Annotated in this window: 198 protein-coding genes, 2 tRNA genes and 1 pseudogene (2 of these 201 cut by a window edge); 111 read left to right on the top strand and 90 right to left on the bottom strand. The window is 67.2% G+C overall.

What is annotated here, in order from left to right:
- Both FHS74_RS05035 and FHS74_RS05030 read left to right on the top strand, forming a co-directional pair.
- Nucleotides 1-1,159, top strand: the 3' portion of a protein-coding gene (locus FHS74_RS05035) for a YdcF family protein (protein ID WP_184798052.1). 116 nt of this gene lie to the left of the window's left edge; only the last 1,159 of its 1,275 coding nucleotides appear in the window; its start codon lies off the left edge, out of view; the stop codon is at nt 1,157-1,159.
- A gap of 145 nt (nt 1,160-1,304) precedes the next feature.
- A complete protein-coding gene (locus FHS74_RS05030) occupies nt 1,305-3,548 on the top strand; it encodes a molybdopterin-dependent oxidoreductase (RefSeq protein WP_184798050.1) in 2,244 nt (747 codons plus the stop codon).
- Between the two features lie 28 nt (nt 3,549-3,576).
- Here the strand turns inward: FHS74_RS05030 and FHS74_RS05025 are convergent, their stop codons facing one another.
- Nucleotides 3,577-3,960 carry a thiol-disulfide oxidoreductase DCC family protein gene (locus tag FHS74_RS05025; protein WP_211106113.1) on the bottom strand — a complete coding sequence of 128 codons (384 nt, stop codon included), beginning with the start codon at nt 3,958-3,960 and terminating at the stop codon, nt 3,577-3,579.
- Nucleotides 3,961-4,092: 132 nt separating this feature from the next.
- On the opposite strand from FHS74_RS05025, the gene FHS74_RS05020 reads away from it, so the two are divergent.
- Nucleotides 4,093-4,719, top strand: a complete 627-nt coding sequence (locus FHS74_RS05020) for a LysE family translocator (RefSeq protein ID WP_184798047.1) — start codon at nt 4,093-4,095, stop codon at nt 4,717-4,719.
- A gap of 29 nt (nt 4,720-4,748) precedes the next feature.
- Nucleotides 4,749-5,357, top strand: a complete 609-nt coding sequence (locus tag FHS74_RS05015) for a hypothetical protein (protein WP_184798044.1) — start codon at nt 4,749-4,751, stop codon at nt 5,355-5,357.
- A gap of 19 nt (nt 5,358-5,376) precedes the next feature.
- Here the strand turns inward: FHS74_RS05015 and FHS74_RS05010 are convergent, their stop codons facing one another.
- On the bottom strand, nt 5,377-6,417 hold the full coding sequence (locus FHS74_RS05010; protein ID WP_184798042.1) for a hypothetical protein: 1,041 nt from the start codon (nt 6,415-6,417) through the stop codon (nt 5,377-5,379).
- Between the two features lie 167 nt (nt 6,418-6,584).
- On the opposite strand from FHS74_RS05010, the gene FHS74_RS05005 reads away from it, so the two are divergent.
- A complete protein-coding gene (locus FHS74_RS05005; RefSeq protein ID WP_184798040.1) occupies nt 6,585-6,929 on the top strand; it encodes an ArsR/SmtB family transcription factor in 345 nt (114 codons plus the stop codon).
- A complete protein-coding gene (locus FHS74_RS05000; RefSeq protein ID WP_184798038.1) occupies nt 6,926-7,921 on the top strand; it encodes an SRPBCC family protein in 996 nt (331 codons plus the stop codon). Before FHS74_RS05005 ends, FHS74_RS05000 begins: the two co-directional genes overlap by 4 nt.
- Nucleotides 7,922-7,926: 5 nt before the next feature.
- Here the strand turns inward: FHS74_RS05000 and FHS74_RS04995 are convergent, their stop codons facing one another.
- Together FHS74_RS04995 and FHS74_RS04990 are read right to left on the bottom strand one after the other, a co-directional pair.
- Nucleotides 7,927-9,633, bottom strand: coding sequence for a J domain-containing protein (locus FHS74_RS04995; protein ID WP_184798036.1), 1,707 nt, complete (start codon nt 9,631-9,633; stop codon nt 7,927-7,929).
- Nucleotides 9,630-11,333, bottom strand: a complete 1,704-nt coding sequence (locus FHS74_RS04990; protein ID WP_184798035.1) for an Hsp70 family protein — start codon at nt 11,331-11,333, stop codon at nt 9,630-9,632. The genes FHS74_RS04995 and FHS74_RS04990 overlap by 4 nt, the downstream gene beginning before the upstream one ends.
- Nucleotides 11,334-11,603: 270 nt before the next feature.
- On the opposite strand from FHS74_RS04990, the gene glsA reads away from it, so the two are divergent.
- Together glsA and FHS74_RS04980 are read left to right on the top strand one after the other, a co-directional pair.
- The gene (gene glsA, locus FHS74_RS04985; protein WP_211106112.1) at nt 11,604-12,605 is read left to right on the top strand and encodes a glutaminase A; all 1,002 of its coding nucleotides are present in this window, start codon (nt 11,604-11,606) and stop codon (nt 12,603-12,605) included.
- A 114-nt stretch (nt 12,606-12,719) separates the two neighbouring features.
- Nucleotides 12,720-13,661, top strand: coding sequence for a hypothetical protein (locus FHS74_RS04980; protein ID WP_184798033.1), 942 nt, complete (start codon nt 12,720-12,722; stop codon nt 13,659-13,661).
- A gap of 585 nt (nt 13,662-14,246) precedes the next feature.
- Here the strand turns inward: FHS74_RS04980 and FHS74_RS04975 are convergent.
- Entirely contained in the window at nt 14,247-15,437 is a 1,191-nt protein-coding gene (locus tag FHS74_RS04975; protein WP_184798031.1) for a cupin domain-containing protein, read from the bottom strand.
- Nucleotides 15,438-15,573: 136 nt separating this feature from the next.
- Between FHS74_RS04975 and FHS74_RS04970 the strand changes: the two genes are divergently transcribed.
- The 4 genes from FHS74_RS04970 to FHS74_RS04955 all read left to right on the top strand — a co-directional run bounded on the left by FHS74_RS04970 (nt 15,574) and on the right by FHS74_RS04955 (nt 17,870).
- Nucleotides 15,574-16,443 (top strand): LysR family transcriptional regulator, encoded by an 870-nt coding sequence (locus FHS74_RS04970; RefSeq protein WP_184798029.1) that lies wholly within the window; start codon nt 15,574-15,576, stop codon nt 16,441-16,443.
- 89 nt (nt 16,444-16,532) lie between these two features.
- Nucleotides 16,533-17,405: a hypothetical protein gene (locus tag FHS74_RS04965; RefSeq protein WP_184798027.1), complete on the top strand. Its 873-nt coding sequence runs from the start codon at nt 16,533-16,535 to the stop codon at nt 17,403-17,405.
- Nucleotides 17,402-17,620 carry a DUF7336 domain-containing protein gene (locus tag FHS74_RS04960; protein ID WP_184798025.1) on the top strand — a complete coding sequence of 73 codons (219 nt, stop codon included), beginning with the start codon at nt 17,402-17,404 and terminating at the stop codon, nt 17,618-17,620. Before FHS74_RS04965 ends, FHS74_RS04960 begins: the two co-directional genes overlap by 4 nt.
- Nucleotides 17,621-17,624: 4 nt before the next feature.
- The gene (locus tag FHS74_RS04955; protein WP_184798023.1) at nt 17,625-17,870 is read left to right on the top strand and encodes a DUF7336 domain-containing protein; all 246 of its coding nucleotides are present in this window, start codon (nt 17,625-17,627) and stop codon (nt 17,868-17,870) included.
- 147 nt (nt 17,871-18,017) lie between these two features.
- Here the strand turns inward: FHS74_RS04955 and FHS74_RS04950 are convergent, their stop codons facing one another.
- The gene (locus tag FHS74_RS04950; protein WP_184798021.1) at nt 18,018-19,877 is read right to left on the bottom strand and encodes a DUF885 domain-containing protein; all 1,860 of its coding nucleotides are present in this window, start codon (nt 19,875-19,877) and stop codon (nt 18,018-18,020) included.
- Nucleotides 19,878-20,141: 264 nt separating this feature from the next.
- Between FHS74_RS04950 and FHS74_RS04945 the strand changes: the two genes are divergently transcribed.
- Nucleotides 20,142-20,229: transfer RNA gene (locus tag FHS74_RS04945), tRNA-Ser, on the top strand.
- Here the strand turns inward: FHS74_RS04945 and FHS74_RS04940 are convergent.
- Both FHS74_RS04940 and FHS74_RS04935 read right to left on the bottom strand, forming a co-directional pair.
- Nucleotides 20,197-20,646: a hypothetical protein gene (locus FHS74_RS04940; protein ID WP_211106111.1), complete on the bottom strand. Its 450-nt coding sequence runs from the start codon at nt 20,644-20,646 to the stop codon at nt 20,197-20,199. The two genes, FHS74_RS04945 and FHS74_RS04940, sit on opposite strands and share 33 nt — an antisense overlap.
- A complete protein-coding gene (locus FHS74_RS04935; protein WP_184798019.1) occupies nt 20,594-21,538 on the bottom strand; it encodes a hypothetical protein in 945 nt (314 codons plus the stop codon). The genes FHS74_RS04940 and FHS74_RS04935 overlap by 53 nt, the downstream gene beginning before the upstream one ends.
- Before the next feature lie 622 nt (nt 21,539-22,160).
- Here FHS74_RS04935 and FHS74_RS04930 point away from each other — a divergent pair.
- Both FHS74_RS04930 and FHS74_RS04925 read left to right on the top strand, forming a co-directional pair.
- Nucleotides 22,161-22,727: a T4SS efffector SepA family protein gene (locus FHS74_RS04930; protein ID WP_184798017.1), complete on the top strand. Its 567-nt coding sequence runs from the start codon at nt 22,161-22,163 to the stop codon at nt 22,725-22,727.
- Between the two features lie 30 nt (nt 22,728-22,757).
- Nucleotides 22,758-23,291 (top strand): hypothetical protein, encoded by a 534-nt coding sequence (locus tag FHS74_RS04925; protein ID WP_184798015.1) that lies wholly within the window; start codon nt 22,758-22,760, stop codon nt 23,289-23,291.
- Between the two features lie 358 nt (nt 23,292-23,649).
- On the opposite strand, the gene FHS74_RS04920 is transcribed toward FHS74_RS04925, so the two are convergent.
- Nucleotides 23,650-25,605: an AAA family ATPase gene (locus FHS74_RS04920; RefSeq protein ID WP_184798013.1), complete on the bottom strand. Its 1,956-nt coding sequence runs from the start codon at nt 25,603-25,605 to the stop codon at nt 23,650-23,652.
- Between the two features lie 256 nt (nt 25,606-25,861).
- Here FHS74_RS04920 and FHS74_RS04915 point away from each other — a divergent pair, with 256 nt between their 5' ends.
- A complete protein-coding gene (locus tag FHS74_RS04915) occupies nt 25,862-26,146 on the top strand; it encodes a P-loop NTPase family protein (protein WP_281384605.1) in 285 nt (94 codons plus the stop codon).
- Nucleotides 26,147-26,300: 154 nt separating this feature from the next.
- On the opposite strand, the gene FHS74_RS04910 is transcribed toward FHS74_RS04915, so the two are convergent.
- Complete coding sequence (locus tag FHS74_RS04910) at nt 26,301-27,134, bottom strand: helix-turn-helix transcriptional regulator (RefSeq protein ID WP_184798011.1); 834 nt, start codon at nt 27,132-27,134, stop codon at nt 26,301-26,303.
- A 92-nt stretch (nt 27,135-27,226) separates the two neighbouring features.
- On the opposite strand from FHS74_RS04910, the gene FHS74_RS04905 reads away from it, so the two are divergent.
- The gene (locus FHS74_RS04905) at nt 27,227-28,123 is read left to right on the top strand and encodes an SDR family oxidoreductase (RefSeq protein ID WP_184798009.1); all 897 of its coding nucleotides are present in this window, start codon (nt 27,227-27,229) and stop codon (nt 28,121-28,123) included.
- Nucleotides 28,124-28,170: 47 nt separating this feature from the next.
- Here FHS74_RS04905 and FHS74_RS04900 read toward each other — a convergent pair whose 3' ends face one another.
- Nucleotides 28,171-29,214, bottom strand: coding sequence for an SDR family oxidoreductase (locus tag FHS74_RS04900; protein WP_184798007.1), 1,044 nt, complete (start codon nt 29,212-29,214; stop codon nt 28,171-28,173).
- A 140-nt stretch (nt 29,215-29,354) separates the two neighbouring features.
- Between FHS74_RS04900 and FHS74_RS04895 the strand changes: the two genes are divergently transcribed.
- Nucleotides 29,355-30,281 carry an AraC family transcriptional regulator gene (locus tag FHS74_RS04895; protein WP_211106110.1) on the top strand — a complete coding sequence of 309 codons (927 nt, stop codon included), beginning with the start codon at nt 29,355-29,357 and terminating at the stop codon, nt 30,279-30,281.
- A 7-nt stretch (nt 30,282-30,288) separates the two neighbouring features.
- On the opposite strand, the gene FHS74_RS04890 is transcribed toward FHS74_RS04895, so the two are convergent.
- The 4 genes from FHS74_RS04890 to FHS74_RS04875 form a co-directional block, all read right to left on the bottom strand.
- Nucleotides 30,289-30,414: a hypothetical protein gene (locus FHS74_RS04890; RefSeq protein ID WP_425491253.1), complete on the bottom strand. Its 126-nt coding sequence runs from the start codon at nt 30,412-30,414 to the stop codon at nt 30,289-30,291.
- 93 nt (nt 30,415-30,507) lie between these two features.
- Entirely contained in the window at nt 30,508-32,307 is a 1,800-nt protein-coding gene (locus FHS74_RS04885; RefSeq protein WP_184798003.1) for a DUF4153 domain-containing protein, read from the bottom strand.
- 380 nt (nt 32,308-32,687) lie between these two features.
- Nucleotides 32,688-32,942, bottom strand: a complete 255-nt coding sequence (locus FHS74_RS04880) for a ribbon-helix-helix domain-containing protein (protein WP_184798000.1) — start codon at nt 32,940-32,942, stop codon at nt 32,688-32,690.
- A gap of 98 nt (nt 32,943-33,040) precedes the next feature.
- Entirely contained in the window at nt 33,041-33,625 is a 585-nt protein-coding gene (locus FHS74_RS04875) for a hypothetical protein (protein WP_184797997.1), read from the bottom strand.
- Between the two features lie 257 nt (nt 33,626-33,882).
- On the opposite strand from FHS74_RS04875, the gene rpsB reads away from it, so the two are divergent.
- The 15 genes from rpsB to lpxB all read left to right on the top strand — a co-directional run bounded on the left by rpsB (nt 33,883) and on the right by lpxB (nt 49,201).
- Nucleotides 33,883-34,662, top strand: a complete 780-nt coding sequence (gene rpsB, locus FHS74_RS04870) for a 30S ribosomal protein S2 (protein WP_184797995.1) — start codon at nt 33,883-33,885, stop codon at nt 34,660-34,662.
- A gap of 297 nt (nt 34,663-34,959) precedes the next feature.
- On the top strand, nt 34,960-35,877 hold the full coding sequence (tsf, locus tag FHS74_RS04865; protein ID WP_184797994.1) for a translation elongation factor Ts: 918 nt from the start codon (nt 34,960-34,962) through the stop codon (nt 35,875-35,877).
- A gap of 375 nt (nt 35,878-36,252) precedes the next feature.
- On the top strand, nt 36,253-36,996 hold the full coding sequence (pyrH, locus tag FHS74_RS04860) for a UMP kinase (RefSeq protein ID WP_281384612.1): 744 nt from the start codon (nt 36,253-36,255) through the stop codon (nt 36,994-36,996).
- Between the two features lie 17 nt (nt 36,997-37,013).
- Nucleotides 37,014-37,556: a ribosome recycling factor gene (gene frr, locus FHS74_RS04855; RefSeq protein WP_184798287.1), complete on the top strand. Its 543-nt coding sequence runs from the start codon at nt 37,014-37,016 to the stop codon at nt 37,554-37,556.
- A 50-nt stretch (nt 37,557-37,606) separates the two neighbouring features.
- Entirely contained in the window at nt 37,607-38,344 is a 738-nt protein-coding gene (locus FHS74_RS04850) for an isoprenyl transferase (RefSeq protein ID WP_184797990.1), read from the top strand.
- A complete protein-coding gene (locus FHS74_RS04845) occupies nt 38,280-39,221 on the top strand; it encodes a phosphatidate cytidylyltransferase (RefSeq protein WP_184797988.1) in 942 nt (313 codons plus the stop codon). The genes FHS74_RS04850 and FHS74_RS04845 overlap by 65 nt, the downstream gene beginning before the upstream one ends.
- Nucleotides 39,212-40,420, top strand: coding sequence for a 1-deoxy-D-xylulose-5-phosphate reductoisomerase (locus FHS74_RS04840; RefSeq protein WP_184797986.1), 1,209 nt, complete (start codon nt 39,212-39,214; stop codon nt 40,418-40,420). The genes FHS74_RS04845 and FHS74_RS04840 overlap by 10 nt, the downstream gene beginning before the upstream one ends.
- 211 nt (nt 40,421-40,631) lie before the next feature.
- A complete protein-coding gene (gene rseP / locus FHS74_RS04835) occupies nt 40,632-41,774 on the top strand; it encodes an RIP metalloprotease RseP (protein WP_184797984.1) in 1,143 nt (380 codons plus the stop codon).
- Nucleotides 41,775-41,787: 13 nt separating this feature from the next.
- The gene (bamA, locus tag FHS74_RS04830) at nt 41,788-44,118 is read left to right on the top strand and encodes an outer membrane protein assembly factor BamA (protein WP_184797982.1); all 2,331 of its coding nucleotides are present in this window, start codon (nt 41,788-41,790) and stop codon (nt 44,116-44,118) included.
- 110 nt (nt 44,119-44,228) lie between these two features.
- Nucleotides 44,229-44,783 (top strand): OmpH/Skp family outer membrane protein, encoded by a 555-nt coding sequence (locus FHS74_RS04825; protein ID WP_184797980.1) that lies wholly within the window; start codon nt 44,229-44,231, stop codon nt 44,781-44,783.
- A gap of 73 nt (nt 44,784-44,856) precedes the next feature.
- Nucleotides 44,857-45,900 carry a UDP-3-O-(3-hydroxymyristoyl)glucosamine N-acyltransferase gene (gene lpxD, locus FHS74_RS04820; RefSeq protein ID WP_184797978.1) on the top strand — a complete coding sequence of 348 codons (1,044 nt, stop codon included), beginning with the start codon at nt 44,857-44,859 and terminating at the stop codon, nt 45,898-45,900.
- Nucleotides 45,884-46,366 carry a 3-hydroxyacyl-ACP dehydratase FabZ gene (gene fabZ, locus FHS74_RS04815; RefSeq protein ID WP_184797976.1) on the top strand — a complete coding sequence of 161 codons (483 nt, stop codon included), beginning with the start codon at nt 45,884-45,886 and terminating at the stop codon, nt 46,364-46,366. The genes lpxD and fabZ overlap by 17 nt, the downstream gene beginning before the upstream one ends.
- Before the next feature lie 11 nt (nt 46,367-46,377).
- Entirely contained in the window at nt 46,378-47,178 is an 801-nt protein-coding gene (gene lpxA, locus FHS74_RS04810) for an acyl-ACP--UDP-N-acetylglucosamine O-acyltransferase (RefSeq protein WP_184797974.1), read from the top strand.
- On the top strand, nt 47,178-48,008 hold the full coding sequence (locus tag FHS74_RS04805) for an LpxI family protein (RefSeq protein WP_184797972.1): 831 nt from the start codon (nt 47,178-47,180) through the stop codon (nt 48,006-48,008). Before lpxA ends, FHS74_RS04805 begins: the two co-directional genes overlap by 1 nt.
- Nucleotides 48,005-49,201: a lipid-A-disaccharide synthase gene (lpxB, locus tag FHS74_RS04800; RefSeq protein WP_184797970.1), complete on the top strand. Its 1,197-nt coding sequence runs from the start codon at nt 48,005-48,007 to the stop codon at nt 49,199-49,201. Before FHS74_RS04805 ends, lpxB begins: the two co-directional genes overlap by 4 nt.
- A 5-nt stretch (nt 49,202-49,206) precedes the next feature.
- Here lpxB and FHS74_RS04795 read toward each other — a convergent pair whose 3' ends face one another.
- On the bottom strand, nt 49,207-50,139 hold the full coding sequence (locus FHS74_RS04795; RefSeq protein WP_184797968.1) for a DMT family transporter: 933 nt from the start codon (nt 50,137-50,139) through the stop codon (nt 49,207-49,209).
- Between the two features lie 155 nt (nt 50,140-50,294).
- On the opposite strand from FHS74_RS04795, the gene FHS74_RS04790 reads away from it, so the two are divergent.
- Entirely contained in the window at nt 50,295-51,659 is a 1,365-nt protein-coding gene (locus tag FHS74_RS04790; RefSeq protein ID WP_246462916.1) for an aminotransferase-like domain-containing protein, read from the top strand.
- An 18-nt stretch (nt 51,660-51,677) separates the two neighbouring features.
- On the opposite strand, the gene FHS74_RS04785 is transcribed toward FHS74_RS04790, so the two are convergent.
- The 5 genes from FHS74_RS04785 to gltX all read right to left on the bottom strand — a co-directional run bounded on the left by FHS74_RS04785 (nt 51,678) and on the right by gltX (nt 56,764).
- Entirely contained in the window at nt 51,678-52,553 is an 876-nt protein-coding gene (locus FHS74_RS04785) for an aldo/keto reductase family oxidoreductase (protein WP_184797964.1), read from the bottom strand.
- Nucleotides 52,554-52,762: 209 nt separating this feature from the next.
- Nucleotides 52,763-53,611, bottom strand: coding sequence for a VOC family protein (locus FHS74_RS04780; RefSeq protein ID WP_184797962.1), 849 nt, complete (start codon nt 53,609-53,611; stop codon nt 52,763-52,765).
- Nucleotides 53,612-53,676: 65 nt separating this feature from the next.
- Nucleotides 53,677-53,901, bottom strand: a complete 225-nt coding sequence (locus FHS74_RS04775; RefSeq protein WP_184797960.1) for a hypothetical protein — start codon at nt 53,899-53,901, stop codon at nt 53,677-53,679.
- 25 nt (nt 53,902-53,926) lie between these two features.
- Nucleotides 53,927-55,246 carry a citrate synthase gene (gene gltA / locus FHS74_RS04770; RefSeq protein WP_184797958.1) on the bottom strand — a complete coding sequence of 440 codons (1,320 nt, stop codon included), beginning with the start codon at nt 55,244-55,246 and terminating at the stop codon, nt 53,927-53,929.
- A gap of 111 nt (nt 55,247-55,357) precedes the next feature.
- Nucleotides 55,358-56,764, bottom strand: a complete 1,407-nt coding sequence (gene gltX, locus FHS74_RS04765; RefSeq protein WP_184797956.1) for a glutamate--tRNA ligase — start codon at nt 56,762-56,764, stop codon at nt 55,358-55,360.
- Nucleotides 56,765-57,147: 383 nt separating this feature from the next.
- Here gltX and FHS74_RS04760 point away from each other — a divergent pair, with 383 nt between their 5' ends.
- On the top strand, nt 57,148-59,262 hold the full coding sequence (locus tag FHS74_RS04760) for a ComEC/Rec2 family competence protein (protein ID WP_211106109.1): 2,115 nt from the start codon (nt 57,148-57,150) through the stop codon (nt 59,260-59,262).
- A 43-nt stretch (nt 59,263-59,305) separates the two neighbouring features.
- Here the strand turns inward: FHS74_RS04760 and lexA are convergent, their stop codons facing one another.
- From lexA to FHS74_RS04730, 6 genes are all read right to left on the bottom strand, one after another.
- Nucleotides 59,306-60,022 carry a transcriptional repressor LexA gene (gene lexA / locus FHS74_RS04755; protein ID WP_184797952.1) on the bottom strand — a complete coding sequence of 239 codons (717 nt, stop codon included), beginning with the start codon at nt 60,020-60,022 and terminating at the stop codon, nt 59,306-59,308.
- A 151-nt stretch (nt 60,023-60,173) separates the two neighbouring features.
- On the bottom strand, nt 60,174-61,373 hold the full coding sequence (locus FHS74_RS04750; RefSeq protein WP_184797950.1) for a molybdopterin molybdotransferase MoeA: 1,200 nt from the start codon (nt 61,371-61,373) through the stop codon (nt 60,174-60,176).
- Nucleotides 61,374-61,386: 13 nt separating this feature from the next.
- Nucleotides 61,387-61,881: a cyclic pyranopterin monophosphate synthase MoaC gene (gene moaC / locus FHS74_RS04745; protein WP_184797948.1), complete on the bottom strand. Its 495-nt coding sequence runs from the start codon at nt 61,879-61,881 to the stop codon at nt 61,387-61,389.
- Between the two features lie 5 nt (nt 61,882-61,886).
- On the bottom strand, nt 61,887-62,720 hold the full coding sequence (gene trpC, locus FHS74_RS04740) for an indole-3-glycerol phosphate synthase TrpC (RefSeq protein ID WP_184797946.1): 834 nt from the start codon (nt 62,718-62,720) through the stop codon (nt 61,887-61,889).
- Nucleotides 62,717-63,805 carry an anthranilate phosphoribosyltransferase gene (gene trpD / locus FHS74_RS04735; protein ID WP_184797944.1) on the bottom strand — a complete coding sequence of 363 codons (1,089 nt, stop codon included), beginning with the start codon at nt 63,803-63,805 and terminating at the stop codon, nt 62,717-62,719. Before trpD ends, trpC begins: the two co-directional genes overlap by 4 nt.
- Nucleotides 63,802-64,437, bottom strand: coding sequence for an anthranilate synthase component II (locus tag FHS74_RS04730; RefSeq protein ID WP_184797942.1), 636 nt, complete (start codon nt 64,435-64,437; stop codon nt 63,802-63,804). Before FHS74_RS04730 ends, trpD begins: the two co-directional genes overlap by 4 nt.
- 288 nt (nt 64,438-64,725) lie before the next feature.
- Here FHS74_RS04730 and FHS74_RS04725 point away from each other — a divergent pair, with 288 nt between their 5' ends.
- From FHS74_RS04725 to FHS74_RS04705, 5 genes are all read left to right on the top strand, one after another.
- On the top strand, nt 64,726-65,856 hold the full coding sequence (locus FHS74_RS04725; protein ID WP_184797940.1) for a divergent polysaccharide deacetylase family protein: 1,131 nt from the start codon (nt 64,726-64,728) through the stop codon (nt 65,854-65,856).
- A gap of 54 nt (nt 65,857-65,910) precedes the next feature.
- Nucleotides 65,911-66,114, top strand: a complete 204-nt coding sequence (locus FHS74_RS04720; protein WP_184797939.1) for a heavy-metal-associated domain-containing protein — start codon at nt 65,911-65,913, stop codon at nt 66,112-66,114.
- A gap of 182 nt (nt 66,115-66,296) precedes the next feature.
- Nucleotides 66,297-69,299, top strand: a complete 3,003-nt coding sequence (locus tag FHS74_RS04715) for a tubulin-like doman-containing protein (RefSeq protein ID WP_184797937.1) — start codon at nt 66,297-66,299, stop codon at nt 69,297-69,299.
- Nucleotides 69,299-70,849, top strand: a complete 1,551-nt coding sequence (locus FHS74_RS04710) for a phosphate ABC transporter substrate-binding/OmpA family protein (RefSeq protein WP_184797935.1) — start codon at nt 69,299-69,301, stop codon at nt 70,847-70,849. Before FHS74_RS04715 ends, FHS74_RS04710 begins: the two co-directional genes overlap by 1 nt.
- Nucleotides 70,850-70,903: 54 nt before the next feature.
- The gene (locus FHS74_RS04705; protein ID WP_184797933.1) at nt 70,904-71,299 is read left to right on the top strand and encodes a hypothetical protein; all 396 of its coding nucleotides are present in this window, start codon (nt 70,904-70,906) and stop codon (nt 71,297-71,299) included.
- 70 nt (nt 71,300-71,369) lie between these two features.
- On the opposite strand, the gene trpE is transcribed toward FHS74_RS04705, so the two are convergent.
- Both trpE and FHS74_RS04695 read right to left on the bottom strand, forming a co-directional pair.
- Entirely contained in the window at nt 71,370-72,896 is a 1,527-nt protein-coding gene (gene trpE / locus FHS74_RS04700; protein WP_184797931.1) for an anthranilate synthase component I, read from the bottom strand.
- Between the two features lie 7 nt (nt 72,897-72,903).
- A complete protein-coding gene (locus FHS74_RS04695; RefSeq protein WP_184797929.1) occupies nt 72,904-74,781 on the bottom strand; it encodes a peptidylprolyl isomerase in 1,878 nt (625 codons plus the stop codon).
- A 314-nt stretch (nt 74,782-75,095) separates the two neighbouring features.
- Here FHS74_RS04695 and tpiA point away from each other — a divergent pair, with 314 nt between their 5' ends.
- The 16 genes and pseudogenes from tpiA to FHS74_RS04615 all read left to right on the top strand — a co-directional run bounded on the left by tpiA (nt 75,096) and on the right by FHS74_RS04615 (nt 92,332).
- On the top strand, nt 75,096-75,845 hold the full coding sequence (tpiA, locus tag FHS74_RS04690) for a triose-phosphate isomerase (RefSeq protein ID WP_184797927.1): 750 nt from the start codon (nt 75,096-75,098) through the stop codon (nt 75,843-75,845).
- Between the two features lie 121 nt (nt 75,846-75,966).
- Complete coding sequence (secG, locus tag FHS74_RS04685; protein WP_184797926.1) at nt 75,967-76,371, top strand: preprotein translocase subunit SecG; 405 nt, start codon at nt 75,967-75,969, stop codon at nt 76,369-76,371.
- Between the two features lie 105 nt (nt 76,372-76,476).
- Nucleotides 76,477-78,108, top strand: coding sequence for a CTP synthase (gene pyrG, locus FHS74_RS04680; RefSeq protein ID WP_184797925.1), 1,632 nt, complete (start codon nt 76,477-76,479; stop codon nt 78,106-78,108).
- A 78-nt stretch (nt 78,109-78,186) separates the two neighbouring features.
- Entirely contained in the window at nt 78,187-79,026 is an 840-nt protein-coding gene (kdsA, locus tag FHS74_RS04675; RefSeq protein WP_184797923.1) for a 3-deoxy-8-phosphooctulonate synthase, read from the top strand.
- 164 nt (nt 79,027-79,190) lie between these two features.
- Nucleotides 79,191-79,808 carry a lysophospholipid acyltransferase family protein gene (locus FHS74_RS04670; protein ID WP_184797922.1) on the top strand — a complete coding sequence of 206 codons (618 nt, stop codon included), beginning with the start codon at nt 79,191-79,193 and terminating at the stop codon, nt 79,806-79,808.
- A 316-nt stretch (nt 79,809-80,124) separates the two neighbouring features.
- A complete protein-coding gene (eno, locus tag FHS74_RS04665; protein WP_184797920.1) occupies nt 80,125-81,405 on the top strand; it encodes a phosphopyruvate hydratase in 1,281 nt (426 codons plus the stop codon).
- 196 nt (nt 81,406-81,601) lie between these two features.
- Nucleotides 81,602-81,985, top strand: coding sequence for an FtsB family cell division protein (locus tag FHS74_RS04660; protein ID WP_184797918.1), 384 nt, complete (start codon nt 81,602-81,604; stop codon nt 81,983-81,985).
- Between the two features lie 213 nt (nt 81,986-82,198).
- Nucleotides 82,199-83,212 (top strand): pyruvate dehydrogenase (acetyl-transferring) E1 component subunit alpha, encoded by a 1,014-nt coding sequence (gene pdhA, locus FHS74_RS04655; protein WP_184797916.1) that lies wholly within the window; start codon nt 82,199-82,201, stop codon nt 83,210-83,212.
- Nucleotides 83,213-83,233: 21 nt separating this feature from the next.
- Complete coding sequence (locus FHS74_RS04650; protein ID WP_184797914.1) at nt 83,234-84,628, top strand: pyruvate dehydrogenase complex E1 component subunit beta; 1,395 nt, start codon at nt 83,234-83,236, stop codon at nt 84,626-84,628.
- Nucleotides 84,629-84,745: 117 nt separating this feature from the next.
- On the top strand, nt 84,746-86,062 hold the full coding sequence (locus FHS74_RS04645; protein WP_184797912.1) for a pyruvate dehydrogenase complex dihydrolipoamide acetyltransferase: 1,317 nt from the start codon (nt 84,746-84,748) through the stop codon (nt 86,060-86,062).
- A gap of 134 nt (nt 86,063-86,196) precedes the next feature.
- Nucleotides 86,197-87,597 (top strand): dihydrolipoyl dehydrogenase, encoded by a 1,401-nt coding sequence (lpdA, locus tag FHS74_RS04640; RefSeq protein WP_184797910.1) that lies wholly within the window; start codon nt 86,197-86,199, stop codon nt 87,595-87,597.
- Between the two features lie 260 nt (nt 87,598-87,857).
- Nucleotides 87,858-88,826, top strand: a pseudogene (lipA, locus tag FHS74_RS04635) (lipoyl synthase); the annotation flags it as partial.
- 5 nt (nt 88,827-88,831) lie between these two features.
- Nucleotides 88,832-89,293, top strand: coding sequence for a type II toxin-antitoxin system RatA family toxin (locus tag FHS74_RS04630; RefSeq protein WP_184797906.1), 462 nt, complete (start codon nt 88,832-88,834; stop codon nt 89,291-89,293).
- Between the two features lie 72 nt (nt 89,294-89,365).
- Nucleotides 89,366-89,629: a type II toxin-antitoxin system Phd/YefM family antitoxin gene (locus FHS74_RS04625; protein WP_211106107.1), complete on the top strand. Its 264-nt coding sequence runs from the start codon at nt 89,366-89,368 to the stop codon at nt 89,627-89,629.
- Nucleotides 89,630-89,632: 3 nt separating this feature from the next.
- Nucleotides 89,633-90,070, top strand: a complete 438-nt coding sequence (locus FHS74_RS04620; RefSeq protein ID WP_184797904.1) for a type II toxin-antitoxin system PemK/MazF family toxin — start codon at nt 89,633-89,635, stop codon at nt 90,068-90,070.
- A gap of 123 nt (nt 90,071-90,193) precedes the next feature.
- Nucleotides 90,194-92,332: a S9 family peptidase gene (locus tag FHS74_RS04615; protein WP_343066854.1), complete on the top strand. Its 2,139-nt coding sequence runs from the start codon at nt 90,194-90,196 to the stop codon at nt 92,330-92,332.
- 75 nt (nt 92,333-92,407) lie between these two features.
- Here the strand turns inward: FHS74_RS04615 and FHS74_RS04610 are convergent, their stop codons facing one another.
- The gene (locus tag FHS74_RS04610; RefSeq protein WP_184797899.1) at nt 92,408-93,001 is read right to left on the bottom strand and encodes a YdeI/OmpD-associated family protein; all 594 of its coding nucleotides are present in this window, start codon (nt 92,999-93,001) and stop codon (nt 92,408-92,410) included.
- 228 nt (nt 93,002-93,229) lie between these two features.
- Here FHS74_RS04610 and FHS74_RS04605 point away from each other — a divergent pair, with 228 nt between their 5' ends.
- Entirely contained in the window at nt 93,230-93,958 is a 729-nt protein-coding gene (locus FHS74_RS04605; RefSeq protein ID WP_184797897.1) for an SDR family NAD(P)-dependent oxidoreductase, read from the top strand.
- A gap of 8 nt (nt 93,959-93,966) precedes the next feature.
- Here FHS74_RS04605 and rtcR read toward each other — a convergent pair whose 3' ends face one another.
- Nucleotides 93,967-95,562, bottom strand: coding sequence for an RNA repair transcriptional activator RtcR (gene rtcR / locus FHS74_RS04600; protein ID WP_184797895.1), 1,596 nt, complete (start codon nt 95,560-95,562; stop codon nt 93,967-93,969).
- A gap of 251 nt (nt 95,563-95,813) precedes the next feature.
- Between rtcR and FHS74_RS04595 the strand changes: the two genes are divergently transcribed.
- From FHS74_RS04595 to FHS74_RS04575, 5 genes are all read left to right on the top strand, one after another.
- A complete protein-coding gene (locus FHS74_RS04595) occupies nt 95,814-97,373 on the top strand; it encodes a vWA domain-containing protein (RefSeq protein ID WP_184797893.1) in 1,560 nt (519 codons plus the stop codon).
- A gap of 304 nt (nt 97,374-97,677) precedes the next feature.
- Nucleotides 97,678-97,769 (top strand) — tRNA-Phe (locus FHS74_RS04590).
- A gap of 101 nt (nt 97,770-97,870) precedes the next feature.
- A complete protein-coding gene (locus FHS74_RS04585; protein WP_211106106.1) occupies nt 97,871-99,100 on the top strand; it encodes an RtcB family protein in 1,230 nt (409 codons plus the stop codon).
- 74 nt (nt 99,101-99,174) lie between these two features.
- The gene (gene rtcA, locus FHS74_RS04580) at nt 99,175-100,188 is read left to right on the top strand and encodes an RNA 3'-terminal phosphate cyclase (RefSeq protein ID WP_184797890.1); all 1,014 of its coding nucleotides are present in this window, start codon (nt 99,175-99,177) and stop codon (nt 100,186-100,188) included.
- An 86-nt stretch (nt 100,189-100,274) separates the two neighbouring features.
- On the top strand, nt 100,275-101,891 hold the full coding sequence (locus FHS74_RS04575) for a family 43 glycosylhydrolase (RefSeq protein ID WP_184797888.1): 1,617 nt from the start codon (nt 100,275-100,277) through the stop codon (nt 101,889-101,891).
- Nucleotides 101,892-101,900: 9 nt separating this feature from the next.
- Here FHS74_RS04575 and FHS74_RS04570 read toward each other — a convergent pair whose 3' ends face one another.
- The gene (locus FHS74_RS04570; RefSeq protein WP_184797887.1) at nt 101,901-102,578 is read right to left on the bottom strand and encodes a hypothetical protein; all 678 of its coding nucleotides are present in this window, start codon (nt 102,576-102,578) and stop codon (nt 101,901-101,903) included.
- Nucleotides 102,579-102,771: 193 nt separating this feature from the next.
- On the opposite strand from FHS74_RS04570, the gene FHS74_RS04565 reads away from it, so the two are divergent.
- Nucleotides 102,772-103,545, top strand: a complete 774-nt coding sequence (locus FHS74_RS04565) for an alpha/beta hydrolase (RefSeq protein ID WP_184797885.1) — start codon at nt 102,772-102,774, stop codon at nt 103,543-103,545.
- Between the two features lie 3 nt (nt 103,546-103,548).
- Here the strand turns inward: FHS74_RS04565 and FHS74_RS04560 are convergent, their stop codons facing one another.
- The gene (locus FHS74_RS04560) at nt 103,549-104,046 is read right to left on the bottom strand and encodes a CinA family protein (RefSeq protein WP_184797883.1); all 498 of its coding nucleotides are present in this window, start codon (nt 104,044-104,046) and stop codon (nt 103,549-103,551) included.
- Nucleotides 104,047-104,050: 4 nt separating this feature from the next.
- Complete coding sequence (locus tag FHS74_RS04555) at nt 104,051-105,211, bottom strand: bifunctional 2-C-methyl-D-erythritol 4-phosphate cytidylyltransferase/2-C-methyl-D-erythritol 2,4-cyclodiphosphate synthase (RefSeq protein ID WP_184797881.1); 1,161 nt, start codon at nt 105,209-105,211, stop codon at nt 104,051-104,053.
- A 262-nt stretch (nt 105,212-105,473) separates the two neighbouring features.
- On the opposite strand from FHS74_RS04555, the gene dusB reads away from it, so the two are divergent.
- The 14 genes from dusB to FHS74_RS04485 all read left to right on the top strand — a co-directional run bounded on the left by dusB (nt 105,474) and on the right by FHS74_RS04485 (nt 123,521).
- Entirely contained in the window at nt 105,474-106,559 is a 1,086-nt protein-coding gene (gene dusB / locus FHS74_RS04550) for a tRNA dihydrouridine synthase DusB (RefSeq protein WP_184797879.1), read from the top strand.
- Nucleotides 106,559-107,683, top strand: a complete 1,125-nt coding sequence (locus FHS74_RS04545; RefSeq protein ID WP_184797877.1) for a two-component system sensor histidine kinase NtrB — start codon at nt 106,559-106,561, stop codon at nt 107,681-107,683. The genes dusB and FHS74_RS04545 overlap by 1 nt, the downstream gene beginning before the upstream one ends.
- A gap of 3 nt (nt 107,684-107,686) precedes the next feature.
- Nucleotides 107,687-109,141 (top strand): nitrogen regulation protein NR(I), encoded by a 1,455-nt coding sequence (ntrC, locus tag FHS74_RS04540; protein WP_184797875.1) that lies wholly within the window; start codon nt 107,687-107,689, stop codon nt 109,139-109,141.
- 310 nt (nt 109,142-109,451) lie between these two features.
- On the top strand, nt 109,452-111,800 hold the full coding sequence (locus tag FHS74_RS04535; RefSeq protein ID WP_184797873.1) for a sensor histidine kinase NtrY-like: 2,349 nt from the start codon (nt 109,452-109,454) through the stop codon (nt 111,798-111,800).
- Between the two features lie 3 nt (nt 111,801-111,803).
- On the top strand, nt 111,804-113,207 hold the full coding sequence (gene ntrX, locus FHS74_RS04530; protein ID WP_184797871.1) for a nitrogen assimilation response regulator NtrX: 1,404 nt from the start codon (nt 111,804-111,806) through the stop codon (nt 113,205-113,207).
- Nucleotides 113,208-113,272: 65 nt separating this feature from the next.
- Nucleotides 113,273-114,187, top strand: a complete 915-nt coding sequence (locus tag FHS74_RS04525; protein WP_184797869.1) for a D-amino-acid transaminase — start codon at nt 113,273-113,275, stop codon at nt 114,185-114,187.
- Entirely contained in the window at nt 114,187-114,870 is a 684-nt protein-coding gene (locus tag FHS74_RS04520) for an HAD family hydrolase (protein WP_184798283.1), read from the top strand. Before FHS74_RS04525 ends, FHS74_RS04520 begins: the two co-directional genes overlap by 1 nt.
- A 146-nt stretch (nt 114,871-115,016) precedes the next feature.
- Nucleotides 115,017-115,265 carry an RNA chaperone Hfq gene (hfq, locus tag FHS74_RS04515; protein WP_184797867.1) on the top strand — a complete coding sequence of 83 codons (249 nt, stop codon included), beginning with the start codon at nt 115,017-115,019 and terminating at the stop codon, nt 115,263-115,265.
- A gap of 157 nt (nt 115,266-115,422) precedes the next feature.
- Nucleotides 115,423-116,742 (top strand): GTPase HflX, encoded by a 1,320-nt coding sequence (hflX, locus tag FHS74_RS04510; RefSeq protein ID WP_184798281.1) that lies wholly within the window; start codon nt 115,423-115,425, stop codon nt 116,740-116,742.
- Between the two features lie 127 nt (nt 116,743-116,869).
- Nucleotides 116,870-117,157: a co-chaperone GroES gene (locus FHS74_RS04505; RefSeq protein ID WP_184797865.1), complete on the top strand. Its 288-nt coding sequence runs from the start codon at nt 116,870-116,872 to the stop codon at nt 117,155-117,157.
- Between the two features lie 23 nt (nt 117,158-117,180).
- Nucleotides 117,181-118,830 carry a chaperonin GroEL gene (gene groL / locus FHS74_RS04500; protein ID WP_184797863.1) on the top strand — a complete coding sequence of 550 codons (1,650 nt, stop codon included), beginning with the start codon at nt 117,181-117,183 and terminating at the stop codon, nt 118,828-118,830.
- 177 nt (nt 118,831-119,007) lie between these two features.
- A complete protein-coding gene (locus FHS74_RS04495) occupies nt 119,008-119,859 on the top strand; it encodes an inositol monophosphatase family protein (RefSeq protein ID WP_184797861.1) in 852 nt (283 codons plus the stop codon).
- Between the two features lie 163 nt (nt 119,860-120,022).
- On the top strand, nt 120,023-121,048 hold the full coding sequence (locus FHS74_RS04490; RefSeq protein ID WP_184797859.1) for a hypothetical protein: 1,026 nt from the start codon (nt 120,023-120,025) through the stop codon (nt 121,046-121,048).
- A 52-nt stretch (nt 121,049-121,100) separates the two neighbouring features.
- Entirely contained in the window at nt 121,101-123,521 is a 2,421-nt protein-coding gene (locus FHS74_RS04485) for a S9 family peptidase (protein WP_184797857.1), read from the top strand.
- Here the strand turns inward: FHS74_RS04485 and FHS74_RS04480 are convergent.
- From FHS74_RS04480 to FHS74_RS04455, 6 genes are all read right to left on the bottom strand, one after another.
- Entirely contained in the window at nt 123,518-124,219 is a 702-nt protein-coding gene (locus tag FHS74_RS04480; RefSeq protein ID WP_184797855.1) for a glycosyltransferase family 32 protein, read from the bottom strand. The two genes, FHS74_RS04485 and FHS74_RS04480, sit on opposite strands and share 4 nt — an antisense overlap.
- Before the next feature lie 16 nt (nt 124,220-124,235).
- Nucleotides 124,236-125,033 (bottom strand): glycosyltransferase family 2 protein, encoded by a 798-nt coding sequence (locus FHS74_RS04475; RefSeq protein ID WP_184797853.1) that lies wholly within the window; start codon nt 125,031-125,033, stop codon nt 124,236-124,238.
- A gap of 95 nt (nt 125,034-125,128) precedes the next feature.
- Complete coding sequence (locus tag FHS74_RS04470; protein WP_184797851.1) at nt 125,129-125,923, bottom strand: SDR family NAD(P)-dependent oxidoreductase; 795 nt, start codon at nt 125,921-125,923, stop codon at nt 125,129-125,131.
- A 76-nt stretch (nt 125,924-125,999) separates the two neighbouring features.
- The gene (mazG, locus tag FHS74_RS04465; protein WP_184797849.1) at nt 126,000-126,830 is read right to left on the bottom strand and encodes a nucleoside triphosphate pyrophosphohydrolase; all 831 of its coding nucleotides are present in this window, start codon (nt 126,828-126,830) and stop codon (nt 126,000-126,002) included.
- Nucleotides 126,831-126,952: 122 nt separating this feature from the next.
- The gene (locus tag FHS74_RS04460; RefSeq protein WP_184797847.1) at nt 126,953-127,792 is read right to left on the bottom strand and encodes an isopenicillin N synthase family dioxygenase; all 840 of its coding nucleotides are present in this window, start codon (nt 127,790-127,792) and stop codon (nt 126,953-126,955) included.
- Nucleotides 127,793-128,020: 228 nt separating this feature from the next.
- On the bottom strand, nt 128,021-128,371 hold the full coding sequence (locus FHS74_RS04455) for a TfoX/Sxy family protein (protein WP_184797845.1): 351 nt from the start codon (nt 128,369-128,371) through the stop codon (nt 128,021-128,023).
- A gap of 107 nt (nt 128,372-128,478) precedes the next feature.
- On the opposite strand from FHS74_RS04455, the gene FHS74_RS04450 reads away from it, so the two are divergent.
- The 4 genes from FHS74_RS04450 (at nt 128,479) to FHS74_RS04435 (ending at nt 132,318) form a co-directional block, all read left to right on the top strand.
- Entirely contained in the window at nt 128,479-129,045 is a 567-nt protein-coding gene (locus tag FHS74_RS04450) for a DapH/DapD/GlmU-related protein (RefSeq protein ID WP_184797843.1), read from the top strand.
- 22 nt (nt 129,046-129,067) lie between these two features.
- Nucleotides 129,068-129,493, top strand: a complete 426-nt coding sequence (locus FHS74_RS04445; protein ID WP_184797841.1) for an EamA family transporter — start codon at nt 129,068-129,070, stop codon at nt 129,491-129,493.
- A gap of 101 nt (nt 129,494-129,594) precedes the next feature.
- Complete coding sequence (locus FHS74_RS04440; RefSeq protein ID WP_184797839.1) at nt 129,595-130,860, top strand: hypothetical protein; 1,266 nt, start codon at nt 129,595-129,597, stop codon at nt 130,858-130,860.
- Nucleotides 130,861-131,145: 285 nt separating this feature from the next.
- Nucleotides 131,146-132,318, top strand: a complete 1,173-nt coding sequence (locus FHS74_RS04435) for a hypothetical protein (RefSeq protein ID WP_343066853.1) — start codon at nt 131,146-131,148, stop codon at nt 132,316-132,318.
- 17 nt (nt 132,319-132,335) lie between these two features.
- Here FHS74_RS04435 and FHS74_RS04430 read toward each other — a convergent pair whose 3' ends face one another.
- The 6 genes from FHS74_RS04430 to FHS74_RS04405 form a co-directional block, all read right to left on the bottom strand.
- Complete coding sequence (locus FHS74_RS04430; protein ID WP_184798279.1) at nt 132,336-133,382, bottom strand: transglutaminase family protein; 1,047 nt, start codon at nt 133,380-133,382, stop codon at nt 132,336-132,338.
- Entirely contained in the window at nt 133,366-135,909 is a 2,544-nt protein-coding gene (locus tag FHS74_RS04425; RefSeq protein ID WP_246462912.1) for a circularly permuted type 2 ATP-grasp protein, read from the bottom strand. Before FHS74_RS04425 ends, FHS74_RS04430 begins: the two co-directional genes overlap by 17 nt.
- Before the next feature lie 7 nt (nt 135,910-135,916).
- Nucleotides 135,917-139,234: a transglutaminase family protein gene (locus FHS74_RS04420; RefSeq protein ID WP_184797835.1), complete on the bottom strand. Its 3,318-nt coding sequence runs from the start codon at nt 139,232-139,234 to the stop codon at nt 135,917-135,919.
- Between the two features lie 161 nt (nt 139,235-139,395).
- Nucleotides 139,396-141,303, bottom strand: coding sequence for a tetratricopeptide repeat protein (locus FHS74_RS04415; protein WP_184797833.1), 1,908 nt, complete (start codon nt 141,301-141,303; stop codon nt 139,396-139,398).
- Nucleotides 141,304-141,427: 124 nt separating this feature from the next.
- Nucleotides 141,428-144,424: a TonB-dependent receptor domain-containing protein gene (locus FHS74_RS04410; protein ID WP_246462911.1), complete on the bottom strand. Its 2,997-nt coding sequence runs from the start codon at nt 144,422-144,424 to the stop codon at nt 141,428-141,430.
- A gap of 407 nt (nt 144,425-144,831) precedes the next feature.
- On the bottom strand, nt 144,832-145,284 hold the full coding sequence (locus FHS74_RS04405) for an Lrp/AsnC family transcriptional regulator (protein ID WP_184797829.1): 453 nt from the start codon (nt 145,282-145,284) through the stop codon (nt 144,832-144,834).
- A 103-nt stretch (nt 145,285-145,387) separates the two neighbouring features.
- Here FHS74_RS04405 and FHS74_RS04400 point away from each other — a divergent pair, with 103 nt between their 5' ends.
- The 4 genes from FHS74_RS04400 to FHS74_RS04385 all read left to right on the top strand — a co-directional run bounded on the left by FHS74_RS04400 (nt 145,388) and on the right by FHS74_RS04385 (nt 149,963).
- Complete coding sequence (locus FHS74_RS04400; RefSeq protein ID WP_184797827.1) at nt 145,388-146,500, top strand: saccharopine dehydrogenase family protein; 1,113 nt, start codon at nt 145,388-145,390, stop codon at nt 146,498-146,500.
- A 45-nt stretch (nt 146,501-146,545) separates the two neighbouring features.
- On the top strand, nt 146,546-148,069 hold the full coding sequence (amaB, locus tag FHS74_RS04395) for an L-piperidine-6-carboxylate dehydrogenase (RefSeq protein ID WP_211106105.1): 1,524 nt from the start codon (nt 146,546-146,548) through the stop codon (nt 148,067-148,069).
- A 26-nt stretch (nt 148,070-148,095) separates the two neighbouring features.
- A complete protein-coding gene (locus FHS74_RS04390; protein WP_184797822.1) occupies nt 148,096-149,127 on the top strand; it encodes a 2-oxoadipate dioxygenase/decarboxylase family protein in 1,032 nt (343 codons plus the stop codon).
- Between the two features lie 191 nt (nt 149,128-149,318).
- Nucleotides 149,319-149,963 (top strand): invasion associated locus B family protein, encoded by a 645-nt coding sequence (locus tag FHS74_RS04385; protein WP_184797820.1) that lies wholly within the window; start codon nt 149,319-149,321, stop codon nt 149,961-149,963.
- A 125-nt stretch (nt 149,964-150,088) separates the two neighbouring features.
- Here the strand turns inward: FHS74_RS04385 and FHS74_RS04380 are convergent, their stop codons facing one another.
- Complete coding sequence (locus FHS74_RS04380) at nt 150,089-151,426, bottom strand: pectate lyase family protein (RefSeq protein ID WP_211106104.1); 1,338 nt, start codon at nt 151,424-151,426, stop codon at nt 150,089-150,091.
- A gap of 251 nt (nt 151,427-151,677) precedes the next feature.
- Between FHS74_RS04380 and FHS74_RS04375 the strand changes: the two genes are divergently transcribed.
- The 4 genes from FHS74_RS04375 (at nt 151,678) to kduD (ending at nt 156,064) form a co-directional block, all read left to right on the top strand.
- Nucleotides 151,678-152,790 carry a LacI family DNA-binding transcriptional regulator gene (locus FHS74_RS04375; protein WP_246462910.1) on the top strand — a complete coding sequence of 371 codons (1,113 nt, stop codon included), beginning with the start codon at nt 151,678-151,680 and terminating at the stop codon, nt 152,788-152,790.
- A 195-nt stretch (nt 152,791-152,985) separates the two neighbouring features.
- Nucleotides 152,986-154,416 (top strand): glucuronate isomerase, encoded by a 1,431-nt coding sequence (gene uxaC, locus FHS74_RS04370; RefSeq protein ID WP_184797818.1) that lies wholly within the window; start codon nt 152,986-152,988, stop codon nt 154,414-154,416.
- A gap of 26 nt (nt 154,417-154,442) precedes the next feature.
- Entirely contained in the window at nt 154,443-155,288 is an 846-nt protein-coding gene (gene kduI / locus FHS74_RS04365; RefSeq protein ID WP_211106103.1) for a 5-dehydro-4-deoxy-D-glucuronate isomerase, read from the top strand.
- A gap of 14 nt (nt 155,289-155,302) precedes the next feature.
- Nucleotides 155,303-156,064, top strand: coding sequence for a 2-dehydro-3-deoxy-D-gluconate 5-dehydrogenase KduD (kduD, locus tag FHS74_RS04360; protein ID WP_184797815.1), 762 nt, complete (start codon nt 155,303-155,305; stop codon nt 156,062-156,064).
- 48 nt (nt 156,065-156,112) lie between these two features.
- Here kduD and FHS74_RS04355 read toward each other — a convergent pair whose 3' ends face one another.
- Nucleotides 156,113-157,042, bottom strand: a complete 930-nt coding sequence (locus tag FHS74_RS04355; RefSeq protein ID WP_211106102.1) for an AraC family transcriptional regulator — start codon at nt 157,040-157,042, stop codon at nt 156,113-156,115.
- Between the two features lie 100 nt (nt 157,043-157,142).
- Here FHS74_RS04355 and FHS74_RS04350 point away from each other — a divergent pair, with 100 nt between their 5' ends.
- On the top strand, nt 157,143-158,162 hold the full coding sequence (locus FHS74_RS04350) for an oxidoreductase (protein WP_184797811.1): 1,020 nt from the start codon (nt 157,143-157,145) through the stop codon (nt 158,160-158,162).
- Nucleotides 158,163-158,165: 3 nt separating this feature from the next.
- Here the strand turns inward: FHS74_RS04350 and FHS74_RS04345 are convergent, their stop codons facing one another.
- The 8 genes from FHS74_RS04345 to FHS74_RS04310 all read right to left on the bottom strand — a co-directional run bounded on the left by FHS74_RS04345 (nt 158,166) and on the right by FHS74_RS04310 (nt 167,322).
- On the bottom strand, nt 158,166-159,482 hold the full coding sequence (locus FHS74_RS04345; protein WP_184797809.1) for a carbohydrate porin: 1,317 nt from the start codon (nt 159,480-159,482) through the stop codon (nt 158,166-158,168).
- A gap of 196 nt (nt 159,483-159,678) precedes the next feature.
- A complete protein-coding gene (locus FHS74_RS04340; RefSeq protein ID WP_184797807.1) occupies nt 159,679-160,959 on the bottom strand; it encodes a TRAP transporter large permease in 1,281 nt (426 codons plus the stop codon).
- Nucleotides 160,960-160,963: 4 nt separating this feature from the next.
- Entirely contained in the window at nt 160,964-161,488 is a 525-nt protein-coding gene (locus FHS74_RS04335) for a TRAP transporter small permease (RefSeq protein WP_246462909.1), read from the bottom strand.
- Nucleotides 161,489-161,491: 3 nt separating this feature from the next.
- A complete protein-coding gene (locus FHS74_RS04330; RefSeq protein WP_184797805.1) occupies nt 161,492-162,487 on the bottom strand; it encodes a TRAP transporter substrate-binding protein in 996 nt (331 codons plus the stop codon).
- 55 nt (nt 162,488-162,542) lie between these two features.
- Nucleotides 162,543-163,361 carry a 2-keto-4-pentenoate hydratase gene (locus FHS74_RS04325; protein ID WP_184797803.1) on the bottom strand — a complete coding sequence of 273 codons (819 nt, stop codon included), beginning with the start codon at nt 163,359-163,361 and terminating at the stop codon, nt 162,543-162,545.
- Between the two features lie 207 nt (nt 163,362-163,568).
- On the bottom strand, nt 163,569-165,065 hold the full coding sequence (locus FHS74_RS04320; protein WP_184797802.1) for a mannitol dehydrogenase family protein: 1,497 nt from the start codon (nt 165,063-165,065) through the stop codon (nt 163,569-163,571).
- A 23-nt stretch (nt 165,066-165,088) separates the two neighbouring features.
- Nucleotides 165,089-166,105 carry a sugar kinase gene (locus FHS74_RS04315; RefSeq protein WP_211106101.1) on the bottom strand — a complete coding sequence of 339 codons (1,017 nt, stop codon included), beginning with the start codon at nt 166,103-166,105 and terminating at the stop codon, nt 165,089-165,091.
- 200 nt (nt 166,106-166,305) lie between these two features.
- Complete coding sequence (locus tag FHS74_RS04310) at nt 166,306-167,322, bottom strand: alpha/beta hydrolase (protein ID WP_184797800.1); 1,017 nt, start codon at nt 167,320-167,322, stop codon at nt 166,306-166,308.
- 97 nt (nt 167,323-167,419) lie between these two features.
- Between FHS74_RS04310 and FHS74_RS04305 the strand changes: the two genes are divergently transcribed.
- The 3 genes from FHS74_RS04305 to FHS74_RS04295 all read left to right on the top strand — a co-directional run bounded on the left by FHS74_RS04305 (nt 167,420) and on the right by FHS74_RS04295 (nt 173,130).
- Nucleotides 167,420-169,033 carry a carboxylesterase/lipase family protein gene (locus FHS74_RS04305; protein WP_246462908.1) on the top strand — a complete coding sequence of 538 codons (1,614 nt, stop codon included), beginning with the start codon at nt 167,420-167,422 and terminating at the stop codon, nt 169,031-169,033.
- A gap of 530 nt (nt 169,034-169,563) precedes the next feature.
- Entirely contained in the window at nt 169,564-172,476 is a 2,913-nt protein-coding gene (locus tag FHS74_RS04300) for a TonB-dependent receptor (RefSeq protein WP_211106100.1), read from the top strand.
- A 222-nt stretch (nt 172,477-172,698) separates the two neighbouring features.
- Nucleotides 172,699-173,130 (top strand): hypothetical protein, encoded by a 432-nt coding sequence (locus FHS74_RS04295; protein WP_184797796.1) that lies wholly within the window; start codon nt 172,699-172,701, stop codon nt 173,128-173,130.
- Here the strand turns inward: FHS74_RS04295 and FHS74_RS04290 are convergent.
- The 15 genes from FHS74_RS04290 to FHS74_RS04220 form a co-directional block, all read right to left on the bottom strand.
- Nucleotides 173,117-174,208, bottom strand: a complete 1,092-nt coding sequence (locus FHS74_RS04290; protein WP_184797794.1) for an NAD(P)H-dependent flavin oxidoreductase — start codon at nt 174,206-174,208, stop codon at nt 173,117-173,119. The two genes, FHS74_RS04295 and FHS74_RS04290, sit on opposite strands and share 14 nt — an antisense overlap.
- A 167-nt stretch (nt 174,209-174,375) precedes the next feature.
- Nucleotides 174,376-174,588, bottom strand: a complete 213-nt coding sequence (locus FHS74_RS04285; protein ID WP_184797792.1) for a SlyX family protein — start codon at nt 174,586-174,588, stop codon at nt 174,376-174,378.
- Between the two features lie 127 nt (nt 174,589-174,715).
- Nucleotides 174,716-175,270, bottom strand: coding sequence for a helix-turn-helix transcriptional regulator (locus FHS74_RS04280; protein WP_184797790.1), 555 nt, complete (start codon nt 175,268-175,270; stop codon nt 174,716-174,718).
- 270 nt (nt 175,271-175,540) lie between these two features.
- Nucleotides 175,541-175,795: a hypothetical protein gene (locus FHS74_RS04275; RefSeq protein ID WP_184797788.1), complete on the bottom strand. Its 255-nt coding sequence runs from the start codon at nt 175,793-175,795 to the stop codon at nt 175,541-175,543.
- A 55-nt stretch (nt 175,796-175,850) separates the two neighbouring features.
- The gene (locus tag FHS74_RS04270) at nt 175,851-176,138 is read right to left on the bottom strand and encodes a hypothetical protein (RefSeq protein ID WP_184797787.1); all 288 of its coding nucleotides are present in this window, start codon (nt 176,136-176,138) and stop codon (nt 175,851-175,853) included.
- A gap of 48 nt (nt 176,139-176,186) precedes the next feature.
- Nucleotides 176,187-176,342, bottom strand: a complete 156-nt coding sequence (locus tag FHS74_RS04265) for a DUF3309 family protein (protein ID WP_184797785.1) — start codon at nt 176,340-176,342, stop codon at nt 176,187-176,189.
- 59 nt (nt 176,343-176,401) lie between these two features.
- The gene (locus FHS74_RS04260; RefSeq protein WP_184797783.1) at nt 176,402-176,626 is read right to left on the bottom strand and encodes a hypothetical protein; all 225 of its coding nucleotides are present in this window, start codon (nt 176,624-176,626) and stop codon (nt 176,402-176,404) included.
- A gap of 88 nt (nt 176,627-176,714) precedes the next feature.
- On the bottom strand, nt 176,715-177,293 hold the full coding sequence (locus FHS74_RS04255) for a sigma-70 family RNA polymerase sigma factor (RefSeq protein ID WP_184797781.1): 579 nt from the start codon (nt 177,291-177,293) through the stop codon (nt 176,715-176,717).
- A 755-nt stretch (nt 177,294-178,048) separates the two neighbouring features.
- A complete protein-coding gene (locus FHS74_RS04250; RefSeq protein WP_211106099.1) occupies nt 178,049-178,591 on the bottom strand; it encodes an SRPBCC family protein in 543 nt (180 codons plus the stop codon).
- 29 nt (nt 178,592-178,620) lie between these two features.
- Nucleotides 178,621-179,088 carry a VOC family protein gene (locus FHS74_RS04245; protein ID WP_184797777.1) on the bottom strand — a complete coding sequence of 156 codons (468 nt, stop codon included), beginning with the start codon at nt 179,086-179,088 and terminating at the stop codon, nt 178,621-178,623.
- A gap of 137 nt (nt 179,089-179,225) precedes the next feature.
- Entirely contained in the window at nt 179,226-180,497 is a 1,272-nt protein-coding gene (locus tag FHS74_RS04240; protein ID WP_184797775.1) for an RNA polymerase sigma factor, read from the bottom strand.
- Between the two features lie 4 nt (nt 180,498-180,501).
- Nucleotides 180,502-180,879 carry a YciI family protein gene (locus FHS74_RS04235; protein WP_184797773.1) on the bottom strand — a complete coding sequence of 126 codons (378 nt, stop codon included), beginning with the start codon at nt 180,877-180,879 and terminating at the stop codon, nt 180,502-180,504.
- 117 nt (nt 180,880-180,996) lie between these two features.
- Nucleotides 180,997-182,079 carry a serine hydrolase domain-containing protein gene (locus FHS74_RS04230; RefSeq protein ID WP_184797770.1) on the bottom strand — a complete coding sequence of 361 codons (1,083 nt, stop codon included), beginning with the start codon at nt 182,077-182,079 and terminating at the stop codon, nt 180,997-180,999.
- Between the two features lie 155 nt (nt 182,080-182,234).
- Nucleotides 182,235-182,660: a VOC family protein gene (locus tag FHS74_RS04225; RefSeq protein ID WP_184797768.1), complete on the bottom strand. Its 426-nt coding sequence runs from the start codon at nt 182,658-182,660 to the stop codon at nt 182,235-182,237.
- Between the two features lie 77 nt (nt 182,661-182,737).
- Complete coding sequence (locus FHS74_RS04220; RefSeq protein WP_184797766.1) at nt 182,738-183,889, bottom strand: sialidase family protein; 1,152 nt, start codon at nt 183,887-183,889, stop codon at nt 182,738-182,740.
- Nucleotides 183,890-184,040: 151 nt separating this feature from the next.
- Between FHS74_RS04220 and FHS74_RS04215 the strand changes: the two genes are divergently transcribed.
- The 3 genes from FHS74_RS04215 to FHS74_RS04205 all read left to right on the top strand — a co-directional run bounded on the left by FHS74_RS04215 (nt 184,041) and on the right by FHS74_RS04205 (nt 188,350).
- Nucleotides 184,041-185,207 carry a glycosyltransferase family 4 protein gene (locus FHS74_RS04215; RefSeq protein ID WP_184797764.1) on the top strand — a complete coding sequence of 389 codons (1,167 nt, stop codon included), beginning with the start codon at nt 184,041-184,043 and terminating at the stop codon, nt 185,205-185,207.
- Between the two features lie 29 nt (nt 185,208-185,236).
- The gene (locus FHS74_RS04210) at nt 185,237-186,220 is read left to right on the top strand and encodes an alpha/beta hydrolase (protein ID WP_184797761.1); all 984 of its coding nucleotides are present in this window, start codon (nt 185,237-185,239) and stop codon (nt 186,218-186,220) included.
- A gap of 192 nt (nt 186,221-186,412) precedes the next feature.
- The gene (locus FHS74_RS04205; RefSeq protein WP_211106097.1) at nt 186,413-188,350 is read left to right on the top strand and encodes an alkaline phosphatase family protein; all 1,938 of its coding nucleotides are present in this window, start codon (nt 186,413-186,415) and stop codon (nt 188,348-188,350) included.
- 92 nt (nt 188,351-188,442) lie between these two features.
- Here FHS74_RS04205 and FHS74_RS04200 read toward each other — a convergent pair whose 3' ends face one another.
- Nucleotides 188,443-189,633, bottom strand: coding sequence for a tetratricopeptide repeat protein (locus FHS74_RS04200; protein WP_184797759.1), 1,191 nt, complete (start codon nt 189,631-189,633; stop codon nt 188,443-188,445).
- Between the two features lie 90 nt (nt 189,634-189,723).
- Nucleotides 189,724-190,734, bottom strand: coding sequence for a LytTR family DNA-binding domain-containing protein (locus FHS74_RS04195; protein ID WP_184797757.1), 1,011 nt, complete (start codon nt 190,732-190,734; stop codon nt 189,724-189,726).
- A 155-nt stretch (nt 190,735-190,889) separates the two neighbouring features.
- Here FHS74_RS04195 and FHS74_RS04190 point away from each other — a divergent pair, with 155 nt between their 5' ends.
- Nucleotides 190,890-192,077: an acyltransferase family protein gene (locus tag FHS74_RS04190; RefSeq protein WP_184797755.1), complete on the top strand. Its 1,188-nt coding sequence runs from the start codon at nt 190,890-190,892 to the stop codon at nt 192,075-192,077.
- Between the two features lie 20 nt (nt 192,078-192,097).
- Here the strand turns inward: FHS74_RS04190 and FHS74_RS04185 are convergent, their stop codons facing one another.
- Nucleotides 192,098-193,057 (bottom strand): PAS domain S-box protein, encoded by a 960-nt coding sequence (locus FHS74_RS04185; protein WP_184797753.1) that lies wholly within the window; start codon nt 193,055-193,057, stop codon nt 192,098-192,100.
- A gap of 251 nt (nt 193,058-193,308) precedes the next feature.
- On the bottom strand, nt 193,309-194,166 hold the full coding sequence (locus FHS74_RS31110; protein WP_184797751.1) for a LytTR family transcriptional regulator DNA-binding domain-containing protein: 858 nt from the start codon (nt 194,164-194,166) through the stop codon (nt 193,309-193,311).
- Between the two features lie 180 nt (nt 194,167-194,346).
- On the opposite strand from FHS74_RS31110, the gene FHS74_RS04175 reads away from it, so the two are divergent.
- From FHS74_RS04175 to FHS74_RS04160, 4 genes are all read left to right on the top strand, one after another.
- Nucleotides 194,347-195,576 (top strand): acyltransferase family protein, encoded by a 1,230-nt coding sequence (locus tag FHS74_RS04175; RefSeq protein WP_211106096.1) that lies wholly within the window; start codon nt 194,347-194,349, stop codon nt 195,574-195,576.
- A 190-nt stretch (nt 195,577-195,766) separates the two neighbouring features.
- Complete coding sequence (locus FHS74_RS04170; protein ID WP_184797749.1) at nt 195,767-197,662, top strand: methyl-accepting chemotaxis protein; 1,896 nt, start codon at nt 195,767-195,769, stop codon at nt 197,660-197,662.
- 551 nt (nt 197,663-198,213) lie between these two features.
- A complete protein-coding gene (locus tag FHS74_RS04165; RefSeq protein ID WP_184798261.1) occupies nt 198,214-198,624 on the top strand; it encodes a helix-turn-helix domain-containing protein in 411 nt (136 codons plus the stop codon).
- Nucleotides 198,625-199,195: 571 nt separating this feature from the next.
- On the top strand, nt 199,196-200,041 hold the full coding sequence (locus FHS74_RS04160; RefSeq protein WP_184797747.1) for a ProQ/FINO family protein: 846 nt from the start codon (nt 199,196-199,198) through the stop codon (nt 200,039-200,041).
- A 91-nt stretch (nt 200,042-200,132) separates the two neighbouring features.
- Here FHS74_RS04160 and FHS74_RS04155 read toward each other — a convergent pair whose 3' ends face one another.
- On the bottom strand, nt 200,133-202,847 hold the full coding sequence (locus FHS74_RS04155; RefSeq protein ID WP_184797745.1) for a response regulator: 2,715 nt from the start codon (nt 202,845-202,847) through the stop codon (nt 200,133-200,135).
- A gap of 249 nt (nt 202,848-203,096) precedes the next feature.
- On the opposite strand from FHS74_RS04155, the gene FHS74_RS04150 reads away from it, so the two are divergent.
- Entirely contained in the window at nt 203,097-203,789 is a 693-nt protein-coding gene (locus FHS74_RS04150) for a Spy/CpxP family protein refolding chaperone (RefSeq protein ID WP_184797743.1), read from the top strand.
- Between the two features lie 119 nt (nt 203,790-203,908).
- Here the strand turns inward: FHS74_RS04150 and FHS74_RS04145 are convergent, their stop codons facing one another.
- Nucleotides 203,909-205,357, bottom strand: coding sequence for an MFS transporter (locus tag FHS74_RS04145; protein ID WP_184797741.1), 1,449 nt, complete (start codon nt 205,355-205,357; stop codon nt 203,909-203,911).
- A 127-nt stretch (nt 205,358-205,484) separates the two neighbouring features.
- Between FHS74_RS04145 and FHS74_RS04140 the strand changes: the two genes are divergently transcribed.
- Nucleotides 205,485-206,096, top strand: a complete 612-nt coding sequence (locus tag FHS74_RS04140) for a helix-turn-helix transcriptional regulator (RefSeq protein ID WP_211106095.1) — start codon at nt 205,485-205,487, stop codon at nt 206,094-206,096.
- 112 nt (nt 206,097-206,208) lie between these two features.
- Here FHS74_RS04140 and FHS74_RS04135 read toward each other — a convergent pair whose 3' ends face one another.
- Both FHS74_RS04135 and FHS74_RS04130 read right to left on the bottom strand, forming a co-directional pair.
- Entirely contained in the window at nt 206,209-207,660 is a 1,452-nt protein-coding gene (locus FHS74_RS04135) for a M28 family peptidase (protein WP_184797737.1), read from the bottom strand.
- A 150-nt stretch (nt 207,661-207,810) separates the two neighbouring features.
- Nucleotides 207,811-211,764 carry a two-component regulator propeller domain-containing protein gene (locus FHS74_RS04130; protein WP_184797735.1) on the bottom strand — a complete coding sequence of 1,318 codons (3,954 nt, stop codon included), beginning with the start codon at nt 211,762-211,764 and terminating at the stop codon, nt 207,811-207,813.
- Nucleotides 211,765-211,981: 217 nt separating this feature from the next.
- On the opposite strand from FHS74_RS04130, the gene FHS74_RS04125 reads away from it, so the two are divergent.
- Nucleotides 211,982-212,389 carry a response regulator gene (locus tag FHS74_RS04125; RefSeq protein WP_184797733.1) on the top strand — a complete coding sequence of 136 codons (408 nt, stop codon included), beginning with the start codon at nt 211,982-211,984 and terminating at the stop codon, nt 212,387-212,389.
- A 1-nt stretch (nt 212,390) separates the two neighbouring features.
- On the opposite strand, the gene FHS74_RS04120 is transcribed toward FHS74_RS04125, so the two are convergent.
- From FHS74_RS04120 to FHS74_RS04105, 4 genes are all read right to left on the bottom strand, one after another.
- Nucleotides 212,391-213,116 carry an SGNH/GDSL hydrolase family protein gene (locus FHS74_RS04120; RefSeq protein ID WP_184797731.1) on the bottom strand — a complete coding sequence of 242 codons (726 nt, stop codon included), beginning with the start codon at nt 213,114-213,116 and terminating at the stop codon, nt 212,391-212,393.
- A gap of 103 nt (nt 213,117-213,219) precedes the next feature.
- On the bottom strand, nt 213,220-215,538 hold the full coding sequence (gene clpA / locus FHS74_RS04115) for an ATP-dependent Clp protease ATP-binding subunit ClpA (RefSeq protein ID WP_184797729.1): 2,319 nt from the start codon (nt 215,536-215,538) through the stop codon (nt 213,220-213,222).
- A gap of 5 nt (nt 215,539-215,543) precedes the next feature.
- Nucleotides 215,544-215,888 carry an ATP-dependent Clp protease adapter ClpS gene (gene clpS, locus FHS74_RS04110; RefSeq protein WP_040843733.1) on the bottom strand — a complete coding sequence of 115 codons (345 nt, stop codon included), beginning with the start codon at nt 215,886-215,888 and terminating at the stop codon, nt 215,544-215,546.
- Between the two features lie 266 nt (nt 215,889-216,154).
- Nucleotides 216,155-216,709: a phasin family protein gene (locus FHS74_RS04105; protein WP_184797727.1), complete on the bottom strand. Its 555-nt coding sequence runs from the start codon at nt 216,707-216,709 to the stop codon at nt 216,155-216,157.
- A gap of 530 nt (nt 216,710-217,239) precedes the next feature.
- Between FHS74_RS04105 and FHS74_RS30880 the strand changes: the two genes are divergently transcribed.
- The 4 genes from FHS74_RS30880 to FHS74_RS04085 all read left to right on the top strand — a co-directional run bounded on the left by FHS74_RS30880 (nt 217,240) and on the right by FHS74_RS04085 (nt 220,702).
- On the top strand, nt 217,240-218,631 hold the full coding sequence (locus FHS74_RS30880; protein ID WP_184797725.1) for a D-alanyl-D-alanine carboxypeptidase family protein: 1,392 nt from the start codon (nt 217,240-217,242) through the stop codon (nt 218,629-218,631).
- Between the two features lie 15 nt (nt 218,632-218,646).
- Nucleotides 218,647-219,600, top strand: coding sequence for a CPBP family intramembrane glutamic endopeptidase (locus FHS74_RS04095; protein WP_184797723.1), 954 nt, complete (start codon nt 218,647-218,649; stop codon nt 219,598-219,600).
- Between the two features lie 285 nt (nt 219,601-219,885).
- On the top strand, nt 219,886-220,323 hold the full coding sequence (locus FHS74_RS04090; protein WP_184797721.1) for a toxin-activating lysine-acyltransferase: 438 nt from the start codon (nt 219,886-219,888) through the stop codon (nt 220,321-220,323).
- 22 nt (nt 220,324-220,345) lie between these two features.
- Nucleotides 220,346-220,702, top strand: coding sequence for a hypothetical protein (locus tag FHS74_RS04085; protein ID WP_184797719.1), 357 nt, complete (start codon nt 220,346-220,348; stop codon nt 220,700-220,702).
- Between the two features lie 151 nt (nt 220,703-220,853).
- On the opposite strand, the gene FHS74_RS04080 is transcribed toward FHS74_RS04085, so the two are convergent.
- The 4 genes from FHS74_RS04080 to galU form a co-directional block, all read right to left on the bottom strand.
- Complete coding sequence (locus tag FHS74_RS04080) at nt 220,854-221,285, bottom strand: GNAT family N-acetyltransferase (protein WP_343066860.1); 432 nt, start codon at nt 221,283-221,285, stop codon at nt 220,854-220,856.
- A gap of 130 nt (nt 221,286-221,415) precedes the next feature.
- Nucleotides 221,416-222,807 carry a phosphoglucomutase/phosphomannomutase PgmG gene (pgmG, locus tag FHS74_RS04075; protein ID WP_184797714.1) on the bottom strand — a complete coding sequence of 464 codons (1,392 nt, stop codon included), beginning with the start codon at nt 222,805-222,807 and terminating at the stop codon, nt 221,416-221,418.
- Between the two features lie 29 nt (nt 222,808-222,836).
- A complete protein-coding gene (locus FHS74_RS04070) occupies nt 222,837-224,168 on the bottom strand; it encodes a UDP-glucose dehydrogenase family protein (RefSeq protein ID WP_184797712.1) in 1,332 nt (443 codons plus the stop codon).
- A gap of 247 nt (nt 224,169-224,415) precedes the next feature.
- A complete protein-coding gene (gene galU / locus FHS74_RS04065; protein WP_184797711.1) occupies nt 224,416-225,291 on the bottom strand; it encodes a UTP--glucose-1-phosphate uridylyltransferase GalU in 876 nt (291 codons plus the stop codon).
- Nucleotides 225,292-225,827: 536 nt separating this feature from the next.
- On the opposite strand from galU, the gene FHS74_RS04060 reads away from it, so the two are divergent.
- From FHS74_RS04060 to FHS74_RS04050, 3 genes are all read left to right on the top strand, one after another.
- Nucleotides 225,828-226,472: a LuxR C-terminal-related transcriptional regulator gene (locus FHS74_RS04060; RefSeq protein ID WP_184797709.1), complete on the top strand. Its 645-nt coding sequence runs from the start codon at nt 225,828-225,830 to the stop codon at nt 226,470-226,472.
- 128 nt (nt 226,473-226,600) lie between these two features.
- Nucleotides 226,601-227,536 (top strand): SAM-dependent methyltransferase, encoded by a 936-nt coding sequence (locus FHS74_RS04055; protein ID WP_246462907.1) that lies wholly within the window; start codon nt 226,601-226,603, stop codon nt 227,534-227,536.
- A 191-nt stretch (nt 227,537-227,727) separates the two neighbouring features.
- A complete protein-coding gene (locus FHS74_RS04050; RefSeq protein ID WP_184797705.1) occupies nt 227,728-228,639 on the top strand; it encodes a sterol desaturase family protein in 912 nt (303 codons plus the stop codon).
- Between the two features lie 34 nt (nt 228,640-228,673).
- Here the strand turns inward: FHS74_RS04050 and FHS74_RS04045 are convergent, their stop codons facing one another.
- From FHS74_RS04045 to FHS74_RS04035, 3 genes are all read right to left on the bottom strand, one after another.
- Nucleotides 228,674-229,888 (bottom strand): BaiN/RdsA family NAD(P)/FAD-dependent oxidoreductase, encoded by a 1,215-nt coding sequence (locus tag FHS74_RS04045; protein ID WP_184797703.1) that lies wholly within the window; start codon nt 229,886-229,888, stop codon nt 228,674-228,676.
- A gap of 11 nt (nt 229,889-229,899) precedes the next feature.
- Entirely contained in the window at nt 229,900-230,358 is a 459-nt protein-coding gene (gene arfB / locus FHS74_RS04040; RefSeq protein WP_184797701.1) for an alternative ribosome rescue aminoacyl-tRNA hydrolase ArfB, read from the bottom strand.
- Between the two features lie 88 nt (nt 230,359-230,446).
- Nucleotides 230,447-230,686, bottom strand: the end of a protein-coding gene (locus FHS74_RS04035; RefSeq protein WP_184797699.1) for a Crp/Fnr family transcriptional regulator. Its footprint extends 501 nt past the window's final position; only the last 240 of its 741 coding nucleotides appear in the window; its start codon lies off the right edge, out of view — the gene reads right to left on this strand; its stop codon occupies nt 230,447-230,449.

Below are 230,686 nucleotides of genomic sequence, written 5' to 3'. Positions count from 1 at the left end.
GTTCTATGGCCTGACGCTGCTGTCGCGGGATGGGGAGGCCGCCGCTGCTGCGGCCTCCACGCCTGAACTGCACCGCCTGGCGGTGGCGCGCCGCGCCCGCGCCCGCGCCGCCGTGCAGGACTGCGGCACCGACACCGGGTGTTACGTCCGCGCTTTCGACTGGTCGGCGGCGGAGATCGCCGAGGCGGGCCAGGCCCTGGCCGACGCGCTGAGGAGCCATCCCGCCGCCGCCCGGCGACTGGCGGCGGCGTTGGACGCCAGCGGCCTCTATCCCGCCGGGCCGGGGCCGGAGACAGGGCCGGAGACGGGGAGGGAAGCGGATGGGATGGCGCGCGCCTGGGCGCAGGCAGCCGCTACCGCGCGTCATATCCTGGCGGTCTACGCCAGCGGGGAAACGCCGCGCGGTCCCGCCATCGACGGCCCGGCCTATGACGTGGCGGGAACGGCCTACGGCACGCTGGTGAAGCATGCCGCCTCCGTCCTGGTGGACGGCCTGGGTGACGATGGCCTGTTCTTCGAACCGACCGAGGCCTTCGCCCTGCTGCTGCTGGAGATCAACCGGCGGGACGAGGCCGGCCGGCTGGAACCGCTGGAGGCGGGGGAGAACAAGGCGGCCATGGCCCGCCTGAAGACCATCCCCTGGACCAAGTATCCCTACACCGCGCTGGTGGTGCCGGGGGCGGGGCCGGAGACCCCGGGCGTCGCCCTGTCGGCCTATGGTCTGCTGCGGGTCAAGCTGGCGGCCAAGCGCTTCCACGAGGGCAAGGCGCCGGTGATCATCGTCAGCGGCGGCTATGTCCACCCGAACCAGACGCCCTATAATGAGGCGGTGGAGATGAAGAAGGTCCTGGTGCGTGACTACGGCGTGCCGGCCGATGCCATCCTGATCGAGCCGCACGCCCGGCACACCACCACCAACCTGCGCAACGCCGACCGCCTGATCTATCGCTACGGCATGCCCATGGACCGCAAGGCCTTGGTGGTCACCGACATGGGCCAGAGCGGCTATGTCACCGAGGACCGCTTCGCCACCCGCAACCGGGAGGATTTGGGCTATGTGCCCTTCACCGCCCTGGAACGGGTGTCGCCCTTCGACGTGGCCTATCTGCCCACCCTGTCGGCGTTGAAGCTGGACGCCGGCGACCCGCTGGATCCCTGAGCGCGAGCGTAATGAGGGGGCCGCCCTGGCGCCTCGGGGCGGTCCGGCGATGGTAAAGTCCGGTCCTGCGGCTGTGCCGACCCTGGACAGCCGGGGCATCCTCCACCGATAGTTGGGGATAACAAATCCCCAGGGAGGACAATACGTGACCGGCACCGAAACCATCGCCCATCGCATCTGCCCGTTGTGCGAGGCCTGCTGCGGGCTGGAGATCACGCTGGCTGATGGGGCGGTGACCCGCATCCGGGGACATGATTCGGATGTTTTCAGCCACGGCTACATCTGCCCCAAGGGCGTCGCGCTGAAGGATTTGCACGAGGACCCGGATCGGCTGCGCACGCCGCTGATCAAGCGCGACGGCCGTTTCGTCGAGACGACCTACGAGGAGGCGTTCGCGGAGATCGAGCGGCGGCTGGTCCCCCTGCTGGAAACCCACGGCCGCGACGCGGCGGCGACCTATATCGGCAACCCAGCCGCCCATAAGATGGGCCTGCTGCTCTACACGCCGGTGCTGGCGCGCGCGCTGGGCACGCGCAACATCTATTCCGCCTCCACCCTGGACCAGATGCCCAAGCAGCTTTCGTCCGGCCTGATGTTCGGCCATTGGCTCAGCATCCCGGTGCCGGACATCGAGCGCACGCGGCTGATGGTCATCCTGGGCGGCAACCCCATGGCGTCCAACGGCAGCCTGTGGACGGTGCCGGATTTCCGGGGCAAGGCCCAGGATCTGAAGGCGCGCGGCGGCCGGCTGGTGGTGATCGATCCGAGGCGGACGGAGACGGCGGCCTTGGCCGATGAGCACCATTTCATCCGTCCGGGCAGCGACATCTTCCTGCTGGCGGCGCTGGTCCATACCCTGTTCGCCGAGGGCCTGGCGCGGCTGGGCCGGCTGGCCGAGCATGTGGCGGGGGTGGAGGAACTGCGCGCCGCCGTGGCGCCGTTCACGCCGGAGCGCGCCGCCGCCCACACCGCCATCCCGGCCGATGTCATCCGGGGCTTGGCGCGGGCGCTGGCGACAGAGGGGCCGGCGGTGCTGTATGGCCGTATCGGCACCTGCACCCAGACCTTCGGCACGCTCGCCAGTTGGCTGGTCGATGTCGTCAACGTCCTGACCGGCAATCTGGACGCGCCCGGCGGCGCCATGTTCCCCAAAGCCGCCGCCTTCGCCGCCAACACGGTGGGTGCCGGCGGCAAGGGGAGGGGCGTGCCGCTGGGCCGCCGCCGGTCCCGCGTTTCCAACGCGCCCGAGGTCTACGGCGAACTGCCCATCGGCTGCCTGGCGGAGGAGATCGAGACCCCGGGCGAGGGCCAGGTGCGGGCGCTGTTCACCGTGGCCGGCAACCCCATCCTGTCATCGCCCAACGGCGACCGCCTGGCCCGGGCGCTGGACAGCCTGGACCTGATGGTCAGCGTCGACATCTATCTGAACGAGACGACGCGCCATGCCGATGTCATCCTGCCCGGTGTCTCCCCCTTCCAGGACAGCCACTACGACGTGGCCTTCCCCCAGCTGTCCTATCGCAACCACGCCCGCTACAGCCCGGCGTTGCTGCCCCGGCCAGACGGAGTCATGGCGGAATGGCAGGTGCTGCTGAAGCTGGCCGCCATCGCCCAGGGCAAGGGCGCGGGCGCCGAGGTGGATGCCCTGGACGACGCCATGGTGGCGGACGAGGTGGGGCGCTGGGCGGGCGAGCACACCGGTGCCGTCCTGGCCGCCGTGTCGCGTTGGACGGGGCCGGAGCGCCTGCTGGACCTGGCGCTGCGCGCCGGACCCTATGGCGACGGCTTCGGCCGCAAGCCGGGCGGCCTGACCCTGGCCGCCGTCAAGGATAGCGCGGGGGGCATCGACCTGGGCGCCCTGCAACCCCGCGTTCCGGAGGTGCTGCGCACGCCGTCAGGCCGGATCGAGCTGGCGCCCGGCATCCTAGTGGCCGACCTGGCCCGGGCGCAGGCACAGCTGGACGCGGCGGCCCCGGACCTGGTCATCATCGGCCGGCGCGACGTGCGCTCCAACAACAGCTGGATGCATAACCTGCCGGTTCTGGCCAAGGGGCCGTTCCGCTGCACCGCCCTGGTGCATCCCGACGACGCCCGCCGCCACGGCGTCGTCCATGGCGGCCGCGCCCGCCTGTCCCGCGCCGACAAGGCCATCGAGGTGCAGGTGGCGGTCAGCGCCGAGATGATGCCGGGCGTCGTCAGTCTGCCGCACGGCTGGGGCCACGACGCCGAGGGCGTCCGCCTGGGGCTGGCCAGCCAGCGCCCCGGCGCCAACCTGAACACCCTGCTGGACGAGAACCTGCGCGACCCCCTGTCTGGGAATGCAGTGCTGAGCGGTGTGGCGGTGACGCTGGCGCCGGTGCCGCTGCCGGCGATCCAAGCGGCGGAGTAGGGGCAACGGTTTTGGGAACCGTGGGCCCCTACCAATGCCCCTTCCGCCGGTTCCAAGCATACAGCACGTCGGCGAAGCGGTTGTAGGCGATGCGGGTGAGGGGGCGCGTCAGGCGGTTGCCCAGCAGGGCGGCCAGCCAGGAATCGCCCGGGGTATGGCGCCAGAGGGCTATGGCGCAGTCCGCCCCCACCACCAGGTTTCCATCGGCGTCGAGGCCGTGCAGGCGGCGGCGCACAGCTTCCACGTCCGCGCCGAAACGGGCCAGGGCGTCCGGTTCCAGGTTGATGTCGCGGAAGGCGATGGTGCCGGCGCGGGCGGCCCGCACCAGGCGATTGGTCTGCCAGTCGATGCCGGCGTCACAGACCGGGCACTTGGTATTGTACCAGACCGTGAGGCGGGGGGCGTCGGCCAAGGTCATCCTCGAAGACGGTCGCGGGTTGCGGGCAGTATAGCGGCCGGGAGCGATATGGACAGTGGCTGGCGGCGCCAAAGTCTGGAAGGATCAGTGGTTGAACAGTGCCCCTGGAACCGTTGAGACCGCCCGATGCTACCCGTGGAAACCCTGCTGACCTTCATCACCGCCGCCGTCGTCCTGGCTTTCGCGCCGGGGCCAGACAATCTGTTCGTCCTGACCCTGTCGGCGGCGCGGGGCTGGCGCGCCGGTGTGGCGGTGACCCTGGGCCTGTGCAGCGGCTTGGTGGTGCACACCACCGCCGTGGCCCTGGGCGTGGCCGTCATCTTCCAGCGGTCGGACCTGGCCTTCACCCTGCTGAAGGCCGCCGGTGCCGCCTATCTGGTGTACCTGGCGTACAAGGCCTTCCGCGCGCCGCCGGAGGCGCTGGGCGGGGCCAAGGCGGGGGCGGACCGACCCATGGCCCTCTATGGCCGCGGCATCGTCATGAATGTCACCAACCCCAAGGTGGCCATCTTCTTCCTGGCCTTCCTGCCGCAGTTCGCGTCACCGGAGCGTGGGAGCGTCACCGTTCAGATCTTTCTGCTGGGGGCGGTGTTCGCCGCCGTGGCCCTGGTCTGTTTCTCCCTTGTGGCCATCCTGGCGGGCGGGCTGAACCGCTGGCTGGCCCGGTCCGGCAAGGCGCAAATCATCCTGAACCGCATCGCCGGAATCGTTTTCGTCGGCCTGGCGATCAAACTGGCGACGGCGCAGCGGTAAAGGGTCATCGCTGGCAAACGGGGGTATCCATGGGGCTGGAGGCTGTCTGTCATTGCGCCTGGGACGGCGGGGCCGGTGAGGTCAAGGCCCTGCTGGAAAGCCGGGAATTGATCCTGCGCGGGGAGGCGCGGCGGACCATCCCGCTGGCTGCCGTGACGTCCGTGACCGTCGACGGCGACGATCTGGTGGTGGCCACGCCCGAGGGGCGGTGGAGCCTGACCCTGGGTGCCGAACCCGCCGCCCGCTGGGCCAGGAAGATGACCACGCCGCCGCCCACCCTGGCGCACAAGCTGGGCGTGGGGCCGGCCACCCCGGCCCTGGTCATCGGCCCGGTGGATGATCCCGCCCTGATGGAGGCCCTGGCCGGCGCCGTGGCCGCCACGCCGGCCGACGCCCGCATCGCCCTGGCGGTGGTGGCGGACCAGGCGGCGCTGGAGCGGGCGGTGGCGGCCCTGGGCGGCCTGCCACCCGGTGCGGCCCTATGGGTTGTCCATGGCAAGGGCCCCAAGGCCGCCTTCGGGGAGGCGCCAGTGCGCGCCTGGATGCGGACGGCGGGCTTCAAGGACACCAAGATCAGCGCCGTGTCCGCCACCCTATCGGCCACGCGCTATAACCGGGCGCCCAGCCCCACGCCATAGCCCGCGCAGGGGCTGGCGATCAGCGTGGAACCATCATCGGCACTTCGGGCCCCACGGAAAGCCGCTGCACCGAACCGACCAGCACCACATGCGGCAGGGCGAAGCTGACCCAGGCGCCGTCGATGTTCTTCAGGTCCGGCAAGGGGCTTTTCCTGGCCTTGCCGTCCGCCGTGATGCGGTACATCCCGTCGATGCCGGCGGCGACCAAGGTGTCGCCCTCGGCCATGAGGCCGTAGAAGGGGACGGCGTGGCGATTATCGCCCGGCAGCCCGTCGGCGTAGGTGAAGGAGGACTCATAGAGCGGGTGGGCGGTGTTGCCGCACACCGCCATGACGCGGCCGGATGGCACGAAATGAATCAGGCCCACGGCCACGGCCAGGCATCCCTTGCGGCCCTTCCAGTCCCAAGGCAGGGGAAGCAAGGCGGTGACGGTATCCATGAAAGTGCCGAAGTGGGTGCCTTCCTCCTGGATGGTGACCACGGTACCGGTGGCCATGTCGACGCGCTGCAGGGCGCCACCCCATTCCCCCGCGTCGAATGCCACCCATAGTTGGCCGGGGCTGTCGAAGGTGGCGCTGACGTGGCCCGGGCTGTCCTTGTTCCACAGCGGGCCGGCCAGCGCCGTCACCGTTTGCGGCCGGGCGCCAACGTCGATCAACCTGAGGGTCGTGAGCAGCAGCACGCGATCCGCCCGGCAATCCAGGGCGGCCACCCGATCCCCGTCGGAATTGACCGTGGCCTCCACCTGCCAGCGGTCACCGACGCGGCGGTGGATGGTCCACAGGCCGGCGTTCCGCGCTGGTCCTGTGACCACGACCGCCTGGTTGCCTTGGGCGCAGAGATCCAGGACCCGGTCCGGCAGCTTTTCCTCCAGTCGCACCGTTCCGTTCTCCGCGATGCGCGAGAGATCCCAGCCTGCGAGGAGCCATAGCTGGCCATTGGCGAAGACGGCCTTGTCGACATACAGATCCTGGCGCTCGGCCGCATGCGCGAGCGTCGCGCCCATCACCGCCAGCAGCAGTCCCAGCGTTCGAGAGAGGCGTAACCAGGAGAGGGGCACGGGGGATCCTCCATGACGGGGAACGGACATGACGGGAAACGGAGTTGTTCCCAGAACGTTCCATAAACATATCGGGGCGCCGGGTGCCTGTCACCCGTATTATTGCCATTTAAGCAACTTAACACTAAACCACTTGCTTTAGTATTGGCATCGGAATACTAAAGCACATGCTTAACCAACCGTCCCCCCTCGACCTCACCTTCCAGGCGCTTGCCGATCCCACCCGCCGTGCCCTGGTGGAACGGCTGGTGCGCGGCCCGGCGTCGGTCAGCGAATTGGCGCAGCCGCTGGACATGTCCCTGCCGGCGGTGATGCAGCACCTGGCGGTGCTGGAAAGCTCCGGCCTGGTGCGGTCGGAGAAGGTGGGACGGGTGCGGACCTGCCGGATCGACGGCGGCACGCTCAGCCTGGCGGAGCAATGGATCAACCAGCGGCGGATGGAATGGGCAAGCCGCCTGGACCGGCTGGGCCAGTATCTCGAAACCCTGAAAAATCAAGGAGAGGAACCATGACTCAAGCGACGCCCCCCGCGGCGGACCTACCCTTGCGCCCCGATCCCGTCCGCATCTCCCGCACCATCCCGGCGCTGCGCGAGACGGTGTTCAAGGCGTGGAGCACGGCGGAGCATGTGAAGCACTGGTTCGCGCCGGAGCATTTCACCGTGCCGGCGGCCACCGTCGACATGCGGGTCGGCGGCGCGTTCGAGGTGTGCATGCGGGCCCCGGACGGGACGGATCACTGGACACGCGGCAGCTTCGCCGAAGTGAGCCCCGTTGACCGCTTGGTGCTGGACCTGCGCGTGGATGGCGATGACGGCCGGGTGCTGTTCACCGCCTGGACCGAGGTCACCTTCGCCGACGCCGTGGGCGGCACGCGGCTGGACGTCGTGCAGACGTACACCCTCTATGACCCCGCCATGGTGGCGGCCATCGGCGGCGCGCCGCTGGGGTGGTCCCAGACCCTGGACAAGTTGGCGGCCGAGGTGGCGCGCATGGACGGCCGGGGGGAGGATGGCAAGGCGCCCGGGGCGCCGGGGACGCGGTCGGTCGTCCATGCCATTTTCACGCTGGAGCGCACGTACGACGCGCCGGCGGCCCGGGTCTTCCGCGCCCTGTCTGACCTGGAGGCGAAGTCCAAATGGTTCGGCGGCGGCGATGATTGGGTGCCCCTGGAGCGGTCCATGGACTTCCGCGTGGGCGGCAAGGAGCGGGCGCGGGGGCGATGGACGGGCGGCTCGCACGGCAACACCACCACGACCTTCGACGCCCTTTACCTGGACATCGTGCCTGATGAACGCATCGTCTACAGCTATGAGATGCACATCGACGCGCGCAAGATCTCCATCTCGCTGGCGACGATGGAGCTGACGCCGGCGGGCGTCGGGCGCACCAGGCTGAAGGTGACGGAACAGGGCGCCTTCCTGGATGGCTACGACGACGCCGGTTCCCGCGAGCACGGCACCGGCTTCCTGCTGGACCAGTTGGGCAAGTCGCTGGCGGACTGATGCCGTCAGGCCGGTCGCGTATGGTCGGACCGCAGCAGGCGGGCGACGGTGACGCCCACGCTGGTGGTCAGGGCCAGGCCGCCGAAGACCAGGATGCCCTGCATCTCCGTCATTCCGGCGACCCAGGGGCTGGAGCCTTGGAGGACGGCGCCGAAGGCGTACAGCACGTAATAGCGATACTTCACCAACCGTCCGGGCAGTAGCAGCGAGGGGATGCGGTCCAGCGACTGGACGCAGGCCACCGCCGTGATGGCCCAGGGCACCAGGGCCAGGTGGCTCAGCGACAGCCACAGCGCGGCGGAGGCGCCGAGCGCCCCCAGGGCCAGCAGCCACAGGCTGGCCCGGCGCCATGCCGGCGTCAGGCGTTCCATCCACCCCCGGGCGGCCTGGGTGCCGCCCAGGACGACGGCGCCCAGGGTGGCGGCCAGCGCCATCTGCTGCGGCGCCTCCGTCGGCAGGTTGGGGGCGGTCCACACCAGCCAGGCGGCGAGCGGGATGGCGTTGATCAGCAGCGACAGGCCGGCGGTGGGAAGGCGGTCGCCGCTGCCGGCCAGTTGGCTCACCGCTGCCCACCATAGCAGTCCCAGGCTCAGCGCCAGGGCGCCCACCAGACTGACACCGTTCACGGGCAGGGCGGTGGCGGCGACGGTCAGAGCCAAGCCCGCCGGCAGCCAACCCAGGGAGAACCAGCCCACCCGGGACGGCGTCTGCCGCGCCAGCCATTGGGCCAGCCATCGGGCGGGCAGGCGGATGCCCAACTGATAGACCGCGCCGGCGGCGGCCAGCGCCGGCGGCAGCAGCAACAGATGCATCGGCTCTACGGACGGATCATCCGGCGGCAGGGTGGCCCGGATGTGGAGGTACAGGGCCAGGAACAGGGGGGCGGTCAGCAGCGTCCACAACAGCCCCGCATTGAAGTGGGGAGCGGTCAGGAAATCGTCCCACGCCGCCAGCGTCTGGGCGTCGAAATTGAGGCGCAGCGTGGCGTAGTCGGTGCGTATCAGCGTCAGCAGGGCGCGCACATCCTTGATCCGGTCGGGCAGGGCCAGGCGCAGGCCGGGGCTGCGCCGTCGCGGTGGTGCCCGCAACAGCCGGTAGGCGGTGGCGTAGGTATGATCACGGCCCTGGAGCTTGGTCAGGAAGGCCAGGTCGCGGCCCCGCTTCTGCACAGCGGCCAGCAGTTGGGTCTGTTCGCCGGCCTTCACCCGGTCCCAGTGGAAGTGGGCGATGGCGATGGGAACCAGCTCGTCCGACCGTGGGGCGGTGGAGAGCAGCAGCCGGGCCAGCCAGTCCTCCGTGCGGTTCTGGATGTCGATATGGCCCAGGGCGGGGGAGGCCAGCACCGCGCGCAAGGCCTCCATCAGGTTGGCGGGTTCCGTGCCCCGTGGCGTCGAGAGCAGGTCGCCCAGATGGTTGCACAGGGCGATATGGCGGACGACGGCCTCATCGACCGCCGGCGCTTCCTCGGGCGGGCCCTCCGCTGCCGGCGTTTCGGCAGGGGGCGAGGGTTCTTCGGCTGCGGCGACACTCTCATCCGGCGCTTGCCGCCGGGCCTGCAGCAGCGCGTCCTCATAGGCCTGGCGCAGGGCCTGGAAGCCGTCCGGATCGTCCTCCGGATTGGTGACCTTCAGCCGCCGGGCATAGGCGCGGCGGATGGCGACCTGGTCGGCGGTGGGGGCCAGCGCCAGGATGTCCCAGGGCGTTTGGCTCACAGGAAGGTCTCGCCGTCCAGCTGGTCCAGCGCGTCTGACAGGGACTGGCGGGCGGTGTCGATGGCCCGTGGCTCCTGCCGGTCCAGCACGCTCTCAAACTCCGCCATCAGGTGGGCGACATAGGCGCGCTTGTCGCCCAGGAAATCCTCATAGCAGCGGGCGGCCCGGGCCATCACGGCGCGGTTGGACTCGGTGTCGCGGGGGTGGACCTTCAGGGCGGCCAGCGCCTGGCGCCGGGCGTCCAGGTCGTCGGGTCTGGCCGTCTCCTCATCGGTGATGACCAGGTTGCGCTGCTCCCCCGTTTCCGGCACATGGACGTCCACCTCCAGCAGCCCATTGATGTCGTAGGTGAAGCGGCAATCCACCTTGACGGTTCCGGCCGGCCGGGGCGGCACCGGGATGCTGACCTGGCCCAGGGCGATGTTGTCCTGAACGTCGCGCGATTCACCCTGGTAGATGGTGAAGGTCACCGCCTTCTGGTTGGCCTGCAGGGTGTGGAAGCTGCTGACCCGGCTGGCGGGGATGACGGTGTTGCGCTCCAGGATGGGGGAGAAGATGCCGGTGCGCAGGCTGCCGTCGGCCGTGCGCTCGGCCACGTCCACGCCCAGGGAATAGGGGCAGACATCGGTGATGACCACCTCGTTCAGGGCGGCGTCGCGGCCCTTCAGCCCGGCCTGGACGGCCGCCCCCAGGGCCACCGCCTCGTCCGGATGGACGGAATGGGCGGGGAAGCGGCCGAACATGCGGGTGACGGCGCGGCGCACCGCCGGCATGCGCGTGGCCCCGCCCACCAGCACGACTTCACGCAGCGACCGCGCCTCCAACTGGCCGTCGCGCAGGGCGCGCAACACCGGCTCGCGCAGGCGGTTCAGCAGGCCTTCCGCCTTGGCCTCGAAGGCCTCGGCCGTCAGCTCGTATTCGAAGGTCCTGTCTTTCCAGACCAGGCGCACCGGTGTCGCGGCCTGGTCGGTCAGGGCGCGGCGCGCCCGCTCGGCGGCGGCGCGCAGGCGCTGGTACAGGGCGTCGCTCTCCCGCGCGTCGCGGCCCCAGTCGGCGGCGAAGCGCTGGCGCAGATCGTCCACGATCAGCTCGTTGAAATCCTCGCCGCCCAGGCGGTTGTCGCCGCTGGTGGCGCGCACCTCGATCACGCCCTCGAAGATCTCCAGGATGGAAACGTCGAAGGTGCCGCCGCCCAGGTCGAACACCAGGAACTGGGTCTCGTTCTCCAGCTGGTGGATGCCGTAGGCCAGCGCCGCCGCCGTCGGCTCGTTCAGCAGCCGCTCCACCTTCAGGCCCGCCAGCTCACCGGCGCGGCGGGTGGCCTTGCGTTGCTTGTCGTTGAAATAGGCGGGCACGGTGATGACGGCCTCGGTCACCGCCTCGCCCAGATAGGCCTCCGCGTCCGCCTTCAGGGTCTTCAGCACCAGGGCCGACAGCTCCTCCGGCTGGAAATCGCGTTTTCCCAGACGGGTGACGCGGGCCGACCCCATCAGGCGCTTGAAGGCGGTGGCCGTCAGCGTGGGATGGGTGGCCTGGCGTTCGCGTGCCGGCAGGCCCACCAGCACGTGGCCATCCTCGTCCAGGCTGACAGCCGAGGGCGTCAGGCGGTGGCCCAAGCTGTTGGGGATCAGTTCCGCCTTGCCGTCCCGCCAAACACCCACCGCGGAATTGGTGGTGCCCAAATCGATGCCGACGATCACCCTGAACTCCCCTGCCAACCCAGCCTTGCCAACCAACCGGTGGAGCGCGAAGCCGCGCCTCCGTTCTAGCCGCCGGTGGCGCCGGGGGGAAGGGGCCGATGGCCGTTGGGCCCAAGTTAAGGCTTCTAGCCGCCGGGCCGGGCCCGGTACAGTGACGCCAAACACCGGCCGTGCCGGCCGGAGGCGACAAGGGGGATCATGGTGGGTAAGTCGGGTTTTGCACGGTGGGGGGCCGCCGTCGCGGTGTCGTTGATGATGCTGGGCGGAAACATGCCAAGCGCGAACATGCCGGCCGGGGCGCAGGCGCGCGAGGCCCCGCCGGCCGACGCCGCCATCCAGCGGGCGGTGGACCAAGCCTACGCCAAGTTCAAGGGCGTGATGGAGGGGGAGAACGCCAGCTACATCCCCTATCTCGCCAAAGCCGATCCCAAGCTCTACGGCATCGCCGTGGTCACGGCCGACGGCAAGGTGTTCAAGGCTGGTGACTCAGCGCAGGAATTTCCCGTTGAATCAATCGCCAAGGTCTTCACCCTCGCGCGGGTTCTGAAGGACCAGGGGCCGGACGCGGTAATGGCCAAGATCGGCGTCAACGCCACCGGCCAGCCCTTCAACTCCGTCCTGGCCATTGAGCTCAACAACGACAAGCTGACGGGCAGCCCGCCGGCCGGCAACCCCCTGGTCAACGCCGGCGCCATCGCCGCCGCCAGCCTGGTGCCGGGGGCGGACGTGACCGCCCGGTGGAGAACGGTGCTGGACACGGCGTCCAGCTTCGCCGGCCGGACGCTGGCCCTGAACCAGGACGTCTACCAGTCGGAAATGGCGAGCAACCAGCATAACCAGGCCATCGCCCTGCTGCTGCAAAGCTATGACCATCTCTACGCCGACCCGATGGCGACGGTGGACCTCTACACCCGCGAATGCTCCTACAATGTCAGCGCCGTGGATCTCGCCACCATGGGCGCCACGTTGGCCAACGGCGGCACCAATCCCGTCAGCCACAAGGCCGTGGTGGATGGCGCCACCAGCGCCCGCGTGCTGGCCGTCATGGCCACCGCGGGCCTCTACAACACCACGGGCGAATGGCTGTTCAAGGTGGGCCTGCCGGGCAAGAGCGGGGTGGGCGGCGGCATCCTGGCGGTGGCGCCGGGCAAGCTGGCCATCGGCGTCTATTCCTCCCGCCTGGACGCCGCCGGCAACAGCGTGCGCGGCCAGTTGGCGGTGCAATCCATCGCCGAGGCGCTGGACCTGAACCTGTTCGCGGTGGCCAAGTAGCGGGCGAGAGGGAGGGGGCGGACGGAGTGCTGGAATGGCCGGCCGCCTCGCCTCTAGGTTGACAGGAACAAAATAGGAACTCATGATGCTCTTCCATCAACCGGGAGAGTGAACATGGATGGTTGGCAGCGTCGATACCGCCTGAGCAACGGCCCGGGCGGCCTGGGTGTCAGTTGCACGGCCGAAGGTCTGGCCCTGGCCGGTGTGCCCCTGTTGGCCAAGGGCGCCGGCGGCTTCCAGGCCCGCCCGGCGGCAGAGGTGGAGACGCTGCTGCGCCGCGCCTACGCCAGCAGGGAACCGGGTGCCGCTGTTCTGCCCGGTCTCACCAAGATCGCCGAGGCGCTGAACCAGGGCGACCTTGCCCAGGCCATGATCCGCGCCGTGCATCTGCGCCTGCCGGAATTGGACTGGGATGCCGCCGTCCGCCTGGCGCGGGCCAACGACAATCTGGCGAAGTACAGCCCCGACCAGCCGCGCGATGAGGGTGGGCGCTTTGCGGATCGGGGTGGCGCGGCGGGAGCGGCGAAGCCTGACGCGGGTTCCGCGTTACGGACCAACACTCAGGAACAAGCGGCGACGCATGCTTGCGGCGTTTTGCGTGTGGAAGAAAAAGACCTACTCTCGCCAGCTAAGGCGAAAGAGCTGTTCAGCAACGAGTTGAAGAAATTACAGGATGAAGGGCTTTTGCCAACACAGGAATTCCTGATGGGGAAAATACTCCCCGATTTTGAGTTCGTCCCCCAGTTTGGGTCCCTGCGACCCCACGATCGCGCCGTGCCGTTTCCCACTCTAAAGGAAGCTCAGAAAGACGCGGATAACTTCAATGGAATAATTGTCGGTGGATACACGCAGGGCAACTACAGCCAAATTTTCCGAACGGCCGCCGCGCCCACGTACATTCCTGGGCTGGGCCGCACGACACCTCAACAGACAATGAGGTTCGCCATTCTGCATGAATGGGCGCATCAGCAGCAGGGAGGGCGCTGCGGAGAAAATGAATGCTGCGCGGACAGCTATGCCCTCAAGCATATGGGGGTTGGAAATGAGGGTCGTTGATATAATTAAGCGCATCCCTGTGTGTAGGATTGTGGCGGTTCTGTCATCCTCTATATTACTGTGCCTGTATATAATGTGGAGATCCGCTCCATTTGTTTACCCAGTCGATTTCCAGCAAGCTTCTTTAAGCGCACTTTGGAATTATCTTGGTGATGGCTCTCGAATTGGTGAGGGTGATTTCTATTTATCAATAAATGAAACTGATGCGGATGATCAGGTTATTTCTTATTTTAAGGAACATTACCCAAAGCTGGTAATTCATCAATTTAGTGAAATGAAAGGATATGTAAGGTGCGGCGTTGAATTTGTGGAGCATCCACGGAAATGCGCGCCCTATCCTCTTATACACGCCGATCTTGTTACCATGCCGATGTGGCGGGTTGCGATAATCGCAACCGGTTCATGGAACTGCGGTGGGCAATTTTGGGTGCTTAAGATATTTGGCCGTTGGGTCGTTCTTTCGAATGACATCGGGTGCGCTTAAAGGGCTGGAGTCGTGCTCGGCGCGATTACCCTCCAGCGGTGAACGGGGCGGCTCTCATCGGAACCGCCCCGCCCAATGTCGTCAGGTAACGCTCCCGTCCCTCACGTCTGCTTCATGCGGCCCAGCGTCTTGTCCGGCACGCCGGTGAAGTTGTTGGAGAGGAGATAGCGCGGGCTGGACTGCACCCATTTGTCCAGGTCGATCTCCTCGAACTTGCCATTGTCCCAGGTCTGGATGATCTCCAGGTCCTCGGTGCCCACGTTCTGGATGGCGTGGCCAAAGCCCATGGGGATGTAGGCGACGTCGCCGGGGCCGAACTCCGCCACCTTGCCGCGCCCGCCGGACCCGAACAGCGCCACCTGGCCCTTGCCGCGCAGGTAGTAGTGCCATTCGTTGGCGTTCACATTCCAGTGCAGCTTGCGGATGCCGCCGGGTTTCAGGACCATGATGCCGCCCGACATGGTGTGGGAGGCGGGGAACTCATCCACCGTGGCCAGGCGAAAGCTGCCGCCGTCGAAGTCGCGCGCCGCCTTGGGGTCCTTCAGCAGGCGGAACTTGTGGGTGGATTCCTTGGGCCAGGGCGCTTCCAGGGCGTCCGCCGGATGCAGGATGGGACCGGACTGGATGTAGGCCTCCCCCTTGGGGAAGGCGTCGAACACGTCCTTGGGCAGGCCGAAGTTCAGGGCCAGCATCTCCTTCGGTGTCACGTCCACCCAGTCGGTGATGGAGAAGGTGCCGTGCTCGGAAAAGGCGCCGTTGTCGAAGGACAGGATGAAGTGGCAAGGCTTGTCGCCGACGCATTGGATGGAATGGCCGTGGCCCCTGGCGAAGTACCATAGGTCGCCCGGCTCGAAATTGTTGATCTCGCTGGCGCCGGAGGGGTCGATCACCACCGTCTGGCAGCGGCCCTCGATGACGAAGGCCCATTCCGCCGCGATGGCGTGCCAGTGCAATTCGCGCGAGGCCCCCGGCTGCAGGAACATGTGCACCCCGGCGATGCCCTTGGCTATGGGGAATTGGTGGACCGTCGCCTCCTTGGCCCAGCCGCCGGTGGTCACCTTGGGTTTGTTGCCGTCCAGCGAGAACCTGAAGTCCGGCATGGCGCCCACGTCCTGCGGGTCGTGATAGGCGACGGTGTCGCCTGGGGGCAGGGGCACGGCGTTGCGGCCATAGCCGCCGTCGCCGGGCCGGGCCATGAACTTGTCCGCCGCCTCGGCCACGCTGCGGAATGTGACCATGCCGCTGGCGCCCAGCGCCGCGGCGCCCAGAAAACCGCGCCGGTTTGTAGACATCAATACCCTCCCGTTATCACTCGCCCGGTATTCGCCGCGCGATGATTTGTATTTGCCCGCCAACTATTGACTTGGGCGGGGTAAATCGGAATGCTGATGATTAGATAACGGTGATCGAAAATCCCGATGAGGCGTCATGCTGGACCCCCTTCACCTGCGTACATTTGTCGCAATTACCGAAGTGAAGAGTTTCTCGGAAGCTGGGCGCCAGCTGGGCTTGTCGCAGTCCAGCGTCAGTGAGCATGTGAAGCGGCTGGAGCAGTTTGCCGGCCAGCGGCTGTTCCAGCGCGACACCCACTCCAACACGCTGACGGAGCATGGGGCGGCCATGCTGGAATTCGCCCGCGGCATCCTGGAGGTGAACGAACGGGCGAAGCGGCACTTCGCGCAGTCGACCAAGCGCCAGCTGTTCCGCTTCGGCGCCTGCGAGGATCTGGCGATGGGCTGGGTGCGCGACATCATCCGCTGCTTCATGGCCGGGCACCCCGACGTCGACCTGGACTTCACCATCGCCCTCAGCCGCACCTTGACGGAGATGTTCGACGATGGCCGGCTGGACATGGTGCTGTGCAAGCGCTGGCCGGACGGCGACCGGGGCGACCTGGTGTTCCGCGACCAGGTGGTGTGGGCGTCGGCGGCGGGGGAGGCGGTGTTCCGCCATGACGAGGCGCAACTGGTGCTATACCCACCGCCCAGCATCACCCGCTTCATGGCCCTGACGGCGCTGGAGCGCGCGGCCGTGCCCTGGCGCATCGCCTGCACCAGCGGCGACCTGAACGGCCTGGCGGCGGCCACGGCCATGGGCGTGGGCATGATGGCCCATTCCAGCCGCCTGCTGCCGGCGGGTGTGCATGCCTGCCCGCCCGACCCGCGCCTGCCGCAACTGGGCGCCCTGGAATTCGTCATCCTGGAACGGAAGGCGCGTGACCGCCGCTTCCTGACGGAAATGTCCGATGCCATCCGCGCCAAGGCGGCGGCGGAAACGGCGCCGCCGCCAGCGGCATGACGGGCGATTTTCGCGGGCGCGTTCGCGCTTCGGTTGACACGAACAAAATAGGAACATAAGATGCTCTTCCATCAACCGGGAGAGTGAACATGGATGGTTGGCAGCGTCGGTACCGTCTGAGCAACGGCCCGGGTGGCCTGGGTGTCAGCTGTACGGCGGAAGGTCTGGCCCTGGCCGGTGTGCCCCTGTTGGCCAAGGCCCCCGGCGGCTTCCAGGCCCGCCCGGCGGCGGAGGTGGCGCTTCTCCTGAAGCGGACCGGCATCGAGCCGCGCGCCGCCGTGCCCCCCGGTTTGGCCAAGATCGCCGACGCGTTGAACCGGGGCGACATGGTCCAGGCCATGATCCGCGCCGTGCATCTGCGCCTGCCGGAACTGGACTGGGACGCCGCCGTCCGCTTGGCCCAGGCCAATGACAATCTGGCGAAGTACAGTCCCGACCAGCCGCGTGATTGGCACGGGCGTTGGACGGATGGGAATGGGGAGGGAGCTGCGCCGCAACTGGAAGGGCATGAGAGGCATGGTCCACCAGCCAACGGGCCCGCTACGCCGAGGTGGGAGGCATCACCAAATGCTTCCCGATATCCACGGGCAATAGCCGGTGCGTTTAAAGAGCAGAGTCCAATTTTGGTGCAGGAGATATTGCCTTTTGGCGATTTCCTGGCGTTTGGGAGGTTGCCGCCATGGATTGAAGCGCTGCCGGATGCGGTCAAAAATGAATTTAAGGAACCGATTCCACGCTTGAGCGGTAAGGAAGGAGCAAAGGACCCCCCTAGTTGGGCGGAGGGGTTTAGGCCAAAAATTGGAGAAAATGCCGAGAGTTTCGCGCGGCGTCTGATGAATGATCGGTATGGTCCTGGTAATTGGAAAGACGGGCCTACTTCGCCATATAGCCAAATAAAAAAGTGGGCGGACAGAAGTTTCAGAATACCGAGATGGGTTTACGAACGATATGGTGCAATATGAAGACGGTTTATATTCTCTACCATTGCTACAGCACGGAATACGGCGAAAACCAGAAGATGATAGGAGTGTTTTCAGATTATGGTAAATGCCAGCATGCTATTGAGGAAATTTCCGGCAAGCCTGGATTTATCGACCATATTGATGGTTTCAATATTGTTGAAATTCAAATGGACAAAATTAAGAGCGATTTCTATCTGACCCTCATCGAGGACTAGATAAATGGCAAATTATGACAGTGTCGATGTTTTTAGTCTTTGGCTGAAGACCGTCAACAATGAAAGTGAGGTGTACTCTCTGCTGGGTATTTTTTCCAGCGATGAGAATGCACGTGCGGCTGTGGAAGATGCAAAGAAAATAAGCTCTTATTCTGGGGTTGGTGAATTCAAAGTTTTCAAATACGAGCTGGATTACATTGACTGGTGTGACGGTTTTATAAGTTCTGCCAAGGCACTTGGTCTGGAATGACCGGGATATAATATCGATTGGCGCTATGTGCCCTTGGTGCAAGGCCTCGAATATTTACAATTCCCGAGTAATCGGCACCCGACCATCGGTCGCCCCTTCTCAGCAAGGGCGGCGGCTAGGCTCCTCCCAGCCGCCGTCTATCCAGCTTCAGCCCTTCATCGCCGCGATGTGCTGGTCGATGATCCGTTCCAGCAGGGTCAGGGGCACGTTGCCGGACAGCACCAGGGCGTCGTCGAAGCGCTTCAGGTCGAAGCGCTGGCCCAAGGCGCCCTCGGCCTTCTTGCGCAGCATGTTGATCTGGTTGTGCCCCATCTTGTAGCCGCAGGCCTGGGCCGGCATGGCGCAATAGCGGTTCAGTTCGCTGCGCAGCTGGGCCACCGGCATGCCGGTGTTGGCGTGGAACCAGTCCAGCGCCTGCTGGAAGCTCCAGCGCTTGGCGTGCATGCCGGTATCCACCACCAGGCGGCAGGCGCGGAAGCCGATGGATTGCAGGAAGCCCAGCTTGCCCAGGGGATCGCCGTCATAGGCGCCGAGTTCGTTGCCCAGCTGTTCCGAATACAGCGCCCAGCCCTCCGAGCAGGCGTTGAAGGCCAGGTGGGTTCGGATCAGGGGCAGTTGGTTGGCGTACTCACCCTGCCAGATGTGGCCGGGAAGCCCCTCATGATAGCACAGCGTCGGCAGGGAATAGCGTGGCCAGATGCCGGTGTCCTTGAGGTTGATGTAGTAATAGCCCGGCACGCTGCCGTCGATGCTGCCGGCCGAGGCGTAGCCGTTGGGCGCGCCGTCCTGGATGGCGGGCGGCACGCGGCGGATCTCCAGCTTGCCCTTCACCAGGGTGGCGAAGGCGCGGGGCAGGCGGGTGCGGATGTCGGCAATGCGGTCGTTCAGGTATTCCAGCAGCTTGGCCCGGCCGGCATCATCGTTGGCGAACAGCAGATCCGGCCGCTTGGACAGCGCCGTCATGCGCTCGCCCACCGTGCCCTGGGTCAGGCCCTGGGCCTTCAGCAGGGTGTCCATCTCCGCCTGGATCTGGGCGATCTGCTCCCGGCCCTGGGCGTGCATCTCCTCGGCCGTACGGGTGGTGGTGGTGCCGGCCTTCAGCGCCCAGGCGTAGTACTCCTCGCCGCCCGGCCGCCGCCAGATGCCGGCCTCCGGCACGGCCACGGCGCGCTGGGCCTTGAACGCCGCGATCTGTTTGTCCAGGGCCGGCGCCACCTTCTGGGCGCACAGCGCTTCCACGTCATTGGCGTAACGGTCCGGCAGCTTGGCCTTGGCCGCCCTCTGCCGCAGGCTGTCCACCAGGCCCCATTGGGTGATGGGCTGGCCCCGGGCGGGCACCATCTGGCCCAGCATGATGTCCAGCACGAAGTCCGGCGCCACCATGCCGATGGACCGCTCATGGTCCAGGCGCTCGGCTTCCGCCGTCAGCTCGCCGGCGTAGGCTTCAACCCGCGCCAGGTAGGCGTCGGCGTCGGCCGCGTTCTCCACGCTGTGCTGGGTGTCCAGGAAGGTGGGGACGTCGACGTAGGCGCCGCCCAGCTGCGTCACCGAATAGGGCATGTTGCGGAAGCTGTTCTGGCCGGACAGCGTGCCGACGTCGCCGAAGGGGAAGCGCCAGCCTTCGATGGCGGTGTGGAAGGACGTTTCCGTCACGTCCACGTTCAGGGCCTGGGCCGGCGACAGCGCGGTGCGGTCCACCGCCTGCAGGGTCTTCAGCGTCTCTTGCGCCCAGGCGGCGCGGGCCCGGTCGGCGGCGGCCGACCGGTTGGTCAGGCGGGCGTGCAGGGCGGCGCGGGCGCCCTTGTCGATGCCCAGGGCGGTGGCGTTTTCCGGATATTCCGCCAGCAGCCGCTCGGCGATGCCGGCCAGCAGCCGTTCCGCGGCGGCGTCGCCTGGCGCTGCCTTACCCGGCGCGGCGTCCCCGGCCCAGGCGGACCAGGGCAGGGCCGTGCTGGTGGCCAAGGCCGAGGCACCCGCCAACAGCGCGCGGCGGCTGATATCCGTCATGTCTTTCCCCTGTTCGTCTGTAAAGCCCAGGCAAATTTTAAGCCCGGCTTGCTTTTTAACCGGGCCGACGGGGATGCGCACCAGGGAAACGCGTCCGGCCGACGCCCTGCGGCAATTGGGGGGCCCTGGAACCATCGCCGGGTGACGTGGGCGCCGCCGCCTGCTTTTCGGCCCTGTTTTTGTGCTCCTGCGGCGGTGGTGGCGCAGCTGCCCCTTGATCTTGTGCCCCACAACCGGATAAGAGGCTTCTCGCGCCCGAGCGCCGGATGGGTGGCCGAGTGGTTTAAGGCAGCGGTCTTGAAAACCGCCGTGGGGCAACTCACCGTGGGTTCGAATCCCACCCCATCCGCCACTTCAGAACAGAACTGCGAACGCCGGGCGTAGCCGGCTTTACGCCGGCCGCGGCGGTCAGCGTCTGAAGCAGATTGCTTTTCGAGCCGATGATGCGAACCTCGCGGTCTGCGACATCAACGCGCTGGGCGAGCGCGCGGAGATGGTCGCGGCGATAGCCGCCACCGTCGATCCTGATCCGCTCGCGTGCCGTCCTGGCGAACCTCTGGACCATCTGCGGCGTGATTGCCTGCTGGCCTGAAGACTCCAGCATCGCGGCAGCACGCGCGGCGTCGGCTCGCGCCTGGTCGCGGATCGCCTTCAGGCTCGCAACGCGGTCCTTCAGCGCCGGATCGTCGAGATCGGCGGCGCCGGCCTCGATCGCGTCATAGAGCCGCTTCAGCCGCCCGCTTGCTGGTTTTGCCCCGCTTCGCTGCATGTCGCTTCACAGGAACGACAACAACGCGAACGCCAAGCAGATCGGCCAGGGCCTGAAGGCCGGATGAAAGCTGCGCCTCGGTGATCAGTAGCGATGATCCGTTTGGGATTTTACCTTCAGCTTTCAGCTCGGCTCGCAGAAGTGCCTGATATTTTATGCACTGGTAAATTCCGCGCTCCAGATCGGCATTATTCGCATTCGCGGCTTTAACTTCCACGGCTATGCAGCCATCTTTATGCTCGAACATGACGTCCACGCGGTCAGCCGATGCAAATAGCCATTCGGTCTTTCCGGGGCGGTACGGAATTTTACTTCCCAATACTTGAGGGTTTTCGGCCACCCACTTCTTGAGCGCCTGATGCTCTGCGCTTTCTGGTTCATTGGACCAACCTCGCTTCCGAGGTGTTTTTCTCGGGCTATTGGAATGTAGGCTGGGAATGCCACCTTGAATGGGCTTTAAGCCGCATCGATTTAGAGTCTCGTCCCACTTCTGAAACCGCCACACTTCCTCCATGGTCTCCTCGGCCATGGCTTTCCGCTGCGCATCCGTCAGGCTTCGCGAGCGGTTCTTGTCGAGGTAGGTGGCAAGATAGTAATCGCACCCAGTGCCGGGGATTCCCGATTTGGCGTTGACGACGAGAGCGTTGAGGGGCGGAATTTTTTCGCCAATCTCCTTCTCTATCTCGATGCACGCATTACCAACTGCCCCAGCGGGATGTCCGTAGACGACAACATTCACGTGGTGACCCCAGCCGCGCCGTTGTAGCTCGGTGTCCAATTGGCCGTATGTGATTTTCTTTCCTTGCTGCGCGCACCACACGAGCAGCGGAAACATCCGCCGCGCGGCAACCGCGGTCCATCCGCTACCGCGGAGAGCTTCAGGAAGCGCCATGCCCAGCCCCTATGTCAGGCCCCGCAAATTCGCTGGGCAGGATATCACAGTGCGTCGCCTATGGTCTGCGGAGGCCAGGCCTGAACAGTTCATCGAAGAGATCGCCAAACCATGCCTCGAACACATTGAGCTCGGCGTCGGTGATGGGCACAGGGTCGGGCCAATCGTCTGTAACAGTCCACGCTGACAGGTCATGCTTTGCCGGCCGGCCGACGCGCGGCCAGGGCTCGATCGGAATGTAAAGGTCATCGGGCAAGATGCCCACATTGGCGCGCGGTCGGGACATCCCGAGAGGATCGCCCGGCGCGTCTCCGGGATGAACGGCCGATCTCTATCCTGTAGCATCCTTCCTCCTCCCGGCCGTCTGGCGGCATCGATGGACGGCGATTTCCACGTTGATTTGATTGACGTTTCCCTCAAAACGTATGGCACGGGTCGTCCGGCGGATGGCCAAATAGCTCAATCATTCCAGCCCACTGCGAGCGCCGGATGGCCTCGCTTTTCCCTTGCCGTCTGCAATCTGAATCGCCGCTCGTCCTCCGCAGAGGATATGTAACATATCCCCTTGATCTTGGGATTAAGATATGTTACATATTCTCTGACGGAATTGATGGAGAGACAGATGATGCCCGTAGTCAGAATCAACGACGCCACCTTTGCCGACCTGAAGTCCATTGCGACCTGGTTCGGCACCAAGACGCCCAGCGAGACTATTGACCGCATCGTACGCGAGGCGATGGAGCAGCTCGGCATGGAACGCGACGACGAGCCCGAGGAACTGGCGACCTTGACCAGAGAAGGAGCGATGCAGTTCGACACCGCGCCGGGGCTTACCTTTACGAAGCCGCTGGCGGCCTCGATCAACGGCAAGGCACTGCAGAGCCCGCGCTGGTCGGCTATCTTGCTGACGATGATTGCGCAGGTGAAGGCCAAGGGGTTTGAGGGGGACAAGCTGGTGCGCGAGCTGGCGGTTCCGGCCAAGGCGGAGCAGTACGACGAGGAAGGATTCAAGTACCACCCTGACCTGGGAATCTCGGTGCAGGGGCAGTCGGCGTCGGACTGCTGGAAGGAAGTGGAGCGCCTCGCCAAGAACTGGCACATCCCCGTTACGGTCGAGTTCTGGTGGCGGCAGAACCCGAAGGCGCAATACCCCGGCAAGACAGGCATGCTGCGGGCGGGGAAGGCGTAGGATTCGTGCAACGCACAAATTAGGACGGCCATGTCGCTTCAGTTCGACCCAAGCACGGGAAAAATCACTTACAAGGGCAAGGAAATAGGTGAGCACATCCTCAAGGATGGTCACTCCACCGTCCGGCTCAACATCGAATACGACGGCGGCGACGATTGGATCGTTCCGCTAAGTTGGTTTGCTCACGGGCTTTCCTTGCTTGCCGAGAATCAGCCCGCCCCGGCGTTGCTGACTGTCGAAACCTCCGAGGACAGCATCGCCGAGGAGTTCGAGGTCGTGCGCTACCTGACCGAGAAGCAGGTGAAGCGCGGGGGCTATATCTGGAAGTTCCACAAGTCCGATGCCGACGATTGGCCTTCACCATTGCACGGGCACGACTACGACAAGGGCCTGAAACTCGATGCCATCACGGGCGGCATTTACGACGTGGGGACGCGGGAGCGGTGCAAGACATTGAAAGCAGGCGACTTGCGGTCCGTCCAAGCCGAACTGAGGGCGTCAAAAGACTTTGAGGAAGCCGTCGCCGCCTTGATTGACAACGCTGCTGCTCCAGGCCCCTCCTAGCCCTTGCTGTATCTGATCGCGGCAGGGTGCCGAAAGTACAGCCGTCTATCAGGCGTCATCTTTGGAGGGCTATGGCGTAGACATAGTGCTCATCATCGTCGGTCGTGGCCCGCCATCGGCCCCATCGTGGGCTGTCGCCATCGGCCGCAAAGGCCGCAGAAACCCTGGGCTTTTTCGTTTTCTGTTGATTGCCTTCGATCGCGATTGACCGCCCCAAGCCGCTTCCGGGTGATAGGCTGAAGTGCGCCGCCATCCAGGCGACGGTCTGAACGCGCCGCTTTTCGTCCCCTCAGGAACGAAAAGCGGCATGGTGCATTTCCGGGAATGATCGCGGCGGCGGGGCCGGGCCGTTCCCCGGTCAAAACCCCAGCTTCGCCCGCATGGGGCGCCACCCGCCCTCGTTTGACAGGCGCTCCAGCAGATCATCGGCGTCGCGGGCGGGCCGATAACGCAGCTGCCGTTTCACCGCCGCGAAATCGCCTGGGGTGAGATGGCCGAGATCCGCTATGCCATCTGGGGCCGGCATGGCGAAAAACCGTTCGAAGGCCAGCGCGGCCCGTGTTGTTCCCAGCGGCGCCAGTTCGATCTTGAACACGAAGCGCCGCAGGGCCGCGGCATCCAGCCGATGCGCGTGATTGGTGGCGGCGATCACCGGCAGGGGATGGCGGTCCAGCCAGGTCAGCATCTCATTGACCTGACCCGCCTCCCAGCTGTTGGCGGCGGAGCCGCGATCGAACAGCAGGGAATCCACTTCATCGAACAACAGCACATGGCCGCGCTCACGGGCTTCGCTGAAGGCCTCGGCAATGGCGGCTTCCGTGCCACCCACCCAGCGCGACAGCAAGTCGGAGGCGCGTTTGACGACCAATGGGCGGTCGACCGCGCGCGCCAAATGATAGGCTAGCGCGGTCTTGCCCGTGCCTGGCGGCCCCGTCAGCAGGAGCGACACATCCAAGCCGTCGCCACCACCCTTGGCGGTCTGCTCCAACTGCGCGAGAAGGGGGACGAGCGGCACGTTGCTTTCGAACAGATCGAGATCCACCCGCTCCCCAATCGCCATGGGCGCGTCTTCGCCCCGCAAGGCGCGCACCAGCGCGGCTGCGGGGCGGGCGGCGCCCTCAGGCTCGTTGGCCAGACGTGTGGCGCGTGCCGCCACGCGCAGGATGGCGGCGGTCTCGGGCGCCGTATCCAACAAGGCCTCCAGCTGGGAGGACGGGACGACCCCTTCCTCAGAGGTGATCCGTTTCAGCATCCGCCGCGCCGCGCGGGGCGTGGCCAGATCCAGCTTGAGCACGAAGCTCATGCGTCGCAGGATCGCCGCGTCGACATTGCCCAGTGTGTTTGTCGTCCAGATCACCGGCACATCGTTGGTTTCCAGCAGGCGGTTGATGAAGACCTTGCTGCCTTGCCGTCCCGATATCCAATCACCGTTCGCCGGCTTGGCGTCGCCGATCAGATCCTCCATCTCGTCGAACAGCAGCGCGGCCCCGCCGGCTGGGGCGATGATGCGCTGGGCAAGCTGCAAGGCGGAGACGCGTTCCCAGCGGCTGGGCTCATCGCCATCCTCGTCGGCCTCGCCCACGCCATAGAGGGCCAAGCCCGCCGCCTGGGCGAGGGTGCGCGCCAATTCGGTCTTGCCGGTACCCGGCGGCCCATGGATCAGGATATTGATGCCGGAGGCCCGGTCGCGGCATGCTCCCATCAGCAGCCGTACAAGGAAGGCGGCATCGGCGACATGGGTAAAGTCGTCCAACGTCAGTCGCGCATGCTGACGTGGGCCGATCAGCGTGGTGACCACCGAAGCGTGGTCCGCGGCGGCCCGATCGACCAGCCGCTCCAGTGACCAGCGCAGATCGACCTCGACCACGCCCCGCCGGTTGGCGCGAAAGCCGGCGAGGCCCAGACGCAGCGCCGCGCTGCGCCGCACCGCGCGGTCGGCATCGACGGGCGCCGCCCCCGCCGCCTGACCCAGCAGGACGGGCAGGTCGCGGCCATTTTCGCTCCACGCTTCCGCCAGCGTGGAGGCGCGTGGCAAGCGATCCACCGCCACCAACAGGCGCAACAGGGCCGTGTCGAATTCATCCAGCGCAAGCGTTTTGGCCAGCACGTCCACGATGGCGAGCACATGGGGCCGGGGCTCAGCGGCATGCTCGCCGTTCAAAGCGGTGAGAGCGGCGGCCCAGTCGAGCTTGTCATCCAGGCCCAGCCATTCGGCGTTTGTGTCGGCCCAGTCGTTCAGGGCGCGGCGAAGGCGCACATCACCCGGCACGCCGATCCGGAGCGCTATGCCCCGGACGATCATCCATTCATTCATGGGAAGTCCGTCATACGATCAGTGCGTGTCGGCGAAGGCGACACGCAACTCGCGTCTATCCGTTGTTCGGGCTGCGGGCGGCGCATCCAAAGCCCCGCCGCATCGTCGCCTCAAGCGTGAGGACGCCCTACGGAAGGGAGTGGAAACAGCCGGCCGCGCCTATGAAGGGCGTATGGGCCAACAATCCAGTTACTCCTGATCGGACAGGCATAAAGGCCTGAGCGGAGACCTGTAGCCTTAATCCGGGGATATCGCAATGCTTGTCGTCGCGGCGCGTAATTCCGCCAGTGCGGGTGCGCGCGCGGACGCTGCCCCGCAAGCCGCCGCCAGCCTCAGCGGCGGGGAGGTGATGCGGGCCGGTCTCGCCTGCGTCCTGGGCGGGGAGGCGCCACCGCCGCTGTTGATCCTGGATGAGCCCACCAACCATCTGGACATCGAGTCCGTGGCGGTGCTTGAGGCGGGGCTGCGCGCCTATGACGGCGCCCTGCTGGTGGTCAGCCATGACCAGGCCTTCCTCCAGGCCATCGGCATCACCCGCTAGCTGACCTTGGGCGGAGGAGCGGCGTGCGATGAGGCGGTGGAGGAGGGAAGTTAAGAAATCAGATGAGATTGAGTACAATATACTATTTATATCAATATATTGCAGGAAATTTCTCAGGTCGATTCTCGGTGATGCTCCTTCCCGGACAGGGGGCTTACGGCTCCCCCATCGCCGACCGCATGCGCTGGGCATCCTCTTCCGTCGCCGGGTTGTAGATCACCATCGTCAGGTCGGTGCGACCGTCCACGGCGAAGGCCGAGTATTCGAAGGCCAAGGGCCCCAGCACCGGATGGCGGATGTGTTTCACGCCCTCGTGCGGGCCGGTCGGAACCTCATTATCGCGCCACAGGGCGGCGAACTCGGGACTGAGTTGACAGAGCTCATGCACCAGGGGTTCCATCTCCGCTGCGGCCCCGGCCCGGGCGGCATCGATCCTGAAGGCGCCCAGGACGAACCGTGCCACGCTTTCCCAATCGTATTGAAGGGCGCGTGAGCGGGGATCCAGGAAGAGGGTGCGCAGGATGTTGCGTTGGTCCGGCGGCAGCGCGCCATAGTCCATCAGCATCAGGGTCGCGGCCCGGTTCCAGGCCAGGACGTCCCAGATCGCCGTCCGGATGATGGCGGGGCTGGGGTCCAGCGCGTCGAGCACGCGCTGCAGACGGGGGGTGATGTTGTCGTTCCGGCGATAGCGCGCATCGGGCGGCCGGCCCAGGCCGAGCAGGAACAGGTGCTCGCGCTCCGCCTCGGCCAGCATCAGGGCGCGCGCGATGCGGTCCAGTACGTCGGCGGAGGGGGCGCCACCCCGGCCCTGCTCCAGCCAAGTGTACCAGGTGGGGCTGATGTTGGCGCGCTGCGCCACCTCCTCCCGGCGCAGGCCGGGCGTGCGCCGCCGCTCCTGCGGGAAGCCCAGGGCGGCGGGGTCCAGCTTCATGCGCCGGTCCCTGAGATAGTCGCCCAAGCTCATGCCCGTGGTGGGAGCGTCGCTCATCCTGGTAGCAATCTTACTATGATAAGGTCACTACTTTACCAGCATAAAAGCCGGAATGACACTCGTCTCCACTGAACCAGGAGATTGTGCTCATGCGCGTATTCGTTACAGGTGCCACCGGCAATATCGGTTCCGCCGTGGTGAAGGACCTGATCGCGGCCGGCCACCAGGTGCTGGGGCTCTGCCGATCGCCGGAGAAGGCCGGCGGGCTGGCCGCTGCCGGGGCCGAGGTCCTTCACGGATCATTGGAGGATGAGGACGGCCTGCGGCGCGGCGCCGCCCAGTGCGACGGCGTCATCCACCTGGCCTTCAACCACGACTTTTCCCGCTTCGTGGCGAACTGCGAGGACGACCGCCGGGTGATCCGCGCGCTGGGGACGGCCTTGGCCGGCACCGACCGCCCGCTGGTCATCACCTCCGGCACCCCCATCGCCAACACCGTGCCGGGCGAGCCGGCCCGCGAGGGCAATGCGACCGTGGGGGCGGACGCCCATCCCCGCGCGGCGTCGGAGGAGGCGGCCGCCCTGCTCGCGGCGGAGGGGATCAATGTGTCGGTGGTGCGCCTGCCGCAGGTGCATGACCCGGTGACACAGGGCCTTATCACCCCGCTGATCGGCATGTACCGCGAAAAGGGCGTGTGCGCCTATATCGGCGACGGCCGGAACCGTTGGCCGGCGGCCCATCTCTTGGATGTCGCCCGCCTCTACCGGCTGGTGGTCGAACGGGCGGAGCCGAACGCGAAGTACCATGCCGTCGCCGAGGAGGGGGTGGCGACGCGGGACATCGTCGACGCCATCGGCCGGCGGCTGGGCCTGCCCGTCAAGTCGATCACGCCGGAGGAGGCGCCCGACCATTTCGGTTGGCTTGCCAGGCTCGCCGGCTTCGACATGCCGGCCTCCAGCGCCCGGACCCGCGAGGTGCTGGGCTGGCAACCAACCGGGCCCGGGCTGATCACGGATCTGGAGCGGTTGGTGCTGCCCGCTCACTGACCCCAGTAGAGTACGGCGGCTGGGGTTGGGGCGGTTCGCTCCACCCCTCACGCCGCCTGTTTCGACCCGGGAAGCAAGCCGAGGCGGATCAGGCTTTCGGCGGTCGCGGCGATGGCTTCCTCGCTGGGGCGGGGCGCCCAGCCGAGCAGGCGGATCGCCTTCTCGCTGGTGGCGTTCAAATTGATGCCCAGCAGGGAAATGGCCCCCTTCATGACCGGGTTCCTCAGGCTGATCATGCGGACCAGCCAGTTGGGCAATACCCGCGTCGGTACCTTGGCGGCTGCGGCCCCCATGCGACGCCGCAATATTCGCGCGATATCGATCATCCACAGGCTTTCACCGGAAATCGCCAGGAAGCGTTCGCCGTTGGCGGCGGGATGGGTCATGGCCCGCAGGTGCAGGTCCGCCACATCCCGGACGTCGACGACGCCGCAGTTGAGCTTCGGGCATCCGGGTTGGCCGTTCATCATGTTCCGGATGAGCCCGATGGAGTGGGAGTAGTCGGCGCCCAACACGGGGCCGAGGACGGCGGTCGGGTTCACGGCCGACAGTTCCAGCCCGCGCCCCTCCCGCCTGATGAAATCCCAGGCCGCCCGTTCGGCAAGGGTCTTCGATTTCTGGTAGGGCCAGACGGGACCGGTCAGGTCGCTCCAGTCCGTCTCATTGAACGGCCGGGGCATGGCCTTGTGCCCGGCGCAGATGGCGCCGAAGGCAGAGGTCAGCACCACCCGCTTGACCCCGGCGTCGCGCGCGGCGCGCAGCACCCGCAAATTGCCTTCGACGGCCGGCCTGATCCAATCCTCCTCGCTGACCTGTTCCCCCGTCGGCGTGGGTGAGGCGCCATGCAGGACATAGGCGCAGCCGGCAACGGCCCTGTCCCATCCCTCATCGGCGGTTAGGTCGGCGACGACGAACGACAGGCAGTCGCCCGCATCCACCCCGCCGGCTTTGAGGTGCGCCCGTACCTCGGCTTCCCGCGACAGGGAGCGGACGGTGGTCCGCACGCGATATCCGGCATTCAGTAGCGCCAGGATGCAGTGCTGCGCGATAAAGCCCGTGCCGCCGGTCACGAGGATTAGTTGGTCGTTCATATCGGTTTCCTAAAAAGCACGCCCACGGTGTGAACGCGGGCCGGCCAACGGTGGTCCGTCGGTCTTGGTTGCCAAGGTAGAAGGCCCCATCCGGATTGTGAATGCTTGAAAGTGCGCATTACTTTCGCGATAGTTCGGAAATGAGCGTTGATCCCTTTTCCGACATCCTGAGGTTCACAAACGCGGAATCGCTGGTGACCGGTGGATTCACGGCGGGGGGGAGGTGGGCCATCCGCTTTCCTGCCCCGGACAAGATCAAATTCTTCGCCGTGGTTAAGGGCCGATGTTGGGCGCGCATCGACGGGGAGGAGCCGCCCAGCCGCTTTGAAACGGGGGACGTCGGCCTGTTGTCCGCGAGGCGGTCCTTCGTGCTGGCCAGCGATCTGGATGTCCCCGCCGTTGATGCCATGACCCTTTTTTCCCGCGCCGACAGGACGGGGGCGGTCGCTGTGGGGGAGGGCGATGACTTCGCCCATATCGGCGGCCATGTCCTGCTTGACCCAGCAAGCGGCCGGTTGCTGGCGGACGTCCTGCCGCCCTGGATCCATGTACCGGCGGCATCGCCGCAGGCGGCCGCCTTTCGCTGGCTGCTCGACCAGCTGGTGGCGGAACGGCGTGCCGACTTGCCGGGCGCGCCGCTGGCGACGGCGCACCTGGCCCAGTTGCTCTTCATTCAGATTCTGCGGGCCCACCTCAGGACCTCGGGCCCCATGCCCGCCGGGTGGCTGCGCGCGCTGGGCGATCCCCGCCTGGCACCGGCCCTCCGGCTGATGCACGACGACCCCGCCCGGGCCTGGCATCTTGACGAGCTTGCCAAGGCGTGCGCCATGTCGCGAACGACGTTCGCGCTTCACTTCAGGAGTGTCGCCGGCGTGGCGCCGCTGACCTACCTCACCGAATGGCGCATGCGCCTGGCCGAGCGCGCCTTGCGGGAAGAGGCCACCCCCGTCGCGACGATCGGCCAGGCGCTGGGCTATACCTCCGAGAGTGCGTTCAGCACCGCCTTCAAGCGCGTGACCGGCACGTCGCCCAGGGCATATCGGGATTCCGTCCGCATTTCCGCATGAGGCGGAGTTACACGCGGTGTTCGTCTGTGCCCAGCAGCAGGATGTTGGCGCGCTGCGCCACCTCCTCCCGGCGCAGGCCGGGCGTGCGCCGCCGCGCCTGCGGGAAGCCCAGGGCGCTGGGGTCCAGCTTCATACGCCGGTCCCGGAGATAGTCGCCCAAGCTCATGCCGGTGTTTGGTGATCCCCGGTAAGTGAGCCGGGCGGGGGACGGTGGGGTGGTCCATGGTCAGCGCGACGTGGGACAGCCCTGGTCGGGGGCTTGGATGTCCAGGCGGACGCCAGCCACCATGAGATCGGGCAAGGGATGCGGGACGGGCGTCGCAAGGCCCTGCTTCAGGGCGTCGCGGACCGCCGCGCAATTCGGCAGCCGTTCCAGGGTGCCGGTCTGGTGCCAGGCGCCGCTGTCGTCCTGCTGATACAGCCGGCTGGCGCGGTAGCCGTCCTGGATGATGACCGCCTCCGGCCCGCCGGGCGGCAGCGCGATCAGGAAGGCGTTGCAGGAGCCGCCGCCCTTCCTGCCGCAATCCCTGTCTTGGTCCGGGTGCAGGCTCGTGGCATAGGCCTGGAGGAAGGCGGGGGGCAGCGTCCGGCCGGCAGGATAGACCGTCACGTTTTCAAGCGGGTCCGTCGTGTCCGGCTGTCGGCGCAGAGCGTCAAGCGCCTGATAACGGTTCGGCTTGCTCAGCACGGTCGCCACGTTGGCGTGCAGGGTGCGGGTCTGGTCGGCGGTCCAGCGGGCGTCGGTCGCCTGGCCCAGGGCCGTCACCGCGTCCCGTCCCCAGCGGGCCCCCTCGAAGCGCAGGGCGACCAGGTCCAGTTTCTCCGGGGGCAGGGCCCCTGACCGCAGGCGGGCCATCTGGCTGTCCACCATCAGACGGGCGGGATCGGCCAGGGGCGTGAGCAGGGCCAGCAGCAGGAGCAGAACCAGGTGCGCGGTGATGTGGTTGGTCGGTTCCAACCGGCGCAGCCAGTGCGGGCCGCCCGGGTTGGGCGCGCGGATGACGGCGACGGCGTAGCCGGCCGTGTAGGCTGCCAGCACCAGGGTGACGGCGGCGGCCTCCACCCGTTGCACGCTCCAGCCATACTGGTCGACCCGCAGGCCCAGGGCCCAGCCGGCCAGCGCCACCAGGGGCAGCAACGCCACCGCCCCCACGGTGCCGGCCCAGCGCTTGATGGCCACGGTGGTGCGCTCCGCCGCCCCGTCCTGGTAGCAGCAGTTGATGAGAAGGATGAGCAGGGCCGCCGCCGTCAGCAGCAGGCTGGCGGCGACATGGGTGTGCCATAGCGGTTGCAGCGACAGGAAGGGCAGGCTGCCCAGGAAGCCCGCCACGATCACCACCAGGAGGGGGAGGAGCCAGGACAGCAGGGTCAGGGCCAGGGCGCGCGCGCCCCGGATCAGGGCGGGCTGCACATCGGTGATGTGCACGGCGCCGGCGATGGCCAGGGTGGTGGCGGGGATGGCGAACCAGTCGTGCCGGATCAGCCTATGGAAAAACCCTACCTTAAGCAGGTCGAACAGGCTGGCGCCGAGATGCAGCACGCCCCAGAACACGCCGACGAACACCACTGTCAGCGCCGCCTGCAGCCCCTGTTTCCAGGCGGTGTCGAAATGGCGGGGATAAGGGGGGCGCCACCGGCGCGCGATGACCGCGTCCACCACCAGCGTATGGGCGATGAACAGGCCGCCGGCCAGGCGCAGCCATAAATCACCATAAGGCCAGAGGAGGATGTCGGCTCCCGTCCCGCTATCCGCCGGCTGCGCGGGCGGCATCCGCGCGGCGGCGTGATAGCCGAGGCCGGCGATGATGACGGTCGCGGCCAGGCCCCAAAGGACCAGCGGACGCCGCGCGATCTGTCCCGCCCCCATCAGGATCAGCGGGGGGATCAGGCTGAAGACCATCAGCAAGGGGACGAACAGCGTGGGTTCCGTGGCCGGCCATGCCAGTGGTTTGGTCGCGGATTCCACCAGCAGGTAAAGCCCCGACGCTTGGATCAGCGCCACGGCGAGGCGGGTGAGGGGAACCATCGAAAGCCGCCCCGCAGCCTCCGGATCCGCCGGCATCGTCCCGTCTGGTGTCATGTCAGCCCCATCGCATCGTTGTACGGCCGCAGTTTAAGCGCGGCCGTGTGCAGAAGCGATGCAGGCCTTGAGGATTTTCCACGGGAGAGCGCGCCGGTGCCTCCTTCGCTATCGGTGGCATCCCCTCCCGCGCCGGGGCCCCTCCACCCCAAATTCCGCCGGGATGGGCCGCGACATCACGCCTCGATCCTCAATCCTGTTGAAGGCGCTGAACAAGCCGGTGACGTAGCGATCCGCCTGCTCGGCTCCCCGGTGATCTCGCGCATGGTGGTAGATTTCGTCGAGACGATAAGAGGCCGCTTCCTGAACGCGGACGACGGCCATTCTCAGGTCCGGTTGCGCTTGATGACATCAGCCGCGGTCAATTCGCGGTAGGAGGACTCCGGGGCCTGAAAGGCATGCTGAAGTTCAGCTTTCAGCTGTTCGAATGCTTCTTTCTCCGCTCTTTGCTTGTCGCGGCGTATCAAATCCCGGACATATTCGCTGATATTCTCATAAGCGCCATTCTCACCCACGTTGGTGGCCACGAAATCACTGAGGGTACCACTGAGGCGTACCGTCATGGTCGTGGTTCGCGACATGATCGTTGATCCTTAGGGCCATGTTCGTCTTCAATATAATCAAAAATGAATACACGGGTAGGCCGGCGGCTGGGGCGCCCGAACCGCCGGCACCCTGTTCAAACCCGCAAAATCTCCACCACCCGAGCCACCGGCCTTTCCGCGCCGGGCACGGTCAGGGCCAGGTGCGCCAGGCGACCGTAGAACGGGCTGCCGGGGGCGCTGTCCAGGAGGCGGGCCAGTATCGCATCCGCCGTCAGGGTGAAGAACAGCTGGGGGCGGCTGAGGAAGGGCAGGCCGGCGTCGGCCAGCAGGGTGCCGAAAGGCATGCGTTCCGCCAGCGCCTCGGCCGCCACGGCCGGGGGCAGGGCGGTCAGGTCCACGGACAGCAGGCCCAGCGCCAGGGGACGGCCGTCGGCCTGGGCGGCCAGGATGACGCGGCGGCGCAGGCGATCCAGGCCCGGCCCCTGGTCGCGGGCGCGGGCCTGGACGTTGACGCTGACCGGGCAACCGGCGTGGCGGGCCAGGGCCGCCGTCATACCGTCGATATGGTCCAGGTGCGGGCGCACTTGCGCGGGTAGGGCATCGGCCGTCACCGGGGTGATGGGCGGAGCGGGCGCCGCCAGGTCGGCGTAGGCGATGGCCAGGGCGGCCCGGGCGTCGTCCAGGGGCGTGGGGGCGGATATTGGGGCGGGGGCGAACATGGGCGCCACCATAGGGCGGCCGGGTCGCGGCTGCCAAGCGCCGGGCGCGGGGGACCCCTTTCGTTCCCGCAAGGCGGGGCGGTCGCTTCGGGGTTGAAATCGGCGGGGCGGCGCGGTATCACACCGCCCATCGTCAATCCCACACGTGGGCTTGCGGGGTGCCCTTATTATCTAGGGTGGTCCGCTTCCGGTGTCTCGAGGCCAGGTGGCCAAGGGGCATTGCCCACGGAGGCCAAACCGGAGAAAGGTTCCGTTACATGGCTATGCCCTCCTTTACCATGCGCCAGCTGCTGGAAGCCGGCGTGCATTTCGGTCACCACACCCGTCGCTGGAACCCGAAGATGGCCCCGTTCATCTTCGGCGTGCGCAACGGCGTGCACATCATCGACCTGGAACAGTCGGTTCCCATGCTGCACCGCGCCATGCAGGCCGTGCGTGACGTGGTCGCCGGCGGCGGTCGCGTCCTGTTCGTCGGCACCAAGCGCCAGGCCCAGGAAAAGGTGGCCGAGGCCGCTGGTCGTTGCGGCCAGTACTACGTCAACCACCGCTGGCTCGGCGGCATGCTGACCAACTGGAAGACCATTTCCCAGTCGATCAAGCGCCTGCGCGAGATGGACGAGCTGTTGGGTGGCCAGATCGCCGGCCTGACCAAGAAGGAATTGCTGAACCGCACCCGTGACCGCGACAAGCTGGAGCGGGCGCTGGGCGGCATCAAGGAGATGGGCGGCCTGCCGGACATCCTGGTCATCATCGACACCAACAAGGAGTCGCTGGCTGTTCAGGAAGCCAACAAGCTGGGCATCCCCGTGGTCGCCGTGCTGGACAGCAACAGCAACCCCGATGGCGTGACCTTCCCCATCCCCGGCAACGACGACGCCCTGCGCGCCATCGAGCTGTACTGCGAGCTGATCTCCGGCGCCGTGCTGGACGGTCTGCACGCTGAGATGGCCGCCTCGGGCATCGACGTCGGCGCTTCGGAAGAAGCCCCGGTGGAAGAGATCCCGGCCGCGGAAGTCGAAGTCGCCGCTGAGGCCTAAGTCTATGGCGGGCGGCCGGATCGGTGTCCCTGGAAAGGGGTGCCGGTCCGGCCGCGTTGCTGTCCGGGGGCAGGAAGCCTCTTGGATTGTCCGGGGGAAAGTCGTCCCCTGGGCTGACCGGGGGCGGGGTGCCCCTGGCCACCTCCGCCCCGTTTCGGGGCGGCTGTCATATGGGCGGCGCTCCCCGCGAGGGAACGGTCGCCCGCGAAATTCCCGGATGCGGATGGCGACGTCCCTCCGACCCCAGAAATATCCCTGCGGACGTTCGTCCGCTCTGATGCGATGAGAGAGGCGAAGATGGCTGAGATTACGGCTGCGCTCGTTAAAGAGCTGCGCGAGAAGACCGGCGCCGGCATGATGGACTGCAAGAAGGCCCTGAACGAGGTCGCCGGCGACATCGAAGGCGCCGTTGACTGGCTGCGCAAGAAGGGCCTGGCCGCCGCCGCCAAGAAGGCCGGCCGCGTCGCCGCCGAGGGTCTGGTCGGTGTCGCCTCCGAGGGCACCACCGGCGCCGCCGTCGAAATCAATGCCGAGACCGACTTCGTCGCCCGTAACGACCTGTTCCAGGGTCTGGTGTCCGGCGTGACCAAGCTGGCGCTGGCCGATGCCGACGTCGAGGCCCTGAAGGGCCAGGCCTTCGGCAACGGCCGCACCGTCGCCGAGGAACTGACCCATCTGGTCGCCACCATCGGCGAGAACATGAACCTGCGCCGCGCCGCCCGCCTGTCGGTCACCGACGGCGTCGTCGCCAACTACGTCCATAACGCCCTGGTCCCCGGCCTGGGCAAGATCGGCGTGCTGGTGGCCCTGGAGTCGACCGGCGACAAGGCCAAGCTGCTGGAGCTGGGCCGCCAGATCGCCATGCACATCGCCGCCGCCCGTCCGGAAGCCCTGGACATCGCCGACGTCGACACCGCCGCCCTGGACCGTGAGCGCAACGTGCTGGCCGACCAGGCCCGCGCCTCGGGCAAGGCCGAGGACATCATCGCCAAGATGGTGGAAGGCCGCCTGCGCAAGTACTACGAGGAGGTGGTTCTGCTGGAGCAGACCTACGTCATCGACCAGGAAACCAAGATCCGCAAGGTGGTGGAGAACGCCGCCAAGACCGTTGGCGCCCCGGTGAAGCTGACCGGCTTCGTCCGCTTCGTGCTGGGCGACGGCATCGAGAAGGAAGAGAGCGACTTCGCGGCCGAAGTGGCCTCGATGGCGCGCTGATCCCTCAGCCGACCAGAACTGGTAGTAAAAGCCGGCGCGTCCAGCGATGGACGCGCCGGTTTCTTGGGCGCCTCCCATTTCCCTCGCGGGAAGGGGGACAGCCCGCCGCCCCGGCCCGCTTCCCCGCGCCGCGCCATTTCCGTGTCATTGGCGGGGCGGCGATTCATCCGACATTCCTTAGTGGTAGAGTGGCCGCCGGCGCATCCGTCGGCGCCGCTCTTTTCACGCGCCCCGATTCCGGCTCAATTCCGGGTCCTACTGCGCATCCGCGAAACGCCGGGCTTGGCGGCGGGGGCAAGTTTGCAGTAGAGCTAAGCCGGATCTGACCCCGGACATTCGTGGCTTCCCAACCCGGCTTCCCGCCGGGCCCATCAACTGGCGAGAGGACCTGACCCCGTGGCTGCCCGATACAAACGCGTTCTACTGAAAATCTCGGGCGAGGCGCTGATGGGGGACCGTGAATTCGGTCTCGACCAGCAGATCGTCAACCGCGTCGCCGGTGAGGTGAAGACCGTGCTCGCCAGGGGTATCGAAGTTTGCCTGGTCATCGGTGGCGGCAACATCTTCCGTGGTGTCTCCGGCGCCGCCTCGGGCATGGAGCGTGCCACAGCCGACAACATGGGCATGCTGGCCACCGTGATGAACGCCCTGGCCATGCAGAGCGCGCTGGAGCGCATGGGCGTGCCCACCCGCGTGCAGTCCGCCATTCCCATGGCCAGCGTGTGCGAACCCTTCATCCGCCGCCGTGCCGTGCGTCACATGGAAAAGGGCCGGGTGGTGATTTTCGCCGCCGGCACCGGCAACCCCTTCTTCACCACCGACACGGCCGCCGCCCTGCGCGCCTCGGAAATGGGCTGCGACGCCCTGTTGAAGGGCACCAAGGTGGACGGCGTCTATACCGCCGATCCCAAGAAGGATCCCACCGCCGAGCGCCTGTCGTCCCTGACCTACCTGCATGTCCTGTCGAACGACCTGCAGGTCATGGACGCCACGGCGATTTCGCTGGCGCGTGAGAACAACATTCCTATCCTGGTCTTTTCCATCCATGAGGAAGGCGCCTTCGCCGAAGTCATGGATGGACGGGGCCGTTTCACGATCATTACGGAAGAAGAGGCTTAAAAGTGGCCGCTCCCTCAATGGACGACATCACCCGGCGCATGGACGGCGCCGTCGAGAGCTTGCGCAAGGAATTCGCCGGCCTGCGCACCGGCCGCGCGTCGGCCAACCTGCTGGAACCGGTGATGGTGGAGGCCTATGGCTCCTCCATGCCCCTGAACCAGGTGGCCACCGTCAGCGTCCCGGAACCGCGCCTGATCACCGTGCAGGTCTGGGATCGCGGCATGATCAAGGCCACCGAAAAGGGCATCCGTGAGGCCGGGCTGGGCCTGAACCCGCAGACCGATGGCAACACCATCCGGGTTCCCATCCCTGACCTGAACCAGGAGCGTCGCCAGGAACTGGTGAAGGTCGCCAACAAGTATGCCGAGCAGGCCCGCGTGGCCGTCCGCAACGTGCGCCGCGACGGCATGGACATGCTGAAGAAGCTGCAGAAGGATGGCGACCTGTCCGAGGATGAGCACAAGACGTGGTCGGACAAGGTGCAGGCTCTGACCGACGCCCACATCAAGAAGATTGATGAGGCGTTCGCGTCCAAGGAAAAAGACATCACCCAGATCTGACCTTCCTGGCCCCTATCCGCTTTGACGTCCCAGTCTTCCTCGAGAGTCCCATGTCCGGTGCCGCCGTGCCCCTGAATGCCCGTCCTCCCGCCCACATCGCCATCATCATGGACGGCAATGGGCGTTGGGCGACGCGCCGCGGCCTGCCCCGCACCGCCGGCCACAAGAAGGGTGTGGAGGCGGTGCGGCGCGTGCTGGAGGCTGCCCGGGAACTGGGCGTGTCCTACCTCACGCTGTTCAGCTTCTCCTCGGAGAACTGGAGCCGGCCGGAGGGTGAGGTCAGCGAGTTGATGCACCTGCTGCGGTTCTACCTGCGGGGTGAGATCGCCACCCTGCACAAGAACGGGGTGCGGCTGCGCATCATCGGCGATCGGTCGCGCCTGGCGCCCGACATCGTGACGCTGATCGAGAACGCGGAAAGCCTGACGGCCAACAATACCCGCCTGACCCTGGTGATGGCGCTCAGCTATGGCTCGCGCCAGGAAATCGCCAACGCCGCCCGCCATCTGGCGGAGGAGGTGCGGGCCGGACACCGCAGCCCTGAGCAGGTGACGGTGGAAAGCTTGAGTGGGTGCCTCTATACCCGGGACATCCCCGATCCGGACCTGGTGATCCGCACCAGCGGGGAAAAGCGCATCAGCAACTTCCTGCTGTGGCAGATGGCCTATGCGGAGCTGGTGTTCGTGGAAACGCTGTGGCCGGATTTCGGGCGCCAGGATCTGGATGACGCCATCCAGGAATTCCATCGGCGCGACCGCCGGTATGGGGCAACGGTTGGAACGCGCTGAAGGGCTGCTGGCCAAGCTTCCGGGTGATCTGAAGATCCGGATTTTTTCCGCCTTGGTCCTGGGGCCTCCGGTCCTGGTGGCCGTATGGCTGGGAGGCATCGTCTTCCAGCTCGTGCTGGTGGCGGTCGCCGTCATCGCCGCGCTGGAATGGCTGCGGCTGGTGGTGCCTGGGCGCCAACCCTGGGCGACGGCCATGGGCCTGCTGACCATCCTCGTTACCCTAAGCGGGGAGTTCGTGGCGGGGCCGCTGTATGGGCTGGTCCTGCTGGCGGCGCAGACGGCCCTGCTATGGTGGGCGGCGGCAGGCGGCCACGCCCGCCCCCAGACGCCGGCGCCTGAGCCGGCCCCGGCGCAGCAGGGTGGCCGTTTGCCGTCTCCCCTCTACTACGCGCTGATCGTGCCCTATGTCGGCGGCGGCTGCCTGGCGCTGGATTGGGTGCGCAACCGGGCGGGGCCCGAGGCCATCTGGCTGTTCCTGTTCCTGCTGCTGGCCATCTGGGCCACGGATATCGGCGCCTATATCGCCGGCCGCGCCATCGGTGGCCCGAAGCTGGCCCCCCGCATCAGCCCCAAGAAGACCTGGGCTGGCCTTTTGGGCGGCATGGCGGCGGCGGCTTTGGTAGGCTTGGCGCTGTCGCCGCTCGCCACCGTTTCCTCGCCTGGCGCGGGGGCCTTCGTCGCGGCCGTCATCGCGGTGGTGGGGCAGGTCGGTGATCTGTTCGAATCGTATATGAAGCGCCGGTGCGACGTGAAGGACAGCGGCTCGCTGATCCCCGGGCACGGCGGATTGTTGGATCGTATTGATGGGCTGGTCATGGCGGCGCCGGTGTTCGCGCTGTTCCATGCCCTCATTGGGGAGAATGGGTCATGGTGGTGAGTTCCCTGCAGGCCGTGGCGGCGCCCGCGCCCGTTGCCGTTCCGGCCGCGCGCACGGTGACCATCCTGGGCTCCACCGGCTCGGTGGGCTGCAACACGGTGGAACTGGTGGCCCGCTCACCGGAGCTGTACCAGGTGGAAGCCTTGGTTGCCCGCAAGAACGTGGACCTGCTGGCCCGCCAGGCCAAGGAGTTGCGCGCCAAGGCCGCCGTGGTGGCCGATGAGGCCCATTACGGCGCGCTGAAGGACGCCCTGGCCGGCACGGGTATCGAGGTCGCGGCCGGCGCCCAGGCCGTGGTGGACGCGGCCACGCGGCCGGCGGACTGGGTCATGGCCGCCATCGTCGGCGCCGCCGGCATGGAGCCCACGCTGGCCGCCGCCCGCCGCGGCGCCATCGTCGCCTTCGCCAACAAGGAAGTGCTGGTCTGCGCCGGCGCGCTGATGATGGCCGAGGTGAAACGCCACGGCGCCACCCTGCTGCCGGTGGACAGCGAGCACAGCGCCATCTTCCAGGTGTTCGAGTCCGACCGGGTGGAGGGCGTCAGCCGCCTGATCCTGACGGCCTCGGGCGGGCCCTTCCGCAAGAAGACGCGGGAAGAGATGGCGCGCGCCACGGTGAAGGAGGCCGTCGCCCATCCCACCTGGGACATGGGCGCCAAGATCTCGGTGGACAGCGCCACCATGATGAACAAGGGCCTGGAGGTCATCGAGGCGCATCATTTGTTCGGCATGCCCGAGAACAAGATCGACGTGCTGGTCCACCCGCAGTCGGTGGTGCACAGCCTGGTGGAATACGTTGACGGCTCCGTCCTGGCCCAGCTGGGCACGCCCGACATGCGGACACCCATCGCCGTGGCCCTGGGCTGGCCGCACCGCATCGCCACGCCCGGCGAGCGCCTGGATCTGGTGACGGCGGGGAGCCTGGAGTTCCACGCCCCCGATCCGGAGAAATTCCCGGCCCTGCGCCTGGCGCGCGAGGCCATGCGCGCCGGTGGCTGCGCCGCGTGCGTGATGAATGCCGCCAACGAGGTGGCCGTCGCCGCCTTCCTGGATGGGCGCATTGGTTTCCTGGATATTGAGCGTATTGTGGAACACGCCATGACGACGGTGCCGCATTCGCGCCTTAATTCACTGGACGATGTGCGGGAAGTCGATACCGTGGCGCGACGCATCGCGACCGAAGCGATTAAGGCGCGATAGGAAACGGGGGTCCCGGCCGTTCAAGGATGACCGGGGCCTGCCGGCCGGGTCGTGACGCTGCCAGCGATGACGTTTTGTTCATCGTCGCCAGGCAACATCGTGATCGGGCGCACAGGCTCTCTTCATATGCGTGGTCCCATTTTTTAGCCTCGGGTGAGGTGGGAAAGTCGGGGGCGCCCTTAAGGAGGGGGTGTTTTTGGAGTTTGGGACGATGCATCAGATCGTGAACTACGCCAGCACCTATGGGGGCACCTTCCTGGTGGTGCTGACCGTCCTCGTGTTCGTGCACGAATTCGGTCACTACTACATCGCGCGCCGTAACGGGGTGCGGGTGGAGGTGTTCTCCATCGGCTTCGGGCCAGAAATCTGGGGCTTCAATGACCGCGCCGGCACGCGCTGGAAATTCAGCCTGATTCCGCTGGGCGGGTACGTGAAGATGTACGGCGACGCCGACGCCACCAGCCGTCCCGGGGCTGAAGCCCGGACCATGACGGCGGAAGAGCGCGCCGTGTCCTTCCATCACAAGCGGGTGGGCCAGCGCGCGGCGATCGTCGCCGCCGGCCCGATGGCGAATTTCCTGTTCGCCATCGTCATCATGTCCCTGCTGTTCATGTTCTACGGCCAGCCCTACACGCCGGCCACCGTGCAGCAGGTGGAGCCTGACAGCGCCGCCGCCGCCGCCGGTGTCCAGGCTGGCGACCGGTTCCTGGAGGTGAATGGCCACCAGATCGAACGGTTCGAGGATCTGCAGCAGATCATCGCCGTCAGCCCCGACATGCCCTTGGCCGTGAAGGTTCAGCGCGGCGACGCGCAAGTGGATCTGCGGGTCACGCCGCGGGCCGTGGAGTCGGAAGACCGGTTCGGCAACAAGAGCCGCATTGGCCGCCTGGGCGTTATCCGCGGCCAGGATGAGTACCACCGTCGCGATCCGCTGAACGCCGTCCTGGCGGCCTGCAAGGGCACCTGGGCGCTGATCACCGGCACGCTGGAAGCGGTGGGGCAGATGATCATCGGGGCCCATGGCACCGAGGATCTGGGTGGGCCGCTGCGCATCGTGCAGATGTCGGGCCAGATGGCCCAGGTGGGCTTCGTACAGGTCGTGTGGTTCATGACCGTGCTGTCAGTCAATCTGGGTCTTATCAACCTGTTCCCCGTTCCCATGCTGGACGGGGGGCACCTGATGTACTATGGCCTGGAAGCTTTACGGGGCCGTCCCCTGGGCGAACGCGCTCAGGAATATGGTTTCCGGATCGGCCTGGCTTTGGTACTTAGTCTCATGATTTTCGCCACTTGGAACGATCTCGTCCACTTTGGTGTGGGCAGCATCGTTAAGTCTCTGATTTCCAAAGTTTGACCGGGGGAAATAATTGGGTTCGGTTTCGAGAGTAGCGGCGCTGTGCCTGGTTTTCGCCGGCACCACCGCAACGTCAGCTGTCGCTCTTTCGTCCGGTGCCTGGGCTCAGGAGATCCTGTCCGGTGGCGTCATCAAGGACATCCGCGTCGAAGGCACCCAGCGTATCGAGCAGGCCACGGTCCGCTCCTACCTGGTGGTTTCGCAAGGCGATGCCTTCAATCCGGACAAGATCGATGAGTCGCTGAAGGCCCTGTTCTCCACGGGGCTGTTCGCCGACGTGACCCTGCGCCGTGACGGCGACACCCTGGTGGTGAGCGTGGTTGAAAACCCGATCATCAACCGCGTGGTGTTCGAAGGGAACAAGCGCGTCAAGACGGAGGACCTGCAGTCCGAAGTCCAGCTGCGGTCGCGCCTGGTGTTCACCCGGTCCCGTGTGCAGCAGGACGTGCAGCGCATGCTGGACGTCTATCGCCGCAACGGCCGCTTCGCCGCCCGTATCGAGCCCAAGATCGTCCAGCTGGAACAAAACCGCGTCGATCTGGTGTTCGAGATTGATGAAGGCCCGCTGACCGGCGTGCAGCTGATCAGCTTCATCAACAACAACATCTATGACGACAGCGAACTGCGCGACGTCATGGTGACCAAGGAATCGCGTTGGTGGCGCTTCCTGTCCAGCGACGACACCTACGATCCCGATCGTCTGGCCTACGATAAGGAACAGATCCGCCGCTTCTACTTCCGCAACGGCTACCCCGATTTCCGGGTGATGTCGTCCGTGGCGGAACTGACGCCGGACCGTGACAAGTTCTTCATCACCATGTCCTTGGACGAGGGCAAGCGCTACAAGTTCGGCAAGATCGAGCTGACCAGCGCCATCAAGGATATCGATCTGGCGCCCTTGCGCGAGGTGATCGAGACCAAGGAAGGCGAGTGGTTCAACGCCGACAAGATCGAAAGCACGATCAACAAGCTGCAGGACAAGCTGGGTGACCAGCAGTACGCCTTCGTGCAGGTGGATCCCAATGAGGAGCGCCACGCCGACACGCAGACCGTCGACCTGCACTTCGAGATCAGCCCGAGCCCGCGTGTGTTCGTGGAGCGTATCGACATCAACGGCAACCTCATCACCTTGGACAAGGTGGTGCGGCGCGAGCTGCTGCTGGCCGAAGGCGACCCCTTCAACGCCTCCAAGGTCAAGCGCTCCGAACAGCGGGTCAAGGACCTGGGCTTCTTCGACGATGTGAAGATCAAACCCAGCGAGGGTAGCACGCCGGACCAGGCGGTGCTGACCGTCGACCTCAGCGAGCAGTCCACCGGTGAAATCCAGGTCGGCCTGGGTTACTCCACCACCGAAGGCGCGCTGATCGACTTCTCCATCCGCCAGCGCAATTTCCTGGGTACGGGCCAAGACATCCGTTTCTCGACGATGTGGTCCTACTACTCCAAGGAATTCACCATCTCCTACACCGATCCCTATTTCATGAACCGGGATCTGGCTGTGGGCACCGACCTCTTCCGTACCGACCGCAACGCCAACACGACGGAAGAGTCCTACAGCTACGACATGTCCAGCACGGGCTTCGACATCCGTGCCGGCTTCCCCATCTCCGAGCGTTTGCGCGAACTCGTGACCTATACGCTGGCCCATACCCGGATCAGCGACATCACGTACGAGACGTCGCGCTTCGTGCAGGAGCAGGTGGGGGCGACGACCACCTCGTCCATCCAGTCCGCTCTCACCTTCGACGCCCGCGACAGCCGTCTGAAGCCCACCTCGGGCTACTACTTCACCGTCACCAACCAGGTGGCCGGCCTGGGCGGCAGCGTGCACTTCCTGCGCAACCGCCTGACCTCCGGCATCTACTTCCCGCTCTTCAGCAATGTGGTGCTGAAGTTCGAAGGCGAAGTCGGTTACATCCTGGGCCTGGGCGGCGAGTTCGTGCGCATTCAGGATCGCTTCTTCCTGGGTGGCGACACCCTGCGCGGCTTCCAGGTGGCGGGCGTCGGCCCGCGCGCCTTCACCAGCAATGGCGGTAACGACGCCCTGGGCGGTAAGCGCATGGCCCGTGGCACGGCGGAAGTCACCTTCCCGTTGGGCCTGCCGGAGGAGTTGGGTGTCGACTTCCACGTCTTCACCGACGTCGGCAGCCTGGACCAGAGCGGTGAAAAGGCGGAAACGGGCGACGATTTCCACGATGAATTCGCCATCCGCGCCTCCTCGGGCGTGGGCGTGTCGTGGAAGTCGCCCTTCGGCCCCATCCGCATCGATCTCGCCTACCCGTGGATGAAGAAGAGCTACGACCGCATTCAGCAGTTCCGCTTCAGCTTCGGGTCGCAGTTCTAAGAACGAAGGGACGGGACATGATGGCGTTCCAACGCCGCACACCACCCCCGACCGTTTGCCTTTCCAGTGCGAGGGCCGCCTTGGCGGCCCTCGTTCTTGGTTTTGGGGGCTTGGCCGCGGGGCAGCCGGCCCTGGCCGCGGCACAGCCCAAAACACCGCCCAAGCCCGTGGCCGAGGCGGCGCAGAGCAAGCCCGTCACCACCATCGCCGTGGTCGACGTGCAGTTCCTGCTGGAGAAATGCTCCGCCATGCAGAGCGTCAAGCAGCAGGACAGCGTGCAGACCCAGAAATTCCAGGCGGAGCTGTCGCAGCAGGAACAACTGCTGCGGCAGGCGGAAAAGGAATTGGCCAGCCAGCGCACGGTGCTGGGGCAGGAGGCCTTTGACGCGAAGCGCAAGGATTTCGAGCAGCAGGTGGCCGACATGCAGCGCCGCATGCAGGAACGTCGGCGCCAGCTGGACAACGCCTTTTCGGAGGCCAGCGCCAAGCTGCGCGACAGCATGGTGCGCGTGGTGGGCGAGGTGGCGCGCGAAAACGGCTTCACCCTCGTCATCCCGCGCTCCAATATCATCTATATGGCGGATGACGCGCTGGACATCACCAACACCGTCCTGTTGCGTTTGAACGCCACGTTGCCGCAGATAACGGTCAACATTCCGAACTGACCGGTCCCCGGGCGCGCCTCCTGTCGGGCGCAGCCGCCCGGGGTGGTCGCTGCCGTCGAAAGGTGCCGTTCCCATGGCCGATCCCCGTTTCTTCAACCGGGCCGGACCCTTCACCCTTGCCGAGCTGGCGCGGCGCTCCGGGGCCGAGGTGGCGCCCGGCTCCGATGCCGGCCTGGTGCTGAGCGATGTCGCGGCGCTGGACGCGGCCGACCCCAGCCAGTTGAGCTTCCTCGACAACAAGAAATACGTGGACGCCTTCACCGCCACGAAGGCGGGTGCCGTGGTCGTGCATCCGGCGCTGGCGTCCAAGGCGCCGGCCGGCGTGGCCTTGCTGGTGTCGCGTAATCCCTATAAGGCCTATGCGCTGTGCGCCCAGGCTTTCTATCCGGCGCCCGCCCCCTCTGGCATCATCAGTGCCGGCGCCCATGTCGATCCCACGGCCGAAGTGGGGGAGGGCACCGAGATCGCCGCCGGCGCGGTGGTCGAGGCGGGGGCCGTCATCGGCGCCCGGTGCCGCATCGCCCCCAACGCCACCATCGGCGTGAACGTGCGGGTGGGGGATGACAGCGTGATCGGCGCCAACGCCTCGCTGACCCACTGCATCGTCGGGGCGCGGGTGACGATCTACCCTGGCGCCCGCATCGGCCAGGACGGCTTCGGTTTCGCCATGGACGTGGGCGGCCATGTGCGCGTGCCGCAAATGGGCCGGGTGATCATCGAGGATGATGTGGAAATCGGCGCCAATGCCACCGTGGACCGGGGGGCGGGGCCAGATACGGTCATCGGCCGGGGCTGTATGATTGATAATTTGGTGCAAATCGGGCACAACGTGCACCTTGGTGCCGGCTGCGTCATCGTGGCCCAGGCGGGGATATCGGGCAGCACGCGGCTGGATCATCATGTCGTGCTGGCGGCACAGGCCGGCGTGACAGGGCATTTGAAGATAGGCGCCGGCGCCCAGATCGCGGCACAGAGTGGTGTCATGCGCGATGTGGCGCCGGGGGAGAAGGTCGGCGGTTCGCCGGCCGTGCCCATGCGCCAATGGCTGCGCCAGGTCGCGGCGCTGGGGCGGTTGGTGCGGGGCAAGAATGGACAAGGTGATGGACGTGACGACTGAAGAGCATAAGGTTCCCGAGAAGGTGCCCGATCTGGACATCCTGCGGATCATGCAGATGATCCCGCATCGCTATCCCATGCTGTTGATCGACAAGGTCGTCGACATCGTCACGGGTGAGAGCTGCACGGGCATCAAGAACGTCACGATCAACGAGCCGTTCTTCACTGGGCATTTCCCGCAGAAGCCCGTCATGCCAGGCGTCATGATCGTCGAAGCCATGGCCCAGACCTCGGCCGTGCTGGTCATGCACACCCTGGGACAGTCGGCTGAAGGCAAGCTGGTCTACTTCATGTCCATCGAAGAGGCCAAGTTCCGCCGTCCGGTGGTGCCGGGCGACCGGGTGGAGATCAAGGTCCAGAAGATCCAGAACCGCCGCAATGTGTGGAAGTTCAAGGGCGAGGCCTGGGTCGACGGCGCGATGTGCGCCGAGGCCAGCTATGCCGCCATGATCGTGATGGAAAGCTAGGCCTTCCCGTGATGAGCGCTTCCGAAGCCGAGACCGTGATCCACCCGACCGCCGTGGTCGACCCCGCCGCCCAGATTGGTGCCGGGGTCAAGATCGGCCCGTTCTGCGTGGTGGGGCCCCATGTCGTCCTGGGGGATGGCGTCGACCTGAAAAGCCATGTGGTGGTGGAGGGCCGCACCCGGGTGGGGGCCGGCACCGTCATCTACCCCTTCGCCTCGATCGGCCACGCGCCCCAGGACCTGAAGTTCAAGGGGGAGCCGGCGGAACTGATCGTGGGTTGCAACAACCGCATCCGTGAGCATGTGACCATGCACATCGGTACGGAAGGTGGCGGCATGGTGACACGGGTGGGCGACGGTTGCCTGTTCATGGCATCATCCCACGTGGCGCACGACTGCATCGTCGGCAGCAACGTCATCCTGGCCAACAACGCCACCCTGGGCGGCCATGTCGAGGTGGGCGACAACGCCATCCTGGGCGGCCTGTCCGCCGTGCATCAGTGGGTCCGCATCGGCGCCCATGCCATGATCGGCGGGATGTCGGGCGTTGAAAGCGACGTCATCCCCTATGGCCTGGTGAAGGGCGACCGCGCCTTCCTGGCGGGCTTGAATCTGGTGGGGCTGACCCGCCGGGGGTTCTCGCGTGAGGATGTCCAGGCCCTGCGCACCGCCTTCGATGGCATCTTCGGCCACGACGGCACACTGGCCGACCGCATGGCGGCGGTGGAAACGGCCCACCCGGCCGCCGTTGTGGGGGAGGTCCTGGCCTTTATCCGCGGCCGCGGCGGGCGCGCTTTGTGCCAGCCGCGCTGATGCCCGACACCCCCGTAAAACTGGGGATACTGGCGGGCGGTGGTGACCTGCCCGCGCGGCTGGTCGAAACCTGCCGCGCGATGGGGCGCGAGGTCTTCGTCGTGGCGCTGGAGGGCCAGGGCGCCGTCGTGCCGCCGGACGCCCCGCAGGCCGCCTTTCGCATCGGTGCCGCCGGCGCCATCCTGGAGCGCTTGCGCGCCGAGGGGGCCACCGAGATCGTGCTGGCCGGCCGCGTGCACCGCCCCAGCCTGGCAGAAATGCGTCCCGACTGGTTCGCCGCCAAATTCTTCGCCCGCATTGGCGCCAAGGCGCTGGGGGACGACGGCATCCTGCGCGCCGTGGTGGCGACGCTGGAGGAGGAGGGCTTCCGCGTCGTCGCCGTGCAGGATCTGGTGCAAGGCTTGCTCAGCCCCGCCGGTCCCATGGGCGCGCTCGCCCCCGACGCGGCGGCGGCGCTTGACATCCGCCATGGCGTGGCCGTGGCCCGTGCCCTGGGGGCGCTGGATGTGGGCCAGGCGGTGGTGGTGCAGCAGGGGCTGGTGCTGGGTGTCGAGGCCATCGAGGGGACCGACGCCTTGATCGAGCGCTGCGGCGCCCTGCGGCGCGAAGGGCCGGGGCCCATCCTGGTGAAGATGCGCAAACCCCAGCAGGACATCCGCCTGGATCTGCCCACCATCGGCGTTACAACGGTGCGGACGGCGGCGGCCCACGGCTTCCGCGGCATCGCGGTGGAGGCGGGGGGCACCCTGACCTTGGGCCGGGAACAGGTGGCACAGGCGGCTGACGCTGCCGGCCTGTTCGTCACCGGTATTGTTACGGAGGCGGTATGAACGAGGACGTGCCTTTGGTCTTCCTCGTCGCGGGGGAACCGTCGGGCGATGTGTTGGGCGGCCGGCTGATGCTGGCCTTGAAGCAGGAGACGTTCGGCGCCATCCGCTTCGCCGGTGTCGGCGGGGAACGGATGAAGGCCCAGGGCCTGCAGAGCCTGTTCCCCATGGAGGAGCTGGCCCTGTTCGGCTTGGCCGAACTGCTGCCCAAGCTGCCGAACCTGTTGCGCCGCATGAAGGAGACGGAACAGGCCATCCTGGAGATGAAGCCGGCGGCGGTGGTGACCATCGACGCGCCGGATTTCTGCTTCCGTGTTGCGCGCCGGGTCAAGAAGGCCAATCCCGACATCCCGCTGATCCACTATGTGGCGCCCACGGTCTGGGCCTGGCGCCCGGGCCGCGCGGCCAAGATCGCCAAGTTCCTCGATCATCTGCTGGCCCTGCTGCCCTTCGAGCCGCCCTATTTCGAGAAGGTCGGGCTGGACTGCAGTTTCGTCGGCCATCCCATCGTGGAGAGTGGGGCGGATGCCGGTGACGCCGACCGTTTCCGGACCAAGCATCATCTCGGTAGCGACACCCGCGTCATCACCATCCTGCCCGGCAGCCGGCGCAGCGAGGTGACCAAGCTGTTGCCCGACTTCAAGGGCGCGCTGGACATTCTGGCGCCGCGACTGCCGCGCGTGGTGGCGGCGGTGCCCACCGTGCCGGCGACCAAGGCCCTGGTGGAGGCGGCGGTCAAGACCTGGCCCCTGCCCACCGTGGTGCTGGAGGGGGACCAGGACAAGTACGACGCCTTCGCCGCCAGCGAAGCGGCGCTGGCTGCGTCGGGCACGGTGGCGTTGGAACTGGCGCTCGCCCGACTGCCGGCGGTGATCGCCTATCGCATCCATTCCCTGACCTATCGCCTCTATCGCGGGCTGATCAAGGTGCGCTTCGTCAACCTGGTCAACATCATGCTGAACCGCATGCTGGTGCCGGAACTGCTGCAGGAGGAGTGTCGACCCTCGCGCTTGGCGGAGACCTTGGGACGCCTGCTGGACGACCCCGCCGCCCGCCAGGAACAGATCGAGGGCGTGGCCGAGGTGGCGGCGTGGCTGGGGCAGGGCGATACCCCGCCCAGCCGTCGCGCCGCCGAGGTCGTCATGCGCGTCATCCACGCCCGCGAGCGTGAGGCGGAACAGGCGGGCTTGACGTAGCGAAACTATAGTCGGCGCGCGGCACGCCGGGCGCCAGCCACGCACAGCACCACCACCAGGGCGGTGCCCAGCACGGCGGGCCCCACGGGTTCGCCCAGCAGCAGGGCCGCGACGCCGAAACTGCAGAAGGGCTGCAGCAGCTGAATCTGCCCCACCGCCGCCGTGCCGCCCAGGCCCAGGCCGTGATACCAGAAGAAAAACCCGATCAGCATGCTGAAGAGGGTGACGTATCCCAGCGCCAGCCAGGCGGGCATGGGCACGGCCTGCCAGTCGGCGGGGAAGGTGGTCCAGGCCAGCGGCGCCATCAGGGGCAGCGACAGCACCAGCGCCCAGCAGATGACCGGCCAACCGCCCAGATGCCGCGACAGCCGGGCACCCTCCGCATAGGCCAGGCCGCAGACGGCGACGGCCAGGACCATCAGGCCGTCACCGGGGGCGAGACGGAAGCCTCCCGCCAGGATGGCCGGCGCCAGGGCATAGGTGGCGATGGCGACGGCCCCGCCGCAGGAGAATAGCCAGAACGCCGCGCGCGGCCGGTCGCCGCCGCGCAGCGCACCAAAGACGGCGGTGGAGATGGGCAGTAGACCGCTGAAGACGATGGCGTGGGTGCTGGGCATCGACCGCATGGCCAGGGCCGAGAGCAAGGGGAAGCCGACCACGGCGCCGCCCGCGACCACCGCCAAGGCCGGTATATCGCGCCAGGTGGGACGGCGGGGGCGCAGCGCGGCCAACAAACCCAAGGCGATGACCCCGGCGATGGCCGCCCGCGCCAGGCTGAGGAAGCTGGCGTCCAGACCTGACAGGCCGATCTTGGTCACCGGCAGGCTGCCGCTGAAAATGATGACGCCGACCAGGCCATAGACGAAGCCGGCGGCTGGCTGGCGCGCGGGTGACAGCGGGGCGGCGATAGTCGCGGGGGCGGCGGTGGTGTCGGTCATGGCGCGGTATCCTGGGGGATCAAGGATGGCGATGCTGCCTTTCCACCGGTCAGCCCACAAGGTATGGTTCGGTACGGTTCCACCAAACTGTACTGGTTCAAATGGCGATACAGTCGATCAAGGCACCCGCCGGGTGCAGCCTGGTGGAAACAGTGATGGCCGACATTCGCGCGCGGGTGGACGGTCGGCTGTTGCCTCCGGGCGCCCGCGCGCCCTCCATTCGCGATCTGGCCCAACGCCTGGGCGTTTCCAAATCCACGGTGGTGGAGGCCTATGACCGGTTGGTGGCGGAGGGCGTGCTGGCGGCGCGGCCGGGGTCCGGCTTCTATGTCGCCAAGCGGGTGGCGCCGCTGGCCCTGATGGGGGCGGCACTGGCGGGGGTGGATCCGCCCCCGGACCGGGCGGTGGATCCGTTGTGGCTGATGCGCCAGGCGCTGGAACCGGGCGAGGGGGTGCTGAAGCCCGGCTGCGGTTGGCTACCCGGCGACTGGATGCCGGAGCAGGCCATCCGCCGGGCTTTCCGCGCCCTGGCGCGGGCGCCGGCCGCCGCCCTGTTGGAGTATGATACGCCCTTGGGCCACCCGCCCTTGCGTCGCCATCTGGCCGACCGGTTCGCCAGCCGCGGCATCACCGCCGGGGCGGAGCAGATCCTGCTGACCGACAGCGGTAGCCAGGCCATCGACCTGATCTGCCGCTATCTGCTGGAGCCGGGCGACGCCGTCCTGCTGGACGATCCCTGCTATTACAATTTCAAGACCGTGGTGGCCGCCCATCGTGCCCGGGCGGTACCGGTGCCCTATACACCCACCGGGCCGGATCTGACCGCCTTCGCCCAGGCCGCCGCCACCCATCGGCCGCGGCTCTATATCACCAACGCCGCCTTGCACAACCCCACCGGCGCCAGCCTGACGGCACCGGTGGCGCACAAGCTGCTGACCTGCGCCGCCGCCCACGACATCCTAATCGTCGAGGACGACATCTTCTCCGACTTCGAGGCGGAACCGACGCCCCGCCTGGCGGCCTTCGATGGACTGGAGCGGGTGATCCACATCGGCAGCTTCTCCAAGACGCTGTCGGCCGCCGTGCGCTGTGGCTATGTCGTGGCGCGGGGGGATTGGATCCAGGGCATCGCCGATGTGAAGCTGGCCACCGCCTTCGGCAACGCCACCACCAACCCCCGGGTGGTGCACCAGTTGCTGACCGACGGCAGCTATCGCCGGCATATGGAGGGTGTACGCGGCCGGCTGGCCGAGGCCATGGGCCGTACGTTGCGCCGGCTGGACGCCCTGGGCCTGCGACCGTGGACGGAACCCCGGGGCGGCATGTTCCTGTGGGCGGCCCTGCCGCCGGGCGTGTCCTCGGTCGCCGTGGCGCGCCAGGCGCTGGAACAGGGCGTGGTGCTGGCCCCCGGTGACGTCTTCAGTCTGACCAACAGCGCCGACGGCTTCCTGCGCTTCAACGTCGCGCAGTGCGACAACCCCCGCATCTTCGAGGTGCTGGCCCGGGCGCTGGAGGCCTAGCGCCCGGGCGTGCCGGTATCAGGCCTGGGCCAAGCCCGCCACCTTGTCCAGGTCGGCGATGGCATCCTTGGGGAGCGACAGCCGTGCCACCGCCAGGTTCTCCTTCAGATGCGCGAGGGAGGAGGTGCCGGGGATCAGCAGCACGTTGGGGGCCCGCCGCAGCAGCCAGGCCAGCGCCACTTGCAGGGGCGTGGCCTCCAGCCGCGCCGCCACATCCGACAGGGTGGAGGACTGCAGCGGGGTGAACCCGCCCAGGGGGAAGAATGGCACGTAGGCGACGCCTTGGCTGGCCAACGCGTCAATGAAGGCGTCGTCCGCCCGGTGCGCCAGGTTGTACTGGTTCTGTACGCAGACGATGGGGGCGATACGCTGGCCATCGGCGACCTGTTTGGCCGTGACGTTGCTGAGCCCGATATGGCGGATCAGCCCTTGCCGCTGCAGGTCGGCCAGTGTGCTGAGCGGCTCTTCCAGCGAGCCCTCGACCGGATGGTGCACGTTCAGCATGCAGCGGAAATTAACGACATCCAGCACGTCCAGACCCAGGTTGCGCAAGTTGTCATGCACCGCCTGGGTGAGGTCCTCGCGGGAGAAGGCCGGCAGCCACGACCCGTCCGCGCCCCGCCGGGCACCGATCTTGGTGACGATGACCAGATCGTCGGGATAGGGATGCAGGGCCTGGCGGATCAGCTGGTTGGTGACGTGCGGTCCATAGAAGTCGCTGGTGTCGATATGGTTGACCCCGGCGGCCACGGCGGCGCGCAGCACGGCCAGGGCCGCCCCGACATCCTTGGGCGGCCCGAACACGCCGGGCCCGGCCAACTGCATGGCGCCATAGCCGAGCCGGTTCACTGTCAGGTCGCCCAGCGTGAACGAACCGGAGGGGGTGATGGGCATGATCGGTCTCCTTGAGTTTGGGACCTGATCTTTGCCCGTTCTTTCGCTGTTCGATAATGGCGGTAAATCTGGATGGGCTGTGCAGCTGAATGAACAGTTGCTGATAAGCCCCATCGCGCAGGCGGGAACGGTGCCGCTGACGCCGGTTGCCAGGACCAGCGCGCGCCTCCCCCGGGTGATCAAGCCGCGCCGCCTTCAGGTCGGTGAGGTTACGGGCGAACCGCGCGCAATTCCAGCCACAGGCCGGCGGTCGTGTCCGGTGGGATCAGGATGCTGTCGCCCTCGGCCGCGTGGACGACGGTTGGCGCCGGGATGACCGCCTTCACCGCGGCCAGGGCTTGCTCCAGGCTGGCCACGCGGATGACGGCGCCAACCACGGGGCGGCCGGGAAGGCGCTGCCGGTCTGCCGGCAACAAGGTGATGGTGCCTTCCTGAAACCGCCACTGGCGCCGCATCATACAGTCGGGCGTACAGGCCAGGCCGACATCGCGTACGCCGCCCAGACCGCTCAGCAGCGCGGGCAGGCTGGCATCATCACTGGCCAGCCAGACGCCGATCAGCGATTGGCCGCCATTGGCATGCGCGAAGTGCTCCGGCCGGTCGGTGGGTGACTGGTTGCGATGCCAGAAGAAAAGGAAATGCAGCGGATCATTGGTGGGGAAGCCGACCATGGGCCCATCGCGGTGATAGCCGGGCGCCAGCGATGCCAGCACTGCTGGCAATGCATCGTGATCGGGGGCGTAGAGGCCGAGAAAGGCGGGGGCGTCGCCGGCGGCCAATAGGCGGCGATAGTCAGCGGTAAGCTCGTCCGTCGCCGTTGGCGCGGTGATCAGTTCCAGTTCCGTGCCATCGGGAAATTTGACGTGCTGGTTGCGGATGCCGTCCGCGTGCGTTACCCCCGGCTTCAGCGCGAAGCCCAGGGCGCGGAAGCGGGCGGCGGCCGTGTCCAGATCGTTCACGGCGATGGGGATATGGTCGAGGCCTGTCACCGCCGGGGCCGTCACCACCGGTCCGTCCGTGGCTGCGGCGGGGGGGGCCGTCAGCAGGCAGAGGGCCAAGAAAAAGGCCGCCCGGTTTCCCGGACGACCTTTCCCTTCGGATATGAGGGGCTTCACGGTCGCCGTCAGTGCAGCATGGACACGACGGTGGCCGCGACGCCCAGGACCACGCCCAAGGTGGCGAAGGTGGCCCAGGCCAGCCGCTTCAACCGCCGGCCAGGGGGCACGGGGTTGTCGTTGGCCGGGGGCGGGCCTTCCAGGGAACGGGCGGGCAGGATGCGGGCGCGGGGCTGGGGCCGGCTGCCGCCGGCACCGTTATCGCCAGTACTGGGATAGACCCGCTCGGCCATCGTCCTGTCCGCCTTTTCCGGGGGCTTAGCGCTGTTCGACCGGGACATAGTCCCGGGCGGTGGCGCCGGTGTACAGCTGACGCGGACGGCCGATCTTCTGCGAGGTGTCGGCGATCATTTCCTGCCACTGGGCGATCCAGCCCACGGTGCGGGCCAGGGCGAACAGCACGGTGAACATGCTGGTCGGGAAGCCGATGGCCTTCAGGATGATGCCCGAGTAGAAGTCGACGTTCGGGTACAGCTTCTTCTCGACGAAGTACGGGTCTTCCAGCGCGATGCGCTCCAACTCCACCGCGATGTCCAGCAGCGGGTCGTCCTTGATGCCCAGTTCGGCCAGGACTTCCTTGCAGGTCTGCTGCATGACCTTGGCGCGCGGGTCGTAGTTCTTGTAGACCCGGTGGCCGAAGCCCATGAGGCGGAAGCTGTCGTTCTTGTCCTTGGCGCGGGCGATGAACTCGGGGATCCGGTCCTTGTGGCCGATCTCCGCCAGCATCTTCAGCACCGCCTCGTTGGCGCCGCCGTGGGCGGGGCCCCACAGGCAGGCGATGCCGGCGGCGATACAGGCGAAGGGGTTGGCGCCGGAGGAGCCCGCCAGGCGCACCGTAGAGGTGGAGGCGTTCTGCTCGTGATCGGCGTGCAGGATGAAGATCTTGTCCATCGCCTTGGCGATGACCGGGTTGATCTTGTACGGCTCGCAGGGGACGCCGAAGGTCATGTTGAGGAAGTTCTCAGCATAGCCCAGGTCGTTGCGCGGGTACACGAAGGGCTGGCCGATCGAGTACTTGTAGGCCATGGCGGCCAGGGTCGGCATCTTCGCGATCAGGCGGTGGGAGGCCACCATGCGCTGGCGCGGATCCTCGATGTCGGTGCTGTCGTGGTAGAAGGCGGACAGGGCGCCGACCACGCCGCACATCACGGCCATCGGGTGCGCGTCGCGGCGGAAGCCACGGAAGAACTGCGACAGCTGCTCATGCACCATGGTGTGATAAGTGATGGACCGCTCGAACTCGGACTTCGCCTTGGCGTTCGGCAGTTCACCGTGCAGCATCAGGTAGCAGACTTCCATGAAGTCGCTCTTGTCGGCCAACTGCTCGATGGGATAGCCGCGGTGCAGCAAAATACCCTTGTCGCCATCGATGAAGGTGATCTTGGACTCGCAGCTGCCGGTCGAGGTGAAGCCGGGGTCGTAGGTGAAGTAGCCCGTCTCGGCATAGAGCTTGCGGATGTCGACCACGTCAGGGCCGGTCGTGCCGTGCATGACCGGGAATTCAAATGACTTACCGGTTTGGTTGTCGGTGAGGGTGACCGTTTTCTTTCCGGCCGCCGGGGTCGTCGTATCGCTCATTTCGGCACGTCCTTGTTTATACGAGGTGGGGCCCTCTGCCCCTTATTGGTCTTATGACGCGGTGCGGAGTGTAGTGTTCCGCACCGCCGAAGGCAATGATGGCCAGGGGGCTCAGACACCCCCTGCGACATCGCCGATACGGGCCAGGGTCTCATCCCGGCCCAACACTTCCGCCACCTCGAAAATCGGCGGCGAGACGGTGGAGCCGGAGAGGGCGGCGCGCAGCGGCTGGGCCACCTTGCCCAGCTTCAGGCCCGCTTCTTCGGCGTAGGCGCGGACGATCCCTTCCAGGGTCGCCGCGGTCCAGTCCGGCGCGTTCTTAAGGCGGCCGGCGATCACCGCCAATTGGGCGCGGGCGTCGGCCGACAGGAGCTGGGTGGCCTTCTCATCCAGCGGAAGGGGCCGGGCGGTGACATAAAACTGGGCGCCAGCGGCAAGTTCCACCAAGGTCTTGGCGCGCTGCTTCAGGCCCGGCATGGCGCGGCGCAGCACGTCGCGCTCGGCGTCGCCCAGGTCACGTCCCAGGGCCGTGACCAATCGCGGGCTGATCAGGCCCACCAGCCGGTCGTCGTCCGCCAGGCGGATGTAGTGGCCGTTGAGATTGTCCAGCTTGGCGTAATCCATGCGCGACGGTGAGCGGCCGATGCCTTCCAGGTTGAACCAGGCGATCGCATCCTCGGTGCTGATGATCTCATCATCGCCATGGCCCCAGCCCAGACGCAGCAGGTAGTTGCGCAGCGCCTCCGGCAGGTAGCCAAGGTCGCGATAGGCCTCAGCGCCCAGGGCGCCGTGGCGCTTGCTCAGCTTGGCGCCGTCGGGCCCGTGGATCAGGGGAATGTGGGCGAAGTCCGGCGGCGTCCACCCCATGGCCTGATAGATCTGCAACTGGCGGAAGGTGTTGGTCAGGTGGTCGTCGCCGCGGATGACCTGGGTGACGCCCATGTCCTGGTCGTCCACCACCACCGACAGCATGTATGTCGGCGTCCCATCGGCGCGCAGCAGCACCATGTCGTCCAGCTGGCTGTTCTGCACCCGAACCTCGCCCTGGACCTTGTCCTGCAGCACCGTCTCGCCCTCACGCGGGGCCTTGAGGCGGATGACGGGGGCGACGCCAGCGGGCGCCTCCGACGCGTCGCGGTCGCGCCAGCGGCCGTCGTAGCGCATGGGCAGGCCGGCGGCCTTCTGCTCCTCGCGCATGGTCTCCAGCTCTGCCGGGGAGCAGTAGCAGCGATAGGCCTTGCCCTCTGCCAGCATGGCGTGGGCCACCTCGGCATGGCGCTCCCGGCGCTCGAACTGGCTGACGGCGTCGCCGTCCCAGGTGAGGCCCAGCCAGCTGAGGCCATCGATGATGGCGTCGACCGCGGCTTGGGTGGAACGCGCCCGGTCGGTGTCCTCGATGCGCAGCAGGAAGGTGCCGCCATGGTGGCGCGCGTACAGCCAGTTGAACAGGGCGGTACGGGCGCCGCCAATGTGCAGATAGCCGGTGGGGGACGGGGCGAAACGGGTGACGACACTCATGGGAAACGCACTCTCCGGCATGCGGGCGGCGGCGCTTCGTCCTGAGCCATACGGATGTTCACCCCCTCTTTCGGCATGTTTGCCCGAGAGGACGTCATCCAAAGGTTGACGACGCGACGCGAATATCGAGATAGCTGGTGATCTGGTCCGGCGGCAGGGGAACCGCCAGGGGCGCATCACCAGGATGCGGAAGCCGCTGAGATAGCACACCCGGAACGAAGATGCACCCTGAGGCGGACCCCGCTGGACAGTCTGGCAGTTCCCCGGATTTTACGCTGGGGGGCCAGGGAGAGGGCTGGGAGGCGGCATCCTATTTAGCTACTGGGCGGAGCGAATTTGGCCCCGGGCCGCCCGCTTCAGATGTGATGCGGATCACACATCGTGTGCTCGCCGCGTTAGCCAGCATTGTGACATCAGCGTATGTCAATCTGGCGGAAGAGCGGGAGCGTTGGGTCCTTTGGGTACCGGTCTTCCTGGGATGCGGTATCGCCCTGTATTTCGGCCTGCCGGGGGAACCGCCGCCCTGGGCCGGCCTGATCTTCACCCTGGGCGTGTTCGGGCTCTGGCTCCTGGCGGGGGATCGTCTGGTCGCGCGCCTGGCGCTGGGCGCCCTGCTGGCGTTGGGCCTGGGCTTCACGGTGGTGCAGGCCCGCACCACCTGGCTGATGACCCCCATCCTGCAACGTCCCCTGGGCCCCGTGCCGGTGGAAGGCCGCGTCGCCAATGTGGAGCGGCTGGACAAGGGCGTACGCGTCACCTTGGCCGATCCGCGCATCCCCCGCCTGGCGCCGGAGGTGACGCCGCCTGCCGTACGCATCCGCCTGCGCCCCACCGACGCCGCCCCGCCGGCGGGCACGCGGGTGCGTATCCTGGCGGCCTTGCGCCCGCCACCCGACAGTCCGGAGCCAGGCGCCTATGACTTCCGCCGCTCCGCCTTCTATCAGGGTATCGGCGCCGTGGGCTTCGCCTTCAAGACGCCGGAGGTGGTGGCGCCGGCGCCGGTGGGCCTGGCCGGCTGGGTGAATGACCGGGTGGTCGCCTTGCGCGAACTGATCGCCCAGCGCGTGGCCGCCCGTCTGAGCGGGGCGCCGGCCATGATCGCCATCGCCCTGCTGAACGGCGAGCAGACGGGTATTCCGCCCGACGATTTGCAGGCCATGCGCGTCTCCGGCCTGCAGCACATCCTGTCCATCTCCGGCCTGCACATCAGCCTGGTGGCGGCGCTGTTCTATTTCCTGGCCCGGGCGGCCCTGGCGCTGTGGGAAGGGGGCGCCCTGCGGTACCCCATCAAGAAGATCGCGGCGGCTTTCGCCATCCTGGCGACGCTGGCGTACATGATGCTGGTGGGCGCGCAGGTGCCCACCTTGCGCTCCGTCCTCATGACGGCGCTGGCCATGGTCGCCATCCTGGCCGACCGCTCGGTCCTGAGCCCCCGGGCCATCGCCGTGGCCGGCATCCTCTGCTTGCTGTATCAGCCGGAACAGCTGCCGGGGCCCAGCTTCCAGATGAGCTTCGGCGCCGTCCTCGCACTGATCAGCACCTATGAGGTGTTGCGCGCGCCCTTGAGCCGCTGGCGCGAGGGCGGCGGCTGGGGCCGGCGGGCCCTGCTGTTCGTCGGCGGGCTGTGCCTGACGTCGGTGGTGGCGACCATCGCCACCATGCCCTTCTGCCTCTACCACTTCCAACAGGTGGCCAATTACGGCGTGCTCGCCAACCTGATCGGCATCCCCATCACCGAGCTGTGGATCATGCCGCTGTGCCTGTTGGCCTATGTCGCCATGCCCTTCCATCTGGAGGGCTGGATCATCGACATGATTGGCTGGGGTTGCCAGGGCATCCTGTGGACGGCGCGCGTCACCGCCGCCCTGCCGGGCGCGGCCCTGCACAGCGCCGCCTTGTCCGACGCGGCTTTCGCCCTGTTGGTCCTGGGCGGCCTATGGCTGGCGCTGTGGCGGCGGCGCTGGCGCCTGCTGGGCCTGACACCCATCGCGCTGGGCTGCCTGCTGGCGCCGCTGACGCCCCGGCCGGACATGGTGGTCTCGGGCGGCGGCACCATGGTGGCGGTGCGCGACGGGGGTGGCAAGCTCTGGCTCTCCTCCTCCCGGGGCGGTGGTTTCGAGGTCGAGACCTGGGGCAAGCGGGACGGTGGCGATGGGCGCCCGCCCGCTTGGCCCACCGTGGGCACCGACGATGGCAGCCTGCGGTGCGACAGCCTGGGCTGCCTCTACCATCCCGACCTGTACCACCCCAACCGGCAGGATCCGGCCCAGCCGGACGGCCGCCTGGTCGCCATCGCCTGGACCCGTGATGCCCTGGCGGAGGATTGTGACAACGCGGACCTGGTGATCTCGCGCGTGCCGACAGCGGGGTGTGACGCGCCGCGCGTCATCGGCCCCGACGTGCTGGCCGCCCGTGGCGCCCATGCCCTGTATTTCGAACGAGGCGGCGTCCGCATCGAAACCGTGCACGACCCGCAAAGCAAACGGCCCTGGGACTGAGGTCACCAGGGCCGTTTGGCTTGTATCTGTGGTCAGGGGGCGATCAATAGCGGCGGAACAGTCCCACCAGGCGACCTTGCACCCGTACCCGGTCGGCGCCGAACACCCGCGTCTCGTAGGAGGGGTTGGCGGGCTCCAGCGCGATGGAGTTGTTCTTGCGGCGCAGGCGCTTCAGCGTCACCTCGGCGGCGTCCACCAGGGCCACGACGATGGCGCCGTTCTCCGCCGTTTCGCAGCGCTGGATGATGACCGTGTCGCCGTCATGGATGCCGGCCTCGACCATGCTGTCGCCCGCCACTTCCAGGGCATAGTGCTCGCCGATGCCGAGCATGGAGACCGGGATGTCGATGGAGGTGCCGCTGTCGCGCAGCGCCTCGATGGGCAAGCCGGCGGCGATGCGGCCATAGAGCGGCAAGCTGACGGAGCCGACGGCATCGCCGACGTCGCGACCAGGCAAGCCAGCCTGGAAGTCCGCCTTGATGACATTGGGCTTGAAGCGGGGTTCCACGTCAGCCGCCGCGGCGACCTTCTTGGGCGCGGGCGTCGTCTCCGGCAGCCGCAGCACCTCCAGCGCGCGGGCGCGGTGGGGCAGGCGGCGGATGAAGCCCCGCTCCTCCAGCCCGGTGATCAGGCGGTGGATGCCAGACTTGGACTTGAGGCCCAGCGCGTCCTTCATCTCATCGAATGAGGGGGACACGCCGCCTTCGCCCAGGTGCTGGTGGATGTACAGCAGAAGCTCCTGTTGCTTACGCGTCAGCATATCGTCCCCTTCGCCAAGTCGAGCCGCTATATATGGAACAAACCCGAAACGTACTGGTCATGTTCTATTTTGGTTCACGGCTGGCGTCAAGCGTTAGCGATGAAAAACCATATCAGAGTGACAAATTTTGGGCGATGGAGGACCGACGGCCCTAAATCTCGTCCAGCGGGACGATGTCCACCATCACGCCGGCCTGGGCCGGGGGGGCATGAGGGACGCGGACGATCAGGCAATCCGCCGCCGCCAGGCGACTCAGCATCGCGCTGTCCTGGTGGGCGAAGGGGGTGGCCAGGGGCAAAGGCCCCTCGCTGGGCGTAAGCGCGGCCCGCAGATAGTCCTGCCGCCGGTCGTTGGCGGGCAGGGGGGCCGCCAGGACGGCCCGCGCCAGCGGCACGGACGCGGGCTCCAGACCTTGCAGGCGGCGCAAGGCCGGCACCAGGAACAGGGTGGCGCACACCAGGCTGGAGACGGGATTGCCCGGCAGGCCCAGCAGCGGCGTTGCGCCCATGCGGCCGAACATCAGCGGCTTGCCCGGCCGCATGGCGATTTTCCAGAAATCGAGATCCAGGCCCTGGGCCGCCAGCGTGCCGCGCACCAGGTCATGGTCCCCGACCGACGCGCCGCCGGTGGTGACCAGCAGGTCGCAGCCGGCGGCACCCCGCGCCAGGGTGGCCAGGGTGTCGGCGTCATCGGGGGCGATGCCCAGGTTCACCGGTATGCCGCCATATCGCTGCACCAGGGCGGCCAGCGCCAGGCCATTGCTGCTGACGATCTGGCCGGGGCCCAGCGGTTCCCCCGGCATCACCACCTCGTCGCCTGTGGCCAGGATGGCGACGCGGGGACGGCGATGCACCGTGAGGAAGGGATGGTTCATGGCCGCCGCCAGGGCCAGGTCGCGCACCGTCAACCGGCGGCCGGCCTTCAGGCCCACCGATCCGCTGGTGAAGTCCAGCCCGGCGGCGCGGACCCAGCGGCCCGGCGTGCCCTCGCGCACCCGGACGGTGGTTCCCAGATCGTCGCAATCCTCCTGCAGCACCACGGTGTCGGCGCCGTCGGGGATGACGCTGCCGGTGAACAGGCGCACGGCTTGGCCGGGCCCCACGCCGCCGACGTAGGGCCGGCCGGCCGGCGCCTCGCCGATGCGGGCCAGCGTGGTCGGCAGCGTCGCGATGTCGCCCCCCCGCACCGCCCAGCCGTCCATGGCGGAGACGGCGGCCGGCGGCTGGGTCACCCGTGCCACCACGTCGCCGGCCAGCACCCGGTCCAGCGCGTCACCCACCCCCACCATCTCGCCGCCCAAGGGCTGGAAGTGGGCCAGGATGCGGGCGAGCGCTTCGTCAACAGGGATCATGCGTGACCTATGGTCAGGGAGTTTCCGCGCGATAGGGGCCGCTCTTGCCGCCATCCTTGGCGATCAGGCGGATACCGGCGATGACCATGCCCTTGTCCACCGCCTTGCACATGTCATAAAGGGTCAAGGCGGCGACGCTGACGGCGGTCAGCGCCTCCATCTCCACGCCGGTGCGGCCCTTCAGCTTGGCCGTGGCCTCGATCTCCACGGCGCATTCCTCGGGCAGGCAGGTCAGGTCCACCGTCACCTTGGTCAGGGCCAGCGGATGGCACAGCGGGATCAGGTCCGGCGTGCGCTTGGCCGCCATGATGCCCGCCAGGCGCGCCACGCCCAGCACGTCACCCTTGCCCATCTGGCCGGCTTGGATCAGCGCCAGGGTTTCCGCCTTCATGATCACCCGACCGCGGGCGGTGGCCTGGCGTTCCGTTTCGGCCTTGTCGGAGACGTCGACCATCACCGCCTGGCCGGCGGCGTCGAAATGGGTGAAACCGCCGGTCTCTTCCGCCATGTCGGTCAGGCCTCGACAGCCGTGTCCAGGCCCAGCAGGGCGCGGGTGGCGGCCGCGACGTCCGCTTGCCGCATCAGTGATTCACCCACCAGGAAGCGGCGGGCGCCGACGATCTCCATGCGCAGCAGATCCTGCGGGCTGTAGAGGCCGCTTTCCGCCACCAGGTGCCGGCCCGGCGGCACCATGCCGGCCAGCATCTCCGTGGTGGCGAGGTCGATCGCCAGGGTCTTGAGGTTGCGGTTGTTCACGCCCAGCAGGCCGCCTGGCAGTTCCAGCGCCCGGCGCATCTCCGCGCTGTCGTGCACCTCGACCAGCACATCCATGCCCCAGCCGGTGGCGGCGTCATACAGCTCCAACGCCTGGGCGTCGTCCAGCGCCGCCATGATGAGCAGGATGCAGTCGGCGCCCAGGGCGCGGGCCTCGGCCACCTGATAGGTGTCCAGCATGAAGTCCTTGCGCAGCACCGGCAGGTCGCAGGCGGCGCGGGCCGCCACCAGGTACTCATCCGCCCCCTGGAAATAGGGCGCGTCGGTTAGGACCGACAGGCAGGCGGCCCCGCCCTGCTGATAGGCGCGGGCCAGGGCCGGCGGATCGAAATCCTCCCGGATCAGGCCCTTGCTGGGGCTGGCCTTCTTGATCTCCGCGATCAGGGCGTACAGGCCGGCATCCACCTTGGCCTGCAAGGCGCGGGCGAAACCCCGGACGGGGCTGGCGTCGCGGGCGGCCCGCTCCACCTCGCCCAGGGGGCGGGCGGCTTTGCGGGCGGCGACGTGCTCGCGCTTGTCGGCGCAAATCCGGGCCAGGACGTCGCCAGGAGGGGGGGGGGCGGCGTCGCTCATGCGCGGGCTCCTTCAATCTTCGCCGTCATCGCGGCAGGGGCTTCCTCCGCCGCCGCCGGCGGCAGGGGGCAGTGGCGGACCAGGGCCGCCAGCTTGGCGGCGGCGCGGCCGTCATCCAGCGCCTGGGCGGCCTGGGCCACGCCTTCGGGCAAGGTGGCGGCCTTGTCCGCGACGATCAAGGCGGCGGCGGCATTGATCAGAACAATGTCACGATAGGCGCCCTTCTGGCCCGCCAGCAGGGCGCGCAACGCCCGCGCGTTCTCCGCCGCGTCGCCGCCCCGGATGTCGGCGGCGCGAGCGCGGGGCAGGCCGGCGTCTTCCGGCGTGACGGTGAAGCGGCGCAGGACGCCGTGGCGCAGTTCCGCCACGCTGGTGGCGCCGGTGGTGGTGATCTCATCCAGCCCGTCCTCGCCGTTCACCACCCAGGCGACCTCGGTGCCCAGGCGGTTCAGCACCTGGGCCAGGGGTTCCACCCAGCGTTCGGCGAACACACCCATCAACTGGCGCTTGGCGCCGGCCGGGTTGGACAGGGGCCCGGTCAGGTTGAAGATGGTGCGGGTGCCCAGTTCCACCCGCGTCGGGCCCACGTTGCGCATGGCGCCGTGATGGCGGGTGGCCATCAGGAAGGTGATGCCGTCCTGCCACAGGGCGTCACGCACCGCCTCCAGATCCGCCTCCACGTTCACGCCCAACTGGCCCAGCACGTCGGCGGCGCCAGACTTGGAGGAGAGCGCGCGATTGCCGTGCTTGGCCACCGGCACGCCGCAGGCGGCCAGCACGAAGGCCACGGCGGTGGAGATGTTGTAGGTGCCGCTGGCGTCGCCGCCGGTGCCGCAGGTGTCGATGGTGCCCGGGGGGCAGTCGATGCGCGCCGCGCGCCCACGGAGGGCGCGCACCGCGCCGGTGATTTCATCCACCGTTTCGCCGCGCACGCGCAGCGCCATGAGGAAGGCCCCCATCTGTGAGGGGGTCGCGTTGCCGGACATGAGGATGTCGAAGGCGGCCAGGGCCTGATCCTCCGACAGGCGCTTGCCCTCGGCCACCCGGCCGAGCAGCGCCTTCATGTCGCCGATGTCACCGCTCATGCCGCCAGGCCGGTCTTCTTGACGGCCTTGCGCGCCACGCCGGCCAGATCCAGGAAGTTCGCCAGGATCTGATGGCCGTGGTCGGACGCGATGCTTTCGGGATGGAACTGCACCCCATGGATGGGCAGGGTGCGATGGCGCAGCGCCATGATCATCCCGTCATCAACATTCCCCTGGGGGCCGCCGGCGATCCAGGCGACCGACTCCAGTTCCGCCGGCAGGGTCTCCCGCTCGACGATCAGGGAGTGGTAGCGGGTGGCGTTGAAGGGCGTGGGCAGCCCCTTCATGACGCCCTGGCCTTCATGCGTGACCTGGCTGACCTTGCCGTGCATGGGCACTGGGGCGCGGATGACGCGGCCGCCGAAGGCCTGGCCGATGGCCTGGTGGCCCAGGCAGACGCCGAACAGGGGAATGCGCTTTTCCGCGGCGGCGGCGATCAGCGGCAGGCAAATGCCGGCGCGGTCGGGATCGCAGGGACCGGGGGAGAGGACGATGGCCTCCGGCGTCAGCGCCAGGGCATCATCCACACTCAGCGCGTTGTTACGCCAAACCGCCACGTCGGCGCCCAGCTCGCCGATGTAATGGACGAGATTGTACGTGAAGCTATCGTAATTATCGATGAGCAGCAGCATGATCTGGGACCCGACAGGGGGGATTGGACGTGGCCAAAGGTGGCCTACACTAGTCCCGGGGGCGCTGGCAGGGCAACCGGAATGGGCGCGCGCTCCCGCGCATAGGGGGCCCGCCTATGAGGATGGGCCGTCCATGCGCACCGGCATACGCCGCCTAGAAGATTGTCAGCCGTGCCCGCCCTGTAGCAGTACTGGTGGGCAGCAATACGGGTTGGCCGGCCGCCGATGCGCGCCGGGCTTCCGCGAAGGGATAGGCATGACCGTTTCCACCAACCGACGGGCCCGCTGATGGTTCGCCGCGTCACCCCGCCGCCGCCCCTGGGCCGGCCGGGACAGAAGGGACCCAGGCGCGCGCCGGCCCGGCGCAAGCGCAAAGGGGCCGGCATCACGCTGAGCCGGGGGCAACTGGCGGGCATCATCGGCCTGACGGCCCTGGTGGCGCTGCTGGGCGCCTACGTGGCGGGCCACCGCCACCCGGTCAAGCCCGGGGTGGCGACCGCCCCCGCCGGCAACGCCCCGCGCCTGCCGGGGACGGCGCCCGCGCCGCCGGTGCCCCGGGACCCGCCGGTTCCGGAACAGCATGCCCCCGAAGGATATGCCCCTGAACGATATGCGGGGGCCCTGCCGCCCGCCGCCCCGCCCCAGGCGCAGGCCCCGAGGACGGAACCGCCGAAGGCCGAGGGCGGCAAATCCGGCGCCGCCTGGCGGCGCAACGCCGTGCCCGCGCCCATCCCCGGGGTGGCCCACGCCCGCATCGTGCTGGTGATCGACGATCTGGGGCTGGACCGCCCACGCTCCGCCCGTGCCGTCGCCCTGCCGGGGCCGGTGACCACCGCCTGGCTGCCCTACGCCCACGACCTGGCGGAACAGACCCGTGCGGCCAGGGTGGCAGGGCACGAACTGATCGTGCATGTGCCGATGGAGCCCGTGGGCAAGGCCGACCCCGGCCCCGGCGCCCTGACCACCGATCTCAGTGATGAGGAGGTGCGGCGTCGGCTGGAGACGGATCTGGCGTCCTTCGACGGCTATGTCGGCATCAACAACCATATGGGCAGCCGCTTCACCGCGGATGAGGGCAAGCTGGCCATCGTCTTGGCGGAGCTGTCGCGGCGCGGCCTGATGTTCCTGGACAGCCGGACCACCCCGGCCACCAAGGGCCCGGAACTGGCCGCCCGCTACCACCTGCCGCTGGTCAGCCGCGATGTCTTCCTGGACGACGACCAGTCCCCCAAGGCGGTGCAGGCCATGCTGGCCAAGGTGGAGGAGGTGGCGCGCCACCACGGCACCGCCGTCGCCATCGGCCACCCGCACGACGTCACCCTGACGGCGCTGGAGCGCTGGCTGCCCACGCTGGCCGCCAAGGGCTTCACCCTGGTGCCACTGACCGCCGCCGTGGCACCGGCGCCCGGGGGGACTTGACGTCTTTGGTCACCCAAACAAGATGCGGGGGACGTTAGGCGATTGGAGGGTGGAATGAGCGCGTCTTATCGAGTCGACGGCATGACCTGCCAGGGCTGCGCCCGGTCCGTGACCAAGGCGATCCAGGCGGTGAGTCCCACCATGGACGTGGCGGTGGATCTGGAGGCGGGATTGGTGACGGTGACCGGCCCCTTGGACGGCGTTCAAGTGAAGGACGCGGTCGAGGGCGCGGGCTTTGATTTCATCGGACCCGTATGAGACGAAGTCCCCCGGCGCAGGGGCATGGGGCGCTTTATCGACCTGAAACAATTATGTAATAAATCTTCATCTGGTTGGTGCGACGCACACGAATACGCGCAACAAGTAAAAATCTGTATACATCCGCAACGCCGCATAGAGTATATCCCGAACAAGCGGGTATCGGCTAACGGGCGGAATCGATGGGGCATCTCGTCATAGGTCTCGGCGGCACGGGCGGCAAAGTCATCCGGGCGCTGCGCAAACAAATCTATGCGGAGATGCGGGCGGAAAGCCCGAAGGATGTGAAGGTCGGCTACCTTTACGTCGATTCCAGCGGCGAAATGATGGCCCAGGACGATCCCAGCTGGAAGGTGCTGGGGTATTCGGTTCAACTTCCTCTGGGCGCCCAGCTGCGTATCCTCGGTGAGGACCTGTCGGCCCGGCTGGCCAATATTGACACCTATGCCGGTATCAAACCCTGGATCGGGGACCGCGCCACCTGGGGCGAGGTGTTGGGCAGCATCGTTGGCGCCGCCCTCGGCGGACAAAAGCGCCGCCTGGGGCGTTTCCTGTTCGCCTGCAAGATCGACCAGTTCCGCAAGCAGGTGCAGTCGGCCGTCAAGGAGCTGCAATCCACCGGCGTGGGCGAGGTCACCTTCCATGTCGTCGCCGGTCTGGCGGGGGGTACTGGCAGCGGCACCATCATCGACGTCCTGGCGCAACTGCGCGACCTCTATGACGACTCGCTGCGCTACCGCATCATCCCCTACCTGCTGCTGCCGGAACGGCATCCCAACCCGAACTGGGACACGGGCAACTACCATTCCAACGGCTATGTGGCGTTGCTGGAACTGAACGCCCTGTCGACCACCGCCTACAAGCCGTGGGACGTGACCGGTGTCCGGGGACGACTGAACCTGCGGGACCCGTTCAACGGCGCTTATCTGTTCGCCAATGAAAACGAGAACGGCTACCAGGCCGATGTGGACCGGGAATTGCCAGGCGTGCTGGCTGATTTCCTGTTCCAGAAAATCATCATCGCCTCGCAGGTCGGTTGGCGCTCGCTGGAGCGCATGGAGAACGCCGAGAACGGCGATGGCGCGCCGGAGACGGCACCGGGACAGAAGGTGGGGGAGCGGTCGAAGCGCTTCCTCAGCTTCGGCATCAAACGGGTCGCCATCCCGGAAGAGGAGATCAAGGAGTATCTGACGCTGGGCTTCGCCCGTCAGGCCATCCAGCAATTGCGCTTCAACAATTGGCAGGAGGCCGTCGGCTTTGTCGATGAGGCGCGCAACGTCGATTACGGCGCCTTCGTCCGCCAGGCTGACGTGCTGGCCCGTTGGCTGCTGACGGACGAGCACCTGACCCTGTCGGTGGCGCTGCTGCCCCAGGACGATGCCGGGCGCAAATGGAAGCCCATCACCCAGGAATGGGACGCGGTGCTGCCCACCTTCAAGTCGCTGGTGCGGGAGCGGGAGCGCAGCACCTGGCTGGATGAGCTGGCCAAGCTCTGCCAGAAGCGCTTTGACGAGGATTACCGCAACCTGGGCGTCCCCACCTTCTACCGCACCAAGCTGAAGGCCAAGAAGGACATGGCGCGCGAGGTCCGCCTGCAGGTGGAGCGCGAGTTGTTCAGCGATTGGCGGACGGGCGTCCGTTCCGCCGCCGAGGTTGGGCGGGTGGTCGAGGCGCTGCTGGACTTCCTGCGGGAGCGGCAGGCGGGTATCGATGAGGCGCTGGCCAAGCTGGGCGGCGCCATCGCCGAGTGGGAGGCCCGTTTGGCGGAGAACAGCCGGGCGTGGGCGCAGATGGGCTTCCTGTCCAAGTCCGTCTTCGGCAAGCCGGACAGCCTGTTGGACAGCCACGCCATCTACCTGCAGGAACTGTATGTCCGCCGGACGCGGGTGGAGGCCTGGGGCTTCGCCCGGCAACTGATCGCCGAGATCGTCACCGAAGTCACCGATCTGAAGGGCGTCATCGACACCATCGCCTCGACCATGCGCGATGCGCTGAAGAAAGTGGAAGCGGGGATAGACCAGCGCTTGGGCGGGGCGGCGGCCGATGATTTGCGCGGCCATCTCATCCGCTTTTACGATCCCGCGCTGGTCCAGTCGGTGGGCCGCACCCTGATCACCGATGCGGCCGAGCAGCGGACGCAGACCAACAAGGTGCGGGCGGCCCTGATCGAGCGGCTGGGCGACAATCAGACCTTCACCGCCTTCAAGGAACGGGTCGACCCCGCCACCCTGACAGACACCATAGAGACGGTGTGCGCGCAGAACGCCCAGGTGGCGCACACCAATCTCGTGACCAACGCGCGGGACCGGATCCTGGGCGTTTCCATCATCGACAAGCTGAAGGAACGCTTTGGCGGCGATCCGCAGGAACTCAAGGCCTTCGTGTCCAAGCTGGTGACCCAGGCGGGATGCTTCCTGACGATCAACCCGCTGGAGGTCAACAAGTCGGCGCCGGGCATACCTGCGGGCGCGCAGACCCTGACGGCCAAATACGTCGTCATCCTGCCCAAGGCGCCGGAGCAGGCCGCCTTCGTCGACGCCCTGAAACAGGCCTTCCGCATGGCCCAGCCGGGTGATTTGGAATTCATCGAGGCGGAGGGGCGCCAGAACGAAATCACCATGATTTCGATCAAGAACCTGTTCCCCGCGCGCTATGTCCATGTCCTGCCGCTTCTGCTGGAACGGTATGAATACCGCCTGGCCGGCAACCCCGGCCGGGCCCGGCTGGAACTGCATACGGAAGGTGAGGGCCAGGACTTTCCGCCCCTGTTCGTCAAGACCGGCGACGAGGTCCAGAAGGAGGCCGTGCCGTATCTGCTGCTGGCGGACGCCACCGGCCTGGTGCATGAGGGCCGGACCGCCAGCGGTGCCCCCCAATTGCTGCTGGTCACCAAGGACGCGGACGGTTTTGACAATGAGCCCATCATGCTGGGCGCCGGCCTGCTGGAGGCCCCGGCCCGTATCGACCTTACCACCTTGGGTCCCTTGCGTGATGGCGTGACGGCCGCCTTGGCCCAACCGGCCTTTGGGGGAGCCGAGGCGCGCGCCGCGCTGCAGGCCCGCATCCTGGCACGCCTGGATGAGGTGAAGGCGGCGACCGGCGGGGACCCGCAGGAGGCGCGGTACCGGGCGTTCGTGGAGGGCGGCAAGGCGGCCGTCCGGTTGTTGAAAGGGGAAGCGATCTGATGACGGGGCAGACGGGGCATTGCACCAATTTCGGCAATTGTTCGATCGCCGACAGCCGCAAGCCGGTGGCCCGGCAACCAGGGCAGGATTTCGTGTGCCCGGAATGCGGCAAGGGTTTGCTGATCGCCCAGGCGGGGGGCGCCGCGCCGGGCAAGGCCGGCCTGTTGGCCGTGGCCGGGCTGGCCGTCGCCGTGATCATCGGCGGCGGTCTCTGGCTGATGAGCAAGCGCGGCCCGGCACCGTCGGCCGGTGCCACGCCGGCGGCGACCGCCCCGGCCCCCAAGGCGGTGGCGCCGGCGGCGGAGACGGTGATTCTGCGTCTGGCCGGTTCCAACACCATCGGTGCCAATCTGGCCCCCAGCCTGGCCGAGGCCTATCTGAGCGACCAGGGATATCAGAATGTGCATCGGGTCGTGGGCGAGATGCCGGGCGACGTGCGGATCGTGGGCGACCGCGCCGGCCATCTTGACGCCATCACCATCGCCGCCCATGGCACCAAGACCGGATTCGACGCGCTGATGGCCAATGGCGCCGACATCGCCCTGGCATCGCGCCGCGTGACGCCGGAGGAGGCGTCCGGCCTGAAGGGCCAGGGGGACATGACGGGGCCGGCCAGCGAACATGTGCTGGCGATGGACGGTATCGCCGTGGTGGTCAACCGGTCCAACCGGGTGGCCACGCTGTCCAAGGACAAGGTCGCCGCCATTTTCAACGGCCTTATCAAGGACTGGTCGCAGGTGGGGGGATCGCCCGGCCCCATCAACGTCTATGCCCGCGACGACAGGTCCGGCACCTTTGACACCTTCCAGTCCCTGGTCCTGGGCAAGTCCCAGCTGATCGTGGGGGCCAAGCGATATGAGGCGAGCGCCGAACTGGCCGACGCCGTGGCCGCCGACCCCGCCGGTATCGGCTTCGTGGGGCTGCCCTCCATCGGGTCCACCAAGCCCCTGGCCATCGCCGAGGCCGAGGCGACGCCCCTGGTTCCCAACCGCTTCACCGTGGGGACCGAGGATTATCCGCTGGCCCGCCGCCTGTTCCTGTACACGGCCGCGGCACCGGCCAACCCCCAGGCGCTGAAATATACCGAATTCGCCCTATCCGCCGCAGGCCAGGCGGTGGTGGAAAAGACTGGTTTCGTTCCCCTGACCATCCGGTCCGAGACCGTCACCGTCTCTTCCGTTTCCCAGCAGTTCGCGGAGTTGACGCGGGGCGCCCAACGCCTGTCCACCAACTTCCGGTTTGTCACCGGGGCATCCGCCCTGGATAACCGCGCCATGCGCGATTTGGCGCGGGTGGTGGATTTCGTGTCCGCCACCGGCGTCCGCCCCGACAAGCTGCTGTTGATCGGCTTTGCCGACAGCCGGGGCCGTCCGGACTTCAACGACAACCTGTCGAAGCAACGCGCCCGCGCCGTGGCTGACGCCCTGGGGCAGCAAGGCGTCCGGGTGGGCTTGACCACGTGGTTGGGCGCCGAGATGCCGGTGGCGGACAACGGCACGGAAGAGGGGCGGGAGAAAAACCGCCGGGTGGAGATTTACGTCCGTCCTTAAGGGGACCTATTCTAAGGGGATTTTATGGTGCGTGGGTGTCTTTGGGCCGCGTCGATGGTGGCGCTGATGGGTTTGGTGTCGGTTGCCAACGCGGCTTCCCGGTCTTTGCAATACGAACCAGCGGTGGTCGAGCTGACCGGCACGGTGGTGGTCGAAGACCACTATGGCCCCCCCAATTTTGGCGAAACCCCGCAGGAGGATGCGAAGCTGCGGGTGCCGATGCTGCGCCTCGACGCGTCGGTCGATGTCGCGGGCGATCCCCACAGCGACACCAACCTCTCCAGCTTCGAGGACGTTGATAAGATGCAGATCGTCCTGACGAAGGGGCGGTCGGTCGACGGTTTCATCGGCAAGCATGTGACGGTGACCGGCACATTGACGGAGCAGCTGGAGGGCGGTGATTTCACCCAGGTGCTGATCACCATGAAGACCATCAAGCCGGCGCGCTGAATCGGCGACGCGGTCATGGAAAAAGCCGCCGACAGGTCTCCCGCCGGCGGCTTTCGTGGAAACATGGGTCTCAGATGTTCCGCGTCGACCGCTTTTCCTGGGCGTAGCGCACGGCTTCCTCGGCGGCCTTGAACAGGGCCTTGGCCTTGTTGACGGTCTCCTGGTACTCGGCTTCGGGATCGCTGTCGGCCACGACGCCGCCGCCCGCCTGCACGTGCATGACGCCGTCCTTGATGACGGCGGTGCGCAGCGCGATGCAGGTGTCCATGGTGCCGTTGGCGGCGAAATAGCCGATGCAGCCGCCATAGATGCCGCGCCGGGTGCCCTCCAGCTCCTCGATGATCTCCATGGCGCGCACCTTGGGCGCGCCCGAGACGGTGCCGGCCGGGAAGCCGCCCACCAGGGCGTCGATGGCGTTGAAGCGGGACTTGTCCAGCTTGCCCTCGACGTTGGAGACGATGTGCATGACGTGGGAGTAGTGCTCGATCGTGAACCGTTCCGTCACCGTGACGGTGCCCACCTCCGCCACCCGGCCCACGTCGTTGCGGCCCAGATCCAGCAGCATCAGGTGTTCCGACAGTTCCTTGGGGTCGGCCAGCAGATCCGCCTCCAGCTCCTTGTCCTCCGCCGGGGTCTTGCCCCGGCGCCGCGTGCCGGCGATGGGGCGGATGGTGACGGTGTCGTCCCGCAGCCGCACCAGGATTTCCGGGCTGGAGCCCACGACGGCCAGGTCGCCGAAATCCAGGAAGAACAGGAAGGGTGAGGGGTTGATGCGCCGCAGCGCGCGGTACAGCGCGAAGGGGGGCAGGGCGAAGGGGACGGAGAAGCGCTGGCTGGGCACCACCTGGAAGATGTCGCCGGCGCGGATGTACTCCTTCGCCTTCTCCACCATGGCGTGATAGTCGGCGCGGCTGACGTTGGACGAGGGATCGGGCAGGGCCGCGATCTCGCCGCCGGCGTCATGGCCCATGTGCAGGGGCCGGTCCAGATCCGCCACGGCGTCGGCCAGGCGGCCCGAAGCGGCCAGATAGGCGGCCTCCGCCGATACGCCCGTCAGGGGGCGCACCGGGGTCACCAGGGTGACCACGTTCTCGATGCTGTCGAAGATGGCCATGATGGTGGGGCGGATGAGGACGGCGTCCTCCACCCCCAGCGCGTCCTGATTCTTCTCCGGCAGCTTTTCCATCAGCCGGACCATGTCGTAGCCGAGATAGCCGAACAGGCCGGCCGACATGGGCGGCAGGTGTGCCGGCAGGTCGATGCGGCTTTCATCCAGCACGTCGGCCAGCGCCTCCAGCGGCGGGGCGGACAGCGGCTCGAACGCCGTCGGATCGGTGGCGGCGTGGCGGTTGATCCAGGCCTTGCTTCCCTTGCTCTTCCAGATCAGGTCGGGCTTCAGCCCGATCAGGGAATAGCGGCCGCGGACGGAGCCGCCGGTGACCGATTCCAGCAGGAAGGAGAAAGGGCGCCCTTGCGCCAGCTTCAGCATGGCGGCGACGGGCGTCTCCAGGTCGCTGACCAGCCGCGTCCAGACGACCTGCGCCTGGCCCGCGGCGTACGCCGTGCCGAAGGCCGTCTCATCGGGGTAGGGGGTCACGACAGGCTTACTCCTGGTGTTCAAGGCGCTGCAGCAGCGTCCGGTTCTCGGTGATGCGGTAACGGCCGCGCAGCGCGTCCAGGAACTGGACGTAGAGGTCGCCGGCCACGCCTTCGCGCAGCTGCCTGGCGGCGATGCCGGCGCGCTCGGCCAGCAGGGGCTCGGGCATGGGCACCACCGCCGCCAGGCGCACCACCATCTGGCCATCCGGCACGGCGCCACTGGTGACCTCGCCCGGCTTCAGGGTGAACAGGGCGTCCACCAGGTCGGCCGGCAGGGGGCTGTCCTTGGGGGGCGTGCGGCCCACGGGCGGCTGGCGCTTGTAGACGGCACCGCTGTCCTTGGCCAGCTGCTCCGGTGCCGCACCGGCCTTCAGCTTGTCGGCGATGTCCTTGGCCTTGGCCTTGGCCGCCTCGGCGCGCTTGGAAGATTTCCAGTCGGCCACCACCTGGTCCTTCACCTGGTCCAGCGGCTTCAGGGCCGGGGCTTGCACGCTGTCGACCCGCACGGCGAAGTAGCTCTTGTTGCGCTCCCCCTCGGTCGTGCTGCTGGTGTCGCCCGAGGCCAGGCCGAACGCCGTCTGCACCACCTTCTGCAGGGCGGGCACGTCGGTCACGGGCTTGCCCGCCGGATCCTTGCCCTCGCGATCCACGGCGGCGACCTTGGTCACCGTCGCGTCGACCTTCTTGGCCGCCTCCTCCAGGGAGGCGCCGCCGGAGATGGCGTCGTCCAGCTTGTTGGACAGGTCGTACAGCTGATCGGTGGCGCGCTCGGCCTTCACCTGCTCCACCAGCTTGGCCTTGACCTCGTCCAGCGTCTGCGTGCTGCCGGGCACGATCTTGGTGACGGCGATGACGTGCCAGCCGAAGCCGCTGTGCACCGGGGCGGACACCTTGCCCTGCGGCAGGGAGAAGGCGGTCTCCTGCAACTCCGCCGGCAGGTCGGCCTTGGCGATATCGGCCAGGGGCAGCATGGTCACGTTGGCGGCCTTGGCGGCGTCGGCCAGCGACTTGCCCCCGGCGGCGGCCTTCACCACCTTGTCCGCCTCTTCCTGGGTATCGACCAGCACCTGGTCCAGGTCGCGGCGTTCCGGCTTCACGAATTCCTTGGCCCGGGCGTCATAGGCCTTCTTCAGGTCCTCGTCACCGACCTCCACCGCCTTGGCGATGGCCTCGGTCGACAGGGTGACCACGGTCAGGGCGCGGTATTCCGGGGCGGTGTAGCGGGCGGCCTGGTCCTTGTGGAAGGCTTCCAGCGCCGCCTGGTCGGGCATGCCGGGGTCCGGCATGGCCTTGTCCGCCACCAGCAGCGTCTCCGCCCCGCGCTGCTCGCCGCGATAGCGCACCACCTCGCGGGCCAGCAGTTGCGGCACGCGCACGCCGGCGGCCAGGGCCTCCGTCACCTCGGTGCGGGCCATGTCCTCGCGCACTTCGCCGACGATCTCTTCCTCGGTCAGCTGGTTCTGGCGCAGCAGGGCCCGCATCATCAGCGGATCGAACTGGCCGCTCTTGTCCTTGAACACCGGCATGTCGGCGATCTTCTGCGCCGCCGCCTGTTCCGAGACGCGCAGGCCGAAATCATGCGTCGCCTGCTTGATCAGGGCGCGCTGGATCTCATCCTGCAGCGCCGCCCGCATCAGGCCCATCTGCCGGGCCTGCTCGGCCGTCAGCTCCGGCATGCTCTGGCGCAGCCGGCTCACCTGCTGGCGAAAGGCCCGGTCAACGTCCTGGGGGGTGATTTCAGTGCTGCCGACCCGCGCCACAGCTTGATCACTGACCGTGGTGCCCACCCGGCCCACGCCCCAGATCCCGAAACTGATGATCAGGAACACGAACAGGATCTTGGAAAACCACGAGCCCGAGAATTTACGGATGAACTGAAGCATGTGCCTGCTGCGTCTTGCGAATTGGCTTTTCGGTGGGAACCGGGCCCAGGGCCCCGCATTTCCCACCCTCCCATCAGGGCGCGGCATCATAGAAGCAGGGACCCAGGGCGGCAATAGATGGTTGGGCCGGCCTGACGCATGGGGTTGCCGCCCCGACCCACCGTCTTGTCACGGCCGGAATCATGGAAATGCCGCCTGTGTACTGTTACAGCATGACGACAGGGGCAACCGTGACAAGGTGGGCCGCCCAACCATAAAGGCCCCCGCGCGATCGCTTCCCTTTTGAGTGCGTTAAACTCGGGGAGAACAAACAAATGCGCCGCAAATTCATTGTCGGTAATTGGAAGATGCACGGCCTGCGGGAGGGGGGGGCGACGTTGGCCTCCGACCTCGCGGGCCGGATGCTGGGGGCGGGGCCGGTGGCCTTCGACATGCTGCTGTGTCCGCCCGCCACCCTGCTTCATACCGTGGCCCAGGCCGTGGCCGACGCGCCGGTCAAGGTCGGTGGACAGGATTGCCATGGCAAGGACTCCGGGGCCCACACCGGGGACATCGGGGCCCCCATGCTGGCCGATGCCGGCTGCAGCCATGTCATCGTCGGTCACTCCGAACGCCGCCAGGGGCACGGGGAACTGAGCGCCGATGTCAAGGCCAAGGCCGCCGCCGCCCACCGCGCCGGCCTGGTCGCCATCGTCTGCGTCGGCGAGACGGAGGCCGAGCGCGACGCCGGGCGGGCCATGGACGTCATCGCCCGCATGATCGACGACTCCGTGCCCGATGGGGCGACGGCCGCCAACACCGTGGTGGCCTATGAGCCCGTCTGGGCCATCGGCACCGGGCGGACGCCCACGCCCGGGGACGTGGCAGCCATGCATTCCATGATCAGGCGCCGTCTCGCGACGCTGGTTGATCAGCCGGATGCGGTGCGCATCTTATATGGCGGTTCCGTCAAGCCGGACAACGCCGCCAGCCTGCTTCACATCGACGATGTGGACGGGGCCCTGGTGGGGGGCGCCAGCTTGAAGGCGGACGAATTCTGGGCCATCGCGGAAACTTGCCGCTAGCGCCCCGGGTTCGGACTGGGTAAAGAGATGCGCGAAGGTCGGCCGCTCCCCACCGGGGCGGCCGGCTAACCTGTGTTTATGCCATTCCCATTTTGGTCTTGCTGATAGGATTGCTGCTTCGATGTCCACCGTCGTCCTGGTTTTGCACATTCTGATCGGCATCGCGCTGGTCGGCGTCGTCTTGGTCCAGCGTTCGGAAGGCGGCGGACTGGGCATGGGCGGCAGCACCATGGGTGGCTTCATGACGGCCCGGGGCAGCGCCAACCTGCTGACCCGCACCACGTCCGTCCTCTTCGGCGCCTTCCTGGTGACCAGCCTGGTGCTGGCCCTGCTGAACCGCGCCGCCACGCATCGCGATTCGGTGTTCGACCAGCTGCCTGCGGCCCCCGCCGCCGCGCCGGCCACCCCGGCTCCCGGCACGGTGCCTTCCGGCGATCAGCCGGCGGCTCCCGCGGCGCAGCAGCCGGCGCCGACGCCCACCCCGGCTCCCACCTCTGGTGAGCCCAAAGTTCCGACCGGCCAGTAAAGGCGGGCGACACTAACGGAGGCGGCGAAAGCCGCCTCTTTCAATTCGGGGGGCCGGCGCATTCGCGTTGGCCCGACATGCGGCCTTTAGCTAAACTAGGCTTCCATGACGCGCTTCATTTTCATCACCGGCGGCGTTGTCTCTTCCTTGGGTAAGGGACTGGCGTCGGCCGCTCTGGGGGCTTTGCTCCAGACCCGTGGCTACAAGGTCCGTCTGCGCAAGCTCGACCCCTACCTCAACGTCGATCCCGGCACCATGAGCCCGTACCAGCATGGTGAGGTGTTCGTCACCGACGACGGTGCCGAGACCGATCTGGACCTGGGGCATTACGAGCGCTTCACCGGTGTCTCGGCCCGGCAGTCGGACAACATCACCACCGGCCGCATCTATTCCAACGTGATCGCCAAGGAACGCCGGGGCGACTATTTGGGCGCCACCGTCCAGGTGATTCCCCACGTCACCGACGCCATCAAGGAATTCATCCTGGGCGACGTGAAGGATGAGGATTTCATCCTGTGCGAGATCGGCGGCACCGTCGGCGATATCGAGAGCACGCCCTTCCTGGAGGCCATCCGCCAGCTGGGCAACGATCTGGGGCCGGAGCGGGCGCTGTTCATCCACCTGACCCTGCTGCCCTACATCCCGTCGGCGGGTGAGCTGAAGACCAAGCCCACCCAGCATTCGGTGAAGGAACTGCTGTCGGTCGGCATTCAGCCGTCCATCCTGCTGTGCCGGTCCGACCGCCCGATTCCGGAGAACGAGCGGCGCAAGATCGCCCTGTTCTGCAACATCCGGCAGGAGCGGGTGATCGCGGCGCTGGACGTGGACACCATTTACCATGTGCCCGTCAGCTATCATGAGCAGGGCTTTGACGAGCAGGTGCTGCGCTACTTCGGCCTGCCGGCTGACGAGGCTCCCGACCTGACCCGCTGGAAGGAGATCGCGGCCCGCGTCCGCCAGCCGGAGGGGGAGGTCACCATCGCCGTCGTCGGCAAGTACACCAGCCTGCTGGACAGCTACAAGTCGCTGGCCGAAGCCCTGACGCACGGCGGCATCGCCAATAACGTCAAGGTCAAGCTGGATTGGATCGATAGCGAAATCTTCGAGGGCGGCGGTGCGGTGCAGCGGCTGGAGGGGGTGCACGGCATCCTGGTTCCCGGCGGCTTCGGCGAGCGTGGTTCCGAGGGCAAGATCCGCGCGGCCCAGTTCGCGCGGGAGCGCAACGTGCCCTATTTCGGCATCTGCTTCGGCATGCAGATGGCGGTGATCGAGGCCAGCCGCCACCTGGCGGGCCTGGAGGACGCCGGCTCGTCCGAGTTCGGGCACAAGTACAAGCACCCGGTCGTGGGTCTGATGACCGAATGGGTGCGCGGCAACGAGACCGAGAAGCGCGGCGCCGAGGGCGATCTGGGTGGCACCATGCGGCTGGGCGCGTATTCCTGCCAGTTGCTGCCCGGTTCCAAGGTTGCGGATGTCTATGGCGCGAACCATATCGAGGAGCGTCACCGCCACCGCTACGAGGTCAACATCACCTACAAGGACCAGCTGGAGAAGGTGGGCCTGAAGTTCTCCGGCCTGTCGCCCGACGGCGAACTGCCGGAGATCGTCGAGATCCCGTCGCACCCGTGGTTCATCGGCGTGCAGTTCCACCCGGAACTGAAGTCCAAGCCGTTCGAGCCGCACCCGCTGTTCACCAGTTTCATCCGTGCCGCCATCGAGCAGAGCCGGCTGGTCTGAGCGGGGACGCCCGTCACCAAGTCATCAGGGGGCCGCCGCATCATGAGCGGCGGCCTTTTTGGTTTTAGGAGCAGTACCATGACTGAGAACCGCACCGTCCGCATCGGCGCCCTGGAAGTGGCGAACGACAAGCCCTTCATGCTGATCGCCGGCCCTTGCCAGCTGGAAAGCCGCGACCACGCGATGGAGATGAGCCACGCGCTGGTGGAGATCACGCGCAAGCTGGGCATCGGCCTCGTCTACAAGACCAGCTTCGACAAGGCCAACCGCACGTCGGTCAGCACCTCGCGCGGCTTGGGCATGGACAAGAGCCTGCCCATCCTGGCCGAGGTGCGGGAGAGGTTCGGCTGTCCGGTCCTGACCGATGTGCACGCGGCCGACCAGTGCGCGCCGGTGGCGGAAGTGGTGGACGTGCTGCAGATTCCGGCCTTCCTCTGCCGTCAGACCGACCTGCTGCTGGCCGCTGGCGAGACCGGCAAGGTCGTCAATGTGAAGAAGGGCCAGTTCCTGGCGCCGTGGGACATGAAGAACGTGGCGGCCAAGATCGCCTCCACCGGCAATCACAACGTCCTGCTGTGTGAGCGCGGCGCCAGCTTCGGCTACAACACCCTGGTCAGCGACATGCGCAGCCTGCCCATCATGGCGCGGACGGGCTATCCGGTGGTGTTCGACGCCACCCATTCCGTGCAGCAGCCGGGCGGCCAGGGCGAGACCAGCGGCGGCCAGCGCGAGTTCGTGCCGGTGCTGGCCCGCGCCGCCCTGGCCGTGGGTGTCGCCGCCGTCTTCATGGAAACCCATGAGAACCCCGACTGCGCCCCCAGCGATGGCCCCAACATGGTGGCGCTGAAGGATCTGCCGGCCCAGCTGGCGACCATGGTCGCCATCGACCGTATCGCCAAGGCCAACCCGATCTTCTGATCCCCCGGTCTTCTGATCCGGGGATGACCGGGCCGGGCGTTCCTCATCGCCCGGCCCCATCCTCCGTATAGGCGGGCCGGGGCGGCTTCCCAAGGGCGCGAACCTTCGTCATGCTGCCGCCCGTAAGCCGCCGGACCAACTGGCGGCGGTGGGAGGAAATCAGCATGGATGGCGCGGTGGGAGCACGGGTTCCCCGGCGGGGGAACGCCTTCACGCGCGGCCTGGGCCGCCTGACGATGCGCCTGATGGGGTGGCGTCTGGTGGGGCAGGTGCCCGACATTCCAAAATTCGTCGCCATCGCGGCTCCCCACAGTTCCAACTGGGACTTCGTGGTGGCCATGGCCGTTGCCTTCGCCATCGGCGTGCGTGTCACCGTGCTCGGCAAGCACACCCTGTTCAAGGGGCCCCTGGCGCCGCTGATGCGCTTCCTGGACGTGATGCCGGTGAACCGCGCCGCGCCGCAAGGCGTCGTGGGCGACTGCGTCGCGGCATTCGATGCCGCCGACCAACTGGTCATCGGCGTGGCGCCGGACGGCACGCGGGGCGGCAAGACCGGTGCCGGGGGTGACGCCGGCCGTTGGAAAAGCGGTTTCTATCGCATTGCGCGCGCGGCCCGGGTTCCGGTGCTGCCCGTGGCCCTGGATTACGGCCGCCGCGAAGCGCGCTTCGGGCCCGTCCTGATCCCCACGGGCGACGAGGCGGCGGATCTGGCCCAGTTGTCGCTGTTCTATGCCGGCACACGCGGCAAGCGGCGCAGCATCGGGGCGGCTGTGTCATTTTAAGGCGGCGTGGAACACGGGCTGGGGGCAAGCTGCCGCCGGTTCCCAGCCCGGCGCGGCGCTTGCGGCGAGGCGGGCTCCCGTACGACGATTTCGCAAGCATTCTGCCATGACGGGAATAAGCCCGCCAATCTTCCCGTGAATAAGCGGTGGCGATCGCCAAGGAAACGCGGGGCGGGCGCCCCCACAACCGCAGCCTTCAAAACGTCATAGGCGATACCGCGCCTGCTGGTCTTGCCTGCGGCGGCCCCTAAAGGCTATGACGGGCACCGTCCCGCCACGACGCATTCGCCGTCACGACGCATAAAGGGAAGAACCCATGTCCGCGATCATCGATATTCAGGGCCGCCAGATTCTTGACAGCCGGGGCAACCCGACGGTTGAGGTCGACGTTCGGCTGGAGTCCGGCGCCTTCGGCCGCGCCGCCGTGCCCTCCGGTGCCTCCACCGGCGCCCATGAGGCGGTTGAGCTGCGCGACGGCGACAAGACCCGATACCTGGGCAAGGGCGTGCTGAAGGCCGTCGACTCGATCAACACCGAAATCTTCGACACCATCGGCGGTCTGGAATCCACCGACCAGGTGGCGATCGATGCCGCCATGATCGAACTGGATGGCACCCCTAACAAGGCCCGCCTGGGCGCCAACGCCATCCTGGGCGTGTCGCTGGCCGTGGCCAAGGCCTCGGCGGCCGAGCTGGACCTGCCACTGTACCGCTATGTCGGTGGCACCAACGCCCGCATCCTGCCGGTGCCGATGATGAACATCATCAACGGCGGCGCCCATGCCGACAACCCCATCGACATCCAGGAATTCATGGTGATGCCGGTCGGGGCGGAGAGCTGCGCCGACGCCATCCGCATCGGCGCCGAGATCTTCCACGCCCTGAAGAAGAAGCTGAAGGATGCCGGCCACAACACCAATGTCGGTGACGAGGGCGGCTTCGCCCCCAACCTCGCCTCCACCGACGAAGCCCTGTCCTTCATCATGAAGGCGGTCGAGGGCGCCGGCTACACGCCCGGCGAGGACGTGGTGCTGGCGCTGGATGCCGCCTCCACCGAGTTCTTCAAGGATGGCAAGTACGTGCTGGCCGGCGAGAACAAGACCCTCGATCCGGAAGCCATGGTCCGCTACTGGTCCGACCTGGTGGGCCGCTATCCCATCGTCTCCATCGAAGACGGCATGGCCGAGGATGACTGGGCCGGCTGGAAGGCCCTGACCGACGCCATCGGCGCCAAGGTGCAGCTGGTGGGCGACGACCTGTTCGTCACCAACCCGGCCCGTCTGACCGACGGCATCCGGCAGGGTGTCGCCAACTCCATCCTGGTGAAGGTCAACCAGATCGGCAGCCTGACCGAGACGCTGGAGGCCGTGCGCATCGCCCAGGCCGCCGGCTACACCGCCGTCATGTCGCACCGCTCGGGCGAGACCGAGGATTCCACCATCGCCGATCTGGCGGTGGCCACCAACTGCGGTCAGATCAAGACCGGCTCGCTGTCGCGTTCCGATCGGATCGCCAAGTACAACCAGCTGATTCGTATCGAGGAGGCGTTGGACCTGGCGGCCGTGTTCCCCGGGCGCGGCGCGCTGAAGCGCGGCTGAGGCCGGACCCTGTTCAGGCCCCGGCCGGAACAGATGCAAAAGTAGGGGTGGGGGCGTCGCCTCCACCCCTTTTTCTTTGCACAATAGTCGGATCGGTTCGTCTGGCGATTGGTATTCGAATGAATTAAATGCGGCGCCGAGAGTAGGAGGCGCTTTCCATTTGACGGTTGCGGAACCCTTGTGGAACCATGGCCCCATGATTGGCGCCCGTTCTTTCCGTACCGCATTGAATCGCGCCCTGCGCCAGGTGGTTGCACCGGTGGTGGGGGCGTCCGTCGTCGCCTATTTCGCCTACCACACGGTGCAGGGCGACCGGGGGCTGATGGCGCTGACCCAGCTGCAGGCCCAGGTGACCCAGGCCAAGGCCCAGCTGGATCAGGTGCGGGCCGAGCGGGAAGCCATGGAGCGCCGCGCGCGCCTGTTGCGTCCCGACAATCTCGATCCCGATATGCTGGAGGAAGAGGCCCGCAAGGTGCTGGATTTCTCGCGGCCGGACGACCTGGTGATCCTTCTTCCGGGCAAGCCTGCCCCGCAGGAAGACAAGGGCACCCCGGGCGCCACCCCCGGCAAAACGCCGTAAACCGCTGAAAATCCATCGATTAACCTGAAATAGGTTAATCGCGAATAATCCTTTTGAAGCAATGTATTGCAGTGCACACTCCTTGCATTGCACCGCACTTGGCGTTAGCAGTGATCCTGTGCCGGCCAACCCGGCTCAAGGACCGCCCCCCGCCTGGGGGATCTGCCCTCGGGAACGCCCAGAAAACGCCCACGCTTGAGAAGGGAGACGCCAGTGGCCACGACCACCAGACGCCGTGCCAAGCCCGCTGAGAACGCAGCGCCGGAGCCGACCCAGGAGGAGCTCCTCCACTACTACAAGGAAATGTTGCTGATCCGCCGCTTCGAGGAGAAGGCCGGTCAGCTGTACGGCATGGGCCTGATCGGCGGTTTCTGCCACCTGTACATCGGCCAGGAGGCCGTGGTGGTGGGCATGCAGGCGTCGCAACTGCCGGGCGACAGCGTCATCACCAGCTACCGTGACCACGGCCATATGTTGGCGTGCGGCATGGAGGCCAAGGGCGTGATGGCGGAACTGACCGGGCGCGCGGGCGGCTATTCCAAGGGGAAGGGCGGCTCGATGCACATGTTCTCGCGTGAGAAGAACTTCTACGGCGGTCACGGCATCGTCGCCGCGCAGACGCCCATCGGCACCGGCCTGGCCTTCGCCCACAAGTACAAGAAGGACGGCTGCGTCGACGTCTGTTACCTGGGGGACGGCGCCGTCAACCAGGGCCAGGTCTATGAGTCCTTCAACATGGCCGCCCTGTGGAAGCTTCCGGTGATCTACGTCATCGAGAACAACAAGTACGCCATGGGCACCTCGCAGCAGCGCGCCTCGGCGGGTGAGCTCTACCTGCGCGGCAGCGCCTACGGCATCCCGGGCAAGCAGGTCAACGGCATGGACGTGCTGGAGGTCAAGAAGGCCGCCGACGAGGCCGTGGCCTACGTTCGTGGCGGCAATGGCCCCATGATCCTGGAGATGAAGACCTACCGCTACCGCGGCCACTCCATGTCCGACCCGGCCAAGTACCGCACCAAGGAAGAGGTCAACAAGATGCGGTCGGAATATGACTGCATCGACCATCTGAAGGCGACGCTGTTCGCCAAGGGCTACGCCGACGAGGAAAGCCTGAAGATCATCGACCGCGACGTGAAGGCCATCGTCACCGAGGCCGCCGACTTCGCGACCACCAGCCCCGAGCCCGACGCGGCGGAGCTGTGGACCGACATCCTCGTGGAAGCCTGATCGCTGGCCGGAGAATAAGAAATGCCCATCGATATCCTGATGCCGGCCCTGTCCCCCACCATGACCGAAGGCAAGTTGGCCAAGTGGGTGAAGAAGGAAGGCGACACGATCAAGGCCGGTGACGTCATCGCCGAGATCGAGACCGACAAGGCCACCATGGAAGTGGAGGCCGTGGACGAAGGCACGCTGGCCAAGATCCTGGTGCCGGAAGGCACCGAGAACGTGGCCGTGAACACCGCCATCGCCCTGCTGGCCGGCGAAGACGAGAATGCCGCCGATGTGAGCGCCCCCGCAGCGGCTCCCCAGGCGGCCAAGGCCGCTCCCGCCGCGGCCGAAGCCGCCCCGGCGCCGGTTCCCGCCAGCGCCCCCGCCGCGCCGGCGGTGAAGGCCCCGGTGGCCCCGCCACCGTCCGACGAGGACCGTTTCTTCAAGAACACCCAGACCATGACGGTGCGCGAGGCCCTGCGCGACGCCATGGCCGAGGAAATGCGCCGTGACCCCCACGTCTTCGTCATGGGCGAAGAGGTCGCGGAATACCAGGGCGCCTACAAGGTGACCCAGGGTCTGCTGCAGGAGTTCGGCGCCGACCGCGTGATCGACACGCCCATCACCGAGCACGGCTTCGCCGGCCTGGCGGTGGGTGCGGCCTTCGGCGGCCTGCGCCCCATCGTCGAGTTCATGACCTTCAACTTCTCGATGCAGGCCATCGACCACATCATCAATTCGGCCGCCAAGACGCTGTACATGTCGGGCGGCCAGATGGGCTGCCCCATCGTGTTCCGTGGCCCCAATGGCGCTGCCGCCCGCGTGGCCGCCCAGCACAGCCAGGAATACAGCAGCTGGTACGCCCACATTCCGGGCCTGAAGGTGGTGTCGCCCTATAGCGCCGCCGATGCCAAGGGCCTGCTGAAGGCCGCCATCCGCGACCCGAACCCCGTCGTCTTCCTCGAAAACGAGATCCTCTACGGCCAGAGCTTCGAGGTGCCGACCGATCCGGACTTCATCGTCCCCATCGGCCGGGCCAAGGTGGAGCGCGCGGGCACCGACGTCACCATCACCGCCTTCTCGCTGCAGGTGGGCATGGCGCTCGCCGCCGCCGAGAAGCTGGCGGAGCAGGGGATCAGCGCGGAGGTCATCAACCTGCGCTCCATCCGTCCGCTGGACGTCCACACCATCGTGGAAAGCGTGAAGAAGACCAACCGTCTGGTCTCGGTGGAAGAGGGCTGGCCCTTCGCCGGCATCGGCGCGGAAATGTCCGCGGTGATGATGGAACACGCCTTCGATTACCTGGATGCGCCGGTGGTGCGTGTGCATGGCAAGGATGTGCCCATGCCCTACGCCGCCAACCTGGAAAAGCTGGCCCTGCCGCAGGTGGACGACGTCGTCACCGCCGCCAAGGCCGTGCTGTACCGCTGAGACCGGCCGTGAAGGCGCCCATACTCCCTGAGTAGGGAAGGGGGCGCCTTCCGCCGCATCCGTCCGTGATTTGGGATGCCCGGGTCTGACGCCCGGCCCCTGGGGGAGATCAAACCCATGCCGATCGATATCCTGATGCCGGCCCTGTCGCCCACCATGACCGAGGGCAAGCTGGCGAAGTGGGTGAAGAAGGAAGGCGACACGATCAAGGCGGGCGACGTCATCGCCGAGATCGAGACCGACAAGGCCACCATGGAAGTGGAGGCCGTGGACGAGGGCACCCTGGCCAAGATCCTGGTGCCCGAGGGAACCGACGCGGTGGCGGTGAATGCCAAGATCGCCATCCTGCTGGAGGAAGGCGAGAGCGCCGACGCCCTGAACGCGGCCCCCAAGCCCGCCGCCGCCCCGGCGCCGGCCAAGGCTGAGGCCGCCGCGCCCGCGCCGGCCAAGAGCGAGGCCGCCCCGGCCGCCGCCGCGCCCGCCCCGGCGCAGGACGGCGCCCGTGTGTTCGCGAGCCCGCTGGCCCGCCGCATGGCCGCCCAGTCCGGCCTGGACCTGGCCAAGGTGTCGGGCTCCGGCCCGTCCGGTCGCATCGTCAAGGCCGACGTCGAGGCCGCGCTGAAGGGTGGCGCCGCCAAGGCGGCACCCGCCGCTGCGGCTCCGGCGCCGGCCGTTCCCGCGCCGGCCGTTCCCGCGCCGGCCGCCGCCGCCCCGAAGGGCATCGACGCCAAGGCTTTGGCCGACAAGCTGGGCATGAAGTACAAGGTCCTGCCCAACAGCGGCATGCGCAAGACCATCGCCAAGCGCCTGACCGAGGCCTGGCAGACCATTCCGCACTTCGGCCTGTCGGTCGATTGCGAGATCGACAGCCTGCTGGCGCTGCGCGCCCAGCTGAACGAGAAGTCGGGCGAGAAGGTCTCGGTCAACGACTTCGTCGTCAAGGCCGTGGCCGTCGCCCTGCGCAAGGTGCCGGAGGCCAACGTCTCCTGGCATGAGGACGGCATCCTGCAGTATGAGGGCGTGGACGTCTCCGTGGCCGTGGCCACCGATGGCGGCCTGATCACCCCCATCGTCAAGAACGCTGACCAGAAGGGCCTGGCCACCATCTCCGCCGAGGTGAAGGCCCTGGCCGCCAAGGCCAAGGAAGGCAAGCTGAAGCCCGAGGAATTCCAGGGCGGCACCTTCAGCGTGTCCAACCTGGGCATGTTCGGGATCAAGAGCTTCACCTCCATCATCAACCCGCCGCAGAGCTGCATCCTCTCCGTGGGTGCCGGTGAGAAGCGGCCGGTGGTGAAGGGCGACGCCCTGGCCGTGGCCACGGTCATGAGCCTGACGCTGACGGTGGACCACCGTTCGGTCGATGGCGCTGTGGGCGCCCGGTACCTGCAGGTGCTGAAGAAGCTGATCGAGGACCCCATCACGCTGATGCTGTGATGCGCATCCCCGGAGGTCCTGGCGGCCTCCGGGGATTTCTCTTGTCGTTGACCAAAAGCGCCAGGCGGGCGCCCACCCTAGGGTTGTACCCAGCTATGGGCGGGCCCGGCGCCTTTTGAAGGGAACAGACCGAAATGGCCGATACCGAATTCGACGTGCTGGTCCTGGGTGCCGGCCCCGGCGGCTATGTCGCCGCCATCCGCGCCGCCCAGCTGGGCCTGAAGGCCGCTGTGGTGGAACGCGAGCATCTGGGCGGCATCTGCCTGAACTGGGGCTGCATCCCGACCAAGGCCCTGCTGCGCTCCGCCGAGATCTACGGCTACATGAAGCACGCCGACGCCTACGGCCTGACCGTCAGCGGCGTGGGTTTCGACCTGCCCAAGGTGGTGAAGCGGTCGCGCCAGGTGGCGAACCAGCTGTCCGCCGGTGTGAAGGGCCTGCTGAAGAAGAACAAGGTGCCGGTGTTCGACGGCACTGGCAAGCTGGCCGGCGGTGGCAAGGTCACCGTGACCGCCAAGGACGGTACCGCCCAGACCCTGTCGGCCAAGCACATCATCATCGCCACCGGCGCCCGCGCTCGCGCCCTGCCGGGCCTGGAGCCGGACGGCAAGTTCGTCTGGTCGTACAAGGAGGCCCTGGTCCCCGACACCATGCCGAAGTCGCTGCTGGTCGTGGGCTCCGGCGCCATCGGCATCGAATTCGCCAGCTTCTTCCGCACCCTGGGTGCCGAAGTGACGGTGGTGGAGGTCATGGACCGCGTCCTGCCGGTGGAGGATGAGGAAATCTCCGCCTTCGCCCGCAAGTCGTTCGAAAAGCAGGGCATGAAGATCATCACCGGGGCCAAGGTCACCAAGCTGGACAAGGGGGCCACCACCGTCACCGCGCACATTGAGGTGGGCGGCAAGGTGGAGACCCTGACGGTCGAGCGCGTGATCACCGCCGTTGGCATCCAGGCCAACACCGAGAACATCGGCCTGGAGAACACCAAGGTGAAGCTGGACCGTGGTCACATCGTGACTGACGGCTACCTGCGCACGGATGAGCCGGGCGTCTACGCCATCGGCGACGTGGCCGGGGCGCCCTGGCTGGCCCACAAGGCCAGCCATGAGGGCGTGATCTGCGTGGAGAAGATCGCCGGGGTGAAGGACGTCCACCCGATGGACAAGCTGAACATCCCGGGCTGCACCTACTGCAACCCGCAGGTGGCCAGCGTCGGCCTGACCGAAGCCAAGGCCAAGGCCGCCGGCCATGAGGTCAAGGTCGGCCGCTTCCCCTTCATCGGCAACGGCAAGGCCATCGCCCTGGGGGAGGCCGAGGGCCTGGTGAAGACGGTGTTCGACGCCAAGACCGGCGAGCTGCTGGGCGCCCACATGGTGGGGGCCGAGGTGACGGAGCTGATCCAGGGCTATGTCGTCGGCAAGACCTTGGAGACCACCGAGGCCGAGCTGATGCACACCATCTTCGCCCACCCGACCCTGTCGGAAATGATGCATGAGTCGGTGTTGGCCGCCTACGGCCGGGCGATTCATTATTAATTTCCCTCAAGCGCCGGGCGCCGCCATCCGGCGGCTTGGCTTCCTCGCTCCGTCCTCCGGTACTCGCTCCGGCGGATGCAGTCGCATCCTACAACGGCATGAGGCGTGATCTCATGCCGTTGGTAAGGTGAGGGGCCGCCAGGCTTTTGGTATCGGGGCTGGAGCGGAGGGGCGATGCATGCGTGGGGTTCGCCCGGCGCACTTGGCCTTCCGCTCCGGCCCCCTTATGTTTCAGGAACACTCATCTCCAAGGCAGGCAGCCCATGACCGCCGACAAGATCCGCCATCCGGAAAAGCAGAACCGTCCGGACAACCCCATCCAGCGCAAGCCGGAGTGGTTGCGCGTGAAGGCCCCGGCCGGCGGCGTGTTCAATGAGACGCGCAACCTGATGCGTGGGCTGAAGCTGAACACGGTGTGCGAGGAGGCGGCCTGCCCCAACATCGGCGAGTGCTGGAAGCAGCGCCACGCCACCTTCATGATCCTGGGCGCTGTCTGCACCCGCGCCTGCGCCTTCTGCAACGTGGCGACCGGCCGCCCCGACCTGCTGGACCCGCATGAGCCCGACAATGTGGGCGAGGCGGTGGCCCGCATGAAGCTGCAGCACGTGGTGGTCACCTCCGTCGACCGCGACGACCTGCCCGATGGCGGGGCGGCGCACTTCGCCCAGACCATCCGCTCCATCCGCCGCCAGGCCCCCGGCGTCACCATCGAGGTGCTGACGCCCGACTTCATGAAGAAGCAGGGCGCCATCGAGATCGTGGTGGAGGCCCGCCCCGACGTCTTCAACCATAACCTGGAGACGGTGCCGCGCCTGTACCCCACCATCCGCCCGGGTGCGCGCTATTTCACCTCGCTGTCCCTGCTGTCGCGCGTGCGCGAACTGGACCCCAGCATCTTCACCAAGTCCGGCATCATGGTCGGGCTGGGGGAGACCAAGGAGGAGGTGGGGCAGGTGATGGACGATTTGCGCGCCGCCGACGTGGACTTCATCACCATCGGCCAATACCTGGCGCCCACGCCCAAGCATGCGCCGGTGGACCGTTTCGTCACGCCCGACGAGTTCGCCAGCTATGCCACCGTGGCCCGGGGCAAGGGCTTCCTGATGGTGTCCAGCTCCCCCCTGACCCGCAGCAGCCACCATGCCGGCGATGATTTCGTGAAGCTGCGCACCGCGCGCGAGGCCAAGCTGGCTGGCCGGCCGCTGCCGGCCGAAGCCGCCGCCGAGTAAGCCTGATGCCCACCCATGCCGAGAAGCGCGTCCTGCCCTACACGCCGGAGCAGCTGTTCCAGCTGGTGGCGGACGTCGAGAGATATCCGGAGTTCCTGCCCTGGGCGGTGGCGGCCCGTATCCGCCGCCGCGAGGGCAACACCTTCTGGGCCGACCTGGTGATCGGTTTCAAGATGGTGCGCGAACGCTTCACCTCCAAGGTGACGCTGAGCGAGCCCGGCCGCCGCATCGACGTGGAATACACCGACGGCCCCTTCCACTACCTGAACAACCACTGGATCTTCGAGCCGCACGCCGATGGCTGCCTCCTGGATTTCTACGTGGATTTCGAGTTCCGCAACGTCATCCTGCAGAAGATCATCGGCGCCCTGTTCGGCGAAGCCGTGCGGCGCATGGTCGCCGCCTTTGAGTCCAGGGCGCACCAGCTGTACGGCGAACCCGCCGGCCGGCCGGCGGGGGCGGTTTAGTCCGTACCCCATCGGCACCTTTGATCATTCCATGCAAGTTGCATAAACTGCATGGGATGGAGCACTGGAGCCATGGATATGCTGAAGGTTTCGGCGGCTGATTTTCAGCGCAATATCGGACGTTATCAGGATATCGCGTTACGCGAGCCTGTGGCGGTCACCCGTAATGGCCGTGAGTCCACCGTCCTGATCTCGACGGAAGAGTATGCCCGTCTCAAGCGACGCGACCGTCAGGTGTTAGGCTTGGTCGACTTCACCGATGCGGATATCGCGGCGCTTGAACAGTCCCAACCTGATCCGGCATCGGCGGCGTTCAATTCCGAAGTGCCATCTTAACCCGTGGCGCTGCCGAAGCCGACCCAGGGTCTTGTGCTTCGCTATAGCTATCTATGGCTACGGGAGCACGCGCGTGGCCAGGAGGAAGGTGTCAAAGACCGGCCTTGCGCCGTCGTCCTGGTGACCACACTGGAAGATGGGGATGAACTGGTCACGGTCTTGCCGATCACCCACACGCAACCATCCAATTTCGATCATGCCGTCGAAATTCCGGCGGCGACCAAACATCGTCTCGGCTTGGATGGAGAGCGTTCGTGGGTGGTGCTAACCGAGGCGAACCGCTTTGTTTGGCCCGGCCCGGATCTTCGACCACTTCATTCCGGGGACGCGGCGAGTATTGCATATGGTTTGCTGCCGTATGCGTTGATGGACACCATTCGGCGCAAGTTCGTCACCCTTCTGAAGGCAAATCGTGGTGCGATCGTGCCACGCACCGAGTAGGCGCCGCTCCGATTGCCGCAGTTTTAACGTCGGCTTAAATTTTGATGCCCTTCCGCCGCCCTGCTATGTTTGCCCAGCAACGCGAGAACCAAATAAGCAGGCAGGGACGAGATGGGGATTTCTGTGACGCGCACGCTGGCGGGCGTGCTTCTGGCCGGTTGCGCGCTAACGGCGCCGGGGGCCTTGGCCCAGACGGCGGCCGCCAAGAAGCCGCTCACGCATGAGACCTTGTGGATGATGAAGCGCGTCGGCGCGCCCATCACCAGCCCCAATGGCAAGTGGGTGCTGTTCTCGGTGGTTGAGCCGTCGTACGAGCAGGACAAGGCGGTCACCGATTTGTGGCTGGTGCCCACGGACGGCGCCGCCGCGCCCCGGCGCCTGACCAACACCAAGGCCGGGGAGAACGACCCCGTCTGGTCGCCCGACAGCGCCAGCATCGCCTTCGCCACCAGGCGCGAGGGGGACGAGGTCGAGCAGATCTACGTGCTGGACCTGGCCCAGGGTGGGGAGGCGCGGCGCGTCACCACCGTGTCCACCGGGGCCAGCCATCCGCAATGGCGCCCCGACGGCAAGGCCATCCTGTTTGAGACCCGCGTCTTCCCCGGCGCCGTGGACGACGAGGCCAACAAAAAGATCGCGGCGGAGCGCAAGGCCCGCAAGTACAACGTCCGCACCTATGAGCACTTCCCGGTGCGCTACTGGAACGAATGGCTGGACGACAAGCAGCCCACGGTGATGGTGCAGGGGCTGGAGCCCGGCGCCGTGGCCCGGGACATCCTGTCGCCCACGGCCTTCGCCCACACCGATGGCTTCGGCGGCGTGCAGGGCGAGACCACCACCTCTCTGGCCCCGATCTGGAGCCCGGACGGCAGTGAGATCGTCATCCAGGCGACGCTGGAGCGCTGGAACGCCGCGTTCGCCCATGTGCAGCACCATCTCTACCGCCTGCCCGCCGCCGGTGGGGCGGAGCCCAAGGAGATCACGCCCACGGCCGGTGAATACGGCCACGCCGCCTTCAGCCCGGACGGCAAGAGCCTGTACTTCACCTTCACCCCCGACACCGACGCCGTCTACAATCTGGGGCGCCTGTCCAAGGTGGCGTGGCCGGCCGGCGGTGCCGCGACCGTGGTGGCCCGCGACTTTGACCGGGAGCCCGCCCACTTCGCCATCTCGCCCGACAGCCGCACGGTTTATCTACTGGCGCCGGAGGCGGCGGGGGAGAACCTGTACAGCGTGCCGGCCGATGGCGGCAAACCCACCCTGGTGGCCCAGCCGAAGGTGGGCGGCTATACCGCCCTGTCCCTGCCCAGCAGCGGCAAGACCCAGTTGATCGCCCAGTACGGTAGTTCGGTGAACCCGGCGGAGATCGTGAAGATCGATCCCAATGGCTCTTCAACCGGTCAAGGCGGCGGCGGGAAGGGCGGCCACAACAACCTGACGGAGATCGACACCGCCGTGGCCGCCGGCATCGACTGGCAGCCGCCGCGGCACTTCACCACCGTCAACGCCCAGGGCCGCACCATCCACAGCATGATCGTGCTGCCGCCCAATTTCGACCCGGCCCGGAAATACCCGCTGTTCGTCTTCATCCATGGCGGGGCGGCCAGCAACAACGCGGACCAGATCGGCCTGCGCTGGAACTATCACCTGCTGGCGGCCAGCGCTGGTGGCACCGTCATCCTGATGACGGACTACACCGGTTCCACCGGCTTCGGCGAGGCCTTCTCCCAGGCCATCAAGCTGGACCCGCTGAAGGGCCCGGCGGAGGAGATCAACCAGGCGGCGGACGAGGCCATTCGGCGCTTCCCCTTCATCGACGCCACCCGCCAGTGCGCCGGCGGCGCCAGCTACGGCGGCCACCTGACCAACTGGCTGGAGGCCACCACCACCCGCTATCGTTGCCTGATCAGCCACGCGGGCGAGGTCGACCTGACCACCCAATGGGGGGAGAGCGACGGCATCTATAACCGCGAGCTGAACAACGGCGGCCCGCCCTGGGAAGGCAACCCCATCTGGCGGGAACAGAGCGCCATCACCTACGCCGCCAATTGGAAGACGCCCATGCTGATGAGCATCGGCGAGCGGGACTTCCGCGTGCCCCTGGGCAACACGCTGGAGGCCTGGGCGGTGCTGCAGCACCAGCGCGTGCCCAGCCGCCTGCTGGTCTGGCCCGACGCCTGGCACTGGATCACCAAGCCGGAAGACAGCCGCCACTTCTATGAGGAGGTGGGCGACTGGCTGGCGAAGTACCTGAAGAACTGATTTGGGAAGAACTGAGAGCGAATGGGGCCGGGCCGTAGGGTTTGGCCCTACTTATGGGGAAGGGATGGGCCAGCCTCAGTCATCCAATCCCTTCCCCTCCAGGATCTTCGGTCTCAGCTTCTCGATCCGCGCCTCGCGCGTCTTCGCCTGCTTGGCGGATGAGAAGTGCAGCAGGTAGGCCCGTTGCCGGCCGGGAGTCAGCGCCTCGAAGGCGGCCTTGAGTGCGGCGTCACCATCCAGGCGGGCCTGGAATTCCGCTGGCATCGTGAATTCGGCGGTCTTCTTCATCTCCACCTTCTGGCCGGACTTCTCCACCGCGATGGCGGCGTCGATGTAGGCCTTCAGGTCGGCCGCCATGCCGGCGATCTGCTGGGCGCTGGTGAAGCGGATCTGGCGGCTGGCCTGCACGTTCTCCGTCTGCCGGATCAGGATGCCCCTGGGGTCCGGCATCAGGGCGCCCTTGAAGAACAGCAGGGCGCAGTAGTCCTTGAAGCCGTGGATCAGCACGACGTTGGCGCCTTCGGCGGTGTAGCAGGGGTTGCCCCACTTGAAGTCTTCCACCAGGTCGCAGGAAAGCGCGAGGGCGCGTAGCTGCCCGAATTCCTCCCGCCATTGGGTGGCTTGGCTCAGGTAGGCGTCGACCTTGGGGTTTCGCGGATGGTCAGTCATGGGGTGTCGTTCCGTCGGGAGTCCTGGACCGCGTCTGTGAGTATGCCTGTTGCTCGCCCACCTTCACAGCGGGCGCTATCCGCCGCGGGGCGTGGCAGGCCGCCGTCCGACCGGCCGGCCTGGGTCGGTTGTCGGGACCGTCGCTGGGGGACGGGACTGATCCCTGGCGGTCGCCGCATCGTATTAAGACGTCGCGTATGCGCGGTTGAGAATGCGTGAAGGTGGGTTATGGACGGTTCCAATAGCGGTGCCCCCGACGGGTGCGCCGTGGTTGTGGGTTCGGGGGGCTTAGGCCGGGCGCTGGCCGCCGCGTTGGAAGCGCGGGGCGGGCATGCCCGGGTGATGTTGACAGGCCGCGGCGGGAATCCGGTATGCGACCTCACGGACGAACACACGGTGGCGGCGTTGGCCCAGCAGGTTTGGGATACCGGCCTGCCGCTGCGTACCGTAATCGTCGCCTCGGGGTTTCTCCATGGGCCGGGGGCCCAGCCGTATCAAGCTTTCGCGCCGGAAAAGACCTGGCGACAGCTGGATCCCGTCCACATGGCCCACGCCTTCGCCGTGAACGCCGTCGGCCCCGCCCTGGTGGCCAAGCACCTGCTGCCCTTGTTCCCCGCCAGCCGCCGGTGTGTCTTCGCCGCCCTGTCGGCTAAGGTCGGCTCCATCGGCGACAACCGGACGGGCGGCTGGTACGCCTATCGCGCCAGCAAGGCGGCGTTGAACCAGATCATCCGCACCGCCGCCATCGAACTGGCCCGCAGCCGGCCGCTGTCGCTCTGCGTCGCCATCCATCCCGGCACGGTGGAGACGCCGCTCTCCGCGCCCTATGCCCGGACCGGCCTGAACGTCCGCCCGCCGGACGTCGCCGCGGCGCAAATCCTGGAGACGCTGGACCGCCTGCACCCCGAACACAGCGGACGCTTCTGGTCGTACGACGGCGGCGAGCTTCCGTGGTGAGGGGCGGCTCAACCGCCAGCCACCGCCGCCCACTCCAGCCCGAACCGCTGCAGGTATTTGCGCAGCCGATCGGCGTCGTTGGAGGACGCGCGGCGGGTGCGTGAGGCGCTGAACAGGGCACGGCCAGCCTCCGACAGGGTGCGGCACGCGCGGCACACACGGACGACCTCGGCCAATTGCACCCTGTCGAAGGGATCCAGCGCCGCCACGGCCTCATCCCCCAGCAAGATCGCCAAGCCATCGTCTGCCGGTGCGCCGCCGCCCCATAGCCGGCGCAGGCGGGCGATTTCCTGGTCGACGGTGTCCTGGTCGATGCGGGCGCCGGGGGCCAGCGTCGCCATGCGGGTGACGCTGGCGGCGAGGTCGCGGAAGTTGCCGGACCAGGGGGCGTCGGGCCCGGTGGCGAAGGCCAGGTAACGGGCGCGCGCTTCCTTGTTGAAGGTCACGCGCTGGCCCTCGCGCTGGGCATGGCGGTCCAGTTCATAGTCCAGGTTGGGCTCGATATCCTCCCGCCGTGCGCTGAGGCCGGGCAGGGTGAAGGTCCACAGGTTCAGGCGGGCGTAGAGGTCGTCACGGAAGGCGCCCTGCGCCACGGCGGCACTCAAGTCCCGGTTGGTGCCGGCGATCAGCTGGAAATCCGACGCCACCTCCTTGTCCGATCCCACGGGCAGGAAGCGCTTGTCCTCGATGGCGCGCAGGATCATGGCCTGTTCGTCCAGGCCCAGTTCCCCGATCTCATCCAGGAACAGCATGCCGGTGTCGGCGGCGCGCAGCAGGCCGGGCCGGTCGCTGACAGCGCCGGTGAAGGCGCCCTTGCGGTGGCCGAACAGGGCGGACATGGCGCCCTCGCCGCGCAGGGTGGCGCAGTTGACCTCGACGAAGGGGCCGGCCACCTGGTGCTTCAGCCGCTTCAGTTCATAGACGCGGCGGGCCAGGTGGCTCTTGCCCGCACCCGTTGGTCCCATCAGCAACAGGGGCGCGCGGCTGCGCAGGGCCACACGCTCAATCTCATCCACCATGCGGTTGAAGGCGGCGTTGCGCGTGTCGATGCCGGATTTCAGGAAGGATGAACCCTCGGCCGCCGCCGCCGCGAAGCGGGTGGCGATGCTGTCATAGCGCGATAGGTCCAGGTCGATGGCGCTCCACTCGCCGGCGGGGTTGATGCCTTCGCCACGAGACGGCTGGGTCTGCAACAGCCGGCCGGGCAGGAAGCGCGCCTCCGTCAGCAGGAACAGGCAGATCTGGATGACGTGGGTGCCGGTGGTGATGTGGATCAGATAATCCTCGCGCTCCGGCTCGAACGGGAAGACGCGGGCGAAGTCCAGCAGCTTGCCGTAGACCTCCTCGAAGTCCCACGGGTTGCTGAAGCCCAGGGAGCGCCGCTCCACCGTGGTTTCCGGTGAGACGGCGCCGATGTCCTCCACCACCTGGTCGGCCAGGCGGCCGTGCCGTTCGCCATGCAGCAGGACGAAGCGGTCCACCCGCAGATCCTCGTGCATGCAGATGCCTACGCTGGGCCGCCATTTATGCCAGCGGCTGGGGCCGAACTTGGCGGCATCCAGGGTGGAGCCCAGGAAGCCGATGACGGTGAGGGGGCGGCGCACGACCTTTATCCATTTTTATAAATACGTATCTGTTGATATCTGATTTTCCTAACCGCCGAAAGCGGCATTTTCGGGCGCCGTTTTGAAGGAATAGGAAATATATATTTATTATCAAATAGATATAATAATCTCTCGTCTCCGCCACCGGCTCTGGCACGGCCATTGCTCTATATCCCGGCATCAGATCGGGGCCGCCGGAATGCGCCGGCGGCCCCCGGGGCGGATGCCCCCAGGAGAGAGGAGTGGGGACCATGGCCAACAAGCAGCTGTTCGCGTCGATGATCGCGAAACTGATGCCGGGCGCGCTGAACCGTGAGGGCGCGCCAGCCTACAGCTATGGTCCGGAACATACGCTGGCCCAACTGGCCGCCACCGGCACCCTGAACGACGGTGTCTACGGCACGGCCGAGGCGCAGCTGGCCGAGGTGCTGGCGGTGGTCCAAAAGGTCGACCCGCTGTTCGTGGCCAAGGCCGCAATCTATGCCCGTACCAAGGGCGTGATGAAGGACATGCCGGCGCTGCTGGCCGCGTGGCTGACCGTGGCCGATCCCGACCTGTCGGTGGCCGTGTTCCGCCGCGTCATCGACAACGGCCGCATGCTGCGCACCTTCGTGCAGATCATGCGGTCGGGCGTGGTGGGGCGCACCTCCCTGGGAACCCGGCCCAAGCGCCTGGTGAAGCAGTGGCTGGAGCAAGCTTCCATGGCGCAGCTGATGCGGGCGGCCACGGGCAAGGACCCGTCGCTGGCCGACATCGTGAAGATGGTCCATCCCAAGCCGGTCGATGCCACGACCCGCGCCTTCTACGGCTGGCTGATCGGCAAGCCTTATGACGTGGCGGCGTTGCCGGCGGAGACCGCGGCGTTCGAGGCCTGGAAGCGGGACCGCGCGCTGCCCCTGCCGCCGGTGCCCTTCGAATGGCTGACGGCTGAGCCGCTGACGTCCCGTCAATGGGCGGAAGTGGCCGAGCAGATGGGCTGGCAGGCGCTGCGCATGAACCTGAACACGCTGGCCCGCCATGGCGCGTTCGAGGGCACGGGTCTGGCGGAGCGGGTGGCTGCCCGCCTGGCCGATCCGGAGGCCATCGCCAAGGCCCGCGTCCTGCCCTATCAGCTGATGGCGGCGCGGGGCATGGTGGGGGAGGGCGTGCCGCCGGTGGTGGTCGCGGCGCTGGAAACGGCGTTGGAGCTGTCGCTGGCGTCGGTGCCGGTTCTGCCCGGCCGGGTGGTGGTGTGCCCCGACGTGTCGGGGTCCATGGCCAGCCCCATCACCGGCCACCGCAAGGGGGCGACGACGGCGGTGCGCTGCATTGATGTCGCAGCCCTGGTGGCGGCGGCGGTGATGCGGCGCAACCACGGCGCCCTGGTGCTGCCGTTCGAGACCAAGGTGGTGCCGCTGGACCTGGACCCCCGGGCCCCGGTGTCGGTGAACGCCGCCAAGCTGGCGGCCATCGGCGGCGGGGGCACCACGGTTTCCGCCCCGCTGGCGTGGGTGAACGCCCAGCGGGCGGTGACGGACCTGGTGATCATCGTTTCGGACAACCAATCTTGGGTCGATGCCCGGCGCCATGGCGCCACGGCGACGATGCAGGAGTGGGAACGGCTGAAGCGCCGCTGCCCCCGGGCCAAGCTGGTCTGTATCGACCTGCAGCCCTACGGCACCACCCAGGTGATGGAGCGCCCCGACGTGCTGAACGTCGGCGGCTTCTCCGACGCCGTGTTTGAAACCCTGGCGCGCTTCGCCGCCGATCAGCAGATGGGCGGCGGTGCCGGCCGGGACTGGGTCGCGGAGGTGAGTGCCACGGTCGTCTGACCGGGGCCAAGCGTTGAAGGTCGTGGCGAATGCTGGATGGGACTACATCCTCCACCGAAGCCCGTGGTAGAGCGCCCGGCCCGCGAGGGACGGGAGATGCGGTTCGAACCCGCCTTAGGAGAAGTAGCTCAAAGGGCGGTTTCATCCCCCCTGGTCGCCACGACCTTTCAACCTTACCCCGGTCACCGCCGGTGAATGCGGTGGGGAGTCCATTTGGTCTGGGGCCGAAAGGCCTGGCGGTTCGAGTCCGCCGACCTCCCCATCAATCTCGTCACCCGGGGGCGATGGCCGTCTTTTCCTCCGTGGGCGGATGCTGGCGAATGCCGGTCGGACTACTTGGAAAGAGCGCCCGCCCAAAAGGCGGGAGGTCGGCGGTTCAATTCCGCCTCCGGTCCATTCTCTGGGATGGCTGGATAGCTCAGTCATCGTCTGGCCATCCCTCGTCGCCACTTTTGCCGTGCGCTGTTAGAGATATGAAAGACTTGAAGGAAATGACCATGACCGAACATGGCTTCGAGGTGACGGTGGCCGAAGGCGCCGTGCCCGTCAAGATGTGGACCAAGGGTGTGGCGGTGGATGACCAGGCCCGCGCCCAGCTGGCGCGGGTGGCGCGCATGCCCTTTGTGTTCAAGCACGTGGCCGCCATGCCCGACGTCCATGTCGGCATCGGCGCCACCGTGGGATCTGTCATCCCCACCCTGGGCGCCATCATTCCGGCGGCGGTGGGGGTGGATATCGGCTGCGGCATGATGGCGGCCCGCACCTCGCTGGCGGCAAGCGACTTGCCGGACAACTTGGCGGCCCTGCGTACGGCGATCGAGCGCGCCGTGCCTCATGGCCGGGACGTGGGGCGCGGCCGGCGCGACAGCGGTTCCTGGGGTGACCCGCCCGCCGACATCGTGGCGGCATGGGGCACCCTGGCGGAACGTTTCGCCCGCATCACCGCCAAGTACCCCAAGCTGGCCGGCGCCAACACGCTGGTCCATCTGGGTACGCTGGGCACCGGCAACCACTTCATCGAGCTGTGCCTGGATGAGGGCGGGCAGGTGTGGGTGATGCTGCATTCCGGGTCGCGCGGCATCGGCAATGCCATCGGCACCTTTTTCATCGAACTGGCGAAGAAGGACATGCGCCGCTGGTTCATCAACCTGCCCGATGAGGACCTGGCCTACTTCCCGGAAGGGACGGACCACTTCACCGACTATGTCGAGGCGGTGGGATGGGCCCAGGACTTCGCGGCGCTGAACCGGCGCATGATGATGAGCAACGTCATCGCCGCCATGCGCACCGTCATCACCAAACCGTTCGACGCGGCGATGGAGGCCATCAACTGCCACCATAACTACGTCCAGCGGGAACGCCACTTCGACCGCAACAACGTCCTGGTCACCCGCAAGGGGGCGGTGAACGCGGCCGAAGGGGTGATGGGCATCATCCCGGGGTCCATGGGCGCCAAGTCCTTCATCGTGCGCGGGCGGGGGAACGCGGAAGCGTTCAACAGCTGCTCTCACGGCGCGGGCCGTCTCATGTCCCGGCATGAGGCCAAGCGGCGCTTCACGCTGGAGGACCACGCCCATGCGACCGAGGGGGTGGAGTGTCGCAAGGACGCCGACGTCATCGATGAGACGCCGGCGGCCTACAAGCCCATCGAGGCGGTCATGGCGGCGCAGGCCGACCTGGTGGAAATCGTCCATACGTTGAAGCAAGTCTTGTGCGTGAAGGGCTGAAGCCCTCACGCCCGGGGAAACAAGTCTTGCGCGTGACGGGCTGACGCCCCCGCGCAAGACCGATGGGGGTGAAAGTGATCATCATTGATGGGGCGGAGGGCGAGGGCGGTGGGCAGATATTGCGCACCGCGCTGTCCCTGTCGCTGGTGACGGGCCAGTCCTTCCGCATCGACAACATCCGGGCGAACCGGTCGAAGCCGGGTCTGATGCGCCAGCATCTGACGGCGGTGGAGGCCGCCTGCGCCATCGGCGGCGCCACGGTGGAGGGGGCCACCATCGGGGCGTCCAGCCTGGTGTTCACGCCGGGCCGGGTGAAGGCGGGCGACTACACCTTCGCCGTGGGCACGGCCGGCAGCACCGGCCTGGTGCTTCAGGCCGTGTTGCCGGCCCTGCTGCAGGCCGACGGGCCATCGCGCCTGGTGCTGGAGGGGGGGACGCATGCGCATGCCGCCCCGCCCTTCGACTTCACGGCCGATACCCTGCTGCCGCTGCTGGCCCGCCTGGGGCCGGCGGTGACGGCCCGACTGGTTCGCCCCGGCTTCCATCCGGTTGGGGGCGGGCGGGTGGAGGTGACGGTGAACCCAGCCCCCCTGCGGCCGGTGGAGTTTGTGGAGCGGGGCGCTTTGCGCGGCGTGCGCGGCCGGGTGCTGCTGTCCAACCTGCCGGCCAACATCGCCGAGCGCGAGGTGGCGGCCGCCCGCGCCGTGCTGGACTGGCCGGATGATGCGTGGAGCGTGGAGGACGTGCCCGACGGCCGGGGCCCCGGCAACATCCTGATGCTGTCGGCCGCGTTCGACCAGGTGACGGAGGTGGTCAGCGCCGTGGGGCGCATCGGCGTGCGGGCGGAGGATATCGGCCGCCAGACGGCCAACCGCGTGGCCGGCTACATCGCCTCCGGCGCGTTCGCCGGACCGTATTTGGCCGACCAGCTGCTGGTGCCCTTGGCGCTGGCGGGCGGTGGGTGCTTCACCACCGTGCGGCCCACGCCGCACACCCTGACGGCCGCCGGCGTCATTCGCCGCTTCCTGGAACGGGACATCCGTTTCGATGTCCGGGAGGAGGGCACGCATCTGGTAACGGTAACATAAATCCTTGATCGCCCCGCGCCGACGCGGCAAACCGGTGCCGGGGCGATCTTCGCTCCCTTGAAGGAATAGCGGACGGGGAGGAAACCATGACGGTGAACAGGCGCGGGGCCTTTGGCCTGGCCTTGGCCGGTGGGGCGGCGGCGGTGCTGCGGCCGGAGAGCGGGCAGGCGAGCGTGACGGTTCCCGTCAGCTGTCCCGGCGGCTTTCCCGCCCACTGGAAGCGCGGCTTCGACAACCAGCGCATTCCCGACCTGGGCGACGGGACCTTCCTGAACCCGCTGCTGTCGGGCGACCATCCCGACCCCGCCATTCTCAAGGATGGCGCCGACTATTACATGACCTTCTCCAGTTTCGAGAGCTATCCGGCGCTCACCATCTGGCATTCGCGGGATCTGGTGAATTGGCAACCGCGCAAGGCCGCGCTGACGCGCAACATCGGGTCGGTCTGGGCGGTCAGCCTGGCAAAGCATGCGGGGCGCTACTTCCTCTACATCCCCGTCAAGGCCAAGGGTGGGGACAGCATCTTCGTCATCTGGGCCGACCATATCGACGGGCCGTGGAGCGACCCGATCGACCTGCGCCTGCCCGACAACATCGACCCCTGCCACGCGGTGGGGGAGGATGGCAGCCGCTGGCTGTTCCTGTCGCGCGGCGACCGGGTGCGCCTGGCCGAGGATGGCCTATCCACCGTGGGCACGGTGGAGCATGTCTACGACCCCTGGCGCTATCCGGTGGACTGGGTGGTGGAGGGCTTCGCGCCCGAAGGTCCCAAGATCCACCGCCATGGCGGCTGGTTCCACATGCTGACCGCCGTGGGCGGCACGGCCGGCCCTCCCACCGGGCACATGGTCATCGCCGCCCGGTCACGTTCCATCCACGGACCGTGGGAGAATTGCCCGCACAATCCCTTGGTCCACACCCGGACCAAGGCGGAGAAATGGTGGTCGCGCGGCCATGCCTCGCTGGTGGAGGGACCGGATGGCGACTGGTGGGCCGTCTACCACGGCTATGAGAACGGCTACTGGACCTTGGGCCGCCAGGCCTTGCTGGACCCGGTCGAATGGACGGCGGACGGCTGGCCGCGCATGACCGGGGGTGACCTGTCACGGCCGCTGCCCAAGCCCAAGGGCGGCCAGGTCGTGCCCCATGGCCAGGCGCTGTCCGATGATTTCAGGACGCTGGACCTGGGGCGCAAATGGAACTTCTTCAAGCCGGCGGCGGATGAGGCCAGCCGGGCCAGCGTGGCGGACGGGGTTTTGTCGCTGACGGCGCGCGGCCACTCCCCGGCTGACAGCCCGCCCCTGATGCTGGTGGCGGGCGATACGCGCTACCAATTCGAATGCGATATCGCGGTGGAGCCCGGCGTCACCGCCGGCCTGCTGCTGTTCTATGACGAGCGGCTCTATTGCGGCCTGGGCTTCGATGTCGAGCGCTTCCAGCTGCACCAATATGGGACGGAGCTTTGGCGGTCGGTCAATCCCCACGGGCGACGCCTGCGCATGCGCCTGACCAACGACGATCATATCGTCACTGTGGACACAAGCGGCGACGGAGGCCGCAGTTGGACGCGCTTCGAGAATGGGATCGAGGTCTCGGGCTATCACCACAACGTGCGGGGCGGCTTCCTCATGCTGCGGCCGGCGCTCTATGCCGCGGGCAGCGGCACAGCCCGCCTGCGTGATTTCCGCTTCCGCGCGCTGTAGGCCGCCCAGTCACTGGCCCAGCGGCGCGACCGTCACGGCGTTCTGCGGGCCGGCGACGATGGTGGTGCCGGTGGCGTCGGGGATGAAGCGCACCGGCACCTCGATCCGCTTGGTGCAGGTGTGCAAGGTCCATACCTCCCGCCAGGGTGGGGACTTGCCGCCAGCCACGGGTGCGGCCTCCCGGTCGACGAAGCGGGTGTCGGCCACATATTCGCGGGCGCAGCCGGGCTCGCTGGTGTTGGGGGCGGTCTTCAGCAACTGATCCACCTGGCCGATGGCGTCGCGCTGCAGCAGCACGTCGGTGTGGGTGCCGCCGGGCAGCAGGGCGCCCATCGATATCGCCTGGCCCGCCTGTTTCCAGCCCAGGACGTTCAGCGTGCGGGTGACGCCGCAGCCGGCGAGCGTCACCTGCTGGCGCCAGATGCCGGTCTGCAACTGCCCCGCGGCATCGAACACCAGCGGCTGGAACACCGCCACGTCGGTCGACACCGTGGCCTGGGCGCCGGGGCAGGGGCTGTTCATGACCACGGCCGACTGCTGGGCCGTGGCCAGGGTCATCTGCCGTACCCCGGGATCAGCGAACAGCCTGGCCGTGTTGGCTTGGTCGTCGGCCAGGGCGGGGCTGACGGCCCCAGCCAGGGCGGCCCATACCAGGGCGATCGCGGCGGCGATCCGGGTACGCGTCATGCTCTCATTCCCCCAGGCTGTATGGTGGCGGCTCCCGGACTGAACTCTGGGTGGCTGGCCGCCCAGACTATGCCCCGGCCGGTCAGGATCGGGCAATGGTCGGAAGGGCTCATATGGGGCCGTCCAGCGGTTGACGACCCTTCAGGGACGCCTCAGGCTTGGGACCGGGACTGGTGACTGGAGGGCGGGGGAGATGCGGGGGCGTATCGCGCGGGTGGTGGCCTGCCTCCTGCTGATGGCGGGGCCGGCATTGGGGGACGATATCGTGCATCTCGCGGCCCGGCCGCAGATCCCGCCGCCGGTCGGGGAGGTTCCCCGGGGCATCCTCCGCCTGGGCGATGGCGTGGTCTACGTGCCTGGGACCTATCAGCCGGGAACACCCCTGCCGCTGCTGGTCGTCCTGCACGGCGCCGGCCAGCGCGGCGCCGACATGGTGCGCCTGTTCCTGCCGGCGGCGGAGGCCCGGGGCGTCATCGTCGCGGCGCCCGATTCCAACGACTACACCTGGGACATGCTGGCCGCGCGCAAGCGGGAGGTCGATGAGCGCTGGGGGCCCCGCTACGGTGCCGATCCGCCGCGCATCGACGCCTTCCTGGCGCCGGTCTTCGCCCGCTATGCCGTGGACCCGGCCCGGGTGGCGCTGGCCGGCTTTTCCGACGGGGCGACCTACGCCCTGTCGTTCGGACCGGAAAACCTGGGCCTGTTCCGCACCCTGATCGCCTTTTCACCCGGCCGGATCGCGCCGCCGCACACCCGGGGCGATTCGCCGGGCGGTGCCTCGGCGCGGATTTTCATCAGCCATGGCAAGGCCGACCGCGTGCTGCCGTTGGAGGAGACGGCGCGCGCCACGGCGCCGGCCCTGGGGCGGCACGGGTTCGCCGTGGAGGTGCGGGTATTCGAGGGCGGCCACGTCGTGCCGCCCGAGATGATCACCGACGCGCTGGATTGGTGGCTGGCAGGGCCGTGAACGCTATTCTTCCCGCGCCGTGGCGGCCAGTCCCAGCGCCAGGGACCGGGCCACGGCGGCCAGGCGCACCGCCTCGCGGTCGCCGGGGAAGACGTGGCGCTCCACCACCACCGCTTGGTCGCGGCGGGCGCAGCCCAGATAGACCAGGCCCACCGGCTTTTCCAGGCTGCCGCCGCCGGGGCCGGCGATGCCGGTGACCGACAGGGCGATGTCGGCGCGCGAGCGGGCCAGCAGCCCCTCCGCCATCGCGTGCGCCACCTCGCGGCTGACGGCGCCGTGCAGGGCGATCAGGCCATCGGGCACGCCCAGCAGGTCAACCTTGGCCTGGTTGCTGTAGGTGACCACGCCGCGGTCGACCACGGCGGAGGAACCGGATATCGCCGTCAGGCTGGCGGCGATCAGGCCGCCGGTGCAGGACTCGGCCGTGGCAAGCCACAGGCCTTCCGCTTGGGCCGCCGCTAGCAGCCGTTCAGCACTCCGGGTGATCTCCGCCGGGAACATGGGCTTATGCCCAGGGCAGACGGACGGTGCAGGTCGCCATGGCGGCGATGCCCTCGCGCCGGCCGGTGAAGCCCAGGCCCTCGGTGGTGGTGGCCTTCACCGACACGCGGTCCGGCGCGATCGCCAGCAGTTCCGCCACGCGGGCCACCATGGCCTCGCGATGCGGGCCCACCTTGGGGCGCTCGCAGATGACGGTGATGTCGCAATGGGCGATGGCGCCGCCCTTGGCCGTGACCAGGCTGGCGGCGTGCTGCAGGAACTTGCCGCTGTCGGCGCCGCGCCAGCGCTCATCCGTGGGGGGGAAGTGGCTGCCGATGTCGCCGGCGCCGATGGCGCCCAGGATGGCGTCGGTCAGGGCGTGCAGGCCCACGTCGGCGTCGGAATGGCCCTCCAGCTTATGGGTGTGCGGCACCTTCAGCCCGCAGAGGATGATGTGGTCACCCTCGGTGAACTTGTGCACGTCATAGCCATGGCCCACGCGGACGTCGCCCAACTCGTTCATGATGATCTTCTCCGCCCGCGCCAGATCCTCGGCATGGGTCACTTTCAGGTTGTCGGGGTTGGTGGGCACCAGGCGCACGGGCAATCCCGCCTTTTCCGCCACGGCGGCGTCGTCGGTCAGTTCCAGGCCCGCCAGGTCGCGGTGCGCCTTCAGGATGTCCTTGAAGCGGAAGCCCTGCGGGGTCAGCGCCCGCCATAACGCCGTGCGGTCCACCGTGGCGGCCACGGCGCCGTCCTGGTCCGCGCGCTTCAGCGTGTCGCTGACGCTGGCCGCCGCCAGGGCCGCCGGCACCTCGGCCAAGGCGTTGATGACGGCGGAGATGCTGGCCGCGTCCACCAACGGGCGGGCGGCGTCATGGATGAGCACGAGATCATGGCCGCCCTCAGCCGCGGCCTCCAGCCCGTTGCGCACACTGTCCTGCCGGGTGGCGCCGCCGGCCACCGGCGGGGGCAGATCCAGGCCGGCCACGGCCTCGTCATACAGGTCGCGGTGGGCGGGGTTGATCACCACCCGTACGGCCGTCACCTGCGGATGGCTTTGGAAGGCGGCCACGGTGCGCGCCAGGACGGCGCGGCCGGCCAGGGTCAGATACTGTTTGGGCAGGTCCCCGCCGAAGCGGGAGCCGCTGCCGGCGGCGACGATGAGGGCGAGGCAGGACGGCATGGTCGTTTCAAGATACCGGAGAATTGGGGATTCAGGGTCGGGACCCAAGAAATATCCCGATTGCCGGATCACAGATATCTCTCCTTAAGACCGGATCGCTAGGCTTGTTTGCTCATCGGCGTCACGATCTGTCATACCCCCGGCCATACCCCGGCATTCCGTGGCCGCATCTGCCATCTTCCGTGGCACCGCTTCCCTTTGGCGGGGGCTCATGATAGCTTGAACGCCTAATTTTGTAGCAGTCATGGAAAGCGCCTAGGAAATGGGCAGTAAGTTAGCGCCGATCCAGGTCGGTCCCGTCACCATCGAGGATCCGGTGATCCTCGCCCCCATGTCTGGGGTGACCGACACGCCCTTCCGCCGTCTGGTGAAGCGCGCCGGTGCCGGCTTGGTCGTTTCCGAGATGATCGCCAGCCAGGCGATGATCCGCGCCACCCGGGAATCGGAAAAGAAGATCGATCCCGACGCGGCCGAAGGCATCCTTTCCGTCCAGTTGGCGGGGTGCGAGCCTGAGGCGATGGCGGAGGCGGCCAAGCTGTGCGTCGACCGCGGTGCCGCCATCATCGACATCAATTTCGGCTGCCCGGTGAAGAAGGTGGTGAACGGCTACGCCGGGTCCGCGCTGATGAAGGATGAGCCGCTGGCCGGCCGCATCCTGGAGGCGGTGGTGAAGGCCGTGTCCGTGCCGGTGACGCTGAAGATGCGCAAGGGCTGGGATGAGCGGAACCTAAATGCCCCGCGGCTGGCCAAGATCGCGGAGGAGTGCGGCATCCGCATGATCACCGTGCACGGCCGCACCCGCAACCAGATGTACAACGGTGTGGCCGACTGGGCCTTCATCCGCCAGGTGAAGGATGCCGTCAGCCTGCCGATCATCGCCAACGGCGACATCGTCGACTTCCCCGACGTCACCCGCTGCCTGGAAGAGAGCGGGGCCGATGGCGTCATGATCGGCCGTGGCACCTATGGCCGGCCCTGGTTCGTGAACCAGGTCATCCAGATGCTGCGCACCGGCACGCCCCCGGCGGAGCCGGCGCTGGTGGACCAGCGCGACCTGGTGCTGGAACATTATGAGGCCATCCTGGAGCATTACGGCACCGATGCCGGGCTCAAGATCGGCCGCAAGCATATCGCCTGGTACTCCAAGGGCCTGCCGGGGTCGGCCGAATACCGCGCCAAGGTGAACACCATCGAGAAGGCGGAAGCGGTGAAGGATTTCGTGCGCGGCTGGTACCAGGACCTGCTGGATCGCGGCATCATCGGCCGCGACCTGTCCGGCCGGGGCGTCACCGAGCCCGGCTGCGACGCCGAAAACGACGACGTGACCAGCGGAAAGGCGGCTGCCTGATGGCGCGGACTGCGGCCGTGGTGGTCCCGGCGAACGGCGTGGTCGACCCCACAGCCATACTCTCCGCGCTGCCGGAACCCATCCTGGTCATCGACCGGCAACGGCGCGTCCATTTCGCCAATTTGCAGGCGGAGGAATTCTTCGACGCCAGCGCCAGCCTGCTGGTGGGCAGCCTGCTCGACACCCTGATCCCGGGCGACAGCCCCGTCTTCTCCCTGATCGACCAGGCGCGGGTGACGGGCGGCAGCGTGTCAGACTACAGCATCATGCTGGAGACGCCGCGCATCGGTCTGCATTTCCTGACGGCCAAGGCGGCGCCGCTGTCCGACCCGCCTGACCTGGTGGTCCTGTCGCTGCATGAGCGTTCCATCGCCCGCAAGATCGACAACCAGCTGACCCACCGGGGTGCCGCCCGCTCCGTCGTCGCCATGGCGGCCATGCTGGCGCACGAGGTGAAGAATCCGCTGTCCGGCATCCGGGGGGCGGCCCAGCTGCTGGAGGAAAACGCCACGGAAGGCGACCGCATGCTGACCCGCCTGATCTGTGATGAGGCCGATCGCATCGTCGCCCTGGTCGACCGCATGGAGGTCTTCACCGACGGCCGGCCGTTGGAAAAGACGGCGGTGAACATCCATGGCGTGCTGGAACATGTGCGCCGTGTGGCGCAGAGCGGCTTCGGCCGCGCCATCCGTTTCATCGAGCGCTACGATCCGTCGTTGCCGCCGGTGCTGGGCAACCGCGACCAGCTGATCCAGATCTTCCTGAACCTGGTGAAGAACGCGGCCGAGGCCTGCCCGGAGAAAGGTGGGGAAATCGTCCTGTCCACCGCCTATCAGCACGGCGTCCGCCTGGCCGTGCCGGGATCGGACAGCCGGGTCCATCTGCCGCTGCTGATCAGCGTGCAGGACAATGGCGACGGCATTCCCGAAGACCTGCGCGCCAACCTGTTCGATCCCTTCGTCACCACGAAGATGAACGGGACGGGGCTGGGCCTGGCGCTGGTGGCCAAGATCATTGGCGACCATGGCGGGGTCATCGATTTCGACAGCGTGCCGCGTCGCACGATCTTCAAGGTTTCGCTGCCGGTCGCACCGGGCCGGGCGGCGTCAGAGGGGGGCGTTTAATCCATGGGTCCATCCACCATCCTTGTCGCTGACGACGACAGGGCCATCCGCACCGTCCTGAACCAGGCCCTGTTGCGCCTGGGGCATGACGTGCGGGTCACCGGCAATGCCGCGACCTTGTGGCGCTGGGTCCAGGATGGGGAAGGCGATCTGGTCATCACCGACGTGGTGATGCCGGATGAGAACGGCCTGGACCTGTTGCCCCGCATCAAGAAGCTGCGGCCGGAATTGCGCGTCATCGTGATGAGCGCGCAGAACACCTTGCTGACCGCCGTCAAGGCGGCTGAGCGCGGCGCCTTCGACTATCTGCCCAAACCCTTCGACCTGAAGGATCTGATGGGCATGGTGGAGCGCGCGCTGTCCACGCCCCAGCCGGCACCGCCCATCACCGCCAGTGCCGCCGCCGCGCAAGCCGAGGAGGAGTCGCTGCCCCTCATCGGCCGGTCGGCGGCGATGCAGGAGATCTATCGCGTCCTGGCCCGCCTGATGGGTACGGACCTGACGGTGATGATCACCGGCGAGTCGGGTACGGGCAAGGAACTGGTGGCGCGCGCCCTGCACGACTACGGCAAGCGGCGTAACGGACCCTTCCTGGCGGTCAACATGGCCGCCATCCCGCGCGAGCTGATCGAGTCCGAGCTGTTCGGCCATGAGAAGGGCGCCTTCACCGGTGCCACCGTGCGCTCCACCGGCCGGTTCGAGCAGGCGCAGGGGGGGACCCTGTTCCTGGACGAGATCGGCGACATGCCGCTGGATGCCCAGACCCGCCTGCTGCGTGTGTTGCAGGAGGGGGAGTACACCACCGTCGGCGGGCGCACCCCCATCAAGACGGACGTGCGCATCGTCGCCGCCACCCACCGCGACCTGCGCACCCTGATCCGCCAGGGCCAGTTCCGTGAGGACCTGTTCTACCGGCTCAACGTGGTGCCCATCCGCCTGCCGCCGCTGCGGGAACGGACGGAGGATATTCCGGCCCTGGCCCGCCATTTCTTCGGCCTGGTGCACCAGCAGGGCCTGCCGCTGAAGAGCATGGACAACGCGGCCCTGGACCGTCTGCGCCGCCATCGCTGGCCCGGCAACGTGCGCGAACTGGAGAACATGGTGCGGCGCCTTGCCGCGCTGTACACCCAGGAAGTCATCAGCGTCGACGTCATCGAGCAGGAACTGGCCGACTTCGCGCCCGCCTCCGCCCCAACGGAGGAGCCGCAGAACGAAGGACTGGGGGCCGCCGTCGAACGGCACCTGAAGGACTATTTCGCCGCCCACAAGGACGGCGTGCCCGCGGCCGGCCTGTACGATCGCGTCCTGCGTGAGGTTGAACGGCCGCTGCTGTCCTTGTCGTTGATCGCGACGCGGGGCAACCAGATCAAGGCGGCCCACATGCTGGGCCTGAACCGCAACACCCTGCGCAAGAAGATTCGCGACCTGGATATCCAGGTGGTGCGCGGCCTTAAGTAGCAGGGCCGGCGGTTCCCGGGGGGCTTCCGCCGTAGGCCCTAAGACGACGGCTGGAAACCCGCGTGGCATTCTGGTAACAGAGGTTGGCGCCCGGGCAACAGCAGCCCTTCCGGGCGGTGCCTTTCTGGTCTGGGACCGGGCGGCGTCGTCCGGTGGGTGTTACCCGCGCCATCCCTAGGACGGGATGGCATCGCGCCGTGTAAACCACCGGCCTGGCAGGAACCGTGCATCGTTTCGCCTTTTTCGCGGTCTCACCATCAATCACAGCGACGCCGGCCCTGGGGCCGAACAAGGCGCCGGGGGCCGCGCCATGACGGCAGCACCCCCTCTCCTGGTCGCCCCGCCACCCGCCCCGCAGGCCCCTCCCCAGGGCCCCAAAGGGGACAGCTGGTGGCGCCGCCTGTCCGTCTGGGCCACGCGGCTGGGGTTGGGCAACAAGCTGGCGGTGGCGCTGGCCATCGCCGCCGTGCTGTCGGGCTTCGCCACATACGCGGCGCTGACCCAGCAGCCGCCTTTCGGCAACAACGCCAACACCGTCAGCCTGCTGCTGACGCTGGACGGTGCCTTGCTGCTGCTGCTGTTGGCGCTGATGGCCCGGCGCATCGTGGGATTGTGGATCGAGCGGCGCCGGGGCCTGGCGGGATCGCGCCTGCACGTGCGGCTGGTGGCGGTGTTCAGCCTGCTGGCCGTCATGCCCGCCATCGTCATGGCTGCCTTCTCCGCCTTCTTCTTTTACCTCGGCGTCCAATCCTGGTTCAGCGAGCGGGTGCGCACCGCGGTCAACGAAAGCCTGGTGGTGGCGCGGGCCTATCTGGATGAGCACAAGATCGCCATCCGCAACGACGCCTCCTGGGTGGCCAACGACCTGTTGGACCACCGCATGGGGCCGCTGATCACCCTGGATCCGCTGTACCTCTATTCCTTCCTGCGCAACGAGTCGTTCCAGCGCTCCTTCACCGAGGCCGTGATCTTCGACGGGCAGGGGCGGCAGTACGGCAGCTACACCCTCGGCTCCGTCTTCCAGCCGGAGGCGATGCCGAAGGAACGTATGGAGCAAGCCCGCAAGGGCGAGGTGGCGGTGGAGTTCAACGAACAGGACAAGCGCATCACCGCGCTGATCCGCCTGGATCCGGACTTCGACATCTTCCTGCTGCTGGGCCGCCCGGTGGAGGCGGCGGTGATGGAACACATGACCGCCGCCCAGACCGCCGTGGCCGAATATACCGAGCTGGAAGGCCAGCGCTTTGGTCTGCAGACCAAGATGACGCTGATCTTCATCATCGTCTCACTGCTGCTGTTGCTGGTCGCCATCTGGGCGGGCCTCAACTTCGCCAACAGCCTGATCACGCCCATCAGCGCCCTGATCATCGCGGCGGAGCGTATCCGCACCGGCGATCTGACGGCCCGTGTGCCGGAGATCCTGCCGGGGCCGGAGGACGAGTTGACCTCGCTCAGCCGCGCCTTCAACCGCATGACCAGCCAGTTGTCGTCCCAACGCAGCGACCTGGTGGAGGCCAACCGGCAGCTGGACCTGCGCCGCCGCTTCACCGAGGCGGTGCTGGCCGGCGTTTCCGCCGGTGTCATCGGCCTGGACGAGCAGGGCTTCATCAACCTGCCCAACCAGTCCGCTGCCTTGCTGCTGAACATTCCCGACCTGCATGAGATGGTGGGGCGCGACATCCTGGTGGTGGTGCCGGAGCTGGAGGATTTGATGTCCGCCATCCGTCGGCGCCCCTCGCGCCTGGTGGAGGCGCAGGTGCAGATCCGGCGGGGCAACACCCAGCGCACGCTGCTGGTGCGGGTGGCTGCGGATACCAGCGGCGCCGGTATCCGCGGCTTCGTCATCACCTTCGACGACGTGTCGGAGCTGCTGTCGGCGCAGCGCAAGGCCGCCTGGGCCGACGTGGCTCGCCGTATCGCCCATGAGATCAAGAATCCGCTGACGCCCATCCAGCTGTCGGCCGAACGCCTACGCCGCAAATACCTGAAGGAAATCCACAGCGATCCGGAAACCTTCAAGGCCATGACCGACACCATCGTCCGCCATGTCGACGACATCGGCCGCATGGTGGATGAGTTCTCGGCCTTCGCCCGCATGCCGACGCCGGTCATGAAGCCGCAGAACATCCAGGAACTGTGCCGCCAGGCCGTGTTCCTTCAGGCGACCGCCCAAACCGGCATCAAGTTCGAAAGCCTGTTGCCGCCCGAGCGCATCGAGGTGGAGTGCGATGGCCGCCAGATCTCCCAGGCCCTGACCAACCTGCTGAAAAACGCGGTCGAGGCCATCGAGGGGCGGATCGAGGAGGACGGCGCCGGTGGTGTCGAGCCACCGCCGGGCCACATCACCGTGCAGGTGGAGGGGGCGGACGATCACATCGTCCTGACCATCACCGACAACGGCAAGGGCCTGCCCCATGAGGGGCGCGACCGGCTGACGGAACCTTATGTCACCACCCGGGCCAAGGGCACCGGCCTGGGCCTGGCCATCGTGAAGAAGATACTGGAGGACCACGGCGGCACCCTGGGATTGGACGACAATCCCAGCGGCGGCGCCCGCGTCACCCTGGTCCTCCCCCTGATCCAGGCGGCCGCCCCGCAAGACGCGGATACGGCCGCGACCCCGGCTCCGGCCGGTACCAGTGCATCCAAAGGCGTTTAAACTATGCCGCATGACATTCTGATCGTCGATGACGAGGCCGATATCCGGATGCTGATCGCCGGCATCCTGGAAGACGAGGGCATGAAGACCCGCGAGGCGGCGGACGCTGACCAGGCCTTGGCCGCCGTCGCCGCCCGCCGCCCCAGCCTGATCATCCTGGACATCTGGCTGCAGGGCAGCCGCCTGGACGGCCTGCAGATCCTGGATGAGATGAAGCGCGACCATCCCGAGGTGCCGGTGGTCATGATCAGTGGCCACGGCACCATCGAGACGGCGGTGGCGGCCCTGAAGAAGGGCGCCTACGACTTCATCGAGAAGCCCTTCAAGTCCGACCGCCTGTTGCTGTTGGTCGAACGCGCCATCGAGGCCGCCCGCCTGCGCCGGGAGAACCGCGAACTGCGCCTGCGCGCCGGCGGGGAGACGGAGCTGATCGGCCGGTCGCTGATGATCAACCAGTTGCGCCAGTCGCTGGACAAGGTGTCGCCCACCGGCAGCCGTGTCCTGGTCAGCGGTCCGCCGGGTAGCGGCAAGGAGATCGTGGCCCGCATCATCCATGAGCATTCCCGCCGCGCCGACGGCCCCTTCGTGGCGTTGAATTGCGCCACCATGCGGCCCGACCGCTTGGAGGTGGAGCTGTTCGGGACGGAACATCCGATCGACGGCGCCGGCCGCAAGGTCGGCACCTTCGAGCAGGCCCACGGCGGCACCCTGTTCCTGGACGAGGTGGCGGACATGCCCCTGGAAACCCAGGGCAAGATCGTGCGCGTGCTGCAGGAGCAGACCTTCGAGCGGGTGGGCGGCAGCACGCGGGTGGAGGTGGACGTCCGCGTCATCGCCAGCACCAACCACGATCTGGCGGCGGAGATCGAGGCCGGGCAGTTCCGCCAGGACCTGTACTACCGCCTGGCGGTGGTGCCGCTGAAGGTGCCGTCGCTGCGGGAGCGGCGGGAGGACATCCCCCTGCTGGCCCGCTATTTCCTGCAACGTTCCGCCACCGCTTCCGGACTGCCGCAGCGCATCCTGGGCGAGGACGCCATGGCGGCGCTCCAGGCCTATGAGTGGCCTGGCAACGTGCGCCAGTTGCGCAATGTGATGGACTGGTTGCTGATCATGGTGCCGGGCGACCCGGATGAGCCCATCCGCGCCGACATGCTGCCGCCGGAAATCGGCTCCATCACCCCGACCGTGCTGCGCTGGGAAAAGGGTGGGGAGATCATGTCCCTGCCGCTGCGCGATGCCCGCGAGGTGTTCGAGCGGGAATATCTGCTGGCCCAGGTCACGCGCTTCGGCGGCAACATCTCCCGCACCGCCTCCTTCGTCGGCATGGAACGCTCGGCCCTGCACCGCAAGCTGAAGTCGCTGGGCGTGCATGGCAACGAGCGTGGCGATGGAAAGGGTGAGGAATAGGCGGCAGTCGTTTGATTTATAAACGATCTTTGCCATATCTTCAGGTTTAAGCTGAGGTTCAGCCCATGCCGCGGACAGCCTATGTCAACGGTCGTTACCTGCCGCACGGCGACGCCCATGTCCATATCGAGGACCGGGGCTTCCAGTTCGCCGACGGCGTCTATGAGGTGGTCTCCATCGTCAACGGCGTCTTCGCCGATGAGGACGGCCATCTGGCCCGCCTGGCCCGCTCCCTGGATGAGTTGCAGTTGCCCTGGCCCATGCATCCCATGAGCCTGCGCTTCGTCATGCGCGAAGTGGCGCGCCGCAACCGGGTGCGTAACGGACTGGTCTATGTCCAGATCACCCGGGGGCAGGCGCCCCGCGACTTCCGCTTCCCGGTGGATCCGGCGCCCACCCTGGTGGTCACCTGCCGCTCCACCAAGTTCAGCGCGCCACAGCATCTGGAAAAGGGTGTTGCCGTCATCACCATCCCGGACATCCGCTGGACCCGGCGCGATATCAAGTCCGTGGCCTTGCTGCCCCAGGTGCTGGGCAAGCAGCAGGCGGCCGAGGCTGGCGCCTTCGAGGCCTGGCAGGTGGACCCCGACGGCACGGTGACCGAGGGCTGTTCCAGCAACGCCTGGATCGTCACCCGGGATGGCGTGCTGGTCACCCGCGCCGCCAGCAACCGTATCCTCAACGGCATCACCCGCCTATCGCTGCTGGCCGAGGCGCAGGCCGCCGGCATCCCCTTCGAGGAACGGTCGTTCACGGTCGAGGAGGCGTATTCGGCGCGGGAGGCCCTGATCTCCAGTGCCAGCACCTTCTGCGTGCCGGTCACCCGCATCGATGGCAAACCGGTGGGCGACGGTGTGCCGGGGCCCCTGGGCCGCCATCTGCGCCAGGCCTACATGGCCCATGTCGGCGTGGCCGACCCCGTGCCCCATGTCGGCATAGCCGACCCCGTTATAGCGGCCCCGGTGGTGACAAGGCCGTGATGGTGACCGAGCGCGACATCCAGATGGTGCCGGCCCTGGCGCTCCCCAAAGCTGTCCTGTTCGATTGGGACAACACCCTGGTCACCAACTGGCGCTGCGTCCATGCCGCCACCAACGCGGCGCTTGACGCGTTCGGTATGCCCACCTGGACGCTGGAAGAAAGCTATACCCGGGTGCGCCAGAGCCTGCGCGATGCCTTTCCGGCCCTGTTCGGCGAGGGCTGGGAACGGGCGCGCGACATCTTCTACGCCCATTTCGAGGCCAACCACCTTGAGTTCCTGGATCCCCTGACCGGGGCGGGCCGCCTGCTGGAAACCCTGGCGGCGCGCGGCGTCTATATCGGTGTGGTCAGCAACAAGACGGGTCGCTTCCTGCGGGCAGAGGCCCGGGCCCTTGGTTGGGATCGTTGGTGCGGCGCCCTGGTGGGGGCGGGCGACGCCGCGGCCGACAAGCCCGATCCAGCGCCGGTTCATCTGGCCCTGGCCCCCGCCGGGGTGCCCGCCGGCCCGGGGGTGTGGTTCGTCGGCGATGCCGACATCGATATGGAGTGCGCCCACCGCACCGGCTGCCTACCTTTGATGGTGGGGGCGACCCCCCATGGCGACGGCGCGCTGGCCGCGTTCCCCCCGTATCGCCGCTTCGCCACCTGCGACGAACTTTGCACCTTGGTGGATGGGCTCTAGCACCCCATATCACTTCCTGTGCTAGGATGGCGGACGCTTCGGGGTGTTCCCGGGGCCGCCGGCACTTTTACGCACGGCTCCATAACCGCCGGAAAAGGCAATCCCGGGCGCTCCTTAGAGGGCCCCAATAAAGAGCGAGGCATACAATGTCCGAAAAATCGCAAAACGTTCAGGACGTGTTTCTGAACCACGTGCGTAAGAACAAGACCCCTGTGACGGTTTTCCTCGTCAACGGCGTGAAGCTGCAAGGCATCATCACTTGGTTCGATAATTTCTCGGTGCTGCTGCGCCGTGACGCCCATTCGCAGCTTGTCTACAAGCATGCGATTTCGACCGTGATGCCGGCCCACCCCATCCAGTTGTTCGAGACGGCCAAGGAAGGCGACCACGATTGACGTTCGTATACAGTCGGCCCCATCCCGCCCTGGGACGGTCCGGCCGGTTGACGGGAAGGATGGGGGCGCCGTGACCGACCGTCCGGCGGATGAGCCCGCCCTTCTTTCCGATACGCCTGAGGCGGCGCCGGCGGAGCAATCCGCCCGGCGCGCCCTGGTGATCCATCCCATCCTGCGTGAAGATCTGGATGACCGGCGCAGCCCGGAGTCCCGCCTGGAGGAAGCTGTCGGCCTTACCGCCGCCATCGAGCTTGAGGTGGTGGCGGCCGAATGCGTGCGCGTGACCCGGCCCAAGCCCGCCACCCTGCTGGGTGGCGGCTATCTGGAGGAGGCGGCCCGGCGCATCGCCGAGTTGGGCATCGGCCTGGTCGTGGTCGACCACGCGCTGACGCCGGTGCAGCAACGCAACCTGGAACGGGACCTCAAGGCCAAGGTCATCGACCGTACAGGCCTGATCCTGGAGATCTTCGGCGCCCGGGCCCGTACCCGGGAAGGCCAGCTACAGGTGGAGCTGGCGGCGCTGACCTATCAGCGCTCCCGCCTCGTGCGGTCATGGACCCATCTGGAACGCCAGCGTGGTGGCTTCGGCTTCCTGGGCGGCCCCGGTGAAAGCCAGCTGGAAATGGACCGGCGGCTCATCGGCGACCGCATCATCAAGCTGAAGGCGGAGTTGGAGGAGGTGCGGCGCACCCGCGGCCTGCACCGCAAGGCGCGTGAGCGCGTGCCCTATCCGGTGGTGGCGCTGGTGGGTTACACCAACGCCGGCAAGTCCACGCTGTTCAACCGCATGGCGCGGGCCGACGTGTTCGCCAAGGATCTGCTGTTCGCCACGCTGGATCCGACCATGCGCTCCATCGTCCTGCCGTCGGGACGCAAGATCATCCTGTCGGACACGGTGGGCTTCATCTCCGACCTGCCACACCATCTGGTGGAGGCGTTCCGCGCCACGCTGGAGGAGGTGCTGGCCGCCGACATCATCCTGCATGTGCGCGACGCCGCCCACCCGGACAGCGAGGCGCAGCGCGCGGACGTGGAGTCGGTGCTGGGCGAGCTGGGGATCGAGGTCGAGACCGACACCCGGGTGGTGGAGGTCCTGAACAAGATCGACAAGCTGCCCCCCCTGGACCGGGACGCCCTGGTGCGCCAGAGCCGCCGGCCTGACGGCCTGGTGGCGGTATCGGCCCTGACGGGTGAGGGGCTGGAAAGCCTGTTCAACGTCCTGGATCGCCGCATGGTGGCGGGCCGCGACGTGGTGCGGGTCAGCGTGCCCGTCGGCGACGGCGCCGCCGCTGCCTGGCTGTATGCCAGGGGCGAGGTGACGGAGCGGGAGGACGACGACGACCATAGCCACCTGACCGTGGCGTTGGAGCCGGCGGACGTGGCCCGCTTCCGCGACCGCTTTCCGGACTATCTGGTGACGGATACCCCGCCCTTGGTTGAACGGGTCGCCCCGGAAAGCCAAGTCCAGGCGTCCTGACGCTTACATTCCCATCGTGCCTGTGCATCCGCGCTTCCGGCCGCTTCGGCGGCTGGGCGAGGGTGCCGGCCACCCGACGCCGGCCAGCTTCATTGAAGGGGCCGGCGTCCTTCGCTGGAGGTTCAAAATGAGTTTCAGGCCCCTGCACGACCGTGTGGTGATCCGGCCCATCGAGCAGGATCAGAAGACCGTTGGCGGCATCATCATCCCCGACACCGTCAAGGAAAAGCCCCAGCAGGGCGAAGTCCTGGCCGTGGGCGGCGGCGCCCGCAACGAGAAGGGCGATATCGTCGCCCTGTCGGTGAAGGCCGGCGACAAGGTGCTGTACGGCAAGTGGTCCGGCACCGAGGCCAAGATCGACGGCAAGGACGTGCTGATCATGCGCGAGTCCGACCTGCTCGGCATCCTTGAATAATAATCAAATAAGGAATCAGGAAAATGGCTGCCAAGGACGTGAGATTTAGCACGGATGCCCGCGACCGCATGGTGCGCGGCGTGGACATCCTGGCCGACGCCGTGAAGGTGACCCTGGGCCCCAAGGGCCGCAACGTGGTCCTGGACAAGAGCTACGGCGCCCCGCGCATCACCAAGGACGGCGTCACCGTCGCCAAGGAGATCGAGCTGGCCGACAAGTTCGAGAACATGGGCGCCCAGATGGTGCGCGAAGTGGCCTCGAAGACCAACGACATCGCCGGTGACGGCACCACCACCGCCACCGTGCTGGCCCAGGCCATCGTCCGCGAGGGCGTCAAGGCCGTGGCCGCCGGCATGAACCCGATGGATGTGAAGCGCGGCATCGACGTCGCCGTCGCCGCCATCGTCGACGACCTGAAGGGCCAGTCCCGCAAGGTCTCCACCTCGGCGGAGATCGCCCAGGTCGGCACCATCTCCGCCAACGGCGAGTCCGAGATTGGTGAGATGATCGCCAAGGCGATGGACAAGGTCGGCAAGGAAGGCGTCATCACGGTGGAGGAGGCCAAGGGCTTCGACACCGAGCTGGAAGTCGTCGAGGGCATGCAGTTCGACCGCGGCTACCTGTCGCCGTACTTCGTGACCAACGCCGACAAGATGACGGTCGAGCTGGAAAACCCCTTCATCCTGCTGCACGAGAAGAAGCTGTCGGGCCTGCAGGCACTGCTGCCGGTGCTGGAAGCGGTGGTGCAGAGCGCGCGTCCGCTGCTGATCGTGTCGGAAGACGTGGAAGGCGAGGCGCTGGCCACGCTGGTGGTCAACAAGCTGCGCGGCGGCCTGAAGATCGCCGCCGTGAAGGCCCCGGGCTTCGGCGACCGCCGCAAGGCGATGCTGGAGGACATGGCCATCCTGACGGGCGGCCAGGTCATCTCCGAAGATCTGGGCATCAAGCTTGAGAACGTGTCGCTGGACATGCTGGGCACCGCCAAGAAGGTGGTGATCACCAAGGACGCGACCACGATCGTGGACGGCGTCGGCACCAAGGCCGACATCGAGGCGCGCATCGGCCAGATCAAGGCGCAGATCGAGGAGACCACCTCGGACTACGACCGTGAGAAGCTGCAGGAGCGTCTGGCGAAGCTGGCGGGCGGCGTTGCCGTCATCCGCGTCGGTGGCGCCACCGAGGTCGAGGTGAAGGAACGCAAGGACCGCGTTGACGACGCCATGCACGCCACCCGCGCCGCGGTGGAAGAGGGCGTGGTCGCCGGCGGCGGCACCGCCCTGCTGCGCGCCACCCGCGTCCTGGCCGGCCTGAAGCCGGTCAACGACGAGCAGCGCGTGGGCATCGACATCGTCCGCCGGGCGCTGCAGTCGCCCGTGCGCCAGATCGCCTTCAACGCCGGTGTTGATGGCTCCATCGTCGTCGGCAAGTTGCTGGACAACGGCGAGGCCGGCTTCGGCTACAACGCCCAGACCGGTGAGTTCGGCGACATGTTCGCGTTCGGCGTCATTGACCCGACCAAGGTCGTGCGCACGGCGCTTCAGCATGCGGCCTCCGTCTCCGGCCTGCTGATCACCACCGAAGCCATGGTGGCCGAGAAGCCCGAGCCCAAGTCCGGCGCGCCGGAAGGCGGCGGGATGGGTGGCATGGGCGGCATGGGTGGTATGGGCTTCTAAGCCCTTGCCATCAGGCGCCCGGGCATTCCATGCCTTGGGAACGGGCATTCCATGCCCGGGATAGGGGAAGGGATCGTCTGAAAGGGCGGTCCCTTTTCTTTTTGGGGCTTTATGGTTTGCCCTATCGATTCTATTGCTAGGGGGCCAGTCCGCCGCCGCCAACCATAGCTGTGCCCCATGACCGCTTCCTTGCCCGCATCCGACATTCCCGCCTTCGATCTGGCCGCTGTCGACGCCCTGATCCGTTCCGTCGCCGAAACGGAAATCCTGCCGCGCTTCCAGCGTTTGTCGGGGGAGGACATCCGGGAAAAGGGTCCCGGCGACCTGGTGACCGTGGCCGACGAGGCATCGGAACGGGCGCTGACCGCCCGGCTGACGGCCCTGCTGCCCGGCAGCACCGTGGTGGGCGAGGAGGCGGTGGCCGCCGATGACGCGGTGCTGGATCGCCTGCTGGGCGCCGCCCCCGTCTGGATCGTGGATCCCATCGACGGTACCGCCAACTTCGTGGCCGGCAAGCCGCGCTTCGGCGTCATCGTGGCGCTGGCCGCCCACGGCCGCACCGTCGCCGGCTGGATCCATGATCCGGTGGGCCGCCGCACCGTGCGCGGCCGTCTGGGGCGGGGCGCCTGGCTGGTGGGCGCCGACCCGACCGAGGACGGCATGCGCTGCGTGGCATTGCCGCCGGTGGCGGTGGCGCAGATGCGGGGCATCGCCAATGTCCGATTCTTCGACAGCGACATGCGGCGCCAGCTGACGCAACGGCGTGAACGCGTGGCGGAGGCCTATACCCAGCGCTGCTCCGCCCACGATTATCTGGACCTGCTGACCGGCCAGGCCCATTTCAGCCTCAACAAGATGATCAAGCCGTGGGACCACGCGGCCGGGGCATTCCTGCATGTCGAGGCCGGCGGCTATGCCGCCAAGCTGGACGACAGCCCGTACAACCCCACCGACCGCGATGGCGGCCTGATGATGGCCCCCGACGCGGAGAGCTGGAGGGCGCTTCACGCCACCTTGTTCGACGCCTGAGGACGACCTGGCCGCGCAGCTCCCGCGTCCATTGGGCCATCACACCAGGTCGGCGTCCGACCGGCTGGTGCCGGCGCTGAGCACGGTTTCGCCCTTGGCGTGTAGGGCCTGTGTTTCGCCTGTGCTATGCTACGTCTTGTTCCCCAGCCGGAAGAGCCGGAGCATGACGACGCAGGTGCGCATCCCTTTCGCTGCCGAGGGCTTGGTTTCGCGGTTGGCCCCCTTGCTGGTGATCGGCCTGGCGGCACTAGTCATCCGCACGCCTTGGGCGGAGGCCCACCCGCGGCTGGCTGTCGCCCTGTTCCTGTGGATCACCGTCGACAGCCTGACCACCGCCCTGGTGCTGCGGCACCGCCGGATGCGGGGGCGGCCGGGCGTGCGCTTGGTGCTGGCGACCATCGCCGTCGGTCTGGTGAGCGCGGCCGCCGGTCTGACGCCCCCCTTGCGTGCCGCGCTTTGGTCCATGCCTTGGGCCGTGGCCGGGGTGGCGGCCCTGGTCGGTGGGCACGTCCTGTGGGGCCTGGCCGGCGCCTGGACTGTCTGGCGGCGACCCGGTGAAGGCGAGGGGCGGCTGGAGGCGGCCGTCGCTTGCCTGGTGCCGCCGCCCTTCGCTCCCCTCGTGGCGCGGGAATTGAGTGTGCTGCACCTGGCCTTGTTTTGCTGGCGGGCCGCGCCCGACGTGCCGACGGGATGCCAGCCCTTCAGCTATCACCGCGACCTGACGCCGGTGATGGGCGGCCTGCTGGTGGCCCAGGTGATGGAGATCGTGGTGCTGGACGTGGCCCTCGGTATCCACCACCGCATGGTGGCCCTGGCCCTGTTCGTCCTGGGGGACCTGAGCTTCATCTACCTGCTGGGGTTGACCAAGTCCCTCCGCCTGCGGCCGGTGCTGCTGACGCCGCACGGGGTGCGCGTCCGCTTCGGCCCGCTGGTGGACAGGCTGGTGCCCTATGACGCCATCGGCGGCGTCGGCGTCGCCGCCGACATGCCCCAGCGTGGGCCGGAGAACCACAGCCCGCTACTGGCCCCCAACGTCGCGTTGACCCTGGTGGCCCCCGTGCGACGGCGGCGTTTCCTGCGACGCGCCCGTTCTATTTCAACCGTCGCCTTCGCCGTCGATGACCCCCAAGCCTTCATCCGCGCGCTGCAAGGGCGCCTGTCAGATGGGCGTGAGCAAGAATCCCCTTGAATGGGATATTGTATAAATTCTTAATGGCGGTTCCGAGATTGGGGAGCCGTCCATGCGTCGCCGTTCGTTCATCGCCGCCTTGCCTGCCGCCGCCGCCGCGGCCCATGCCGTCAGTGCCCGCGCCGCGGCCGGGGGGGCGGAGGCCGCCTTGGCCGCCGGGACGGTGGCCACGTCCCAGCCCGCGCCCGCTGCTGGGCCGGTGCCGACAGCGGCCGACTATGAGCGGGCGCTGTCCTTGCGCGATCGCTGGATAGGCCTGACGGAGAATGTGGCCTGGCCGGCCATCTGGGCGGGCCCAATCGGAACAGGCCAGGGCGCGCGCTTCCATTATCGCAAGACGGTGCCCGGTGGTTTCCAGTTCGTCAGCGTCGATGCCGGCACGCTGGAGAAGAAGCCGGCCTTTGACCACGACCGGCTGGCGGTGGAATGGAGCAAGGCCGGGGGGCCGGCCGCCACCGGCCTGACCTTGCCGTTCGAGCGGGTGCACTTCGGCGATGACGGCCAGACCCTGCGCTTCGAGTGGGATGAGGCGGAGTGGTCCTGCCGGCTGGCCGACTATACCTGCAAGCGGGAAGCGGAGGAGGGCGGGCGCCGCCCCCGGGGCTTTGGCGTGGTGCGCGACCTGGCCCAGCCGGGGGACAACGGCCCCAAACGCTCCCCCGACGGGCGGTGGGAGGCCCTGATCCAGAACCAGAACCTGGCGCTGCGCGAGCTTACCACCGGCACCGTGACGGTGCTGAGCACCGATGGCAGCGAGGGCGATTTCTACGACGGGGAGACCATCGCCTGGTCGCCGGATTCGCGGAAGCTGGCGCTTTATCGCGTGCGTCCCGGCTATCGGCGGGAGGTGCACAAGGTTGAGTCCTCGCCCAAGGACCAGATCGAGCCCAAGCTGCATACCCAGCTATACCCCAAGCCCGGTGACGCCGTGGACCAGGAGCAGCCTGTGCTGTTCCACGTGCCGGCCGCCGGTGCGCCTGGCCGTCAGCTGGCGGTGGACGCCGCCCTGTTCCCCAACCCCTACCTGATGACGGATTTCGAGTGGCGGGCCGACAGCGCCACGGTGGTCTTCGAATATACCCGTCGCGGCCACCAGATGGTGCGGGTGATCGAGATCGACGCCGCCACTGGCGCGCCCCGTGCCGTCGTCACCGAGACGGCGGGCACCTTCGTGAACAATGAGCGCCGCTTCCGCCACGACGTGAACAAGGGCGGGGCGGAAATCATCTGGCTGTCGGAGCGGGATGGCTGGAGCCACCTTTACCTCATCGACGGCCGGACGGGGAAGGTGAAGACCCAGATCACCAAGGGCGACTGGGTGGTGCGCCATGTCGCCAAGGTCGATGACGACAAGCGCCAGATCTACTTCGCCGCCAGCGGCATGCGGCCGGACGAGGACCCCTATTTCCAGCACTACTACCGCGTCGATTTCGACGGCCGCAACCTGGTGGCGCTGACCACCGCCGACGCCTATCACGACGTCAGCCTGTCCGACGACCTGGCCTATTATGTCGATCTCCATTCCCGCGTCGACATGGCGCCGGTGATGGAACTGCGGCGCACCGCCGACCGCTCGCTGGTGGCGGAGGTGGAGCGGGGCGACATCAGCCGACTGCTGGCCGCCGGCTTCCGTCCGCCGGAAGTGTTCAAGGCCAAGGGCCGCGACGGCAAGACGGACATCTGGGGCGTCATCGTCCGCCCCCTGGGATTCGACCCCGGCCGCCGCTATCCCGTCATCGAGAACATCTATGCCGGGCCCCACGACAGTTTCGTGCCCAAGACGTTCTGGCCCTTCGGTTTCCACGCCGGTGGCGACAAGGTCATCGGCATGCAGGCCCTGGCGGAGATGGGATTCGTCGTGGCCCAGATCGACGGCATGGGCACCATGAACCGGTCGAAGGCCTTTCATGACATCTGCTGGAAGAACCTGAAGGACTCCGGCTTTCCGGACCGCATCAATTGGTGGCGGGCCGCGGCATCCCAATATCCGCAGCTGGACATCGGTCGTGTCGGCATCTACGGCGGTTCCGCCGGCGGACAGAGTTCACTGGCCGCCCTGCTGTTCCATCCGGATTTCTACAAGGCCGCCTTCTGCTATGCCGGCTGCCATGACAACCGCATGGACAAGATCAGCTGGAACGAACAGTGGATGGGCTGGCCCGTGGACGCAAGCTACGCCCAGTCGTCCAACGTCGACAACGCCTGGCGGCTGAAAGGCCAGGTGGCCCTGGTGGTGGGCGAACTGGACGACAATGTCGACCCATCCTCCACCATGCAGGTGGTCAACGCCCTGATCAAGGCGGACAAGACCTTCGACCTGCTGGTCGTGCCGGGCGAGGGGCATTCGGCCGGCCGCTCCACCGGGCCCATCCGCTACGCCCTGCGCAAGCAGTACGGCTTTTTCCTGAAACACCTGGCGGCCGCCGAGGCCCCAGACTGGAACGCCAGCACCGCGGGGGCGCCGGCCGGCTAACGGTAGGAGGCGAAGCTGGGCGCGATGGGGGCCTGCAGAATCCGCTCCCTGAATTCATAGACCAGGGGGTGGAAGATGTCGCCCAGCAGCTCCGTCCATTTCAGCGGATAGGGGGAGGGCGTGCCGTCCGGTAGCAGGATGCCCTTGCGGTCCAGCGGATGGATGGCCGGGTGACGCCGCAATTCGTCCAACTTTTCATCCAGCAGGGCGTCCGTCCGCGCCAGCCAGGAGGATGTCAGGGGCGTGCCCTTGCGGAAGATGAAGGCGCAGAGGCCGATGAGGTCGGCGTGGGAGGCGCGCAGCAGGTCACCCAGCTCCCCGGTGATGGGGGCGACGCCGTTGGGAAGTTCCTGGTACCCGAGGGCCAGCGCGTCGGACTGGGCGAGTTGCTGGAAGAAGGGAACCCATTTTTTGGTGGTGGCCTTGATGTCGGTGTAGCCGCCGCCGTAATGGTGCATGAGATAGCAGCGCAGATAATCCGCCTTGTGCGTGGCGCTGAGATGGGGCCAGGCCGGGTGCAGGGGGAAGTCCGGCTTCACCCAGTCGGCCAGCGTGTCGCGGTTGACGAAGGCGACGGCGCAGCCGGTGTTGCGGAAGATGGTCCACAGCGCCCGCAGGCGGTCGTCCGACATCTCCTCATGCCCTGTCCACAGGCAGAACAGGGTGCGGTTTTCCAGGGCGTCGAGATCGTGGGGCATGGGGGGTGCGGGCCCGTCAGACCATGTCGGGGGTGACGGGCAGGCTGAAGCTGTTCAGCAATGCCGCGCGCTGCTGGCTCAAGTCCGGGGTGGGGGCAGCGTGGCGGCGATAGACATAGAGGTAGTCGAACACGGCGTTGTAGTCGTGCGATTGCTGGCTGACGCCGCGCCGTTCGGACTCAGCCCCGCTGTCCTTGAAGATGCGGGCACCCATGACCGGCACGTGGCTGGCCTGCTGCCGGCTGTAGACGGCCAGCATGAAGTCCCAATCCTCATAGGCCCGCATATGGGTGTCGAACGCCAGGCCGGCCAGCAGCGCGCGCGGAAAGGCGAAGCAGCACACCGGGATCTGGTTCTTGAGATAAATCCCGTCGTCCAGGCGGCCGGCCAGGTCGGCGCCCCCTTCCGACAGGAGGGCGGCATCGTCCCCGCGCCGCTCATTCACGATGGAGCAGTTGAAATAGACCGGCAGGCCCTGCCGCACGGCGGGCTGGGCCAGCAGCGCCGCCAGGAAGCCGTCATGCCAGGCATCGTCATCATCCAGGAAGATGATGTAGTGGCCCTTGGCCAGGCTGAGGCCCAAATTGCGGCTGGCCGAGGGGCCCGGCGCCCCATTGCGGCGGGCGTAGAGGTCGGCGCCGGTCAGCAGTTCCGCGCAGGCGGCGTCGGTGTCGGCATCGGTGGCGTCGGAGATCACCAGGATCTCCACCGCCACATCCACCGCCTGGGCCTTGATGGATCCCAGGCAGCGGCGCAGCAGGCTGGCGCGCTTGTGGGTGGGGACGATGACGGAAAAGAAGGGCAACTCGGCCATCAGGCACCCACAAGGCAAGGAAATGGGCCCGCACCCGGGGCCACGCCGTCATCTTCTCAGACAAACGGCGTGACGCCAAGGCCGGCCCGGTCGCCTCAGGCCTTCTTGAAGCGATGCACGGCCAGGCCGGCCGGGGCCTGGACCGTGGGCATGATTTCCAGGCGGTTGACGTTGAAGTGCGGGGGCAGGGTAGCGGCCCAGGTCACCGACTCCGCCACGTCCTCCGCCGTCAGGGGCGTGGTGTCGGCATAGACCTTGGCGGCCTTCTCCGCGTCGCCCTTGAAGCGCACCAGGCTGAAGCTCGTCTCCACCATGCCCGGTTCCACCGAGGTGACGCGCACGCCGGTGCCCAGCAGGTCGGCGCGCAGGCTGAGGCTGAACTGGGTGACGAAGGCCTTGGAGGCGCAATAGACGTGACCGCCGGGGTAGGGGTAGCTGCCGGCGGTGGAACTGAGATTGATGATGTGGCCGGCGCCCCGCTCCACCATGCCCGGCAGGATCAGGCCGGTCATGATCGCCAACGCCTTGTCGTTGGTGTCGACCATGATCTCCCAATCGTCCAGGTTGGCCTTCTGGGCCGGTTCCATGCCCAGGGCCAGACCGGCGTTGTTGATCAGCAGGTCGATGGCGGCGAACTCGGCCGGGATGCTGGCGATGGCCGCCTCCATGGCCTTGCGGTCGCGGACGTCGAAGGCCAGGGTGTGGGTGGGCACGTCCAGGCTGTCGGCCAGGGCCTTCAGCTTTTCCGGGGTGCGGCCGGCCAGGATGAGGCGGGAGCCCAGTGCCGCGAAGCGGCGGGCGAAGGCGCTGCCGAAGTCACCGGTGGCGCCGGAGATCAGCACGATGCCCGGAATATGGGGGCCCGGGATGTGGGGCGGGGCGTAACTCATGGCGACTGCCTCCTTATTTCAGCTGCGTTCCAGGCCCTTGGCCTTTGCTATTCACGTTCAAGGCCCTTGGCCTTTTCTATTTACGTTCCAGGCCCTTGGCCTGTTGCCACAGGGCTTCCATTTCATCCAAGGTCGCGTCGGCGGGGCCGCGCCCCCCCTCGGCCAGCCAAGCCTCGATCTGGCGGAAGCGCCGCTCGAACTTGGCGTTGGTGCCGCGGAGCGCGGTCTCGGGATCGACATCGATATGGCGGGCCAGGTTGGCCAGCGCGAACACCAGGTCGCCCAGTTCATCCTGCATGCGGGCCTTTTCCGGCACCGCGTGCTCCATCTCCGCCCGCAGCTCGCCGATCTCCTCCTCGATCTTGTCCAGGATTTCCTTGGCCTGGGTCCAGTCGAAGCCCACGCGGGCGGCGCGCTTCTGCAGCTTCACCGCCCGGGTCAGGGCCGGCAAGCCGCTGATGACGCCGTCGAGGGCGGAGGGCTTGGTGCCGCTGGCGGCGGCCTTGGCCGCGCGTTCCCCCGCCTTCTGGGCTTCCCAGTTCTTCACCTGGTCGGTGGCGTCGGCCACGGCGCCGACGTCTTCACCGAACACATGCGGATGACGGCGCACCATCTTGTCGCTCAACGCCGTGGTGATGTCGCTGAAGGTCCACAGGCCCCGCTCGCTGGCCATCTGGGCGTAGAACACCACCTGGAACAGCAGGTCGCCCAGTTCCTCCTTCAGGGCGGCCATATCCCCTAGCTGGATGGCGTCGGCCACCTCGTACGCCTCCTCGATGGTGTGGGGGGCGATGGTGGGGAAGTCCTGCTCCAGGTCCCAGGGGCAGCCGCCGTTGGGGTCGCGCAGCTTGGCCATGATGGCCAGCAGGCGGTCGATGGGGGCGGTTGCTGACGGCTGGTCGGTCATGGGCGGGTCCCCAGGGGGCGATGGAGTAAGGCGGAAGGGGGCCGATTGGCTCCCTTCCTTATACCGAACTCCGCTTCCGGGGCCAGGATCCCGGTGGGACAATCGCTTATTTCTTCAGGCGCTTATTTCTTCAGGCCGATTTCCCGCAGCCGTTGGTCCAGGTACTCGCCCGCGGTGTAGGCCTTGCTGAGGCGGACGTCCGGCCGGGGGTGCAGGAACATGGGCATGGAATAGCGCGAGACGTTGTGCTCCGGCGGCGGGTTGACGACACGGTGCGTCGTCGCCGGGAAATATCCGCCGGACGCCTCCTTCAGCATGTCACCGCCGTTGACGGCGATCATGCCGGCGTCGCAGGGCACGTCGTGCCAGTTGCCGGCGGTGTCCTTGGCCTGCAGGCCGGGCTCGCTGCCGGTGACCAGCAGGGTGATCAGGTTGATGTCCTCATGCGCCGCGGCGCGGACCGCACCCGGCTCGAACCCGTCGGCCAGCGGCGGATAGTGCAATACGCGGAACAGACTCTGCGTGCTGCCCTGCATCATGTCCGGCAGGGCGACGGAAAACCCGGCCTTCACCGCGTCCGGGGTGTGCGCCTGCAACCAGCCCAGCAGGTCGCTGCCCAGCGTGGTCAGGGCGGCGTACATGGCCTCCGTCGCCTCCTTCACGCCCGCCGGCAGGGGCCGGTTGGGATAGACGTGGTAAAATTCCTTCAGGTCCTTGATCGGGCTGTCCTTGGCGTTTTCCGACCGGAAGGGGAAATAGCCATCCTGCGTCTCGGGCGAGAACAGGTGGTCCATCTTGGACTCCGACGCGAAGAACGCCGCCCATTCCTGATAGACGCGATTGATCAGCGCCGGATCAATGGGGTGGTTGCGCAGCACGGCGAATCCGGTTTCGTGCATGGAACGTACGAATTCGGCCGGGGCCGAGGCATCGGTGCAATCAACGCTGGCGATATCGAACATGGGTGTTCCCTGAAGGCGCCCCTCCGCCCCCGCTCAAACGAGATCAGGAGGTCGTGCGGACGCCGTTACATCCGCCCCCGGGCCGCGGGCCAGGGACTGTTTTTAAGGATCAAGGCCGGCCGCGGGCAGCCATGTCGAATTTGGGCGACTATCAGCAGGCCGATGGTCTGCCGTCAACCCTGTGGATGTTGGAGAGTGTTTCCGATTTTCAGAGGGGATATGCGGCGTTCAGGCCTTCCTGGACTTCCTGGCCGGCACCTTGGCGGCGGCCGCCGCCGCCTTGTGCGTCCAGTTGTGCAGCGCCGGCGCGTCGGCCAGTAGGGCGTCCGGCACCACGACATAGGTCTTGCTCGGCGGCTGGTCCGGGCCGTACTGCAAGGGCTTGGCGCCCGGCAGGGCCAGCAGCGTTGTCTGGTCCGACCCCGCCAGTTTCAGCGCCAGCCCGACGTCGGACAGGGAGGCGACGGGCTTGCCCCCGGCATAGGCCAGGATGCCGCCGAACATGGGCTTGAAGGTCAGCTCCAGGTCGGGCACCGCCGCCATCATCACCGCCTGAAGGTCTTTGGGATCGTGGGCCATGGGTTTCCTGTGGTTTCGCGCCTAACGGGGAATTTAGCATCCGGGCGCTGACAGGTCCTGGCAGTATGTCCTGCGCGGGCCCGCGCCCAATCGCCGGCGAGAGGAAAATGACCAAGTCGAACGGGGATCGCACCAGGATTGTTCACCGGAGGACGCCGGAATCGGCGGCGATGGTGGCGAACGTCCGGCGGGCGATGGCGATCACCGCCAAGCTCAATCGCCTGACGTTCGAGGATGCGGATGAGGTCCGGGCGCTGTTCGGCGAACTGATCGGCCGGAGGGTCGATGACAGCTTCTCCCTGATTCCCCCCTTTTACACAGCCGGCGGCGGCGAAATCCGCGTCGGGCGCAATGTCTTCATCAATCAGAACTGCACCTTCTACGACCTGGGCGGGTTGGACATCGGCGACGACGTGATGATCGGGCCGAACGTCAGCCTCATCACCACCGGCCATGACCTGGCGCCATCGCGGCGCCGCGCCGTCACCATCGGAAAGCCCATCGTCATCGGGAAAAACGTTTGGATCGCGGCTGGCGCCATCATCATCGGTGGTGTGACGGTCGGGGAGAATTCCGTGGTCGCGGCGGGTTCGGTGGTCACCCGGGACGTTCCCCCCAACACCCTGGTCGGCGGCAATCCCGCGCGGGTCATCCGCTCGATCGACGACGACTGAAGGATCGCAAAGGCGCACTCCCATGACATACTCCTGGCAATTCTGGGCCGCCCTCTCGGCCGTCTTCGCGGCACTGACCGCAATCCTGGCCAAGGTCGGGGTGGAAGGGGTGAATTCCGACTATGCCACCCTGGTGCGTACGGCCGTGATCCTGTTGGTCATTGCCGCCCTGCTGCCCGTCACCGGTCAGTGGCAGCCGCCGGGTAGCGTGTCGGGGCGCAGCTATCTGTTTCTGGTGCTGTCGGGCTTGGCCACCGGCGGCTCCTGGCTGTGCTACTTCCGGGCGCTCAAGCTGGGGGAGGCGGCGCGGGTGGCACCCATCGACAAGATGAGCGTGGTGCTGGTGGCCCTGTTTGGCGCGCTGTTCCTGGGGGAACGGCTCAGCCTGCCCAATTGGCTGGGTGTCGCGTTGATTGCTGCCGGGGCCGTGCTGGTGGCCTGGCGCTGACGCGCAAATCCCCCTTTGCCCGCGGCCGATCGGAAAAGCTTTGTTAATTCCCTGGGGCATATCCTGAAGCCGGGGCGATACGCCCTGGAAGGATGGCGATCATGGATCGACCTGGAGAGGAACTGCAGACGGGTGCCCAGTTCACCGATGCCGCCCCCAAGCTGCGCGCCATTTTCCATGCCCAGTCCCAGGCATCCGCCGGCAGCCTGCACATGGTGGGCTTTGAGGACTTGCAGGCCCGACTGGGCGCCCGGTGGCCCCGGGTCGCGGAGCGCGTCCATATGCTGGCCGAGCGTCTGCTGCAGCAGGGTCTCAGCCCCAGCGACGCCTGGTTCAGATATGGCGACGCCGGCTATATCGTCGTCTTCGCCCAGCTGGGCCGGACGGAGGCCGGATTGATCTGCGCCAAGCTGGTGGAGCATTTGCAGCGCATGCTGTTGGGCGACGTCGACACCGCCGCAGTGCGGGTCCATTCCGCCATCCATGAGGTCGGGGGCGAGGTGCTTTTCCAAAGCGCCAGCCTGCATGACATGCTGGCGGGGGCTGCGCGCCTGAACGCGGAAGCAGTGGGGCAGGGGCCGGCGGAGCGTGAGGCCGCCAGCGGCTGGGGGCGGGTCGCCCACCAGGAATCGCCGGTCGAAATCGTTTACCGCCCCATCTGGGACGTCCGCAAAGAGGTGTTGTCCATCTATCTGGCGCGGGCTACGCGGCCCCGCCGGGGACGCCTGCCACTCTGGGGCTATGATTGCGTGGCGGACCCCAACGACATGCAGCAAATCCTGGCCCTGGATCTGAGCATGCTGCGACAGACCATGGAGGTTTACGGCGAACTCTACCAAAACCAGTTCCGGTGCTTCCTGTCGGTCCCGGTGCATTTCGAGACCTTGGCCGCACCAACGCGCCGCCGGGAATATTTGGTGGCGCTGCAGGCCATTCCCCGGGAATTGGTGTCTTTTCTGGCGTTCGATCTTGTTGGCCTTCCCATTGGGGTGCCCGTCAGCCGGGCCACCGAAATCGTCACCGTGCTGCGCCAGTTCAGCCGCGTGGTCATCGTCCAGGTGGAAAGCGGTTGCCAGGACCTGCCCGCTCTGGCGGCCGCCGGTGTGCACATCGCCACCCTGCTGCTGCCGCCCGGCGCCGGCCCCAAGCGATGGGGCGGGGAATTGACGCGCTTCGCCCAGGATGTGGCGCGGGTGAAGATGAAGGCCGGTGTGCAGGGTGTGGACACCGCCCTATTGGCCTCCTACGCCGATGGCGCCGGCTTCCACTACATGACCGGTGATTTCATTGGCACCTGGTCGGAGTATCCGGAGAACGCGTTGCGGCTGACCCATGCCGATTTACGTGCCCGCATCGCGGCGGTGTGATCATCGGCGGCGTCAAGGCTGGATGTTTGATGGGCCGCGGCCCGCTTTGATGTCGGCGTGGCGCGGGCGGATGGCCTCGGTCGGTCGAATCTTTCCCGAGATCGGGTCCCCCTTGGCAAGCCTTTCTTAATTTCCTCCCGTTATGCTCGCAATAGCTCCGGGGGGGAGAAACCTAAGGAACAAAACGCCATGGATGGGATGGGTCATCAGGAACGGGCGAATGCTCAGCTCGCCGTCGCGGCTCCCAGGCTGAGGGCGATATTCAAGGCGCAGACCGAAGCCAGCGTGGGCAGCCTTCATATGGTCGGTCTGGACGCCGTGCGCGAGCGGTTGGGTGACCGGTGGCCGAAGGTGGCCGACAGGGTCCACGCCTTGGCGGAGCGCATGTTGAACCAGATCTTGGGACCGACGGACGCCTGGTTCCGGCACGGCGAGGATGATTACGTGCTGGTCTTCGCTCGCCTGGGACGGAACGAAGCCGGGTTGGTGTGCGCCAAGGTGGTGGAACAGCTGCAAACCATGCTGCTGGGCAGTGCCGATACCTCGGCCGTCTGGGTCCACTCCGCCGTGCAGGAAATATCGGGTGAGATATTGTTCGAATGCACCAACCTGAACGGCATGCTTGCCAACGCGGCGCATTCGGTTACCGCCGGTTCCGAGATGGCTGGCCCGCCGTCGTACGATCCCGCCAATCCCTGGGCGCATCTGGCCCAGCAGGAACTGCCGGTCGGGGTCGTGTATCGTCCCATCTGGGATGTCCGTAAGGAGGTGCTTTCGATCTATCTCGCCTGTCCCAAGCGCCCCCGCCCCGGCCGCTCGCCGGCGTGGGGATATGACTGCGTGGCCGATCAGCGCGACCTGCAGCGGATCCTGGGGCTGGATTTGGATGTGTTGCACCAGTCCATGGAGGTCTATGGCGAGCTGTACCGCAACCAGTTCCGTTGCTTCCTGTCCGTGCCCGTCCATTTCGAGACCGTGGCCGGTGCGGTTCGGCGCCGGGAGTATCTGGCGGCGCTGCAAGCCATTCCCAAGGAACTGTTGTCCTTCCTTGCCTTCCATGTGGTCGGGCTGCCGCAGGGCGTGCCGGTCAGCCGCGCGACCGAGATCGTCAATTTCCTGCGCCAGTTCAGCCGGGTGGTCATCGCGGTAGTGGCGGCCGGCTGCCAGGACTTGCCCACCCTGGCGGCGGCCGGGGTTTACATCGCGACCCTGGTCCTGCCGCCGGGGGCCACGCCCAAGCGCTGGGGCGCCGATCTGTCCCGTTTCGCCCAAGAGGCGACCCGGGTGAAATTGCGGGCCGGTGTGGAAGGGGTGGATACCGTGCTCATGGGAGCCTATGCCGATGGCGCGGGTTTCCACTATATGGCTGGTGACTTCATCGGCACCTGGGCCGAAGTGCCGGAGAACGCGCTGCGCTTCACCCGCGCCGACCTACGCGCCCGCGTGATGGCGGGTTGAGCCGGTCGCCGTGCTGATCATCCGCACGTCTGGCTTTGGCCTTGCCAGTCGTCTTGTTGCGACTGCGTTGCCTCCGTCTCCGGGGCTTCCCGGCGCGCGCACGGGGGGGGCGAATCGTCCCATTCCTCGACATCGACGCTGACGTAAAGGGCGTGGGCGTCGCCGCCCAGGATGACGCCGCTCAGCGGGCAGACGTCCTCATAGTCGCGGCCATAGGCCAAGGTGATGTGATTGCGGTCGATCAGCGTGTCGTTGGTGGGATCCATATCCACCCAGCCGGCGGCTGGGCCACACCATACCTGCGCCCAGGCATGGCTGGCGTCGGCGCCTTGCAGGCGCGGCTGGCCCGGTGGCGGCAGGGTGCGCAGATAGCCGCTGACATATCGGGCGGGCAGGCCCAGGGCGCGCAACGCGCCGATCATCACATGGGCGAAGTCCTGGCAGACGCCGCGTTTCAGGCTCAACACCTCCAGGACCGGCGTGGTCACGCTGGTGGCGTTGGAGTCGAAGGCGAAATCGGCGTGGATGCGCGCCATCAGATCGAAGGCGCCGGCGCCCACGGGCCGGCCGGCGGGAAAGCAGCTGGCGGCGAAGGCCGCCAGGTCGGGGCTGGGCAGGGGCAGGCGCGGCGAGGATTCCAGAAACTCCGCCACCGCCAGCACCGCCGGCGCGGTCGCCACGATCCGTTCCCACGCGGGGGTGGCCTCCAGGTCCGGCGGCCGTTGCGGCGTCAGCGTCACGTCGAGTTCCACCGTCACCGAGAGATCCAGATGCGGGGTGTCGATGGCGATATAGGCGACGGGGTTGCCCAGCCAATCCCGCCGTTCCGCGATCACCGCAGGGGCGGGGTCGATCACCATGTCAAGCACCCTGGCCCGCTGCCCCGGGACCGCCCGCGGCGCCAGATGGGCGATCAGCTGGGATGAGACGACCTGTACCGTGTAGCTGTAGCGCGTGGTGTGGCGGCAGCGGTAGCGAACGGGTGCGCGGGACGCGGAGGTTCCCGGGACAGACGCCGATTCAGGCCCGGATACTGGGAATGAGGGCTCAGGCGGCACGGGCATGGACATGGCTGAAATAGGCCTGGGACAGCAGGTTGGACATGGCCGGCAGCGACCAGCCCAACTGGAACAAGGTGGCGCTCAGCAATCCCATGTCGCGGGTCAATGCCAGGTCCTGCAAGCGATAACTGGCCTGGGCCACCTGATCGGCCAGGCGGGCCAGGGGATCGGTGTCGGTGGCGCTGCCGAAGGCGGGCAGGGCCGGCAGGCGGCCGACCTGACGACGCACGGTATCCAGCTGAAACAGCAGGGAATGGGGATGTTCCGGATCGGTGAGCAGCAGGCTAAGCGCCGCCTCGCGCTGCACGCCCACGGGAAAGCGTTCGCGATAGGCGGGACCGGCCTCCGCCAGTTCCAGCAGCACCTCCAGCGTGGCGGCGTCCGCCCGCTCACTGACCACGCCGGCGGCCTGCAGCCGCTCCACGCTGTCGATGGACCGTTCCAGCCGGCGGCCCAGCACCAGGAAGCGCCAGCCCGCGCCACGCGGCATGCTGTCCAGTTCCAGGCCGGTTTGCGCCGCCAGCACCTGGCTGAAATCATCCAGCAGCAAGGCCAGGGCGGGGCGGTCCGCCTTTACCAGGGCACCGCCGATGGCGTCCAGCCGGCTCAGCACCTGGCGGGTGTCGGACGGCAGGCGGTCACGCACGCTGCCCATGGCGCGGCGCAGGCGGGCGGTGGCGGCCACCAAGCCGCCCGGGTTGGCGGGGTCGACAACGATCTCAAGCGCCTGGCGCATGCCGCGCAGCGCGTCACTGTCGGGCAGCTGGGCGATTTCCTGCGGGATGAGGGTGGCGCGGCCCATGAGGCGCAGCAAGGGGGACAGCTCTTCCCGTGCGGACGGGCGGCTGTCGTCGGACAGGCGCAGGGTGGCGCCGCGCAGCAGGCGCACGGCCGCGGCCGCCCGTTCGGCATAGCGGCCCACCCAGAAGAGATGATCGGCGGCGCGGCTGGGCAGGTTGCCCGGCACGGGGCTGGGCTCCCGCGCGCCATCGGGCGGGGTGGTGATCAGGCGGCGGACCGTGCCCGGCCGCTCCGATCCCACGATCCACAAATCCTTGGAACCGCCGCCCTCCTGCAAGGAGACGGCGGCGTGACGGGAGTCGGCGCTGATGCGCACCAGGCCGCCGGGCATGACGGTCCAGCCCCCTTCGCCGTTGGCGCACACGAAGGCGCGCACCACCAGGGGACGGGGTTCCACCCGCCCGTCGCGCCACAGGGGCGCGGTCGAGGGGGCCACCGGCACCTGGCCGGCCCAGTTCTGCGGCCGGGCGCGGATGCGGGCGGCCAGATCGTCGCGGGCGTCCTCTTCCAGATCCGGCCCATTGGCCACCTGGCCAGCCAGGCTGGAAAAGGCCGGGCGCACCACCATTTGGTCCAACTGCGACAGCAGGATCTCCCGCTGCGCCGGGTCGCCACCCCAATATGTCTGGACGTTGGGCAACAGCAGCTCCTCGCCCAACAGGCGCTGGCTCAGCGCCGGCATGTGGGACAGCAGGGCCATGCTCTCCGCCATGCCGGATCCCAGGGCGTTGACCACCGCCACCGATCCGGCGCGCACCGCCTGCAACAGGCCCGGCACGCCCAAGGCGCTGTCCACACGCAGCTCCAGCGGGTCGCAGAAGGCGTCGTCCACCCGGTGCAGGATGACGTCCACCCGTTCCAACCCGGCCAGTGTCTTGAGGTAGACGGCCTGGTCGCGCACCACCATGTCCGCCCCCTCCGCCAGGGTCATGCGCAGGTGGCGGGCGAGATAGGCATGCTCGAAATAGGCCTCGTTGAACGGACCGGGGGTCAGCAGCACCGCGCGGGGATGGCCGTCCACGCCCGAGCATTGCGGTGCGGACCGCGCCAGGGAGGCGCGCAGCGTCTCGAAAAAGGATGTCAGGCGCTCGACATTGCAGGCCCGGAAGGGATCGGCCAGGGTCTGGCTCAACACCGCCCGGTTTTCCAGGGCGTAGCCGGCGCCGGTTGGCGCCTCCGTCCGGCAGGTCAGGACCCGCCACTGGCCGTCGCCGTCGCGCACCAGATCGGCGGCGAACAGCAGCAGGCGCCGCCCGCCCGGAACGTCGAGCCCCTGGCAGGCCCGCAGATAGCCGGGGTCGGCATACAGCAGCGAGGGCGGGACGGTGCCATCCGCCAGCAGCGTCTGGGGGCCGTAGAAATCGGCCAGCACCTGTTCGGTCAGACGCGCGCGCTGCACCAGGCCGGCGCTGATGGCCCGCCACTCCACGGAGGAGATCAGCAGGGGTACGGGATCCAGCGGCCAGGGCCGTTCGGTCCCCTGCGGGTCACGGTAGGAATTGAAGGTGACGCCGTTCAGGAACAGCCGTTGGCGCGCCGCCGCCCACTTCACCGCCATCTGCTCCGGCGTGAAGGGGCCGTGGGCGGCGAAGAACTGTTGCCAATGCGGACGCAACTGCCCCGTGCCGGTCACCATCTCGTCAAAGATGGGACCGGTGCCGTAGCCAAGGTCGCCGGCGTCGCTGAACAGCGACGGCTGTTCGGGCGGCTGTTTGGGGGGCTCAGCCAAATCCTATTCAGCCAAGTCTGAGATCCAGGGTCATGGGATAATCCGGGTTCCGTGTTTCGGGCGGGATGGTCATGGGACCTGGTGTATGCCCGAATGGGGTGAAGCGCGCCAGCCGGCGTCCTTCGGCCTCATTGGCATTGACCGGGAAGGTGGTGAAGTTGCGCCCTCCTGGATGGGCGACGTGATAGGTGCAACCGCCGACGGACCGTTCGGTCCACAAATCCAAAATATCGAATACCAAGGGCGTATGCACGGGGATAGTCGGATGCAGGCATCCGGGCGGTTGCCAAGCGCGATACCGCACCGCCGCCACATACTCCCCTTCCGTGCCCGTGGGGTGCAGGGGGATGCGGCGGCCATTGCAGGTGACGGCGTACCGATCGCCCACCATGCCGCTCATCCGCACCTGGATACGTTCCAGGCTGCTGTCGACATAGCGCACCGTGCCGCCGCCGCCCGGCTCCTCGCCCAGGACGTTCCATGGCTCCAGCGCCGTGCGCAATTCCAGCGTCAGGCTGCGCTGGCTCACGGATCCGATCTTGGGGAAGCGGAAGTTCAGGTGCGGCGCGAACCAGCTTTCTTCGAAGCCATAGCCCGCCTCACGCAATTCCGCCACCACGTCCTGGATGTCCTGGGTCACGAACTGGGGCAGCAGGAAGCGGTCGTGCAGCTTGGTGCCCCAGCGCACCAGGCCGGCACGATAGGGTTCCCGCCAGAACCAGGCGATCAGGGTGCGCAACAGCAGCTGCTGCACCAGGCTCATCTGCGCGTGCGGCGGCATCTCGAAGCTGCGGAGCTCCACCAGGCCCAAGCGGCCGGTGGAACTGTCGGGGCTGTACAGCTTGTCGATGCAGAATTCGGACCGGTGGGTGTTGCCCTGCACGTCCACCAGCAGGTGGCGCAGGGCCCGGTCCACCAGCCAAGGCGGCGGGTTGGGGCCGGCGCGATCCAGCTCGCGGAAGGCGATTTCCAGCTCATACAGGGTTTCGTGCCGCGCTTCGTCCACCCGGGGGTGCTGGCTGGTCGGCCCGATGAACATGGTGCTGAACAGATAGGACAGGCTGGGGTGGTTCTGGAAATAGGTCAGCAGCGAGCGCAGCACGTCCGGCCGGCGCAGGAAGGGGCTGTCGGCGGCGGTGGGGCCCCCCACCACCACATGGTTGCCGCCGCCGGTGCCGACATGGCGGCCATCGAGCGCGAACTTCTCCGTGCCCAGCCGGGTCTGGCGCGCGTCCTCATAGAGGGTGGTCGTGGTGTAGACCAGGTCCTGCCAATTGGCCGCCGGGTGGACGTTGACCTCGATGACGCCCGGATCCGGGGTCACGGCGATGCTGTTGATGCGCGGGTCGCGCGGCGGGGGATAGCCCTCCAGCACGACGGCCAAATCCAAATCCACACAGGTGGCCTCGATCTGGGTCACCAGCTCGATCCAGTCCTCCAGATAGCTGGTGGGCGGCATGAAGATGTAAAGCCGGCCGTCACGCGGTTGGACGCACAGCGCGGTGCGCACCACCCACCAGGCGCTGCTGCCCTTTTCCGGCACGGGATCGCGCACGTCGGCCATGGAGCGCTGGCTCAGCGGCTCCGTCTGGCCCTTGCGCAGCGCCATCTGCTGTTCCAGCTGCTCGCGCGACGGCAGTTCCGGCCGGCTGTCGAAGGGATCCTGCTCATAGCTGTAGACGCGATCAGTGCTGTCGACCCAGGGCAGGGAGCCCAGGGGCAGGCGAAAGCCGATGGGGCTGTCGCCCGGTGCCAGCACCAGCCGGTCGGTGCGCACGGCCCAGGCGCTGGACAGCCAGACCGGGCCCGTCGCCTCATGCCGGCGGCTGATCGGCAGGGCGTAGCCAATGGGGTTGCCCAGCCCGGTCTCGAACACCTTGGCCAGGCGCGTCCTCTCCTCCACGTCATCCAGCTTGCTGTCGAAGGGATCGACGTTCACCGGCAGTTCGCGTTCCTTGCGGATGTAATGCCAGGGATCCTCGAAGGCGCCACGGGCGTAATCCGGGTCGATGCCCAACCGCTCCGCCAAGCGCCGGATGAACCGTTCGGACTCGGCCACGCCATAGCCGTAATGGCGCCGCTCATCCGCCAGGTATTCCGCGTGGGTCCACAGCGCGTCGCCATCCCGCCGCCAATACAGCTGCAGGGCCCAACGCGGCAAGCTTTCGCCCGGGTACCATTTGCCCTGACCGAAATGCAGCAGACCACCCTGCGCGTAACGGGCCTGCAGGCGGCGGATCAGATCGCCGGACAGCAGTCGCTTGGTCGGCCCCAGCGCCGCCGTGTTCCACTCCGCCCCATCCATGTCGTCGATGGAGATGAAGGTGGGCTCGCCACCCATGGTCAGGCGGATGTCGCCGTCCACGATCTCGCGGTCCACCTGGTGGCCCAGGCGGTCGATGGCGCCCCACTGGTCCGGGGTATAGGGCTTGGTGGTGCGGGGTTGCTCACGGATGCGGGTGACCGACATCGCGTGTTCGAAGGTCACTTCGCAAGGGTCCAGGCCGCCGGTCACCGGCGCGGCGGAGAAGGGGTCCGGCGTGCAGGCCAGGGGAATGTGCCCCTCGCCGGCGAACAGACCGGAGGTGGGGTCCAGGCCGATCCAGCCGGCGCCGGGCAGGTACACCTCCGTCCAGGCGTGCAGGTCGGTGAAGTCAGCGGTGGGGCCGTCCGGGCCCTCCAGCGGCTTCTGGTCGGCCACCAGCTGCACCAGGTAGCCCGAGGCGAAACGGGCGGCCAAGCCCAGGTTGCGCAGGACTTGGACCAGCAGCCAGGCGGTGTCCCGGCAGGACCCGGTGCCCAGGCCCAACGTTTCCTCCGGCGTCTGCACCCCCGGCTCCAGCCGGATGACGTAGCCGATGCGCTGTTGCAGCTTCAGGTTCAGGTCGGCCAGGAACGCCACCGTGCCGGTGGGTGTGAGGTCGACTCCGGCCAGCAGGGCGCTGACCAGGGGGCCCGGCTCATCGGCTTCCAGGAAGGGTTTCAGGTCCTTCGCCAGCCAGGGCTCATAGCTGAAGGGGAACTTCTCCGCCGCCGGCTCCAGGAAGAAGTCGAAGGGGTTGATGACCGCCATATCGGCCACCAGGTCCACCTCCAGCGTGAATTCCTCCGTCTTTTCGGGGAAGACCAGCCGGGCCAGCCAGTTGGACTGCGGATCCTGCTGCCAGTTCAGGAAATGCTGCTTGGGCGTCACCTTCAGCGAGTAGGAAAGGATCGGCGTGCGGCAATGGGGCGCCGGCCGCAGGCGGACCAGCTGGGCCCCCAGGTTCACCAACCGGTCGTAGTGGTAGCTTGTCTTGTGATTGATGGCGACGTGGATGCTCATGACTTCCCCTGTTCGCGGAAGCGATGGCGACCCATAGCCCCCGGTGCCCTGTCGGAAGCCACGGTACCATCATTGACGGCAATCGTTAAAGTGCGTTGCAGCATCTTTTTTGGGCAGCACAAAAAACGGGCATCTGTGCCGCCCCACCGGCGGGTGCGACCTTACGCCCGCCCGCCGATGTCGAACGCCACGGTGGTGCGCGTCTGCGCGCTGCGGAAGGGAATGGTGCCGTGCCACATATAGCTGGGGAATAGCACCAGCAGGCCCGGCCGTGGCTGGATGGCCCGTTCCCAAGGGCGGGTGGGTCCGCCGCCCAGGTTGATGGCGCCGAAGGTGATCCACCCTTGCTTGGCCTCCGCGTCGGCCACCACGTCGGGCAGGTCCACATAATAGCAGCCGCTGATCCAGCCCTCGGGGTGGATATGATCCGTGTGATAGCCCTGGTCGCGCAGCCGCGCCGACCACGACCCGGCCCAGTGCAAGGCCTGCCCCTTGCGCCTTAGGAAGGGATGGTCGCCATCGTCCGGCAGGGCCGCGACATAGCGCCGGGCCGCGGCCAGGATGCTGTCGCGCAGCCCCTGGATGGCCGGGGCGGCGCCGACACGGGTGAACAGGTTCTCGCGCGTCTGGGTGCCGTGGCGCAGCGTCTGCTCGATGGGCTCATGCGTCGCGACGTGCTGGGCGTCCAGCGCGGTCATCAGGTCGGCGTGAAAGGCGGCCAGATCGGCATAGCCCGGCGGCGGGGCCAGGTCGGCCGCCTGGACGAAGCGGTCGTAATCATAGAGGCCGCGCGGATCGGGTTGGCCCATCAGGCGGTGGGCCGTCGCCTCGAAGGCCACGGCGAACTGGCTGTCCCGCACCACGGCGCCCAAGCGGCGGGCGGCCTCCAGCGCGTCGGCCGGGCGGTCCAGGCGCAGGGACGCCTCCGCCACGCGGTGCAGCAGGCGGGGGTCGGCGGGGTCGGCGGCCAAGCCCTGGCGCGCGGCGTCCAGTGCTTCTTCCATCCGGTTCTGGGCCATGCGCAGCCTGGCGCGCAGGCGCGGCAGCGAGGGCGACTCCGGCCGCAGTGCCGCCGCCGCGTCCAAGTTGGCCTCCGCCAGGTCATAGCGGCTGAACAGGATGTTCGCCTCCGCCGTCATCTCCAGCAGATCGGGATCGTCGGGGCGCTGCTGCTTGGCCCATTCATAGGAGTTCAGCAGCAGCGCGTGCTGCCCCGTCTCCCACAGCGCCTGGTTAAGGGCATTCTGGGCGTCGTAATTCGTTGGGTTCAGCACCACCACCTTCTTCAGGCAGGCGATGGCCTCGTCCAGTTGGCCCAGCGCCAGCAGGGTGTTGCCCAGGTTCAGCCAGATTTGCCAATGCTCCGGTGCCAGATCCGCCGCCCGCTTGAGGTGCGGCGCCGCTTCCTCGAAGCGTTGCTGCGTCCGCAGCGCCGTGCCCAGGCTGTTGTTCAGGTAGAAATCGTTGGGGCGGCGGGCCAGCCCGGCGCGCAGCAGCGTCTCCGCCTCCTCCGCCTGGTCCAGCTGCAGAAGGGCCTCGGCCATGCCCACACGGGCCGCGACGTGGTCCGGTTCCAGGTGCAGGGCCCGCCGATACAGGGGCAGGGCGGTTTCCAGCAGCCGGCGGGCGGAAGGCGGGGGTTCCTTCTGCGCCAAGGCCACCAGGCATTCGGCGCGGTTGGTGTAGGCCTCGACATAGTCGGCCTTGTACAGGATGGCCTTCTCATAGAAGGGCATCGCCTCGGCCGGGCGGCCGGTGTCCTTCAACAGATTGCCCAAATTGTAGTTCACATGCGGCTGGCGGCTGTTCACCACCAATGAGTGGCGCAGCAGCCGTTCCGCCTCTTCCAGGCGACCATTGCGCTTGGCGATCAGGCCCATCAGCTGCAAGGCGTCCGGTTCCGCCGGGTCCACCGCCAGCACCTGGGTCAGCAGTTGCTCCGCCTCGTGCAGTTGGCCCCGGCTCTGGAATGTCAGCGCCTGGCTGATCAGCGCTTGGATGCGCTGGTGCTGGGTGGACGTTGTCGCGCGGGGGGCGGGGATGGAAAAAGGGGACTGGCCGTTGGTCATGAGGCGGGCGCCGATGCGTGGTGAGCGAATGGGAAGCGGCGGACCCCCGGGGTGGGGACCCGCCGCCGTATCCATGTTTATACGATAAGCCGCTTTGGAAGTCGGCGGGGAATCCCCGTCCGGCTTAGAAGTCGGCGGTGATGCCCAGGAAGAAGGTCCTGCCCAGGGTGTCGTAGATGCCGGGGTAGGTGTTGCCGTTGCCGTAGCTGCCCAGCACGCTGACGTAATCGTCGTTGGCGGATTGGATGGGCGGATCCTTGTCGAACAGGTTGTTGATGCCGAACCGCAGGGTGTAGTGGTCGGCCAGGTTCATGGTCGCCGCCAGGTCGAAATAGTTGTAGGCGGAGATGTGGCCGTCGATGTTGTCGTAGATGCCGGAGTTGGCGTTCAGGCTGGTGTCGCTGCTGTTGTTGTCCAGGTTGCTGCCGCCGATGTAGCGCCAGTTGACCGACAGGTCGGCGTTCCACGGGGTGTTCCAGGTGACGCGGAACTGGTGGCGCCAATGCGGCGTGGGTTGGCCGCAGGTGGCGCCGTAGAGGCCGGCGCAATCGTACTTGGCCTCATGCAGCAGCGGCTGGTAGCGGTTGAACTGCGTCCAGGAGCCGATGAACTTGAAGGTCACGCCGCCCAGATCCTTCAGGCCCAGGTCTTCCAGGTCCTGGCGGTAGGTGCCGGAGACGTCCACGCCCGCCTGCTGGCGGTAACCGGCGTTGATGTCGGTGGTGATGTAATAGCCGTCGCTGGAGTTCAGGCTGCCGCTGGAGCCACGGTGGATCAGGTCGCAGTAATAGGAATTCCCGGTGTTCAGGCATTGGGACATGATCTGCGAGGTCGGCACCGTGCCGATCAGGTCCTCGATCTTGATGTTGTAGTAGTCCACCGTGGCCGCGAAGTTGGGCAGGAAGGTGGGGGTGAAGACGAAACCAGCGGTGTAGGTGTCGGCCGTTTCCGGCTTCAGCGCCTTGTTGCCACCGCTCAAGGTGTTGCAGCCGTCCACCGACGTGCATTCGGAGATGTTGCCGTACTGGGCCGCCGTCACACCGGTGCGGCCGCACTGCGCCAGCGAGGCCGACGGCTTGGAGCCGGAGCAAGGGTCCAAGGCGCCGCCGATGCCTGAGGTGTTGGTCTGGAACAGTTCGATGATGTTGGGGGCGCGGACGGCGTGGTTGTAGCCGCCACGGAACGCGACGTCGTTGATCGGGGCGTAGTTCAGGCTGGCCTTGTAGGTGTTGGCCTTGCCCGCCAAGTTGTAGTCGGACCAGCGGTAGCCGGCGTCGATCGACAGGTCCTTGATGAAGGGCCGGTCGGAGACCAGCGGCAGGCGCAACTCGCCGAAGATGTCCTTCACTTCGGTGGAGCCCACGGCCGGCTGGGTGGTGCCGGCGCCGGAGCCGGACAGGTCGCCCGACAACACGTTCTCGCTGTACTTCAGGTCGATGGCGTCACGCCGCCACTCGGTGCCGAAAGCCACGGCGACCGGGTCCTTGGCGAAGGGGCTTTTCACGCCCCAGGCGCCGAAGTCGCCGGACACGGATCCGCTGACGATGTCCTGGGTGGTGGTGCCCTCCTTGAAACTCGTCGTGTAGACGTAGTTGTAGGCGGCGCTGCTGATCTTGCCCAACTGGAAGATGTTGATGGGCACGCAGCTGCTGTCGGTCCCGTTGATGACGGATTCGCAGGTGGCCACGCCATTGACGTTCTTCACCAGCAGGGCGTTCTGCAGTTTGCTGATGGAAACGTCGTTCTGGTACGTCTCGTTATAGATGACGGCGGAGTGCTGGCCGTAGACGTCATAGCTCCAGCCGCCCCCGAGGTCGCCCTTGGTGCCGATGACATAGCGGTAGTCGGTGTGCCGCAGGTCGTCGTAGCGCGGCGCGTTGTTGTCGGTGAAGCGGTAGGCGACGTAGCCCTTCCAGGTGGCGCTGGCGCTGCCGGCGTTGCTGCCGCATAGGGTGGAGGCTTCCGACGTCGACATCAGCGGGTTGTCGCAATTGATCGAATAGGTCGTTCCGCTGAAGAAGCCCGACGGCGCGATCTGCGCCTTGGTGTGGTCGGACATGAACATGAAGTCGGTATAGACGTCGAACGACGGATTGATTTCATAGTGGGCGAAGGCGCCGCCCGTGTAGCGCTCGTCCTGGCGCTGGATGTAGTTGTAGGGGCCGTAGTTGAAGGCCAGCGCGCTGTTGTACTTCACGAAGGACGCGGACCCGTCCGGGTTCAGCGAATAGCCGGTGCCCGAGCCGTTGGTGCGCAGGCGGCCATAGGCGCTGTTCGATGAGCCGGAGCAGTAACGCTGGTTGTCCTGAGTGGCCAGGGCGCTCTCGTCGCTGCTGGTGGTGGCCATGGTGCAGGCCGACCAGTCGCGGGTCGCCTGGGTCACCGGTTCCGTCCAGCGGTATGTGGCGTAGGCGGTGACGTTGCCCTTGTTGTTGGGCGAATTGACGCCCACGACGAAGGAACTGTCGCGAACGAAGCCATCGAACCGGTCGCCCGGGATGGTGACGGGATAGGAGGACTTCTTCAGGACCGACTGCGCGTCGCCGTTCTCGTTGCTGTGCTGGGCGGCGGAGAACTGGTAGTCGACCTTCACGCCCTCGAAATCGCGCTTCATCTTGAAGTTCACGACGCCGGCCACGGCGTCGGAGCCATAGACCGCCGAGGCGCCGCCCGTCACCACGTCCACGGTCTCCACCAAGGCGCCGGGGATGAAGTTCACGTCGGCATAGGGATATGTGGGGTCGCCCAGCGGCATGCGGCGGCCGTCGATCAACACCAGGGTGCGCGCTTCACCCAGGTTGCGCAGGTTGATGGTGGCGGTGCCGGTGGCGCCGTTGGACTGCGCGTTGGTCTGGGCCGCCGTGATGCCGGGCAGGTTGTTCAGCATCGTTTCGACGTTGGTCGTGCCCTGCAGCTTCATCTCGACGCTATCGACCGTCGTCAGCGGACTGTCGCTGGTCAGGTTCGCGGCCTGCTTGATGCGTGAGCCGGTGATGACGATTTCCTGCATGTCCGCACTGGCGTTTGCCGATTGTTGCGCCGCGGCATCAATCGACGCCGCCAGCGCGCCGACAAGCATGGTCGAAGACAGCAGCAATGCGCGCCGCCCGTATTTTGGCATGCCCATGGATTTCCCCGCTGTTCTGGAGATTGTTGATATTGCTGGCCCCAACCAGACAAATCTCTTTTTGAGTCGTGTCCCCCTTGTGCTGAGGCCAACGGGGAAATGCTATTTTGGATATTTTATGCCGGTCAATGCTGCGCCGCGAAAAGTGCAGCCATGCCATCCGGTTTTGCGCCCATGTGTAACTGCCGTGTAACAGTCGTGCGCAACTGTGAAACAATCTAGAAACATAATTACTAGCAATTTTGCATAGATAGAACGGATAGACCAAAAGACCTACGACTCGCGCCACTTTGTGAAAGGCTTAATCCCTTCAGCGCAATCTTCCGAAAGGCGTCTGCGTTCGCCACGGCGGGCGCGGACGCGACTCAGTAGGTAGGAAGGTGCCCAGGGGCGTGGCCGGATCAGCGCGCCAGCCGCTGCGACAGGATGATGGAGGAGTTGGTGCGTTCCACCCCATCCACGGCGCCGATCTCATCGATCACGGTGTTCATCTCGGCGATGGACTCGGTGGAGACCACGGCGATCATGTCGAAGGGGCCGCTGACGGCGTAAAGTTGGCGGACTTGGGGGATGGCCTTCAGCCGGGCTTCCACCTGGCGCGCCGCTTTGGGCAGGAGGGTGATGGCGACGTGGCCCTGGATGCGGCGGGCCAGGTAGTCGGCATCCAGCCGGATGGTGAAGGCGGTGATGACGCCGCGCGCCACCAGCCGCTCAAGCCTGGCCTGCACCGTGGTGCGCGATACGCCCAGGCGCTTGGCCAGGGTCACCGTGGGCAGGCGGCTGTCCGCTTCCAGCAGGCGCAGCAGGGCGATGTCCAGGTCGTCAGGTTGAAAAGTGTCGGTCTGACTGTTCATTATGCCCACCAATATCCGTCAGATTGGTCGCATTGGCTGTTCATTCCGTCAAGGGTTTGCCTGACAGTCGTTCTGACAGGGAACCTTGAACGGGAGAGCACACATGCGTCGCATCGTCGTCGTCGGGGCCGGCAAGATCGGATCCATCATCGCGGAGAACTTGGCGGGGTCGGGCGACTATCTGGTGACGGTGGTGGACCGCTCCGCCAAGGCCCTGGACGGGATTTCCAAGCGCCTGCCCATCGAGCGGCGCGAGATCGACATGAGCGACGTGGCCGCCCTGACGGAGGTGCTGACCGGCGCCTACGCCGTGCTGAGCGCCGCCCCCTATCACCTGACCATCAAGGTGGCGGAGGCCGCCGCCATCGCCCGCTGCCACTACCTGGATCTGACGGAAGATGTGGCCACCACCCGGCGGGTGAAGGAACTGGCGACCAACGCGCCCAACGCCTTCATTCCCCAGTGTGGTCTGGCCCCGGGCTTCATCTCCATCGTCGCTGGCAGCCTGGCCAAGAAGTTCGACACGCTGGAGGCGGTGCGCCTGCGCGTCGGCGCCCTGCCGCGCTATGCCAGCAATTCCCTGGGCTACAACCTGACCTGGAGCACGGACGGCGTCATCAACGAGTATTGCGAACCCTGCGAGGCCATCGTCGAGGGCACCTTGCGCGAGGTGCCGGCGCTGGAGGAGCGGGAGGAGTTCTGGCTGGATGGGGTGCCGTATGAGGCCTTCAACACCTCGGGCGGCCTGGGCAGCCTGGCGGAGGTGCTGAAGGGCAAGGTCCGTACCCTGAACTACAAGACCATCCGCTATCCCGGCCACTGCCAGCTGATGAAGACCCTGCTGAACGATTTGCGTCTGCGCGACCGGCGGGACCTGTTCAAGACGGTGCTGGAGGGGGCGCTGCCCGCCACGCTGCAGGATGTCGTCGTGATCTTCGTCACCGTCAGCGGCATGCTGGACGGCCAGCTGACCCAGGAAAGCTATTCCAGCCGCGTCTTCGGTGACCTGGCCCATGGCCGCCAGCGCACCGCCATCCAGACCACCACGGCCGCCGGCATCTGCGCCGTGCTGGACATGCTGGCCGATGGCCGCCTGCCGTCGCATGGCTTCATCCGCCAGGAAGACATCGCGTTGGAGGATTTCCTGGCCAACCGTTTCGGCCGCGCCTATCTGGGGGCGGGGCCGGTGGACCAGGTGGTGGCGCGCGTCGCCTGACAGGACCAGCCGAGCAAGCAAGAAAGCAGCATGAGGGAAGAGGCGATGACGGCAGTGAGCGGAACCCGGGACGACATCCTTGCCCTCCTGGATCGGTTGGGCGTGGACCGGGCGGTCCTGGCGGGCGGCGATATCGTGGCGCGCAGCCCCATCGATGGGCGCGAGGCCGGCCGGGTGCGGGCCCTGGCGGCGGGCGATGTGGACGCGCTGGTGCGCCAGGCCCACGCCGCGCACCTGGAGTGGCGGGGGGTGCCCGCGCCGCGCCGGGGCGAACTGGTGCGCCTGCTGGGCGAGGAACTGCGCGCCGTGCGCACCGATCTTGGGCGCCTGGTGACGGTGGAGGCCGGCAAGATCCTGTCCGAGGGCCTGGGCGAAGTGCAGGAGATGATCGACATCTGCGACTTCGCCGTGGGCCTGTCCCGCCAGCTCTATGGCCTGACCATCGCGACCGAGCGGCCGGGCCACCGCCTGATGGAGACTTGGCATCCGCTGGGTGTCTGCGGCGTCATCAGCGCCTTCAACTTCCCGGTGGCGGTGTGGTCCTGGAACGCCGCCCTGGCCATCGTCTGCGGCAACAGCGTTATCTGGAAGCCATCGGAAAAGACGCCGCTGACCGCCATCGCCGTGCAGGCCGCCTTTGACCGTGCCGCCGCCAAGTTCGGCGCCGCACCGGCCGGTCTCTCCATCCTGGCCCAGGGCCATGCCGATGTGGGGCAGGCGCTGGTGGATCATCCGCTGGTGCCGCTGGTGTCGGCCACCGGCTCCACCCGCATGGGCCGGGCCGTGGCGCCACGCTTGGCGGCCCGCTTCGCCCGCGCCATCCTGGAATTGGGTGGCAACAACGCGGCCATCGTGGCGCCATCCGCCGACCTGGAGCTGGCGGTGCGCGGCATCGCCTTCGCCGCCATGGGCACGGCCGGCCAGCGCTGCACCACGCTGCGCCGCCTGATCGTGCATGAATCGGTGGCCGACCGCCTGCTGGACCGGCTGGCCGGCGCCTACCGCAGCGTCACGGTGGGCGATCCCCGTGAGGCCGGCACCCTGGTGGGCCCGTTGATCGACCAGGCCTCGTTCGAGGCGATGCAGCACGCCCTGGCCGCCGCCAGGGCCGTCGGCGGTACCGTCATCGGTGGGGAGCGGGTGGATGTGGGCTCAAGCGACGCCTATTACGTGCGCCCGGCCTTGGTGACCCTGCCGGGCCAGCTCGGCCCCATGCTGGAGGAAACCTTCGCCCCCATCCTCTATGTCGTGCGCTATCGCACGCTGGAGGAGGCCATCGCCCTGCAGAACGGCGTGGCCCAGGGCCTGGCGTCCAGCATCTTCACCACCGACCTGCGCGAGGCGGAGATGTTCATGGGCCCGGCCGGTTCCGACTGCGGCATCGCCAACGTCAACCTTGGCCCCTCGGGTGCCGAGATCGGCGGCGCCTTCGGTGGCGAGAAGGAAACGGGCGGCGGGCGCGAGGCCGGTTCCGACAGCTGGAAGGCCTATATGCGGCGCGCCACCAACACCATCAACTATTCGCGATCGCTGCCGCTCGCCCAGGGTGTGCGGTTCGATATCGCTTGACGAAACGGTGCCAAGGAGAAGGTGCGATGAGGATTCCCACCGTCCAGAAGATCGCCCAGGGCCTGGTTGGCATCGAAGAGGCGGGCCGGCTGATGGAGATGCTGGCCCTGCATGGCGATTTCCTGATCGACCATGGCGACGCGATCCCCCGCGCCGCCGTGGCCCAGGCGCTGACCATGCAGCTGTTCCGTGGACTGTTGCTGGAGGTGCCGGAGGGTGCCCGCTACGTGCGGGAGCAGGGCGGTCGCATGGTGTTCGATCACGGCGCCCTGCGCACCGTCCATGCGCCCGGCCTGGGCGCCCTGCCGCCCGGGCACGCCGCCTTCGACCGCGTGCTGGTGCCGCTGGGCTATCGCATCGGCGGGACCTATCCGCTGGAGCGGTTGCGCATGGTGGGCTACGCCTACAGCCACCAAGACTATCCGGACGACATCGCCCAGTTCTTCGTCAGCGAAATATTCCCGGATCGCTTTTCGGCGGACGTGCAGGCGGCCGCGACCGAGGTGTTCCAGGTGACGGTCGATCCGTTGACGCCCGATGCCCAGGTCCTGCTGGAGCGTCTGGCCGGCGGCGCCACCCTGGGCCTGGCGGAGGCCACCGCGCTGGTGGGCGATCTGCTCCGCCTGTTCGACCGTCATCATCCGGTGCCCACTTTGGCACGGTATGAGACGCTGTTGGCGGAATCGGCGGAATTGGCGTGGGTCGCCACCGAAGGCAACCGCTTCAACCACGCCACCGACCGGGTGCCGGATGTGGAGGCGCTGGCCGAGGACTTGAAGGCCCGGGGCTACCCGATGAAGCCCAAGGTGGAGGTATCGCGCAACGGCACGGTGCGCCAGACGGCCCTGCGCGCCGCCCAGGTGGAACGCCCTTTCATCGACGCCGATGGGGGCCGGGTCGTTCGGGTGGTGCCGGGCTCGTTCTATGAATTCATTTCACGAGATTTCATCGATGCCGAAACCGGGGACACCAAAACCGGGCGACGGCTGGATCTGCGATTCGACAGCGGCAACGCCCAGGGTATCTTCAAGATGACGGCGGCGGGCCCCGGCTGCTGATCATTTGTGACGGACACCTGTCCAGGCGCCCCTCGAGAACCATCGGAGGCGTGGACGCTGCTATGGCGCACGGACTATTGGTTGACCCGGGACGGCCATGTCTTCCACAATCCGACGCCTGATCGGTGTCGCGGCGGGGGGCCAGTTCCACAACCGTCCGGCTTCACGCCCTAAACAGAAAAAGCAGACCCATGACCAATAAAGAGCAACCTGCGCCCGCCGATTCCACGCTCCTCGGCGGCTCGCGCACGCCCCTGATCGTGATCGGCCTGCTGTTGTTGCTGGGGCTGCTGACGGCCGGCGGCATCATGCTGTATCAGCGCCACAAGGCCAGCGCGGCCAAGTCCGCGGCGGCGGCGGCGGAAGCCCAGAAGCCGGCGGGGCCGCCTTGGGCCAAGAACTGCGCCAAAGACGCGAATGGCGCGGATGTCTGCTTTGTCGAACAGTTCGCCATCGCGAACCCGGGCAACGCCATCGTGCTGCATGTGCAGATCGGCTACATAGCGACGGATGGCAAGCCGGTGCTGGTCATCACCGTGCCCCTGGGCACGCCCGTCCAGTCGGGGCTGCAGCTGACGCTGGACGGTGCCAAGCCCATCGCCTTGCCGTTGACCCTCTGCCAGCCCGGTGGTTGCATCGCTTCCGCCAATTTGGACCAGGACGTGCTGAAGCAGTTCACCACCGGCAAGGTGCTGATGGTGCGTTACGCCAAGCCGGACAAGACGGCGATGGACGTGCCGGTTCAACTGGCCGGGCTGGCGCCCGCGTTGCAGAGCCTGGGCACGCCGCCGGCGCCGAAGCCCGCCGACAAGCCCGCGGAACAGCCGAAGAAGTGATCGGGCGGCCGGTTGGCAACCGGCCGGGGGTCAAGAAAAAGGGCGGCGTCCTTGAGGGGGCGCCGCCCTTTGCCATTCCACGGCGTCGTGGTTCAGCGTCGTCAGGGGATCAGGTGTCTGGGGGATCAGGTGCCCCGGGCCTTGGACTTGGCATCCAGGGCGGTGGCGGTGCGCGGCGTCATGTCGTCCAGGTTCCAATCGGCCGGGTTGAAGGGCCGGGCCGTGGGCTTCTCATTGGGATAGCCGTGAATGTCATCCTGGCTGTTGATGATCTCCCCCCGGCCCTCGGCCACGTCGGCCAGCAGGCGGACGTCGTCGTAGTCGCGGTCCCAGGGCCGGGCGCCGGCGTTGTGCAGCACTGACTTCTGCACCTCGGCCGCCGGCAGGGGCTCCAGGCCTTGCGGCCACAAGGGTGGTTGCGCCGTCTCGATCACCTTGGCGGGGGAGGTGGTGTAGCGGCCCATCATGGGCAGGGGCTCGCCCGCCCGGTCCACGGCGATGTTGTCCTTGCCGTAATATTCCAGGTCGCCATAGCCGCCGATTTCCAGGAAGGCCAGCGGGGTGGGGGTGGACGGGCCGGCGCGCAGCACGTTGCCCACCGCCGCCATCTGGCCGACCTGATAGGGGTGGTCGCCCCATTCCTCGGCCTGGAGGTTGTAGTGCACCGCCCGCTGGCCGGGGTCGTAGATCAGGTTGTTGACGATGACGCCGTGGACGCCGCCCTTGAACAGGGGGCTGCGCTCCACATTGTGGGCGTATAGGTTGCCGACGATCAGGATGTCGGTGATGTTGTCGTGGATGAGCGAGCCCTTGGAGTGCTCGATCTTCATATGGGTGGCGCGGGCCAGGCCCTCGGCGATGATGTTGTTGGAGTAGGTGATGCGGTGGGAGGTGTTCTGCCGCCATTCGTCCGGCGTGTCGCCCTTGAAGCGGGGGCCGGAGGCCGACAGGTTCTCGTCCGTCGCCCAGGTCAGGCTGCAATGGTCGACGATGACGTTGTAGGCGGCCCCCACCGTGCTGAAGGCGTCCTCCTCCCACCCGCTTTTCTTGGGCGCGCCGGCGTCGCCCACGCGGATGCGGATGTGCTGCATCACCACGTCATGGGCCCCCACGTCCATGCCGCCGCGGATGAGCGTGATGCCGGGGGAGGGGGCGGTCTGGCCGGCGATGGTGACGAACGGCTCCATCACCTTCAGGGTCTTCTGGTTCAGGTCGATGACTCCGCCGACCTCGAAGACGATGATGCGCGGCCCCTTGGTCTCAATGGCCTCGCGCAAGGAACCGGGCCCGTCATTGTTCAGGTTGGTCACCTTGATGATCTTGCCGCCGCGCCCGCCGGGCGTGTGCGCCGCCCAGCCCTGGGCGCCGGGGAAGGCCAACGGGTCCGCCTTCTCGGCGGCGCCCGCGCTGGCGATGGCCAGCAAGGTGGCCATGGCGGTGGTGGCCAGAATGCGTCTGATCAACGGTCTATCCTCCCAGGATATTGTTATGGCGAGGATGGGGCGTGTTCCCGGTGGGGGCCAGCGCCATCCGTCGGCGCCATAAATGACACCGGTTTCCTAACGGAGCAAGAGGCCAGTTCCAGGGGTGCGGCGGAATGACGCCCACCCGGGGCGCTCGGGTCCCACACCGCCCGCAAAACCCTTTTGCGGCGACGCGCGGGACGCGGCATGGTAGGGACGCCCGAGAAGAAGAACGAGAAGAAGACCCACAGATGACCCAGGACGTGCCGCGCAAGGGGCGACCGAGGCGGGGACGTGCCGCCGCCCTGCAGACCCAGCCGATGGAGGCTGTGACCTGGACCCTGGACCGGGCGCCCACCATCAACGACGTGGCCCGCCTGGCGCATGTGTCCAAGAAGACGGTGTCGCGCGTCATCAACCAGTCACCCTTCGTGAACGAAGAGACGCGCACCATCATCAACGCCATCATCGAGCAGATCGGCTACGTGCCCAGCCCCCAGGCGCGCGGGCTGGCCTTTCAGCGCTCCTTCCTGCTGGGCTTGGTCTACGACAATCCCAACGCCCAGTTCATCGTGAACATCCAGGAAGGCGTGCTCCAGGCCTGCCGCCTGGCGGGGTTTGAGCTGGTGGTGCATCCCTGCGATCAGAAGAGCCCCCATTTCCTGAACGATGCCAAGCAGTTCGTTCAGCGCCAGAACCTGGACGGCGTCATCGTCGTGCCGCCGGCCTCGGAAAACCCCCAGCTGGTGGACGTGCTGCGCGACCTGGGCTGCCGCTATGTCCGCCTGTCCGCCGTCTCCCTCGACGAGGCGGCCAACATGGTGGTCTACAATGACCGCCAAGGGGCGGCGGAGGTGGCCGAACACTTGGCCGCCCTGGGCCACCGCGATATCGGCTTCATCGCCGGCCCGTCGCGCCACCGGTCGGCCCATGAGCGCCGGGAAAGCTTCGTCGGCACCCTGAAGAGCCACGGCATCACGCTTCGGCCCGAGATGGTGGAGGAGGGCGCCTACACCTTCGAATCCGGGGAGGTCTGCGCCACCCGCCTGCTGACGCGGGAGCCCCGGCCCACCGCCATCTTCGCCAGCAACGATGAGATGGCGGCCGGCGTCTACAAGACGGCGCAGCGCCTGGGCATCAGCATTCCCCGTGACCTGACCATCATCGGCTTCGACGACAGCCCCATCGCCACCCGCCTGTGGCCGTCGCTGACCACCGTGCGCCTGCCGGCCAAGGATCTGGGCCGCCTGGCGGCGGAGAAGCTGATCATCCGCATCTCCAGCGATGAGACGGAGGGCCACACCGCCACCGGCGTCGTCAGCCGCATGGTGGTGCGCGAGTCCTCCGTCCCGCCCCGGGGCTGAAAACCGTCCCCGCGTCATTTTTGGCGCGGCGTTGGCGATGGGAAATTGACACCGGTTACCAGAACCGGTTACCAAAGGGGCGGGAAGAGGACGGATCCGCGCGCTTGGATGCCGTCCCGCGAACGACGGCTGCCGCATCGCCGATCCGCGCGAAGACGGACGGGGCCAGCCCGGTGGACACTGAAGGAAGGCCCCATGGCCCAGCAACCAGCCCAGCACCTGACCCTGCACGAAGATCGCCTGTTCCCGGCCGACCCCATCGTGCGCGCCATCGCCCGGCGCCTGTACGCGGAGGTGAAGGGCCTGCCCATCATCAGCCCGCACGGCCACACCGATCCCGCCTGGTTCGCTGGCAACGAGGCGTTCCCCAACGCCACCGCCCTGTTGCTGCAGCCGGACCACTATCTCTACCGCATGCTCTACAGCCAGGGCATCACGCTGGAGCAACTGGGCCTTCCCGCATCCGGGCAGCCCGCGCCTAACGTGGACCCGCGCGAGGCCTGGCGCCTGCTGGCCGCCAACTTCCACCTGTTCCGGGGCACGCCGTCTTCCACCTGGCTGAACCATGTCTTCACCCAGGTCTTCGGCCTGGAGGTGAAGCTGAACGCCGCGACCTCGGACCTCTATTTCGACACCATCACCGCCAAGCTGGCGACGGACGAATTCCGCCCCCGCGCCCTGTTCGAGCGCTTCAACATCGAGGTCATCGCCACCACCGAAAGCCCGGTGGACACGCTGGCCCACCATGAGGCCATCCGCGACAGCGACTGGAAAGGCAAGGTCATCACCGCCTATCGCCCCGACGCGGTGATCGATCCGGAGCATGAGAACTTCCGCGCCGCCCTGGCGCGGTTCGCGGAGATCACGGGTGAGGATGTCCACAGCTGGACCGGCTACCTGAACGCCCATCGCAAGCGCCGCCTCGACTTCAAGGCCGTGGGCGCCACCAGCAGCGACCATGGCCATGTCACCGCCGCCACCGCCGACCTTTCGCCAGCGGAGGCGGAGGCGCTGTTCGCCCGGGTAGTGAAGGGCGTCTTCACGGCGGCGGACGCCGAGCTGTTCCGCGCCCAGATGCTGACCGAGATGGCGGGCATGAGCCTGGAGGATGGGCTGGTCATGCAGATCCACCCCGGTTCCTTCCGCAACCACAACCGGCGCATCTTCGAAAAATACGGTCGCGACAAAGGCGCCGACATCCCGCTGCGCACGGAATATGTCCACGCGCTGAAGCCGCTGCTGGACCGCTATGGCAATGAGAAGGACCTGTCCATCATCCTGTTCACCCTGGATGAGACGGTCTATGCCCGCGAACTGGCGCCGCTGGCCGGCCATTACCCGGTGCTGAAGCTGGGCCCGGCCTGGTGGTTCCACGACAGCCCGGAAGGGATGATGCGCTTCCGTGAGCAGACGACGGAAACGGCGGGATTCTACAACACTGTCGGCTTCAATGACGACACCCGCGCCTTCCTCTCCATCCCCGCCCGCCATGACGTGGCCCGCCGGGTGGACTGCGCCTTCCTCGCCCGTCTGGTGGCGGAGCACCGTATCGACGAGGACGACGCGCGGGAGGTGGCGGTGGACCTCGCCTACCGCCTGCCGAAGCGCGCCTACAAGCTTGATTGAAAACAATAGTCACAGGGAGATTGGCCATGTTCAAGAAGGTCTACCAGGCGACCCATCCCGACATGATGGACGGCGCCCGGAACCAGCAGTTGCGCGACCGCTATCTCATCACCGGCCTGTTCGTGGCCGGTGAGGTCGCCCTGAACTACTCCCACAACGAACGCTTCATCATCGGCGGCGCGGCGCCGGTGGATGCGCCCGTCGACCTGCCCCTGCAGACGGAGCCCGCATCCGCCGCCGGCAAGCCCTTCCTGGAGCGGCGCGAGCTGGGCATCGTCAATGTCGGCGGCGCCGGCACGGTGACGGTGGACGGCACGGTTTACGAGTTGGCGCCGCGCGACGGCCTCTATGTGCCGATGGGGACGGAGACGGTGGTGTTCGCCTCCTCCGACGCCGCCAACCCGGCCAAGTTCTACCTGGCCAGCACGCCGGCCCATGCCCGCTTCAAGACTGTGAAGATCTCCATCGACCAGGCCGTGCCGCTGGAGCGCGGCGCGTTGGAGACCAGCAACGAACGTACCATCTATCAGTACATCGTGCCCCAGACCTGCCAGTCGGCGCAGCTGCTGCTGGGCCTGACCATGCTGAAGCCGGGCAGCGTGTGGAACACCATGCCGCCGCACCTGCACGACCGCCGCTCAGAAGTCTATTTCTACTTTGATATCAAGGATGACCAGCGGGTCTTTCATTTCATGGGAGAGCCGGAGCTGGCCCGCCACATCGTCGTCGCCAATGAGGAGGCCGTGGTGTCGCCGCCCTGGTCCATCCACATGGGTTCCGGCACCGCCAACTATTCCTTCATCTGGGCCATGGGCGGGGAGAACCTCGACTATACCGACATGAAGGTCTTGGACATCTGCCAGCTGCGTTGAGGGAGGACGATCCCATGGCTTTCAACCCGTTCGACCTGACGGGCCGCGTGGCCCTGGTCACCGGCGCCAACACCGGCCTGGGGCAAGGCCTGGCCGTGGCCCTGGCCCGGGCCGGCGCCGACATCGTGGCGGCGGGGCGCAGCACGCCCAGCGATACGCAAAAGGCGGTGACGGAGCTGGGGGGGCGCTTCCACTTCGTCCATGCCGACCTGGACAGCGTCGGCGTGGTGCAGGCGGTGGTGGACGGCGCCGTGGCCGCCTTCGGCCGCCTGGACATCCTGATCAACAACGCCGGCACCATCCGCCGCGCCGACGCGTTGGAGTTCTCGGAGGCCGACTGGGATCTGGTGATGAACGTCAATCTGAAGACGCCCTTCTTCCTGGCCCAGGCGGCGGCGCGCCGGATGGTGGAGCAGGGAGAGGGCGGCAAGATCATCAACATCGCCTCCATGCTGTCGTTCCAGGGCGGCATCCGCGTCGCCTCCTACACCGCCAGCAAGAGCGGCATCGCCGGCCTGACCAAGCTGTTGGCCAATGAGTGGGCGGCCAAAGGCATCAACGTCAACGCCATCGCGCCGGGCTATTTCGCCACCAACAACACCGAAGCCCTGCGCAACGATGAGGGCCGCAACCGCGACATCCTGGCCCGCATCCCCGCCGCCCGCTGGGGCCGGCCGGAGGATCTGGGCGGCGCGGCGGTGTTCCTGGCGTCATCCGCCGCCGACTATGTTCACGGCACCGTGCTGGCCGTGGATGGGGGATGGCTGGGGCGGTAAAGAACGGGAGACCGGATACCCGACATCAGGAAAGGACGGCGGGGCGCTTTATAAGCCTGGGGCGCTGCGATAGCGCCGCGGGCCCACCCCAGTCACCCGCTTGAAGGCGTTGCTGAAGGCGCTTTCGGAGGCATAACCCAGGCGGTGGGCCAGTTCGGACACGGGCGCGTCCTGTTCCTTCAGGGCCCGCTCCGCCAATCGCATGCGCCAGGCGGTCAGGTAGGCCAGGGGCGGCATCCCGGCCACCGCTTTGAAATGCGTGGCAAAGCTGGTGCGTGACATGGCGGCGGCCTTGGCCAGTTCGCCCAGTTGCCAGGCGCGGCCGGGATCGCCGTGCATCAGCCGTAGGGCCGGTGCCAGGCGGGCGTCGGTGGCGGCGCGCAACCAGCCGGCGGGCAGAGGCCTCCCCGCAACCAGATGGGCGCGCAGGATGCGGATGAACAGCAGGTGGGCCAGCTGTACCGCGGCGATGCCCGCGCCCGGCAGGTCGGCGGCATGCTCGCGCACGAGCTGGTCCAGCAGCCAGTGCAGGCCGTCGGCCTCTTGAGCCGTGCGGCGCAAAAGGATCACCGGCGGCAGGATGTCGGCCAGCAGCCAGCCGCACGCCGGGTCCAGTACCACATGGGCGCCCAGCAGGAAGAAGTCGTCACCATCGCCCACCTGCCGGATGCCGCAGCCGGCGTTGGGACCGAAGACGGCCCTGGCCTCCACCGGGTGCGTCGCCAAGTCGCTGCCCAGCCGGAAGGGCCGCTGCGCCGGCAGCAGGAACACGTCGCCCGCCGCCAGCCGATATGGCGCCGGTTCCCCCTCGATATCCAGCCAGCCGCCGCCCCGTAGGATGGCGAAGAATTTGATCTTGCCCGGTGGCGGAAAACGGATGCACCAGGCGCCGCCAGCGGTGAAACCGCCCGACACCACGGTCTGGGCATCGGCGAATTTCAGAAGGTCGGAAAAGGGGTCGAGGGTCGGCTGGCTCATTTTCGAATTTTCACGCAAGTAAAGCGAACGGACAAGCATTCATCGTTCGGGCCGGCATGCTTACTTTTGGGGTCCCTTCGCTTCATCAAAGGTAACCGTCATGCCTGTACGCCAGGAACCCCTTCATTCCGGCTTCGGCGCTGCCTCCAACGCCCTTGAGGTCATTCAGGGCATTGATCTGAGTGGCAAGATCGCGATCGTCACCGGCGGCTATGCCGGCATCGGGCTGGAGACCGTGCGGGCGTTGCGATCAGCCGGCGCCACCATCATCGTTCCCGCGCGAGACCTGCCCAAGGCCAAGGCCGCACTGGCCGGGCTTGAGGGTGTGGAGATCGGGGCGCTCGATCTGCTGGATCCCACCTCCATGGACGCCTTCGCCGATGGCTTCCTGACCAGCGGCCGGCCCCTGCATCTGCTGATCAACAACGCCGGCATCATGGCCTGCCCGCTGACCCGCGACGCGCGCGGGTTAGAGGCGCAGTTCGCCACCAACCACCTGGGCCACTTCCAGCTGACGGCGCGGCTGTGGCCGGCACTGCGCGCGGCCGGCGGCGCGCGCGTGGTTTCCCTGTCCTCCCTGGGGCACCGCTTCTCCCCCCTCGTGGTCGACGACCCCAATTTCGAGCGGCGGGAATATGACCGCTGGTTGGCCTATGGCCAGGCCAAGACGGCCAACATCCTGTTCGCCCTGGGGCTGGAGGCGCGCGGTGCCGCCCATGGCGTCCACGCTTATTCCGTCCACCCCGGTAGTATCGTGGACACGGACCTGCAGCGCCACCTGACCCAGGATGAACTGAAAGCCTTCGGCGTGCTGGATGCAGAGGGCAAGGCCATCCGCGACCCGGCGCGGAACCTGAAGACCACCGCACAAGGGGCGGCCACCACGGTCTGGTGCGCCACCAGCCCGCAGCTGGAGGGCCACGGCGGCGCCTACTGTGAGAACTGCGATATCGCCCAGCTTCTGCGACCGGGGGAGGAGGCCGCCCTGGGCACCCCGACCACCCGCCGCCCCGGCGCAGTCATGGCCGGCGTGCTGCCCTACGCCGTCGACCCGGCGGCGGCAGACCAGCTGTGGGACCTCAGCGAGCGCCTGTTGGGGATCACCTTCCGGCCGGCGTAACCCTCAAATCTCCGCATGGAACCGGAGGCCCAGCACGTTCGCCGGGCCACGGTCCCGGTTGTAGGCGGGATTGGCGATGAACTGGTAGTCGACGGTCAGGTTGATGCCGGTCCAGACGGCCACGCTGTAGTAGGCCTCCACAATGCGTTCGCTGCTGTAGTTGAGGCGGCCGTCGCCGACCAGGATGCCGTTACCGCCGGCCGCCAGGTAATCGCGGGCGTCGGCGTTCAGCATGTTGACCACGCCCGCCAGGCCGGCGGTGTCCTTATCCCGGCCCCAGGAGGTGCCGGTCACGGCGGCGCCCACGGCGACCGACTTGTTCACGTCGGTGAACTCGTAGGCTTCCTTGCTGCCGTCATTGGCGCTGGCGCGCAGGAACAGGCCCCAATCGTCGCCCATCTGCTGCTCCGCGTTCAGGGCGAAGCCGGCGCGGGTGGCATAGCGGCGCACATTGCCGGTGTCCGGCGTGCCGCCGGTCAGCGCGGCCTGGCGCAGGGCGTCGGCATAGTCGCCCATGTTGGCGTGGTTCTGGAACACCAGCAGCTTGACCTTGCCGTCGCGGCCCATCAGCTGGTGCCGTTCCTCCGCCTCGACCACCAGTTCATATTGGCCGAAGTCGCGCTGCAGCGCCTTGTTGTTGGGTACGCGCGACAGGTCGAACAGGCCGGCGCGCAGGGTCCACCATGACTGGCTCCATTCCGCCGCCGCGCCATAGCTGTAGCCCCAGGCGTCGGCGGCGTAGTCGAAGGCGCCGCTGTCCACCAGGGTCCAGTTCAGGAAATCCTTGCGCGGGTCATGGGCGTAGCTGTTGGTGTCGAAGATGTCGGTGACGGAGAACTTGCCGGCCGTGATGATCAGGTTATCGGCCGTGCGGCTGCCGCCTAGCTGATTGGCCCCGGCCTCCAGCGGCTGGACCGCGCCGCCCAGGTTGAAGGTCTGACGGAAAAAGGCCCGGTCCAGGCGGATGTAGGGCGTGCTTTCCCCCACCTTGTAGGCTTCGGCGCTGGGGAAGCCGGCCGCCCCCAGGGTGTTACTGAGACCGAAGCCCTGGTCGATCTCCGGATTGGCGTAGAACTCCATCCCCGGCCACAGGCGGACACCGGCGTACAGCGTGGCGTCCATGGTCTCATTGCCCCGGGCGCCCGGGTCCATGCTGTTGGCCCCGCGATAGGGCGAGGTGAAGGAGGGATGGTACTGCTCCACCAAGGTGAACTGGCCGTGCAGGCTGACGGTCTCCGCCTCGGGCAGGTCAGCCTCGTCGGCCAGCGCCGCGCCGCAAGAGAACACCAGGAGGGGTGTGATGGTGAGAAGCATTTTCATTTAAATAACTCGCCCGCCGCAACGTGAATTTTTCAACCATCCTCCTTTGGCAAAGTTCCGTTACGGTTTTGCGTTAGGAAGGGAAGTCGTTCTAGGCTTCCGGCGGGCGATATGCGCCCATCCATTGGTTTAGGCAAGTCGGACGTTTTGTCGCATCGCTCCTGAATTGTTCTGTTATTTCATAACGTTGGTGACGTTATTTCATAGCATTGGGCAGCCACAGGGATAGGAAGGGGATATAGGAGACCAGCATCAGCACCACACCTGCGGCTAAATAAAACGGCCAGATGGAGCGCATCAGCTGGCCCACCGGGACCTTGCCGATGGCGCTGCCGACGAACAGGACGGAGCCGATGGGGGGCGTGATCAGGCCGATGCCGCCATTCAGCATCATGATGACGCCGAATTGCACCGGGTCGATGCCGAAGGCCTTGGCCACCGGCAGGAAGATGGGGGTGCAGATGATGATCTTGGGGCCCATGTCCATGAAGGTGCTGAGCAGCAGCAGGATCACGTTCATGATCAGCAGCACCATCACCTTGCTGTCGGCCAGGGCCTTCAGCGCGGCGACAGCCGCCGCCGGCACCTGCAGATAGGACATCAGCCAGCCGAAGACGCTGGCCGCCCCGATCATGAACAGGATGATGCCGGTGGTGTGGGCGGAACCGGCGCAGCACTCCTTGAAGTCCGCCCAGGTCAGGCGGCGATAGACCGCGACCGTGATGATGACGGCGTACACCACGGCGATGGCCGCACTTTCCACCGCGGTGAAGATGCCGGCGCGCACGCCGCCGAACACCAGCACCACCAGAGCCAAACCGGGGCAGGCGGACAGCAGGCGGCGGCCCACCACCCTGAGGCCGGGGAAGGGTTCCACCGCATAGCCGCGCTTGCGGGCGATGAGGTAGGTCGTGATCATCAAGGCCGCCGCCATCACCACGGCCGGCAGGATGCCGGCGGCGAACAGGTCGGCGATGGAGATGCCGCCGCCACCCGCCGCGGAATAGAGGATCATGTTGTGCGAGGGCGGCACCAGCAGGGCCACCAGGGCGGAGGTGATGGTGACGTTGACGGCATAGTCCCGGTCAAATCCCCGGGCCACCATCTGCGGGATCATGGTGCCGCCGATGGCCGAGGCGTCGGCGATGGCGGAGCCGGAGACACCGCCGAAAAAGGCGGAGGCCACCACGTTCACCTGACCCAGCCCGCCGCGCAGATGGCCCACCAGCGCCGACGCCAGGCCGATCAGCCGTTCGGAAATGCCACCGCGCATCATCAGTTCACCGGCGAAAATGAACAGCGGGATGGCGATCATGGCGGTGGAACTGATGCCCGAGGTCATCTGCTGCACCAGCACCATGGGCGGCAAACCCATATAGGTGATGGCGGCGACGGCGGCGGCGGCCAGGGAGAAGCCCACCGGCACGCCCAGCAGCAGCAGGATGGCGAAGGCGCCGAAGAGGATGGCGATGTCCATGGGCTCAATCCTCCACGATGACATGGGGCGGGGTGGGCAGGGCCACCACCAGCCGTTCCAGGGCGAACAGGGCGATCAGCGCGCCGCCCAGTGACAGGGGCAGGTAGTTCAGTCCTTCCGGCAGGGCGGTGCCCGGCATGGCGACCGACCAGTTGTCGGTCATCAGGTCCCAGCCCCAGATGGCCAGGGCCGCGCCGATGGCCAGCACCACCAGCCGGGAAAGCGCGGCCAGCGCCGCCTGCACGCGCGGCGGGGCCACCTGGGCCAAGGCGATAAAGCGGAAGTGCGTCTCCCGCCGCACGGCGACGGCGGCCCCCATCAGGGCGGTGGTGGTCATGAACAGCAGGGTCAGGGGTTCGGTCCAGCCCGGGCTGTCGTTCAGGACATAGCGGGCGAAGACCTGCCAGCCTTCGGCCAGGCTCATCCCCACCATGCCGATGGCGGCCAGCACCGTGGCGGCATGGGACAGGCCGGTCAGGATGGAGCCGACCAGCCCGGTGGGGGCGGTCACGGCGTGGGTCGCGTGCATGGGTCAGGCCTCCTGCCGGATGCGGCGGTAGAACTGCTGGATATCGGCGTTTGCCAGATAGCTTTTCAGCACCGGCTCGGTCACGCGACGGAAAGCGTCCTTGTCCACCTCCGTCACCCGCACGCCATTGGCCAGGCAATGGGCCTTGGCCGCGGCCTCGTCCTTGTCCCACAGATCGCGCATGACGGGGACGGAGCGGGCGGCCAGGTCCAATACCAGATCGCGGTCCGCCTTGGTCAGCGCCCGCAGGCTGCGTTCGGAGATGAACAGCAGTTCCGGCGACATCGAGTGATGGGTTTCCGCCCAATGGTGCGCCACCTCGAACTGCCGGGTGGAGTCCAGGCTGGGCCAGTTGTTCTCCGCCCCGTCGATCAGGTGGGTCTGCAGGGCCGTGAACACCTCGCCGAAGGACAGGGGCGTGGGGTTGGCGCCCATGGCCTGGGTCATGGCCATGAAGATGTCGGACAGGGGCACGCGGATCTTCATGCCGTGCAGGTCGCCCGGCTCATGCACCGGCCGGCGGCCGTTGTAGATGCAGCGGGCGCCGCTGTCATAGAAGCAGGCGGCCACCAGGCCGCGCTGGCTCAAGGCCGCCAGCAGGTCGCGCCCCACGGCGCCATCCAGCGCCCTGCGCATGTGCGCCGTGTCGTCGAAGACATAGGGCAGCGTCAGCACGCCGGAAACGGGGAAGATGTTGGTCAGTGCTGCGAAGTTGACCCGGGTGAAGTCCAGCGCGCCATAGCGCGTCAGGTCTATGGTGTCGTTCTCCCGCCCAATCTGGCCGGAATGGTAGACGCGCATGGACAGGCGTCCGTCCGTCTCTTTGGCCAGTTGCTCCCCGATCCATTGGATGGCCTGGACGGTGGGATAGTCCTGCACATGCACGTCGGAGGCGGTGAAGGTGCCGGGTGGCGGGGCGCCGGCCCAGGCCCGGCCGGGCCCGAGCGCCAGGCCCATGCCGGCGGCGATGCCCCCCAGCAGTTGTCGGCGCTTGATCAATCCATCCCTCCCGTTTGCTCTTATTGTCTAGGAACCCTGTGGGCGTTTGCCGCCCTCAGGGTGGAGTGTTCGGCGCCGCCGCCGGCACCGCCCGGCAGTGCAGGACGCCGTCGCGACCGAAATCCACCCGGGCCTCCTGTCCCGCCACGATATCGTGGATGCCGGTGGTGGCGCCGGTGGAAATCAGGTCACCGGCCTTGAGGGGCCGCCCCCGGCCCGCCAAGTGGCTGGCCAGGAAGCGCAGGGCGGACAGGGGCCCGCCGGGTATGGAGGGCGCGCCACCGGCGCCCACGGCCACGCCGTCGATGAAGGTCTCGCACCGCATGCTGTCCCAGCCCCGGGCGCGCCAGTCCGCGATCTCCGGTCCCAGGATCAGACCGGCGTTGTTGCCGAAGTCCGACACCACCACCGGGGGGCCCAGGTCGTTGATGGTGGCCAGGGGGCTGCCGGCCGGTTCGATGCCGATGTGCAGCGCCGCCACCAGATCCGCCGCCTCATCCTCCGTCCAGGCCGTCTTGCCCTCGGGCGCGTCGGCACCCAGGCGGAAGACGTATTCGGCCTCCACGGCGGCGAACCCGCCGACGAAGACGGGGAAGGGGGTCTGGATGGCGTCCGTCGCCATCCAGACGTTAGCGGCGAAGATGGGGCCGGCCAGGCGCGGTTCGCCCAGCGTCTCCTCCCAATCCAGGGGGATGCGGCCGATCTTCCAGCCGGCGATGCGGTCGGGCCACAGGGCGATGGCCGCCTCCTGCGCCGCGTAGCCCTGCGCCAGATCGATCGGGGCGGGCCCCGGATAGCCCGGCAGGGCGGTGGCGGCGGCACGGGCCGCGACGAAGGCCGCGGCGGCGGCGGTGGGGGAAAAGGCGGCGGTCATGACCGCACCGGCTGGTTGAATTGCGCATCCCGGACAATGGCTGCCGCAACGGCAGGCACGGCACACCGAGCCATGGTCGACCCTCCCTGGGATCCCGTCATTTCTTGTCCATCGTGTCTAAAGGAAACCGGTGTCATTTACAAGCCAATCTGGGGGCTGGACGAAAGGACGGGTGGACCGCCCCTCGGGATCAGCCGATTGCAGGGATCAAACGGCGGCGATGGCGGCCAGCGTGGCGGCCCGTCCGCCATCGCCCAACCGCGCGTACGCGTCGCTGATCGCGGCGCGGAAGCGGGCGTCGGTGGCCAGCGGGCCGGTGAAGATGGCGGTGAGCGCCAGGAAGCGGTCGACATCGGCCGCCGTACCGTCGCAGCGCCCGCCGATGTCCAGCAGCGTCGTGGCCAGGGGGTCGGTCAGGCCGGCACCATCGAGCGCGCGCCGGCGGACGAAATGCATCCAGCCGGCCACCACCAGGGCGGGACGGGTGATGGATAGGCCTTGGGCCAACAGGTCCTCGATAACGCCGAACAGCCGGTAGGGCAGCTTCTGCGACCCGTCCCAGGCGATCTGGGCCAGCAGGTGGCGGATGGCGGGGTTGCGGAAGCGTTCCAGGATCTGCTGGGCATAGAGCGCCAGGTCATATCCCTGGGGCGGGGTGACGGTGGGCAGCACGTCCCGCAGCATCAGCCGTTCCAGGAAGCCCGCCAGTTCCGGCGTGGTCATGGCATCCGCCACCGTCTCCACCCCGGCCAGGCTGCCCAGGTAGGCCAACGCCGAATGCGGCCCGTTCAACAGGCGCAGCTTGGCCCGGCCGAAGGCGCCGACATCGTTGGTCAGGATGACACCCGCCCGATCCCAGGCGGGACGGCCATTGCAGAAGCGGTCCTCGATCACCCATTGGGTGAAGGCCTCGCGCTGGATGGGCCAGGCGTCGGCCAGGCCGGTGGCGTCCCGCACCCGCTGGCGCAAGGCGTCGTCGGTGGCGGGTGTGATGCTGTCCACCATGGTGCTGGGGAAGGTGACATGGTCACCCACCCAGGCGCCCAGATCCGCATCGATGGCGGTGGCGTATTGGGTCGTGGCGCGGCCCAGGCGCCGGCCATTGTCCGTCATGTTGTCGCAACTGATGACGGTATAGGGCGGCAGGCCGGCGGCCCGGCGGCGGCGCAGGCCGGCGACGATGTAACCGATGACACTGACCGGCGCCTCCGGGTGCGCCAGGTCGTGGGCGATGTCGGGATGGGCGGTGTCCAGGTCACCGGCGGAGGTCAGGCAATAACCCTTTTCCGTCACGGTGATGGTGACGATGCGGGTGGCCGGCGCGGCGAGGCGGGCCAGCACCTGGCCCGGCGCTTCCGGCGCGCACAGCACCTCGCGGATGGAACCGATGACCCGGTGGCCGATGGCGCGGTCCAGGGTCACCAGGGTGTAGAGCCCATCCTGGGGCACCAGGGCGTCGCGCACGCCGGGGCTTTTCAGCGACACGGCGCTGATGGCCCAGTCGCGCTGGTCCGGATCATGGGCCGCCAACGCCAGGGCGTCGTCGGTGTAGACCGCCTGGTGGGCGCGGTGGAAGGCGCCCGGGCCGAAATGGACGATGCCGATGCCGCATGCCGCCCGGTCATAGCCGGGCCGGGCCACGGACGGGGGCAGGGTGGGCAGGGTGGCGACGGACAGGCTGGCGTCGGACAGGGGCGCGGTCATCAGGCTTGGGCTCCGAAGGGGGATCAGCGACGGACGTCCAGCCCACCGGCGTCCTGGGCGGCCAGGATGTCGGCCTCGGACAGGGGCAGGGCGTCGCCGGGAATGGAATGCTTCAGGGCGGCGGCGGCGATGGCGAAGGCCAGGGCGCGGTCCGGTTCCCAACCCCGGATCAGGCCATGCAGCAAGCCGGCGGCGTAGGCGTCGCCGCTGCCGATGCGATCGACGATGCCGGCCAGCGCATGCGTGCGGCTCTGATGCAGGCTGTGCCGGGTGGCCAGCCTGCCATAGAGGTCCTGATGGTCGACGCCATGGTGGCTGCGCACGGTGGTGGCGATGGTTTGCAGGCGGGGGCAGGTGTCGAACAGGGCCTGGGCGGCGGCGGGGAAGCGCGCCGCCTCCTCCAGCTTGTCCACGTCCAGGTCCAGCAGCAGGGCGGCGTCGCGCTCATTGGCGAACAGCAGGTCGCACTGCTCGATGAAGCCGCGCAGGATGGCCGGGGCGTTGCCGCCGCGCGCCGTCCACAGCTTCTGCCGGTAGTTGCAGTCGAAGGACACCTTGAGGCCGATGGCGCGGGCGGCCTGCAGGGCGGCGCGGGCCGCCGTTTCCGCCTGCGGGCTGACGGCGGGCGTGATGCCGCAGATGTGCAGCCAGTCGGCGCCGGCCAGCAGGGCTTGCCAGTCATAGCCCGCCGGATCGGCCTCCGCGAAGGCGGACCGGGCGCGGTCGTAGATCACCTCCGACGGCCGGGTGACGGCACCGGCCGACAGGAAATACAGGCCCATGCGGCCATCCGTGTGGCGGATGCCGTCCGTGCCCACGCCGTGGCGGCGCAGCTCGCCGGCGCAGGCGCGGCCGATGGCGTTGTCGGGCAGGGTGCTGACGGCGCGGACGGTATGGCCGAACGATGCCAGGCCGACGCCGACATTGGCCTCCGCCCCACCGAACAGGGCCGTCAGGCCGGGACTTTGCAGCAGCAGCTCATGACCGGGGGCGGCCAGGCGCAGGAGCAGTTCCCCGAACACCACGACATGACCGCGCATCACAGGCCCACCCATCTCATTCATCCAATCCTGGCCAATCCTGGTCGCTGTCGTGGGCGGTCATGGCCGTCCCCCGCGTCCTCCCGCGCCCGTCTGACAGGCAGGCTTTGGGTTCTTATCCTGCCAGCGGGACCGGACCGGATCAATGACCAATTGACACCGGTGACAATAAAGGCGGCCTTTCCGGCACGGTAAGACCATCACGGCATCATCCCTAGGCCACGCACCCAGGCGATGTAAAGGTCCGGCCATGCCGCGGCCGGCAGCCCCGTGGCGCCGCGAATGCCGAAGCCGTGTCCCCCTTTCTGAAAGAGGTGCATTTCCGCCGGCACCCGGGCGGCGCGCAAGGCTGAATAGAAGCGCAGGCTGTTCTCCACCGGCACGGACGGATCATCGTCGGCATGCACCAGGAAGGTGGGTGGGGTCCGGGCCGTCACCGTCCGGTCGGTGGAATAGGCCGCATCCTGGGCCGGTGTCGGCGCCTCGCCCAGCAATTGCGTGCGTGAGCCCTTATGGGCGATGGCCGGGTCCATGCTGGCCACGGGGTAGATCAGGGCCAGGAAGTCGGGCCGGGCGCTTTGCTGGTCCACCGCGTCCTGGGGGGCGTACACCGACGCATCGTAGCGGGTGCCCAGGCTGCCGGCGACATGGCCGCCGGCCGAAAAGCCCAGGGCGCCCACCTTGTGCGGGTCGACGCCCCACTCCGCCGCGCGGGCCCGGATCAGGCGCAGGGCGCGCTGCGCATCCTGCAGGGGGACGTCGGCGCCATGGGCGTGGCCCTCACCCGGCAGGCGGTAGGCCAGCACGAAGACGGTGATGCCGGCGGCGCTCAGTCGACGGCCGATCTCGTCCCCCTCCTTGTCCACCACCACCCAGCGATAGCCGCCGCCGGGCATGACCAGCAGGGCGGTGCCGTTGGGGTGGGCCGGGCGGTAGAGCGACAGGTGGGGGCGGGTGATGCCGAGGGTGTAGCGGTCGCGCAGGACGGTGGTGTCGGCGCTGCGCTCCACCACCGTTTCCGTCATGGCCACGCCTTCCGACCCCGGGCCCGTGCCCGCCGGCCAGATGGGAAAGGGCGGGGGCAGGTCGTCCGCCCCGGCATTGCCGGTCGCCGCCAACAGTCCCGTCACCAGGACGCAGGCGGAAAATGCCCTCTTCACAAAAGAACGGAAACCGGTGTCATATATCGACCCGAGGTCGAGACGGGTATGGTCCATGGCGAGCCTCCCTGTTCTTGAGCGTCGGCCATAAAAGTAATTGGGAGGAAACATGGACCCGCTCCGACCGTTCCGCCAAGCGGAAAGTCGCGTCTCCTTGTCATCACTTTGGGGAGACGCCAATCGTCGACAGGTCCTGGCGCTGGGCGGGGGCGCGGCCGCCGCGCTGGCGCTGTCCCCGCGGGCCCAGGCCGCCGCCGCCCCCGTGGTCACCACCCGCCACGGCCGGGTGCGGGGTGCCCACCAGGACGGCATCCATGTCTTCAAGGGCATCCGCTATGGCGCCGACACCGGCCCCCGCCGCTTCCAGCCGCCACAGCCGCCGGCCGCGTGGACCGATATCAAGGACGCGTTGACCTATGGCGCCGCCTGTCCCCAGACCCGTTTCACCGAGCCCTTGTCGGAGGATTGCCTGTTCCTGAACGTCTGGACGCCAGAGGCCAGGGCCGGGGGCGACCGGCCGGTCATGGTCTACATCCACGGCGGCGCCTATTCCCACGGTTCGGGCGGCGACCCGCTGTATGACGGCACGCGGTTGGCGCAGCGGGGCGACGTGGTGGTGGTGACCCTGAACCACCGCCTGAACGCCTTCGGCCATCTCTATCTGGGCCGCCTGGCCGGCCCCGCCTACGCCCGGTCGGGCAATGCCGGCATCCTTGACCTGGTGCTGGCGCTGCGCTGGGTGCGCGACAATATCGCCGCCTTTGGCGGCGATCCTGGCCGGGTCATGCTGTTCGGCCAGTCCGGCGGCGGCGCCAAGATCGCCACGTTGATGGCGACGCCGGCGGCCCAGGGCCTGTTCCATCGGGCCGCGACCATGAGCGGCCAGCAGGTGACGGCCTCGGGGCCTCTGAACGCCACGGCGCGCGCCACCGCCTATCTGGCGGCCTTGGGCCTGACGCCGGAGCGGGCGGGGGAGGTGGCCACCGTGCCGATGGACAAGCTGTTGTCGGCGCTGAACACGGCCGATCCCATCGCCGGAGTCGGGGGCCAAGGCATGGGCGGGCTTTATTGGGGGCCGGTCCTTGATGACCAGGTGTTGGTCCGTCATCCCTTCTATCCCGACGCCCCGGCGCAGTCGGCCGGCATTCCCATGATCATCGGCAACACACATGATGAGACCCGCTTGCTGATCGGCGGCAGCGATCCCGCCACATTCAGCCTGACCTGGGAGCAAGTGCCGGCCTTGCTGACCAAGCATATGCGGGTGGACATCAACCCGGACCTGGTGGTGACCGAATACCGCCGCCTTTACCCCGATTACAGCCCAAGCGAGGTCTTCTTCGCCGCCACCACGGCCGGCCGCTCCTGGCGTGCCGCCGTGATCGAGGCTGAATTGCGGGCGGCGCAGACGGGGGCGGCGCCCACCTATGCATACCAGCTGAATTGGGGAACGCCCAAGGACAGTGGCAAGTGGCGGGCGCCGCATACGCTGGATATCCCCCTGGTGTTCGACAACACCGGCGTGCCCGACGCCCTGTCCACTGACGGGGCCGGGGCGCGGCGCATGGCGGAGCGGATGAGCACCGCTTTCATCGCCTTCGCCCGCACCGGCGATCCCAACGCCGCCGGCACCCCGCGCTGGACGCCCTATACGCTCGCGGGACGCGAAACCATGGTGTTCGACCTGGACTCGCGCCTGGAACAGGACCCGCGTGGGGCCGAGCGCCGGCTTTTCGCCCGTGTCCCCTTCACCCAGCAGGGCACCTGATTGACACTCAAGCCCCTGAAATACCGCACGTTTCTCCTGATGGCACGGGGGCGGGGACAAGATGTCGCGATAAACAACTCTTGGTGCTTGCATCGGCCGGTAACCGGTGTCATTTTAGCGGCAACGGCGATGGCTCGAAACGGGCCCAAAGATGCCGACGATACGGGAGGGGTGTGGGATGCCATCACACAAAGGCATGGGCTGCGGCGCCAAGGGTGGCTGCCACGCCCGATCAATTTTTCTGAATGAACGACTTGGATATCAGGCGAGCCAACGACCGCGCACGCGGCGCTGATGACGCTTGAGCGCCGCCCCGTGGCGTCGGCGGCACGCCGGGCTTAAGGGGCGGATTAAAATTGACACCGGTCCCAATAATGGGCCGGACGGACGGGGAGGTCGGACGGGTGCCGCACCAGGCGACAACGTCTGGTTTTTCTGGGAACACTTTGGCCGGGGGGAACCGGCCAGCGTTTCCGGGCGCGGCGCTTGCCGGCAAAGCAAAACAACAAGGCTATGGAGGAATTCGTCAAATGCTCAAGACCATGAGCCGGGCGCGGCGCCACAAACTGTCCACCCGCGTGTCCTGGGCGGCGCTGCTGCTGGCTTTGAGCGCCGGGGGAGCCGCCGGGGAAGCCCGGGCGGCCCAAACCGCCGACCAGGCCGCGCCCCAGGTGGCCGCAGCCGCCGATCAGGTGACGGCACCGGCGGAACAGGCCCAGGCGGCGCCGGCGGCGGCGCAAGGGGTCGCCGCACCGGGCAGCGACGCGCTGGACGAGATCGTGGTCACCGGCTTCCGCCGCAGCCTGAACGTGGCCCTGCAGGCGAAGCGCGAAAGCTCCGGCGTGGTCGACAGCATCATCGCGGAAGACATCGCCAAGTTCCCCGACAAGAATCTGGCGGAGTCATTGCAGCGTATCCCCGGCATCGCCATCACCCGCGACGCCGGTGAGGGGCGCCAGATCTCCGTGCGCGGCCTGGGCCCGGCCTTCACCCGGGTGCGCATCAACGGCATGGACGCCATCGCCACCACCGGCAGCTCCGACGCCCAGGGCGGCAACAACCGCTCCCGCGCCTTCGACTTCAACGTCTTCGGTTCCGACCTGTTCAGCAACTTGACCGTCCACAAGACGCAGTCGGCGGATCAGGAGGAAGGCTCGCTGGGCGCCGGCGTGGACCTGTCCACCCCCCATCCGCTGGATTTCGGCGGCTTCAAGCTGGCCATCAATTCGAAGGTCACCTACAACGACCAGAACAAGAGCAAGCAGCCCAACGGCGCCCTCCTGGTCAGCGACACCTTCGCCGACGGCAAGCTGGGCCTGCTGGTGGGCCTGTCCTATTCCAAGCGCGACACCCAGCAGCTGAGTTCGGAAACCACGCGCTGGGCCTCCAACGCCTCCAACGCCTCCGGTTCCTATAACGGCGGCGTCACCGCGCCATCCTCCCTGTCGGCTGTGAATGGCGCCAACGTCTACATGCCGCGCATCCCGCGCTACAGTGTCTATGAGTACAACCAGAGCCGCGCCGGCCTGGTGACCTCCCTGCAGTACAAGCCGGATGAGGACACCGAGATCAGCCTGGACGGCGTGTTCTCCGACCTGTGGGGCACCCGCACCCAGAACGATCTGGAGGCCATCAGCTTCAGCCAGTCGCGCACCACGGTGGGCAGCATCGTCACCGGCAAGCCGGTCATGCAGATCACCTCCGGCACGCTGGATTCGAATGGCAACTTGGTGGCCGGCACCTTCAACAATGTCGGTATCCGCTCGGAAGCGCGCTACGACGTGCTCAGCACCCAGTTCGGCCAGGAAACGCTGAACATCAAGCACAAATTCTCCCCCAACTTCCGCATGAACGCGCTGGGCGGCTATTCCGTCTCCGCCTTCAACAACCCGGTCCAGACCACCATCACCTTGGACCGTACGGGCAGCAACGGCTATTCCTACGACTACCGCGCCAACAGCCGCCTGCCGGTCCTGTCCTATGGTTTCGATGTCACCAATCCGGCGAACTGGAGCCTGGTGAACGGCCTATCCAACATCCGCCTGCGTCCCAACGGCACGCAAAACACCTACGGCAATGGCGATTTGGACTTCGAATATGATCTCACCAACGAGATCACGCTGAAGGCCGGCTTCCAGTTCAAGGATTTCGGCTTCTCCACCTACAACAAGACCCGCGCCTCGGAAATCGCCGTGCCGACCCTGCCGTCGGGTGTGACGCTGGCCAGCCTGACCAAGCTTGGCGGCGGCGTGGCCGGCTTCGCCCCGGCGGGCACGCCCAGCAACTGGCTGGTGGCCGACATCGACGCCTTCGCCAACGCGCTGAACATCTACAGCAAGACCGGCACCTTCGCCGTCAGCCAGACGGGTACCGGCTCGCTGGGCAGCAACTACGCGGTGGAGGAAAAGGACTACGGCGCCTATACCCAGGCCACGTTCAAGACCGATCGGCTTGGCCTGCCCATCCGCGGCGACGTCGGCGTGCGCTTCGTCACCACCGACCAGAGTTCGTCCGGTTACCAGGCGGTGGGCAGCACGCCCACCTGGGTGACGGTCGGCACCGACTATCATGACGTGTTGCCGTCCCTGAACCTGGTCGGCGATGTCACCGACGATTTCCTGGTGCGTGTCGGCCTGGCCAAGGTGATGGTGCGCAACGATTTGAGCGGCCTGAACCCGGGTGGCAGCGTCAACGTCGCCGGAACCAACCGGACAGTCACCTCCGGCAACCCCTATCTGAAGCCCATCCGTGCCAACACCGCGGACGTGTCCTTCGAATACTACTACCAGCCGGGCGCCCTGATCTCCCTTGGCTTGTTCTACAAGGACATCAACAGCTATGTGCAGACCCTGAGCGAGAACAAGGTCTACAACAGTTCCGGCCTGCCGCTCAGCCTGCTCAACGGCACCGGTCTGACCGGCAACGAGGTCTTCACCTTCAGCACCCCCGTCAACACCAAGGGTGGTGACCTCAAGGGCCTGGAAGTGAACTTCCAGCAGCCGTTCAGCTTCCTGCCGGATTACTGGAGCAATTTCGGCATCCTGCTGAACTACACCTACGTGGAATCGCGCATCAACTATCTGTTGTCGGCGACGTCGACCACCACCACGCTGGCCGATCTGGTGGGCCTGTCCAAGAACGCCTACAACGGCACCCTGTATTATGATGACAAGGTGTTCAGCGCCCGCATCTCGGCGGCTTACCGCAGTGGCTATCTGACCCAGGTGCCGGGCCGCAACGGTAACGACGTGGAAGGCACGAACTCCACGATGAACGTCGACTTCGCCTCCTCCTACGCCGTCGACGAACGCCTGACCTTCATGTTCAATGCCATCAACCTGACGAACGAGTGCAACGACCAATATGTCGGCACCGTCAACCGGCTAAACTACTACAACTGCACCGGCCGCATCTATGAGGCGGGCTTCTCGTTCAAATACTGATCGCGCATCCGTCTTGACCCTTTTTGAACAGCCGTGGCGCGGGTGAGGCGGCGCCACGGTTTTTCCCCCGTAGCCTCATGAGACCTTCATTTGTGCCCAACTTCCCAGACGCGCGCCGGCACCCGTTCGGCGCGCGTTTTCTTCTGCCATCTGTCTATCGGTTGTATCGCGCCGGGGCGCATGGTTCACTGACATAAGGATATGCGGCGAACGGGGTTGGGCATGGGGCGGGCGCGATGGCGGTATCTCCTGGGTGTCGCGACGCTGATGGCGGCGGGGCCGGCCCTGGGACAGGCACCGCCGGATCCACCGTCACCGCCATCGGCCATCACCCTGACCCCGGTGACGCCTTTGCGCTCCCCATCGCCGTCACCGGCCACGGGAACGCGGCCGTCCGAACCGGCCATGTCCGAGTTCATCGTCGAGGCGCCGCGCTTCGTTCTGCCCGATGCGCTGGAACAGGAGCGTTTCCTGCGCGATGAAGCGGAAAAGTGGCGCTTCAACAATATGGAGACCTATTACAATCCCGACAAAGAGGACATGTACCTGCGCCTACCGGAAATGAATACCGGCACGACGCTTGACCAGCGCTATCTGGGCAGCCTGCTGCATCCCTGCAAGCTCACCAAGGACCACACGCTCACCTGTCGATGACCCGGTGGCCGGTGAGCAGCGCCAGCGCCTCCTGGGCCAGCACCGCCGTGAGTTCGCCGGCGGGCAGGGACCGGGACAGCCGCGCCGCCTGGCCCGCCCACTGGTTGGTGAAGTCACCAGACCCCGCCGCTTCCGCCTTGGCGCGCAGGGGCGCCAGGGCGCCCCCGGCGGTGGGGAAGGCGGTGGGGTCGGTGGACAAGGGGCCAACCTCCCGCATCAGGCGGTTGACGAAACCGCGCGCCGGCCGGCCGGTGAACAGGTTGGTCAGGGCCGTGCCATCATCCGTGGCGCTTTCCAGCGCCTGGCGGTGCACTTCGGGGATTTTCGCCTCCGGACTGAACAGATAGGCCGTGCCGATCTGCACCGCCGATGCGCCCAGCATCATGGCCGCGACGATGCCCCGGGCGTCGGCGATGCCGCCAGCGGCGATGACCGGAACGGTCACCGCGTCCGCGACCTGCGGCACCAAGGCGAAGGTGCCCACCTGCGTCGCCATGTCGTCGGATAGGAAGTTACCGCGGTGGCCGCCGGCCTCCAGACCCATGGCGATGACGGCATCGACGCCGTGGTGCTCCAGCCAGCGGGCCTCCGCCACCGTGGTGGCCGAGGCGATGACCTTGGCGCCGCTGGCCTTCACCCGGTCCAGCAGCAGCTTGCCCGGCAAACCGAAGTGGAAACTGACGACCGGCGGCTTCACCTCCTCCACCAGGGTGCAGAAGTCGGCGTCGAAGGGTGTGCGTCCGCCGGCCGGCGGCGTTGCCTCCGGATCCAAGCCCAACTCCACATAGTAGGGCGCCAGGCGGGCGCGCCAGGCCATGAGGCGGGCGGGATCGGGCACCGGCGGCGTATGGCAGAAGAAGTTGATGTTGTAGGGCCGCTTGGTGCCGCGCCGCACCTCCGCCACCGCCGCCCTCAGCCCGTCCAGCGTGTACTGGGCCGCTGGCAGGGAGCCCAGCCCCCCCGCCTCGCTGACCGCCATCGCCATGGCCGGCGTGGTGGCATTGGCCATGGGCGCCTGCAGGATGGGCTTATCAATGCCGAACAGATCGAGGATGCGGCGGTCGGGCCAAGCGGTCATGCGACGGTTCCTCCAGCGGCGTTTTTGTGGCCGGCGGTGCCGGCACCTTGCCATGGCCAGCTTGCCACGGATCCAGGGGGCACGAAGACGTCGAAATCGGGCGGCAGCCATCCCCTGTGGGTTCAGCGCCGCCGCGCCAGGAGCAAGAGGGGCAGAAGGAATCCGGCTCAATAGTGCGGCGGCGGCTTCTCATCCTGGGGGGAGGGGCGCCAGCCGGACTCCGCCTCTTGCAGGCGGGCCACTAGGCGGCGCACACGGGCGGTCAGCATGTCGATCATCTGGCCTTGGTCGGCCACCACCTGCGACAGCTCCTCCGCCATGCGCTCATGGTGGGTGATGCGCGTTTCCAGGTCGATGAGGCGCTGTTCGACGGAATCCATGGGTTGCGGTCTCTGGACGATGAAAGGTCGGGCGGTGACACGAGAGGGCGGAACGCCCATGGCGCCTCTATAGCACCACGGGCGCCGCCGACCCTTGTGATTATTTCCGCCCTGCCGCACCGCCCCTTCAGGCTGCCTGAGGCGTCAGGCCGCCCGCCGTCGGTCCTGGCGCGTCCTGGGCGCACCGCCGCCAGGCCGCCGGCGTGGCGCCCATGGTCTGGCGGAACAGCCGGGTGAGATGAGCCTGGTCGGCCAGGCCACACGTCAAGGCGATGTGGGACAGCGGCTCGTCGGTGGTGGCCATCAACCGCTTGGCGCATTCCATGCGTTGCTGGATGATGTACTGCGTGAACGGCATGCCGAAGGTGATACGGAAGGCGCGTGAAAAATAGCTGGTGCTGAGCCGCGCCAGCGCCGCCACGTCACGGATGCGGACGGCATCCGCCAGATGCTGGCAGATGTGGCCTTGGACCCGGCGAACCTGCCAGGGCGCCAAGCCGCCGGTGACCGGGGGCGCCTCGGCCGCCCGATCCCGCAGCAATTCCGCCGCGCGCTGCAAGCAGATGGCGGCGGCGGCACTGTCGTTTTCCAGTAAGGCCAAGGCGTTTTTCAACAAGGCGGCAATCTCATCCCGGCGTTGCGCGAAGGCGGCGGTGCCGGGCCCTTGCACGATCGTAAGCATGGCTTCATCCCTGGATTGACCCTGCGACAGTGTTGGGCGCCCCGCGTGCCGCTGTCGAATAAATGGGTGCAAATTCGCGCAAAGCCGGTGTTGTCGAGACGGACGTTATGGGAAAATGGCCTCATAAAATCAGCATTTTGGGATTATTTCCCATAATCTTCCTTATCGGCTCTTCTTATGGCGGCGGGTGGACTCAAAAACGAAGTGCGACATTCCTTGATTATCAAGGCCGTGCCACGCCACCGTTCCCATGCGGATGGCGTGAAAGCGCTATCCGCGACGATGCGTGTCGGCATCATCCGACGACGCGGTGCCCGGTGACAGCAGCCGGTCCTCCTCCTTGGCGCGGGCCTTGCCCAAGGCTTCGGCACGTTTCAGGTCCTGGGCTTCCGGACCGTCGAGGGCGTCGGCCGCCGCGCGCGCCTTTTCCGCCACCTTGCCGGTGGCGACGAACGCCCGGGTGTGCGTGCCATAGGCGCGGGTCGCCTTGCGGCTGCCCTCGCCTTCATTATCGTTGCCGGTCATCGGACGCTCCTCCCTGATGGGGCGTGATGGGGATGGATTGGGCGTTCAGGGCGGTTCAGCCGACCTTGGCAGGGCCCGATGGTTCGGCCACGTCGCCCAAGGCCGACAAGGCGGCCTTCACCGCCGTCAGTTGATCGGCGGTGGAAGCCGGCAGGCCGGTGGTCATGTTTTCCTCGGACGCGACCATCATCAACTGCAGGTCATGATCCCAATGGCGCAGCAGCAGGATTTTCTCCTCACGGTTCAACTGGTCGCTGGCGACCAGATCATGCGGGGTTTCGAAGTGGCGCGACACATCGCCCAGCAATGTGTCCATGTCCGGAATGGGCTCGTGCGCGGTCATCTGTATCTCCCTCCAGGGGTTCGCCGGGTACCGCCGGCCGACGGGCGGCTACACCCTGCCTGTCAACACCAGGACCAGAACGACGATGAGCACGACGCCGAGCAGGCCGCTGGGGCCATAGCCCCAGCCGCGGCTATACGGCCAACTGGGAATGGCGCCGAGCAACAGCAGGATAAGGACGACAAGCAAGATGGTGCCAAGCATGGGATAGGTCCTCTGTCTGGGGATGGACGGGGCGGCGACGGGACGGCTGGTTCCGTCCGTCAGGCGGCGGCGCGAACCGGAGGGACGGCATGAGCCATTTCCTCCCAGGAAAGGGGCGACACGGTCGGGTTAAGGCCGTCCGTGGGACCCTGCCCGCCCGCCGGGTCACCCGGCTGGTAATCCGGCATGGCCAGGCCCCCGGGTGGTTCCTGGGATGCCAGCCATTGGGTGGACATGCGCTTCCACTGGGTGGCATCCCGCGACCACGGTTTCCTGTCAGGCACTTCACCGACATCCTTTTACTTTTTACCAAACTGAACGGTGGTGATCGGGTTGGGGTGGCGGGCCCCGCCTAATGGCTGCCGCGGTGACCTAATGGTTACCGACGCGGTGGAACGAGTCCCAGGCGCTGGATGAGGCCATGGCGGCCGGCGTACCCAGCCCGGTGTCGCCCACGGCCATGCCCATCAGGTCGGCCAAGCGGGCCCGGCCACGGTTGACGCGGCTTTTGATGGTGCCCAGAGCGCAGCCGCAAATCTCCGCCGCCTCCTCGTAGCTGGCGCCGGCGCCCCCCACCAGGACCAGCGCCTCGCGCTGTTCCACGGGTAGTTTCATCAGCGCCACCTTCAATTCGCGGCCGGCGATGCCCCACTCCTGCGCCGGGCTGATGGTCAGCCGCGCCGTGTGGATGCCATCGGGGTCGCCCACCTCGCGCTGTTGGTGCTTGGCGACGGAGTAATAGCGATTGCGCAGTATGGTGAAGAGCCAGGCGCGCAGATTGGTGCCGGGGGTGAACTGGCCGGCATGTGACCACGCCCGGACGATCGCGTCCTGTACCAGATCGTCGGTGTCAGACGCGTTGTTGGTCAGCGACCGCGCGAAGGCGCGCATCGCCGGGATGAGTTTGATCAGGTCGTCACGAAAGGTGGGCGATGTCTCGGCGGATGGCATGGGTCACACCTTTTTGTGAAAGGCCCGCTACGATCTTAAACACTTTAAGAAATCGTATCTGGTAGCGGGCGGAATTGGGTTCGTATTTCCCCGAAATTATTCGTCTTCGTGAGCCCACTATAAACAGAAGACAAAAAAATCGTCCCTCCATATTTCGGGAATAACCCTAGGTTTATCGCTGTATTTATTAGGTCTATTTTACATAAGGTCTATGACCATCCGATTATGCGCCTTCGCTCGCAGCGGTCCCTGGGTCTAGTCTTTTCAAAGGAGAGGAAGGGCAATTTTGTGGTAAGGCGCTTCCCCTCACCTACGCCCATCGCCACAGGCGCGGGGCGGCTCGGCCTACATGGAATGGGCGTTATCCCGTTGCCCACGCGGAACAAAGCCGCGATTAGCCGCTTTAGGGATGGAGCGAAGGGCATAGGCCCGGGATTTTAGGAAGGGCGTCATGGCAAAGCGGCAGAAAAGCATTGCATTTCAGCGCACTCTGTCTCCTTCCCCCCTCCTGGCCGCGGACTTCCCGACGGCTGCGGCCTATGCTGGCCCTTGTGACATCATCCCGGACGTGGTGGATGACCGGCTGCGCGAAATGTTCTGCGACGCCGTGGCTGAGCCATTGCCACTGGCGCTCCGTTTCTTGCTGGCGCGCTTGCGCGGGGGCCCTGCCCTGAATTAGCCCGTTGGCCTGCGCGCGGCGGCGGGGCCGTCCCGGTCTATATAATCCCTGTCTATGGCGGTGGCGCCACTCGGCCTCAGGCGGCCTGCACCCGGGCCAGGTAGTCATCCAGCTGGTCCAGGGTGCCGCCCCATCCCTGCCGCATGCTTTCCAGCCCGGCGCCGAAAGTCGCCTCCTCCTCCGCTGTGGCGTTGACGGCCACGGCGGCGCAGTCCAGGCGGGTACCGCCGTCCGCCACCGCGAAGCCGATGGTGCTCAGCACCTCCAGCGGCCAGCTGGGACTCAAGGGATGGCGCACCGCCGTACCATCCGCGTCAGTGAAGGACACCAGGAAGGACAACCGGCCGGGCGACTGGGGTGCGGGCGGCGCGATCTCCCGGAAGGTCCACTTGCCCCACATCGTGAAATCGCCGGTGTGCGGGCCCGACGCGGGCGCGCGCATGCCATAGAGGAAGGTGCCCCCGGGGCGCAGGTCCAACGCCCCCCGGACCCAGCTGAAGCCCTTTGGGCCCCACCACAGGCGCAGGCGCTCCGGCTCGGTATAGGCGGACCAGAGCAGGCACGGGCTGGCGGCGAAACGACGGCTCAGGCGGAACTCGGGCGCGATGGGGTCGGTCATGGTGCGCATCCTTCCTTTATCGCTGTAGGTCAGTCGGCCTGGGCCAATGGGCAGGGCTCGCCTGGAGCGGCCAGGGGATGGGCGAAACTCCACAGATGGCCGTACGGGTCGGCCACCTGGCCATAGCGGGCGCCCCAGAACGCGTCCATGGCCGGCATGGTCACGCTGGCGCCGGCGGCCAAAGCCTTCTCCATGGCGGCATCGCAATCGGCCACCTCCAGGTGCAGGACCACGCTGGTTCCATTCAGCACGGTCGGCGGGGCGCTGGTGCCGCCATGCTCCGCCCGGTATTCCGGGAAATCGTCACGCAGGAAAATACGGGCGCCGTTGACGCTGATCTCGGCATGCAGCAGGCGCGGGCTGTCCTTGGCCGGCATGCGGAATATTTCGCGCGCGCCCAGGGCCTCGACATAGAAGGCCAGCGCCGCCCGCGCGTCGCCAACGACCAGGTGGGGAATGACGCCCTGCTGGGCCGGCTGAGCGATATCGGATGCCATGGTGATCCTCCTGTTTCCGTATCCGGTGTTTGGGTGCCGACAGTCAGGCCATGCCGCCAGCCTATGACCGGCTGTCCCCAAGGACGGTTCCCCCCAATTCCCGTCCGACAGGGGATGCGCGATTTTTTTTTGGAGGGCTATGTCGGCGTGGCTTCCCGCTGCAGGCCGTCCAGATGCTGGCGGATGTGGGCCGCTTCCGCCGGGGTGTGGGCCAGGGCGATGGCGCGGTCGAACGCCACCCGCGCCTCGGCGGTCCGGCCCAACTGGGTCAGGTAGGCGCCCTTGACGCCGAAGAAGTGGAAATAGCCCGCCAGCCGGTCGGCCAGCGGCTCGATCATGGCCAGCGCCGCCGCCGGCCCCCGAACCTTGGCGGTGGCGACGGAGCGGTTCAGCGTCACCACCGGTGACGGCTGGATATGTTCCAACGTGGCGTACAGCAGATCGATCTGCGTCCAGTCCGTATCGGCGGCGGTGGCCGCGCGAGCGTGCAGGGCGGCGATCGCTGCCTGCACCAGATAGGGTGTGGGCCGGCCGTGGCGCATGGCCTTGTCGATAAGGGCCAGTCCTTCGGCGATCATCGGGCCGTTCCAGCGGCCACGGTCCTGGTCTTCCAGCAGCACAGCGGCGCCGTCGGCATCGAAACGGGCACCGGCGCGGGCCTGTTGCAAGAGCATCAAGGCCAGCAGGCCCATGATCTCCGGCTCGGACGGGAACAGGCGCAGCAGCAGACGGGCCAAGCGGATGGCTTCCTGCGCCAGGGGTGCTCGGCGTTCCACCGTGTCGCCGCCGGCGGAATAGCCCTCATTGAACAGCAGGTACAGCATGGCCGCCACGGCGCCCAGCCGCTCCGCCCGTTCCGGCGCGCCGGGCGTCTCGAACGGCACGCCGGAACGGGTGACGCGCGCCTTGGCCCGGGTGATGCGTTGTTCCATAGCGCTGTCCCCAATCAGGAAGGCGCGGGCGATCTCCGCGACACTGAGGCCGGAAACGATGCGCAGCGCCAGGGCGATCTGCTGCGCGGCCGGCAGGTCCGGCGGGCAGCAGATGAACAGCAGGCGCAGGATGTCGTCGCGATAGTCGGCACCATCCAGCCGATCGGCCAGGGTGGCTTCGGCGTCGTCCTCGCCCCCCTCGGCCAGCAGCGTGTCCTCCTCCGGCAAGGCTTGCTGACGGGCCAGGCGGCGGAGGCTGTCCACGGTGGCGTTGCGGCCGACGAGGATCAGCCAGGCGGCGGCGTCCCGCGGCGGGCCGTTGCGCGGCCACGCCTTCAGCGCCCGCAGACAGGCCTCCTGGAATGCTTCCTCCGCCCTGTCCAGATCGCGGAAATAGCGCAGCAGCGCCCCCATCGCCTGCGGCCGCGCGGCCGTCAGGGCGGTGTTTATCCAGGCCATGTCGGCGGCCTCGGCCATGGCATCAGGCCTTGGCGGTGGCGGTGGCGGGGTAATAGTGGCCCACCGGCCGGATCTCGTACGCGCCGCCGGGATTGGCGCGGCCCAATTCCCGCGCGGTGTCCAGGATCTGCTCCAGCGTCTCCCCCTCCACCAGGTAGAAGCCCAGCAACTGCTCCTTGGTTTCGGCGAAGGGGCCGTCGATCACCAGGGGCGGGTCGCTGTCCTTGCGCAGGGTGGTGGCGGCGGTGGTGGGCAGCAGGCGGGCCACGGGGCCGAGGCGGCCTTCGCGCGCCAGCTTCTCATGCACGACCGACAGCTTGGCCATGACGGCGTCATCTTCCTCCTTGGTCCAGGAACCGACGACGTCTTCGCGGTGATAGCACAGGATGGCGTAGAGCATGGGCGTGATCCTCCAGCGGCGGGGGCCGGGTTGAACCCGGTTCTTCCCAAGGACGGTGCGAGTATGCCCGGATCCGACAGCGCCGCCGGAAAAAACTTGGGGGTAGTGCGGCTGGTCTCAGGATTGGCCGCGCAGGTACGCCATGAAGGCCGGGCTGGCCCCCAGCGTCTCGAACACCGGCAGCACCAGCTGGAAGCCGTTGTCGCTGTTGGTCAGGAACACCGCTCCCTGGCGCGTGGTGGGACTATACCAGGCGAAGGTGGACACGCCCTCATCCCGGCCGGTGTGCATCATCACCGTCTCGCCATTGAATTCCAGCACCTGCCAGCCCAGGCCGAAACCGGCGTTGACGGGGCAACTGGCGGCCTTGGCGCCGGCGCACATCTCCGCCATCTGGCTGACCTGGATGTGCCGACGGTCCGCCGCCACGGCGGCTGTAAGGTCCTGGTCCTTCAGCACACCGACGATGAAGCGGGCATAGTCGCCGGCCGTGGTGTACAGCAGGTCGGCGGCATTGTACCCCGAGGCGAAGCCCGGCTCCAGCGCCTTGCCGGCGGCGTCCGTGGGCACGGCGACGCGGCCGTCGAACCAGGGCTTGCGCCCACTGGCGGTGTCGTTCATGCCCGCCGGCCTGAACAGCACGACTTGGGCCAGGCTCTCGAAATCCTGCCCCGTCTTCTTCTCCACATAGCGGGCGACGTACTGATAGCCCTCCCCCGAATAGCCGTAGGACGTGCCGGGCGTGAACTGAAAGGCCAGCGGCTTGCCCTGACCCCGCCAGTTGGGGAACCCCGTCTGGTGGCTGAGCGCCAGGCGCGGTGTCAGCGCTAGGCGGCGGTCGTCATTGGCGATGTCCGGATCGGTCCAGTAGTCCGCCATGGGCGCGTCCAGCGACACGATCTTGCGGGAGGCCAGGCGCAGAACCACCTCCGCCGTCACCGGCTTGGTCAGCGAGGCGATATTGTACAGCGTGGCCGGCGTGGCGCGCACGCCAGGGCTCTGCTCGCCGTAGGCGGTGGTCAGCGCGACCTTGCCGTCCTCGATGACCGCGATCGACACGCTGGGCACCTTGGCGCTGGTCAGCAGGCCGGGCACGCTCTGGTCCAGGGCGGCCCGCACCTCTCGCGGCCCGGCGGCTGCCGTTCCCGCCGCCAACAGCGCCAGGCCCACCAACGGCAGCGTCCATCCCCTCCGCTTCATGTCCATTCCCCACCTCAGGATCGATGACCGGGGGCCAGGACACCATGGGGAGCCGGTGGCGGGAAGCCCAGGAAACACAGCCGTTGCAAAGCTGTAGCAAATTTCCCGTCGGCGGAAACGCCAGCGGGTGCCTGTTACAGTCGAGGGGCCCCGCCCTACTTGGCGAAAATCAGGGAATCGTCACGGAAAGCCTTGAATTCCAAGGCGTTGCCGCTGGGATCGTACAGGAACATGGTGCCCTGCTCCCCCACCTGGCCCTTAAAGCGGACGTAGGGCTCGATCACGAAGGTCTGGCCGGCGTCGCGCAGACGCCCGGCCAGGGACGCCCAATCATCCCAGGCCAGGATCAGCCCGAAGTGCGGAACCGGCACGTCATGCCCATCCACCGGGTTGTGATCCGCGCCGGATGCGGCCCTGCCCGGCACCAGGTGGGCCACGATCTGATGGCCATAAAGATCGAAATCCACCCATTCCGGGGAACTGCGCCCCTCCGGACAGCCCAGCAGATCGCCATAAAAGGCACGGGCGGCGGCCAGATCGTGAACCGGGAAGGCCAGATGGAAGCGCGGACGTTGCGTCATCTTCATCCACTTTCTCAAGATGATGATATATAATAAATTCAGCAAGATATGGGAAATACCTAAGGTGAGAAATCACCTCAAGCAGGCATCTCCAGCACCGTGGCGTCGATGCGGCGGATGCCGTCCACGCCGGCGAAATAATACACGACCAGCACCCGGCCGTCCGTCAGCAGCGTCGCCCAGGGATAGCCCAGGTCCGGGCCGGGCCCATCGTCGCGCAGCACGATCTCCGCCCCATCCTCCGGCTGCTGGTTGTCCGGATGATAGACGCGGGCGCGGATGCCATAGGGGGCGTGGCGATAGCCGTAGGCCAGGAACACGCGCCCATCCGGCAGGGGCAGCGGATCGAAGGGATGACCGACCACGGTGGTCAGGCGCCAGGGCGCCCATGTCTGGCCCTCATCGGTCGAGACGCTGAGCGCCATCTGGTCGCCCATGGCGGCGGTGCGATGGAAAGCCATCAGCCGCCCGCCCCGGGTGCGCAGCAATGCCGGCTCCACCAGGCAGCCCAGTCCGGCCGCGTCGTGGGCGATGGGGCCCAGGGGGCGCCATCTCAGGCCATCAGGGGCGGTGGCATCCGGATCGGCGCGGAACAGATGACTGCCGCGCTTGCCATGGGCGCCGCCGGCATAGACCGCCTGCACCAGGCCGCCATCGGGCAGCAGGGCCGCCCGGCCGCGCAGCGCCCCGCCATGGTGGGGCCGTACGCCCGCCAGGAGATCGGGCTGCCCGGGCAAGGGGGGCAGAAAGGTGTGCGGGGTCCACACCCGACCCGCGGCATCGCCGACCCGCGCGTAACCGCCCCAGAACAGGAACAGGCCGCTGTCGTCCGCCGCGCCCACCAGCGGGCCGCCGGCGGCGCGGATGGCGCCCGCCAGACGCGGCGCCAGGGGATACCAGGAAAAGCTGGTCAGCAGCAGCCGGCCGTCCGGCAGGATGGCCAGGTTGGCGTCCTGGTCCGCCGCCTCGCCGTCCGGGGGCAGAACCTCGGGGGCGCCCAAGGGCTGCAGGGTGTGGCCGTCCAGGCGCAGCAGCACATGCTGCGATCGGCTGTCGACATGGTCGACGCTCATCAGCCCGGCCTGGTCGGCCAGTCCCAGGGCGCGGGCGAACCAGCGTTGGTCCCGCGCCCGGCGGAACAGCAAGGCCACGGTGCCGTCAGCCAGCGTGGCCACGGCCGGAAATGAGGCGTAGTAGCGATCGTCCCGGTACAAGGTCAGATGACGCATCTGGAAGCTCCCGGCGTGGGCCCGGCGCCGGGGCCCTGATCCTGACGCGGTTCACTTATCCAATAGGACGTATACGACAGGCAGTCGGAAAACCGGTAGAACTCGCCCCCTGTTCCCTGCCATTACCTGAGCATGCCGTATCTTGATTACCATGCCTGACGCGCCCCGCCCCACCCTGCTGTTCGTCGTGACGGAGGATTGGTACTTCCGCTCCCACCGCCTGCCTACGGCGCGGGCGGCGCGGGACGCCGGGTTCGACGTCGCGGTGGCCTGCCGGGTGGCCAATGACGGCGCGGCCATCGCGGCGGAGGGCTTCCGTGTCATCCCCCTGCCCTGGCGCCGCCGCAGCTTCAACCCCCTGCGCGCCCTGGGCGACATCCGCCGGCTCACACGCCTGTATCGCCGGGAACGGCCCACCATCATCCACCACATCGCGGTGAAGCCCACGGTGCTCGGCGGCTTCGCCCTGGCGCTGGCGGGCTTGCGCGATACCCGCGTCGTCGCCACGCTGGCGGGTCTGGGGCTGGGCCTGTCGGGCCCGGGCCTCAAAGCCGGCCTGGGCCGGGTCCTGCTGCGGTGCGCGCTGAACGCCGCCGCCTGGCGCCGGGGCCACGCCCTGGTGGTTCAGAACGGCGACGACGGCGCCCTGCTGGCCGCCGGCTGGCCCCGCCCGCCCGCCGCCCGCCTCATCCGCGGATCCGGCGTGGATCTGGCGCACTATGAGGAACTGGCCGACCCCATGGGCCCCGTCACCTGCGCCCAGGTGTCGCGCATGCTGACCTTGAAGGGGGTGGAGGATCTGGTGGCGGCGGTGCGCCAGGTGCGGGACCAAGGGATAGACCTGCGCCTGATCCTGGCCGGCTCCCCCGATCCGGACAGCCCCGCCGCCATACCAGAGGCGACCTTGCGCGCCTGGAACGCGGAGCCGGGCATCGAATGGCTGGGTCCGGTCAACGATGTGCGCACCGTCTGGAGCCGCGCCCACATCGCCGTGCTGGCCTCGCGCGGGGGTGAGGGCGTGCCCAAAAGCCTGCTGGAAGCCGCCAGTTGCGGCCGCGCCATCGTGGCGACCGATGTGCCCGGCAGCCGGGAGGTGGCGGTGGACGGGCGCAACGCCCTGCTGGCCCCCCCTCGCGATCCGGCCGCCTTGGCCGCCGCCCTGACCCGTTTGGCGCTGGACGCCCCCTTGCGGCGGCGCTTCGGCCTGGCCAGCCGGTCCGTGGTGGATCCAGACTTTGGCGAAACCGAGGTGAGACGCCGCATGCGCGACCTGTATCTGGGCCTGGTGACCCCGGTGCCGGCGCCATCGCGGCGGTAGATGACCAGAAAAGCGAAGGAGGATGGGCTATGCGCGCACCGCGTCCGGGGATCTGCCTGTTGCTGTCCACCCTTCTGGTAACGGCCCTCCTGCTGGCCGGCCCGTTGGCGGCGCGCGCCAGCGAGCAGGAGGTGAGCGTTGACGGTGGCAATGGGCCGCTGGTGGGGACATTGCAGATGCCGGACGGCGCCATGCCGGGACCGGTACCGGCGGTGCTGTTCATCGCCGGCTCCGGCCCTACCGACCGCGACGGCAATGGCCCCTCCCTGCGCACCGACTGCTTGCGCCAGTTGGCCCAATCCCTGGCCCTGAAAGGCGTCGCCACCCTGCGGGTGGACAAGCGCGGCGTGGCGGCCAGCAAGGGGGCCCTGGCGCGGGAGCAGGATTTGCGCCTGGAAACCTATGTCCAGGACGCGGACCGGTGGCTGGCCTTTCTGCGTGCGCAGCCCGCCATCGGCCCCATCTTCGTGCTGGGCCATAGCGAGGGCGGCCTGATCGGCACCCTGCTGGCGCAGCAGACGCCCCTGGCCGGTCTGATCCTGGTGGCGGCGCCGGGGCGTACGTTCGGCGACCTCTTGCGCCAGCAGTTGCCGCGCACGGACATGCCGCTGGACGTGCAGCAGGCGGCCCTGGACGCCATCGCCCGGTTGGAGAGGGGGCAGACCGTGGGACAGGTGCCGCCCCCGCTGATGAGCCTGTTCCGACCGGGCGTGCAGCCCTACCTGATATCCGAATTGACCCGTGACCCGGCGGTGGAGTTGTCGCGGACCACGGTGCCGGTACTGGTCCTGCAAGGGACCAACGACGCGCAAGTCGACATGTCGGACGCCGTCCGCCTGTCCCAGTCCCGGCAGGGCGTCCGGCTGGTGCGGCTGGAGGGGGTGAACCACGTGATGAAGAACGCCCCCCTGAACGACCGCGCCGCCAACCTCGCCACCTATACCGACCCGGGGCTGGCCATCAACCCCGGCATCACCAGCGCCATCGTCGGTTTCATTCAGGCGGCCCGTTAGCGCGGCACGAGCATACAATAAGTTCCACCGTATTTATACAGATGCGGGAATTTAAAAGAATTAGTCATATTCCTAATCGTTTTGATCTTAATTATCTTCTTTCCTTTGCCCAGTTGCCGCTCCAATCATCACGGCGTCTTCCCTCCCCGATAAAGCCGGGGACGCCATGAACCATGAAGGAGGGCTTCTCCCATGTCTACGCAGTCGGCAAGTATATCAATTCAAAATAATACTGGCGGAACGGCGCAAATTTTTCTTTTCCACACCAATTCCACCAATGGGCAACAAAGTGGCTCGTGGACTGCCGCCAATAACGAGACCGTCGGTCCGCTCACGGTTTATTTCGAAACCGGCCCGTCGGGCTGGGGCGTCACGGATTGGTGGGCGGCGATGGCCGTCGTCTCCGATGGACCGAATGCCGGTACCTATGTGAGCTTGAGCGAGCTTGATGTGAACTGGAAAGAGTGCGAGCTGGAAAGCGGTGACGACAGCTCCTCCCCCACGTTCGCTATCAGCACGTCGGAGCTGTCCATCAACCTTGATTCTGGTGGAACCACCTGTGGCATGCAGAAGCTCAGTCCATCGGGCCAGATATCTCATGTGTTCGTGGTGATGCTGGAAAACCATTCATTCGATAATATCTTCGCGCTGTCGGGAATTTCCGGCATCACCGCCGCCACATCGAGTGACTCAAACTCCTACAACGACAACAATTATTCCGTTGGAACGGGCGCCCCGTACAATATGCCGACCGACCCCGGGCATGAATTCCCCGATGTGGTTGAACAACTGGCCGGCGCCAACGCGTCCTATCCCACCAATGGGCCGTATCCGACGATCAACAATTCCGGCTTTGTCGCCAATTACGCCACCTCGACCAGCGAAGACACGGGCTTGCCCACCACAGCGGAGTTGGGCGACATCATGCTGTGTTTTGATACTCCGACGGTGCTGCCGGTTATCTATGGGCTGGCGACCAGTTTCGCGATTTGCGACAACTGGCACTCATCCTTGCCCGGCCCCACCTGGCCCAACCGCTTTTTCCTGCATGGGGCGTCGTCATCCGGTCTCGACACCAGCCCCACCACCGGCGAGATCGCGACTTGGGAGACGGTCGACGGGTTCAAATATCCTAACGGCTCGATCTTCGCCGCGCTTGACGGTGGCGGGATCCCCTATCGGTTGTACAATGACGCCAACGGCGCGCTGCTGAGCCTGTTCAGTGACGATTCCGCCGCAGGGTCGGCGGCGGGGGCTGTGACCCAAGTGGCTTCCCTGACGGGCATCTTCTCGACGGATATCAACTCTGTGGGCACCTTGGGACCCGACCTGCAGACGATCTATCCCTTCCCCTATACGTTCATCGAGCCGCATTACGGTGACATCGTCAACAATACCTATGCCGGCGGTTCGTCCCAGCATCCTATGGACAATATGTATGGTGGCGAGGGTTTGCTGGCATACGTCTATGGCTGCATCCGCAATTCCCCCTATTGGGAAAGCAGCCTGCTTGTCGTGCTCTATGATGAGCATGGCGGGTTTTATGACTCCGTGGCGCCCGGTCCGGCGCCGGCCCCGGGCGACAACCCGGACTATGGCTACAACACCTACGGCTTCAACTTCGAACAATACGGCGTCCGCGTTCCGGCGGTGGTGATCTCCCCCCTGATTCCGGCAGGTACGGTCGATCACACGCTCTATGACCATACCTCGGTGCTGAAGACGCTGGAGACGTTGTTCAATTTGGGATCTTTGACCAAGCGCGACGCGGCCGCGAACGACTTGTTGTCCTTGCTGTCGCTCAGCACGCCACGGACGGATTGCCCGCAGGGGTTCCCCCCGGGGCCGCCCCCCGCCGTCAATACCGAAGCACAGGCCGCCAAGCGCCGCCCCGACAACGAGGCGGTGCCGACAACCGGGAACCTGGCGGGCGCCCTGTATGTGGCCCGGAAGGCCGATTACGAACTGTCCGGTCAAACGCCGGAAGATGTCGTCGCCGTGAAGGCCAGGCACGCGGCGGTTAAAACCCGCGGGGACGCCCGCGCCTACATCTCCTCGATCCTGAACCGGGTGGAGGCGGCAAAGGCGGCCAAGCATAACCCGACCAAGGTGCCCGCCCCCAAGGGCTGAGTACCAACGACCCGCCCTGGCGGCGGGTGTGGTCATGCTGTCGACAAGGCCCTGACCCGTCTTGATGCAGACGGGCCAGGGCGTTTGCCCCGTCAATCAACGGCTTGGGAACCCGCCCCGGCGCGCCATCCCGGGCAGTGCTCCAGGGCCGCCAACGCGTCATCGATCCCCTTCCCCCGTGGCGCCAGGATCCGGGCCAAGGCGGCGACCAGTCCGGCGTCCGGATGTCCCGCGATCGCGGCCGCCTCGGCGTTGCGCGCCAGGTCGGGGCCTTCACCGATGAAGGGGCGCCATCCGGCCAGGCCCGTGCGGATTTCCCTCAGCGCCAAATCACGCGCGGTATCGTCGCCATGGGCATAGCGCAGGAACCAGGCCACCAGGTCATGCCAGCGCGCCAGATTTGGCGGCAGGGTCCGCAGCTGGGGATGGCCCAATACCTCCGGCAGCAGGGCCAAGCCCTCACCGGCCCGGTTGGTCGCCGTCAGCAAGGCCGCGAAGGTCAGGGTGATCATCGGCACGTCCCGGCGGGATCGGGCCCGCGCCAGGCGGAACCAGGTTTCGGCCGCCACCGCATCGCCCGCCGCCCACAGCATCACCGCGTATGTGCCTTTGGCCGCGGCATCCACAAGGGGATAGGCGCTGCCCCGTTCCGCCGCCTTCCGGAACCACCTCAGGGCGTTTTCCCTATCCTGGCGCTCATACCACAGGAAGCAGGCATAGTGGTTGAGCGCCAGCGGATCATCCGCCAGCGCCAGCGCCTGCTGGTAGAGCATCTCCTGGCGGTCGGCGTCCGCGTCACCGATGGCGCGTGCGAAACCGGCGTAGTGGGCCAGGATGTCGGGCGTGGGCGTGCGCAGCAACCGGGCGAAGATCAGCCGCGCCTCGTCCCCCTTGTTCCGGCGCGTGGCCAGGAACAGCGCGAAGGTGGCTTCCAGATGCGCCAGACCCGTGGGCTTGTGGGCGATCAAGGCCCGGTATTCCGCCTCAGCGGCATCCAGGCCGCCCAGGGCTTCCGCGCCGGAGAGGGTTTGGCTGAACGCCTCCCCCCAATCGTAGGGCAGGTCGGGGCCCGCCGTCAGCGCCGGGCCCACCTGCGCCACCAGGCGGCGCCAACTGGCGAAGCCGTAGTCACGCGCCACATCGCGCTGGGCGCCGGCCAGGGTGGCGATCGGATTGGATTGGCGCAGCAGGCGCAATCGCCGCTTCGCCTCCTTCCTCAAATGTTCCAGGCTAGGGCGGGCGGGCAAGGCCCGCGCCGCGCGTGGCGGCGCTTCGTCGGTCATGGAAACCTTCCTTCCAGGGGCGCCCGGTGTCCGCGTCGTTCGGGCAGGAAGCAAGGTTCGGGAATCGGCATTACGACTGGGCTGCGCCCTTCACGCGGACCGTGGGCCCGTCGATGGGCCAGGATCGGAAGATAGCATGGCCCCGCGCGCCCGGTCCAATCCTGGCGCCGGGGCGGGCGGCGCGGGGACGTCGGTGCGCAGCAACTCCGCCTTGTAGCGGCGGCTGGCGGTCGCCGTCAGGCCGGTGTTGAACGTAATGTCCAGGTCGCCGGAGGGGCGGGTGTCCACCCGTTGGATGGCGGCCCGGTTGACCAGGCGGGAACGATGAACCCGCACGAACAGGCTGGCGGGCAGTTCCGCCTGCACGTCGGCCAGCGACCGGCGGACCAGATGGACGCGCTCGGCGGTCATGACCTCGATATATTTGCCGGCGGCGGTGACCTGGATGATCTCCGCCGGGGACACGAACACGCGGCGGGACCCAACCTTCAACTCGATGCGTGGCGGGGTCTCGGGCGCGGGCGCCGGGCCCGCGGCGGCCGCTGGCGGGGACAGGCTGGCGGCCTGCTGCGCCTCCACCAGGGCCACCACCCGCGACAGGCGCACCAGTTGCCTTCCGCCCATCAGGATGGCGACGTCCATCATATAGGCCAGCATGTCCTTGCGGAATTCGTAGGGGAACTCCCGGGCCAAGGGCCCCATGCGATAGGTCCAGCCAACCGCGTCGTAGATCAGGACCCGCAGCCCCATCATGATACCGACATGCACGACGCTGAAGACCAGCATCGTGAGGACATGCAGGGCCAAGGTCCGCCAAGGCGCCCGCCCCCATCCAGGGGCGTGGTCGACGACCAGATAGATCAACGGCAGGGCGACCAGGCTGCCGATGGCGCTGGAATACTCCCAGCATATCGGTTCCCAGGGGGCGATATCGCTTTTGCCGCCACGCGCGTGTTCCGTCAGGACGGAGAAGATGTTGACCGTGGTGGGCAGCAGCGCCGCGACCAGCCACACCAGTGCCCAGGTGGTGCGCGCCGGCAGGGGCCACACTGGCAGCGTCACCGGCCGCGCCGCTTTTTCCACCGTTGGCGCCGTGAACATCGCCGCCCGCTCCCATTCATGTCCCTTGTCCCGCCGCCCATTCCCCCGGGTCTTCCGGAACCGGGCGGCGCGGTGACAGCGTAGCGCCATCGCCAGCCCTCGGGCCAGCCCCATCAGCCCGCCATCAAGGGCCCTTGTGAGAGGACACGCCATCGATGCCCGCCGCCGCGCGCCGCCATGATCTGGACTGGATCCGCGTCATCGCCTTCTTCTTGTTGATCCTCTACCACGTGGGCATGTTCTATGTGCCCTGGGACTGGCATGTGAAAAGCCCGCACCCGGTGCCGGCGCTGGAACCCATCATGCAGTTGACCAGCCCCTGGCGGCTGAGCTTGCTGTTCCTGGTGTCGGGTGCCGCCACCCGCTTCATGGCGGACAAGATGGCGGTGGGCGCCCTGACCCGGGCACGGGTGGCCCGCCTGCTACCGCCCCTGCTGCTGGCCATCTTCGTCATTGTGCCGCCGCAGAGCTTTTTCGAGATCGTGGAGAAGGTGCCGGACCAGGCGCCGCCCTTTGCCGCCTTCTATCTGAAATACGTCACCGGCAGCGGCCATTGGTGCCGGGGGACCGACTGCCTGATGACGCCCACCTACAACCACATGTGGTTCGTGGCCTATCTGCTGGCCTACACCCTGGCGCTGTCCCTGATGCTGACAACCATGGCGGCCGGGCTGAAGCGGCTGGAGCGGGCTTTGGAGACGGGCTTGCGGGGCTGGCGCCTGCTGGTGCTGCCCATCCTGGCGCTGGGCTTGATGCGTTATGCGCTGCTGGACCGTTTCCCCATGACCCATTGGATCGTCAACGACTGGTACGACCACGCCCTGTCGTTCAGCGCCTTCCTTTTCGGCTACCTGGCCGCCAAGTCCGAGACACTGCGCCAAGCCTTCCTGCGCCTGCGCCGGCCCGCCCTGCTGATCGCCGTTCTGTCCTACGCCACCGTCGCCACCTATTTCTGGATTTATCGCGCCGATGACGCGACGCCGCCGGACGCGCTACGCGCCGTGATGCGCTTCGTCTATGCCGCCGACCAGTGGGCGGCCATCGCTGCCGTGCTGGGTTTCGGCGCCCGCCATCTCAACCATGACAGCCCCGCGCTGCGCTATCTCGTGCCGGCGGTCTTCCCCTTCTACCTGGTGCATCAGACGGCGACCGTGGTCCTGGGCCACTATCTCGCCAAGGTGGGCCTGCCGCAGGGGCTGGAAGCCGCCCTGCTGGTGGCCGGCACCTTCGGTACCTGCCTGGGGGTTTACGAGGGGGTGCGGCGGGTGACCATGCTGCGGCCCTGGTTCGGCCTGAAGCCCAGGGGGGCGGGCCGGATGGCCGTGCGGCCCCAAACCGCCTGAGGCGCGATGGACGGCGGCGCTCAGTTCATCAGATTGGCGCTGGGCAGGCTGATGCCCAGCGCCAAGCCGCCGTCCTGCCAGTCGAAATTGAGATGTCCGCCCAATTGCCCCGCCAGCAACAGCTGGCAAACGGTGAGGCCGAAGCCCTTGCGCTGGGGCGGGCGGACATCGTTCAAGCCCCGCTCCCGCCAGCTCAGCGACAGCGCGTCCTCCTCCTGCCGCCAGGACAGGTCGACACGGCCGTCCGGATGGTTCAGCGCGCCGAAGCGGGCGGCGTTGCCCGCCAGCTCGTAAAGCGCCAGGCCCACCGCCTGGGATGCCTGCGGCCCCAGCACCGTCGGCGGGCCGCCGTGGGTGACCCGCGCCCCTTCCGGATCGAAGGGGTCGAAGGAAATGTGGGCCAGGCTGTCCATGTCGGTGCCGACCCATTGCCGGCTGGCCACCTGGCTGTGGATGGCGGCCAGCGCGGAGATGCGCCCCTCCACCAGGGCCACGAAGTCCTCCACCGTGTCCGCCCGGGTCAGGCGCAGGATCGACTGCACCACCGCCAGCGCGTTTTTGGCGCGATGATCGACCTCCTGCATCAGGAAGGATATCTGGCGTTGTGACCGGCGGTTCTGGGCGATGTCGCGGGCGATCTTGGAGGCGCCGATCAGCGTGCCCTCCTGGTCGTGTATCGGCGAGACGGAGAGCGAGATTTCCACCACGTGGCCGTCCTTGTGGCGACGCAGGGTCTCGAAATGGCTGACCCGGTCGCCCTCTTTCAGACGGGCGAGGATGCTGGGCATTTCCCCTTCGCGCCCCGGCGGGGCCAGGATGGCGATGTTCTGACCCAGCATTTCCTCGGCCGTGTAGCCGAACAGACGCTCCGCCGCCGCGTTCCAGCTGGTGACGGTGCCATCCAGGGTCTTGCTGATGATGGCGTCATCCGAGGAATCGACGATCGCGGCCAACATGGCGTGCGGGGACAAGGCTTCCATCGGTCGGCAGTGCCTCCAACCAACCCAAAAAAACAAGGTCGACGCTGGAAAGCACCGGCAAGGCCGGACTTTTCTGTGCGCCCATCGCCCGGGACGCGCTTCAAGGATTTCCGCGAAATCCCCGGAAGAGCGAGGTCCCATCGACAAGGACACTGTGGCCCATCGCCCCATCGCACTTCAAACGGACCTTAGACCTATACCGCGCGCTGTCGTCGGGGCGCGGCAGATAATCGAATGGGCATACATCTATTCTAGAATAGCTCTGATTTATACCGGCGGCTGACCGGAACGACGGCGCCGTTGGTCAGGGTGATGTCCATATCGCCCGAGGGGCGGCCGTCCGTCCGGGCGATGGCGGCGCGATTGACCAGATAGGAGCGATGAACCCGCACGAAGACCGTGACTGGCAGCTCCGCCTGGAATTCGGCCAGTGTGCGGCGGACGAGGTAGGCCGCCTCCGCTGTGATCACCTCGACATAGTTGCCGGCGGATTTCACCACCAGCACGTCGGCCGGATTCAGATAGAGCCGGCGGGAGCCCACCTTCACCTCCAGGCGTAAGGGGGCGGCAGCGGGTGGGCGCTCGCGACCCGCCGCCGCTAGGCTGGCCGCCGTGGCCTCCACCAGGGCGAGGGAGCGCGACAGGCGGATCAGGTGGCGCACACCCACCACCACCAGGACGACCAGCAGATACGTCAGCAGATCCCGGCGGAACTCATAGGGCAGGTCATTCCGCCAGTCCTCGAAATCGTAGCTCTGCCCCAACGCCCCGTAAGCCACCGTGCGCAGCAGCATCATCGCACTCAGGTGAACGAGGCTGAAAACCACCGCCGTGGCGGCGTACTGGCCGATGAAGCGGAGGCGCGCCTCCGCCCACACGGGGGTGTGGTTGATGGACCAGCGCACCAGCGGCAAGGCCAGCAGCAGGGCCACGCCGCTGGAATATTCCCACAGGAAGGGCTCCCACGCCGGGATGGCGCGGTTGGTCCGCGCGTAATCGGTCAGCATGGAAAACGCGTTGATGGTGGTGGGCAGAAAGGCGAATCCCAGCCACACCAAGGCCCAGGCCTTGAGGTTGGGGGTGTCCCAGAACGCGGAAAGTCGGCCCACCGCTTGTCTCAATTTTTCGCCCGTTCGTCCCTGCTTTCCAGCCATCCGTCCCCGCCGGTCCCGGAAATTCCGCCGCCCGCGTCACGGAAATGGCCGCCTTTCGCTTCGCGATTCAGCGTAGGCCATCGCCGCCAAGGCTGCCATCGGACAGACGTCCTACGACCAGGGGCCGAAAGAAACATGATGCCTTCCCGCACAGCGCCCAGTGGAACCCGGCGTCCCGACCTGGACTGGATACGGGTGCTGGCGTTTTTCACTTTGATCGCCTTCCACGTCGGCATGTTTTACGGGCCGTGGGAATGGCACGTGAAAAGCCCCCGCGCGATCCCGGAAATGGCGCCCATCCTGATGCTGACCAGCCCCTGGCGCTTGACCCTGCTGTTCCTGGTGTCCGGCGCCGCCACCCGTTTCATGGCCGACAAGATGACCGTGCGCGCCCTGACCCGGGTGCGGCTGGCCCGCCTGGTGCCGCCGCTGATCCTGGCGGTCCTGGTGCTGGTGCCACCCCAGACCTACTATCAGGTCATCGAGCAGGCGGTGACGCCGGTGGAGACGTTTTACCCCGCCTTCTACTTGAAATACCTGACGGGCAGCGGGCATTGGTGTCGGATCGGCGATTGCCTGACCACACCCACCTATAACCACATGTGGTTCGTGTCCTATCTGCTCATCTACAGTTTGGCGCTATCGGCCCTGTTGGCGCTGGCGGGCCCGCGCCTGCGCGCGCTGGGCGACATGCTGGAGGCCCAACTCACCGATTGGCGCCTGCTGGCCCTGCCCCTTCTGGCGCTGGTGGCGCTGGACCTGCTGGAACTGCGCTTTCCCATCACCCATTGGATGATTCACGACTGGTACAACCACCTCCTGTCTTTCACCGCCTTCCTCTTCGGCTTCCTCATCGCCAAATCCTTGTCTCTGCGCGACGGCTTCATCCGCCTGCGCTGGTGGGGGCTGGCCATCGCCGTCCCAGCCTATGCCCTGGTCGCCCATTACACCTGGGCCCATCCCTTCGGCGGCCCCACCCCGCCCTTGGGCCTGCGCGCGATCATGCGCGTCGTCTATGCCACCCAGCAGTGGGGCGCCATCGTCGCCGTGCTGGGCTTCGGGGCCCGCCATCTGAGCCATGACAGTCCAACGCTACGCTATTTGGTGCAGGCGGTGTTTCCCTTCTACCTGGTGCATCAGACCATCATCGTGGTGGCGGGGCATAATCTGGCCCCCCTGGGCCTGCCCTCGGGGGCGGAGGCGGCCATCATCCTGATCATCACCTTCGGCGGCTGCTTCGCCACCTATGAGGTCGTGAGGCGCGTGAACATCCTGCGCCCGTGGTTCGGCCTCAAGCGTCTCGCCCCCACCATCCAAACCGAGACAACGGAGCCGCAAGGCCAAACGCAGGCGGCGCAGGCATAGGCCGCCGCCAATCCTATGCGGAAGATAGGATTGCTTTTTATGAAAATTCTTTCGGAGTGTCGCAAAGTTTAAACCTAAATTTCACGCCCCTGTGATTATCCCTGGGGCGGGGCGGTTTGTAAGGTGATGCCGCCCCAGGCGCCGGCCCGGCGTCCGGGCCACTTTCGCCCTTGCCAGGACGGTCGCCCGCATGCGCCAGACATCCTCGATCCGCTTTGCCCCCGCTCTCGACCGTCTCGCAGCCTTTTCATCCGCCCTGAACGCCCGCTTGGCGCCCTTGCTGTCCAGCCGGGCCGCCATCGGTGGCCTTCGTGCCCTGGGGTGGGTGGCGGGCGGCCTGGGCCGCCTGGTGCCGCATCCCACCCGGCTGCGGTCCAAGTTCCTGGCCGTGGGTGGAACCCTGTTGTTCCTGGTGCTGCTGCAAAGCGCCATCGGCATCGGCATCGCCCGCCAATCCCGCGCCATCCTGGAGGGCACCACCGCCCAGACCGATGGCGCCATGGCCGATCTGGGCCTGGCCGCGACCTTGAAGAACATGCAGGTGCAGGTCCTGCTGACCCAGACGCTGATGGGTACGTTGGCCGTCGCGGAACCGGCCGAATTGAACAATTCCCTGCGCGCCATCGCCACCACCTACGCCGCCGGCCTGGACGAGGTGCGCCGTGTCGCCGCGCGCGAACGGGCGCAGGCTGCGAATGAGAACAGCCCCTTGGGGGACGTCGACACCAAGGTGCAGATGGCCAAGACCCAATTCGACGCCCTGCAGGAAACGGCGATGGCGCTGAAGCCCCTGGCCGGCCGTTCGGCGGCGCCCGCCGACCAGTTGCTGAAGCTGTCGGCCCAGGTGGACGGCCTGAACGATCATCTCGACCGCATGGCGGAGGCCATGAAGCTGGTGGCCAAGGGCGACCAGGCGCAGGTGCGCGCCGGCAACCAGGCGGGACTGGGCGTCATCGAGGATCTGAACCGCGGCATCCTGGTCAGCACCGTGCTGGGCCTGGTGCTGTGCGGGCTGGCGGCCGCGTTCCTGATGCGGGGCGTGCTCTCCCCGCTGCTGGCCGTCGCCGGAGCCACCCGCGCGCTGGCCGGGGGCCAGTTGGACGTGGCCCTGCCGGCCGCCCGCAAGGATGAGATCGGCGAAATGGTGGACAGCCTGTCCGTCTTCCGTGACAACGCCCGTGCCGTGGAGCGCCTGAATACCGAACGTGACCAGGAGCGCGCGCGGGCGGAGGAAATGCGCCGGCGCGCCTTGGAGGACACGGCCCAGAGCTTCGAGACCAAGGCCGGCCGCATCCTGGGGTCGGTCACCGAGGCCGCCCATGGCCTGGTGGAAACGGCGCGCGCCGTGTCGCGCACCGCCGCCGGCGCCTCCACCGCCGCCAGCGCCGCCGAAACGGCCGCCCAGTCCGCCAATGGCACCATCCAGGGTGCCGTGACCGCCGCCGATGAGCTGCGCGCCTCGACGGCCCACGTCCTGGAAAGCGTGGCCGAGGCCGCCAAGCTGGCCCGCACCACCGCCGACAGCACCAAGGGCACCAGCGAACTGATCGAGCGGCTGACCGTGGCCTCCCGCCGGATCACCGACGTCGTCGCCCTGATCCAGTCCATCGCCGGCCAGACCAACCTGCTGGCCCTGAACGCCACCATCGAGGCGGCGCGGGCGGGCGACGCCGGCCGCGGCTTCGCCGTGGTGGCCAGCGAGGTCAAGGGCCTGGCCGGCCAGACGGCCCAAGCCACCCAGGACATCCAGCAGGAAATCGCCGCCATGCAGACCGCCATCGCCCAATCGGTGCAGGCCTTCCGCGAGATCGTGGCGGCGGTGCAGCGTATCGACCAGGTGAACGACGGTATTTCCCGCACCATCAATGACCAGGCCCGTGTCACCCACGCCATCGCCATCACCATGACCGACGCGGCCCAGGGGGTCACCCGGGTGGGTGGCGACATCGGCACCGTGGCCCGGGCGGCCAACGATACCGGCCTGGCCACCAGCCAGGTGTTCAGCGCCAGCAGCGACCTGTCGGTGCAGGCCCAGGAACTGCAACGCGCCGTCGCCGACTTCCTGTCCGCCATCGTGGCGGCATAGAGCGGTCGTTCCCACGGCGGCCGAGTCGGCCGCAGAATAACCCGGACCGCGGGACGGGCCTCTCCTTGCCCGGGCAACAGGGGGTGGCCCGCGCATCTTTTCGCCAGAAGCCGTGAAACGGGACGCGCGGGCGGCGCATAAAGGACTACCTCCGCAGTAGGGGGATGCCGCGGGGCGTCCTATTCCCTACTTTGTAGCCTGTCAGGCATAAGCGAATTCCCTTATTTACCGCATGTAAACTTGTTTACGATGTTCTGTGTTGGTCCGTGCTGGCACGGGCCCCATTTCCCTCTCCCCCCGCCTGGCGTTCGCTGGCTGGAGGCTGCGGGGATAGGGCCCCCGTGCCAGAGGATGGACATAGGCGACGATCCGTGCTGGGGGTGCCGAGTGTCGGCCCTTGATGGCGGTGATCAAAAAGGCCAAGTCCCCGCATATCCCCTGCCTGTGGAGATGCTGGGGAGACTGCCTTGCCCCTCACGTGCGACAGGATTTAGGAAATGACGACGATAGAAAAGCCCAACAGCGGCCGGGGCAAGACCCGCAAGCGCACCATGCTCGCCGCCGAGGAAGAGAACGGCACAAGTGTCGACAGCTATGTCGGTGGGCGCGTGCGCCTGCGCCGCACCTTGATCGGCATGAGCCAGGAAAAGCTGGGTGAGGCCATTGGCCTGACTTTCCAGCAGGTGCAGAAGTATGAGCGGGGCGCCAACCGCATCTCCGCCTCCATGCTGCACAAGATCGCCCAGATTCTGGACGTTCCCATCAGCTTCTTCTTCGACGGCCTGGGCCCTCAGGGCCAGATTCCCGCCCCCGCCATCGAGGCGGCGGTGGAAGGCGGCCGCCCGCCCAGTGAACGGCGCGAGACCCTGGAACTGGTGCGGGCCTATTCCCGCATCACCGAAAGCTCGGTTCGCGACAGCATCATGGCGTTGGCGAAGTCCCTGGCCAGCCATAACGGCTGATCCCGGTAGGGACCAATCCGGGGGACCGCCAGGCCTATCCGTTTTGCGCTGCGGCATGGTTCGGAACCATCCGTGCCGCTGAAGGATTGAAGAAGCCGGACGATGACGATCGTGTCATCGTCCGGCTTTTTTGTTGGAGCAGCACCCAGGGCCAAAGTCTTCGACAGGGATGCGACCATTGCCCGCCCTGCAACGAGCGCGCAGCGGACATGCGTGGCGAAAACGTGAAGAGTGCAACGAACGGCCGCCGCACGTGAACCTTGTAAAACTTTCCTTAACCGCTGAGGCTGATAGTGGTGGTCATGGGGCAAGATGACACCACCCTGGGGTCACCGCCGAGCAGTTCCAACCCATTACTCATTTCGCTTCCGGTTTCATTAACTTTCCATTCGTCCACACCCTTTGGGTGCGGCCCGATTTCGACCGGAAGGGACATCCTTGGCACGCGAGCGCGCGGGGCATGCACGCTGGTTAAATCAAGGCTGCATCAAACGAGGGCCCGGAACTGACTTTCTGATTGCGGCACCGCAGCAAAAAGCTGGTATCGTTGCCTTGAGCCGGGATGGATGCCATGACAACTTTATCTCTCAAGAAGCCGCTGGGCTTTGAAACTAAACTAACTCTCGACGCCGCGCAGCGCGGTACGGTCAGCGACCGCGGCGCAACAAAGCGCGTCGTCGTGCTGGAGCGTACGCCGACGCCGGTGCGTAGCCGCGACCATGGTGGCGGTGGCGCAAGCCGCGACGGTGGCCGCTTCGACCGTGGGGAGCGCCAGCCCGAGTCCGACCTTCCGGACCGCCGGCAGCCCCGTGGCGAGGCGCCCTACCGTCCGGCGCACTATGACTACGAGCGGCCGGACAGCGATTTCCGCCCCAACTACCGCGCCCTGGAAAACCGTCCGCAGGACACCCGTGAGGGCCGCCCCTTCGGCGGCGAGCAGCGCGGCCGTCCCGCCCGTCCGACCACCCGCCCCGCCCATGCCGGCGGCCGTGGCCGGGAGGATGACGCCAGCGACCGGCCGCACGTCCTGTGGCCGCCCCGCGTGGTGGTCAACGATTTCGACGGCAATGCCATCTCCCTGCCCCGCGTGGCCGGCACGCCCTTGGAACTGCCCGAGGATTTGGCCCGGGTCCACGCCCAGTTGAGCCGCCGTTTCCCGGAAGCCTTCCCGGAAGCCCCGGTGCCGCTGAGCCTGACGGTGGAAAAGGAACTGGCCCGGGCGCTTGGCGACGCCGACATGATGGCCATCGCCGAGTCCTTCCTGTTCGTCTACCGCGCCCACCCGACCTATCTGGCATCCGTGGTGCGCAACACCCGGCGTGTCACGTTGGACGGCGCCCGGGCGGAACGGATCGAACCCGAGGAACGTGAACAGGCGCTGTGGACCTTGCGCGCCCTGGACACCACCTTCCAATAAGACCGCTCTTCTTCAAAGTATCCCGGCTCCCAGAAAAACGGCCGCTCCAGCGATGGGGCGGCCGTTTTCCTTGGCGAGCCGGAAGGGCGGCTCAGGCGGAGGGCTGTTCCTCGGCGTCGGACAGGAAACGTTCGCGCAGCAGTTCCCAGTCCTGGCGGCCGAACTCGACGGCCGACTGGGCCACGGCGACCGCGCGCTCCAGGTCCGCCGCCACGCAGGCCTCGTGCAGGGCCATGGCCAGATCCTGCAACCGGATCAGGCCGCAGGTGCCGGCCGTCGCCATCAGGTCGTGCGACTCCGCGCGCAAGGCCTTCAGGTCCCGGTTGCGGGCGGCCTCCGCCAGCGTCTCCACCCGCTGCTTGCCCAGTGTCAGGAAGCCGCTGACGATGCGGATGAAGTCCGGCCGGGCGGCCATGGCGGCCAGCTCACCCAGCCTGTCCTCCGCCAGGATGCCGAACAGCGGGGGGACGTTGGCCACCGGCTGCTGTGGCGTTTCCGGCTCAACCGACGGGCCGCAGGCCCAGTGCACCACCTTGCCGATGAAGTGGCCCCGGTCGAAGGGCTTGGCCACATAATCATCCATGCCGGCCGCCAGGTATTCCTCGCGCATGCCGGTCATGGCGTTGGCGGTGATGGCGATGATGGGCATCCGGGCGCCCATGGCGCGCATGCGCCGCGTGGCCTCGATGCCGTCCATGCGGGGCATCTGAATGTCCATCAGCACCAGGTCGAAGCGGCGGCAACGCACCGCCTCCAGCGCGTCGACGCCGTCTTGCACCAACACCGCCTCGAACCCCTCCTTGGCCAGCATCAGGCTGGCCACCTCCTGGTTCACAGGATTGTCCTCCACCAGCAGGACACAGCGGCCGGCGCCCCTGCCCTGGGCGGGGCCGGGCGGGGTGCCGCTCCCGCCCCAAACCGCCGGCGAGGGGCGGCTGACTGGCAAGCGGGCGCCGAAATCCTCGTGGAACGGCTGCTCCGCTGGCTCCAGCGGCACCGTGAACCAGAAGGTGCTGCCCGATCCCGGCTCGCTGGAGACGCCAATGGTGCCACCCATCAGTTGCACCAGCTGCCGGCAAATGGCCAAGCCCAGTCCGGTGCCGCCGAACCGCCGGGTGATCGAGGTGTCGGCCTGGCTGAAGCTTTCGAACAGGCGGGCGGCCTGCTCCGCGTTGACGCCGATGCCGGTGTCCCGCACCTCCCCCCGCAGGCTGAGGGACGCCTTGGCCCCAGCGCGTGCCTGTGGTGTCAGGGTCAGCCCCACCTCGACCTCCCCCCGCGAGGTGAACTTGACGGCGTTGCCCACCAGGTTCACCAGAATCTGACGCAGCCGGGTGGGGTCGCCCCGCACCAGCACCTGGCGATCGCCCGCCCCCTCCTCCCCGTCGTTGGCGCCGGGCCCGCCGACCAGCAGGCGGGTGCGGAAGGCCAGGCCCTTTTCCCGGGCCCTGGGCGCCAGGATGGTGGCGACACCGTCCAGCAGGCCGCCCAGCGAAAAGTCGACGATGTCGAGATCGACCTTGCCCGCCTCCAGCTTGGAGATGTCCAGGATGTCGTCGATCACGCCCAGCAGGGCCTCCGCGCTTTCGCGGATGGCCTGGGCGAATCCCCGCTGTTCCTCGGTCAGGGGCGTGTCCAGCAACAGCTGGACCATCCCCATGACGCCGTTCATGGGGGTGCGGATCTCGTGGCTCATGTTGGCCAGGAATTCCGACTTGCTCTGGCTGGCGGCCTGGGCTTGCACCCGGGCGCGGTCCAGGTCCCGGGCCAGCACCGCCAAATCATGGGCCTGACGCTCCAGCCGCTCCTGCTTTTCCGTCAGCGCGGCATTGGTGGCCTTCAGGTCCCGGGTGCGGCGGGCGACATCCCCCTCCAATCCTTCCAGCAGACTGACATTGTCGAAGCCGGCCGGGATCTTGGTGGCGAACAGTTCCAGCAGCCGCTGGTCCATGGCCGATGGCGGTTCCTGCGCCTTGATCAGCACCACCGTGCGTCCCACCTCGCGGCTGGAAATGTGCAGCACGCTCAATTCATCCACGAACAGCGAGCGCTTGGTGACCAGCGCCCGTTCGATCAGGTCGGCGCCGGGTATGACGCCGCCGACCTGGTCGTTCAGGTGGGCGTAGACGCCGCTGGCCGCCAGCACGCCCAGGGGCTGGCCCTCCAGCGCGTGCACGCACACCACGCCCACGGGGGCGCAACTGAGGAAGCTACCCACCTGGGTCAGCACGCCGGTGGCGAAATCCCGCATGGAGCGGATTTGAAACAGGGTGGCGGCGCTGTCGATGATGCGCTCCAGCCCCCGCTTGTTCTCCTCCAGCGCCACGATGTGCCCATAGGAACGCAGCGCCGTGATGATGGTGCTGGTCAGGCGGGCGGCGCTCAGGTCCGCCTTGGGGCGGTAATCGTCGATATCGTAGTCAACGATGACCTGTTCCTCCGGCGCCATGCCGGGCTGGCCCGTGCGCAGGATGATGCGCGCCGCCTCATACCCCAGGTCGCGGCGGATCCGGCGGGCCAGCACCAGGCCGGCATCATCGGTTTCCATCACCACATCCAACAGGATGACGGCGACGTCCGGCACGTCGGTCAGCACCTTGAACCCCTCGGCACCGGAATAGGCCGACAGGATCTCCACTTTGCGGTCGCGGAAGCGTAGGCGGTTCAGAACCATGCGGGTGAGGGCGTGGACCTCGGCATCGTCGTCGACGACCAGGACTTTCCAGGGCGGCACGATATCCGTCCGCCGGGGCTTGCCGCCCCCATCCTGATCATCCGGCCACATGGCCTCGTCCCCATCCTGCATTGGCCATCTTCCCCTTGGGGCGCCTACCCCCTTTTCAGGAAACCCACCGTTTCACCAGGCTGTTCCCTTTGGCTGGCCGCGCCGAAATCACCAGGCGGCCGCTTGTGTCAGACTATCGCAGATACTGGATCGAAGACATTCCTCATAAGGTTTCGTCAGCATTCAGCGACAGCTTTTCCAAGTTGGCGCGTATATCCGTCAAGCCGGTTCTAGAACGGCGAAGACGAATCTGACGAGGCTTGTAGATCCATGTCCCGCTTCCGAACTCAACTTTTGTCGACCCTGGCGGTCGGTGTCTTTGCCGTTGGTGTTGCGGCCGGCGCCTTCGCCCAGGACGGTAACCGCCCGGGCCAGCCGCCGGCGCCGCAAGAGCGCCGCCACGGTGGTCCCTGGGAACATGTGGATGGCCGGCTGGCCTTCTTGAAGGCTGAACTGAAAATCACTGCCGCCCAGGAAGGGCAGTGGAAGAAGTTCGAGGCCCTGGTCCGCGCCGATGCCGAGGAAATGAAGCAGAAGGCCGCGACGTTCGAGGCCGAGCACAAGGCGCGCTGGGAAAAGATCGAGGCGGCGAAGAAGGCCGGCCAGCCGGTGGAGCCCCCTGCCCCGCCGGCGCTGACCGAGCGTCTGGACCGCGCCGAGAAGATGGCGACCGAGCACGCCAAGCATCTCACCGAGATGAAGGCCGTCCTGACCCCGCTGTACGCCAGCTTCACGCCGGAGCAGAAGGAAAAGGCCGACCAGATGCTGGCCCATGGCTTCGGCCCGGGCGGCCATCATGGCCCCGGTCATCACGGTTTCGGCGGCCCGCGTTTCGGCGGCGGGCATCCGGGCATGGGTGATGGTGACCAAGGCATGCACGGTGGCCCGGGCCGTCCCGGCCCCGACGGCGATGACGACGGCGACATGCCGCCTCCGCCGCCGGATATGGACGACGCCAACTGATCTGGCGGTTCGTGCCGAGAAGCGCGCCTTAGAAGAAGACGGCGGTGGATCGTTGGGATCCACCGCCGTTTTTCTTTGGCCGCCTTTTGGGTGCCGCCTTTTTTGAAGACTCGGCCGCGTCAGCCACGGTTGGGGACCAGGGACACCAGGGCGGCCAGAACCGCCGGCACGGCCATCGCTCCGTAAAGCCAGTACGCCGCCGACTGGGCGCCGCCGATCCCACCAGGGTCGACCAGGCCAGCACCGTTGGCGATGACGCCGGCCAGCGCGGCCCCGAAGGCGCCGCCCAGCGACTGCATCGTGGCGATGGCGGCCGACGCTTTGTCCTGCTCCGCCTCTCCCGCCCATTTCAACACGCCGGCCACCAAATGGGCCCAGCACAGGCCGACGCCACCGCCCATCAACAGCATGGCCAGGATGGCTGGCGCCATGACCGCAAGTCCATCCCACGGGCCACCATTCGCCAGCAGGGGCGCCAGGGCGAACGTGGCGCCAGCCTCCAGCACGCAGCCGGCGGTGACGGCCAGCACGGCGCGCCGCCCGCTGAGCGTGCCGGTGAAGAAGGCCGTCAGCGTCCATCCCAGCGCCACCAGGGCCACCAGATACCCGGACATCAACGGCGGCACACCGTGCAGGGTTTGCAGGAAATAGGGGATGTAAACGTCGCTCGACACCGTGACGATCAGCGCCGCCATGATGAGATATAGCCGGGCGATAGGCTGGCCGATCAGGACGGCGCCGCAGGGCAGCAGCCGGGTGGAACCACGCCGTTCCACCACCACCATGGCGGTGGTCAGCGCCAGGGAGGCCGTCAGCAGCAAGGCCTTCACGCCCGGGCGCGCTTCCGTCCCGGCCGTGCTGACCAGCAGCACGGCGGACAGCAGCAAGCCGATTTGGGCCAGTGGTGTGCGATCCTTCGCCCGATCGTCCAGCACGGCCGGCAGCAGGCGCCTGGCGAAAGCCGCCATCAACAGCGCCGGCGGCAACAGCACGAAGAAGGCGTGGCGCCAGTTGGAACCGTCGGCGAACAGCCCGCCCGCGGTGGGCCCCAGGAAGGTCGCCACCCCCCAGATGGCGGCATAGAGAGTGGAGGCCTTGCGCCACAGCGGTTCAGGATAGACATGGCGGATGAAGGCATAGGCGAGGCCCGACAGCATGCCGGCGCCCAGCCCCTGCACCGCGCGGCCCAGCAATACGACGGCCATGCTGGGCGCCAAGGCGCAGATCAGGCTACCGGCGCTGAACACCAGGGCGCCCACGGTATAGACGCCGCGCAGGCCCAACGCCCGGGGCCGCAACGCGACGAACATCGATCCCAGCACGGCGGCGGCGACATACAGGGTGGTGACCCAGGCGAACAGTTCCAACCCGCCGATGTCGCGAACGATGGACGGCGCCACCGTGGCCGTGACGTAGGTCTCCACCGCGAACAGGGTGACGCCGCCCCCCAGCATCAGGGTGCCGGGCAAAAGGGCGCGGGAGAACAGGCGGAAGACTGATGGGGGCTGTGCCGCGACCGGGTCCGGAACAGGCTTGGCCGACCGGCCGGCGGATGATTGGGGGGACATGGCGGACATTTTCCTCGCGGGCTTATCCTTGACCTGTCGGATAATTTTTTCCAAGTTATTAATTGGGAAATAGGTTCCACACCGATTAAAGCAAGCGTAAACTTGGAATATTATGCGCCAGTCCCCCATGACTCGCCTGCTGCTGCTGCTTAAGACGGATGGCCCCCAGGCGACCGCCGCCCTGGCCACGACGCTGGGCATCACCGGCGAGGCCGCGCGCCAGCAGCTGTCGCGCATGGCGGGCGATGGATTGGTGGAAAGCGTGAGCGAGGAGGCGACAGGCCGGGGACGCCCCCGCCAGCTGTGGCACCTGACGCCGGCAGGCCATGCCCGGTTCCCTGACGGCCACGCGGCACTGACCACGGCCCTGCTATCCAGCGTCGTTGCCCACCTTGGCGCCGATGCCCTGGACAGGGTCATCGCGGCGCGCGAGGCGGAGGTCTTGGCCCGCTATCGCGCCGGCCTGGCAGACGCCCCCGATCTGGCTGGCCGCGTCCATCGCCTGACGGCCCTGCGCACGGCGGAAGGGTATATGGCCGACTGCTGGCGGGAGGCGGACGGAAGCTGGACATTGGTGGAAAACCACTGCCCGATCTGTGCCGCGGCCACGGCCTGCGCGGGGTTCTGCCGCTCGGAGCTGGAAACCTTCCGGGCGGCGCTGGGGGCCCGGGTGGAGCGGACCGACCACATCCCCCAAGGGGCGCGACGCTGCGCCTATCGCATCGTCGAAGAGGGGTAGCGCCGGCCAAGGAAGTGGCGTCGCGGGACGCCACAGGGGCCTGGAGTCTTTCCAGCACTTCCGTGAAGGCCTGAAAGACTCCAGGCGCTCATATGGATGATCGCATCATGCCTCAGTGGGCGGCCGGCTCACGGAAGGTGCCGCTGGCCTGCATGGCCAGCCACAGCACGCTGGCATAGGCCGCCGTCGATTGGTCGATGGTGGGGCGGTCGATCCGCTCCAGCGTGTCCTCGGCGGTGTGGTGGATGTCGAAATAGGTGGTGGCGTCCAGCGATAGTTCCGCCACCGGCATGCCGGCCTTGGCCATGGGGCCGAGGTCGGAGCTTTCCCCCTCTTCGTCATCGCGGCCATGGACCACCCGCAAAGGCTGCAAAGCGTTGGCGATGACGGCCTGCGCCGCCGCCGCGTTGGCGTTGCCCTTCATCTTGAACTGCCACACCGGCCCGATGCCGAGGTCGGCCTCGGTGCCCAGCACATAGCGGCCGGCCTCCGCCGCGTGCGCCTTGCCATAGGCGATGGCGCCATAGGTGCCCTCCTCCTCCGCCGCGAACAGCACGACGCGCAGGGTGCGCTTCGGCTTTTCCGGCAGGCCCTTGATCAGCTTGGCGGAGGCGAGCGCGATGGCGACGCCGGCGCCGTCATCGATGGCGCCGGTACCCAGGTCCCAGCTATCCAGATGCGCGCCCATCAGCACGATCTCATCGGGCTTTTCCGTGCCCTTCAGGTCACCCACCACGCTGTAGGTGGTGATGGGATCCTGCGGCCCCACGTCCAGCACCAGCTTCATCTTCACCGGGCCCTTGTTATCCGGTCCCGGGGCCAACAGGCGGTCCAGCTGACCGGCATCGATGGTCGACACGGCGCCGGCCGGGATCTTGGGCACCCCGTCCTCATACCGCATCATGCCGGTATGGGGCGTGCGGTGGGCGTCGGTGCCGACGGAGCGGATGAGCACGGCGACCGCGCCCTTCCTGGCCGCGACCACGGCGCCGCCCAGGCGCATGGCCACCGCCTCGCCATAGCCGCTGCCGTCCTGGGTGCGGGCCATGGGCAAGGCGATATAGGCGATCTTGCCGGCCAGCGAGCCATCGGGTGTTGCCTTCAAATCCGCCAAGTTGGCGAAGCGCACCACCTCGGCCTCGATCCCCTCCGGTCCCGTGCCGACGGAGGCGCCCAGCGCCGTCACGGCCACAGGCTGCGGCAAGGGGGCGATGATGCTGGCGCGTTCCAGGCCCCGGCGCCAGCCCGGCATGGGCACGGCCTCGGTGTGGACGTCCTGCAAGCCCATGTCCTTCATGGTCTTGACCGCCCAGGCCACGGCCGCCGCGTCGTTGGGGGTACCGGGCAGGCGCGGCCCCACCTGGGTGGTGAGCGATTCCACCACCTCATACGCGCCACTGCCGGCCAAGGCCCGCTTCTGCAACTCCTTGACGCTGGTCAGCGCCGAGGCGGGAATGGTGGCCGCCCCACTGTCCGCCCGCGCCGCCGTGGCCAGCAGGCCGCCCAGGATACCCCCACCCAGGATACCCAACGCCATCGCCGTCTTGCTCTTCAATCCAAACACGCCCGCCTCTCCCATCATCGGCTCGTTCCGGGAGGCCCCCGCCACCATTCCGGCCCGCTATTGCAGGCAAACTGCCATGGCACGGCCCCGAAGCGCCACCCCGCACTTGTCACGATGACATCGGATTGCTGGAGGTTTGGTCCGCCGCCTCTAAAGACTGGGCTCCAGCACCGGGGGCGTCTCGCTGGGCTGAAAGGCGCCCAGCTCGATATGGATGCGCGTGCCAGCTCCGGGCAGGCTGTCCAGGGTGAGTTCGCCGCGCAAGGGCCCGGTCACCAGATTGTGGACGATGTGCAGCCCCAGGCCCGATCCACCGGCCCCCTGCTTGGTGGTGAAGAAGGGTTCGAACGCCTGGGCCGCCAGGTCGGGCGTCATGCCGCGCCCATTGTCGGACACCGTGACGGCGGCGCGGCCCGCCGGCGTACGCGATACCACGATATGGATGGCCGGCGCCGCCACGCCATCGAAGGCGTGGACCACGGCATTCTGCACCAAATTGGTCAGCACTTGGGCCAATTGTCCCGGCCGGGTGGGGACGATCAGGCCCAGGGGGCCCTCCACCGTGGCCATCACGCCGTGGCCCTTGAGCAGCGGCTCCAGGCTCACCAGGGTTTCGCGCAAATATTCCGTCAGGGCGACGGCCCGGACCCGCTCGCTGACCTGGTCGACGGAAAGCTGCTTGAAGCTCTGCACCAGGTCAGCGGCGCGACGCAGGTTGCGGTTCAAGATCTCGCACTCGTCCCGCGCCTGGGTCAGGAATTCGTCAAGGTCGCCGCGGCGCAGGCGTTTCTCCGCCACGGCGCCGGCCAGCGTGGCGACCTCGCCTTGCAACTGCGAGCCGATGGTGACCGAAACGCCCAGCGGCGTGTTGATCTCATGCGCCACCACCGCCACCAGATTGCCCAGCGAGGCCAGTTTCTCCTGCTGCACCAGGCGGGTCAGGGCGTTTTCCAGATTGGCCAGGGTTTGCGCCGTTTCCTCGCGCGCCTGCTCCACCTCGCGGAAAGCGGCGGCGTTGGTGATGGCCACCGCGGCGAAGGCGGCCATGGAACGCAGCGCCTCGACATGCCGGGGCAGGGCCGCCTCCGGCCGGCTGATGCGCACCTCCACCACGCCCAGGCGACGCCCCCCCACGCGCAGGGGCGCGTACAGCAGCGTGCCATCGGGGCTGCTGCTGGTCGACGCGCCCGCCACGGCCCGCTGGTACAGTGGGTCCTCCGCCGGAAGCGGCCCCAGCCTCGCGTCCACCACGTCCGATACGCCCCCCGCGTAGACGAGGGTCAGGGGGGCGGCCTCGGTCTCGCCGAACACCGCCACGCGCAAGGACGCGGCCGGCATAAGCTCCGCCACATGGGCATGCAAGGCGCGGCAGATGGCTTCCCGCTCCAAGGAGGCTGACAAGTCGCGGCCGGCATCGCCCACCCGGCGCAGGGTGGCCGCCGATGCCGCCAGGTCCGCCGTGCGGGCGTCCACCAGTTGCTCAAGTTCCCGCTGACGGCGGCGATGCCAGGCCAGCCTACCCCAGAACGACAGCGCCACGGCGCCGATGACCGTAGCAGCGGCCAGGATACGGAACCACCATGTCTGGTACCAGGCGGGCAGCACCGTCACCGGCAGCGACAGGGTTTCGGGATTCCACCGTCCATCCTTGTTGCTGCCCCGGACCAGCAGGCGGTACCGGCCCGGTGCCAGGTTGGTATAGACGGCGCGGCGGCGCTGCGCGTCCTTTTCCATCCAGCCGGCGTCGAAGCCTTCCAGCATGACCGCATAGCGGTTGCGATCCGGGGCGGAGAAGTCCAGGGCGGTGAATTCCACCTCGAAACCACGATCGCCGGGATGCAGGATCAGCGGCACGCCGTCGATGGCGGCGGGCGGCACGCTCTGCCCGCCCACGCGAACGTCCGTCACCGCCAGGGGCGGGGCAAAGCGCCAGTCGGTGATGTCATTGGGCGACACCACCGTCATGCCGCCGTCGCCCGCGAACAGCAGCATGCCGTCCGGCGTCACCGCCGAGGCGTTCTCCCAATAGCGGCGGATCAGGGCGTTCTCCGCCGACCCCAGGACGCGCACGGCCAACGTGGCCACGTCGATACGGACCAGTTCGTCCGCCGTGGTGGCCCAGACATGGTCCTGGCCATCGAAGGTCAGGTTGTTGATGCGCAGGCTGGGCAGGCCGTTTTCCCGATCCAGCACGCGGAAGCGCGGCTTGCCGCCGCTGTCGCGCCCGTCCAGGATGGCGATGCCGCCCTGGGCGGTGCCCACCCACAGGCGGCCTTGGCCGTCCTCCGCCAGGCTGTTGATATAGTCGTGGGGCAGCGAGCCGGGATCGCTCTTGTCATGGGCCAGCCGCTCGACCGAGCCGGTGGTCGGATCCAGCCGGTTCAGGCCATGCTCGGTCCCCGCCCACACGGCGCCGGTGTGGTCCACCGCCAGGGCGATGATACGGTCGTCCACCAGACTGCCGGCGTTGGCCGTCTCATGGTGATACAGCGTTTTGGCGCCGTCGGCGTCGATCCGCACCAGCCCTGAAAAGGTGGCGACCCACGTGACCGGCCCGGCGGTGACCACGCGGGAGATGTAGGGATAAGGGTTGGCGGTGGGCAGGGTCTCGCGTTCAACGGCGCCCGTCGCCTCCCCCACGCGATAGAGGCCGCGCGGCGTGCCGGCCCACAGCAGACCCGGGGCGCCGTCACCGCCGACGCGGCGGGCCATGGCCAGCACGTCCAGTTGCGGCAGGCTGTGGGCCGGGTCGGCCTGCGGACCGCCGGCCAGGATGCGGCGCACCTGGCGCGTGGCCGGATCGAACGCCACCACCGCGCCGTCGCCACCCAGCCACAGCGTTCCCTGCGGCGCCACCGCCACGCTCTTGATCGCGGGCAGGTCGCCCAGCGGCGGGCGGCCGTTTCCGGTGAACAGGGTGACCAAGGCGGCGTTGGTCGGATTGTGCACGTCCAGGCCGGAATCGCCGCCGGTCCAGATCAGGCCGGACCGGTCTTTCAGGATGGCCCGCAGAGCGTTGCTGGACAGGGTGGCGGGAATGTCGGGCTCATGGCGGATGGTGTGGTAGACGCCCCGGGCGATATCCACCTCGGCGATGCCATTGCCCAGCGTGGCCACCCACAGGATTCCGGGGCGCACCTCCACCGCGCCCCGCATGGTCACAGCGGACAGCGGCGGCTCCCCCTCCCCCTGGGGCTGGATGACGGTCAGCGACTGGTCCGTCGGGTCATAGACGCCCAGGCCGCTGCGGTCGCCCCCCAGCCACAGGCGGCCATCGGCCCCTTCCTCGATCTGCCAGACGCTGTCGGCCAACAGGGCGGCGGCGCCAGGGGTGGGATTGGCGACGGGTGGCGGCGCGAAGCGGGTGCCACCCGCCGGCCGCATCACCAGCCCCTTGGCCGTACCGGCCCACAGCGCCCCCGACCGGTCCTGATGAACGGTGAACACCGTGCTGTGCGGCAGCGCGTCGCCATCCGCGTCGCCGCCCTTGGCCTTGGCCTCGGCCCCGGAACCCTGGGATCCCACACCGCCATGACGGAACCGCTCCATCACCCGTCCGTCGCCGGACAGGTGATCCAGGCCGCCACGGGTAGCCACCCAAACGCCCCCGTTACCGTCGTCACTGATGTCATAGACCGTCGCGGCGCTGACCCCGGCCGGGCCGGGGGCGATGGTGCGGAACCGCTCCGTCACCGGGTCATAGAGGGCCAGTCCGCCCACATGCGTCCCCACCCACAACCGGCCCAGGGGATCGACATGCAGCGCGCGGATGACGCCATCCGGCAGGGATCCCGGCACGGCGGGATCCGGTTGGAACACCCGCATGTGATAGCCGTCGAAACGGGCGAGGCCGTTGGTGGTGCCGATCCAGACGAAACCGCGCTGATCCTGCGCTAGGGAAAAGATGGTGTCGCTGGGCAACCCCCGCCCGCGGTCGATATGTTCGAACGCCGTCTGTCCCAAGGCCTGCCAGCGCGCGGATTCCGCCCGCGCCGCGCCGATGGACCCGCCAAAGGGGCCGAGGGCCGCCAGCCACAGCACAACAAGGAAGGACACCACGCGCATCAGCACAACCACCAGGGTGACGGCAATCGCCGGAGTCACCAGGAGGGGTGGTCCGAACAATCTTGGATTTTATAGGAAAGCCGATGGCGCGCCACAAAATCAGCACACATCCTCCCCATCCGGCGTAGGCCGTCCGGCGGAAAGGGGGCTGGGCGGCGGCGGGGAACGGGCCTATTGTGGTGCCAAGACAGGCCGCAAGCTGACAGCGCGCCTACTGCGCCCCCAAACCGGCAGACCATCGATGAGCGTCCAAGACATGTCCGCGACCGATACCGCTCCCGCCCTCCGCATCCTGGTCGCGGAAGACAACCGGGTGAATCGGGACCTGATCCTGGCCGTGTTGCGCCGCCTGGGCTATGAGGCCACGGGTGCCGCCGACGGGGCGGAAGCCATAACCCTGTTCGATGCCGCGGTCGAAACGCCCTTCGACCTGGTGCTTCTGGACCTGAACATGCCGGGCGTCGGCGGGGCGGAGGCGGCCAGCGTCCTGCACACCCGGCCCGCGCCGACCGGCCATGCCCGCCCCGTGCCCCTGGTCCTGATGACGGCGGAAACCGACGTCATCGACCACCTGACCACGGGCATGTTCTCCGGCTACGTCGCCAAGCCCGTGGTGTGGAACGACCTGGACTCCCTGATCAAGCGCCTGACCAGCATGGGCTGAGTCAGCCGGGCGGCCAGGCGGCGTCCACCGCCCGGCGCCATTCGCGGGCCATCAGGCCATGGCCGGCGTAGGTGGGATGGATACCGTCCCACGACCAATGATCGGCCGGCGCCTTGCGGCAGGCCTCGTCAAACGCCTCCTGATAGCGGATCAGCGGCAGGTGATATTTGGCGGCGAGATCGGCGACCACCGCCTGGCGCAGCTTGACCTGCGCCCGCTTGGCCGGGTAATCGGCCTGGTAGTCGCCCGCTGGCAGCAGGAAGGGCTGGCCCAGGATGATGCGGGTGCCCGGCAGTTGGGCCTGCGTCTGCTGGATCAGCCGCTCGTAGGTCCGGGCGTAATCCTCGACGGTTTCACCCTTGCCGTGGAAGGTGTCGTTCACCCCCACCAGGATGCTGAGCAGGTCGGGCTTCAGGTCGATGACGTCGGCCTGCCAGCGCGCGGCCAGATCCGTCACCGTGTTGCCGCTGATGCCCCGGTTGAGGAAGGTCAGACGGCGTTCCGGGTACTGGGCGCCCACCTCGGCGGCGATGATGTAGTCATAATCCTGCCCCATGGTGTGGTTCAGGTCATTGCCGGGCTGGCGGCCGCCCTCGGTGATGGAATCGCCCTGGAACAAGATGACCGCGTGGGGGCGGAGCGCCGCGAGCTCTTCCGCACCCGCGGTGCCCATCACCAAGCCCGCTGCCACGCCGCAGCCGACCATCCGCCACATCCCGCGCCGCATGCCAACGCCCCTTCCCGTCCTCACGTTTCCCCCCAAAACAGAATGGGCCCCCGGGAGATGTCCAGGGGCCCATTCGTTTCGAGCACTGGCCGGTGGAGGCTGCTTAGTTCACCAGCTCCGGCACCTTCTCCTCCGGCTTTTCCGGCTGGGCCGGGCGGGTGACGCCGCCGGCGACATAGTCGAAGGCCAGGGCCTCGTCCTTGACGGTGACACGGACGGCCCCACCCTTCACCAGCTTGCCGAACAGCAGTTCCTCGGCCAGGGGCTTCTTGATGTATTCCTGGATGGTGCGGCCCAGGGGGCGCGCGCCGTAAAGCGGATCATAGCCCTTGGTCACCAGCCATTCGCGGGCTTCGTCGGTCAATTCGATGGTGACGCCGCGGTCGCTCAGCTGCGCCTCCAACTCCATGACGAACTTGTCAACCACACGACCGATGATTTCCGGCGACAGTCCGGCGAAGCCGATGATGGCGTCCAGGCGGTTGCGGAATTCCGGTGTGAACAGGCGATTGATCGCCTCCTCATCCTCACCCGCCCGCTTTTCACGACCGAAGCCGAAGGCGGGCTTGGCCAAGTCGGACGCGCCGGCGTTGGTGGTCATGATCAGGATGACGTTGCGGAAGTCGACCGTCTTGCCGTTATGGTCGGTCAGCTTGCCGTGGTCCATCACCTGCAGCAGGATGTTGTAGAGATCCGGGTGCGCCTTCTCGATCTCGTCCAGCAGCAGCACGCAGTGCGGATGCTGGTCGATGGCGTCCGTCAGCAGGCCACCCTGGTCGAAGCCGACATAGCCCGGGGGCGCGCCGATCAGGCGGCTGACCGTGTGCCGCTCCATGTATTCCGACATGTCGAAGCGGGTGAGTTCGATGCCCAGGGTGCGCGACAACTGGCGCGCCACCTCGGTCTTGCCCACGCCGGTCGGGCCGGAGAACAGGTAGTTGCCGATGGGCTTTTCCGGATCGCGCAGGCCGGCCCGCGCCAGCTTGATGGCGCTGACCAGGGTGTCGATGGCCTTGTCCTGGCCGAACACCATGGTCTTCAGGTCGCGTTCCAGGTTCAGCAGCACCTCGCGGTCGTCGCGGCTGACGCTTTTCGGCGGGATGCGGGCGATCTTGGCCACCACCGCCTCCACGTCCTTGACCTGGATGGTCTTCTTGCGCTTGCCCACGGGCAGCAGCATCTGCGCCGCCCCCACCTCGTCGATGATGTCGATGGCCTTGTCCGGCAGCTTGCGGTCGCCGATGTACTTGGCCGACAGCTCCACCGCCGAGCGGATGGCCTCGCGGGTGTAGCGGACGTTGTGGTGCTTCTCGTAGTAGCTCTTGATCCCTTCCAGGATCTTGACGGCGTCGTCCAGCGAGGGCTCGTTGACGTCGATCTTCTGGAAGCGTCGGACCAGCGCGCGGTCCTTCTCGAAGTAGCTGCGGTATTCCTTGTAGGTGGTGGAGCCGATGCAGCGCAGGGCGCCACTGGCCAGGGCCGGCTTCAGCAGGTTGCTGGCGTCCATGGCCCCGCCCGAGGTGGCGCCGGCGCCGATGACGGTGTGGATCTCGTCGATGAACAGGACGGAGCCCTCGACCGCCTCCAGCTCCGACAGCACGCTCTTCAGCCGTTCCTCGAAATCGCCGCGATAGCGGGTGCCGGCCAGCAGCGCGCCCATGTCCAGCGCGAAGATGGTGGCGTTCTGCAGCACCTCCGGCACCTCGCCATGGACGATGCGGCGGGCGAGGCCCTCGGCGATGGCGGTCTTGCCCACGCCCGGGTCGCCGACATACAGCGGGTTGTTCTTGGAGCGGCGGCAGAGGATCTGGATGGTGCGGTCAACCTCCTGCGCGCGGCCGATCAAGGGATCGATCTTGCCGCTGAGCGCCTTCTTGTTGAGGTTGACGCAATAGGCCTCCAAGGCCTCAGTGCCCTTCTTGGGCGCCTTCTCGCTGGCGGGCGGCTCCTCCTCGGAGCCGCTGACGCGCTTGCTCTCAGACCGGCCAGGGGACTTGGCGATGCCGTGGGAGATGTAGTTGACGGCGTCGAAGCGCGTCATCTCCTGCTCCTGCAGGAAATAGACGGCATGGCTTTCCCGCTCGGAGAACAGGGCCACCAGGACATTGGCGCCCGTCACCTCTTCCCGGCCGGAACTCTGCACATGGATGGCGGCGCGCTGCAGGACGCGCTGGAACCCGGCGGTGGGCTTCGCGTCCTCGGACCGGCTGGAGATGAGGTTGCTCAACTCGTTGTCCAGGTACTCGCCCAATTCCACGCGCAGCTTATCCACCGACACGCCACAAGCGCGCAGCACGGCCAGGGCATCCTGGTCTTCGGTCAGCGCCAGCAGAAGGTGTTCCAGGGTCGCGTACTCATGCCGACGCTCATTGGCGTAAGCTAGGGCCCGGTGCAGCGTCTGCTCGAGATTACGCGAGAGCATGCCTACTAATCCTTCTCCAAGGTGCATTGCAGAGGATGCTGGTTCTGGCGCGCGAAATCCATCACCTGGGTGACTTTCGTTTCCGCCACCTCGTAGGTGAACACGCCGCACACCCCCACGCCGCGGCGGTGGACATGCAGCATGATCCGCGTCGCCTCCTCCCGGTTTTTCGAGAAGAAACGCTCCAGGATGTGAACGACGAACTCCATGGGAGTGTAGTCGTCGTTCAGCATCAAGACCTTGTACATGGAGGGCTTTTTCGTCTTGGGTTTGGCCTTGACCACGACACCGGTGTTGGTGCCGTCGCCGCCAGTGCCGCCCTCATTTCCCTGACTGTCGAACTCCGTCATGGCCTTCCAGGTACGTGTCTCTCGGGGTGGTGATCCCAGGAATAATATGAGATCGCGGGCGGCCGTTGGAAGACCCCTGGTAATCTTATTCATGCCAGGGGCGCGAATAACGCACCGAAATCACCACGCGGCGGCCTGGGACGGGCCCGGACTCCGGGCAAAATAAAACCCGGCGGGCCCGCTCGGGCGCCGCCGGGTTCATCATCATCCATAACAATCCGGCGTCACCCTCCGGAATTGGCCGCCGGGGGCGGCCAACCCTCCGGTCACGCGGCCAGGCGCGGCTTGCCGAACTTGGTCACCACCGCGTTGACGCGGGCGGAGATCGGCTCGATCGCCTCGTTGGCCAGCTTCACCGACAGCTCGGAGGTCTTGGTGGCCTCGCTGATCAGGGTGTCGAAGCTGGCCTTGGCGAACTCGGACTGCAGGTCCACCGCTTCGCGCAGGGTCTTCACCGCCAGCAGGGCCTTGGTGGCCGACACGCTGCTTTCCAGCGAGGACTGGGCGTAGGCGACGAACGACTTGGAGAGGTTCTCCAGGCCCTTGGCCAGGACGGTGGAGGAAAGGACGAGGGCGTCGACCGTTTCCTTGTTGAAGGAGGTCAGCTCCTCGTACGCCTGGAAGGCCTTCTTGCTGGCCTTCTCGACCTGCTCCTTGGTCAAGGCGACGGCCTGCTCATAATTCTTGGTCACGGCGTCCTGGGCGGCGGCGACGGTGGTCTCGGCGGCGTCCTTGACGGCGGCGGTGGTTTCGACCGTGGCGTCGGCGACAACCTTCTTCGCGCGCGTGGTCGTGGTGGGGGCAGTATTCGTGGTGGTCATGATAAATGCTCCTTCCAATGATCTCTGATGATCCATCGGCCGCCCGATGCGGCCCGTACCCGGGTCAGGCAAACCGGCATCGGCCGGGTGGCGTGCCTGCGCGCAAGCGGCCCGTAACGGCACCGCCATGTTGCATCGCAGCACGGTCCCATAATTGGGCCCGGCGAGCCGGCTTGTCAACCTACTTTTGTGCACCGCAAAAATAACGTCACATGGACTTTTGGGACGGCCTACCAGGGTAATTCGCTCCGAACCGGCTTGGAACGGCGCCAAATAGGCCCACAATGTCGGAGCACCGCCCCCAAAGGGGTGATTTTATATTGCGATGCAATATATCATATGAATTAACGGGACGCCCCTGCGGGGTAGGCCGACCGGGTCGGCGCACCCCGCCTTGATCGCCGGCTGATCATGTAAAACCACCAGTGCTGGTTGCGGCCCACTCGTACGGGTCCTCGCCCTTAACCGTATTTTCAATACTGGACAGCGATTCATCGTGCCTTTACTTTGATCATCGTCGGCAACGCGGCATGGCGGAGGGGCAGTTCACCGTGACCCATTGGAAGCGCATATTTCTGGGCGGCGGGCGCACGCGCTGGGCCGTGCTGGCTTTACTTGCGTGCTGGGCGTTCACCCCCGTCGCCGCCCACGCCAAATACGCCGCCATCGTGGTCGACGCCGAAACCGGCCAAGTGCTGCATTCCGCCGGCGCGGACACGCAGAACTATCCGGCGTCGCTGACCAAGATGATGACGCTGTACCTGCTGTTCGACGCGCTGGATGCCGGCAAGGTCACGCTGGACACGCCCTTCAAGGTGTCGGCCCATGCCTCGGCCCAGGCGCCCAGCAAGCTGGGCCTGGACCCGGGTGAAACCATCCGGGTGCGCGACGCCATCCTGGCCCTGGTCACGAAATCGGCCAACGACGTGGCGGTGACGGTGGCGGAGAATTTGGGCGGCAGCGAGCCGCGCTTCGCCCAGTTGATGACCGCCAAGGCCCACGCCTTGGGCATGAGCCGCACCACCTTCCGCAACGCGTCCGGCCTGCCCAACGCCGGACAGAAGACGACGGCGCGCGACCTGGCCCGCCTGGCCCAGGCGCTGATCCACGACCACGCCAAGCAGTACGCCTATTTCAAGACGGAGAGTTTCACCTACAACGGTGAGACGATGGCCAACCACAACCATCTCATGTCCCGCTACCCGGGCATGGATGGCATCAAGACCGGCTTCATCAACGCCTCGGGCTTCAACCTGGTGGGGTCCGCCGTGCATGACGGCCGCCGCCTGATCGCCGTGGTCATGGGCGGCAGCAGCGCGGTCTGGCGCGACAACCGCATGGCCGATCTGCTGGATGAAGCCTTCGACACCAAGCCCGGCGCCCTCCTGACGGCCGAGGCGCCCATCCGTGCGCCGAACGGCCGCGCCGCCGTGCAGGTGGCCAGCAACGACACCGCCACCGACAACAGCGCGTCGGAAGGCGACGAGGATGAGGCCGACGAGGCGCCGCGCCCGGCCCAGCCCAGGGCCACCCCCGGCGTCCGGCTGGCCAGCGCCGCCGGCAAGGCCGCCAAGGCCGTCGGCAAGGCGGCGGAAAGCGTGGCCGACCACACCCTGCTGGCTGCCCCGGCGGAAGCCGCCCCGGCCGTGGCCGCCGCGCCCAAGGCCAAGGCCGTGCCGGCGGGCTGGAGCATCCAGGTCGGCGCCTATAACGACCGTGCCGCCACCCAGGCCGCCATCGCCCGGGCCACGCAAAAGGCGAAGGGCATGCTGAACGCCGCCGTCCCGGATGTGCAAGCGTCAGGCGCGCGCCTTTACCGCGCCCGCCTGGCGGGATTGAGTGAGAAGACGGCCCGCGCCGCCTGCACCCAGCTGAAGCGTCAGGGCCAGGACTGCATCGCCATCGCCCCCGGCGCCGGCTGATCTTCCCGCTTGCCCATGCCGCCATCAGCGACGGGGGGTGACGCCATCGCCACCGCATCCCCCCTCCCCGCATCGCTTCTCTCGCTGGCGCGCCAGCGGCGGGAGCCGTGGTGGTCCTTCCTGGCCGGCCTCGCCATCGTCGTGCTGGGCGCCATCGCCATCGCCATCGTGCTGGTGAAGGCGCCGCAGTGGCTGCGCCTGGAACCAGCGCTGAAGCGCAGTGAGGCGCTGCGCACCATCGTCGACCTGCTGCTGATGCTGGGCAGCGTGGCCGCCGCGCTGCTGCCCCTGATGCTGGCCTTGCGCTGGCTGCACGGGCGGCCCCTGCGCAGCGTCCTCTCCCCCACGCCCGGCCTGGATGTGGGGCTGGCGCTGCGCTCGGCCCTGCTATGGGGTGGACTGGTGCTGTCGACCGTCACCATCGGCGGCCTGATCGACGTCGCCCATGGGGAGCCGTTCGCCCCCGGTGGCCAGCCCTGGCGCCAAGTGCTGGCCTTCGCCGCCGCCACGGCCTGGATGGTGCTGCTGCAGGTGACGGCGGAAGAGGCGCTGTTCCGCGGCTATATCAGCCAAGGGCTCTATGCCGTGACCGGCAACGCCTGGGCCACCGCCCTGCCCGTGGCCGTGCTGTTCGCCGGCCTGCACACCCAGTCCTGGAGCAACGGGGTGTGGGACCAACGCGCGCTCTATTTCATCATCTCGCTGCTGCTGTCCGCCGTGACGGCCCGGGCCGGCCGGCTTGAGGCCGCCATCGGCATCCATCTGGGCCAGAACCTCACCGCCATCTATGTCATGGGCGTGCTGGGCCCGCCCTTCCCCTCCCTGCTGGGCGTCGGCGCCCCAGAGGGCAAACCGGCAGGCGTGGAGGACGTGGCGGTGGTCCTGGCCACCATGGCCGTGGTCTGCGGCCTCTACTGGTACCTGGGCGTGCGGCGGAGGTGGGTGGTGCGGCGGCCAACGGCGGGATGACCCACTACTACCCCCACAGGCTTTCCCGCTCCTGAACGCGTTCGCCTGGCCCTCGCAGGCTGGTCCGCCGCCGTGGTGGAAACGGTGACGATGCGGTTCATGGTGGCGCCGACGATGGGGCACGTAGGCCCGCCACATCGTGCCGCTGCACGGCGCGGTGCTATCCGGCGGCGCTGCGCTTATTTGCTGGACTTGGGCCCGCCCTACGCCCAAGGGCGGGGCACAATCCAAGGATGAAGCGGTGGCCCGGATCCTGATAGACTATAGCCACAAGGGAACCCCACAGTGATCGTGCCCATCCCCACCAATGCTGGTGCCCCGACCGACAGCGGTCCCTTGCCTCCGCCAGCGATTCCGCACACGGTCAGCCATATGGACAACGGGATCGTCTGGTTGTTGACCCAGTCACCCCTGATGGCGGAGCAGGTTCGCATCTATCGTGAGGGCACCCAACCCATTGGCGTCGTCACCTGGGCCTACCGGTCGAAAGAGGCGGAAGCTCGCCTGACCACGGGCGGCCGCCCCCAGGTGGCTGACTGGAAGACCAACGACCGTTGCTTGATTATCGCCCTGGCGGCTCCCACCACCAGGGCGGAAAGCCTCCTGGCTCCCCGCATACCGGACGACTTGCGCAAGACGGTGTTGAAGGGCAATACAGTCAAGCTGCAGCAGGTCGATTTTAACGGCAACGAAAATAAAGACGAATTGCGCTGCGTGAATTAGAACTATAAATTAGGAGATAGCAATGGCTCTGCCAGAGGAATTTTCAGAGATTGATAAAGAAAATGGAATCACAATCTCATGCATGGGGTCGGTAAGGGATGAAGAAAGAAGCGGTGAAACCATATTCATTTACAAATACTCGTCCAATAATATGCTTGCTTGGTTTTCTATTTTGCTTTCAGACAAACAAAGCGAGAAATATGGCGCCTGCATTTTTGAAAAGAGATTGTTTTGGCAAGACGAGAATGGATTTCAGAACGAGGGGTTCTCTGACTGGAGCGGCGTTCTCGAGAATTTCAGAAAGTACCTAAGTGTTAATGGATTCTATCCCCTCAGGAAGATTGAAATAGACGCATCAAGAGTTTTTATATCAATATAGATATTCATTTATAGAATGATTTTCTATGCTTAAATAAACACACCCCACATAAATATTTTCTCTTTTGATAATTAAAATTTAGGCCTAACACACCCATCCTCTGCCTGGCGCCTATGAAAAAGCCGCGCTCCAGCGGATCGCGGCCGTCTCTTCACTCACTCAAGTGATGGCTCAACGGCATCGGCGTAAACGCCTTCCCCATGAACACGCTCAAGGGATCAAGGCGGTAGTCGGCGAACGGACCGCAACGCACAAAGCCGGCGCGGGCGTACAGCCCCAAGGCCTCATGGTTCGACACCCCCGTCTCCAGCCGAAGCGTCTCGACACCGGCTCCCCGCGCCTGCGCCTCCAATGCCGCCAGCAAAGTCTTGGACGCCCCTCGCCCACGCGCCGCAGGCACCACCCACATGGCCTTCAGTTCCGCCCACCGTCCGTTCAGCACCACCGCCCCCGTGGCGACAGCGCGGCCCTCCGCATCACGTCCCACCAGGAAGCGGACATTGGCGGCCCGAAAGTCCTCAATGGACAGGTGGTGGTTGCTCTCGGCCAGATAAAGGCTGGCGGAATAGGCCTCCCCGCGCACCAGCAAGTCCCTGATCTCAGGCTGAGACGGATCTTCAACAGAGACGCTCAGACGCACCGGCCCCTCCAACGGACAACGGGCCGCGCCCGAAAGGACGCGGCCCGTTCACCCCAACTCAGGAAGCCACCACTCAGAAGCCGTCGGGCGCCGCGATGCCGCTCTGGCTCAGCTGGTCGCGGATGCTGCCCTTCAGGCGTTCCAGGCCGGCCTCGCTGAAGGCCTCGGCGCGGGCCACCAGCACGTCCTGGGTGTTGGACGCGCGCAGCAGCCACCAGCCGTCCACCGTCTTCACCCGCACGCCGTCGATGTCGTTGACCTCGATGCCGTCGCCCGCCAGGGCCTTGGCGCGGGCCACGATCTCCTCCACCGCCTTGAACTTGCGCTCCTCATCCACCTGGAAGCGGACTTCCGGGGTGTTGAACACCGGCGGCAGCACAGACTTCAGCTCGGCCAGGCTGCCCTTGCGGCTGACCAGACCGGCCAGGCGCACGCCGCAGTAGGGCGCGTCGTCGAAGCCGTAATACTTGTCGGCGAAGAAGATGTGGCCGCTCATCTCACCGGCCAGGGGCGAGCCGGTCTCGGCCATCTTGGCCTTCAGCAGGCTATGGCCGGTCTTCCACATCAGGGGCTTGCCGCCGTTCTTGGCGATGTCATCGTACAGCGTCTGGCTGGACTTGACGTCGGCGATGATGGTGGCGCCGGGATGGGTCTTCAGCACGTCGGCGGCGTAGATGGCCAGCAGCTGGTCGCCCCAGACGATCCCGCCCTGCGCGTCCACGGCGCCGATGCGGTCGCCGTCGCCGTCGAAGCCGATGCCGATGTCCGCCTTGTTGGCGGCCACGGCGTGGATCAGGTCTTCCAGGTTCTCCGGCACCGTCGGGTCGGGATGGTGGTTGGGGAAGGTGCCGTCCACCTCCTCGAACAGCAGGATGTGCTTGCCCGGCAGCTTGTCGGTCAGGCGGCGCAGGATGTGGCCCACCGCACCGTTGCCGGCATCCCAGACGATGGTCAGGTCGCGGGTGCCGTCATAGTCGCCGGCCAGGCGGCTGATGTAATCCTCGCTGACGTCCAGCTGGCGGGACGAGCCGACGCCCGTCTCCAGGTCGCCGCCGTGGACCAGGCGGCCGATCTCCTGGATCTGCTCGCCATAGACCGGGCCCTTGCCCAGCATCATCTTGAAGCCGTTGTAGTCCGGCGGGTTGTGCGAGCCGGTGATCATCACGCCGGCGTCCAGTTCCAGGTGCCGTACGGTGAAGTAGAGCATGGGCGTGGGGCCGAGGCCGATGCGCACCACCTCCAGGCCGGTGGACATCAGGCCCTCGACGCAGGCCTGCTCCAGCTCCGGCGAGGACAGGCGGCCGTCGTAGCCGATGGCCACGCGGGTGCCGCCGGCCCGCACCACGATGGTGCCGAAGCCTTGGCCGATGGCTCGGGCATCGTCCGGGCCCAGGGTCTTGCCGATGACGCCGCGGATGTCGTACTCGCGCAGCACCGTGGGGTGGAACCGATGAATAGCGGTCATGACTGCACCTGCTCCCTTGCTGCTTGGAATTATTGGCGCGCCGACCGGCCGGATGGCCGGCCAATGGACCGGTAGAGGAAACCGGCGGCGCTCATGTCTTCAGGATTGTAGACGTTGCGGAGGTCGACCAGAACCGGCGTCTTCATGGAGCGGCGCACCCGGTCCAGGTCCAGCGCGCGGAACTCGTTCCATTCCGTGAGGATGGCCAGGACATCCGCGTCCTGGGTGGCGGCATAGGCGTCGGCGCACCAGGACACCCCCGGCAACATCCGCTCCGCCTCGTGCATGCCGGCGGGATCGTAGGCCTGGACGATGGCGCCCAGACGTTGCAGTTCCGGAATGATGTCCAGGGACGGCGCGTCGCGCATGTCATCGGTGTTGGGCTTGAAGGTCACGCCCAGGATGCCGACGCGCTTGCCCTCGACACTGCCGCCGGCGGCCTCCACGATGCGGATCGCCATGGCCTTCTTGCGCTTGTCGTTGATGTCGATGACCGTCTCGACGATGCGCAGCGGCGCGCCGACGTCGGCGGCGGTGCGGGCCAGGGCCAGCGTGTCCTTGGGGAAGCACGACCCGCCATAGCCGGGCCCGGCGTGCAGGAACTTGCGGCCGATGCGACCGTCCAGGCCGATGCCCTTGGCCACGTCATGGACGTTGGCGCCCACCTTCTCGCACAGATCCGCCACCTCGTTGATGAAGGTGATCTTGGTGGCGAGGAAGGTGTTGGCCGCGTACTTGATCAGCTCCGACGTTTCCAGGCTGGTCATGACGATGGGCGTCTCAATCAGGTACAGCGGGCGGTACAGCGCCTTCATCACCGCCTGCGCCCGCTCCGATTCGGCGCCGATGACCACGCGGTCCGGCCGCATGAAGTCGCCAATGGCGGCCCCCTCGCGCAGGAACTCGGGGTTGGAGCAGACGTCGAACTCCAGGCCCGGCCGGGTTTCGCCGATGATGCGCGCCACCTCGCGGCCGGTGCCCACCGGCACGGTCGACTTGGTCACGATCACCGTGTAGCGGTCGGCGTCCAACGCGCGGGCCACTTCCTGGGCGGCGGCATAGACATAGGACAGGTCGGCATGGCCGTCCCCCCGGCGCGACGGTGTGCCGACGGCGATGAACACGGCGTCCACGCCCTTGACCGCGCTGGCGAGATCGGTGGTGAAGGACAGGCGGCCCGCCTTGGCGTTCTTGGCCACCAGATCGTCCAGGCCCGGCTCGAAGATCGGGATCTCACCCCGGTTCAGGCGCTCGATCTTGCCGGCATCCTTGTCGACGCAGACCGTGGTCACGCCGAATTCGGAAAAACAGGCGCCAGAGACCAAGCCGACGTAGCCCGTTCCGATCACCGCGATGCGCATACCCATCCCCTATAGTCACGACGTCCCGGCGTCCCGGGCCCGGTATGGTCCGTGTGGACGCACCACATGGATAGGGCATCGGGATCAGGGGCGGCACCGGTATTTACGCCGGACCGCCCCTTATTTAAGGCGACACCATCGTATCGCGCATGTGACCTTTTAGGGTCCTTCCCACTTTAATTGAAGCCGCAAAAGCAGCCCAAGCCCTCGGTTGCGTCCGCGGCCTCGGTTCAGGCCGCCCGCCCCGTCACCCCTGGAGCATTTCCTTCAGGGCGGCGCGCACCTTGTCCGCCATGTCGGGCCGCGCCAGGGCGTAGGCCGCGTTCGCCAAGACGAAACCCAGCTTGTCGCCGCAATCGAAGCGCTTGCCTTCGAAGCGGAAACCATGGAAGGGCTGCTGGCCGATCAGCTTGGCCATGGCGTCGGTCAGTTGGATTTCGCCGCCGGCCCCCTTCTCGAACCGCTCCAAGTGCTGGAAGATCTCGGGCTGCAGGATGTAGCGCCCCTGGATGGACAGGGTGGACGGCGCGGTCGCGGGGTCCGGCTTTTCCACCAGGCCCTTCACCTCGGCCAGGCGACCATCGTCCGCGCCGATGTCCAGGATGCCGTACTTGTTGGTCTGCTCGCGCGGGACCTCGAACACCGACAGCAGGTTGCCGCCGACCTGGGCATAGGCGTCCATCATCTGCGCCAGGCAGGGCCGGTCGCCCAGCACCTGTTCGTCAGGCAGCAGCACGGCGAAGGGCTCATCGCCAATGAATTCGCGCGCGCACCACACGGCGTGGCCCAGGCCCAGCGGCTCGGACTGGCGGACATAGGCGATCTTGCCGCTGTCGATCTGGATGTCCTCGATCATCTTGAGGATATCCAGCTTGCCCCGGTTCTTGAGCGTCTGGTTCAGTTCGTAATTCAGGTCGAAATGATCCTCCAGCGGGGTCTTGCCCCGGCTGGTGACGAAACAGAACATCTCGATCCCGGCCGCCTTGGCCTCATCCACCGCGTGCTGGATCAACGGCTTGTCGGCCAGCGGCAGCATTTCCTTCGGTATGGCCTTGGTCGCCGGCAGGAACCGCGTGCCCAGACCGGCAACCGGAAACACAGCTTTACGTACGCGCTTGACCATGACCGACCCCTGGAGTTCAAGCCCCGCATTATCGGGGGATTATTGGAAATTGGTGTGCGGGTCGCCCCCCGAGTCCGGGCAGCCCCCTGCATTCTGGCCCTTCTGCCACAACGGTAACAGGGCACGCAATCAGGCTGACGAGACTTTCTGACGCTTTCGTGGCAAGAAAAACCGCCATTCCTGGGGATGGCGGCCTATATCCATACCTATGCCCATGGTCGGGCCCCGGCGCCCTTTGGTTGGATCAATCGCCTGCCCAAACGATAACTTTCGCCTCAATCGCGCCTAAATCCGTTGCTTAAATCAACCGACCCAAGTCAAATCAGGGTGACAGGGCCAGGCCGAGTTTGTAGTAGTTTAGCTTAAAGTCCGCGTTTCAATATTCCCGCAGCGGGACTGTTCATCCAGCCACCGATGGTTTCTGCCCCCGGGTGTATGATAAAGCTGCCGACGGCGCGCGTACGCAGGTAAACAACATAGTCGTCTGGGTTCACTGGCAACCTTGGTTCCCTACTACCTCTGAACGAGAGTCGGACATGAACATCCTGATCGGTGATGACCACCTGCTGTTCCGCGAAGGCCTATGCCGGCTGCTGACGCAACTGAGCGCCGACGCCACCTTCACGGAGGCCGGTACCTTCAACGAGGCGCTGGACTACGCGCAGGGCGAACAGGAATTCGACCTCATCCTGCTGGACCTGCAGATGCCCAACTGGCCGGGGTTCGCCGGCATCCAGGAAATCTGCGAGATTCAGGCTGGTACGCCGGTGGTGATCATCTCCGCGTCCGAAAGCCAGTCGGACGTGCGTGCGGCGCTGGACGCTGGCGCCTCGGGCTACATTCCGAAGTCCTCCAGCGTGAAGATCATGCTGAGCGCCCTGAACCTGGTGTTTTCCGGTGGCATCTACGTGCCCCCGGCCGCCATCCACGGCGACACCACGGCGCCGAGCAGCGCCACCACCTCGGCGTCCGGCGGCGGCGGCGGCAATTCACCGTCCCTGACCCAGCGTCAGCGCGACGTCCTGCGCTGCCTGCGCGAAGGCAAATCCAACAAGCAGATCGCCTATGAGCTGGGCTTGTCGGAGGGGACGGTTAAAATCCACGTCACCGCCGTCATGCGGTCACTGGGTGTGCGCAACCGCACGCAGGCGGTTATTGCATCGGCCGATATTCTGCCCTAAGACCCCGGTTCGCGTTTTACTCCCTTTCCCGACGTGCCGACATGACCGGTCATCCGGATGGAACCAACGCCCCGGCGAGCGCAGCTCCCGGGGCGCGATCTTTTGACAATGCCGAGTCGCCCGAGGCCATGTCCGCCGGGGGCGCCGCCTATCTGGCCGCCGACGGCTTCCTGGAGCCCCTGCTGGAGGAATTGGACGATCCGACGGCCGTGGTCCACGGACGGCTGGTGATCACCCAGGCGCCGGCACGGCCCGCCGCCTGGTCCATCAACACCTGGCTGGCCCCCCGGCGCATCGCCATCGCGTCCATCAAGGATGGCGCCCGCGCCTTGCGCGCCATCCAGCGCAACTGGGCGGCGTATGAACATGGCCACCACCGCCGCTCCCGTCTGATCCAGGAGCAGTTGCCCCATGTGTCGGCCAAGCCCCTGGTCTTCCCGGCCCCAGCCCCAACCGCCCCCCTGGGCGCCTGGACCTTGCTGGACGAACACACCATCCTGGCCTCCGGCGCCTGCAGCAGCGCCTTCGCGAATGGCGAGGTGGCGTTTGTCGAGGACAAGGCCACGCCGCCCAACCGCGCCTACCTCAAGCTGTGGGAGGCGCTGACCCTGGCCGGCCGCATGCCCGGGCCGGGCGACCGCTGCCTGGACCTGGGCGCCTGCCCGGGGGGCTGGACCTGGGTGCTGCAATCCCTGGGCGCGGAGGTCACCGCCATCGACAAGGCGCCGCTGGACCCGCGTATCGCCAGTCTTCCGGGTGTGACCGTGCGCCGGGAAAGCGCCTTCGGCCTCGATCCGGCGGAAATCGGCCCCGTGGAACGCCCCATCGACTGGCTCTGCAGCGACGTCATTTGCTATCCGGAACGATTGCTGCGTCTGGTGCGGCAGTGGAAGGATGGCGGTCACGCGCGCAATTTCATCTGCACGCTCAAGTTCCAGGGGGAGACGGACCATGTCAGCGCCCGCGCCTTCGCCGCCATCCCCGGATCACGCCTGCTGCACCTGTCGCACAACAAGCATGAGTTGACCTGGATCTATTTGGCACCCGAAACATCAGCGATTTAGCCACTTTCGCTGTGATGCAGGCCCTTGCGCCCGCCCCGCTCTGGGCGCAAAAGGTTGGCGGGGCGGTCCTGGTCGTATGGGGGATCGGTCGTAATCTGGATCATGCCAGAGGCTGGTTTCACCAGGCCCCGCCGCTGTTTCGCGCCCTGGGACGATATCGTCCCGTCTGGGCGCCTTGTGATGGGTGACGAATGCGCCGGGTGTTCTCTTGGATCGCGTGGCCGGGGCTGCTGGCCCTGTGCATAGCCGGATATGCCTATGGGAACGCGCTGGGCCATCCCATCCTGGCCTACAACATCACCTATTTCGGCATGGCGGCCGCCCTGCTGCTGCTGGAACGCCTGATGCCGTATGAGCCGGCCTGGGCCAAGAGCGACGGCCAGACGCGGCAGGACATCAGCCACACGGCCCTGAACAAGGGCATCGGCCAATTCCTGGCCGGCACCGCCGCCATGTTGGGCGCCAGCCAGGTGGCGCCGGCCACGGCCAGCGGTTTCTGGCCCGCCCACTGGCCCATGGCGGCGCAGGTGGTGCTGGGCTTGGCGGTGGCGGAGTTCGGCCTGTATTGGGCGCACCGCCTGGGGCATGAGATTCCCTGGCTGTGGCGGTATCACGCCGTGCACCACAGCGTCACCCGCCTGTGGGTGGTGAACACCGGCCGCTTCCACTTCGTCGACAGCCTGATCGCCACGCTGTTCGCCCTGGTGCTGGGCATCCTGGTGGGCGCCCCGAAGGAGGTGGTGGTCTGGGTGTTGGCCATCACCACCTACATCGGCTTCCTGACCCACTGCAACGTGGACATGGATTGCCGGGGGCTGAACTGGCTGTTCAACACGCCGGATCTGCACCGCTGGCACCACAGCCGGCTTCCGTCCGAGGGCAATACCAACTACGGCGAAAACCTGCTGCTGTGGGACATCATCTTCCGCACCCGCTATCTGCCGCTGGACCGCCGTCCGCCGGTGGACATCGGCACGGCCGATCCGGTGCCCCTGACCTTCCTGGGCCAGCTGGCCTACCCGTTCCGCCGCCATGGAGCCACGGCCCCCGTGCTGGACACTCCCGCGCTGGAAACCAGGGCTGAAGCGGCGGGTGGCGATTAAGTTTTAGTCGGGGTTTAACTTGGCCGCGCGCCGGTCACAGCGCCTGGCCGGCCACCCAGCCGGATGACCAGGCCCACTGGAAGTTATAGCCGCCCAGCCAGCCGGTGACGTCCACCGCCTCGCCCACGACATGTAGGCCGGGGACCTTCTTGGCCTCCAGGGTCTTGGACGACAGCTCATTGGTATCGATGCCGCCCACCGTCACCTCCGCGGTGCGGTAGCCTTCGGTGCCCGCCGGCACCACCGTCCAGCGCCGCAACTGCTCCCCCACCGCCGCCAACGCCTTGTCCGACAGGTCGCGCAAGGGGCGGCTCTCGATTTCGCCGGCCCCGCCTTCCCCGCACAAGCGGTCAGCGAAGCGGCGGGGCAGCACGTCGCCCAGGATGGTCTTCAACTCCGCATTGGGGCGGGCGCGCTTGGCGGCCTTCAGATGCTCCGCCAGGTCCAGGTCGGGCGTCAGGTCCACGGTGATGGCCTCCCCCGCCCGCCAATAGCTGGATGCCTGGAGGATCGACGGGCCGGACAGGCCACGATGGGTGATCAGCAAGGCCTCGCGGAACGCCGCCTTGTGGGCCTTCACCACCGCGTCCAACGCCACGCCGGACAGTCCCTGGGTGCGGGCCAGGTCCTGGGGCGTGAAGGTGAAGGGCACCAGGCCCGGCCGGGGGGCCACCACCGCCAGCCCGAACTGGCGGGCCAAGCGGTAGGCGAAATCGGTGGCGCCCATTTTGGGGATGGACAGGCCGCCGGTGGCCACCACCAGCTTGGGCGCCGTCATCTGCCCCCGCGCGGTGTCGACCACAAAGCCGCCGCCCGCCACGCCCTCGTCTCCCGCCCGCACGCCGCCGATGGCGCAATCCAGGCGCAGGTCCACCCCGGCATCGGCCGCCTCGTTCAGCAGCATGGCCAGGATATCGCGGGCGGAGTTGTCGCAGAACAGCTGGCCCAGCTTCTTCTCATGCCAAGCGATGCCGTGCCGCTCCACCAGGGCGATGAAATCGCGGGGGGTGTAGCGCCGCAGCGCCGAGATGCAGAAGTGCGGGTTGGCCGACAGATAGCGTGCCGGCTGGGCATCCAGGTTGGTGAAGTTGCAGCGCCCGCCGCCGGAGATCAGGATCTTGGCGCCGGCCTGGGGCGCGTGATCGACCACGGTCACCCGCCGGCCGCGCTTGCCGGCGGCAATGGCGGTGAACAGGCCAGCGGCACCGGCGCCGATGACGATGACGTCGGGAGAGGAAGAGTCGCTCATCTGAAGGTTTATCAGTCCATGTCCACGGAACCGCGCAGCCGCTTCACACCGCTGCGGGTGGCCTTGGCCTCCAGCCGCCGCTTCTGGGATCCCAGCGTCGGCCGGGTGGGCCGGCGCGCGGCCTGACGCACCGTGGCCTCCCGAATCAACTCGAACAGGCGCTCGCGCGCATCCTCGCGGTTGCGTTCCTGCGTGCGGTGGCGTTGCGCGGTGATGACGATGACGCCGTCGCCGGTCCAGCGGCGGCCGGCCAGGGTTTTCAGCTTGTCCTTCACCCACTGTGGCAGGTTGGGCGAGGCCGCCGCGTCGAAACGCAGCTGCACCGCCGTTTCCACCTTGTTCACGTTCTGCCCGCCGGGGCCACCGGCCCGCAGAAAGCTCTCCTGCAGTTCCGTCTCGGCCAGCCGGATACCCGGCGCGACCAGCACGGTCGGCCCTTGAAACGGGGGCGGGGAGGATGGCGGAATCATGGAAGTGGAACCAGCGGGGACAAGGCCGGTGATTCTAGACGGGTGGGCAGCACTTGTCGAACGGCGGCCCTGAATGGCTGCAGCGCCGTCAGGGGGCGGGCGCGTCCACATCCCACATGAACACCGGCCACTCCTCCGCCTGGCGGCGGCGCAGGGGCCCCGGCGTCGCGAGGTCGCGCAGGGCGTCGAAATCCTTCACCACAACCACCGCCCCCTCCAGCGCCACGCCATGGCGGCGCAGGTCGGCGAAAGTCCAGGCGACATCTTCCGGTGTCGTCTGCAGGACGGTGGCCACGGCGGCCATGTCGAGGTTCAGGCGCCCCCCGGC

The sequence above is a fragment of the Nitrospirillum iridis genome (genome assembly GCF_014205765.1).
Taxonomy (GTDB): domain Bacteria; phylum Pseudomonadota; class Alphaproteobacteria; order Azospirillales; family Azospirillaceae; genus Nitrospirillum; species Nitrospirillum iridis.
The sequence above is the reverse complement of the archived record's forward strand: the minus strand, read 5'-3'. Positions and strand labels throughout refer to the sequence as shown.

Coding starts and splice junctions, on each gene's coding strand:
- FHS74_RS04455 (WP_184797845.1), bottom strand. CDS start 128,371: ATGGCCCACGATCCCAAAGACCTTCAGGCGGTGATGATGGCGGCGGTG.
- FHS74_RS04545 (WP_184797877.1), top strand. CDS start 106,559: ATGGCGCGGACTGCGGCCGTGGTGGTCCCGGCGAACGGCGTGGTCGAC.
- FHS74_RS04915 (WP_281384605.1), top strand. CDS start 25,862: ATGCTTGTCGTCGCGGCGCGTAATTCCGCCAGTGCGGGTGCGCGCGCG.
- FHS74_RS04240 (WP_184797775.1), bottom strand. CDS start 180,497: ATGGCCGAGGCCGCCGACATGGCCTGGATAAACACCGCCCTGACGGCC.
- FHS74_RS04340 (WP_184797807.1), bottom strand. CDS start 160,959: ATGGACATCGCCATCCTCTTCGGCGCCTTCGCCATCCTGCTGCTGCTG.
- FHS74_RS04650 (WP_184797914.1), top strand. CDS start 83,234: ATGCCCATCGATATCCTGATGCCGGCCCTGTCCCCCACCATGACCGAA.
- uxaC (WP_184797818.1), top strand. CDS start 152,986: ATGGCCCAGCAACCAGCCCAGCACCTGACCCTGCACGAAGATCGCCTG.
- FHS74_RS04335 (WP_246462909.1), bottom strand. CDS start 161,488: ATGCACGCGACCCACGCCGTGACCGCCCCCACCGGGCTGGTCGGCTCC.
- FHS74_RS04470 (WP_184797851.1), bottom strand. CDS start 125,923: ATGAGTTACGCCCCGCCCCACATCCCGGGCCCCCATATTCCGGGCATC.
- FHS74_RS04205 (WP_211106097.1), top strand. CDS start 186,413: ATGTCTACGCAGTCGGCAAGTATATCAATTCAAAATAATACTGGCGGA.
- FHS74_RS04900 (WP_184798007.1), bottom strand. CDS start 29,214: ATGAACGACCAACTAATCCTCGTGACCGGCGGCACGGGCTTTATCGCG.
- FHS74_RS04235 (WP_184797773.1), bottom strand. CDS start 180,879: ATGCTCTACGCCATCCTGTGCTATCACCGCGAAGACGTCGTCGGTTCC.
- lpxD (WP_184797978.1), top strand. CDS start 44,857: ATGGCCGATCCCCGTTTCTTCAACCGGGCCGGACCCTTCACCCTTGCC.
- FHS74_RS04975 (WP_184798031.1), bottom strand. CDS start 15,437: ATGTCTACAAACCGGCGCGGTTTTCTGGGCGCCGCGGCGCTGGGCGCC.
- FHS74_RS04695 (WP_184797929.1), bottom strand. CDS start 74,781: ATGCTTCAGTTCATCCGTAAATTCTCGGGCTCGTGGTTTTCCAAGATC.
- FHS74_RS04565 (WP_184797885.1), top strand. CDS start 102,772: ATGCGGGGGCGTATCGCGCGGGTGGTGGCCTGCCTCCTGCTGATGGCG.
- FHS74_RS04925 (WP_184798015.1), top strand. CDS start 22,758: ATGTCGCTTCAGTTCGACCCAAGCACGGGAAAAATCACTTACAAGGGC.
- FHS74_RS04290 (WP_184797794.1), bottom strand. CDS start 174,208: ATGACCGCTTGGCCCGACCGCCGCATCCTCGATCTGTTCGGCATTGAT.
- FHS74_RS04250 (WP_211106099.1), bottom strand. CDS start 178,591: ATGACCGACCCCATCGCGCCCGAGTTCCGCCTGAGCCGTCGTTTCGCC.
- FHS74_RS04930 (WP_184798017.1), top strand. CDS start 22,161: ATGATGCCCGTAGTCAGAATCAACGACGCCACCTTTGCCGACCTGAAG.
- gltA (WP_184797958.1), bottom strand. CDS start 55,246: ATGAGCGATACGACGACCCCGGCGGCCGGAAAGAAAACGGTCACCCTC.
- FHS74_RS04850 (WP_184797990.1), top strand. CDS start 37,607: ATGTCCGGTGCCGCCGTGCCCCTGAATGCCCGTCCTCCCGCCCACATC.
- FHS74_RS04890 (WP_425491253.1), bottom strand. CDS start 30,414: ATGAAGCTGGACCCCAGCGCCCTGGGCTTCCCGCAGGCGCGGCGGCGC.
- FHS74_RS04350 (WP_184797811.1), top strand. CDS start 157,143: ATGCCTGTACGCCAGGAACCCCTTCATTCCGGCTTCGGCGCTGCCTCC.
- glsA (WP_211106112.1), top strand. CDS start 11,604: ATGCCAAGCGCGAACATGCCGGCCGGGGCGCAGGCGCGCGAGGCCCCG.
- FHS74_RS04520 (WP_184798283.1), top strand. CDS start 114,187: ATGGTGACCGAGCGCGACATCCAGATGGTGCCGGCCCTGGCGCTCCCC.
- FHS74_RS04555 (WP_184797881.1), bottom strand. CDS start 105,211: ATGCCGTCCTGCCTCGCCCTCATCGTCGCCGCCGGCAGCGGCTCCCGC.
- kduD (WP_184797815.1), top strand. CDS start 155,303: ATGGCTTTCAACCCGTTCGACCTGACGGGCCGCGTGGCCCTGGTCACC.
- pgmG (WP_184797714.1), bottom strand. CDS start 222,807: ATGACCGCTATTCATCGGTTCCACCCCACGGTGCTGCGCGAGTACGAC.
- FHS74_RS04070 (WP_184797712.1), bottom strand. CDS start 224,168: ATGCGCATCGCGGTGATCGGAACGGGCTACGTCGGCTTGGTCTCTGGC.
- FHS74_RS04300 (WP_211106100.1), top strand. CDS start 169,564: ATGCTCAAGACCATGAGCCGGGCGCGGCGCCACAAACTGTCCACCCGC.
- FHS74_RS04415 (WP_184797833.1), bottom strand. CDS start 141,303: ATGACCAACGGCCAGTCCCCTTTTTCCATCCCCGCCCCCCGCGCGACA.
- FHS74_RS04345 (WP_184797809.1), bottom strand. CDS start 159,482: ATGAAAATGCTTCTCACCATCACACCCCTCCTGGTGTTCTCTTGCGGC.
- FHS74_RS04450 (WP_184797843.1), top strand. CDS start 128,479: ATGACCAAGTCGAACGGGGATCGCACCAGGATTGTTCACCGGAGGACG.
- FHS74_RS04440 (WP_184797839.1), top strand. CDS start 129,595: ATGGATCGACCTGGAGAGGAACTGCAGACGGGTGCCCAGTTCACCGAT.
- FHS74_RS04910 (WP_184798011.1), bottom strand. CDS start 27,134: ATGAGCGACGCTCCCACCACGGGCATGAGCTTGGGCGACTATCTCAGG.
- FHS74_RS04805 (WP_184797972.1), top strand. CDS start 47,178: ATGCCCGACACCCCCGTAAAACTGGGGATACTGGCGGGCGGTGGTGAC.
- FHS74_RS04170 (WP_184797749.1), top strand. CDS start 195,767: ATGCGCCAGACATCCTCGATCCGCTTTGCCCCCGCTCTCGACCGTCTC.
- FHS74_RS04935 (WP_184798019.1), bottom strand. CDS start 21,538: ATGGCGCTTCCTGAAGCTCTCCGCGGTAGCGGATGGACCGCGGTTGCC.
- FHS74_RS04050 (WP_184797705.1), top strand. CDS start 227,728: ATGCGCCGGGTGTTCTCTTGGATCGCGTGGCCGGGGCTGCTGGCCCTG.
- FHS74_RS04535 (WP_184797873.1), top strand. CDS start 109,452: ATGACGGCAGCACCCCCTCTCCTGGTCGCCCCGCCACCCGCCCCGCAG.
- FHS74_RS04375 (WP_246462910.1), top strand. CDS start 151,678: ATGACCCAGGACGTGCCGCGCAAGGGGCGACCGAGGCGGGGACGTGCC.
- FHS74_RS04460 (WP_184797847.1), bottom strand. CDS start 127,792: ATGTTCGATATCGCCAGCGTTGATTGCACCGATGCCTCGGCCCCGGCC.
- FHS74_RS04525 (WP_184797869.1), top strand. CDS start 113,273: ATGCCGCGGACAGCCTATGTCAACGGTCGTTACCTGCCGCACGGCGAC.
- FHS74_RS04215 (WP_184797764.1), top strand. CDS start 184,041: ATGCCTGACGCGCCCCGCCCCACCCTGCTGTTCGTCGTGACGGAGGAT.
- FHS74_RS04285 (WP_184797792.1), bottom strand. CDS start 174,588: ATGGATTCCGTCGAACAGCGCCTCATCGACCTGGAAACGCGCATCACC.
- FHS74_RS04905 (WP_184798009.1), top strand. CDS start 27,227: ATGCGCGTATTCGTTACAGGTGCCACCGGCAATATCGGTTCCGCCGTG.
- FHS74_RS04505 (WP_184797865.1), top strand. CDS start 116,870: ATGAGTTTCAGGCCCCTGCACGACCGTGTGGTGATCCGGCCCATCGAG.
- eno (WP_184797920.1), top strand. CDS start 80,125: ATGTCCGCGATCATCGATATTCAGGGCCGCCAGATTCTTGACAGCCGG.
- FHS74_RS04155 (WP_184797745.1), bottom strand. CDS start 202,847: ATGCAGGATGGGGACGAGGCCATGTGGCCGGATGATCAGGATGGGGGC.
- ntrX (WP_184797871.1), top strand. CDS start 111,804: ATGCCGCATGACATTCTGATCGTCGATGACGAGGCCGATATCCGGATG.
- FHS74_RS04430 (WP_184798279.1), bottom strand. CDS start 133,382: ATGCCCGTGCCGCCTGAGCCCTCATTCCCAGTATCCGGGCCTGAATCG.
- FHS74_RS04570 (WP_184797887.1), bottom strand. CDS start 102,578: ATGACGCGTACCCGGATCGCCGCCGCGATCGCCCTGGTATGGGCCGCC.
- FHS74_RS04320 (WP_184797802.1), bottom strand. CDS start 165,065: ATGACCGCGCCCCTGTCCGACGCCAGCCTGTCCGTCGCCACCCTGCCC.
- FHS74_RS04405 (WP_184797829.1), bottom strand. CDS start 145,284: ATGAACAGTCAGACCGACACTTTTCAACCTGACGACCTGGACATCGCC.
- FHS74_RS04775 (WP_184797960.1), bottom strand. CDS start 53,901: ATGGCCGAGCGGGTCTATCCCAGTACTGGCGATAACGGTGCCGGCGGC.
- fabZ (WP_184797976.1), top strand. CDS start 45,884: ATGGACGTGACGACTGAAGAGCATAAGGTTCCCGAGAAGGTGCCCGAT.
- FHS74_RS04895 (WP_211106110.1), top strand. CDS start 29,355: ATGAGCGTTGATCCCTTTTCCGACATCCTGAGGTTCACAAACGCGGAA.
- FHS74_RS04385 (WP_184797820.1), top strand. CDS start 149,319: ATGACCAATAAAGAGCAACCTGCGCCCGCCGATTCCACGCTCCTCGGC.
- FHS74_RS04790 (WP_246462916.1), top strand. CDS start 50,295: ATGGCCGACATTCGCGCGCGGGTGGACGGTCGGCTGTTGCCTCCGGGC.
- FHS74_RS04625 (WP_211106107.1), top strand. CDS start 89,366: ATGGATATGCTGAAGGTTTCGGCGGCTGATTTTCAGCGCAATATCGGA.
- FHS74_RS04845 (WP_184797988.1), top strand. CDS start 38,280: ATGACGCCATCCAGGAATTCCATCGGCGCGACCGCCGGTATGGGGCAA.
- FHS74_RS04795 (WP_184797968.1), bottom strand. CDS start 50,139: ATGACCGACACCACCGCCGCCCCCGCGACTATCGCCGCCCCGCTGTCA.
- FHS74_RS04165 (WP_184798261.1), top strand. CDS start 198,214: ATGCTCGCCGCCGAGGAAGAGAACGGCACAAGTGTCGACAGCTATGTC.
- rseP (WP_184797984.1), top strand. CDS start 40,632: ATGCATCAGATCGTGAACTACGCCAGCACCTATGGGGGCACCTTCCTG.
- FHS74_RS04710 (WP_184797935.1), top strand. CDS start 69,299: ATGACGGGGCAGACGGGGCATTGCACCAATTTCGGCAATTGTTCGATC.
- FHS74_RS04495 (WP_184797861.1), top strand. CDS start 119,008: ATGACCGCTTCCTTGCCCGCATCCGACATTCCCGCCTTCGATCTGGCC.
- ntrC (WP_184797875.1), top strand. CDS start 107,687: ATGGGTCCATCCACCATCCTTGTCGCTGACGACGACAGGGCCATCCGC.
- trpC (WP_184797946.1), bottom strand. CDS start 62,720: ATGAGCGACGCCGCCCCCCCCCCTCCTGGCGACGTCCTGGCCCGGATT.
- FHS74_RS04060 (WP_184797709.1), top strand. CDS start 225,828: ATGAACATCCTGATCGGTGATGACCACCTGCTGTTCCGCGAAGGCCTA.
- FHS74_RS04940 (WP_211106111.1), bottom strand. CDS start 20,646: ATGCAGCGAAGCGGGGCAAAACCAGCAAGCGGGCGGCTGAAGCGGCTC.
- FHS74_RS04725 (WP_184797940.1), top strand. CDS start 64,726: ATGGTTCGCCGCGTCACCCCGCCGCCGCCCCTGGGCCGGCCGGGACAG.
- FHS74_RS04730 (WP_184797942.1), bottom strand. CDS start 64,437: ATGCTGCTGCTCATCGATAATTACGATAGCTTCACGTACAATCTCGTC.
- frr (WP_184798287.1), top strand. CDS start 37,014: ATGGACGACATCACCCGGCGCATGGACGGCGCCGTCGAGAGCTTGCGC.
- FHS74_RS04390 (WP_184797822.1), top strand. CDS start 148,096: ATGAGGATTCCCACCGTCCAGAAGATCGCCCAGGGCCTGGTTGGCATC.
- pyrG (WP_184797925.1), top strand. CDS start 76,477: ATGACGCGCTTCATTTTCATCACCGGCGGCGTTGTCTCTTCCTTGGGT.
- FHS74_RS04105 (WP_184797727.1), bottom strand. CDS start 216,709: ATGACCACCACGAATACTGCCCCCACCACGACCACGCGCGCGAAGAAG.
- FHS74_RS05000 (WP_184798038.1), top strand. CDS start 6,926: ATGACTCAAGCGACGCCCCCCGCGGCGGACCTACCCTTGCGCCCCGAT.
- FHS74_RS30880 (WP_184797725.1), top strand. CDS start 217,240: ATGGCGGAGGGGCAGTTCACCGTGACCCATTGGAAGCGCATATTTCTG.
- mazG (WP_184797849.1), bottom strand. CDS start 126,830: ATGACCGACCAGCCGTCAGCAACCGCCCCCATCGACCGCCTGCTGGCC.
- FHS74_RS04265 (WP_184797785.1), bottom strand. CDS start 176,342: ATGCTTGGCACCATCTTGCTTGTCGTCCTTATCCTGCTGTTGCTCGGC.
- clpS (WP_040843733.1), bottom strand. CDS start 215,888: ATGACGGAGTTCGACAGTCAGGGAAATGAGGGCGGCACTGGCGGCGAC.
- FHS74_RS04185 (WP_184797753.1), bottom strand. CDS start 193,057: ATGGAAGCCTTGTCCCCGCACGCCATGTTGGCCGCGATCGTCGATTCC.
- FHS74_RS04045 (WP_184797703.1), bottom strand. CDS start 229,888: ATGAGCGACTCTTCCTCTCCCGACGTCATCGTCATCGGCGCCGGTGCC.
- FHS74_RS04095 (WP_184797723.1), top strand. CDS start 218,647: ATGCCGCCATCAGCGACGGGGGGTGACGCCATCGCCACCGCATCCCCC.
- FHS74_RS04270 (WP_184797787.1), bottom strand. CDS start 176,138: ATGACCGCGCACGAGCCCATTCCGGACATGGACACATTGCTGGGCGAT.
- FHS74_RS04490 (WP_184797859.1), top strand. CDS start 120,023: ATGACGACGCAGGTGCGCATCCCTTTCGCTGCCGAGGGCTTGGTTTCG.
- FHS74_RS04255 (WP_184797781.1), bottom strand. CDS start 177,293: ATGCCATCCGCCGAGACATCGCCCACCTTTCGTGACGACCTGATCAAA.
- FHS74_RS04230 (WP_184797770.1), bottom strand. CDS start 182,079: ATGAAGCGGAGGGGATGGACGCTGCCGTTGGTGGGCCTGGCGCTGTTG.
- FHS74_RS04140 (WP_211106095.1), top strand. CDS start 205,485: ATGACTCGCCTGCTGCTGCTGCTTAAGACGGATGGCCCCCAGGCGACC.
- FHS74_RS04585 (WP_211106106.1), top strand. CDS start 97,871: ATGACCGAACATGGCTTCGAGGTGACGGTGGCCGAAGGCGCCGTGCCC.
- FHS74_RS04660 (WP_184797918.1), top strand. CDS start 81,602: ATGATTGGCGCCCGTTCTTTCCGTACCGCATTGAATCGCGCCCTGCGC.
- arfB (WP_184797701.1), bottom strand. CDS start 230,358: ATGATTCCGCCATCCTCCCCGCCCCCGTTTCAAGGGCCGACCGTGCTG.
- FHS74_RS04210 (WP_184797761.1), top strand. CDS start 185,237: ATGCGCGCACCGCGTCCGGGGATCTGCCTGTTGCTGTCCACCCTTCTG.
- FHS74_RS04750 (WP_184797950.1), bottom strand. CDS start 61,373: ATGATCCCTGTTGACGAAGCGCTCGCCCGCATCCTGGCCCACTTCCAG.
- galU (WP_184797711.1), bottom strand. CDS start 225,291: ATGGTCAAGCGCGTACGTAAAGCTGTGTTTCCGGTTGCCGGTCTGGGC.
- FHS74_RS04955 (WP_184798023.1), top strand. CDS start 17,625: ATGGCAAATTATGACAGTGTCGATGTTTTTAGTCTTTGGCTGAAGACC.
- FHS74_RS04970 (WP_184798029.1), top strand. CDS start 15,574: ATGCTGGACCCCCTTCACCTGCGTACATTTGTCGCAATTACCGAAGTG.
- FHS74_RS04785 (WP_184797964.1), bottom strand. CDS start 52,553: ATGCCCATCACCCCCTCCGGTTCGTTCACGCTGGGCGACCTGACAGTG.
- FHS74_RS04220 (WP_184797766.1), bottom strand. CDS start 183,889: ATGCGTCATCTGACCTTGTACCGGGACGATCGCTACTACGCCTCATTT.
- FHS74_RS04715 (WP_184797937.1), top strand. CDS start 66,297: ATGGGGCATCTCGTCATAGGTCTCGGCGGCACGGGCGGCAAAGTCATC.
- FHS74_RS04880 (WP_184798000.1), bottom strand. CDS start 32,942: ATGTCGCGAACCACGACCATGACGGTACGCCTCAGTGGTACCCTCAGT.
- FHS74_RS04310 (WP_184797800.1), bottom strand. CDS start 167,322: ATGGACCATACCCGTCTCGACCTCGGGTCGATATATGACACCGGTTTC.
- FHS74_RS04145 (WP_184797741.1), bottom strand. CDS start 205,357: ATGTCCCCCCAATCATCCGCCGGCCGGTCGGCCAAGCCTGTTCCGGAC.
- FHS74_RS04245 (WP_184797777.1), bottom strand. CDS start 179,088: ATGGCATCCGATATCGCTCAGCCGGCCCAGCAGGGCGTCATTCCCCAC.
- FHS74_RS04420 (WP_184797835.1), bottom strand. CDS start 139,234: ATGAGCATCCACGTCGCCATCAATCACAAGACAAGCTACCACTACGAC.
- groL (WP_184797863.1), top strand. CDS start 117,181: ATGGCTGCCAAGGACGTGAGATTTAGCACGGATGCCCGCGACCGCATG.
- FHS74_RS04720 (WP_184797939.1), top strand. CDS start 65,911: ATGAGCGCGTCTTATCGAGTCGACGGCATGACCTGCCAGGGCTGCGCC.
- FHS74_RS05020 (WP_184798047.1), top strand. CDS start 4,093: ATGCTACCCGTGGAAACCCTGCTGACCTTCATCACCGCCGCCGTCGTC.
- FHS74_RS04575 (WP_184797888.1), top strand. CDS start 100,275: ATGACGGTGAACAGGCGCGGGGCCTTTGGCCTGGCCTTGGCCGGTGGG.
- FHS74_RS04200 (WP_184797759.1), bottom strand. CDS start 189,633: ATGACCGACGAAGCGCCGCCACGCGCGGCGCGGGCCTTGCCCGCCCGC.
- lexA (WP_184797952.1), bottom strand. CDS start 60,022: ATGCTGACGCGTAAGCAACAGGAGCTTCTGCTGTACATCCACCAGCAC.
- FHS74_RS04150 (WP_184797743.1), top strand. CDS start 203,097: ATGTCCCGCTTCCGAACTCAACTTTTGTCGACCCTGGCGGTCGGTGTC.
- hfq (WP_184797867.1), top strand. CDS start 115,017: ATGTCCGAAAAATCGCAAAACGTTCAGGACGTGTTTCTGAACCACGTG.
- amaB (WP_211106105.1), top strand. CDS start 146,546: ATGACGGCAGTGAGCGGAACCCGGGACGACATCCTTGCCCTCCTGGAT.
- FHS74_RS04195 (WP_184797757.1), bottom strand. CDS start 190,734: ATGTTCACGGCGCCAACGGTGGAAAAAGCGGCGCGGCCGGTGACGCTG.
- FHS74_RS04980 (WP_184798033.1), top strand. CDS start 12,720: ATGGATGGTTGGCAGCGTCGATACCGCCTGAGCAACGGCCCGGGCGGC.
- FHS74_RS05005 (WP_184798040.1), top strand. CDS start 6,585: ATGCTTAACCAACCGTCCCCCCTCGACCTCACCTTCCAGGCGCTTGCC.
- tsf (WP_184797994.1), top strand. CDS start 34,960: ATGGCTGAGATTACGGCTGCGCTCGTTAAAGAGCTGCGCGAGAAGACC.
- FHS74_RS04410 (WP_246462911.1), bottom strand. CDS start 144,424: ATGCCAAAATACGGGCGGCGCGCATTGCTGCTGTCTTCGACCATGCTT.
- FHS74_RS04480 (WP_184797855.1), bottom strand. CDS start 124,219: ATGCCCCACGATCTCGACGCCCTGGAAAACCGCACCCTGTTCTGCCTG.
- FHS74_RS04225 (WP_184797768.1), bottom strand. CDS start 182,660: ATGACGCAACGTCCGCGCTTCCATCTGGCCTTCCCGGTTCACGATCTG.
- moaC (WP_184797948.1), bottom strand. CDS start 61,881: ATGGCGGAAGAGACCGGCGGTTTCACCCATTTCGACGCCGCCGGCCAG.
- FHS74_RS04885 (WP_184798003.1), bottom strand. CDS start 32,307: ATGGTTCCCCTCACCCGCCTCGCCGTGGCGCTGATCCAAGCGTCGGGG.
- FHS74_RS04560 (WP_184797883.1), bottom strand. CDS start 104,046: ATGTTCCCGGCGGAGATCACCCGGAGTGCTGAACGGCTGCTAGCGGCG.
- FHS74_RS04085 (WP_184797719.1), top strand. CDS start 220,346: ATGGCTCTGCCAGAGGAATTTTCAGAGATTGATAAAGAAAATGGAATC.
- FHS74_RS04840 (WP_184797986.1), top strand. CDS start 39,212: ATGGTGGTGAGTTCCCTGCAGGCCGTGGCGGCGCCCGCGCCCGTTGCC.
- FHS74_RS04400 (WP_184797827.1), top strand. CDS start 145,388: ATGCGTCGCATCGTCGTCGTCGGGGCCGGCAAGATCGGATCCATCATC.
- FHS74_RS04630 (WP_184797906.1), top strand. CDS start 88,832: ATGCCCACCCATGCCGAGAAGCGCGTCCTGCCCTACACGCCGGAGCAG.
- FHS74_RS04920 (WP_184798013.1), bottom strand. CDS start 25,605: ATGAATGAATGGATGATCGTCCGGGGCATAGCGCTCCGGATCGGCGTG.
- FHS74_RS04475 (WP_184797853.1), bottom strand. CDS start 125,033: ATGGCCGAGTTGCCCTTCTTTTCCGTCATCGTCCCCACCCACAAGCGC.
- dusB (WP_184797879.1), top strand. CDS start 105,474: ATGGGCAGTAAGTTAGCGCCGATCCAGGTCGGTCCCGTCACCATCGAG.
- FHS74_RS04295 (WP_184797796.1), top strand. CDS start 172,699: ATGGGGCGGGCGCGATGGCGGTATCTCCTGGGTGTCGCGACGCTGATG.
- FHS74_RS04175 (WP_211106096.1), top strand. CDS start 194,347: ATGATGCCTTCCCGCACAGCGCCCAGTGGAACCCGGCGTCCCGACCTG.
- FHS74_RS04280 (WP_184797790.1), bottom strand. CDS start 175,270: ATGCTTACGATCGTGCAAGGGCCCGGCACCGCCGCCTTCGCGCAACGC.
- FHS74_RS04160 (WP_184797747.1), top strand. CDS start 199,196: ATGACAACTTTATCTCTCAAGAAGCCGCTGGGCTTTGAAACTAAACTA.
- FHS74_RS04705 (WP_184797933.1), top strand. CDS start 70,904: ATGGTGGCGCTGATGGGTTTGGTGTCGGTTGCCAACGCGGCTTCCCGG.
- FHS74_RS04950 (WP_184798021.1), bottom strand. CDS start 19,877: ATGACGGATATCAGCCGCCGCGCGCTGTTGGCGGGTGCCTCGGCCTTG.
- FHS74_RS04645 (WP_184797912.1), top strand. CDS start 84,746: ATGCCGATCGATATCCTGATGCCGGCCCTGTCGCCCACCATGACCGAG.
- rpsB (WP_184797995.1), top strand. CDS start 33,883: ATGGCTATGCCCTCCTTTACCATGCGCCAGCTGCTGGAAGCCGGCGTG.
- FHS74_RS04315 (WP_211106101.1), bottom strand. CDS start 166,105: ATGCGCGGTCATGTCGTGGTGTTCGGGGAACTGCTCCTGCGCCTGGCC.
- FHS74_RS04055 (WP_246462907.1), top strand. CDS start 226,601: ATGTCCGCCGGGGGCGCCGCCTATCTGGCCGCCGACGGCTTCCTGGAG.
- FHS74_RS04190 (WP_184797755.1), top strand. CDS start 190,890: ATGCCCGCCGCCGCGCGCCGCCATGATCTGGACTGGATCCGCGTCATC.
- clpA (WP_184797729.1), bottom strand. CDS start 215,538: ATGCTCTCGCGTAATCTCGAGCAGACGCTGCACCGGGCCCTAGCTTAC.
- lpxA (WP_184797974.1), top strand. CDS start 46,378: ATGAGCGCTTCCGAAGCCGAGACCGTGATCCACCCGACCGCCGTGGTC.
- FHS74_RS04960 (WP_184798025.1), top strand. CDS start 17,402: ATGAAGACGGTTTATATTCTCTACCATTGCTACAGCACGGAATACGGC.
- FHS74_RS04595 (WP_184797893.1), top strand. CDS start 95,814: ATGGCCAACAAGCAGCTGTTCGCGTCGATGATCGCGAAACTGATGCCG.
- FHS74_RS04485 (WP_184797857.1), top strand. CDS start 121,101: ATGCGTCGCCGTTCGTTCATCGCCGCCTTGCCTGCCGCCGCCGCCGCG.
- FHS74_RS04670 (WP_184797922.1), top strand. CDS start 79,191: ATGGATGGCGCGGTGGGAGCACGGGTTCCCCGGCGGGGGAACGCCTTC.
- FHS74_RS04605 (WP_184797897.1), top strand. CDS start 93,230: ATGGACGGTTCCAATAGCGGTGCCCCCGACGGGTGCGCCGTGGTTGTG.
- gltX (WP_184797956.1), bottom strand. CDS start 56,764: ATGAGTGTCGTCACCCGTTTCGCCCCGTCCCCCACCGGCTATCTGCAC.
- lpxB (WP_184797970.1), top strand. CDS start 48,005: ATGAACGAGGACGTGCCTTTGGTCTTCCTCGTCGCGGGGGAACCGTCG.
- kduI (WP_211106103.1), top strand. CDS start 154,443: ATGTTCAAGAAGGTCTACCAGGCGACCCATCCCGACATGATGGACGGC.
- secG (WP_184797926.1), top strand. CDS start 75,967: ATGTCCACCGTCGTCCTGGTTTTGCACATTCTGATCGGCATCGCGCTG.
- FHS74_RS04445 (WP_184797841.1), top strand. CDS start 129,068: ATGACATACTCCTGGCAATTCTGGGCCGCCCTCTCGGCCGTCTTCGCG.
- FHS74_RS04125 (WP_184797733.1), top strand. CDS start 211,982: ATGTCCGCGACCGATACCGCTCCCGCCCTCCGCATCCTGGTCGCGGAA.
- FHS74_RS04325 (WP_184797803.1), bottom strand. CDS start 163,361: ATGACCGCCGCCTTTTCCCCCACCGCCGCCGCCGCGGCCTTCGTCGCG.
- trpD (WP_184797944.1), bottom strand. CDS start 63,805: ATGAGCGGTGACATCGGCGACATGAAGGCGCTGCTCGGCCGGGTGGCC.
- lpdA (WP_184797910.1), top strand. CDS start 86,197: ATGGCCGATACCGAATTCGACGTGCTGGTCCTGGGTGCCGGCCCCGGC.
- FHS74_RS04965 (WP_184798027.1), top strand. CDS start 16,533: ATGGATGGTTGGCAGCGTCGGTACCGTCTGAGCAACGGCCCGGGTGGC.
- FHS74_RS04875 (WP_184797997.1), bottom strand. CDS start 33,625: ATGTTCGCCCCCGCCCCAATATCCGCCCCCACGCCCCTGGACGACGCC.
- FHS74_RS04610 (WP_184797899.1), bottom strand. CDS start 93,001: ATGACTGACCATCCGCGAAACCCCAAGGTCGACGCCTACCTGAGCCAA.
- FHS74_RS04120 (WP_184797731.1), bottom strand. CDS start 213,116: ATGCGGCGCGGGATGTGGCGGATGGTCGGCTGCGGCGTGGCAGCGGGC.
- FHS74_RS05015 (WP_184798044.1), top strand. CDS start 4,749: ATGGGGCTGGAGGCTGTCTGTCATTGCGCCTGGGACGGCGGGGCCGGT.
- FHS74_RS04275 (WP_184797788.1), bottom strand. CDS start 175,795: ATGACCGGCAACGATAATGAAGGCGAGGGCAGCCGCAAGGCGACCCGC.
- tpiA (WP_184797927.1), top strand. CDS start 75,096: ATGCGCCGCAAATTCATTGTCGGTAATTGGAAGATGCACGGCCTGCGG.
- FHS74_RS04355 (WP_211106102.1), bottom strand. CDS start 157,042: ATGAGCCAGCCGACCCTCGACCCCTTTTCCGACCTTCTGAAATTCGCC.
- kdsA (WP_184797923.1), top strand. CDS start 78,187: ATGACTGAGAACCGCACCGTCCGCATCGGCGCCCTGGAAGTGGCGAAC.